Consider the following 228534-nt stretch of genomic DNA (forward strand, 5'->3'; position numbering starts at 1 on the left):
GTCACCAACCAGTGGGTCAACTCCTACAAGCGCATCTGGGGCGGTACGGAGCGCACGGCGGGCGCGGGCGGCGAGGCGCCCTCGTACATCTGCTGGGGCCACAACAACCGCTCCGCGCTCATCCGCGTCCCGATGTACAAGCCCGGCAAGACCGGCTCCGCCCGCGTCGAGGTCCGCTCCCTCGACTCCGGCGCCAACCCCTACCTCTCCTACGCGGTCCTCCTCGCCGCCGGCCTCAAGGGGATCGAGGAGGGCTACGAACTCCCCCCGGGCGCCGACGACGACGTCTGGGCCCTCTCCGACGCCGAACGCCGCGCGATGGGCATCGAGCCCCTTCCCCAGAACCTGGGCGAGGCCATCGCCCTGATGGAGCGCAGCGAACTCGTGGCGGAGACCCTGGGCGAGCACGTCTACGACTTCTTCCTCCGCAACAAGAAGCAGGAGTGGGAGGAGTACCGCAGCGAGGTCACGGCCTTCGAGCTGAAGAAGAACCTGCCGGTGCTGTAGGCGCAGGCCAGGGCGGGAAAAGGAGTATTCCGGCGGGACGCGGCGCGGGGGCGCGGCCTCCCGCCGGACGTGTTTGCTTCATCCCGGGCCGCCGCGGGGCCGTCCGGCCGCGGGGCCGTGCGCCCCGGCGTCGCTCCTCGGTGCCCAGTCCCTCCGGGCCCGGTCGGCGCGCGCCGCGCGTCCGGGCATTCCGGGCGTTGAAGGCGCTCTCGCTTCCTCCTCGGCGCTCACCTGCCGGTCGTCGTCGGAGGGGGCCCGGGTGGTGGTGCCGTACCCGCGTCCGGGCGCCGATACGGAGCCGGGCGCGGTGGCACACCGGGCCGGAGGGGGTGGCTCTCAGCCGAAGACTCCGGCCATCGTCCCCATCGTCTCCATGATCAGTTCGCGGGGGTCGTCCGCCTCGTCGCCCGCGACCCAGCGCTGCATGGCGAGGCGGATGGAGGCGAGGAAGGCGGCGCCGAGGCAGCCGGCTTCGAGGGGGGTGAGGCCGCCGCGGTCGGTGAGGGCCTGGCGCAAGTCCGTTTCGAGGACGGCGTGGTTGGCGAGCTGGCGGGCGAGCAGGGTGGGGTGGCGCAGCGCGAGGCGGGTGCGGATCGCGGTCTCGCGGTCGGGGGCCTTGTCGGTGGGGAAACGGTCGATGACGGCGTTCGCGAGGGCCTGCCAGGGGCCCTCGTGCGGAGGGCGGGCGCGGAAGGCGAGGACGAGGGCCTTGATGTGCTGCTCCTCGCCCCAGAGGACCGCGTCCTCCTTCGCCGTGAAGTAGTTGGAGAAGGTCCGGCGCGAGATGCCCGCGGCGTCGGCGATCGCCTCCACGGTGAGGTGCTCGAAACCGTGCTCGACCGCCAGATCCAGCGCCGCCTTGTGCACGGCTTCCCTGGTGGCGGCCTTCTTGCGCTCGCGCAAACCCACTGTGCTCTCCATGGTCCGTCCATCGTAGGCGACCCACTTTAAGTGCCCAGTGTGCAAAATTGCCCAGTGCGCATGTATGGTGAATCCGTCAGCGCGGAGACGAGCGGGGGCTCGGGCGAGCGCGCCGCGGGACCGCCCCGGCGCCCGGCCACCCCCGTACCGCGCCCGCGCACCACCCGTCCCGTACGTCCGTACGTCCACACGCCCGGTACGGCCGTGCGTCCGTTGCCCGTACGCCTGTACGCCTGTACGCCTGTACGTCCGTACGTCCCACTCCCGCATTCCGGAGGTAGCGCGTGAGCGCCCAAGCGGTGGCGGCGACGGAGTCCAGCGACTCCGCCCCCATGGATCACAAGCACGTCCTGCGGGCCCTCAGCGGCCTGCTCCTCGTGCTGTTCGTCGCGATGATCAGCTCCACCGTCGTCTCGGTGGCGCTGCCGCAGATCATCGGCTCACTCGGCGGCACCCAGTCGCAGTACACCTGGGTCGTCACCGCGACCCTGCTCGCCTCGACGGCGTCGACGCCGATCTGGGGCAAGCTCGCCGACCTCTTCAACAAGAAGCTGCTGCTCCAGATCGCCATCGGCATCTTCGTCGTCGCCTCGCTCGGCGCCGGATTCGCGCAGAACACCCCGACGCTCATCGGCTTCCGCGCCGTGCAGGGCCTCGGGATGGGCGCGCTCCAGGTGCTCGTGCAGGTGATCCTCGCGGCGATGATCAGCCCCAAGGAGCGCGGCAGGTACAACGGCTACCTCGGCGCCGTCATGGCCGTCGCCACGGTCGGCGGCCCACTGCTCGGCGGTGCGATCACCGACGTGGACTGGCTCGGCTGGCGCTGGTGCTTCTTCATCGCGCTGCCCTTCACCGCCGTCGCCTCGGTGATCCTCGCCCGCACCCTCCACCTGGAGGACATCCGCCGGCCCGACACGAAGGTCGACTACTGGGGCGCCTCGCTCATCGCGGCCGGGGTCAGCCTCCTGCTCCTGTGGGTCACCTTCGTCGACAACGACTTCGCCTGGATCTCCTGGCAGACGGGCGCGATGCTCGCGGGCACGGTGGTCCTGCTCGGCGCGGCCGTCGCGGTCGAGTCGAGGGTCTCCCAGCCGGTCATCCCGCTCCACGTCATCAAGCGCCGCGACCCCGCGCTCGCCATCGTCGCGAGCCTCGCGGTCGGCATGGCGATGTTCGGGGGCGCGGTCTTCCTCGGCCAGTACTTCCAGATCGGGCGCGGCAAGTCCCCGACCCAGGCGGGGCTGCTGACGATCCCGCTCATGGCCGGGGTGCTCCTCGCCTCGACGGTCGCGGGGCGGCTCGTCTCGAAGACGGGCAAGGTCAAGCCGTTCATCCTGGCCGGCACGGTGATCCTCGCGGGCGGTTTCTTCGGCCTCTCCACGATCGACGCGCACACCTCGCTCCTCGTCGTCGGCGCGTGGATGTTCCTCGTCGGCACCGGTGTCGGCATGTCGATGCAGAACCTCGTCCTGGTCCTCCAGAACACCGTGCCGCTCCACGAACTCGGCGCGGCGAGCGGCGCCATCACCTTCTTCCGCTCCCTGGGCGGCACGATCGGCGTCTCGGTCCTCGGCGCCGTGCTCGCGAACAGCGTGAGCGGCAGGATCGCGGACGGCCTGAGGGGACTCGGCATCGACGGCGCGGCGGGTGCCTCGGGCGGCGGCAGCGGCACGCTGGACGTCAAGGGGATGCCCGCCCCGGTCCAGGAGGTCGTCCGCGGCGCCTACGGCGACGCGACGGGCCACATCTTCCTGATCGCCGCCTTCATCGCCCTCGTCGGCATCCTCGCCGCCGCCTTCCTCACCCCCGCGACCCTCCGCGACAGCGTCGACCTGGCCGAGCCCCCGGCGGCGGACAGCGGTACGGAGCCGCAGGGCGGTACCGAACCGCGCGGCGGTACCGAGCCGCACGGCGGTACGGAGCCGCACGGCGGTACGGGCGGCCCGACGCCGCCCCCCGCCGCCGCGGCACCCGCGCCCGGCCGGGGCCCCGACGAAGGCCGCTCCCCGGCCCCCGTCCCGTAGCCGAGGCACCGGCGGAGGACCGCGGCCGACGCACCGGCGGGACTCCGTAACCGGCGCACCGGCGGCGATCCAGGGGCCACCCGGCACACGCACCGGGTGGCCCCGCCGCTTTCCCCACGCCCCGGCTACGCTCACCACCGTGGGCCCTGACCGGCAGGGTGATGGCAGGAGGGCGTGGCGATGACCGTCCCGAGCGGACGCAGGAGCAGTACCTTCACGCGGCTGCTGCGGTACGGGTTCGTCGATCCCTCGCACGCCGAGAAGCTGCTCGGCGAGGACGCCCTCGCGGCCGTGCGCACCGACCCCGTCCTGCTCGACGCGCTCGGGGCCGCCGCCGACCCGGACCTCGCCCTGCTCGGGCTCGTCCGGCTCGCGGAGGCGCAGCCCGACGCCGAGGCGCGGCGCACGCTGCTCACCACGCTCGTCTCCGCGAAGCCGCTGCGCGACCGGCTCCTCGGGGTGCTCGGCGCCTCCGAGGCGCTCGCCGACCACCTGGCGCGCCACCCGGAGGACTGGAAGACCCTGGTCACGTACGAGTCGAGCGACCTGCACCCCGATGTCGCCGAGTTCGAGCGCGGCCTCGCCGACGTCACCGACCCCGTCTCGCTCCGCGTCGCCTACCGCCGCTGCCTCCTGTCGATCGCCGCCCGCGACGTCACGGGCACCACCGACGTCAGCGAGACCGCCGCCGAACTCGCCGACCTCGCCACCGCGACGCTCCGCACCGCCCTGCGCCTCGCCCAGGAGGCCGCGCCCGAGGACGCCGCCGCCTGCCGCCTCGCCGTCCTCGCGATGGGCAAGTGCGGCGGCCACGAGCTGAACTACGTCTCCGACGTCGACGTCATCTACGTCGGCGAACCCGCCCACGACGGCGTCGACGAGGGCGAGGCGATCCGCGCCGCGACCCGCCTCGCGGCCCACCTCATGCGCATCTGCTCCGAGAGCACCGTCGAGGGCACCATCTGGCCCGTCGACGCCAACCTCCGCCCCGAGGGCCGCAACGGCCCCCTCGTGCGCACCCTCTCCAGCCACCTCGCCTACTACCACCGCTGGGCCAAGACCTGGGAGTTCCAGGCGCTGTTGAAGGCCCGGCCCGTCGCGGGCGACCTCGCGCTCGGCCGGGAGTACGTGGAGGCCCTCGCCCCCCTCGTCTGGCAGGCGTCCGAGCGCGAGAACTTCGTCACCGACACGCAGCGGATGCGCCGCCGTGTCATCGACGCCATCCCCGCGGCCGAGGCCGAACGCGAACTCAAGCTCGGCCCCGGCGGTCTGCGCGACGTCGAGTTCGCCGTCCAGCTCCTCCAGCTCGTCCACGGCCGCACCGACACGAGCCTGCGCAACCCGACGACGCTCGCCGCGCTCGCCGAACTCGCCGACGGCGGCTACATCGGCCGCACCGACGCCTTCCAGCTCGACGAGGCGTACCGCTTCCTGCGCTCCCTCGAACACCGCATCCAGCTCTTCAAGCTGCGCCGCACCCACCTCGTCCCCGAGGACGAGGCCGACCTGCGCCGCCTCGGCCGCTCCCTCGGCCTGCGCACCGAGCCCATCGCCTCGCTCCTCAAGGAGTGGAAGCGCCACTCCGGCGCCGCCCGCCGCATCCACGAGAAGCTCTTCTACCGCCCACTCCTCGACGCCGTCGCCCACCTCGCCCCCGGCGAGGCCGGGCTGAGCCCCGCCGCCGCGCGCGACCGCCTCGTCGCCCTCGGCTACGCGGACCCGGCCTCGGCGCTGCGCCACCTCGAAGCCCTCACCCACGGCGTCTCGCGCCGCGCCGCGATCCAGCGCACCCTGCTCCCCGTCCTCCTCGCCTGGTTCGCCGACTCCGCCGACCCCGACGCCGGGCTCCTCAACTTCCGCAAGGTCTCCGACGCCCTCGGCAAGACACCCTGGTACCTGCGGCTGCTGCGCGACGAGGGCGCCGCCGCCGAGAACCTCGCCCGCGTCCTGTCCGCGGGCCGCCTCGCCCCCGACCTCCTGCTGCGCGCCCCCGAGGCCGTCGCGCTCCTCGGCGACCCGGCCGGACTCGACCCGCGTCCGCGCGCCCAGCTCGAACAGGAGATCCTCGCCGCCGTGGGACGGGCCGAGAGCCCCGAGGCGGGAGTCGTCGCCGCGCGCGGTGTGCGCCGCCGGGAGCTGTTCCGCACCGCCGCCGCCGACCTCATCGGCTCCTACGGCACCGAGGACACCCCCGCCGAGGAGGACCACGGGACGCTCGTCGACCGTGTCGGCTCCGCCGTCTCCGACCTCACCGCCGCGACCCTCGCGGGCACCCTGCGCGCCGTCGTCCGCGCCGGCTGGGGCGAGGAACTGCCCACGCGGTTCACCGTGATCGGCATGGGCCGCTTCGGCGGCCACGAACTCGCCTACGGCTCCGACGCCGATGTCCTCTTCGTCCACGCGCCGCGCGAGGGCGTCGACGAGGCCGAGGCGTCCCGCGCGGCGAACGCCGTCGTCGCCGAGATGCGCCGCCTCCTCCAGCTCCCCAGCGCCGACCCGCCCCTCCTCATCGACACCGACCTGCGCCCCGAGGGCCGCAACGGCCCCCTCGTGCGCACCCCCGGCTCGTACGCCGCCTACTACCGGCGCTGGTCGCAGACCTGGGAGGCGCAGGCCCTCCTGCGCGCCGAACCCGTCGCGGGCGACGCCGGACTCGGGCGAGCCTTCACCGAACTGATCGACCCGCTCCGCTATCCCGCCGAGGGCGTCGGCGAGGAGGCGGTACGCGAGATCCGCCGCCTCAAGGCCCGCATGGAGGCCGAACGCGTCCCGCGCGGCCAGGACCCCACCCTCCACACCAAGCTTGGGCGCGGCGGCCTCTCCGACGTCGAGTGGACCGTCCAGCTCCTCCAGCTCCGCCACGCCCACCACGAGCCCGGACTGCGCACGACCCGTACCCGCGCAGCCCTCGCCGCCGCATTCGAGGCGGGCCTCCTCGACCAGGAACAGGCCCGCATCCTCGACGAGGCGTGGGTCCTCGCCGCACGCGTGCGCAACGCGGTCATGCTCGTACGGGGCCGGGCCGGCGACACCTTCCCGACCGACACCCGCGAACTCGGCGCCGTGAGCCGCTACCTGGGCTACGAGGCCGGGCACGCGGGGGACATGCTGGAGGACTACCGGCGCACCACCCGGCGGGCACGCGGCGTCGTGGAGGAGCTGTTCTACGGGGCGGCGCTGTGAACGCCGCGCCTCTCAGCGCGAGGCCCGTGCCGCCTGGGCCGCCCCCGCCGCGCGCAGCCGTGAGCCCTTGCCCGGTGAGGTGATCAGCCGGGGCAGCGCGTAGGGCAGCTTCCCGTACCAGAGGGAGGCCACCACGTACCCGAAGGCGAGGCAGAGGAGGCCGCCGACCGCGTCGAGCCAGAAGTGGTTCGCCGTCGCCACGATGACCGTCAGCGTCGCCATCGGGTAGAGCGCCCCGAGGATCTTCGCCCACGGCGTCTTCGCGAGGGCGATGATCGTCAGGCCCGCCCACGTGGACCAGCCGATGTGCATCGAGGGCATCGCGGCGTACTGGTTCGACACGTGCTTGAGGTTGCCCGAGGCCATCGAGCCCCACGTCTCGTGCACGAGGACGGTGTCGATGAAGTGGGTGTTCGTCATGAGGCGGGGCGGCGCCAGCGGGTACAGGTAGTAGCCGAGCAGGGCCGCGCCCGTCGTCGCGAAGAGCACGAGGCGCGCCGCCGCGTACCGCCCCGGGTGCCACTTGAAGAGCCAGACGAGCACGCCCAGCGTCACGACGAAGTGCAGGGTCGCGTAGTAGTAGTTCATCCCGACGATGAGCCAGGTGATCTTGTCGATGGCGTGGTTGACCGACTGCTCGAAGGCCAGGCCGAGATCGTGCTCGACGCGCCAGATCCAGTCCGCGTGGCGCAGCGCCGCGGCGCGCTGCTCGGGGACCGCGTTGCGGATCAGTGAGTAGACCCAGTAACTGAGGCCGATGAGGAGGATCTCGAACCAGAGCCGGGGCCGCTTCGGGGTGCGCAGGCGCCGCACCGTGCGGCGCACGGCGGTGGGGCGATCGGGCCGCTCCGTCGCGGGTGAGGAGGCGGCCGGTTCACGGCCTTCCATCGGTGTCACAGTCATCTCACCCATGAGCAGAGAGTCTGCCAGAATCCGGCACGAATGCTGATCATCCCTCCGGTCGGCCTCGCTCCCCTCTTCTCCGCCTGAAGGATGAGGGCCGGGCGCGGGGACTCCGGGGAAACCCTGACCGGGCCTCCCGCCCCCTCCTTCCCCGCGCGGGGCTCCTCTCACCCCCCGCTCGCCCACCACCCGCACGTGCCCCCGGGCAGCACCGCGCGCCCGCCCGCCGCCTCCACCGGGCCCGAGGCGAGCAGCGGGAAGCCTCGCCGCGTTGGGCGCGCTCGGCAGCCCGGCCGCGTCCCCGCCGCCCGGCCCCGTCCCGCACGACAGCCCCGCCCCGGAAGTACGCGGGGTCCTGGCGTGCCCCCTCCGGCGGGTCGAGCACCTCCGGCAGTCCCAGCTCCTCGCCCTGGTACCCGTACACCGAGTCCGGCAGCGCGAGCGTGAGCAGCGCCGCCGGTCTGTCACGGACCTGTCACCAGAACGCCAACGACGCCTGAAAGTCCGCGCCTTGGGCATCAGAGAGCTGTGAAGGACGGGCCGACGCGAGTGCGCGGCCCCTACGGGAGAGAGGGGAGCGCCGTCATGCCCCAGAAGACCGCCGTGTCCGAGGAGAGGGCGGGGACGACGCCGCGCCGCGGGACCGGCCTGCCCTGGTGGGGGAAGCTCCTCGCGGCTCTCGTGGCACTCGTCGTGCTGTTCGTCCTGCTCATCCGGTTCGCCGTGATCCCCGGCCTCGGCGAGCTGTTCGGCGAGGAGACCCACGACCGCACCGGGCCCGCGCTGCTCAAGTCCATCAAGGACATGAGCCGTTACGAGGCCGCCACGGGCAACTTCCAGGTCGTCGTGGACCTGGAGAAGGACACGAAGTACCTCCCCGACGCCCTCAAGGGCAAGCGCACGCTCTACGTCGGCGCGGGCGCCGTCTCCGCCTACGTGGAACTCGGCGGCCTCAAGGACGACGACGTCCGCGTCAACGACGACCGCACCGAGGCGACCCTGCGCCTGCCGCACGCCGTGCTCGGCAAGCCCGCGCTCGACCCCGACCGCTCCTACGCGGTCTCCAAGCAGCGCGGACTCTTCGACCGGCTCGGCGACTTCTTCTCCGACAACCCGAACGACGAACGCGCCGTCCAGAAGCTCGCCGCGCAGCACATCGGCGACGCCGCCAAGGACAGCGAACTGACCGGGCGCGCCGAGAAGAACACGACCGCGATGCTGGAGGGACTGCTGCACTCGCTCGGCTTCGACACGGTGCACATCACGTACGCGGCGAAGAAATGACCTCCCGCGCCTCCGCCTCCGCCTCCGCCTCCGCTCGCGCCCGCGGCAGCCCCGCGGGCGCGAGCGCGAAGAGCCCGGCGACCAGCTCGGCGAAGGGCCCGTCCACGGGCTCCCGCGCCAGGATCCCCCGCAGCAGCGCCGCTAGTTCGGGATCGCGCTGCGCGCTCACCGCGAGCAGCGCGACGAAGTCGTGCACGAGCTGGCGCTCCAGCTCGGCGCGCGCCAGGCGCCGCCCGTCGAGCCACAGGAGCGCCGTCGACTCGGCGAGCGAGACCCACGACCGTACGACGAGGTCGAGGCGTGCCGAGGGCTCGGCGACGCCGAGGTGGGCGAGGATCTGGTCCCGCGCGGCCTGCCGCACCGCGTCGATGAGCGCGTTCGCCGCCTCCCCCGAGGGCACGGAGGGGCCGCCGCGCATGAGCGCCGAGAACCCGGGGCCGTGCGCGTCCACGAAGTCGAAGTAGCGCTCCATGACCCGCGACAGCCGCGCCCCGAGCGGCCCTTCCCGCGGCTCCACGAAGCGGTGCGCGAGATCGTCGGCCGCGCGCCGCAGCGCGGCCTCGTAGAGGCTGAGCTTGCCGGGGAAGTAGTGGTAGACGAGGGGCCGCGAGATCCCGGCGGCGGCCGCGATCTCGTCTATCGACACGTCGGCGGGAGGGCGGCGGCTGAACAACTCCAGTGCCACGGAGATCAACTGTTCCCGGCGCTCCTCGACACCCATCCTGCGGCGCACCCCGGTCGTCATACGAACAGCCTACCGAGAGAGGCGGGTTAGGGCAGCGGGGGGACCGGAGGGAGGCGCCCGGAACCGGCCCGCCCCCGTATCCCCGCCGCCTCAGCGCCTGTTCAGCCCAGGCCGTCGAGCGTGCCGCCGGTCACGAGGGTGGCGCTCAGGGCCGCCGTCGAGCCCTTCCGGGCGGGAAGGGCGAAGAGCCGGGTCGGGGAGGAGCCGCGGATGCCGTCGCGCGCCGTGATCGAGGCGACCCCCTCGGAGCCCGCCGCGAGGACGTACCACTGGCCCGAAGGAGCCTTCCACATGGCGCCCGCGAGGACGTCCGGCTGCCGCGCGCCGCACGAGGGCGAGTCGCCGGCCTGCGCGGCGACGGAGCCGAGCGCGTGGCCGGGGGCGCGGTACTCGGCGAGCGTCAGCGTGCCGCCGCCCCGCCACGTCTCCATCCGCGTGCACGCCCACCGCGCCGTCCCCGCCCCCTCGGGCAGCGGCTGCCGCGCGTACGACCAGGAGTTGACCGCCCGCACGCCGCGCCCCTGGCCCGCCACGAGCGAGCACGCCGAGGGTGCCCACGCGGTCCTGCTCGCCAGGTCGTCGACCTCCCCCGGAGCGGCCGGGGCGCCGGTCGTGAGGTGCGCGGGCAACAGGTCGCCGAGGTCGGTGTACAGCCGCGCGTGGCCGTCGCGCCCGGTGACCTGCACCGTGTTCCACGTCGTGCAGCCGCCGCCGGGGGCGGGCTTGCGGCCCGGCTGCTGGAAAGGCCACACCGTCCCGTCCCGCTCCGTCGCGCGCGGCGTCGAGGCGCGCTGCGGGGCGCGCAGATCCCGCTGCGCCACGGACTTCACCCACGGCGCGGTCAGATACCGCACGTTGCCGTCGGTACGCGCCACCGCGACCACCGCGGCGCCCGCCTCGTCGACGCCGTCGGCCCGTACGAGATCGAGCGCCGGATCGCCGAAGCCGTCGCCCGCCGCCTCCGCGTACCGCACGAGGCGCAGCCCGTCGTAGAAGAGCACGATGTCCGCCCCCGCCGTGTGCCCGGCCCACAGCAGCCGGGGCGGCCCCGCCGGGCCCCCGAGCGGCGTGCCCGGTGTCGCCGAGACGTGCGTCCGGGGACCGGGGCGGGCCCAGGCGCGCAAGGCCCGGCCGAGCAGGGCCCGGTCGGAGACGAGCTCGCCGCGCGCCGGCCACACCGAGAAGTCGCGGCGTGCCGCCGTCTCCCAGGCGTCGGGGGCCACCGTCGTCAGGCGCGCCGGGTCGAGCGACTCGCGCTCCGCCACGCTCGGCAGGGAGGCGGGCTCCTGGCTCCGCGTGAGCGCCCAGCCCGTGAACGCCGCCCCGCACACGAGGAGCACCGCCGCGCCCGCGCCGAGCGCCCGCACGCCCTGGCGACGCCGGACGAGGTCGGTGGGCCGGGCCTGGAGCGAGCAGGGGTCGAACTCGGGCGAGGCGAGCAGCGCCGCCGCCCGCGCCCCCGCGGGGACCTCGGCCCCCGCCGCCTCGCCGAGCGCGGCTCCCGCGTCCGCCGCGCCCGCCTCCGTGAGCAGCGCCCGCGCCGCCTCCGCGTCGAGGCCCTCCAGGTGCAGCAGCGCGTACGCGGCACGGCCCGCCCCGCTCAGCCGCGACAGCGCCTGGTCCAGGGCGAGTTCCTCGGTGCCGCCCGCACGCGGGAAGAGCTTGAGCCCCCACACCCGCGGCAGCCCGAACGGCACCCGCGCCTTGCCCGGCCTCCCGGAGCCGCCCTCGCCGCAGGCCCGCAACGCCTCGCGGAGTACCCGCACCCGCACGCAGGCGTACCCCGCGTCGCGTGCCGAGACGCCGCCCCCGGACCGGTCCCGGCCGCCGTCCGGCCCCGCCGCGCGCGGGCCCGGCACCCGCGCGCCCGCGAGTTCCCCGCGCCGCGGCAGGGCCCGCTGGGTGAGCGCGTGCGCCGCGAGGACGCGGCGGGCGCGGCCGAGCGAGGAGGGCAGCACGAGGTGCGCGAGCCGCACGAGTCGTGGGTAGTGCTCGACGAGCGCCGCCTCCGCCTGTGCGAAGCCGACCGGCGCGGGGCCGGGGGAGGAGGGGGCGGTGCCGGAACGCGACCGGCGGGAGCGTCGGGGGGCGAGCTTCGCGGAATCCACGTCCAGCGCAACGAGAAACGCCCCCCGAGGTCACCGCACGAGCGGGCCGCCCCACGTCCTCCGCACACGAGCGGCCGCGCCGACGGCGTCCGCGCGGCAGTCGCCCACGAGGTCAGATGCCGGTGTCCCCCCGCAGCGCCTCCCGGCCCGGCTGCTTCCCGTCGAGGAAGGCGAGGACCGCGAGGACCCGGCGGTTGTCGTCGTCGGAGACTTCCAGCCCCAGGCGGCCGAAGATGTTCGACGTGTGCTTGGCGATCGCCCGCTCGGTCACCACGAGCCGCTCGGCGATCGCCGCGTTCGAGCGGCCCTGCGCCATCAGTTCGAGCACCTCGCGCTCGCGCGCCGTGAGCCGGGCGAGCGGCCGCTCGGCGGCGGGACGGCGCAGCAACTGCGAGATGACCTGCGGGTCCATCGCCGTACCGCCCGCGGCGACCTGCCGCACCGCCGCCACGAACTGCTCGGCGTCGAACACCCGGTCCTTGAGCAGATACCCGACCCCGCCGTTGCCGTCCGCGAGCAACTCCCGCGCGTACAACTGCTCGACGTGCTGCGAGAGCACCAGCACCGGGAGCCCCGGCCGCTCGCGCCGGGCGGCGAGGGCGCATTGCAGGCCCTCGTCGGTGTACGAGGGCGGCAGCCGGACGTCCACGATCGCGACGTCCGGGCGCTCCGCGGCGAGCGCCCGGGTCAGCTCGGGCCCGCTCTCCACCGCGGCGACGATCTCGCACTCGTACGCTTCGAGCAGGCGCACCAGACCGTCCCGCAGCAGAAACAGGTCCTCGGCTAGGACAACACGCACGGCAGCTCCACGGTGGCCAGAGTGGGGCCGCCGGGGGGAGAAGTGACGGCCAGGACACCGTCGAAGGTACCGAGCCGCCGCTCGATCCCGGCGAGCCCCGTCCCCTTCGCGGCGCTCGCCCCGCCCTCGCCGTTGTCCCCGACGCTGATCCGCAGCCGCCCCTCGCGGTACCCGAGGTCGACCCAGACGCGGTCCGCGCCCGAGTGCTTGACCGCGTTGGCGAGCAACTCGCTCGTCGCGAAGTACGCCGCCGCCTCGACCGGCGCCTCGGCGCGCCCCCGCACCTCCGCCACGACCTCCGTCTCGACGGGCAGCCGCAGCGCCAGCGCCCGCACCGCGTCCACGAGCCCGCGCTCGGCGAGCACCGGGGGGTGGATGCCGCGTACGAGGTCCCGCAGCTCGCCGAGCGCCTCCGCCGAGGACTGCCGCGCCTTGCCGAGCAGTTCCTTCGCCTTCGCCGGGTCGCGCTCCACGAGCGACTCGATGAGCCCGAGATCCATGCCCACCGCGACGAGCCGCGCCTGCGCCCCGTCGTGCAGGTCCCGCTCGATGCGGCGCAGTTCGGCCGCCGAGGTGTCGACGGCGTCCTCGCGGGTGGCCGTGAGCCGGTTGATCCGCGCGGCCATCTCCTGCTCGCGGCTCGGCGCGAGCACCGCACGCGTCAGCCGGAAGTACGCCCGGACGAACGCCGGGGCCGACCAGCGGGCGGTGAGCGCGATCACCACGCCGAGCGCGAAAGCGAGGAGGGCCGTCGCCTGGCTGTCCACCGGGATGAAGAGGTACCACTCCGGGCTGTGTTCGAAGACCCGCCACCCGCCGGCCGCGAGCACCACGCCCCACACCGGGTAGAGCAGCGCGGCCGGTGCGAGGACGGCGAGGACGAGACCCGCCGTGCAGTCCACGAACAGCCAGCCGATGTCCCGCCACGTGGCCGGGTCCCGCAGTAGCGCGAGACACAGGCTCGCCTCGCCCGCGAGGCCCGGCTTGAGCGGCGGCAGCGGGCGGTAGGCGACGCCGATCCGGACCCCGCCCCACTCCAGGGCGCGCGTACGGCGACCCAGCGCGTACTCGCGGATCACGGCGAGGAGCGGCGGCGTCGTGATCAGCCCCACGCCGAGGGGGATGAGACAGAGCGAGACCAGCACGAGGCAGAACAGCAGGCAGGACACGCCGAGCGAGACGGCCGCGAGCACCGCCCCCCGCACCCCGGCGCGGAAGACCCGCGCCACCCCGTGCCCCTCGTCGCGGCGCCCCTCGCCCTCCGCCGCCGCCAGGAACCGCTCGGCCGTGCGCTCCCCGGCCCGCAGGCGGGCGTACACGCGCCGCCCGCCCTCGTCCTCGTTCGCCGTCAGCCCGCCCATGATCAACCACTTCCTCCACCACGGACCCGACGGCCCGGCCGGGCCCCGGCGGCCCGACACCCCGATTCTGCGGGGCGCCTTCGCCGTCCGGCAGCCGTCCTGCCCCCGTCCCGGGGGTGTACCTGAGTACACCCCCGGGACTCGCCCACGAGCCCCCGCCTCCGCCCGCGCGAGAAGCCCCGGGCCGAGGCGCCTGCGCGGGGACCGTCAGGCGCCTCGGCCCGATCTCCCCGCAGGAGGGGCCTCCGCCCGCAGCGCGGCCCCTCGGCGGCCCGTGCCCGTCCGGCCGGGTTCACCCCTCGCGCTCGCCCAGCGCCGCCAGGGCCGCCGCCTCCTTCTCCGCGTCCAGCCCCACCGCCGCCTTCGGGTTCGTCCACGGCGGCAGCGTCCCCCCTGCCTCGCCCGACAGCCACGCCCACGTGTCCGTGACCGTCTCCGCCACCGGCCGGCACCGAAGCCCCGCCTCAAGCGTCGCGGTCACGTCCGCCGTGTGCATCGCCCCGTGCATCTCGCCCGGCGGGCACCACACCGGCAGTTCCGTCCACGGCGCGATCCCCGCCGCCTCCACCTGCTCCGGGGTCGCCCAGCGCAGCACCGCGTCCGAGCCGGTCACCGTGCGGCAGGTCTCCAGGAATTCACCCATCGTCGTGTGCCCCGAGGGACTGACCAGGTCGAAGGCGCCGGAGCGGCCCGCCGTGCCCGCGTCGAGCAGCCATGCCGCCAGGTCCCGCGCGTCGATGTACGCGAGCGGCAGCTCGCGCGGCCCCGGCGCGAGCACCTCGCCGCCGCGCCGCATCCGCAGCAGCCACCACGGGAGCCGTCCGATGTTCTCGTGCGGGCCCAGGATGAGACCCGCCCGCGCGAAGAGCGCCCGGTCCTCGCCGAAGGCGCGCGCGACGGCCAGCTCCGCGCTCCGCTTGTCGCGCGGGTAGTCGCGCTCCTCGGCGTCCGGGTCGCCCTCCACGAGCGGCGCCTCGGTGCCGGTACCCGCCGGACGGGGCCACGTGTACACCGAGCACGTCGACACGTACACGTACCGCCCGGCCCGCTCCTTCAGGGCCTCGGCGGCGTCCCGTACCGCCCGCGGTCCGCGCGGCCACGTGTCCACGACGAGATCCCACTCGCCGCCTTCGAGCGCCGCGAGCCCGCCGGGCGCCGTCCGGTCGCCGACGAGCGCGCGGACACCCTCCGGCGCGGGCTTCGTGCCCCGGTTGAGCACGGTCACGTCCCAGCCGCGCGCGAGTCCCGCCTCGGCCGTCGCGCGCCCCACGAACTCGGTCCCGCCCAGGACGAGCAGCCGTGTCGCCGACGCGTTCGCTGATGTGTTCGCTGTCATGCGAGGAGCGTGCCCGTTCCGGACGGGGCCGGGGACCGTTTTTCGCTCTCGGAGGAGCTTGTGCGCTGTCGGCCGAACTCCCGCGTGTCCGGGAACCTTTCCCGCACGCGCGGTGCCACGGGCGACGGCGTCGCGCGCTCAGCGCAGCGGCGGCGTGTACTTGTACCCGACCCGCCGCACCGTCTGGATGCTGTGCCGGTACGCGCTGCCGAGCTTGCGGCGCAGCCGTGCGATGTGCACGTCCACGGTGCGCCCGTCGCCGACGTGCCCGTAGCCCCACACCGTCGTGACCAACTGGTCGCGCGTGTGCACCCGGTGGGGGTGCGCGACGAGGTGCGCGAGGAGTTCGAACTCCAGGTACGTGAGGTCGAGCGGGCGGCCGTCGACCTCGGCGGTCCTGCGGTGCGCGTCGACCCGGACGGCCTCGGCACGGGGCTCGGGCGCGGCGGGCTCCGGTTCCGGCGTGGCGGGCTCCGGTTCGGGCACGGCGCTCACGGCGGGCGCGGCGGCCTCCGCGAAGGGCGGCTGCTGGCCGGCCGGTACGAGCACGAGGTACCCGACCATCGGCGGGTTGCCCGGCAGTGCGGGCAACGTGTGCGGCGGCACGGGGAGCCACGTCGCCCCGGCGGGCAGCGCGACCTCGGGGGCGGGGGCGGGCTCACCCGCCTCGACGGCCCGCAGCCGGTGACGCGGGGGGCCCACCGGGCTCACGGGCCGGGCGAGCGGGGCGGTGGAGAGGGAAGGATGGTTCGCCATGGGAGGTGTCAGCTCTTTTCGCACGAAGCGGCACCGAGGCGGTGCCGGGGATGCCACGGAAGGGACATACGTCGTCGCGCGGACCGAAGACCTGAGCCCGGCCGGAAGGGCGGGGAGGGTGTTAGAGGGCCCGTGCGTTCCGCGGGGGCTGACACACCCGGTCGAAATCGTGGTGCTGACGGGACGGCCAGAACGGTTCGAGGTCGACGTGACCCGTCACGAGGTTCCGAAAGCTGTCCATGTGTCCATTGAAGCAGATGACATGAGGCCCGGGGAGAGGGTTTCGGCCGAAGCCGAAGCGAAAAGCCGACGCACGACAGCCGCCGCGCGCAAGGGCGTTCACCCCGTCAGCCAGCGGTCCGCCGACGTGTCCGAGGGGCTCCGGGGGCGCCGCCGTACCCCTGTGGCACTCCCGTGTTCGAACGCCTCAAATCCCCTTCCACCAGCGGCTTTTGTCAGTCCTCGGCAGTAGAATGGAGGCAGTGTTCGAACGTGGACGGGGGAGCGGGACCGACCTCACGCCTGGCCGGTCCCGCCCTCGTCCGACGGCTCAGGAGGATGCCCGTGGCCCGAGCAGCGACCCTCGACCCGACCGCCCCCGCGACCGCTTCCACGACCCCGCTCTTCGACCTCCCCTACATGCCCGTCGAGAAGAGGGCCCTGCCCGCGGGCCGCCCCCGCGAGTGGTACATCGCGCACAACCGCCGCCTCAAGGCCATGCGGCTCGCGATCGTGCTCCTCGACGCGGGCGTCTGGCGTCCCGAGCAGGCACACGACCGCACCATCCGGCTCGCCGCCGAGCGCGTCGGCATCCACCCGCCGTCCCCCGTCACCTGCCACATGGTGCGCGCGCTCATGCGCTACAGCCGCTGACGGGACGACGGCAGGGGCCCGTACGGGCCGGGGTCACTCCCGCTCCGCCCGTACGAGCCCCGGCACCCGGTACCCCGCCTCCGGCACGTACAGCCGCAGCACCGCCCGGAAGGGCCCCGCCGGGACCGGGACCCAGTTCGCCGCCGCCGTGCGCGGCGGGCGCGCCGAGAGGCGCAGGACCACGGTGCCGTCCGGCTCGCGGACGAGGCCGGGCGTGCGGTCGCTCACCGCGCGCGGCTCGGGCCCCGGGCGGCGCGGCACCCCGTACGCGCTCAGCGCCCAGCCGTGCGCGGGCGGCGGGGGCGGCAGGCGCAGCGTGTACGCGTTCGCCCCGTCGAGCCGCTCCCCGGCCGCGTCCCGGTACGTCTGCGTCGTCGTCGCCTCGTACCCGTGCGGCCCCCACAGCCCGACCCGCGCGGCGACCGCGCGCCGCAGATACGCCTCGGAGCGGTCCGCGACGCGCCAGGGCGGGGCGTCGAGCGTGCCCGGGCCGAGGTGGTCGAGGTTGAAGTCGAAGAGGTGCGCCGCGCCCTTCCAGCCCTCACGGGAGCCGCCCTCCGCCTCCGAAGCGACGGCCCCGGCGGAACCGCCGCCCTCCGCCGACCTCCCGGAAGGGGCGCCGTCCCCCTCGCGCCCGTCCTGGCCCCACCGCCACGCCGCCGCCTCGATCTGCGCGCGCCCCGCCGCCTCCCCCTCCTCCAGCGCCCACCGCAACTCCGCCGCCGGCTCCGCGTACGGCGTCGCGCCCTCCTCCAGGAGACCGAGCGACTGGAACCGCTCCTGGTAGGCGCGATCGGCCCCCGAGGGCGGGAAATCGCCCGCCCACACCCGCAACCGCTCCCAGAAGCGCAGCGCCGGCTCGGCGAGCGGGTCACCGCCGGGGAGCCCGCCGCGCCCCAGGCCCGGCGCGGTGAGCGGGTGCAGCGCGAGCCCGGCCCGCAGCTCCCGCACCGCCGCGACGTCCTCCGCGTCCCCGAGCACGCAGGCGTACCGCACCACGAGCGTCGCGACCGCCGTCGGGGCCTCGATCACCTCCCGCACACTCCCCGGCACCTGCCCGTCCCAGCCGGGCGGCGCGAGCAGCCAGCTCCCGCCGTCCGCCCCGCCGGCCCGCAGCCCCACGTACGCGAAGTCGTTGGTCCACGCGTCCACGAACTGGTACACGGCGTAGCGCGGACCGCTCGGCGGGACCTGGAGGACGAGCGGCCCCTCGGAGAGGTCGAGAGGGGCGAGCGAGCACAGCGTGCCCTCGTCGCCGGGCCAGCCCGTGGCGGGCTCGGCGTGCGCGAAATGGTTGAAGGCCGTCGCCGGCAGCGAGCCGAGCCCGTCCTGCGTGAGCATCCCGACCGTCTCCAGGCCGCGCACGAGCGGCGTGCCGTAGACGTACGCCTCGGCGGCGAGCGAAGCCGCCCGGGTCTCGTGCCCCATCCCGCCTCCTCCTGCCTGCCTCGTCTCAAGGTCACACGCCCCCCGCCCTCCCGCATCCCGAGTCGCACCCCAGTGCGACCCGTCCCCTCACCGGGTGGCGCACGTCCCCCACACGGACCGACGCGAATTCGGACAGGCGCGCTCGCGCGGGCCGCAGGAGTGAACGGGCGCAGCGCCCGCGCCGCCGGCTCGTTGGCCGGTCAGATCGCCGCGCGTGACCGGGCGATCGCCATACGTGACGCACGCCCGTGCGCGTAGGTACCGGACAGCCCGCGCGCACGCGGCGAACAGCCCGCACGCGTACGCACCGAGCGGTCCGTGCGCCCGCGCGCCGAGCAGCCCGTACGAGAGGACGCCGCCCATGCCCCAGTCGCACCCCGCCCCTCCCCGCCCCGCCCCCTCGCGCCCCGGGTGCGCGCGGTGAGCCGCCTCTCGCTCGTCCTGAGCGCCGCCTACCTCGCCGCGGTGGTCTGGCTCGGGCACTGCGCCACGGCGAGCGCCCGGAACGGCGCCTGGTGGACGGCCCTCGCCTTCGTCGCCGGATCGGCGCTCCTGGTCACCGCGCTCCTGCGCGAGCACGAGTGCGCCGAGGAGCACGTCCCGCGACCCGCCCCCGTTCCGCCCCCACGACCCGTCGCCGACTGGCAGGTCTTCGAGGCGCTGTGCTGTCTGCGCGCCTGGGAGACGCGGGGCCGCGCGCACGACCCCGCGCACTGCTCGTGCCGCGACTCGCTGTCCTCGTGAGGAGCGGCGAACGACCGTGGGGAGCCGGTGACCGCGCGGGGAGGGGGTGATTCGGAACCCCCGTGGCGCTTGAGGCAGGATGCGCATATGCCCGAACCCGCAGAGCCGCCCGAGCAGGAACCGGCGGACGAGACCTCCGCCGATCCCGAGAGACGCGACCTGCCCGGCGACGCCGCCGGGATGTGGCTCGTCCGGGCCTCCGGCGAGCTGGACCTCGACACCGTGGGAGCGCTGCGCCGGGAACTGGAGGAGGCCGCCGCGCGCTACCCGGTCGTGATACTCGACCTGAGCCGCGTCGGCTTCGGCGACTCCAGCTTCCTCAACCTCCTCATCCGCGCCCGCACCACCACCCGGCTGCGCCTGGTCGCGCCCACGGACGCGCTGCGCCAGCTCTTCGCGCTGACGGGCACGGACACGGTCCTCGACGTGTACGAGACGATCGGCGAGGCGATCGACGCCGACTGAGGTCCTGTCAGCGCTTCCCCTCGGCGGGCGGCTTGCGCTGCGCGGGGATGAAGCCGGGATGCTCGTACGCGCTGTGGGCGGACGTCAGCGACAGCCGCGCCCGCACCGTCTTGCCTCCCCCGGCCCGCTCCGCGACCTCGACCCGCGCGAGCTTCGTCACGAGGCCCCACCCGTATCCGCCCTCCCGCACGAGCGGCTGCGGCCTGCGCTCGTAGGGCCGCGCGTCCGACCCGTCCGAGACGCTGATCTCCACCTCGCCGTCCCCGACACTCACCCGGAACCGGGTGACACCCCCGGCGTGCCGCACGGCATTGCTCACCAGCTCCGAGGCCACGAGCACCGCGTCGGCGAGCACGAGCACATCCACCGGCGGCCGCACCGCCAGCAGAGCGTCGTACACCTGCTCCCGGGCCTCCCCGGGCCGCAGCCCGCCCCCGCCCCGGCCCGTGCGCCGCTCGTGCGTGTTCTCGCCCTCGATGCCATGCCCTCCGGCGTGCCCGTCCTCGTCCGACACCACCACTCACCTGCCCGCATTCGCTCGCATCCGTTCTCACCCGCCCCTGTGCTCCGGGTGCCCCGAGTCGGGCGCGGCGCACATGCTTTGTGCGGGGCTCCCGGCGTTTCCCGCGCGACGCGGGCCCTCGGGAGGCGGGCGGGGGCGGCGGCGCGGAGGATGTCCGCGCGTGGGGCCGAGAGGGCGGAGGCGGGTGACGACGGGGGAGAGGGCGAGGTTCCGATGGTGCCCGGGAACCGTACGGGGCCGATGCGCGCGCTCAGCGGGTCCCGGGACGCGTCGCGGCCGCGACGCCTGTGGCGACGGCGAGCGGGTCGGTCAGGGGGCGGCCGAGCAGCCGGACGAGGTCGGGGGTGGTGTCGCCGAGGAATCCGTGGCGGACACCGGACGCGATCGAGGCGAGCATCGGCGGCTGGAAGGGCAGCAGGGTGTCATCGGCGAGGAGCCGGTCCCGGTACTCGCCGAGCCCGATCGCACGGTGCGCGACTCCGAGGTTGTCGGCGACGCCGGTCGCGGTGACCGGTTCGCCGACCAGGTCGTAGGTCTTGCCCGCGTGCGCGGCCGGATCGCCGGCCACGACCGCCGCGGCAGCGGCCAGGTCCGCCCGCGCGACCGCGGAGAGCGCGCCGTCGCCGAACGCTGATTCCAGGCCCTCAGGGGTCCAGGTCAGCAGCGCGCCGAAGAGTTCGGCGTAAAGGCCGTTGCGCAGGATCGTCCAGTCGAGCCCGCTGGCCTTGACCAGGCGCTCGGTGGCCCGGTGGGCGAGCGCGAAGCCGAGGTGGTCACCGTCGCCGGTGAGGCTGGTGTACACCACGTGGGTCACCCTGTCGCGCACCGCGGCGTCGAGAACGGCCCGGTGACGCGCGATGACCTGGTCGTCCTCGGCGTACCCCGCCGAGACGAGGACCAGCGTCGAGACCTGCGTGAGGTCGAGGCTCGCGGGCTCGTCGAAGTCGAGGCCCCGCTGCCCCTCGGCAGGCGATCGACTGCCGCCCACGGCGGGTATGTCGCGCTCCGCCAGTTCCTGGAGTGTGAGGGAGGCGAACTGTCCGTTCGCGCCGGTGACCATGATCATTTCGGTTCTGTCTCCTGCCGTGGTTCTCTTCAGTAACTACGGTGGAGATCCCCGACCGGCCGTCGTCGGCTCACAAGGAGGCAGTTTCATGTCACTGACGCACACCGGTGTGACCACGGGAGCCGCCGAGCTTGAGCCGTGCGGACAGCGGGACCACCCCGACTGCGGCATCAGAGACGTCCTCGACCGGGTCGGGGACAAGTGGTCGGTCCTCGTCATCGTCGAACTCGCCAACGGCCCGCGACGCTTCCGGGAGCTCCAGCGCGCCGTCGAGGGCATCTCCCAGCGCATGCTGACCCTGACGGTGCGCAGGCTGGAGCGGGACGGACTGGTCCTTCGGACCGTCTATCCGACGGTGCCGGCCCAGGTCGACTACCGGCTCACGGAGACCGGCGCCAGCCTCACCCACCTCGTCAAGGCGCTCGCCGACTGGTCACTCGCACACCGCGCGGACATCGCCCAGGCACGCGCGTCCTACGACAGCGAGCACCCTGACAACGAGATCCGATGACCGGCGGAACGGCACCGAGTCCCTGACGCGAGACATCCAGGACGCGGACGGCGCACGCCTGATCACCCACGAGCCGGACGGCGGCACCCCCTGGGTGAGCCTTCCGACAGGCGAGGGAGTCGCCGTCGCCGCGCGCAGCACGGAGGCGGAGCTACGCCGAGAAGAGCGGCAGGCACGTCCGAAGGGAAACGAGCACTTCGGTCGTGGACCGCGCTCAGCTGCCGGGGTCGAAGCGGTGGCGGGCGGCCTCGATGTGGCTGAAGTAGCGGTGCGTCCAGTCGCACATCGCGTCGACGGTGGCGCGGAGGCCCTGGCCCGGCTCCGTGAGGGTGTACTCGACACGTGGCGGGACCGTGGGGTGCACGTTTCTCTCGACCAAGCCGTTGCGCTCCAGCATGCGCAGGTTCTGGGTGAGCATCTTGTGGCTGATGCCCTCGATCTCGTTCCGCAGCTCGCTGAAGCGCAGCGTCCCGTCCCCGAGTGTCTCGATGATCAGGAACGCCCACTTGTTGGCGACGTCGGAGAAGATCTCTCGCGCCAAGGAGTCCGCGCGCCTGAGGTCCGCTTCATCGGACGGGCTCTTGATCTGTTTGGTCACCAACGGGTTCCCCAGTCACTGAAAAGTGCGTTCTTCCATGTCAGCGAACACTCTCCTACGGTTCCTGAGTAACCACAAGAGACCGCGGGTGCCTGGGGCCGGGCTGACATGACCCCGCAGGCGCCCAGTACAAGGAGACAGACAGCATGGCCGTCAACCTGGTGAACCCGAGCGGATTGCCCGTGATCGACGTCTACCGGCAGGTGTCGATCGCCACGGGGTCGAAGCTGGTCTTCATCGCCGGTCAGGTCGCCTGGGATGCCGAGGGGACCACGGTCGGCGAAGGCGACCTCGCCGCCCAGGTCGAGCAGTGCTACCTCAACATCGGCACCGCTCTGGCCGAGGCCGGCGGCTCCTTCGACGACGTGGCGAAACTGACCTTCTACGTCGTCGACTGGACCCCCGACAAAATGCCCCAGCTCCTGGAGGGCATCTCCCGGGGAACCGCGAAGCTGGGCACCACCGCGGCCCCACCGGCCTCGCTGCTGGGTGTCGCGGCCCTGGACATCCCCGACCACCTGGTCGAGATCGAAACCACCGCGATTCTCGACTGAACAGCCGCCTTCGCCCACGGAGCACGGAAGTGCCCCCCACTGTGTTCAGTGGGCGACCAGCCGCCACGGGGCGTCGTCGTGCCCGGGTCGCACGACGAGGTCGACGACCGCGCGCTGGACCTCATGGCGGGTGAGCGGGCTCGGCCGTTCCGGGGCGGGCTGCCGGGCGCGCGCGTCGGCACGGACGGTAGCGAGGAAGCGGCGCGCACGGTGCGGGGGCGCCCGGCACATGACCGAGGTCCCGGACGCGGTCGGCGAACAAGCCCGGGACCTGCTGGTCACCGTCCAGACGGAAGCAAGTGAGGCCGCCACCCCCGAGAGGGGGTGGCGGCCTCACTTTCGCTGACGGGTGTGGGTCATGGCGCGTTTGCTGACGGGTGTGGGGCATGGCGCGCCGTGGTGCAGGACGGGAGCGGAGAGCGAGCAGTACCAGCGAGCGCTGACGGGCGGCTTTTCAGCGGGTCAGCCCGTGCGTCCGAGGTGTCCGCCCACCCGCGTGCTCTTTGTCTGGTGGACAGGCGGTGCGTAAAGGGTGCCCCAGCGGGCTGGGAGCGACTCGGTGGGCTTGCCCCGTGCTGCGGTTCAGTGGCGTTGGCCGATCGCCTTGGTCGCACTATCGGTGCGGGTCTCCGGGTTGTGTCGGCTGATCGGCTGTGCGCTGGGCGCGGTCTTGGCGCCGGGTTGCGTGGAGGGAGCCGAGCAGGTGGAGGGAGTGGGCGCTGGGGCTGCCCGGTTCGGCGTGGTAGATGACGAGCTGCTGGCCGGGTGCCTCGCGTACGTCGAACGCCTGGTAGGTGAGCGTGAGCGGGCCGACGTCCGGGTGGTGGATGTGTTTGGCCTCCTGCGTCTTGCCTCGCACGGTGTGGGAGTGCCACAGGCGCGCGAAGTCCGCGCTGTGCTCGGTGAGGGTGCCGACGAGTTCGCGCAGCCGGGGGTTGTCCGGTTCGAAGCCGGTCGCCTCGCGGAGGTTGGCGACGGTGGCTTGTGCCGTCCGGTTCCAGTCCGTGTAGAAGGTGGGGCCGGCCGGGTCGAGGAAGGTCATGCGGGCGAGGTTGTCCGCCGGGGTGAACGCCGAGTAGAGGGCTTGGGCCAGCGTGTTGGCCGCGAGGAGGTCGAGGGTCCTGTTCATGACGAACGCCGGGGTGTCGGAGTAGCCGTCCATCAGCTGTCGCAGGGCGGGGCTGACGCGCTCGGTCCGGCGAGGCGACAGCCGGTCGGCGGGGGCGGCTCCGGCCAGCCGGTACAGGTGCGCCCTGGCGTCCTCGTCGAGGTGCAGCGCATGACTGAGAGCGTCGATCACCTGGGGTGAGGGGTTGCGTTCGCGGCCCTGTTCCAGGCGGGTGTAGTAGTCGGCGTTCACTCCGGCCAGGACGGCGACCTCCTCGCGGCGCAGCCCGGCGACTCTGCGGGTCCCGTGGCTCGGCATCCCGACGTGGTGCGGGCGCAGGGCGGCGCGGCGTGCGCGCAGGAAGTCCCCCAGGCGGTTTTCGTCCATGCCTTCAGGCTAGGAGACGCGCCGCCGGGCTGCCTGGGTGTGGCGCACCCAGGCAGCAAGCGTCCTGGTCGGACATGGCTGACCAGCGCAGACTCGGTGGAGCGGGAAGGACCGCACCGTTCGAGGAGAGGAGACCGCCATGGCCGAGATCGAGGACGGCCACGTGGACGTGGTCGGTATGTGGGTGACCGAGGACGGGCACATCCGGCAGGAGCTGCTGCCGGACGGCCGTTACGACGAGGCGCGCGGCGAGCGGGCCAGTGCGTACACCGGCCGTTACACAGTCACCGGGAGTCACCTGGACTACGTCGACGACACCGGGTTCACCGCCACCGGGGACATCCGCGACGGAGTGCTCTACCACGAACACCTCGTGCTGTACCGGGAGTCGAGCCCGTCGTAGGGGCGGCGAGCGGGGCGGGACAACGGGGTCCGGGCGGCAGCTCCTCCGGCCGGGGAGAGCGCCCCCCCGTGGGAGCGGACCGGCCCGACTGCCGAGGCAGGCAGCAGTCGCTGACAGACGTATCAAACGCAAGGGAAGGACCGTATGCATGACCGGACGACGTCTTGAGGGCAAGGTGGCCCTGATCACGGGCGCGACCGGGGGGATCGGCGCGGCGACCGCCGAACTCTTCGCCCGGGAGGGCGCCCGGCTGGTGATCACCGATGTGGCCCGGGAACCCCTCCAGAACCTGGCGCGGCGCATCGAGGCGGGTGGCGCGGAGGTGGCGACCGCCCTCCTCGATGTCTCCTCCGCCCGGGAATGGGAGGAGGTGACGGCCCTCGTGCGCGATCGTTTCGGCGTGCTGGACGTGCTGGTGAACCTCGCCGGAATCGTGGACTGGCCGGGTATCGAGGACACGCGGGAGGAGGTGTGGGACCGCGTGATCGACGTGAATCAGAAAGGCACCTGGCTCGGCATGAAGGCGGCGATGCCGCTGCTGCGAGCGAGCGGCAACGCGTCGGTGATCAACACCTCGTCCGTGCTCGGCCTGGTGGGCAGCGGCGCGGCCGCGGCCTACCAGGCGTCGAAGGGGGCTGTGCGCCTGCTGAGCAAGACGGCCGCGGTCGAGTACGCGCGGCAGGGCGTACGGGTCAACTCGATACATCCCGGAGTGGTCGCCACACCGATGATCCAGGACCTCCTGGACGAGCAGGGCGACCAGCAACCGGACATCCAGCGCACCCCCATGCGCCGAGCCGGCCGCGCAGACGAGATCGCCCCCGCGATCCTCTTCCTCGCCTGCGACGACTCCTCCTTCGTCACCGGCTCGGAACTCGTCGTCGACGGCGGCCTCACCGCGCACTGAACAACCCGACCGCCGAGCGTCCACGACGCCACCGGTGCGCATGCGCGGCAAGCGCGCTCATCTCCCGTGCCGTCCGCCTCGTGCGTGCGTGACCGTTCAGCAGCCCGGACAGCCGGCGCGGGAAACCGCGCGCGACCCGATCCTTACGAGAGGAACTCATCATGACGCCCACCGCCGCTTCCGCCGAAGCGTCCGAGTTCGCCGGGAAGACCGCCCTGGTCACCGGGGCCGCGCGCGGCGTCGGCAAGGAGACCGTGGCACTGCTCCACGCCCGCGGCGCCCACGTCGTCGCCGTCGACCTGCGTCCCGACGTCACGACCCTGCGGGACGAATTCCCCGGCGTACTCGCGATGCGCGGTGACATCACACGGGAGGAGACCGCCGCCGACGCGGTCCGCTCGGCGCTGGACACCTTCGGAGGACTGGACATCCTGGTCAACAACGCCGGACGCACCCTGCACAAACCCGTCACCGAGACCACCGCCGAGGACTGGGACACCGTGATGGCCGTCAACGCCCGCGGATCCTTCCTCTGCGCCCGAGAAGCCTTCCGGGCCATGCGGAGCCGCGGCGGCGGAAGCATCGTCAGCACCGGGTCCTACGCCGGCACGGTCGCCCTGCCCGGAGGCGCCGCCTACAGCGCGTCCAAAGGCGCCCTGGCCCAGCTGACCAAGGTGCTCGCCGTCGAAGGCGGCCCCTGGGGCATCCGCGCCAACCTCGTCGCCGCGGGCGTCATCGAGACCGACTTCCTCGACACGATCCGCCCCGACAGCCGCGCCTACCTCGCCTCGTTCGGCGACGCCCAGCCCCTGGGCCGCGTCGCACAGCCCGAAGAGATCGCCGAGGTTCTCTGCTTCCTCGCCTCACCACGCTCCAGCTTCATCACCGGAGCCGTGGTACCCGCAGACGGCGGCTTCACCGCCGTCTGACGCGACGGGGCCGATCAGCCGTTGCCCGGACACACCACCCTGCCTGCCGGACGACGGGTTGCCGGAAGGTCTCGGCGTGCTCCTTTTACGGGTCGGTCAGAGCGCCGTCCTTGCCGCAGCAGAGCACGGTGTTCGCGCTGTTTCCAGTTCTCCACGCCCTGAAGCCCGCCCTGTATCTCGTGCCGCAGGCAACGCCGAAGAGGCGCTCGCCCGTGCCCGTGCCGCCTACGAGGGAATGGCTGCCGCGCTCGATGAGGCCCAAGAGCCGAGGCTGATGCGCCCGTGGGGTGGAAGCGGCCCCGAACTCCGAAGTCGAAGGTGGCCAAGAAGGAGGAACCGCGCGGGCAGCGGCGGCGGCTCCAGGGAGCCGTCAAGCACCGCCTCGCCGCCGTGACCGTGTTCTCTGTGCCTTCTCGGGGCTGACGAGGCAGCCCGGCGCCATCGGCGAGAGGTGTCGGCGTACGGAGTTCTCTCCCGGACTATCTAGTCGCTGGGGTGACGAGGAACTGAGTGAGGCCGCCATCCAGGAAGGGATGGCGGCCTCACTGTTGCTGACGAAGCGTCAGGCGGAACCGGGCGCGGTGCGCACGTGGTGCACGACAGGGGGACGAGCGAGAGGGAACAACGAGCACTGACGGTCAGCTTTTCAGCAGGTCAGCCCGTGCGTCCGAGGTGTCCGCCCACGCCCCGCGTGCTCTTTAGATGTCGAAGTACAGCTCGAACTCGTGGGGGTGCGGGCGGAGCTGGATCGGGGCGATCTCGGCGGTGCGCTTGTAGTCGATCCAGGTCTCGATGAGGTCGGAGGTGAAGACGCCACCGGCCTGGAGGTACTCGTTGTCCGCTTCGAGGGCGTCGAGGACGGCCGGGAGGGAGGTCGGGACCTGGGGGACGCCCGCGTGCTCCTCGGGGGCGAGCTCGTAGAGGTCCTTGTCGATCGGCTCGGCCGGCTCGATCTTGTTCTTGATGCCGTCGAGGCCCGCGAGGAGGAGCGCCGAGAAGGCGAGGTACGGGTTCGAGGACGGGTCCGGCGCGCGGAACTCGACGCGCTTCGCCTTCGGGTTCGAGCCCGTGATCGGGATGCGCATCGCGGCGGAGCGGTTGCGCTGCGAGTAGACCAGGTTGACCGGGGCCTCGAAGCCGGGGACCAGGCGGTGGTACGAGTTCACCGTCGGGTTCGTGAAGGCGAGCAGCGAGGGCGCGTGCTTGAGGATGCCGCCGATGTAGTAGCGGGCGATGTCCGAGAGGCCCGCGTAGCCCTGCTCGTCGTAGAAGAGCGGCTGGCCGCCGGTCCACAGCGACTGGTGCACGTGCATGCCCGAGCCGTTGTCGCCGAAGATCGGCTTCGGCATGAAGGTCGCGGTCTTGTTGTTGCGCCAGGCGACGTTCTTCACGATGTACTTGAAGAGCATCAGGTCGTCGGCCGCGGCGAGCAGCGTGTTGAACTTGTAGTTGATCTCGGCCTGTCCGGCCGTGCCCACCTCGTGGTGCTGGCGCTCGACCTCGAGGCCGGCGCGGTCCAGCTCCAGGGAGATCTCGGCGCGCAGGTCGGCGAAGTGGTCGACCGGCGGGGCCGGGAAGTAACCGCCCTTGTAGCGGACCTTGTAGCCGCGGTTGTTCACCTCGGAGCCGGTGTTCCAGGCGCCGGCCTCGGAGTCGATCTCGTAGACCGAGCGGTTCGCCGAGGTCTCGAAGCGGACGCTGTCGAAGACGTAGAACTCGGCCTCGGGACCGAAGAACGCGGTGTCGGCGATGCCGGTCGAGGCGAGGTACGCCTCGGCCTTCTTCGCCACGTTGCGCGGGTCACGGCTGTACTGCTCGCCCGTGATCGGGTCGTGGATGAAGAAGTTGATGTTGAGCGTCTTGTCGCGGCGGAAGGGGTCCACGCGCGCGGTCGACAGGTCGGCGCGCAGCGCCATGTCCGACTCGTGGATCGCCTGGAAGCCGCGGATCGACGAGCCGTCGAAGGCGAGCTCATCGGCCGGGTCGAACGCCTTCGCCGGCACCGTGAAGTGCTGCATCACGCCCGGCAGGTCGCAGAAGCGGACGTCGACGAATTCCACGCCCTCGTCGGCGATGAACTTCTTGGCGTCATCGGCGTTCTGGAACATCCAACTCCTCCTCCTCCCACCCGGGGAGGGGCGGGGGTTTCAGCTCGTGCCCGCAGTCAGTGCGGTGACCCACGGTGGAGCCGACCATAGAAAGACGGGATTTCTCAAGCGTGACCCATTTGTTTCACCGAAGTTAACCACCTCGGGGCTCCTGAGCGGCCGGGCCACGGCGCGCGTCTACCCGCGTCCGCCGCCCCCACGCGCCCGTACGCGCCGGGCGGGGGCTGCCAGGGGGCGCGGGGGCCGGGCGCAGTACCGTGGAGCGGTGGACAACAGGGATGCAATGGGATCGTGGCTCTCGGGCCCGCGTGCCGCCGCCGAGGAGATGGGTGTCGACTTCGGGTACCGGGGCGAGCGCCTCGGGCTCCCGCAGGAAGGTCCCGGCTCCCTCGCCCCTCTCGGCCGCCGCTTCGGCGCCCTCTTCGTGGACTGGGCCCTGTGCATGCTCATCGCATACGGTCTCCTCGCGCGCGGTGACCAGCAGGCGGCGGGGAACTGGGCCCTGGCGATCTTCTTCGTCCTGAGCGTGCTCACCCTCGGCACGGTGGGCGGCACCCCCGGCAAGGCCCTCTTCCGCCTCCGCGTCATCGCCGAGGACGGCGGCAGGCTCGGCATCGTCCGCGTCCTGATCCGCAGCGTGCTCCTCTGCCTCGCCATCCCGGCCCTCATCTGGGACCGCGACTCCCGCGGCCTCCACGACCGCCTGGCCCGCGCGGTGCAGATCCGGGTCTGAGGCCGCCTCTCCGCGAGCCGTACGTCTTGGCGCACTCCCTCACTCCCGGCACCTGCGGACGGGCGTCCGGATGCCCTGTGGCACGGGCCCCATGGGGAGCGGCATGTTCGGCATGGTGTCGCCGTTCGCCCGCCGCCCCCTCGACGAGGACGGCGCTCCTCCCCGGCAAGCGCACGATCCCGGCCCCTCGCACGCCGAAGGGGCGGGCCCCTTGGCGGGCCCGCCCCTTCGGCGGTTGTGGTGACGGGTGGGAGGAATCAGCGGCGCGGGCCCCGGGGCATCCGCATCCCCTTCGGCATGGGCCCCTTCGGGAGCGGCATGTTCTTCATCATGTCGCCCATCGCGCGCAACCGGTCCGTGGTCTCGGTGACCTGGGGCCCGGTGAGGACGCGCGGGTACTTCAGAAGGGTCGTACGGACCTTCTTCAGCGGGACCTGGCCCTCGCCGTTGCCCACGATCATGTCGTGCACCGGCACGTCGGAGACGACGCGCGCCATCTTGCGCTTCTCCGCCGCGAGCAGGCTCTTGACCCGGTTCGGGTTGCCCTCGGCGATCAGCACGATGCCGGGCTTGCCGACCGCGCGGTGCACGACGTCCTGGCTGCGGTTCATCGCGACCGCCGTCGTCGTCGTCCACCCGCGCTTCATCTGGTCGAGCACCGCCGCCGCCGCGCCCGGCTGCCCCTCCATCTGCGAGAACGCCGCACGCTCGGCGCGCCGCCCGAAGATGATCGCCATCGCGAGAACGCCGACGAGGAAGCCGAAAATACCCAGGTAGACCGGGTGGCCGATCAGGAAGCCGATCGCGAGGAGCACGCCGAAGACGACGATCCCCACGGCACCGATCACCAGGCCGATTTTCGGATCGACCCGTCGGGTCATCTTGTAAGTGAGAGCGATCTGTTTCAGTCGCCCCTGATTCGCAGAGCTCTCTGCGGTGTCCTTCCTCGCCATGCTGTGGAGTTTACGTGGCGCGCCCCGCGCTAGGACGTGCGGGCGGGCAGCGCGCTCAGGACGGCCTCCGCCTCGGCCCGTTCCCTGGCTCGCGCGCGGTCGGCGATCACGGCCGTGCGCGCGTTGCGCGCGGAGCGGCTGAGCAGGGCGGAGTCCACGGCGCGGACGGCCGAGGAGAGCGGGGCGAGGAGGGTGGTACGGGCCTTCGGCAGGTGGTGGACGCTCGGCACGGTGGGGCTCCCCGGGGCTGACGACGGTGACGCGCTGCTCGTACGGGCGAGAACGTCACGCGAACCCCCGCGGCGCCTCGCTCCCAGCGTCACAGCACGGTGTTACCAGCCGGTGACCGACGGGTCAAACGGTCATGAAGCGGCGGAAGACCGTCTTCCGTGAACGCCGTGCGAACGACGTGCGCACGCCGCGCGGGCCTTCGCGATCACAGGCGAAAGACGGCGGCCCCGGAACCGCCCCCCGCCTGGGGGAACGGTTCCGGGGCCGGGGGCACTGCGCGGTCCGCCCCCCCCGCTCCCGTCCGGGAACGGGGCGCGCCCTGCGCGCGCGGGACGCGCGCCGCTGTGCCGGACCTCACACGGTCGGCAGCGGGCCCCTGGGCCTCACACGGTCGGCAGCGGACCCCTGGGCCTCACACGGTCGGCAGCGGCCCCGCCATCGCGCCGCGCCGCTCCATCGCCTGCTGGAAGAGGCGGCCGGCGCGGTACGAGGAGCGGACGAGCGGGCCCGACATGACCCCGGAGTAGCCGATCTGCTCGGCCTCCTCCTTCAGCTCCACGAACTCGTGCGGCTTGACCCAGCGCTCGACGGGGTGGTGCCGGGGCGAGGGGCGCAGGTACTGCGTGATCGTGATCAGCTCGCACCCTGCCTCGTAGAGATCGCGCAGCGCCTCGCTGACCTCCTCGCGGGTCTCGCCCATGCCGAGGATGAGGTTCGACTTCGTGATGAGACCGGCCTCGCGGGCCTCGGTGATGACCTTGAGGGAGCGCTCGTAGCGGAAACCCGGACGGATGCGCTTGAAGATGCGCGGGACCGTCTCGACGTTGTGCGCGAGGACCTCGGGGCGCGAGGCGAAGACCTCGGCGAGCTGGTCCGGGTCCGCGTTGAAGTCGGGGATGAGCAGCTCGACCTTCGTGCCGCCCAGGGCCCGCTCGGCGGTCAGCGCGTGGATCTGCCGGACGGTCTCGGCGTAGAGCCAGGCCCCGCCGTCCTCCAGATCGTCACGGGCGACGCCGGTGACGGTGGCGTAGTTGAGGTCCATCGTGCGGACCGACTCGCCGACGCGGCGCGGCTCGTCGCGGTCGAGCGCCTGCGGCTTGCCCGTGTCGATCTGGCAGAAGTCGCAGCGCCGGGTGCACTGGTCGCCGCCGATGAGGAAGGTGGCCTCGCGGTCCTCCCAGCACTCGTAGATGTTGGGGCAGCCGGCCTCCTGGCACACCGTGTGCAGACCCTCGCTCTTCACGAGTTTCTGCAGCTCGTTGTACTCGGGGCCCATTTTGGCGCGGGTCTTGATCCACTCGGGCTTGCGCTCGATGGGGGTCTGGCTGTTCCGGACCTCCAGGCGGAGCATCTTGCGCCCGTCGGGTGCGACTGCGGACATGCCCGGCGCCCCTTTCTGCTGCGATCGCGCGTCGTGGCTTTCGATTCTTCGGCGAGGCCCAGCCTACGCCCGTGAGGGCAGGGGCCCGCTCCGTGCCCAACCCAGCGAACCGCAGGCGCATTCCCCCGTACGGCCCAACGGAGGCCACTGGTCGGGGAACTGGCCCCGGTACGGGGGCGGGAAGAGCTTCCCCACGGGGGCGGGGTCGGCCCTCCCGTACGGGCGGCGGCGTCGCACCCGTACGGCCCCGGGCCCCGTCAGACCGCTGTCGACAGCGGCGGCGCGCCCGCGCCCGTGAGGACCTCGGCGAGATGGCGCTCCAGGACCGGCAGCACCTCCCGGACCGTGACCTCGCGGCCCAGCTCGCCCGAGAGCGAGGCGACGCCCGCGTCGCGGATGCCGCAGGGCACGATGCGGTCGAAGCCCGTCGTGTCGGAGTTCACATTGAGCGCGAAGCCGTGCATCGTGACGCCCTTCGCGATCCGCACGCCGATCGCGGCGAGCTTGCGGTCCTCGTGGCGCTGTCCCGCGTTGGAGGGCGCGTACTCGGGGCCCGCGAGCCGCGGATCGAAGAGCGGGTCCGTCCGCTCCAGTTCGAGGGTCAGCCCGCCGGGCCGCTTCTCGACCGGGTCGCCGAGCATCCACACGCCGCTGCGCCCCTCGACGCGCGTCGCTTCGAGGCCGAACTCGGCGCACGTGCGCAGCAGGGCCTCCTCCAGGTTCCGTACGTGCGCGATGACGTCGACCGGGCTCGGGAGCCGCACGATCGGGTAGCCCACGAGCTGGCCGGGGCCGTGCCAGGTGATCTTGCCGCCGCGGTCCACGTCGATCACGGGGGTGCCGTCGAGCGGGCGCTCGCTCTCCTCGGTACGGCGGCCCGCCGTGTACGTCGGCGGGTGCTCCAGGAGCAGACAGGTGTCGGGGATCTCGTCGGCGACGCGCGCCGCGTGCACCCGGCGCTGCTCCTCCCAGGCGTCGAGGTAGGGCGTGTACGCCGTCTCGGCGGACTCCAGGCCCATACGGACGAATCGCAGCTCACTCACGGCGTGCCTTCCCACATGCGTCCTTCGGTCCTCCGGCACCCACGCGTGCCTTCGCCACTGTACGGCGGCGCGCGCGGACGGCGACGGCAGGCCCCGGGGCGGACCGGTGGGGCGGGCACGGGCCGATGGCTGGGGCGGGCGCGGGCCGACCGGCGGGGTGGGCAGGGGGCGACAGGCGCGGCGGCCACGGGTGGAACGGGGGTGGGCACGGGCCGACGGGCGGGTGGGGGAGAGGTTTCACGTAGCCGGAAAGCAGCCGGTTCAGGGGAAATCCTGACGCGCCACGAACGAGTGAACGCGTACGGCCTCCAGGGCCCGCTTTCCGTCAGTTCTCCGGGCAATCCTCACACGATCGGATGAACGAGGGACGAAGGACGTGATGAGAAGTTCGCCGCCCGTTACATTCGCGCCGTTCCACGAGGGCAGCTTTCGGGCCCGGAAGGCAGGAGACCGCACAGCTGATGACGGACCGAACCCCTCAGCGCACCCCCAACCGACAGCTCGCCGCGCTCATCGCGGAGGCGGGGTTCTCCAACGCGGGGCTCGCCCGGCGAGTGGACCAGCTCGGACTGGAACACGGGCTCGACCTGAGATACGACAAAACCTCCGTGACCCGCTGGCTGCGCGGCCAGCAACCGCGCGGCACGACCCCCGCGCTCATCGCCGAGGTCTTCACGCGACGCCTCGGCCGCAGGCTCAGCGCCCAGGACCTCGGCCTGGACGCCTGCGCCCCCGTCTACGCGGGCCTCGAATTCGCCGGGACGCCCGAGGAGGCCGTCGACATCGTCGGCGGCCTGTGGCGCAAGGACTCCGGGAGCCACGCCGAACTCCGCAAGATCGCCTTCACCCCCGCGGGCCTCGTCGTCCCGAGCCGCGACTGGCTCATCGGCCGCCCCGACGAGCGGGTGGGGCGGCTCGCGGACGAACGCGCGGGGCGGGCGGGACGCCCGGAACCCAAGGAGGGCGCGGAGAACACGGAGATCCCCCGGCAGGAACCCATGCCCGTGGGCGCGCTCGGCGTGCCCCCGCAGCCGACGGCGGGTGCCAACCGGGTCCCGCAGCAGGCCAGGCCGGGGGCCCTGCGCGGTCCGGCCCCCGCGCCGGGCGCCTCGTGGCAGCGCTCGGGGAGCGAGCGGGGCCCCGGGCAGAAGGTCACGAGCGGCGACATCGCCGCGCTGCGCTCCGTCGCCGACCTCTTCCGCTCCCTCGACAACGCCTACGGCGGCGGCCACGCCCGGCAGGCCCTGGTCCGCTACCTGGAGCACGAGGCCGAGCCGATGCTGCGCGGCGTCTACGGCGAGCAGACCGGCCGCCGCCTCTTCGCCGTCGTGGCGGACCTCACGAGGCTCGCCGGCTGGACCTCGTACGACATCGCCGCGCACGGACTCGCGCAGCGGTACTTCGTGCAGGCCCTGCGCCTCTCGCAGGCCGCCGACGACCGTGTCTACGGGGCGTACGTCCTCATCACGATGAGCCGCCAGGCCGTCTACCTCGGCCACGGCAGGGAGGCGGTGCAGCTCGCGCGGGTCGCCCAGCAGGGCGTCGGCTCGGCGGTGCCGCCCACCGTGCAGGCACTCCTGCACGCGGCGGAGGCGCGGGGCCACGGGGTGCTGGGCGAGACGCGGTCCTGCACGGCCTCCCTCGTACGGGCCGAGCGGGCGCTCGAAGCGGCCCGCCCCGGCGACGAGGTCCCCGGCTGGGCCCGCTTCTTCGACGAGGCCCAGCTCGCCGACGAGTTCGGGCACTGCTACCGCGACCTCCAGCAGTACCGGGCCTCGGCACAGCACGCCGAACGCTCCCTGCAACTGCGCGCGAGCGGCTACGCCCGCAGCCGCCTCTTCTGCCGCGTCGTCCTCGCCACGGCCCGCCTCGGCCTCGGCGACCTCGATGCGGCCTGCGCCCACGGAGCGGAGGCCGCGCAGGCGGCGGGCGAGATGCGCTCCGTTCGCGCGGTCGAGTACGTACGCGACTTCGAACGCCGCCTGGAGCCGTACCGCGACGCGGGCCCGGTCCGGGGGTACCGGGACCGGGTGGCGGCGTATCAGTGAAGCGGAGTGGCTGAAAGCGGTCTGTGGACAACTCGGTGGTCCTGCGGAAAGCGCTCACCGGATCGGGTGGTGGGCGCGGTGGGCCCCTTCAGGCCGCCACCACCTCCGGCAGGCCGCGGGTCCGTGCGCTGGGTGTGACGCCGAAGTCGCGCAGGACGGCGTGGGCGGCGCGGCGGCCGGAGCTGAGGGCGCCCTGGACCGAGCCGGTGTCGCGGTGGTCGCCGCACACGTAGAGGCCGTCCAGGACGCGGACCGCGCGGCGCGGGTCGTGCGGCGGGGCCATCGCGGGGACCGCCTCCGCGTCGTGGTGCACCGCGAGCAGGTCCCAGTCCCCGGTCGGCACGCCGTACAGCGCCGCGAGGTGCGCCCGTACCGGGGCGTCGAGACCGGCGGGCGGGCGGCCCGGGATCGTCGAGGAGACGAGCGCGCGCCCGGCGGGAGCACGGCCCGGGTCCACGGCGCTCAGCACCGCCGTGTGCGAGACCGGGCCCGAGCGGTCGCCGTCGAGGACGAGCGAGGACCCCGTGGCGGGCGCGACGGGCGCGCTGTGGTGGAAGACCGTCACCTCGTGGAAGCGTGGCACGCGAAGGCCCGGCAGCAGCTCCGCCGCGTCCCTGGCGCCCGTCGCCACGAGCAGCGCGCGGCAGTGGAGTTCGCCGTGCTCCTTCGTTGTCACGGCGGACGTCGACACGGCCGTCACGTGCACGCCGGTACGGATCGTGCCCGGCGGCAGCGTCGCGGCGAGCCGTTCTGCGAGCGCCCCCGAGCCGCCCTCGGGCACGCACAGCCGCCCCCGCGCGAAATCGCGCAGCGCGAAGTCCGCGACGCGGGAGGACGTGGACAGCTCGGGGTCGAGGAGCAGCGCGGTGAGCAGCGGCCGGAGGAACGTCTGCGCGGTACGGCGCGGCAGGCCCTGCGCCACGAGCGCCTCGGCCGCCGTGCGCTCCTCGCGTGCGCTCAGCCGGGCGTCGTCGGCGTGCGCGAGCCGGGAGAGGACGGCGGAGAGCCGCGCCTGGTCGAGGGCGCGGGCCCCCGCTCCGTACGGACGGGGGGCGCTCGCGAGGGCGCGTGCCGCCGTCAGTGCGCCCCTGGCGCGCCTGCCGTCGCCGACACGGTGCAGCCGCCCTCCGCTGCGTACGAGCGCGCCCGGTGCGAAGGGCCGCAGCGGGAGCCCTTCGAGGCCCGGGGTGCGGCGCAGTTCGGGGTGCGCGGTGCTCAGCAACCGGCCCACGCGGTCGAGCCGGAAGCCGTCCACCTCCTCGGTCGCCATGCGCCCGCCGACGCGCGGCCCGGCCTCCAGGACGGAGACCGTCACTCCCGTACTGACCAGGTGGTGCGCCGCCGAGAGGCCCGCCACTCCGGCTCCGACGATGATCACATCCGCTTGCTGTGCCGTATCGAACACGGCCCCTCCCTCGGGGTCGGGCGTCTGCCGCTGGGGCGTGTGCCCCGAACAGCCCGCGCTATGAGCCCAGTTCCTCGACGAGCCTAGGAGCGGGGCCGGAAGCGGGGGAGCGCTCGCACGGGGGCGCGGGGTGGCACGGGGTGGCTCGGTACCGGGCACGCCGGGTCACCGGCCGCCGCGACGCGGCCTCGTACCACCGCTCGCCGGTCCGGGCCCCGGACCACGTGCCGCCATTCCCCGCTCCCGCCCCGCCGCTCGCCGGTCTTGGGCCCCGGCCTCGTACCGCCGCTCGCCGGTCCCAAGCCTCCGGTCCCGCCCCGCCCCGCAGTGCCGTGCTCCGCCCCCGCCGCAGCCGTCCTCAGCCCCGTGCCGCCGCCGCGATCGCCTCGTCCGCGAGGGGGAAGGCGAAGCGGAAGCCGGAGTCGAGGAGGCGGCGGGGGACGACGCGCTGACTGCCGAGGACGTCGCCCGCGAACTCGCCCAGGGCGAGGCGGAGGGCCGGGGCCGGGACGGGGAAGGGTGTGGGGCGGTGCAGGACGCGCCCCATCGCCGCGGTGATCTCGCGGTTGGTCACGGGCTCGGGCGCCGTCAGGTTGACGGGGCCTTCCAGCGCGGGCGTGTCGATGAGGTGGCGCAGCGCCGCGACGTGGTCGTGGAGCGCGATGAAGCTCCAGTACTGCCGCCCGTTCCCCATGCGCCCCCCGAGCCCCGCCCTGAACAGCGGGAAGAGCCGCCCCCACGCCCCGCCCCGGCGCGAGACGACGAGCCCCGTGCGCGCGAACACCGTCCGCACCCCTGCCTCGGCCGCGGCGCCCGCCGCCGCCTCCCACTCCACGCACACGTCCGGCAGGAAGCCCTCGCCGGGGCCCGCGCTCTCGTCCACGGCACGCTCGCCCGTATCGCCGTAGTAGCCGATCGCGCTGCCGCACACGAAGACCTCGGGCCGCTGGTCGAGCGAGGCGACCGCCTCCGCGAGCGTCGCCGTGCCGCGCACGCGGCTGTCACGGATGGTCCGCTTGTACGCCTCGGTCCAGCGGTGGTCGCCGACACCCGCGCCCGCGAGGTTCACGACCGTGTCGCAGCCCGCGAGGGCCGCGGTGTCCACGTCACCGCGCTCCGGGTCCCAGCGCGCCTCGTCCCCGGCCCGTGCCTCGCGCCGTACGAGCCGCACCACCGCGTGCCCGTCGGCGCGCAGCGAGCGGGCGAGCGCGCCGCCGATGAGCCCGGAGGCCCCCGCGATCGCCACGCGCCGCCGCGCGGGCCCCTCCCGTGCCGCCGCCTCGTCCGCGTCGAAACCCCCGCCTGCCACGGGGCCCCCACCCGTCGCCGCGCCCGTGCCGTCGTCGTGCTCGTGCTCGTCCATGCCGTCATCGTGCCCCGCCGGTCCGGGAAAATGGCGTGAGGGGTGAGCGGCCCGGGTGAAGGATGACCCCATGCCGACCGAACAGCCCATAGCCACGCCCGCGCAGCCGCCCGCCCCGCGCCCCGCCCCCGGGGCTCCCCTCATCCGCCCCGCCCGCGCCGAGGACGAGCCCGCGCTCGCCGCCCTCGACGCCGCCACCTGGTCCACGCTCCACGCCGTCACCCCGCGCCCCGTACCCCCGTTCCCGCCCTTCTTCCGTCCGGAGCGCGGCCCCGAGGCCCACCTCGTCGCCGAAGTCCCCGAGACGCCGGGCCGCCCGGTCGGCTATCTCCGCCTCGTCCCGTCCCTCCCCCTGCCCGCGAACGCCCACGTCCGCGCGATCCAGGGCCTCGCCGTCGACCCGGCGGTACGGGGCCGGGGCGTCGCCCGCGCCCTGCTCCGCGCCGCCGTCGCCCGCTGCCGCGCCGAGGGCGCCCGCCGCCTCACGCTGCGCGTGCTCGGCCACAACACACCCGCACGGCGCCTCTACGAGAGCGAGGGCTTCGCCGTCGAGGGCATCCTGCCGGAGGAGATGTTCCTCGACGGGGCGTACGTGGACGATGTCCTCATGGGCCTCGTGGTACACCCCGAGGAGTGACGCCGGGGCCACCCGGCGTGCGGTGCGAGCGGCACCGTACGAGGGTGGGACCCGCGCCGTACGAAGGCGGGGCGAGCGGTCCGGATCGACAGCGGGCCCGGAGGGAGTACACCCGATGCAGGGGCCGGAGCCCGAGAACACGAGCCGCGGCGAGAACCGGCCCTGGCGGGTCGCCGTCGCCGCGCGCGCGGTGCTGCGCCGCCAGGACCGCGGCGGCGGCCCGCTGCGCGTGGCGCGCCCCTCCCGGTGGCTGCGGTGGCTCCCCGTCTACCTGCTCTTCGCGCTCGCCGTGGTCCAGGGGATCGTCGGGAACAGGATCGAGCTCGGCTTCCTCATCGGCGCGATCCCGCCGCTCGCCGCGCTCACCTACAAGGCGTTCGGCACCGCCGTCTTCGGCGGCATCGTGCTCGTCCTGCTCTGGGTGCCCGCGATCCGGCTCGGCCGCGCGGGCGACTCCGACCTCATCACGGTCGCCTTCGTCGCCGTGCTCAGCGTCGTCATCGCCTGGGCGCGGCGCCGCAGGGACGAACAGCTCGTCACCGTCCGCACGGTCGCCCAGGCCGCCCAGTTCGCGGTCCTGCCCCCACTGCCGCCCCGCGTCGGCCAGGTCCGCTGCGCGGGGCTGTACCGCGCCGCGCAGCACGGCACGCTCGTCGGCGGGGACCTCTTCGACGTCCGCGAGGGCCCGTACGGGGTGCGCGCGCTCGTCGGCGACGTGCAGGGGCACGGACTCCAGGCGGTCGGTACGGTCGCCGCGCTGCTCGGCGCCTTCCGCGAGGCCGTGCTCGACCAGGAACGCCTCACCGGCGTGGCCGGGCAACTCGACCGCAGACTCAGCGTCGACGCCGAGGACATGATCGCCGCCGGCCGGATCGAGGGCGACACCGACGCCGTCTCGGAACTCTTCGCGACCGCCGTGCTCCTCGAGTTCCCGCCCGGCTCCACGGAGGTACGGATCGTCTCCTGCGGACACCCGCCGCCGCTCCTCATCCACGCCGGTGGCGCCCGCGAACTCCCCGTCATCGCCGGCCCGCCGCTCGGCCTCGGGGTCCCCTCCGACGGCTACCGCACGCTGACGGTGCCCCTGCGGACGGGGGAGTGGCTCTTCGCGTACACCGACGGGGTGACCGAGACCCGCGACCGCGGGGGCACCTTCTACCCGCTCACCGAGCGGGCCGCCCGGCTGCGCACAAACGACCCGATCGCCTTCACCGACACCCTCTGGGACGACCTGCGCGGCTACGCGCGCGGCGACATCACGGACGACGTCGCCATGCTCGTCTTCGCCCCCGACCCGCCGGACCTGCCCGACCCGCCGGACGTGACCGACCCGGTGACGGGGCCGGGCGGCGGGACGGGATGAGCGGACCGGAGAGCCTCGCCCGTACGGAACCGGCGGACCTCGCCCGTGCGGAACCGGCGGGCCCGGCCCGCGCGGCCCGAAGTGCGCCTCGCCCGCTCAGCCCCCCGGCCCCCTCAACCCCCGTACCGCTCCCACAGCCGCGGGTACCGGGCCTCCAGCTCGTCCTCGTCGTCGAGCGGGAACGGCGTGCCCTCGGGGACCTCGGCCTCGGGCGGCAGGCCGAGCGCGGGCAGCGGGGCCCCGGTGAGCTGCTCGTAGGCGTCCTCGGCCGCCTCGCCCAGCTCGCCCGCGTCCCCGTCGATCTCCTCGTCGAAGTCCGGGAGCAGTTCCGCGAGCGAGTCGGCGTCGGCGAGCGCGCCCTCGAAGACGGAGCGGCCCTGCGCGATGAGCCAGCAGCGGAAGTAGTCGAAGCTCTCCTCGTCGGCCCCCTCGGGCGCGGCGAGCAGCACTCCGGCCGCGCCCCACAGCTCCCACGTCCATGCCCGGCGGAAGCGCACCGTGAAATGACGGGCGAAGTCCGCGACCGACTCGGGGTCGAGCTGGAGGAGCCGGTCGACGACCATGTCGGCCTGCTCCTCCGGATCGCCGTCCGCCGCCTCGCGGGCGGAGTCGATGATCTCCCAGAACTGCGTCTCGTCCATCACGAGCACAGCATCCGCCCTTACCGCGCCCGGCGCACGCCGGGCCGGGCGGGAACGTGCGTTCTGCCCCGCCCGCGCGGGTGGCGAGGGCGCGGGGCGGGTAGGGCGCACGCGCCGCGCCGGAGGCGGGACAGCGTCCGGATCAGGCCAGCTCCGCCAGGCCGCTCAGCGGGTTCAGCGCGAGCGCCCCGAAGACGGCGCCCTGCGGGTCGCTCAGCACGGTGAAGCGGCCCGAGGCGATCGTGCGGGGCGGGACGAGCACGGTGCCGCCCGCCTTGGCGCAGCGCGCGGCCGTCGCGTCGCAGTCCTCCGTCGCCACGTACACCGTCCAGTGCGGCGGCACGTGCGCCGGGAAGGAGTCGTTCATGCGCAGCAGCCCCCCGAAGGGCTCGTCGTCGACGGTCCACATGCGGTAGCCGTTCTCGTCCGGACTCGTCGTCGCCCAGCCGAGCACGGTGGCGTAGAAGTCGGTCGGTACGGCGGGATCGCGGCTCGCCAGCTCGAACCAGCAGAAGCCCCCGACCGCGTTGACGACCCCGAAGCCCGGGTGCGCGCGCCGCTGCCACAGCCCGAAGACCGCGCCCGCCGGGTCCGCGCACACCGCGTACCTGCCCTGGTCGAGCATGTCCGAGGGACCCGCCGTGACCGTGCCGCCCGCGCCCTCGACGCGCGCGGTGACCGCGTCCACGCCCTCGGCCTGGAAGTACGGCAGCCACGCGGCCGGGCGGTCCGGGCGCGCGGTCGGCACGAAGCCGCCCACGCTCCGGCCGTCGTCGAGCGCGAAGAGCCCGTAGCCCTGGGCGTCCCCGCCCGGCAGCTCGCTGCCCTCCCAGCCGAGGACGGACCGGTAGAAGCGGCGCGCGGCGGCCGTGTCGGGGGTCGTCAGATCCGCCCAGCAGGGCGCCGACGGCACGTTGGCGATCTTCATGGACCGTGCTCCCGCTCCGGTCGGTGGCACGGGCGTGGCGCGGTGCGCGGGCGCCCGGGGACGAGTCCATTCACGCACGGCTCGCGGAAGCGGGCAAAAGGGCGGATACGGGCAGGGGGTGGGACGCGACCCGCGGGTCGCGTCCCACCCCCTGCCAAAGGGCTCAGAGGCCGTAGCGCTCGCGTGCCTCCTTGACGGCGGCCGGCTTGACCAGGCCGCCGCGGGCGAGCTGGGCGAGCGTCGCGACGACGACCGACTCGGCGTCCACGCCGAAGTAGCGGCGGGCCGCCTCACGCGTGTCGGAGATGCCGAAGCCGTCCGCGCCGAGCGAGGTCCAGTCCTGCTCCACCCACTGGGCGATCTGGTCGGGGACCTGGCGCATGTAGTCGCTCACCGCGACGACCGGGCCCGGGGCCCCGGAGAGGGCGCGGGTCACGTACGGGACGCGCTCCTCGCCGCGCAGCAGCGCCTCGTCCGCCTCCATGGCGTCCCGGCGCAGCTCGCTCCACGAGGTCGCCGACCACACGTCGGCGGCGACGCCCCACTCCTCGGCGAGCATCCGCTGCGCCTTGAGCACCCAGTGGATCGCGGTGCCCGAGGCGAGGAGCTGGGCCCGGGGGGCCTTCTCGCCGAGGCTCAGCCCGGCGGTCTCGGCCGTGTTGAAGCGGTAGAGGCCCTTGAGGATGCCCTCCTCGACGCCCTCGGGCTTCGCCGGCTGCGGCATCGGCTCGTTGTAGACGGTGAGGTAGTAGAAGACGTTCGGGTCCTCGTCGGGCCGCGCCTCGCCGTACATTCGGCGCAGACCGTCCTTGACGATCGCCGCGATCTCGTAGGCGAAAGCGGGGTCGTACGTGAGCGCCGCCGGGTTCGTCGCCGCGATGGCCGGGGAGTGGCCGTCCGCGTGCTGGAGGCCCTCGCCGGTCAGGGTCGTACGACCGGCCGTGGCGCCGACGAGGAAGCCGCGGCCGAGCTGGTCGCCGAGCTGCCACATCTGGTCGCCCGTGCGCTGCCAGCCGAACATCGAGTAGAAGATGTAGAAGGGGATCATCTGCTCGCCGTGCGTCGCGTACGACGTGGCGGCGGCGATGAAGTCCGCCATCGAACCGGCCTCGGTGATGCCCTCGTTGAGGATCTGGCCGTTCTCCGCCTCGCGGTAGTACATGAGCTGGTCGCGGTCGACCGGCTCGTACGTCTGGCCCTTGGGGGAGTAGATCCCGAGGGACGGGAAAAGCGATTCCATGCCGAAGGTGCGGGCCTCGTCGGGCACGATCGGGACCCAGCGTTTGCCGGTCTCCTTGTCGCGGATGAGGTCCTTCACGAGGCGGACGAAGGCCATCGTGGTCGCGACGGGCTGGGTGCCGGAGCCCTTGTCGAAGGCGGCGAACGCCTTGTCGGCGGGCGCGGGCAGCGGCGCGAGCGGCTGGGTGCGGCGGGCCGGGGCGAGACCGCCGAGGGCCGCGCGGCGCTCGTGCAGGTAACGGACCTCGGGCGAGTCGGCGCCGGGGTGGCCGTAGGGCACCTGGCCGTCGACGAAGGCGGAGTCGGGGATCGGCAGGCCGAGCAGGTCGCGCATGTCCTTGAACTCGTCCACCGTGAGCTTCTTCATCTGGTGGTTGGCGTTCTTGGACTCGAAGCCCTTGCCGAGCGTGTAGCCCTTGACGGTCTGCGCGAGGATCACGGTCGGCTGTCCCTTGTGGGAGAGCGCGGCGCGGTAGGCGGCGTAGACCTTGCGGGGCTCGTGGCCGCCGCGGGAGGTCTTGAAACACTCCAGGATCTTGTCGTCGCTGAGCAGCTTGCCCAGCTCGACGAGGGCCGGCTCGGCGCCGAAGAAGTGCTCGCGGATGTAGGCGACCTCGCGCGTCTGGTACGTCTGGAACTGCGCGTCCGGTACCTCGCGCAGGCGGCGTACGAGCGCGCCCGTCGTGTCGAGCTGGAACAGCTCGTCCCAGGCGGAGCCCCACAGCGTCTTGACGACGTTCCAGCCGGCGCCGCGGAACTCGGCCTCCAGCTCCTGCACGATCTTGAAGTTCGCGCGGACCGGTCCGTCGAGGCGCTGGAGGTTGCAGTTGATGACGAAGGTCAGGTTGTCGAGACCCTCGCGGGCCGCGAGCGTGAGAGCGGTCGTCGACTCGGGCTCGTCCATCTCGCCGTCGCCGAGGAAGGCCCACACGTGCGACTGCGAGAGGTCCTTGATGCCGCGGCTCGTCAGGTAGCGGTTGAAGCGCGCCTGGTAGATCGCGGAGAGCGGGCCGAGGCCCATCGACACCGTGGGGAACTCCCACAGCCACGGCAGGCGGCGCGGGTGCGGGTAGGACGGGAGGCCCTTGCCGCCGGCCTCCTGCCGGAAGTGGTCGAGGTGCTCCTCGGTGAGGCGGCCGTCGAGGAAGGCGCGGGCGTAGATGCCCGGCGAGGCATGGCCCTGGACGTAGATCTGGTCGCCGGAGCCGTCGCGCTCCTTGCCCTGGAAGAAGTGGTTGAAGCCGGTCTCGTAGAGCCACGCGGCCGAGGCGAAGGTGGCGATGTGGCCGCCGACGCCGTGTTTCGAGCCGCGCGTCACCATGGCCGCCGCGTTCCAGCGGTTCCACGCGGTGACGCGGGCCTCCATCTCCGGGTCGCCGTCGATCTCGGGCTCGGCGGCCGTGGGGATGGTGTTGAGATAGTCGGTCTCAAGGAGCTTGGGCAGCGCGAGACCGTTGCCCTCGGCGCGTTCCAGCGTGCGGCGCATCAGGTACGCGGCGCGGTGCGGCCCGGCCGCCTCGGTCACGGCGTCCAGGGACGCCTGCCATTCGGCGGTCTCCTCGGGGTCGCGGTCCGGGAGCTGGTCGAGCTCGCTGGGCTGGATGCGGGTGGGGTCGGTCATGTCGCCGCCTTCCGTGTCGAAGGGGGGTGTTAGCCCTGTGGAGGCAGGACAGGGCGCCGGACTCGGTGGAGTCCGTCCTCGACTGTAAGCCGCTGATCGATGATCGATCAAAGGCTGGGAGGGAAAAAATTGCCCGGAACGGGAAATTGGCATCCAGTGCCCGTCGAATCGGCACGGAGTGTCGCTTGACCTGGGGCGATTTGCCGGACTCGGCGCTCGGGTGGCGGGGAGAGCGCTCAGGCGGGAGGGGGCCGGCAGCCTGTGGACAACTCGGGGGTCGTGCGGAAAGTGCTCACCGGATCGGGTGAGGGGCGTGAGGGGTTTCGCGGAGTTGTCCACAGATTTCGGTGGAGAGTCGGGGGCGGGGGGTGATTTGCGGAAGACTGGTAACAGGGGAGCCCCCCGGGTGGGAGGGGGCTGTCACGGCTGGGCGGGGCTTGTCACGGCTGGGCGGAAGCCCCAACGCCCCCGCCCCCAGCCCCCACCCTCACGCCCTCGGCGCGCACCCCAGTACATGCGCCTTCACCAGCGGGCCGATCTGCGGGTCCCGCGCCCGGAAGGCCCGGACCAGTTGCTCGTGCTCCTCCGCGTACGACTGCTGCCGCGTGCCCAGCCAGCGGATCGACAGGGCCGTGAAGACCTCGATGCCCAGCCCCTCCCACGTGTGCAGCAGCACCGCGTTCCCCGCCGCGCCGACGAGGGCGCGGTGGAAGGCGACCGTGTGCCGGACCTGGCCCGTGCCGTCCGAGGCGCTGTCGGCCTCGTACAGAGCCGTCACGTGCGGCTCCAGCGCCGAGCAGTCGGTGGCGAGCCGCTCGGCGGCCAGTTCCGCCGCGATCTGTTCGAGCCCGGCCCGTACCGGATAGGACTCCTCCAGGTCGGCCGCCGTGATGTTGCGGACCCGGACGCCCTTGTTGGGCGCCGACTCGATGAGCCGCAGGCTCTCCAGCTCGCGCAGTGCCTCCCGTACCGGCGTCTGGGAGACCTCCAGCTCGACGGCGATGCGCCGCTCCACGATCCGTTCGCCCGGCTTCCAGCGCCCGCTGACGATCCCTTCCACGATGTGCTCGCGGATCTGGTCACGCAGCGAATGGACGACGGGCGCGGTCATGGAAGCTCCTACGACTCCTTCGACAGGGTGTCGTACGAACCATACGGCGGCGCCCCCGCCCGGACATGGTCCGAACGGGGGCGCCGTGGGTGAGGAACCTTACAGAAAGCGGCGGTACGCCACCCTCCGTGCTCCCCGGGCCGGTGCGGTATGCACCGGTCCGTGCGGGAAGGTCACAGACCCAGCTCGACCTCGAACTCCCCGGCCTCCAGGATCGCCTTGACGGTCCCGAGGTAGCGGGCGGCGTCGGCGCCGTCCACCAGGCGGTGGTCGTAGGAGAGCGACAGGTACGTCATGTCGCGCACGCCGATGACGGTGCCCTCGGCGGTCTCGATGACGGCCGGGCGCTTGACGGTCGCGCCGATGCCGAGGATCGCCACCTGGTTCGGCGGGACGATCACGGTGTCGAAGAGCGCGCCGCGCGAACCCGTGTTGCTGATCGTGAAGGTCGCACCCGACATGTCGTCGGGGGTCAGGCCGCCACCGCGCGCCTTGCCGGCGAGCTCGGCGGTCTTCTTCGCGATCCCGGCGAGGTTCAGGTCGCCCGCGCCCTTGATGACCGGCGTCATCAGACCCTTCTCGGCGTCCACGGCGATGCCGATGTTCTCCGAGTCGAAGTACGTGACGGTGCCCTCGTCCTCGTTGAGACGGGCGTTGACGACCGGGTGGGCCTTGAGCGCCTGCGCCGCCGCCTTCACGTAGAAGGGCATCGGCGAGAGCTTGACGCCCTCACGCGCGGCGAAGGCGTCCTTGGCCTGCGCGCGCAGCTTCATGAGCCGCGTGACGTCGACCTCGACGACCGTGGTGAGCTGCGCCTGCGAGTGCAGGGCCTTCATCATGTTGTCGCCGATGACCTTGCGCATGCGGGTCAGCTTGACGGTCTGGCCGCGCAGCGGCGAGGCCTCCAGCTTCGGCGCCTGCTTGCCCGCCGGGGCGGCGGGAGCGGCGGCGGCCGGAGCCGGCTGCGCCTGGGCCTTGGCGGCCTCGGCGGCGGCGAGCACGTCCTGCTTGCGGATGCGGCCACCGACACCGGAGCCCTTGACCGTGGAGAGGTCCACGCCCTGCTCGTGCGCGAGCTTGCGCACGAGCGGGGTCACGTAGGCGCCCTCGTCGCTCGCCGAAGCGGCGGACGCGGGAGCCTGCGCGGCGGGGGCGGGCTGCGCGGGGGCGGGCGCAGGGGCGGCGGGCTGCGCGGCCGGGGCGGGCGCCGGGGCGGCCTGCTGCGGCGCGGGCTGCGGGGCCGGGGCCTCCTGCTTCGGGGCCTCCTGCTTCGGGGCCTCCTGCTTGGGCGCTTCCTGCTTCGGCGCTTCCTGCGCCGGGGCGGGCTGGGCCGGGGCGGGTTCCGCGGCCGGGGCGGCACCGGGCTGACCGATGACGGCGAGCTTCGCGCCGACCTCGGCGGTCTCGTCCTCGGCGACGGTGATCTCCAGGAGAACACCCGCGGCCGGGGAGGGGATCTCGGTGTCGACCTTGTCGGTCGAGACCTCGAGAAGCGGCTCGTCGGCCTCGACCGAGTCGCCGACCTCCTTGAGCCAGCGGGTGACGGTGCCCTCGGTGACGCTCTCGCCGAGCGCCGGGAGGACCACGTCGGTGCCCTCGGCCGAGCCGGAACCGGCGGCGGCCTCGGCGGTCGGGGCGGGGGCGGGCTCGGCGGCCTCGGTGGAGGGCGCGGCCTGCGCGGGCTGCTGCGGCTCGGCGGCCGGGGCGGCCTCCTGCGCGGGGGCCTCGGCCGGGGCACCGGAGCCGTCGTCGATGAGCGCCAGCTCGGCACCCACCTCGACGGTCTCGTCCTCGGCGACCTTGATCGAGGAGAGGACGCCGGCGGCGGGCGAGGGGATCTCGGTGTCGACCTTGTCGGTCGAGACCTCCAGCAGCGGCTCGTCGGCCTCGACGCGCTCGCCCTCGGCCTTCAGCCAACGGGTGACAGTGCCCTCGGTGACGCTCTCGCCGAGCGCCGGAAGGGTGACGGAAACCGGCATGGTTCCAGTTGCTCCTTACGAAAGTGGAAAAAGTCCGTGATCCCGAGGGATGTCAGTCGTGCGAGTGCAGGGGCTTGCCCGCGAGCGCCAGGTGGGCCTCGCCGAGCGCCTCGCTCTGCGTGGGGTGGGCGTGGATGAGCTGCGCGACCTCGGCGGGCAGCGCCTCCCAGTTGTAGATCAGCTGGGCTTCGCCGACCTGCTCGCCCATGCGGTCGCCGACCATGTGCACACCGACGACGGGGCCGTCCTTGACCTGGACGAGCTTGACCTCGCCCGCGGTCTTCAGGATCTTGCTCCTGCCGTTGCCCGCCAGGTTGTACTTGAGCGCGACGACCTTGTCCGCGCCGTAGATCTCCTTGGCCTTGGCCTCGGTGACACCCACCGAGGCGACCTCGGGGTGGCAGTACGTGACGCGCGGCACGCCGTCGTAGTCGATCGGCACGCTCGCGAGGCCCGCGAGGCGCTCCGCGACGAGGATGCCCTCGGCGAAGCCGACGTGCGCGAGCTGGAGGGTCGGGACGAGGTCGCCCACGGCCGAGATCGTCGGCACGTTGGTGCGCATGTACTCGTCGACGAGGACGTAGCCGCGGTCCATCGCGACACCCTGCTCCTCGTAGCCGAGCCCCTGCGAGACCGGTCCGCGGCCGATCGCGACGAGCAGGACCTCCGCCTCGAAGGTCTTGCCGTCGGCCAGCGTCACCTTGACGCCGTCCTGCGTGTACTCGGCGCTCTGGAAGAACGTGCCCAGGTTGAACTTGATGCCGCGCTTGCGGAACGCGCGCTCCAGGAGCTTCGAGCTGTTCTCGTCCTCGACCGGGACGAGGTGCTTGAGGCCCTCGACGATCGTGACGTCGGTGCCGAAGGACTTCCACGCCGAGGCGAACTCGACGCCGATGACGCCGCCGCCCAGGATGATCGCGGACTTCGGGACGCGGTCGAGCTTGAGCGCGTGGTCCGAGGAGATGATCCGGTTGCCGTCGATCTCCAGGCCCGGCAGCGACTTCGGCACGGAGCCGGTCGCGAGCAGCACGTGGCGGCCCTGGACGCGCTGGCCGTCGACATCGACCGAGGTCGGGGACGACAGCCGTCCCTCGCCCTCGATGTAGGTCACCTTGCGCGAGGCGATCAGGCCCTGGAGGCCCTTGTACAGGCCCGAGATGACCTCGTCCTTGTACTTGTGGACGGCCTCGATGTCGATGCCCTCGAAGGTGGCCTTCACGCCGAACTGCTCGCTCTCGCGAGCCTGGTCGGCGATCTCACCGGCGTGCAGCAGCGCCTTGGTGGGAATGCAGCCGTTGTGCAGGCAGGTACCGCCGACCTTGCCCTTCTCGATCAGGGCGACGTCCAGACCCAGCTGCGCCCCGCGCAGCGCCGCGGCGTAACCGCCGCTACCACCGCCGAGGATCACTAGGTCGAAAACGGTGCTGGCGTCGTTCGCCACGTCACGTCCTCCATGCATGTGCGCCGTGGTCCGGTCGCGTGTGACCGGTCGGCGGCGGTCGTCGGCCGCTCGTTACTTCGGCCCTCGGGTGGGGCCCTGTCCTGCCAATCACCCATCTTCGCACCTACCAGGGGGCGAACGGACGCGCCCCCTGGGTGTGAGACGTGCGACACGCGGGACGGCGGGCGACCCGCCGGGCGCGGAGGGCGGGCCAGGCGGCCCCTTTCGTCGCCCTCGTCAACGGAATGGCACGCTTTGTCATTCCGTGGTGTTCTTTGCCCCCGCTTGAGGACCCGGCGGGGGCGGTGGGGGTACGGGAACGGCCGGTTCCCTGGCGGGGGAACCGGCCGTCTCACCGTCCTGCGGCGGCGGGGCCTCGGCCCGGCCGGGAGCGGGGCCTCAGCCCAGCTCGCCCTCGCCCGCCACCTCGATGAGCCGCACGAGGGTGCGCACCGCGCTGCCCGTGCCGCCCTTCGGGGTGTAGCCGTAGGGGGCGCCCTCGTTGAAGGCCGGGCCCGCGATGTCGAGGTGCGCCCAGCGGATGCCCTCTCCCACGAACTCCTGGAGGAAGAGCCCGGCGGTCAGCCCGCCGCCCATCCGGCCGCCCACGTTGGCGAGGTCGGCGACGCCGGAGTCCAGCCCCTTGAGCAGCGACTTCGGCAGCGGCATCTCCCAGGACGGCTCGCCCGCCGACTCCGACAGCTCGTGCAGCGTCGCGCGGAACTCGTCGTCGTTCGCCATGACGCCGAACATCTCGTTGCCCAGCGCGACCATCATCGCGCCGGTCAGCGTCGCGACGTCCACGATCACGTCGGGCCCGTCCTCGCTCGCCCGCGCGATCGCGTCGGCCATCACCAGGCGGCCCTCGGCGTCGGTGTTGAGCACCTCGACGGTCTTGCCGCCGTACATGCGCAGCACGTCGCCCGGGCGGGTCGCCGAACCCGACGGCATGTTCTCGGCCAGCGCGAGCCAGCCGGTGACGTGCGCGGGGACCTTGAGCTTCGCGGCGGTGAGGACGGAGGCGAGCACCGCGGCGGCGCCGCCCATGTCGCACTTCATCGTCTCGTTGTGCCCGGCGGGCTTGAGCGAGATGCCGCCCGAGTCGTACGTGATGCCCTTGCCGACGAACGCGAGCGACGCCTTGGCGCGCGCGCCCTTGTACTCGATCTTGACCAGCCGCGGCGGGCGCTGCGAGCCCTGGCCGACGCCCATGATGCCGCCGAAGCCGCCCTTGGTGAGCGCCTTCTCGTCGAGCACGGTCACCTTGACGCCGTAGTCCTTGGCGAGGCCCTGGACGAGCGCGGCGAAGGACTCCGGGTAGAGGTCGTTCGCGGGGGTGTTGACGAGGTCGCGGGCGCGGTTCAGCTCCTCGGCGAGGACCTGTGCGCGCTCGGCGGCCGCCTTGTGCCCCTTGTCGCGCGGCTTCGCCCCGACGAGGACCACCTCGGCGAGCGGCGCCTTGACGCCCTCGTCGTCCTTGTACGTGGTGAAGGCGTACGCGCCGAGCAGCGCGCCCTCGCCGATCGCGGCGACGTCGTCCGCGTCGCCCGCGGGCAGCGCGTAGACGGCCTTGGCCTTGCCGGCCAGGGAGCGGGCGACGACCCCGGCGGCGCGGCGCAGGGTCTCCGTGCCGAAACCGCCCTCGTCCTCCTCGGCGCCGAGGCCCACGGCGATCACGAGCGGCGTCTTGAAGCCGCTCGGCGCCGCGAGGCGGGTCAGCTCACCCGGCGCACCGGTGGCGCCCAGCGTCTCCAGGAGGTCGGCGAGCTTCCCGTCGTAGCCCTTGTCGACGGCCTCGGCGCCGGGGGCGAGCCGCGGGCCCTCGTCGTCCTTGACCACACCGACGACGATCGCGTCGGCCCGCAGGCCGGCAACGGCGGCGGTGCTGAGTGTCAGAGCAGTCACGGTGGTGAAATCTCTCTCTCGTGTCTCGGGGCCTCGGGTGCGCGAAGGCGCCTGCGTGCTCGTGCAGGAGTGACGGCCCGGCGCACGGGGTCCGATGGGACCGGCGCCGGGGCAGAGCCTACGCTCCGTGACGGCTCTCGCCCATGGCGGCGGGGCCTGCCGCGGACGGGCGACGCGGTGCCGTACGGGACGCGGGGCCCCACGCTTCGTCAAGTCCCGCGCCCGGCCGCCCACTCGGCGCCGCCCACTCGGCGCCCCCCACTCGGCGCCCCCCACTCGGCGCCCCCCGCTCAGCGCCCCAGCGCGAGGACCACCAGTGCCGCCGTCGCGGCCGTCTCCTCGATGCCGCCGAAGACGTCCCCCGTCACCCCGCCGAAACGCCGCACACAGTGCCGAAGGAGCAGTGCCGCTCCCGCCGCGCCCGCGAGCACCGCCGCGCCGAGCCGCACCACCGCCGCTGGGCCCTCGCCGAGCCCGGCCGCCGCGCACGCGAGCAGGCACAGCGCCCCCACCCCGTACGCCTCCCGCGGCGGCACCGTGCCCGCCACCGCCGCGCCGAGCCCCTCGGGGCGCGCCGCCGGGATTCCGCGCCGCGCCGCGAGCGTCATCGCGAGCCGCCCCGTCACCCCCGCGACCGCCGCGCCCAGCGCGCCCTGGGCCCAGCCGAGCCCGTACAGCCGGTCCAGGACCGCGCACTGGGCGAGGAGCACGAGCAGCAGGGTCACGACCCCGAAGGGCCCGATGTCCGAGCGCTTCATGATCGCGAGCGCGTCGGCGGCCGGTTTCCCGCTCCCGAGCCCGTCGGCCGTGTCCGCGAGCCCGTCCAGGTGCAGCCCCCGCGTCAGCACCGCCGGTACGGCCACGCTCGCGACCGCCGCGAGCGGCGCGCCCGCGCCGAGCGCGCTCAGCGCCCCGCCGAGCGCCGCCGCGCAGAGCCCCACCACGAGCCCGGCGAGCGGCGCCCACAGCATCCCCGCGCGCGCGGCGCCGCGATCCCAGCGCCGCACCCGCACCGGCAGCACGGTGAGGGTCCCGAAAGCGAAACGTATGCCGTCCATGGGGGGATTTTCGCAGGTCCGGGGAGCGCGGACGGGCACCCTCGGGCCCCCTCGCCGTGCTCCGCCCGCCCCGCCGCCGACCGCCCCCGCCGTCCACCGGCGGGCGCGCGCGGGGTTCACTCGTCCGTGTCGGTGCTCTCCGACTCCTCCGCACGCACGGGGAGTTCGGCCGTCAGCGAGGCGGCGGCGCGCACCAGCGGCAGCGAGAGCAGCGCCCCCAGCCCCTCACCGAGCCGCACCCCCTGGTCCAGCAGCGGTTCGAGCGCCATCCGGTCGAGCGCCTTGGCCTGCGCGGGCTCCCCGCTCGTGTGCCCGGCGAGCCACCAGTCGGGCGCGCGGAACGCGGCCCGCTGCGCGACGAGCGCGCACGCGGCCGAGACGACACCGTCGAGGATCACCGGGGTACGGCGCACCGCGCACTGGAGCAGGAAGCCCGTCGTCGCCGCGAGGTCCGCGCCGCCCACGGCCGCGAGGAGCGCGAGCTGGTCCCCGAGCACGGGGCGGGCCCGGCGCAGCGCGTCCCTGATCGCCGCGCACTTGCGCATCCACGTGAGGTCGTCGATCCGCTCGCCGCCGCGCCCCGTGACGATCGAGGCGTCGACTCCGCACAGCGCCGCCACGAGGGTGCCCGCGGCCGTCGTGCCGCCCACGCTCACGTCCCCGAGCACCACGAGGTCCGTGCCCGCGTCCGCCTCCTCGTCGGCGACGGCCATCCCGGCCCGTACCGCCGCCTCGGCCTCCTCGATCGTGAGCGCGTCCTCGCGGTCGATCCGCCCCGAGGCGCGCCGCACCCGGTGCCGCGTCACCTCGGCGGGCAACTCGGCGGGGTCGCAGTCGAGCGAGACGTCCACGACGCGTACGGGCACGTCCTGTGCCCGCGCGAGCACGGCGACGGGCGCCGTGCCGTCGAGCACGGACCGCACGAGCGCCGAGGCGCCCCCGGCGGGCCGCCGCGAGACGCCCGCAGCGGCGATCCCGTGATCCCCGGCGAACACCACGACACGGGGCCGTCGCACGGGCGCGACGGGCACGGCGGACTGCGCGGCGGACAACCACTCGCCGAGCACGTCGAGCCGCCCGAGCGCCCCCTGGGGCACCGTCAGCCGCGCGCGCCGCTCCTCGGCGGCCCGGCGCACCTTGCCCTCGGGCCGCTCGATGAGATCGGAGAAGTCGTCGAGATCAATGGGGCTCATTCGCCAGACAGTACCGAAACCGGAGCGGCCGCCCCCCAGCCCCTCCGGCGTTCGCGGCGCGGGGTCCGGGGCCGGGCCCCGCGAGGTCACCCCGGCAGAGGGAGCACCCTCCCGGCCACGACGAGCACCACTTCCTCGCACTCACCGGAAACCCCCGCGTTCACCCGCCCCAACTCGTCCCGGTACCTGCGTCCCGAAGCGGTCGCGGGCACCACTCCCGACCCCACCTCGTTGGAGACGAGCACCACCCGCCGCCGTGTGCGGCGCACGGCTTCGACCAGCTCCGCCACCCGCTTGCGCAGGGTGTCGCGCCCCCCGCCCGCCCACGCCGTGTCGTCCCAGGCGTCGACCGCGTCCATCGCGTCGGTGAGCCACAGCGAGAGGCAGTCGACGAGCAGCGGCGGCCCCTCCTCGGCGAGGAGCGGCACGAGGTCGCAGGTCTCGGCGGTCCGCCAGCTCGCCGGTCGCCGCTCGCGGTGCGCGCCGACCCGCTCGGCCCACTCGGGGTCGCCCGCGCGCGTGCCGCCCGTCGCCACGTACAGCACGTCCGGGTACGTCTCCAGGCGGCGCTCCGCCTCGACGGACTTGCCCGAGCGGGCGCCGCCGAGGACGAGGGTGCGGCGCGGGACGCGCGGGGCGCGGTAGGGGCGCTCGTCGCCCGAGAGCTCCCGTACGCCGGTGCCGGGCACCGGACGGGTCCGCACGGTCGTGCCGTCGGGCACCGCGCGCGCCCCGGCGGCGGCGAGGCGCCGGGTGAGCTCGGCGCCCTGGGGGACGTCGTGGTCGAGGTGGACGGCGAGGAGCACCGTGTCCTCGCCGATCGCGCCCACGCCCCGCAGCCGCGCGACGGCGTCGGGGCGGCCCGTCACGTCCATCACGACCGTGTCGTACGGGTCCACGCTGCCGCGCGTTCCCGCGACCCCCGCGGCGGGCGGCAGGTAGAGCAGCCGCTCGCCCTCGGGGCCCGTCACGGCGTACCCGGTCCCCGGGGCGTCCAGGGCGAGGGCGCGCACCCGGTGGCCGCTTATCAGCGCCAGCTCGCGGCCGTCGGGGACGCGGGCGGGCTGCGGCAGGCCGGGCGGCACCTCGACGGGCGGGCCCTCGTGCGGATGGCTGAGGAGCACCTGCCGCACCCCGCTCAGCGCGTGGCCCGCGCGGGCGGCGGCGAAGGCGGCGCCCGGGGTCAGGTCGAAGAGCAGCGTCCCGTCGACGAGCAGCGCGGTCGCCGCCCGCGCGCCCGCGTCCAGGGCGCGGGCGCAGCGGGCGCAGGGGCAGTCGGTCCTGGGCAGTCCGGCGGGGGCGCCGGTGCCGAGCAGAGTCACATCCACGGTGCTGATTTTCGCCTGCCCTTCCCCGTGGCGCCCGTCCGGCTACGCTTCGGGGAGGACCCGGATCATGGAGGCTTTCGATGGCGGCATGGACGTGGCGGTTCGAGGACGACGAGGGGGCGGAGACCCAGCCCGCCGTACAGCCCGAGGAGTTCACGACGCAGGGGGACGCCGAGTCGTGGCTCGGGGAGCAGTGGCGCGCCCTGCTCGCCGGCGGTACCGACCGGGTCCACCTGCTGGAGGAGGGCAAGATCGTCTACGGCCCCCTGAGCCTGAGCGAGGCCGCCGCGACGGACGTCTCCGAGCCCGCCCTGACGGCGGACGAGGAGACGGCCGTCCCCGGCGACCCCCGGCCGGCCGAGCCGGGCCAGGGCCTGGGCATCGGCGGCCTCGGCTGAGCACCTGGCCGGGCAGCTGAAGGGGGCGGCGGTACGGGGCGGGGGAGCGCGCCCCCTGCCGCCGCCCCGTACCGGGTACGGGAGCGCCCCGCCCCGTACCAGCCGCCCCCTCCGGTCCCGGGCCCTCTCGCCGCCGCCCGGGACCTCTCCGCTACATCTCGCCCAGCGTGACCCGCGCCGTCTTCTCGTCCCCGTTCCGCGTGTACGTCAACTCCACGCGGTCGCCGGGATGTTCGGTGGCCAGGAGGGCGGTCAGCGAGTCGATCGTGGGAAGGCTCTCGTCGCCGAGCCGGGTGAGGATGTCGCCCGCCCGCAGGCCCGCCTTGTCGGCCGGGCCGTTGTCGCGGACGCTGACGATCGCCACGCCCGCCGGTTCGAGGTCGCGGCCGAGGACGGTGCGGCCCGTGATGCCGAGCGCCGCGCGCCCCGAGTTCGTGACCTTGCCGTCCTTCACGATCTGGCCCGCGATCGAGCGGACCGTCGCCGCCGGGATCGCGAAGCCGATGCCCGCCGCCGCGCTCTCGCCCCCGAGACTGGGGTCCCTCGCCGCGAGCGTCGGGATGCCCACGACCTTCCCGTCGAGGTCCACGAGCGCGCCGCCGCTGTTGCCCGGGTTGATCGCCGCCGAGGTCTGCACCATGTTCGCGATCGTCGCGCCCGTGCCGCCGCCCGAGCGCCCCTCCGTCACCGTGCGGCCGGTCGCCGAGACGATGCCCTGCGTCACGGAGGAGGAGAGGCCGAGCGGGGAGCCCATCGCGAGGACGATCTGTCCCACGGAGGTCTTCCCGGAGTCGCCGAAGGAGGCCGCCTTGAGGCCCTTGGGCGGATTGCTCAGCTTGATCACGGCGAGGTCCTGCTGCGGGTAGCTGCTCACGAGGTCCGCGCTCAGCTCCTGCTCGCCCGTCGCCGTCGTGACCTTGAAGGACTTCTCGTCGCCGACGACGTGCGCGTTCGTGACGACGTGCCCCTGGCCGTCGTAGACGATGCCCGAGCCGAGCGCGTCCCCCGCGGTGATCTGCACGACCGAGGGCAAAACGTCCTTGATGACCTTCTGGTAGTCGCTCTGGAGCTGGCTCGACGCGCGCGGCAACCCGGCCCGCTGGGCGCCCGCGGTCTTCTCGCGGGGGGTCTCGGCCTGGGCCGAGCAGCCGGTGAGCAGGGCGGCGGCGCAGAGCGCGGCAAGCAGGACACGGGGCCGGGCGGAGAGGGAGTTCATGGCCCGGATTATGCGGACGCGGGCGGTTCCGTACGGGCGGCGCGCGGCCGCTCAGCCCCGTACCCCGCACAGATGCAGCAGCGCCGCGACGCGGCGGTAGGGATCGGTGCGGCCCGCGCGGTCCTCGACGGCGAGGATGCGGTCGAACTCCTCGGCGCGGGGCGGGGCGGCGTGCGCCGGACAGCTGTCGGTGAAGACGCGGACGCCGTACCAGGCGGCGAGCGGCGCGCCGATCCCGCCGAGGGTCTGGCTGAGGCGGCCGAGCCGGTCGGCCCGTACCGTGCGGCCCCCGCTGTCGTGCGTGAGGGGCGAGTCGAAGGCGGCGAGCGCCGTGTCCCAGTCGCCGTCGAGGCCGGGGCGCAGCGCGAGCGCGTCCGCGTTCCGCACGAGCAGCGAGAGCAGCCCGCCGGGGGCGAGGACCCGCGCGAGCCCCGCGAGGACCGCGTCGGGCTCCTCGACGTGCATGAGGACCCCGTGGCACAGGACGACGTCGAAGCTGCCCGGGGTGAAGTGTGCTCCGGTCCTGGTGCTCTCGGCCTCCAGGAGCCGTACCCGTTCCCGCACCTGCGGCGCCTCGGAGGCGAGGACGGCGCGGACCGCCGTCAGCAGCTCGGGGTCGGACTCCATGCCCGTGACCTCGTGCCCGGCGCGCGCGAGCCGCAGCGCCTGCGTGCCCTGCCCCGTGCCGACGTCGAGGACGCGCAGCCGGCGCCCGGCGGGGAAGGCGGCGGCGAGGCGCTCGTCGAGCTGGCGCGCGACGAGGACCTGGCGCACCGCGCCCGCCACCCCGCCGAGCGCGCGCAGCCACAGCTCGGTGGGGGAAGCCTCGCGCGAGGCGCCGCGCTGCCCGGGGACGCCGCCCACCTGGTGCGGGAGGGGCGGCGGAGTGTCACCACCCGCCGCCCGCGCCTCGCCGTCCGTACGCCCTTGCGCCGGGTGTCGCGTGTGCCCCTGCCCGGCGAGGCCCCTGCGCCCCTGCCCCGGGTAACCGTCGAAACCGTCGAAGTGCGCGGAGTATCCGGAAGGGGCAGTACTCAGGGCCTCTCCCCGCGCTTCACCTGGGGCTTGGGCAGCCGCAGCCGCCGCATCTGGAGGGTGCGCATGAGCGCGTAGGCGACCGCGCCCTTGTGGCGGTCGTCGGGGAAGCGCGTGTTCAGCTCCTTGCGCAGGCCGAAGGCCAGGCGCAGCGAGTCACCCGCGATCAGGACGATCAGCAGCAGCCAGCACAGCAGCGCGACGCTCTGGAGCGCGCCGACGCGCACCATGCTGAGGACGAGGATCACGACGGCGGCGGGCAGGAACCACTCGGCGACGACGCGGCGCGAGTCCACGTAGTCGCGGGCGAACTTGCGCACCCGGCCCTTGTCGCGGACGGGCAGGTACCGCTCGTCGCCGCTGTCCATCGCCTCCCGCTGCTTCTGGAGCGCGACCCGCCGTGCCTCGCGCTGCCGCTTGGCGGCCTCCTTGCGCGACATCGGCGTCGTGGTCACGCCGCGGCGCGGGCCCTGGGCCTCGCTCCGCTTCGGCGTGGGGCGGCCCTTGGGCGCCTGAGGGTCTCTGGGCAGCTTGGAGTCGGTCACCGGCGCGGAGGCGGGTGCCTTCTCATCCTTCGTACGGCTACGGAACACAAAACCCAAGGGTAAGGGGTAGCGGCGCATGGGCGGGGGCCGTACGGGGAACGATCCCGCAACGCCGCGCGTCCGCATAAGCGGGCACAGCGGGGATTTACCGGGGAATTCCGGCCGCCGGGAGCGGGCCGCGGGTGCGGGGAGGAACCGGGCGGTTGCCGGACGCAAGCGGGGCGGCTACTCCTCACGCCTGAGGAACACGGGGCGCCAGTCGTTCTTGGGGAGGAGCGGAAAGGCGCCCGGACAGTGCGGTAATAGACCCAGGGCCCGTACTGTGGGTCTTGTTGGAAGTGCAGGAGAGCCGAAGGCCGTCAGAAGGGGGCGCGCGAAGCCCATGAGCGGTGTGATGAAGCGTATGGGGATGATCTTCCGCGCGAAGGCTAACAAGGCCCTCGACAAGGCGGAGGACCCCGGCGAGACCCTCGACTATTCGTACACGAAGCAGCTGGAGCTGCTCCAGAAGGTGCGCCGGGGCGTCGCGGACGTCGCGACCTCGCGCAAGCGCCTCGAACTCCAGCTCAACGGGCTCCGCAAGGACTCCGCCAAACTGGAGGAGCAGGGCCGCAAGGCCCTCTCGCTGGGCCGCGAGGACCTCGCCCGCGAGGCGCTCTCGCGCCGGGCCGCGCTCCAGCAGCAGGTCAGCGACCTGGAGGCCCAGCACGAGACGCTCCAGGGCGAGGAGGAGAAGCTCACCCTCGCGGCGCAGCGTCTCCAGGCCAAGGTGGACGCCTTCCGCACCAAGAAGGAGACCATCAAGGCCACCTACACCGCGGCGCAGGCGCAGACCCGCATCGGGGAGGCGTTCTCCGGCATCTCCGAGGAGATGGGCGACGTCGGCCTCGCGATCCAGCGCGCCGAGGACAAGACCGCGCAGCTCCAGGCCCGCGCGGGCGCACTCGACGAACTGCTCGCCTCCGGTGCGCTCGACGACCCCTCGGGGCTCGCCAAGGACGACCTCCAGTCCGAGCTGGACCGCCTCTCCGGCGGCAGCGACGTCGAGCTGGAGCTCCAGCGGATGAAGGCCGAGCTGGCCGGGGGAAGCTCCTCGGGCCAGCAGGCGATCGAGTCCGGCTCCGCGGAGCAGGGGCAGCAGACTCAGCAGGCCCCGCGGCAGGACCCGCGCTTCGACAAGCAGTGAGCCCTTCGTCCGGGTCCCCGCCGGGGGCCCGGGCAGCGGCGCGTCCGGCGGTACGTACGGGCCCGTCGCGTCCCCGCAGTGCCGGGGGACCGCCAGGCGGCGTCCCCCACGAGCCGCCCGAGGAGAGGTCATGATCGTCCGGATCATGGGGGAGGGCCAGTTCGCACTGGCCGAGAGCCACCTCGCCGAGCTGAACACGCTCGACGAGGAGCTGCTCGCCGAGATGGAGAACGGCGACGGCCCCGGTTTCCGCAAGACCCTGCACGCCCTGCTCGACCAGGTGCGCTCGCTCGGCAGCCCGCTGCCCGACGACGCCCTGGAGCCCTCCGAGCTGATCCTCCCGTCCCCCGACGCGAGCCTCGACGAGGTACGGGACCTGCTCAGCGGCGACGAGGGCCTCATCCCGGGCTGAGCCCGGCCAGGACCCTCCTCGGGGCGCCTCCCGCCGACGCGGGCGGAGGCGCCCCGAGGCGTACGTGTACCGGGCGGCCGTGGCGCGGGCGCCGGGGGCGGGCCACTCCCGGCACCGTACGGGCCGGTCGGTACGCGCCCGTACGCCACCCCGCACACCCGCGCCGCCCGACCACCAGCCCGGGGGAGCCAGCAAAGGACCGCCATGGCCGACCACCTTCCCCCGTCCCTGCATGGCGTCCGCCGCTGGGCGCAGGCGCACCGGACAGGGCCCGACGCGCTGCTCGCCGCCGTCGTGCTCTGCGGGATGATCGTCGGCAGCTTCGGCAACCCGCACCGGCCGCAGGGGCCGCGCTGGTCCGAGCAGCCGCCCGAGACGCTCAGCCTCGTCCTCATGACCCTCGCGGCGCTCTCTCTCGTGCTGCGCCGCAGGTGCCCGGCCGGGGTCCTCGTCGCCGCCGCGCTGTGCACGGCCGTCGAACTGGCCACCGGTGACCCGCGCGCGCCCGTCGTCGTGGCCTGCGGGATCGCGCTCTACACGTTCGCCGTGCACACCGACCGGCCCACCGCCTGGCGCATCGGGCTGCTCACGAGCGCCGTGCTCGTCGGCGTCGCGATGCTCACCGGGCCCCTGCCCTGGTACGCGCAGGAGAACTTCGGGCTGCTCGCCTGGACGGGGATGGCCGTCGCCGTCGGCGACGCGGTGCGCAGCCGCCGCGCCTTCATCACCGCGATGCGCGAGCGCGCCGACCGGGCCGAGCGCACCCGCGAGGAGGAGGCCAGGCGCCGGGTCGCCGAGGAACGCCTGCGCATCGCCCGCGACCTCCACGACGTCGTCGCCCACCACATCGCCCTCGTCAACGTGCAGGCCGGGGTCGCCGCGCACGTCATGGACCGCCGCCCCGACCAGGCGAAGGAGGCCCTCGCCCACGTGCGCCGCGCCTCGCGCTCCGCGCTCGACGAACTGCGCGCCACGGTCGGCCTGCTGCGCCAGTCCGGCGACCCCACCGCCCCCACCGAACCGACCGCCGGGCTCGAACGCCTCGACGACCTCCTCGGCACCTTCCGCGACGCCGGGCTGACCGTCCGCCTCGTCACCCCCGAGCCCCTCGCCGGCGGCCCGCTGCCCGCCGCCGTCGACCTCGCCGCCTACCGCGTCGTGCAGGAGGCGCTGACCAATGTGCAGAAGCACGCGGGAGCCGGGGCGCAGGCCGAGATCAGCGTCGTACGGGTCGGGAGCCAGGTGGAGGTGACGGTGCTCGACGACGGGCGCGGCGCCGAGGCCGAGGGGCCCGCCGAGGACGGCGGGCACGGGCTGCTCGGGATGCGCGAGCGCGCCGCGGCGCTCGGCGGCCACCTCACGGCCTCCCCCCGCTTCGGCGGCGGCTTCCGCGTCCACGCGATACTGCCCCTCGAACCACCCGACCCCACCGCGCCCGTCGCCGTCCCCGGGCCGAGCGCACCGGGACCGGCCGCGAGCCGGGACCAGGAGCGCCGATGACGATCCGTGTGCTGCTCGCCGACGACCAGGCCCTGCTGCGCAGCGCCTTCCGCGTCCTCGTCGACTCCGAGGACGACATGGAGGTGATCGGCGAGGCGTCCGACGGCGCGGAGGCCGTGCGGCTCGCGGCGAGCCGCCTGCCCGACGTCGTGCTCATGGACATCCGTATGCCCGGCACCGACGGACTCGCCGCGACCCGGCTGATCAGCGCGGACCCCGCGCTCGCCGCGGTGCACGTCGTGATGCTCACGACCTTCGAGGTCGACGAGTACGTCGTGCAGTCGCTGCGCGCCGGGGCCGCCGGCTTCCTCGGCAAGGGCGCCGAGCCCGCCGAACTCCTCGGCGCGATCCGCACCGCCGCCGCGGGCGACGCGCTCCTCTCCCCGGCCGCGACGAGGAGCCTCATCACGCGCTTCCTCGCCCAGGCCCCGGGCAGCGGGCCCGCCGGGGTGGACAGCGCCCGCCTCGCCGCGCTCACCGGACGCGAGCGCGAGGTCCTCGTGCAGGTCGCCGCCGGGCTCAGCAACGACGAGATCGCCGCCCGCCTCGAAGTCAGCCCGCTCACCGTCAAGACGCACGTGAACCGCGCCATGGCGAAGGTCGGCGCCCGCGACCGCGCCCAACTCGTCGTCATCGCCTACGAGACGGGACTCGTCCGCCCGCGCACGGAGTGACGCGGGCCGGGGAGGGAACGGGCCTCTCCGTCCCTCTAAGGGGACCGACCTCCTCCGGCCGTCTCCACCCGCCCGCTCAGCCCGGGGGTTGACCCGGCGTGGGCCCCCGCCTACTCCGACCGCAGTAGGGCGCCCGCGCGAAAATGGTCCTGGGAGCGCTCGAACCGGCTTTCGGCGTGCCGCATCGTAGGGGGGTACGGTCGCCCGTCTTCCCCAGCGCACCGGGCTTCGCCCGGCACCCGGCGGTCCAGGACCGTGCGCCCCGTCCTTGCCGCGAAGCCACAGAGAGAGAACACATGTCCTGGCTGTCGAGATTCAGCCTCGCTCAACGCGCCCTCATCGGGCTGATGTCGATCGTCGCGATCGTCTTCGGAGCGATCGCGATACCTCAGCTCAAGCAGCAACTGCTGCCCAATATCGAACTCCCGATGGTGTCGGTCATCGCGCCCTACCAGGGCGCCTCGCCCGACGTGGTCGAGAAGCAGGTCGTCGAGCCGCTGGAGAAGTCGCTCGACGCCGTGGACGGCCTCTCGACGACGACCTCGACCGCCAGCGAGGGCAACGCCGTCGTCATGGCGCAGTTCGACTTCGGCAGCGGCACCAAGCAGCTCGTCGCCGATGTCCAGCAGGCCGTCAACCGCGCCCGCTCCCAGCTGCCCGACGACGTCGACCCGCAGGTCGTGGCCGGTTCCACCGACGACATCCCCACCGTCGTCCTCGCCGCCACCTCGCCCAAGGACCAGCAGGCCCTCTCCGACCAGCTCGACCGCACCGTGGTGCCCGAGCTGAAGGAGATCGACGGCGTCTCGCAGGTCACCATCGACGGCGTCCGCGACCTCCAGGTCACGATCACGCCCGACAACGCGAAGCTCGCCCGAGCGGGCCTGAGCGCCGCGGCGCTCGGTGACGCGCTCAAGTCCGGCGGCGCCACGATGCCGGCCGGTTCCTTCGACGAGGGCGGCGAGAACCGCACCGTCCAGGTCGGCACGCCCTTCACCTCGCTGCAGCAGATCGAGGACCTGCGCGTCGTCGGCCAGGGCGGCCAGGGCGGCGGCGCCCGGGGCGAGGCGCCCAAGCCCGTCCGTCTCGGCGACGTGGCCCGCGTCGCGCAGCAGGAGGCGACCGCCACCTCGATCACCCGCACCGACGGCAGGCCGAGCCTCGCCGTCGCGGTGACGATGGACAAGGACGGCAGCGCCGTCGGCATATCCAAGGCCGTCAAGGACAAGCTCGGCGACCTGCGCGACTCGCTCGGCAAGGACGCCGACCTCAAGATCGTCGTCGACCAGGGCCCGCCGGTCTCCAAGGCGATCAGCGGCCTCACCACCGAGGGGGCGCTCGGCCTCGGCTTCGCCGTCGTCGTGATCCTGGTCTTCCTGGCCTCGATCCGCTCGACGCTCGTCACCGCGGTCTCCATCCCGCTCTCCGTGCTCCTCACGCTCATCGTGCTGTGGACGCGGGACCTCTCGCTCAACATGCTCACCCTCGGCGCGCTGACCATCGCGATCGGCCGCGTCGTGGACGACTCGATCGTCGTCCTGGAGAACATCAAGCGGCACCTCGGCTACGGCGAGGAGCGCAAGGAGGCCATCCTCACGGCGGTCAAGGAGGTCGCCGGAGCGGTCACCGCCTCGACGCTCACCACCGTCGCCGTCTTCCTGCCGATCGGTCTCGTCGGCGGCATCGTCGGCGAACTCTTCAGCTCCTTCTCCCTCACCGTCACGACGGCCCTGCTCGCCTCGCTCCTCGTCTCCCTCACCGTGGTCCCGGTCCTCTCGTACTGGTTCCTGCGCGGCCCGAAGGACCTCACGAGCCCCGAGGCCGCCGAGGCCGCGCGCCGCGCCGCCGAGGAGAAGGAGGCGCGGGGCCGCCTCCAGCGCGCCTACCTGCCGGTCATCGGCTTCGCGACCCGGCGCAGGGTCACCTCGCTGCTCATCGCGGTCTTCGTCCTCGTCATCACGCTGGGCATGGCCACGCAGCTCAAGACGAACTTCTTCGACGACAGCGGCCAGGACTCGCTGAGCGCCACGCAGGAACTGCCGCCGGGCACGAGCCTCGCGCGCACCGACGCGGCGGCGAAGAAGGTCGAGAAGCTCCTCACCGGCATCGACGGGGTCAGCGACGTCCAGGTGACCGTGGGCTCCTCCGGCTTCATGGCGGCCTTCGGCGGCTCGACCGACTCCAACCACGCCTCGTACCAGATCAAGCTCAAGAGCGAGGACGACGCCGACAAGGTCCAGGACGCGCTCGAAAGCGGCTTCAAGAAGCTCGACGGGGCCGGGGAGCTGAAGGTCTCCGCGGGGGGCGGCTTCGGCGACCAGGACCTCTCGGTCGTCGTCAAGGCCCCCGACCGCGACACGCTCGCGAAGGCGGCCCAGCAGGTCACCGACGCCGTCAAGAAGATCGACGACGTCAAGTCCGTCGAGAACGACCTCGCCACCTCGGTGCCGCGCATCTCCGTGACCGCGAAGCCCGCGGCGGCCGACGCCGGTCTCAGCCAGGCGGCACTCGGCGCTCTCGTCGCCGAGCAGGTCAACGGCACCAGGACCACCACGGCGACGCTCGACGACACCGAGCGCGACGTCGTGATCCGCTCCGCGCACCCGGCGACGACGCTCGCCGAGCTGAAGGCCCTCCCGGTCAGCGGCGCCGAGCTCGGTGACCTCGCCACGGTCCGGCTCGTCGACGGCCCGGTCTCGATGACCCGCATCGACGGCGCCCGCGCCGCCACCGTCACGGCCAAGCCGGTCGGCGACGACACCGGCTCGATCAGCGCGGAGCTGACCAAGAAGCTCGACGCGCTGAAGCTCCCGCAGGGTGCCACCACCGAGATCGGCGGGGTGACGGCCGACCAGAACGACTCGCTCGGCAAGCTCGCGCTCGCGATGCTCGCCGCCGTGGCGATCGTCTTCCTGCTCCTCGTCGGCACCTTCCGCTCGCTCGTCCAGCCGCTGATCCTGCTCGTCTCGATCCCGTTCGCGGCGACCGGAGCGCTCGGCCTGCTCCTCATCACGGGCACCCCGCTGGGCGTCCCCGCGATGATCGGGATGCTCATGCTCATCGGCATCGTGGTGACCAACGCGATCGTCCTGATCGACCTCATCAACCAGTACCGCGACCGCGGTTACGGGGTCATCGAGGCGGTCACCGAGGGCGGGCGGCACCGCCTGCGCCCGATCCTCATGACGGCGCTCGCGACGATCTTCGCCCTCATCCCGATGGCGACCGGCATCACCGGCGAGGGCGGCTTCATCTCGCAGCCCCTCGCGGTGGTCGTCATCGGCGGCCTCCTCACCTCGACCCTCCTGACCCTCCTCCTCGTCCCGACCCTCTACGCGATGGTCGAGCTGCGGAAGGAGCGCAGGGCGGCGAAGAAGGCGGCGAAGCGCGGCGGCGACACCGACGTCCCCGCTGCGCGGGAACCGGTGAACGTCTGAGGCAGCGGTACGGAAACGGGCTGAGCCCCCTGTCACCAGCACGGTGACAGGGGGCTCAGCCCGTAAGGCGCGGGGGCGGACCGGTGGACCGGTTACGGCAGCGCCAGCATCCGCTCCAGCGCCTCCTTCGCGTACTTCTCGGTCTCCGCGTCGACCGCGATCCGGTTGACGACCTTCCCCTCCGCCAGCGACTCCAGCGTCCACACGAGGTGCGGCAGGTCGATCCGGTTCATCGTCGAGCAGAAGCACACGGTCCGGTCGAGGAAGACGATCTCCTTGTCCGGGTGGGCCTTCGCGAGCCGCCGCACGAGGTTGAGCTCGGTCCCGATGGCCCACTTCGACCCGGCGGGGGCGGCGTCGAGCGCCTTGATGATGTACTCGGTCGAGCCGACCTCGTCGGCGGCGGTGACGACCTCGTGCCGGCACTCGGGGTGGACGAGGACCCGCACCCCCGGAATCCGCTCCCGCACCTCGTGCACCGAGTCGAGCGAGAAGCGCCCGTGCACCGAGCAGTGCCCCCGCCACAGGATCATCCTCGCGGCGCGCAGCTCCTCGGTGGTGAGCCCGCCGTTGGGCTTGTGCGGGTTGTAGACGACGCAGTCGTCGAGCGACATCCCCATGTCCCGCACGGCGGTGTTGCGCCCGAGGTGCTGATCGGGGAGGAAGAGCACCTTCTCGCCCTGCGCGAAGGCCCACTCCAGGGCCCGCTTCGCGTTCGAGGACGTGCAGATCGTGCCGCCGTGGCGCCCGGTGAACGCCTTGATGTCGGCGGAGGAGTTCATGTACGAGACGGGGACGACCTGGTCGGCGACGCCCGCCTCGGTGAGGACGTCCCAGCACTCGGCGACCTGCTCGGCGCTCGCCATGTCCGCCATGGAGCAGCCGGCGGCGAGGTCGGGGAGGATCACCCGCTGGCGCGCGGAGGTGAGGATGTCGGCCGACTCGGCCATGAAGTGCACGCCGCAGAAGACGATGTACTCGGCCTCGGGGCGCGCGGCGGCGTCGCGGGCGAGCTTGAAGGAGTCGCCGGTGACGTCGGCGAACTGGATGACCTCGTCCCGCTGGTAGTGGTGGCCGAGGACGAAGACCTTCTCGCCCAGCTTCTCCTTGGCCGCGCGGGCACGGGCCACGAGGTCCGGGTCGGAGGGTTCGGGGAGATCTCCCGGGCACTCCACTCCGCGCTCGCTGCGCGGGTCGGCCTCACGGCCGAGCAGCAGCAGGGCGAGCGGGGTCGGCTGCACATCGAGATCGACGGGGGGCTGGGCCGTGGTCACGTCACGCACCCTTTCTTCTCTGGACAGGCGGCGATGCGGCCGCTCCGGGGACACCGCCCTCAGGACGCCGCCCCCTTTTCGTCGTATTGACGTTATCTATGATATCCGCTTACCGTCAGGTTGACGACACTGTGCGGCCCGATGTGATGTGCGCCCCTCCGCGGCCCCTGACCCGTCCCGGTGGCGTATGCGACGATGAGGGAACGCGGTCAGTGGCCGCGCGGGAATAACTCCCCGACCGTGCCGGTTGGAACGTCGGCAAGCAGTCTCCGTACAACCCGGGAGAGAAGCAGATGTCCGTATCGGACGAGACCACCACCGTGAGCGAGGGCATCCTCCTGTCCGACGCCGCCGCGTCCAAGGTCAAGGCCCTGCTGGACCAGGAAGGCCGTGACGACCTCGCGCTGCGCGTGGCCGTCCAGCCCGGCGGCTGCTCCGGCCTGCGCTACCAGCTCTTCTTCGACGAGCGCTCGCTCGACGGCGACGTTGTCAAGGAGTTCGGCGGCGTCAAGGTCGTCACCGACCGCATGAGCGCCCCGTACCTGGGCGGCGCCTCGATCGACTTCGTGGACACGATCGAGAAGCAGGGCTTCACGATCGACAACCCGAACGCCACCGGTTCCTGCGCCTGCGGCGACTCCTTCCACTGAGCCGCCCGCGTTCCGCGTGAACACGAGCAGGACGAAGGCGGCGATCCCCTCCTGGGGGTCGCCGCCTTCGTCGTGTCCGGGCGAGGCCGGTGGCCGCCGCCAGGCGCGGCCCCTTCGAAGACCGGGTCACCCCGATGGCGGGGGAGGGGCGTCGCGGCTTGATGCCGTGCCGGGGAGCCGGTGACGTGCGCGTACGGCTCCTCGCTCCGCGGGAGCGCGCGCCCTGCGGGCACGGCGCGAAGGACCGTCCGCGCGCGGCCCCCGCACTCGGGGCGGTGGGGGAGCGGCGGGGGCGCGAGGGCCGCGTGCGAGGCGGCTCGGCGCCGCTCAGTGGGCTCAGGCGTGCGCGCTCAGGCCGCCGGAACCGGCTCTCCCGCCGTCGTCACGACCGTCCGGTCCCCGAGCGGGCGGTCGAGGGTCACCGAGCGGGTCAGCTCCTTCGCGATCATCACGCACACCTTCCCCGGTTTCTTCTCCTCCGTCAGGTGCACGCGCACCTGCCCGCCCTTCTCCTCCGCGTGCGCCCGGTAGCGGGCACACGCGCCCCCGGTGAAGCGGAGGCTCAGCTCGCGCCCGGCCGCCGCGTACGAGACGGGCGGCACCGCGCCGCTCGCGGTGCCGGGCCCCGCCGAGCCCGCCCCGCCCGGGTGCCGGGGCGCGCCCGAGCCGAGGTGCTCCTCCTCGATCGCGGGTTGCGCGAGCGTCGCGGGCTGCGTGGGGACGGAGAAGAGCCAGGCCGGTACGAGGACGGGGCGCCCCTCCCGCGTCCGGGCCGCGAGCCCGAAGCGCGCCCCCGTGACGGGCACGACCTTCCCGTCCTTCCCCACGCCCTCGTTGAGCGCGGCGAGCGCCTCGGCGGCGGAGCGCACCGCGTACCGCTCCTCCTCGGCGGTACGGGGCACGTCGAGCCGTCCCGCACCGCCCACGACCTCGCCGCCCGCCGCGACCTGGAGCCGCGTCGCCCAGCCGTCCGTGGGCAGTCCGCCTACCTCCGGATCGGCACGCACCACCCGGCTCGCGCCGCGTACGCCGTCGCCCCGGACCTCCGCGCCCGAGAGCCCCAGAGCCGCGAGCACCGGTCGCGCGGCCTTCCGCGCCTCGGCCTCGCCGGGCACGGAACACCCCTTCTCCCGGGCGCACTTGTCGTCCTCGGCCACGTAGCTCCACACACCGGGCGCCTGGCGGGCGACGGTCAGTCCCTCGCCCCGCCACTCGCCCCCCTCGGCGCGCACGCCCCCCGGGACCCCGAGCGCCCGGGCCAGCCGCTCCGCCGCGTCCCGCGAGACGCTCCCGCGGACCCCGTAGACCCCCGCCTTCTCCGGCCCCTTCGGCAACGCGTCCTCCGCCCGGTACCGCACCCCGCGAGGGTCCGGCTCCCCGGGCGCTATCCCGGGCGGCGACTCACTCGCGGCCACGTTCCCCGCGGGCGCCGCGTCCCCGCCCCCGCCGCACCCCGCGACGAGCAGTCCCAGCCCGGCGACCCCCGCGAAGACCCGCATTTTCATGCTCATGCCAACTCCACTCCTTCGCTGACGAGACGAAGTTCTGACGCCACACCACCCCGTCCGGTTCCACGCCGCGCACCCCCCGCGCCCGGCCCGCGTCCGGCACGCGGGCCCTCCCGCGCTTGAGGGGCGGGCCCCGGGGGCAGAGCCCCTGAGGCCCACCCGGCGCGGGGCCCGCCCCCGCCGGATACCGTGAACCCGTCCATCCCGCCCCCACCAGGAGTGCCCGTGCGGATCGCAGTCACCGGCTCCATCGCCACCGACCACCTCATGACCTTCCCCGGCCGTTTCGCCGACCAGCTCGTCGCCGACCAGCTGCACACGGTCTCCCTCTCCTTCCTCGTCGACAACCTCGACGTCCGGCGCGGCGGGGTCGGCGCCAACATCGCCTTCGGCATGGGCCAGCTCGGCACCTCGCCGATCCTCGTGGGCGCGGCGGGCCCCGACTTCGACGAGTACCGCGCCTGGCTCGACCGCCACGGCGTGGACACCGCCTCGGTGCGGATCTCCGAGGTCCTGCACACCGCCCGCTTCGTCTGCACGACGGACGCCGACCACAACCAGATCGGCTCCTTCTACACGGGCGCGATGAGCGAGGCCCGCCTCATCGAGCTCCAAGCCGTCGCCGAGCGCGTCGGCGGTCTCGATCTCGTCACGATCGGCGCCGACGACCCCGAGGCGATGCTCCGTCACACCGAGGAGTGCCGCAGCCGGGGCATTCCCTTCGCCGCCGACTTCTCGCAGCAGATCGCGCGCATGGAGGGCGAGGAGATCCGCACGCTCCTCGACGGCGCCACGTACCTCTTCTCGAACGAGTACGAGAAGGGCCTCATCGAGTCGAAGACCGGCTGGACGGACGCCGAGATCCTCGGGCGCGTCGGCCACCGCGTCACGACGCTCGGCGCCGACGGCGTACGGATCGAGCGGGTGGGCGAGGAGACCATCGAGGTCGGCGTTCCCGAGGAGCGGCGCAAGGCGGACCCGACGGGCGTCGGCGACGCGTTCCGGGCCGGGTTCCTCTCGGGGCTCGCCTGGGGCGTGAGTCTGGAGCGCGCGGCGCAGGTCGGCTGCATGCTCGCGACGCTCGTCATCGAGACGGTGGGGACGCAGGAGTACCAGCTGGAGCGGACGCACTTCATGGACCGCTTCACCAAGCAGTACGGCAACGAGGCCGGGGACGAAGTGCGGGCGCACCTCCCGGGCTGAGCCCGGGCGCGGGGTCCGCGGGGCTCCGCCCGCGCTCCTGGCTCGCCGGACGGGCGTGTCCCCCGGACTGCTCAGCTCGTCCTGCGCACCGTGTACGCCGTGCCCTCGCGGCCCACGTACTCCTGGTCCCGCATCTCGCACCACGCCGGGATGTCCAGGGCCGCCGCCTCGTCGTCCGAGAGGACGGTGACGGTGGCGCCCAGCGGGACGCGCGGGAACACCTTCGCGAGTTCGATGACCGGGACCGGACAGCGCTTCCCCAGGGCGTCGACGAGGAGCGGCCCGGGGGAGGGCGCGGCGGGCGGCTCCTCTTCCCTCGGGGCGGTGGGCGGCTCCTCCTCGCTCGGGGCGCCGAGCTGCTCCCGTACCCCCGCGACCGCCCCCGGCAGGATGTCCAGGAAGCGGTCCACGTCCTCCGCGCGCACGTCCAGGGGGAGCGAGACGCGTACGTTGCCCTCGCTCAGGACCCCCATCGCGCGCAGGACGTGGCTCGGCGTCAGTGCCGAACTCGTGCAGGACGAACCGGACGATACGGAGAAACCGGCCCGGTCCAGGGCGCCGAGCAGGCTCTCGCCGTCCACGTACAGGCAGGAGAAGGTGAGCAGGTGCGGCAGCCGCCGCTCCGGATCGCCCACCACCTCCGTACGCGGCACGAGCCGCGGCACCCGCTCCCGCAGCCGCTCCGTCAGCGCGCGCAGTTCCCCGGCGCGCGCCTCCGCGTCGGCGCGCGCCGCGCGCAGCGAGGCCGCCGCCGCGACGATCGCGGGCAGGTTCTCGAAGCCGGGAGACCGACCGTTCTCCCTCTCGTCGGCGGGCCCGGCCGGGGCGAAGCGCGTGCCCTTGCGCACCACGAGCAGTCCGACCCCCGCCGGACCGCCCCACTTGTGCGCGCTCGCGGCGAGCAGCGACCAGTCGCCCTCCACGGGTCCCCACAGCAAGGACTGCGCCGCGTCCACCAGCAGCGGCACCCCGGCGGCGCGGCACGCCTCGGCCACCTCGGCGACCGGCTGCACCGTCCCCACCTCGTGGTTCGCCGACTGGAGCGCGGCGAGCGCGGTATCGGCACGGAGCGCCGCCGCGTACGTGCCCGGATCGACCGCGCCCGCACGGGACACCCCGACCTCCGTCACCTCACCGCCCGTACGCGTGTGCGCCTCGGCCGCGTGCAGGACGGAGGAGTGCTCGACCGCCGAGACCACGAGGTGCCCGCCCACGCGCCGCCGCCCCGCGAGCGCCCCGGCGAGGCCGGCGTGGACCGCGCGGGTGCCCGAGGGCGTGAAGACGAGTTCGTCCGGGCGGCAGCCGACCGCCTCGGCCGCCGCCTCGCGGGCCGCGTCCAGGAGCAGCCGCGCCCGGCGGCCCTCGCGGTAGAGGCGGGCCGGATCGGCCCAGCCCTCGTCGAGGGCCGCGAGCAGCGCCTGCCGGGCGACCGGATGGAGCGGGGCGGCCGAGGCCACGTCGAAGTACGGCACGGGCCCAAAGTAACCCCGGCCCACCGGTGCCTCCGCCCCTGCCCCACCCGGCGGCGGGCCCCTCCGCCGCCCCGTGCCCACCGTGCACCGGCGGCTCCCGCACGCGAGAGACACCTTGCCCTCCCGCGCGAGCGGCGCCCTCCGTCTCCCGCCGAGCACCCGGCCGCCCCCCGAGAGGCACGACCACCAGACCGCCCGCCCCCCTGCCCTCCGCGCCCCCGCCCCGTCGCGACACGCCCGGGCCCCCGCTCCTCCCTCGCGGCGCGCTCGTCCGTGCCCCGGCCCGACACGCCGGGCCCCGCCCGGGAGAAGGGGCGTCAGATGGCCTGCGCGAGGGGCGATTCCACCCCTTCGGGGAGTGGTGCGGCGCGTTGGGGACCCTCCCCGCGCGACCCCAAATTGAGTCCAGTAGGGTTTGGTCCGCATAAACATCCAAACCCTGCCCGCCGCGGGGGCACGGCGACCGACCAGCGTGAAGGCCGCGTACGCCTCGGCGCGGGCGAGACTCTCGGGAAGGCGCTACGTGAGTCCCAACGGCTCCGACCGCTCGTCGCGGCGCCCGATGCGGCGGAAGCTGCCGCAGGTGCTGACTGCGGGCCTGATCCTGGTAACCGCTACCGGTTGCTCATACAAGGACTTCCCCCGCCTTGGTATGCCCACCCCCACCACGGAGGAGGCGCCGCGCATCCTCTCGCTGTGGCAGGGCTCCTGGGCGGCGGCCCTCGCCGTGGGTGTCCTCGTCTGGGGGCTGATCCTGTGGAGCGCGTTCTTCCACAGGCGCAGCCGCCACAAGATCGAGGTACCCCGGCAGACCCGGTACAACATGCCTCTTGAGACGTTGTACACGGTGGTACCTCTGCTGATCGTCTCGGTCCTCTTCTACTTCGTCGCGCGCGACGAGTCGAAGCTGATGGACCTCTCGGACAAGCCGACCCACACGGTGAACGTGGTCGGCTACCAGTGGAGCTGGGGCTTCAACTACATCGAGAACGTCGACGGGGACGAGTCCACCGGCGACGCCGCGAAGTCCAAGGAACTCAAGGCGATCCCGGACCGTTTCGCCGCGGACTTCCCCAAGGGCGCCGAAGGCGTCCACGTCGCCGGCACCCCGGCCGACAGGAACCCCCAGACCGGGAACCCGGGTCCGACCCTGTGGCTCCCCAAGGGCGAGAAGGTCCGCTTCGTCCTGACCTCGCGTGACGTCATCCACTCCTTCTGGGTGGTCCCCTTCCTCATGAAGCAGGACGTCATCCCGGGTCACACCAACGCCTTCGAGGTGACCCCCAACAAGGAGGGCACCTTCCTGGGCAAGTGCGCCGAACTCTGCGGCGTCGACCACTCCCGGATGCTCTTCAACGTCAAGGTCGTCTCCCCCGAGCGCTACGAGGCCCACCTCAAGCAGCTCGCGAAGGACGGCCAGACCGGTTACATCCCGGCCGGTATCGAGCAGTCGGGCCACGAGAAGAACCGGGAGACGAAGAACCTGTGAGTATCGACAACGACCCTCAGAGGGTCGCGACCGCGGAAGGGACGCTCGTCTCCGAGCCCCCGGTCCGCCGCCGTGAACCCGGAAACGTCGTGGTGAAGTGGCTGACCACCACCGACCACAAGACGATCGGCTCGCTCTACCTGATCACCTCGTTCGTCTTCTTCTGCATCGGCGGTGTGCTCGCGCTCATCATGCGCGCCGAGCTCGCCAGGCCCGGTAACCAGCTGATCTCGAACGAGCAGTTCAACCAGGCGTTCACGATGCACGGCACGATCATGCTGCTGATGTTCGCGACGCCGCTGTTCTCCGGTTTCGCCAACTGGATCATGCCGCTCCAGATCGGTGCCCCCGATGTGGCCTTCCCGCGGCTGAACATGTTCGCGTACTGGCTGTACCTCTTCGGCTCGGTCATCGCGGTGGGCGGCTTCGTCACCCCGCAAGGCGCGGCCGACTTCGGCTGGTTCGCCTACTCGCCGCTCTCGGACGCCGTCCGCTCCCCGGGCGTCGGCGCCGACATGTGGATTCTCGGCCTGGCCTTCTCCGGCTTCGGCACGATCCTCGGCTCGGTCAACTTCATCACCACGATCATCTGCATGCGCGCGCCCGGCATGACGATGTTCCGCATGCCGATCTTCACCTGGAACGTGCTGCTCACCGGTGTGCTGGTGCTGCTCGCCTTCCCGGTGCTCGCCGCGGCGCTCTTCGCGCTGGAGGCCGACCGGAAATTCGGGGCGCATGTCTTCGACGCGACAAACGGCGGGGCACTGCTCTGGCAACACCTCTTCTGGTTCTTCGGCCATCCAGAGGTGTACATCATCGCGTTGCCGTTCTTCGGCATCATTTCCGAGGTCATTCCGGTCTTCTCGCGCAAGCCGATCTTCGGCTACGTGGGCCTCATCGGCGCGACCATCGCCATCGCCGGTCTCTCGGTGACGGTGTGGGCGCACCACATGTACGTGACCGGCGGGGTGCTCCTCCCGTTCTTCTCCTTCATGACGTTCCTGATCGCCGTGCCGACCGGCGTGAAGTTCTTCAACTGGATCGGAACGATGTGGAAGGGCTCCCTGTCCTTCGAGACCCCGATGCTCTGGTCGATCGGCTTCCTGATCACCTTCACCTTCGGCGGTCTCACCGGCGTGATCCTCGCGGCCCCGCCGCTGGACTTCCACGTCTCGGACTCGTACTTCGTCGTCGCGCACTTCCACTACGTGGTCTTCGGCACCGTCGTCTTCGCGATGTTCGCCGGATTCCACTTCTGGTGGCCGAAGTTCACCGGCAAGATGCTCGACGAGCGGCTCGGGAAGATCACCTTCTGGACCCTCTTCGTCGGCTTCCACGGCACCTTCCCCGTGGGGCTTCGGCCGCTCCCTGGAGTGGGCGACCTCCTGCCCGCCGCCGCGGCACAACTTCACCTCGCTGCCCCGTATCCGCAGTGAATCCCCGGCCTTCGACCTCCACCACCCGGAGATCGCGGCCCTCGACCAGCTGGAGAACGGCGACCAGCGCGACACCGCGCTCGTCGGCGGCAAGGAGGTCGGACGGTGAAGGTCCAGGGCAAGATGTTCATCTGGCTGAGCGTCTTCGTCCTCGCCATGGCGGTCGTCTATGGCGTGTGGTCGAAGGAGCCGGCCGGTACCACGGCGCTCTTCCTCGCCTTCGGGCTCTGCATCATGATCGGTTACTACCTGGCGTTCACCGCCCGGCGGATCGATGCGGGCGCGCAGGACAACAAGGAGGCCGACGTCGCGGACGACGCCGGCGAGGTGGGCTTCTTCAGCCCGCACAGCTGGCAGCCGCTCGCCCTCGGCGTCGGCGGCGCGCTGGCCTTCCTCTCCGTGGCCATCGGCTGGTGGCTGCTCTACTTCTCGACCCCGATCGTGCTGATCGGCCTCTTCGGCTGGGTCTTCGAGTACTACCGCGGAGAGAACCAGAACCAGTAGCACATGCCGTGCCAGGAGGGGCCAGGACACACCGTGCGGTGGGTCCTGGCCCCTCTTTTCGCGCCCCGCCGGGCCACCCGAACAGCTCAGCCGACCGCGCTGAACGGGCGTCGGCTTCGTACGTTGAGGCCATGAGCCACACACCGCGAACCCGTACGGTACTGAGCTGCACTGTGCTGGTGGCCGCTCTTGGAGCCGGCCTCTCGGCCTGCGGCGGCGACGCCCGTGGAAACTCGTTGACCGCCCGGCCGTACGACGCTGCGGGGCAGGTCACCTTCAACGCGGCGGGCGCCGAACGCGTCGACCCGGACAAGCCGCTGGAGGTGACCAGCAAGGGCAAGGACAGCCGGATCACCGACGTCACGGCCACCGACGGCCTCGGCCGCCAGGTCGCGGGGGCCCTCTCCGCCGACGGAACCCGCTGGCACTCGACAGGCCCCCTCGCCGCCGCCGCCGACTACACGGTGCGCGTTGCCACCGAGAACAGCGACGGCGCGCCCGGAGTGAAGACCCTCCGCTTCCACACCGCGGACGCGGGCAAGAACCGCCTCAAGGTGACCTTCGGCCCCAAGGCCGGCACCTACGGGGTCGGCCAGCCGATCACCGCCGAGCTGAGCGCCCCGGTCAAGGACAAGGCGGCCCGCGCCGTCGTCGAACGCTCCCTCAAGGTCCGGTCCTCGCAGGACGTCGAGGGCGCCTGGTACTGGGTCGACTCCAAGGAACTCCACTACCGGCCGCGTACCTACTGGCCCGCGCACTCCAAGGTGGACGTGAGCGCCAACCTCAACGGCGTCAAGGTCACAGACACCCTGCGCGGCGCGGACGCGAAGCCGCTCTCCCTCACCTTCGGCGACCGCGTCGAGGCGCTCGTCGACTCCGCCAGCCACCACATGACGGTCCGCAAGAACGGCAAGGAGATAAAAACCTTGCCGGTGACCACCGGCAAGCCGGGCTTCTCGACCCGCAACGGGACCAAGGTGATCCTGGGCAAGGAGTCCTTCGTCCGGATGCGCAGCGGCAGCGTCGGCATCGCCGCGGGCAGCTCGGAGTCCTACGACCTCCCCGTCTACTGGGCCACGCGGGTGACCTGGAGCGGTGAATACGTGCACGCCGCGCCGTGGTCGGTCGGCTCGCAGGGCTCCGCGAACACGAGCCACGGGTGCGTGGGCATGAGCACGGAGAACGCGCACTGGTTCTTCGACACCGTGCGGGAGGGGGACATCGTGCGCGTCGTCAACAGCGACGGGGACGAGATGGCCCCCTTCGGGAACGGCTTCGGGGACTGGAACCTGAGCTGGACCAAGTGGGGGGAGGGCAGCGCGGTGACCGGGAGCGGGCACAACACGGCTCCCGGCGGGGTGGAGCAGGCGCGGCTCAGGCCGCAGCTGTAACCACCCGGGGGAGTGAACGCCCGAGGCCCTCCCCGCGCCGTCCAGGCGCGGGGAGGGCCTTCGCGTGGGGTTCCTACGGGGGCCTGGTCCGGCGGCGGGGCCCCGTCCCGCGCTCCCGCCGCCTCACACCCCGGGGAGGCTCAGGTGTGCGCCAGGCGGGACTTCTCCCGCAGCAGCCCCGCCAGGGCCCCCGCGAACTCCACCGGGTCCACCGGGAGGGTGACGGCGGCGTCGGCGCGGCTCCAGGTGGCGAGCCAGGCGTCCTGGGGGCGGCCCATCAGGAGGAGCACAGGGGGGCAGCGGAAGATCTCGTCCTTGATCTGGCGGCAGACGCCCATGCCGCCTGCCGGGGCCGTCTCGCCGTCCAGGACGCAGACGTCGATGCCGCCGCGCTCCAGCTCCTTCAGCACGGCGGGGAGCGTCGCGCACTCCACGAACTGCACCTCGGGAGCGTCGGGGGCGGGCCTGTGACCGGTGGCGAGCCTGACCTGGGTGCGGGTTTCGGCGTTGTCGCTGTAGATCAGCACGGTGGCGATCGGCTGCATTTCTCCTCCTGGCCTCGGGTGTGACCGGGTCCCCGGTGGGCCGGATGCTACTCCGTCCGACTGCCCGTCAACACCGCTGCGAACAGCTCAACCCTGGGCCGTTCGGCCCCGGCCGAGGGGGCGGACACACCGAACGGCACCCCCGGGAGTGAGGGCGGGATAAGCGACCGACATAATGTCGGTCGTGGCGACAGCAACGACAGTAGAAACCGGGCCCGCGCACCCGTCGGTCAACAGGCCGAACCTCACCAGCGTCGGAACCATCATCTGGCTGAGTTCCGAGCTGATGTTCTTCGCGGCCCTCTTCGCGATGTACTTCACCCTGCGATCGGTGACCGGACCGGATCACTGGAAGGAAATGGCGGATGCCCTGAACGTTCCGTTCTCGGGTACCAACACCGCCATCCTGGTGGCCTCCTCACTCACCTGCCAGCTCGGCGTCTTCGCCGCCGAGCGGGGCGATGTGAAGAAGCTCCGCACGTGGTTCTCGATCACCTTCGTGATGGGCGCGATCTTCATCGGAGGTCAGATCTTCGAATACACGGAACTGGTCAGGGAAGAGGGGCTTTCGCTCTCCTCCGACCCCTACGGTTCCGTCTTCTACCTCACGACCGGATTCCACGGACTGCACGTGACGGGCGGCCTCATCGCCTTCCTCCTCGTCCTGGGCCGGACGTACGCGGCCAAGAGGTTCACACATCACCAGGCCACTGCGGCCATCGTCGTGTCCTACTACTGGCACTTCGTCGATGTTGTCTGGATCGGCCTCTTCGCCACGATCTACCTGATCAAGTAACCCGGGCGAGAAGCCCACATCCAGTAGCACCGACGCAGAAGATCCTGACACCGGGGTAATCCGTGAAAAAGCTCTCCGTACGACGACGCCATCCGCTGGCGGCGGTCGTCGTCCTACTCCTCGCGCTGGCGGCCACCGGGGGGCTGTACGCCGCGTTCGCGCCTGCGGACAAGGCACAGGCTGAGGAAACAGCCCAGTCCCTGAAGATCGACGAGGGCAAGAAGCTCTACGACGTCGGCTGCGCCAGTTGCCACGGAACCGGTGGACAGGGCAGCAGCGACGGGCCCAGCCTTGTCGGCGTGGGCGCCGCGGCCGTCGACTTCCAGGTCGGTACCGGCCGTATGCCGCTCCAGCAGCAGGGCGCCCAGGCGCCCCGCAAGAAGGCCATCTACTCCGAGCAGGAGATCGACCGGCTCGCGACCTACGTGGCCTCGCTCGGCGCGGGCCCCGAGGTGCCGACCAAGAACCAGTACGACCCCGCCGGGTCGGACAGCGCCAAGGGCGGCGAGCTCTTCCGCACGAACTGCGCGCAGTGCCACAACTTCACCGGTGAGGGCGGTGCGCTGACGCACGGCAAGTACGCCCCCTCCCTTGAGGGCGTGGACCCGAAGCACCTCTACGAGGCCATGCAGACCGGCCCGCAGAACATGCCCTCCTTCCCCGACACCACGATGCCGGAGAAGCAGAAGAAGCAGATCATCGCCTACCTGCGCGACGTCAACGGGGAGAAGGCCACCAACCCCGGTGGTCTGGCCCTCGGGGGTCTCGGTCCGGTGAGTGAGGGTCTCTTCGCCTGGGTCTTCGGGCTCGGTGCGCTGATCGCCGTCGCCACGTGGGTCGCCGTCCGGACCGCAAAGGCCAAGAAGTCATGAGCAGCCAAGACCATCCCGAAGAGAACCTGCCCGCAGGGCAGGGCGCCGAGCAGCACTCGGCCGAGCTGGCGAAGAACCCCTTCGCCGACCCGGGGCTGCCGCCCCACGAGCACCGCATCCAGGACCTGGACGAGCGGGCCGCCAAGCGTAGCGAGCGCGTGGTCGCCTTCCTCTTCACCCTGTCGATGCTCGCGACGGCCGGCTTCATCGCCTCGTACGTGATCTTCAAGCCCGGCAAGATCGTCTACATCTGGCCCTTCGGGCACGTCAGCGCGCTGAACTTCTCGCTCGGCCTGACCCTGGGCCTCGCGCTGTTCTCGATCGGCGCGGGTGCCGTCCACTGGGCGCGCACCCTGATGTCCGACGTCGAGCTGGTCGACGAGCGGCACGACATCGAGGCCGACGCCGACACCAAGGCGAAGGTCCTCGCGGACTTCAAGCAGGGCGCCAAGGACTCCGTCCTCGGCCGCCGCAAGCTGATCCGCAACTCGATGTTCGGTGCCCTGGCCCTCGTGCCGCTCTCCGGCGTCGTGCTGCTGCGCGACCTCGGTCCGCTGCCCGAGAAGAAGCTCCGCTCCACGAAGTGGAAGAAGGGCTCGGTCATCGTCAACATGAACACCAACGAGCCGCTGCGTCCCGAGGACGTCATCACCGGCTCGCTGACGTTCGCCAAGCCCGAGGGCCTGGAGGAGACGGACCACGACTTCCAGAACCAGATCGCCAAGGCCGCCCTGATGATCATCCGGATCGCCCCGGAGGACATCAAGGACAAGCGCGAGCTGGACTGGTCGCACCAGGGCATCGTCGCGTACTCCAAGATCTGCACCCACGTCGGTTGCCCGATCAGCCTGTACGAGCAGCAGACGCACCACGTCCTCTGCCCGTGCCACCAGTCCACCTTCGACCTCTCCGACGGCGCCCGAGTGATCTTCGGCCCGGCCGGTCACCCGCTGCCGCAGCTGCGGATCGGCGTGAACGACGAGGGTTACCTCGAAGCGCTCGGCGACTTCGACCAGCCCGTCGGCCCTGCCTTCTGGGAGCGCGGATGAGCACCGAGACCACGCACGCACCCGGCGCGGACGCGCCGGACCGCGGTCAGGCACCGGCCGGGGAACGGCTCGCCGACTGGGCGGACGGACGGCTCGGCATCTACAGCCTGGCCAAGACCAACATGCGGAAGATCTTTCCGGACCACCCGAGCTTCATGCTCGGCGAGATCTGCATGTACAGCTTCATCATCATCATCCTCACGGGTGTGTACCTGACGCTGTTCTTCCACCCGAGCATGAACGAGGTGGAGTACCACGGCGTCTACGGCCCCATGCAGGGCCAGCTCATGTCGGAGGCGTTCTCCTCCACGCTGAAGATCAGCTTCGAGGTCCGCGGCGGTCTGCTCATCCGGCAGATCCACCACTGGGCCGCGCTCATCTTCCTCGCCGGCATGTTCGTGCACATGATGCGCGTCTTCTTCACGGGCGCCTTCCGCAAGCCGCGTGAGATCAACTGGCTGTTCGGCTTCCTGCTCTTCGCCCTGGGCATGTTCACCGGGTTCACCGGCTACTCGCTCCCGGACGACCTGCTCTCCGGCACCGGTGTCCGCTTCACGCAGGGCGCGATCCTGTCCGTGCCGATCGTGGGCACGTACATCTCGATGTTCCTGTTCGGCGGCGAGTTCCCCGGCGGCGACTTCGTCGCCCGGTTCTACTCGATCCACATCCTGCTGCTGCCCGGCATCATGCTGGGGCTCATGGTGGGCCACCTGATCCTGGTCTTCTACCACAAGCACACGCAGTACGCGGGCCCCGGACGGACCGAGAAGAACGTCGTCGGCATGCCGCTGCTCCCGGTGTACATGGCGAAGGCCGGAGGCTTCTTCTTCCTCGTCTTCGGCGTCATCGCGGCCATCGCGGGCATCGCGACGATCAACCCGATCTGGGCCATCGGCCCGTACCGGCCCGACCAGGTGTCCACCGGCGCGCAACCCGACTGGTACATGGGCTTCGCCGAAGGACTCATCCGTGTCATGCCCGGCTGGGAGATCAACCTGTGGGGCCACACGCTGGTCCTCGGGGTGTTCATCCCGCTGGTGGTCTTCGGTCTCGTCCTCGGCGCGATGGCGGTCTACCCGTTCATCGAGTCCTGGGTCACCGGGGACAAGCGCGAGCACCACATCCTCGACCGTCCGCGCAACGCCCCGGTCCGTACGGGCCTCGGCGTCGCCTGGGTGACGATGTACATGATCACGCTCATCGGCGGCGGCAACGACCTGTGGGCCACCCACTTCCACCTGTCGCTCAACGCGATCAGCTGGTTCGTGCGGATCGGCTTCTTCGCCGGCCCGGTCATCGCCTTCATCATCACCAAGCGGATCTGCCTCGGTCTCCAGCGTCGCGACAGGGAGAAGGTGCTGCACGGGCGCGAGTCCGGCATCATCAAGCGCCTGCCGCACGGTGAGTTCATCGAGGTGCACGAGCCGCTCAGCGCCGAGCAGCGCTACACGCTCACCGCGCACGAGCAGGTCGCGCCCTTCGAGATCGGTGAGACCACCGACGAGAACGGTGTCCGGCGCAAGGTCTCCGGCGCGGAGAAGCTCCGCTCCAAGCTCTCCAAGGGCTACTACGGCGACGGGACGCAGATCCCGAAGCCGACGGAGGAGGAGTACAGGGAGATCACGAGCGGCCACGGCCACCACTGATCCCCGCACTGTCACGCGACACGCCACCTGAGGGCCCCGCCCCGTCCCACCTTCCGGTGGGCGGACGGGGCCCTTCGCGCTGCCCGCGCGCCGATAGGGTGGGGGACGAAGAACAGGCGGCCGGCGCCCCGCGTCCCCCGCCCCCGTACCCACACACCAGGAGCGGCCATGAGCGCTGTGCACCCCGTCGGAGGCGACACCGCGGCGGCCCGCTCCTGGCCCGCCGTACTCGACGGCCTCCTCTCGGGCCGTGACCAGTCCGCGGCCGACACCGCCTGGGCGATGGACCGCATCATGCGGGGCGAGGCCACCGACGCGCAGATCGCGGGCTTCGCCGTGGCCCTGCGCGCCAAGGGCGAGACCGTCGAGGAGATCAGCGGCATCGTCGAGGCGATGTACGCGCACGCGCGCACCATCGAGGTGCCCGGCGAGACCGTCGACATCGTCGGTACGGGCGGGGACGGCGCCAAGACCGTGAACATCTCCACGATGTCGGCCGTCGTCGTCGCGGGGACCGGGGCGAAGGTCGTCAAGCACGGCAACCGCGCCGCCTCCTCCGCCTCCGGGGCTTCCGACGTCCTCGAGAAGCTCGGCGTGAACCTGGAGCTGAGCCCGGAGCGGGTGGCACGGGTCGCCGAGGAGGCCGGGATCACCTTCTGCTTCGCCGTGAAGTTCCACCCGGCGCTGCGGTACGTCGCGGCGGCGCGCGGTGAGCTGGGCATCCGCACGACGTTCAACTTCCTCGGCCCGCTCACCAACCCGGCCCGCGTCCGGGCCCAGGCCACCGGGGTCGCCGACGCCCGGATGGCGCCGATCATGGCCGGGGTGCTCGCCGCGCGCGGTTCCTCCGCGCTCGTCTTCCGGGGTGATGACGGCCTCGACGAACTCACGACGGCGGCGACCTCGCGTGTGTGGACCGTCCAGGACGGCGCGGTGCGCGAGGAGAGCTTCGACCCGCGCGACGTGGGCCTCGGCCTCTCCCCGGTCTCGGCCCTGCGCGGCGGCGACGCCTCGCACAACGCCGAGATCGCCCGCCGCCTCTTCGCGGGCGAGGGCGGACCGGTCAGGGACGCGGTGCTCCTCAACTCGGCGGCGGCCCTCGCGGCGCTGCGCCCGACCGGGGAGCCGCTGGTGGACCGGATCAGGGAGGGCATGGCGCGGGCCGCCGAGTCGCTGGACTCGGGGGCGGCGGCGGCGGCCCTGGAGCGGTGGGTCGCGGCGAGCAACGCCTGACCCGGGCGCGGCCCGCGGAGCCGGACGGCGTCGGCCGGGCCGGGGGAGCGCGACGGGCGTCCTGAGCCCGTCGCGCTCCCGAGGGCGAAGCCGAAGCCGTCGGAGGCGAGACCGACGCCGTCGGCAGAGCCCGTCCCGCATTCTGGAACCCCCTGGGCGCGGCCGGGGGCCCTGTGGCAGGATGCTGGCAGGTCATGAGTGACAGCGACTACGGCCCCGGCCTGCTGTCCGGCAACCCTCCGTCCGTGGCGGGGTGCCCCGGGTGAAGACCTGGCCGCAGGCAGCGAGGTCTGCGGCAAGCGCGGACCCCTCCGCGCCCGTCAGGGGCGTTGGCACACCCCCCTCACGCGGCGTCAGGCACCAGGGGTCCTGGTCGTCGAGGGAGCGGTTCTCCGTGAGCAAGCGAATGTCGTAGGGCGCACACCCTTCACCACACAGGGTGCGGCGCCCTTCGCCGTCCTCCGTCGCCGGGCACGTGGTACCGCCCGGAACCCCCAGCCTTCGCAGCTCGCCTTCCGCTGCCTCCGTCTCACGTACGGGAGTTCGCCATGTCCGTTTCCGCCGCCTCCGCCGCCGTCTCCGCCACCACCACCCCCGCCGCCCCGCTGCCCGTCCTCGGCCGCGAGGTGCGCGTACCGCTCGTCACCGGGGGCGAGGTCGAGTACGCCGCGCTCGACTACGCCGCCAGCGCCCCGGCCCTGGAGCGGGTCTGGAACGACGTCGCCGCCTACGCCCCGTACTACGGCAGCGTGCACCGCGGCGCCGGCTACCTTTCGCAGCTGTCCACCGAACTGTTCGAGACCGCCCGCGCCGACGTCGCCGCCTTCCTCGGCTGTCGCGCGGACGACGAACTGGTCTTCACGCGCTCCACGACCGACTCGCTCAACCTCCTCGCCGCCGCGCTGCCCGCGGGCTGCGAGGTCTACGTCTTCGAGACCGAGCACCACGCCTCGCTGCTGCCCTGGCGCACCGCCGACGTGACCCACCTCGACGCCCCGCGCAGCCCCGCCGAGGCCGTCGCGACGCTGGAGAGCGCGCTGCAGGCCCGTACCGGTACCGGAGCGGCGCTCGTCTGCGTCACGGGCGCGTCGAACGTGACGGGGGAGCTGTGGCCCGTCGCCGAGCTGGCCCGGGTCGCGCACGCGCACGGCGCGCGGATCGTCCTGGACGCCGCCCAGCTCGCCCCGCACCACCCCGTCTCGGTCGCTGAACTGGACGTGGACTGGGTCGCCTTCTCGGGCCACAAGCTCTACGCCCCCTTCGGCGCCGGGGTCCTCGCCGGTCGCGCGGACTGGCTGGAGGACGCCGAGCCGTACCTCGCGGGCGGTGGCGCGAGCCGCGCCGTGAGCAGGCGCGCGGACGGCGGGGTGGACGTCGAGTGGCACACGGGGGCCGCGCGCCACGAGGCGGGCTCGCCGAACGTCATCGGCGCCTACGCGATCGCCTCCGCGTGCAAGGCCCTCACCGAGGCCGGTTTCGACGCGCTCGTCGCGCGCGAGCAGCAGCTCGTGGCACGGGTGCGGGACGGGCTCGCCGCGATCGAGGGCGTCCGCGTGCTCGGGCTCTTCGGCCCCGAGGCCGAGCGGGTCGGCGTGCTCTCCTTCGTGGTGAGCGGCTGGAACAGCTCGCACCTCGCGGCGGCGCTCTCGGCCGAGTACGGGATCGGGGTCCGCGACGGGCTCTTCTGCGCCCACCCGCTCGTCCGCACGCTGCTCGGCGCGGACGCCGGCGCGCCCGGGGAGTGCGGGGCGCCCGAGGGCGGCTCGCTCAACGCCGTGCGGGTGAGCTTCGGCGCCGGGACGCCCGACGAGCACGTGGAGCGCTTCCTGGGCGCGGTGCGCGAGCTCGTCGAGCAGGGGGCGCGCTGGACGTACCGCACCGAGGACGGACGCTGCGTGCCGGCGGTCTGAGCGGGACGCACGGGAGGGGCGCCGGTCGTGGGACCGGCGCCCCTCCCTCATGCGTGACCACCGGGGGAACGCGCCCCGCGGGGGGATCGCTCAGGAATCGAGACCGATCGCGAAGGCCGCCTCCAAGTCGTGCTGCGAGTACGTGCGGAAGGCCACGTGCGTATCGGTCGCGGCGACGCCGGGGATCTTGCTGATCCGGTTCGGGATGATCTCGGCCAGGTCCTCGTGGCGGCCGACGCGGACCATCGCGATGAGGTCGTAGGAGCCGGTGACCGAGAAGACCTCGCTCACGCTGTCCAGCGCGGCGATGGACTCGGCGATCTCCGGGATTCGGTCGACGCTGGTCTTGATGAGCACGATCGCGGTGATCACGGCTGTTGGTCCCCTTCGCTGTCCTGGTGGGCCCACTTTAGTCCGGGCCTCCGTCCCCGCCGCGCGGTCCCGCCCCCAGGCCGTAGGGTTACGGGCGACACAAGCACGATCCGGCCGTAGAAGCACGCGCAGCCAGCACGATCACGCGCACGACGACGAGAAGGAAGCGACGCAGACGATGACCGTTCCCCTGCCGACGGAGACCACGCGCTGGCGCTGCACGCTGTGCGGCAATCTCACCAGGTTCGACGTGAGCCGTTCATCGAAGGTCGTCGAGTACGTCCACCTCGACCTCGCCGGGAAACCGAACATCGAGGAGCGCGAAGTCGTGAGTGAGACGATCGACTCGGTCCGCTGCCGCTGGTGCAACGCGGTGGACCAGATCGAACTGGTGGACAGGCCGGGGCCGGCCGCCTGAGAGCCGGCCCGCACGAGCGAGTGGGGTGAGGACATGGTGGAGGAAGCGCACGCCGAGCCCGCCGGTGCGCCCCACGGCGCGGAGCGGGACGGTCACGAGGACGGCGCCCGCGAGGACGAGGGCCACGCGGCGGCCGAGGGCGGGCACGCGCACGGGGCACGCGGCCACGACGGCGATCCGGGCGCCGACGGCGAGGCGCTGGACAGGCCGCTGCCCGAAGGCGTCAGGCACCGGGTCGTACGGTACGTCGCGACGGGCTTCGGCGGCCTCACCCTCGCCGAACTCCCCGCGCAATTGCGCCAGTACGCGCGGTTCACGCCGAGCCGGCGGCTCAAGTACGCGGGCAACGCGATGGCCGCGGCGGTCGAGAACGACGCCGCCTTCCGCGCCCGCGTCGCCGAGCGCCTGTGCGCCGCGCAGCCCGAGTTGTGCGCGGCGCTCAACGAGGGCACCCCGCCGCCCGCCGCCGATCCGCTGGACGTCGCCGCCGTCGCGTACCTGCTGCGGCCCCCGGGGTGGCTCAAACTCGTCGCCGCCGCCGGTGAGGAGGCCGAGCGGGCCGGGGCCGAGCGGATGGACGAGGCGGCCAGGGAGGAACTGGACCGGCTGCGCGCGGAGCGCGACGAGGCGCGCGAGCGCGGGCGGGCGGACAGCGAACGCCTGCGCGGCGAGATCGAGGTGCTGCGGCGCGAGGGCGACGCGGTGCGGCGCAAGCTGCGGGCCGCGCAGAGCGACATCAAGCGCGGCGAGGCCGCGCTGCGCAAGGAGCAGGAGCGGTCCGAGGCCCAGCGCGCCGAACTCCAGGCACGGCTGAGCGCGGCCGAGGGCGAGACCCGGCGGGTGCGGGCGCGGCTCGGCGAGGTCGAGGCGGCCCTGGAGGCGAGCCGGAAGGCGACCCGCGAGGGCCGCAGCGTCGAGGACATGCGGCTGCGCCTGCTGCTCGACACGGTGCTCGACGCGGCGCAGGGGCTGCGCCGCGAACTCGCGCTCCCGCCCGTCTCCGTACGGCCCGCGGAGACCGTGGACGCGCGCGAGCCCGCGCAGTTCAGCCCGAAGGACATCGCGGCCCGCGCGCTCGCCGAGGACGACCCGGCGATCCTGGACCAGTTGCTCGCGCTGCCGCAGGCGCACCTCGTCGTGGACGGGTACAACGTCACGAAGACCGGTTATCCGATGATGCCGTTGGAGAAGCAGCGGCTGCGGCTGCTCGGCGGGCTCTCGCAGCTCGCGGCGCAGAGCGGGGCCGAGGTGACGTGTGTCTTCGACGGGGCCGAACTCGCGGCCCCCGTGCTGCTCGCGCCGCCACGCGGGGTCCGCGTGCTCTTCAGCAAGGCGGGGGTGACGGCGGACGAGCTGATCCGGCAGCTCGTCCGGGCGGAGCCGCCGGGGCGGCCCGTGGTCGTGGTCTCCACGGACAAGGAAGTCGCCGACGGCATCGCGAAGGCGGGGGCGCGCCCGGTGCCGAGCGTGATGCTTCTGAGGCGGTTGTCGCGGGGGTGACGTCGCGGGGCCCCGGGGTCGGGGTCCCTGTCCCGGGGCTGCGCCCCTGCCCTTTTCCGGGCTCCCCTCCTCAAGCGCCGCAAGGTCTGGGACGCCTGCGGGCCAGGCTCGGCGACGGCTGTGAACACTTGTGCCCGGTATGGCTGTTGCGGCGTGGTTCGTATGATCTGTGACCGACGCGTTATCTGGTGTGCTTCGTGGCGCTTGGGGCGCGACGCTCGGTCAGTTCCTCGTCACCGCAGGTGGCTTGCGGGTAAAGAAACCTCGGAGTCGGAGGTTTTTACCGGTGAGGATTTGAACTGATCACAAGAAGGTCACTACTGTCGGCCCGAACTCTCGCTCGGTTGATCACCCATCCGGGGTGGCGGTGAGAGGGCACCGCCCACCGGTGGATCGGTAGGCGGCTGGAGGAAGAAGGAGCTCGCCTTCGTGGCGTCCCACCGTCGACCGAAGCAGCCGAGCCGCGCCCGCGTGACCGTGCTCACCGCGACCGCCGCTGCTGCCGTGGCCCTCACTTCGCAGGCCGCGCACGCAGATCCCAAGCCCAGCAAGTCCGAGGTGAAGTCGAAGGTCGACAAGCTCTACGAAGAGGCGGAGCAGGCGACCGAGAAGCTCAACGGGGCCACCGAGAAGCAGCAGAAGCTGGAGAAGGAGGTCGACGCCATCCAGGACAAGGTGGCGCGCGGCCAGGACGAGCTGAACGAGCAGCGGCAGTCCCTCGGCGCCGTCGCCGCCGCCCAGTACCGTTCCGGCGGCATCGACCCCTCCGTGCAGCTCTTCCTCTCGGCCGACCCGGACTCCTTCCTCCAGCAGGCCGGTGCCCTCGACCAGTTGAGCGCGCAGCAGACGCAGCAGCTCAAGCAGATCCAGGCCAAGCAGCGCAAGCTCGCCCAGGAGCGCAAGGAGGCCGCCGACAAGCTCGCCGCCCTCGCCGACACGCGCAAGGAACTGGGCAAGAAGAAGAGCGAGGTCAAGGCCAAGCTCGCCGAGGCGCAGCGCCTCCTCAACTCGATGACCGCCGCCGAGAAGGCCGCGCTGCAGGCGGAGCAGGACCGCGCCAACCGCGCCAGCGAGCGCACCGCGCTCACCTCGGCCCCCGGCACCACCGCCAACCCCGGCAAGGGCACGGGCATGGCGGGCGCCGCGTTCTCCGCCGCCCAGACGCAGCTCGGCAAGCCCTACGTCTACGGTGCCACGGGCCCCAGCTCCTACGACTGCTCGGGCCTCACCTCCTGGGCCTACAAGCAGGCCGGTGTCTCGCTGCCCCGCACCTCGCAGGCGCAGGCGAACGCCGGGACGCGCATCTACTCGCAGAGCCAGCTCCAGGTCGGCGACCTCGTGCTCTTCTACGGCGACCTGCACCACATCGGTCTCTACGCGGGCAACGGCCAGGTGCTGCACGCCCCGCGCACCGGCACCGTCGTGCGCTACGAGTCGATCGGCAACATGCCCTTCCAGTTCGGCGTGCGCGTCTGACCCCCTGACGGCCATCACGGCGTTCACGGAGCCCCGGGAAGATCCGCTTCCCGGGGCTCCGTCATGTCCCGGACCGGCCGCGCCACACCCGCCCGATCGAGGGAATCCGGCGCCCTGGTGCTGACTCGGGGGACCCGCTGTGACCTGCGTGGGGGCGGCGGAAGGCGGACGAACTCGCCCAAAGCGCAGGTCCGTCGGTCGTTGGTGCGCGCCCAGGGGGGCGGCTACTGTCGGCGCGCGTTCCGGCATCGCGGCCGTGTTCCGGCCCGGCGCGTTGTCCGGGACCCGCTCCGACGCACCGGGCCCCCGGTCCGTGCCCCAGCGAAAGGACAGCGAACGCCGTGGCGTCTCACCGTCGTTCCCTCTCCACCGGGCGCACCGCGCGCGGCGCCGTCCTCACCGCCGCGGCCGCCGCCGCACTCGCCGCCGTACCGGCCGCGGCCCCCGCCGAGGCCGCCCCGCACCCCGACCGGCAGGAGGTCCGGGCGGGACTCGACCGGCTCTACACCCAGGCGGAGCGCGCCACCGAGGCGTACAACAGGTCCGAGGAGCGCGCCGACAAGCTGCGCGTCACCGTGCGCCGCGCGACCGACGCCGTGGCCCGTGCCCAGGAACGCGTCAACACGATGCGCGGCGCCGTGGGTTCGCTCGCCGCCGCGCAGTACCGCTCCGGAGGCATCGACCCCGCGCTCGCGCTCCTGCTCACCTCCGACCCCGACCGCTATCTCAGCCACGCGGCTCTCCTCGACCAGGTCGGCGCCCAGCGCGCCGCCGAACTCGGCCGTCTCCTCGGCGCCCAGCGCGCACTCGTCCAGGACCGCACCGAGGCGCGGGAGGCGCTGCGCCGCCTGGAGCGCACCCGGAAGGAGGTCGCGCGGCACAAGCGCACGGTGGAGGCGAAGCTCGCCGCCGCCCGCCGCCTCCTCAACGCGCTGCCGGCCGGGGAGCGCGCGGAACTGCGGGACGCCGCCGGCGGCATGGGCGCCTTCGCGGGCGCGGCGCACGCGCGGGCCGCGCGCGGCGCGGGCTTCGACGTGCCGCCCGGGACGGCGGCGGTCTCCGGGCGTGCCGCGGCCGCGGTCGCGGCGGCCCGCTCCGCGCTCGGCCGCCCCTACGTGTGGGGCGCCTCGGGTCCCGGCGCCTTCGACTGCTCCGGGCTCATGCAGTGGGCCTGGGGACGGGCCGGGGTCGGCCTGCCCCGCACCTCGCAGGCCCAGGCGGGCGCGGGACAGCGGGTACCGCTCTCGCAGGCGCGCCCGGGGGACCTCGTCACGTACCGCTCGGACGCGAGCCACGTCGGCATGTACGTCGGCGGCGGCCAGGTCATCCACGCCCCCCACCCGGGCGCGGCCGTGCGCTACGAGTCCGTCCACATGCTCCCGATCAACTCGGTGACCCGGCCCTGAGTCCCCCCGGGCGTCCCGGGGACGCGGGGCGGGGGTCCCGGGGGAGGGGCGCGGCGTCCCCGTATGCTCGCCGCGTGGCCCGAAGCCGACCCTCCCGCCCCCGCTCCGGACGCGCCGCGGCGCTCGTCCTCCTGCTGCTGCTCGGCGGCTGCGCGGATGTCGGGGGCGAGGGCGGCGGCACGGGGGCGCGGGTGCGGGCCGTGCTCGACGCGCGCGGCGGGGCCGTACGCGCCCAGGACCGCGCCGCCTGGCTCGCGACCACCGCACCCGGCGCGGCCCGCGAGCGCGCGGGGACCGTCTTCGCCAACCTCGACGCGCTCCGGCCCAGCGCCTGGAGCTACCGCGTCACCTCCGTCAGGCCCGAGGGCGACCGTGCGGCGGTCCGCGCGACGCTCTCGTACCGCGTCCAGGGCTACGACAGCGCCCCCGTCACCGTGGCGCGCGCCCTCACCCTGCGCCGCCTCTCCGGCCGCTGGTACGTGAGCGCCGACAAGCCCGCGCCGGGCGCCTCGCAGCAACTGTGGGAGCAGGGCAGGATGACCGTCGTGCGCGGCGCCGACTCGCTCGTGCTCGGCGTCGGGCAGTCGCGCGGGAAGCTCGCGGATGTCGCGGCGCTCGCCGACGACGCGGTGCCCGCCGTGCGCCGCGTGTGGCCCGAGCGGTGGGCGGGGCGGCTCATCGTGCTGCTGCCCGCCTCGCTCGACCGCATGGCCGCGCTCCTCGGCCAGAAGCCCGCCGACTACCGGGGCATCGCCGCCGTCACCACCGGCGAACTCGGCTCGGCGGCCCATGTCCCCGCCGACCGCGTCACCGTCAACCCGGAGGCGTACGAGGAACTCGGCCCCTTCGGCAAGCGCTTCGTGCTCATCCACGAGGCGACGCACGTCGCGACCCGCTCGGCCACGACCGCCGGGACCCCGCTGTGGCTCTCGGAGGGCTTCGCGGACTGGACCGGCTACCACGGCAGCGGGCGCACGCCCCGCCAGGTGGCCCCCGAACTCGCCGAGGCGGTGCGCGAGGGCGAGGCGCCCACCGCGCTGCCCACCGACGCCGACTTCGCCTTCGCGGGGGACCCGGACGAACTGGCCCGCGCCTACGAGGGCGGCTGGCTCGCCTGCCGGATGATCGCCGAGCGATGGGGCGAGCCGAAACTGCGCGACTTCTACCGGGTGGTGGGGGAGCACGAGGGCCGCGAGGGCGCGGTCGCCGCCGCGGCGCGCCGGGTGCTCGGGGTGAGCGAGGGGGAACTCGTCGGAAGATGGCGCGGATACGTGCGGGAGCAACTCGCCTAGGCGTCCGCCGGGACCGGCCGTCGCAGGAGCGGCAGGCGCCCGCCGGGCTCCCGCGCCTCCCGCCTAGGCGTCCGTCGTCGCCCAGCCGGGCACCGGCTCCCGCTTCCCGCTCCCGCCGCGCGGCACGGCCCGTACCGTCTCCCGCCACAGTGCCCGGCAGGCGAGCACCGTCGCCGTCACGAGCAGCCCGTTCCTGAGGACGAGGAGGCCGGTGCCGAACGGCGTCGAGCTCACCACGTCGCCGAAGTACACGGGGAACTCCAGCCACGTGACGAACGAGGCGACCACCGTGAGGACGACGGGGACCGTCATCCGCCCGCCCCGGTACAGCAGGCACACCGCGCCGAGGCCGAGGAGCCACACCATGTACTGCGGGCTGATGACCCGGCTCGTCGTCGTGAACAGCAGCAGCGCGGTGAACGCCGCGTCCGCGAACGTCGCCTCGCCCCACACCCGCGCCCGCAGCCGCCACAGCACGAGCCAGCCGAGCGCGAGCACGCTGAGCACCTGCGCGAGCGCGGACACGAGCGGCACACCCGTGCCGAGGAACTCCATCGAGCCGTAGTGGAACTCGACGCGCCCCTCCCAGCCGAAGCGCCGCGCGAAGTGGAACACGAGCGCGCCCAGCGACTCGACCTCCGTGCCCCGGTCGCGCTGCGCCGTCAGGAAGGAGAGTCCGCCCGGCATGAGGAGCCCGAAGCCCGCGAGCAGCACGAGCCCCGTCACGGCCGCGCTCGTCCACGAGCGGCGCGTCTCGCGCCCGCGCGGCGTCCCGACGAGCAGCAGCACCGGCCAGCCCTTGACGACCGCTCCGAGCGCCGCGAGCGCCCCGAAGCCGCGCGCCCGGCGCGTGCCCAGCAGCAGCGCGGCGACCGCGAGCGCCGTGACCATCACGTCGTACCGGGCGTAGACCGTCGGCCCGAGCAGCGGCACGCCCACGACCCACACCCACACCCCGGCCCCGCTCCGCCCCGGCCGCGCCGCCCCGTGCAGCAGCAGCGCCGTCACGAGCGCGTCGCACACGAGCGCGAGGACGAAGAACGCCGTCGCGTACGGAAGGAAGGGCAGCAGTTTCGGCGCGAGGATCGCGAGCGCGGCGCCCGGCGGGTACTGCCACGTCACGTCGTGCTCGGGGAAGACGCCGCCCGCCAGGACGTGCGCCCAGTTCCGGTACGTGACCGAGACGTCCCCCGTCACGTCGAGACCCGGGGGCACGATCACCTTGAGCACGGAGAGCAGGAGCAGCACCCGTGTCGCCGCCCACACCACGCACGCGCCCGCCGTCCGCGTCCACGTCGCCCGCCCAGTCCGTCCGCTCACGTACCGTCCCGCTCTCGTCTCGTCACCTCGGCCCCGCCTCCGGGGGCCCGGGGTCCGGGTCATGATGCCTGCCGTACCCGCCCCGGGCCATCGCCCCGGGCCCTGTGTCCCCGTTCGCCCGCCGAGCGGCGGCAGCCGGAGGTGTGCGACCGCCGTGGCCGCGACCGGTACTGTCGGCGGCGATGGACAGGACCTTGATCGTCACCAACGACTTCCCGCCACGCCCCGGCGGCATTCAGTCGTTCCTGCACAACATGGCGCTCCGCCTCGACCCCGAGCGCTTCGTCGTCTACGCCTCGACGTGGAGACGGAGCCGCGAGGGCCGCGAGGCCACGGCCGCCTTCGACGCCGAGCAGCCCTTCCGCGTGCACCGCGACCAGACCACGATGCTGCTCCCCACCCCGCGCACCACCGCGCGCGCCAAGCTGCTCCTGCGGCGGTACGGAGCGACCTCGGTGTGGTTCGGGGCCGCGGCGCCGCTCGGGCTCATGGCGCCCGCGCTGCGCGCCGCCGGGGCCACGCGGCTCGTCGGCACGACGCACGGGCACGAGGCGGGCTGGGCGCAGCTCCCCGGGGCCCGTGAGCTGCTGCGACGGATCGGCGAGGGCACCGACACGCTCACCTACCTCGGCGCATACACCCGTTCCCGCATCGCCCGCGCGCTCAGCCCGGATGCGGCGGCCCGCATGGTCCAACTGCCGCCGGGCGTCGACGAGAAGGTCTTCCACCCCGGCTCGGGAGGGCCCGCGCTGCGCGCCGCGATGGGGCTCGCGGACCGGCCCGTCGTCGTGTGTGTCTCGCGCCTCGTGCCGCGCAAGGGGCAGGACACCCTCATCCGGGCCTGGCCCGCCGTGCTCCGCGCGCAGCCGGACGCCGTGCTCCTGATCGTCGGCGACGGGCCGTATGGGGACGACCTGCGGCGCCTCGCGCGCGAGACGGGGGTCGCCGGCGCGGTGCGGTTCACGGGCGGCGTCCCCTGGTCCGAACTGCCCGCCCACTTCGGGGCGGGCGACGTCTTCGCGATGCCGTGCCGCACACGGCGCGGCGGGCTCGACGTGGAAGGGCTCGGAATCGTGTACCTGGAGGCGTCGGCGACCGGGCTGCCCGTCGTGGCGGGGGACTCCGGGGGCGCGCCGGACGCCGTCAAGGAGGGCGAGACGGGGTTCGTCGTCCGGGGCGAGAGCGTCCCGGAGACGGCGGAGCGGATCGTCGCGCTGCTCGGGGACGCGGGACTGCGGGAGCGCATGGGGGCCGCGGGGCGCGCGTGGGTGGAGGAGAAGTGGCGGTGGGACCTGCTGGCGGAGCGGCTGAAGGAGCTGCTGTAGCGAGGGCGGGGCGGGGTCGCCCGGCCGCCTCGCCACCGGTGGACGGCCCCGCGCCACCGGCCCCACGGGCGGCTCGCCACCGGCGGACGCGCCACCGGCCCCACGACCGCCTCGCCACCGGTGGACGGCCCCTCACTTCCGGTACAGCGCCTCGATCTCTTCCGCGAAGTCCTTCGTGACGACCGAGCGCTTGAGCTTGAGCGACGGGGTCAGATGGCCGGACTCCTCGGTGAACTGCGTGTCCAGGACGCGGAACTTGCGCACCGACTCCGCCTTCGAGACCGCGAGGTTGCCCTCGTCCACGGCCTCCTGGAGCGCGGCGAGGAGGGCGGGGTCCTCCCGGAGCGCCGCGACCGTCGCCTCCGGCCTGCCGTGGTCCTTCGCCCAGTGGGCGAGGAACTCCTCGTCGAGCGTGAGGAGCGCGCCGACGAAGGGGCGGCCGTCCCCGACGACCATGCACTCGGCGACGAGCGCGTTGCCCCTGATGCGGTCCTCGATGACGGCGGGCGCGACGTTCTTGCCGCCCGCCGTCACGATGATCTCCTTCTTGCGGCCCGTGATCGCGAGGTAGCCGTCGGCGTCGAGCGTCCCGAGGTCCCCGGTGTGGAACCAGCCGTCCGTGAGCGCCTCCGCGGTCGCCGCCTCGTTGTTCCAGTACCGCGTGAACAGGTGCTCGCCGTGGAGCAGGACCTCGCCGTCGTCGGCGATCCGCACCACCGAGCCGGGCAGCGGCTGCCCCACCGTGCCGATCTTCTGCCGGTCCCAGGGGTTGAAGGCCGTCGCGGCGCAGGACTCGGTGAGCCCGTACCCCTCCAGGACCGTGAAGCCGATGCCGCGGAAGAAGTGCCCGAGCCGCTCGCCGAGCGGCGCGCCGCCCGAGATCGCGTACTCGCCGCGCCCGCCGAGCACGGCGCGCAGCTTGGCGTACACGAGCTTGTCGAAGAGCTTGTGGCGCAGGCGCAGCCCGAGCGAAGGCCCCTGCGGGGCGTCCTGCGCGCGGCTGTACGCGATGGCCGTGTCGGCCGCGCGGTCGAAGACGCGGCCCTTGCCGCCTGCCCGCGCCTGGGCGCGGGCCCCGTTGTAGACCTTCTCGAAGACGCGCGGGACACCGAGCACCATCGTCGGCCGGAAGGCGCTCAACTCCTCGGTGAGGTGCTTGACGTCGGGCGCGTGGCCGAGCTTGATCGGCGCCATGAGCGCCGCGACCTCCACGAGCCGCCCGAAGACGTGCGCGACGGGCAGGAAGAGCAGGACGGAGCACTCGCCGGTGCGGAAGAGCGGCTTGAGGCGCTCCACGACGTTGCCGCACTCGGCGAAGAAGTTGCGGTGGGTGAGGACACAGCCCTTGGGGCGGCCCGTCGTGCCCGAGGTGTAGACGATCGTCGCCGGGTCGTCCGCGGAGACCGCCGCGGCCCGCTCGTCGAGCGCGCTGTCCGGTACGCCCGCGCCCGCCGTCCCCAGCGCCCCGATCGCGTCCTCGTCGAGCCGCCACACCTGCTTCAGCGCGGGCAGCCCCTCCCGTACCGCCTCGACCGACCGCGCGTGCTCCCCGCTCTCCACGAGGCACGCGACCGCGCCCGAGTCGCCGAGAATCCACCGCACCTGCTCCTCGGAGCTGGTCTCGTAGACGGGCACGGTGACCGCTCCGGCCATCCAGATCGCGAAGTCGGCGAGGGTCCACTCGTAGCGGGTGCGGGACATGAGCCCCACGCGGTCGCCCGGTCCCACGCCGGAGGCGAGGAGGCCCTTCGCCACCGCGGTGACCTCGGCGAGGAACGCCGTCGCCGTCACCTCGCGCCACACCCCGTCGACCTTCCGGCCGAGCACCGCCACGTCCGGGTGCCGCGCGGCGTTGCGGCGGACGATGTCGGCCAGGTTGCCGCCCGCGGGGACCTCGTACAGGGCCGGAAGGCTGAACTCGCGCAAAGCTGCTCCTCGTAGGGCACCGGTGGCCACCACGTGGAGTGCGCGTGCGCCGCGACGGTGCGGGTGCCCCCGGCGGGGGGCAGGACGGACTGCCCGGACGTTACCCACCGGTAAGCGGTTCCGATAGGGGGACCGGGGAGATGTTCACTCCGTCACACTCCCTGGGTGGGGCTTGCGGGCAGGGTAGTCCCCCGTGCCGTGCCGCGGGGAGTAACCGCAGGTGAGGGCCGTGCGTCGGGCGCGTACTAGGCTGAACGCATGACGCGGGTTCATGTGGTGAGTGACGTGCACGGGAACGCGCGGGATCTCGCGCACGCCGGGGACGGGGCCGACGCGCTCGTCTGCCTCGGGGATCTCGTCATGTTCCTCGACTACGCCGACCACTCGCACGGCATCTTCCCCGACCTCTTCGGCACCGAGGCCGCGGACAGGATCGTCGCGCTGCGCACCGCGCGCCGCTTCCCCGAGGCGCACGCCCTCAGCCGCTCCCTGTGGGAGGCGCTCGGCGAGGAGCCGGGCCCCGCCATCGAGCGCGCCACCCGCGACCAGTACGCGCGCCTGTTCGCCGCGATGCCCACCCCGACGTACGCGACCTTCGGCAACGTCGACCTCCCGCACCTGTGGCCCGAGTACGCGCACCCCGGCGTCACCGTCCTCGACGGGCAGCGCGCCGAGATCGGCGGCCGCGTCTTCGGCTTCGTCGGCGGCGGCCTGCGCACCCCGATGCGCACCCCCTACGAGCGCGAGGAGGAGGAGTACGCGGCCCTCGTCGAGCAACTCGGCGACGTGGACGTGCTGTGCACCCACATCCCGCCCGACGTGCCCGAACTCTGCTACGACACCGTCGCGCGCCGCTTCGAGCGCGGCAGCGGCGCCCTGCTCGCCGCGATCCGCCGCACCCGCCCGCGCTACCACCTCTTCGGCCACGTCCACCAGCCGCTCGTGCGCCGGGCCCGCATCGGCGCCACCGAGTGCGTGAACGTCGGCCACTTCGCGTCAACGGGCCGTCCCTGGGCCCTCACCTGGTGAGTACGGGCCCCGACGGGGCGCGTTCCGGGGAGCGGTAGCCTTGCCCGCGCGGGCCCCGCACCGCGTCCCCGCCACCCGGCAGCACGGAGGAGTCACGGCGATGGCCGAACACACCAGCTCAAGCATCACCATCGAGGCCGCTCCGGCCACGGTCATGGGTGTGATCGCCGACTTCGCCCGCTACCCCGAGTGGACCGGCGAGGTCAAGGAGGCCGACGTCCTCGCGAGCGACGCCGAGGGCCGCGCCGAGCAGGTCCGCCTCGTCATGGACGCGGGCGCCATCAAGGACGACCAGACCCTCGCCTACACGTGGGTGAGCCCCGACGAGGTCACCTGGACCCTCGTCAAGTCCCAGATGCTGCGCTCCCTCGACGGCTCCTACCGGCTGCGCGCCCGGGGCGAGGCGACCGAGGTGACCTACCAGCTCACCGTGGACGTCAAGATCCCCATGCTCGGCATGATCAAGCGCAAGGCCGAGAAGGTCATCATCGACCGCGCCCTCGCCGGGCTGAAGAAGCGCGTCGAGTCCGGCACCGCGCCCGGCACCGAGGGCTGATCCCCTCCGTGCGCACCGTCCTCGTCACCGGACCCGGCGGGGCCGGACGCACCACGCTCGCCGCCGCCACCGCGCTCGCCGCGGCCCGCGCCGGAACCCCCACGCTCCTCCTCACCCCGGGGCCGGGGCCCCTCGGCCTCCCCGCGGGTCCCGAGCCCACCGCACCGGCCCCGGGCCTGCACGTCGTGGCCGCCGACCCCGCCGCCACCTTCCGCGACGGGGTGCGAGGGCTCCAGGACCGCGCGGGCGCCCTCCTCGGGCTGCTCGGAGCGACCCCCCTGGAGGACGGCGAACTCGCGCCCCCGCCCGGACTCGCCCCGTACGCCCTCCTCACCGCCCTGCACCGCCACGCGACCGCGGCGTACGGCCTCCTCGTCGTGGACCTCCCGGCCGGTACCGACGGGCTCGGGCTCCTCGCCGCGCCCGCCCTGCTGCGCCGCTACCTCGACCGGCTCCTGCCCCGGCAGCGCCAGGCGGCGCGCGCCCTGCGGCCCGTGCTCGGCAAGCTCGCGGGCGTCCCGCTGCCCGGCGGGGAGTGGTACGAGGCCGCCGCGCGCGCCGAGGCCGCGCTCGCCGCGAGCGAAGCGCTCCTCACCGGGCCCGGCACGAGCCTCCTGCCCGTCGTCGAACCCGGCCGCGCCGGTACGGAGGCGCTGCGCCTCACCCGTGTCGCCGCGAGCCTGCACGGCGTCGCGCTCGACCGGCCGCTCGCCAACCGCGTCCTGCCCGAAGGGGCCTTCGGCGCGGCGGCCCAGCGCGCGGCCCTCCGGACGTACGAGGACGTGCGCGAGATCCCGCACCTCGGCGCCGAACCGGCGGACCTCGCCGGTCTCGAAGCCCTCGGCGTCCCGCCGCCCGGCGAGCCCGCGGAGGCCCCCGAGTGGACCCTGCACGACCTGCGCGCGCGGACGGGCCTCGTCGAGTGGCACGTCCCCCTGCCCGGAGCCGAACGCGGGGAACTCGACCTCTACCGCTTCGAGGACGAACTCGCCGTCACGGCGGGCCCCTTCCGCCGCACCCGGCCCCTCCCCTCGGCCCTGCGCCGCTGCGACGTCACGGGGGCGGCCCTGCGCGAGGACGTGCTGCGGGTCCGGTTCCGGCCGACGCCGGGGCTGTGGCCGGAGGGCTGAGGAGGAGCACGGGCGGGGCCCCCGCCCGCGACCGGGGCGGCGGGCGGCCCGGCGGCGTTCTCGCCGGTGCGTCCCCGGGCCCGGCGGACCGCGCAGCGGGTCCGGTACCTTCGGAGGTACACCCGTGCCCCAGGAGTCCGCCATGAGCGAAGCCCAATCCTCCCAGCCGCCCGAGGACGCCGCGGGCGACGCCTGGTCCGAGGCCTGCGCCGAGGACCTCGCCGCCGAGCGCGAGCGCCGTGCCCGCGAGGGGCGGGCCGAGACCGGTTCCGCCGCCGAGGAACTGCTGCGTCTCGCCGACACCCTCGCCGAGAAGCTGACCGGCTTCACCTCCCGCGCCGCGGGCCCCCTCCAGGGCGAGGCCGTGCGCCAGGTCGTCGGCCAGGCCCGCTCCTTCGTCGAGCCCGTCCTGGCCCGCAACCCCGAGGTGCTCGACCACCTCGCGGCGGCCGGCTCCGAACTCCTCGCCGCCTACCGCTCCGCGGTCACCGGGCAGGAGGCCCGCTGGACCCGCGAGAAGCCGTCCGAGGCGCCCGCCGGCGAGTCGCCGCGCAAGCGCCCGCCCGAGGAGGGCGACGGCGGCCGCGGGGAGCGCATCGACCTCGACTGACGGGCCCTCGCGTAAGGTTGGGCCCCAGCGGGGCTCGACCGAAAACTGAGGGACACATGGGACTCACCATCGGCGTCGACATCGGCGGTACCAAGATCGCGGCTGGAGTGGTGGACGAGGAGGGCACGATCCTCTCGACGTTCACCGTGCCCACACCGCCCACCGCCGAGGCCATCGTCGACGCGATCTCCAGCGCGGTCGCCGGGGCCAGCAAGGGACACGACATCGAGGCCGTGGGCATCGGCGCGGCCGGATACGTGGACGACAAACGGGCCACCGTCCTCTTCGCACCCAACATCCACTGGCGGCACGAGCCGCTGAAGGACAAGATCGAGAAGCGCGTCGGCCTCCCCGTCGTCGTCGAGAACGACGCGAACGCCGCCGCCTGGGGCGAGTACCGCTTCGGCGCCGGCCAGGGGCACGAGGACGTCATCTGCATCACCCTCGGCACCGGGCTCGGCGGCGGCATCATCGTCGGCAACAAGCTCCGGCGCGGACGCTTCGGCGTCGCCGCCGAGTTCGGCCACATCCGGGTCGTCCCCGACGGCCTCCTGTGCGGCTGCGGCAGCCAGGGCTGCTGGGAGCAGTACGCCTCCGGCCGCGCCCTCGTCCGCTACGCCAAGCAGCGCGCCCACGCGACCCCGGAGAACGCCGAGATCCTGCTCGGCTTCGGCGACGGCACGCCGGACGGCATCGAGGGCAAGCACATCAGCCAGGCCGCCCGCCAGGGCGACCCGGTCGCCATCGACTCCTTCCGCGAACTGGCCCGCTGGGCGGGGGCCGGGCTCGCCGACCTCGCCTCGCTCTTCGACCCCTCGGCCTTCATCGTCGGCGGCGGCGTCTCGGACGAGGGCGACCTCGTCCTCGACCCGATCCGCCGCTCCTTCCGGCGCTGGCTCATCGGCGGCGCCTGGCGCCCGCACGCCCAGGTGCTCGCCGCCCAGCTCGGCAACAAGGCAGGGCTCGTCGGCGCCGCCGACCTCGCCCGCCAGGGCTGACCCGCCGCCGCACGCACCGGCACCGTGCCGCCCCGCCCGCAGCGGGGCGGCACGGGTGCCCCGGGGTGCGCGATCTTGGCGCGGCCGGGGGTGGTTAGCCTGACCGCCATGAGCACCGCCGCGCCCCAGGGCCTGCCCGCGTCCCGTACCGAGGAGGACGGCTCGGCCGTCGTACGGGTCCTCAGCTACAACATCCGCTCGATGCGCGACGACACCGCCGCGCTCGGGCGGGTCATCCGCGCCTGCGAGCCCGATCTCGTCCTGATCCAGGAGGCCCCGCGCTTCTTCCGCTGGCGCAAGGCCCTCTCCCGCCTCGCCCGTTCCGCCGGGCTCGTGACCCTCGCGGGCGGCGCGACCGCCGCCGGGCCCGCCCTGCTCTGCTCGTTGCGGGCGACCGTCGAGCGGACCGAGGACGTGCTGCTGCCGCTCACCCCCGGGCTGCACCGGCGCGGCTTCTCGACGGCCGTCGTGCGGTTCGGTGCCGCGCGCCTCGGCGTCGTGAGCTGCCACCTGAGCCTCGCGAAGGACGAACGGCTCGCGCAGGCACGGCTGTTGACGGAGACGGTGGCCGGGCTGGGGGTCTCGCACGTCGTCGCGGGGGGCGACCTCAACGAGGGGCCGCGCGGGGCGGCGTTCCGGCACGTGGCGGCGACGCTGCGGGACGCGTTCGTCGCGCGGCCCTGGGGCGGGGAGTTCACCTCCACCGCCGAGGACCCGTACCAGCGGATCGACGCGGTGTTCGTGACGGAGGGGGTGGAGGTGCTCGGGTGCGGGGTGCCGGTGCCGGTGCTGGAGGGCGCGGAGGTGCGGCGGGCGTCTGACCACTTGCCGGTGCTGGCCGCGGTGCGGGTGCCGGCGGAGGGGTAGGCGCCCCTCGGCGGGGCGGGGCGCGCGGGGCTCCGCCCCGGACCCCGCTCCTCAAACGCCGGAGGGGCTGGGTTTGTGGGTGGTTGCGGGTGACCCGGTGGTCAGACCACCGCGCCTCTGCCCGGGTCGTCCTCGTCCTCGTCATCGCCCGCTCCCATGCGGATCACCAGGGTGACGAAGCCGCCCACGAAGCCGCCGATGCAGAGCGTCGCGAGCCACCAGGTCATGTCCCAGTCGAAGAGGACGGCCAGGAGGGTCAGGACCGGGCCGCCGATCACCGCGAGCCAGGCGAACTTCGCGGTCACGTCGGACTCGGGAAGCTGCGGGTCCGGCGGGACGAAGTGGCCCTCGTCCTCCTCCGCCGGGGTGTGGTCGCGCGGGCCCGGGGGCGGGCCGCCGCGGACGCCGGGCGCGAAGGCGACCGAGCCGCCGAGCGGTGTCCTCCCCGGGGGCTCCTCGTCCTCGCCCGGCTCCTCGGCGGGGGCGTCGCGCCGCTCGTTGCGCGATCTCGCCTCCAGGCCCGCCAGGTCGTCGACCGACTTGAAGGGCTTCGCGCCCGGCGGGTCGGCCGGCTCCTCGCCGTACCCCGCGACGATCGCCGCCCACGCCGCCTCCTCGTCGAGCGGGGGCACACCGCTCTCCTCCGGCTCCCTGCTCTCCTCGCGCTCCGCGCCGTTCTCAGCCACCGCTGGCCGTCCCTTCCTGGCCGACAAGGCCGACATGGGAGTACTCGGGGGCGATCCGGGCCACGAAGGACTCGCTCTCCGCGAAGATCCGGTCCGCGTCGTGGTCCAACGTCGCGACATGGTGGCTGTGTTCCAGGACCACCTCGGTGGTGTCCGCCGAGGAGACCCGCGCGAGCACGCGCGCCGAGTCGGCGGGCGGTACGACGTGGTCCGTGGCGCTGTGCAGGAGGAGCAGCGGCTGCGAGACGCGCGGCAGATCGCCGTCCACGATCCGGAAGAAGCGCCGCAGCGAGTGGGCGGCGTGCAGCGGGACCCGCGTGTACCCGGTCTCCTCGACGCCCTCCTTCGCGATGTCGCTGACGATCCCCCTCGTCGAGGGCAGGAGATGCCGCGCCACCGGCAGCGCGTGCGCGGCGAGACCGTGCACCTTGAGCGCCGGGTTCACCAGCACGAGGCCCGCGACCGCGTCGCCGTGCCGCTCGGCGAGCCGCAGCGCGAGCGCCCCGCCCATCGAGAGCCCCGCCACGAGCACCGTCGTGCACCGCTCGCGCAACTCCGCGAAGGCACGGTCCACCTCCGCGTACCAGTCCTCCCAGCCGGTGACCTGGAGGTCCTGCCAGCGGGTGCCGTGGCCGGGCAGCAGCGGCAGCGACACGCTCAGCCCGCGCGCCGCCAGGTACTCGGCCCACGACCGCAGCGACTGCGGACTCCCCGTGAAACCGTGGCACAACAGGACTCCGGTGGCACCGCCCTCGTGGCGGTAGGGCTCGGCTCCGGCGATGACCGGCACGACGGGCTCCTTCGGTGAGCGATCGGCGACGAACGGGAGAACGGACGGACGGAGCGGCGGGCGCGGGGGCCCGGACACCCGGCCCCGGACATGACCCGCACGCCCGGGGGAACAGGCACAGTACGGTGTCGCGGCGTATTTCACCGTACGCGACCGGACCGACACCGACCAGGGTCCCGGGCGGCCGGGAACGGCCGTGCGAGCACCCGGGCCGGTATGGTCGGCCACGACGGAGGACGGAAGGCGGACCGGTGATCTACAACGCGATGAAGCACTCCCTCGGTGCCTCGCTCAAGGTGGCGTTCCGGCCGTGGGTCGAGGGCATGGAGAACATCCCCGAGGAAGGCCCCGCGATCCTCGCGAGCAACCACCTCTCCTTCTCCGACTCCTTCTTCCTCCCCGCCGTCCTGGAACGCCGGGTGACCTTCATCGCGAAGGCCGAGTACTTCACCACCCCCGGGGTCAAGGGCAGGCTGACGGCCGCCTTCTTCAAGGGCGTCGGACAGCTCCCCGTGGACCGCTCGGGCGGACGCGGCGCGGGCGAGGCCGCGATCAAGAGCGGCCTCGACGTCCTCGCGCGCGGCGAACTCTTCGGCATCTACCCCGAGGGCACCCGTTCCCCCGACGGCCGCCTCTACCGCGGCAAGCCCGGCGGTCTCGCCCGCGTCGCCCTCGGCAGCGGCGCCCCCGTCATCCCCGTCGCCATGATCGACACCGAGAAGATCCAGCCCCCCGGCAAGGCCGTCCCCAAGCTCATGCGGCCCGGCATCCGCATCGGCAAGCCCCTCGACTTCAGCCGGTACGAGGGCATGGAGGGAGACCGCTTCATCCTCCGCGCCCTCACCGACGAGGTCATGTACGAGATCATGAAGCTCTCGGGCCAGGAGTACGTGGACATCTACGCCACCGCCGCCAAACGCCGGCTCGCGGAAGCGGCCAAGGCGGAGGCCGCGAAGAACGGCAAGCCGAAAGCGGCCTGAGCCCTTTCGCCGCGGACCGGCGGAACGCCTCGGCAGCCTGAACCCCTTTCGCCGCGGACCGGCGGAACCCCTCGGCGGGCGGCACCGTCTCCGCCTGCGGGCCCCTCTCGTAGGGTGCTCCCGGGGACCGGGAGCCGGGCCCGGTACGCACAGACGGGGGACAGGACGACATGGCCACGAGCGAGCCCGCGCGGCCGAAGGCGGCGAACCGTCTCGTCGAGCGCCCCCTGTGGCAGGCCCTCACCGCCTACCGCCTCCTCACCGCCCCGTACGCCTTCGCCCTCTTCCTCGTTGAGCGCGAGCACTTCGCCCGCCCCGCTGTCGCCTGGGCCTTCTACGCCGTCCTCCTTCCCTGGACGTTCCTCACCCTGCCGCGCGTGCGCGCGCGGGGCCGCTGCACGCGCCCCTTCCTCGTCGCCGACCTCCTCCTCGCCCTCACCGGCATCCTGCTCACGCCCCTCGCCGACGGCGCCGCGCGCGTCGCGAGCGGAGTGCCCACGCTGCCCTCCATATGGACGGCGGGCGCGGTCCTCGCCTGGGCGCTCAAGGGCGGCTGGCGCCCGGCGGCCGCCGCCTCGGTGCTCGTCGGCGTCGCGAACGTCGTGCAGCGCGGCGCGCCGAGCCCGAGCACCCTCCACAACGTGCTCCTCGTCTGCATCGCGGCGATCGCCATCGGGTACGTCGTCGAGGTCGCCCGCGCCTCCGAGCGCACCCTGGCCCGTGCCCTGGAGATCGAGTCGGCGACCCGCGAGCGCGAACGCCTCGCCCGCGACATCCACGACGGCGTGCTCCAGGTCCTCGCCATGGTGCAGCGGCGCGGCACCGCGCTCGGCGGCGAGGCGGCGGAGCTGGGCAGGCTCGCGGGCGAGCAGGAGACCGCCCTGCGCGCCCTCGTCCGGGGCGGGCCGCCGCCCGCCGCGCCACACCCCGGGAACCCGGGCGCCCCGCTCGACCTCATGGCGCTCCTCGCCCCGCTCGCGGACGCCCGTACGAGCCTCTCGGGCCCCGGCACCCCCGTGCCGCTCGCCGCGCACGCCGCCCGCGAGCTGACCGCGGCCGTCTCCGCCGCGCTCGACAACGTCGCCCGGCACGCGGGCGAGGAGGCGCGGGCCTGGCTGCTCGTCGAGGACGAGACGGACGCGGTGCTCGTGACCGTGCGGGACGACGGGCCCGGCATCCCCGAGGGCCGCCTCGCCGAAGCCGCCGGGCAGGGCCGCCTCGGCGTCGCGCAGTCGATCAGGGGCCGCCTCGCCGACCTCGGCGGCACCGCCACGCTCTTCTCGGTCCCGGGCCAGGGCACCGAGGTCGAACTGCGCCTGCCGCGCCCGCCCGAGAAGACGAACGACAGGAAGGACAGCGCCCGATGAACGCGCCCGCACAGCCCGTCCGCGTCATGGTCGTCGACGACCACCCGATGTGGCGGGACGCCGTCGCCCGCGACCTGGAGGCGGCCGGTTTCGCCCTCGTCGCCACCGCCGGGGACGGCCCGCAGGCCGTACGCCGCGCGACCGCTACCCGCCCCGACGTCCTCGTCCTGGACCTCAATCTGCCGGGCCTGCCCGGCGTCGAGGTGTGCAAGCGCCTCGTGCGGGAGCGGCCCGAGCTGCACGTCCTGGTGCTCTCGGCCTCCGGCGAGCACGCCGACGTCCTGGAGGCCGTGAAGTCCGGGGCCACCGGCTACCTCGTGAAGTCGGCGAGCACGGAGGAACTGATCGAGGCGGTGCGCCGGACGGCCGTCGGCGACGCCGTCTTCACCCCCGGCCTCGCCGGGCTCGTCCTCGGCGAGTACCGCAGGCTCGCGGCCGAACCGGAGCAGAAGGCACCCGGCGGGGGGCCGGAGACACCGCGGCTCACCGAGCGCGAGACGGAGGTGCTGCGGCTGGTGGCGAAGGGACTGAGCTACAAGCAGATCGCGGAGCGTCTCGTCATCTCGCACCGGACCGTGCAGAACCACGTGCAGAACACCTTGGGGAAATTGCAGCTGCACAACCGCGTGGAACTCGTCCGGTACGCGATCGAGCAGGGGCTCGACGACGCGGAGTGAGGCGGAAGGAACCGGGGAGACGCCGCTGACGCGGTGGGGCGGCGCGCCGCGAGCTGGACCGGGGCGGGCGGAGCGGCGTGGGCCGGGGCGCCGCCCCGGACCCCGCCCCTCACCCTTCCCCGCCCTTCAGCCGCGAGCCGCCCCGGTCGGGCTGGAGCGCCGACGGGCCGCAGAGCCGAGGACCCCCTCCACCAGCTCCCGCACCACTTCCACCCCTCGCAGGCTCAGGACCGACTCCGGGTGGAACTGGACGGACGCGAAGCCCGGACCGCGCAGCGCGTGGACCTCGCCGTTCGCCGGGTCGCGGCTCACCTCGATGCCGTGGGCCGCGAGTTCGGTGGCCGCCTCGTCGTCGCAGTGGGCGACGAAGCTGTTGTAGAAGCCGACCGTCTCGCGGCGGCCGAAGAGGCCGATCTCGGTCTGCGCGCCTTGGCAGGGGACCTCCTTGCGGACGATCCGCAGCCCGAGGCGCTCCGCGATCAGCTCGTGGCCCAGGCACACCCCGAGCACACCGTGCCGGTGCCCGGCGAGCAGCGCCTCCGCGAGCGCGCCGAGCCGCCGCATCCGCGGGTCCTCCCGGTCGGCCGGGTCGCCGGGGCCGGGGCCGAGCACGACCGGGCCCTCGTGGGCGAGCGCCGCCTCGCGCAGGCCCGGCTCGTCGTGCCGCCGCACGCGCACCTCGCAGCCCGTCGCGCGCAGCAGGTGCGCGAGCATCGCCGTGAACGTGTCCTCCGCGTCCACGACGAGCACCCGCGCCCCCGGCTCCCCGGCCGGTGCCTCCCGCAGCCGCAGCCAGAACGGCGCGAGCCCCGCCCGCCGCCCGTCGAGCGCGGCCCGCACCCGCGGATCGTCCGCGAGCCGCGGCGGCGCCGTGCCCGTGGCCCGCGCGGCGCCCTCGTCCCGTACGCCCAGCGCCGTCAGCACCCCCGCCGCCTTCGCGTGCGTCTCGGCGACCTCGCCGTACGGGTCCGAGCCGCGCACGAGGGTCGCGCCGACGCCGACGCGCAGCCGTCCCGCCCGGTCGATGTCGGCGGTGCGGATCAGGATGGGCGAGTCGAGCGTCTGCGCGCCCGAGGCGTCGCGGCCGAGGAGCGCGAGCGCGCCCGCGTAGTAGCCGCGTCCGTCCGGCTCGTGGCGCGCGATGACCCGGCAGGCGTTCTGCACGGGGGACCCGGTCACGGTCGCGGCGAACATCGTCTCGCACAGCACCTCGCGCGCGTCCAGCGTCGAGCGCCCCCGCAACTCGTACTCGGTGTGCGCGAGATGGGCCATCTCCTTCAGGCGCGGCCCGACGACGACCCCGCCGAGGTCGCCGACGGTCGCCATCATCTTCAGCTCCTCGTCCACCACCATCGACAGCTCCTCCGTCTCCTTCGCGTCCGCGAGGAAGCGCAGCAGGTCCTCGGCGTCCGGGCCCGCGGCCGGATAGCGGTACGTGCCGCTGATCGGGTTCATCACGACGGTCCCGCCCGTCATCCGCACGTGCGCCTCCGGGCTCGCGCCCACGAGCGTGCGCTCCCCGGTGTGCACGACGAAGGTCCAGTAGGCGCCCCGCTCGCCCACGAGCAGCCGCCGGAACAGGGCGAGCGCGTCCCGCCGCCCGAAGCCGGGGATCTCGGCCCGGTACGTACGGCGCACGACGAAGTTCGCGCCCTCGCCCGAGCCGATCTCGTCCCGCAGCACCCGGCCCACCGTCGCGGCGTAGGCGTCGTCGTCCTGGTCGAAGCCGTGGCCGACGATCCCGGGGCGGTGGGCGGGCAGCAGCGCCGTCACCTCGTCGAGCGGCAGCCGGTGCGTCTCCTCGGCGACGAGCACCGCGAGCGGCGTCCCGTCCTCGCGCACCTCGAAGCCCCGCTCCCTGATCTGCCCGAACGGCACGAGGGCGAGGACGGGGTGCGCGGCGTCCTCGTCAGGGATGTCCGCGAGCCGTTCCACCTCGCGCACCTGTCCGAGCAGTACCTCGACGGTGTCGGGCTCCAGGCCCGGAGTACGGCGCCGCAGCAGCGCGAAGGGCGGGGCGCCGGGGGCGGTGAGACGGGCGAGGACCTGGGCGGTGCTGGTCATCGGATTCCTTCCGGGGAGGACGGGAGCCGCTGAGGGCCCACCCCCGGAAACACCGAAGGCCGCCCTCGGGCGGCCTTCTCGCGACGTACGCGACAGAGGTGGACCGCTAGGGAGCGGACCACCACCAGGTGGAAAGAGTCGCGAACATGAGGGCGAGGGTACCCGAACAACCGGCGCGCGTCCGGACGACGGAACCGCCGTCTCACACCTCGGCCACCCCCTCGGCCGCGCATAAGGACCCCGTATGGTGGGCCGTGTGACCGTGAACGCTGATATTGACGCCCTCGCCACCAAGGCGAGCTGGCGAGACCTGCCCGCGGCGCAGCAGCCTACGTACCCCGATGCCGAGGCCCTGCGCGAAGTCGTCGCGGACCTTGAGTCGTATCCCCCGCTCGTCTTCGCCGGCGAGTGCGACGAGCTGCGCACCCGGATGGGAGCCGTCGCCCGCGGCGAGGCGTTCCTCCTCCAGGGCGGCGACTGCGCCGAGTCCTTCGACGCCGTGACCGCCGAGCACATCCGCGCCAAGCTCAAGACGATCCTCCAGATGGGCGCCGTCCTCACCTACGCGGCCTCCGTGCCCGTCGTGAAGGTCGGCCGGATCGCGGGCCAGTACTCCAAGCCCCGTTCGAAGGACACCGAGACCCGCGACGGCGTGACGCTCCCCAGCTACCGGGGCGACTCCGTCAACGGCTTCGACTTCACCGAGGCCGCGCGCGTCCCCGACCCGGACCGCCTGCGCCGCATGTACCACCACTCGGCGTCGACGCTGAACCTCGTGCGCGCCTTCACCACGGGCGGGTACGCGGACCTGCGCCAGGTGCACGCCTGGAACCAGGACTTCGTGCGCACCTCGGCCTCGGGCCAGCGCTACGAGCAGCTCGCCCGCGAGATCGACAACGCGCTGAACTTCATGCGGGCCTGCGGGACCGACCCCGAGGAGTTCCGCACCGTCGAGTTCTACTCCTCGCACGAGGCGCTGCTCATGGACTACGAGTCGGCGCTCACGCGCGTCGACTCGCGCACCGGGCGGCTCTACGACGTCTCGGCGCACATGGTGTGGATCGGTGAGCGCACCCGTCAGCTCGACGGCGCCCACATCGAGTTCGCCTCGAAGATCCGCAACCCCATCGGCGTCAAGCTCGGCCCCTCCACGACCCCGGAGGAGGCGCTCCAGTACATCGAGCGCCTCGACCCCGAGCGCGAGCCCGGCCGCCTCACCTTCGTCGTGCGCATGGGCGCGGACAAGATCCGCGACAAGCTCCCCACGCTCGTCGAGAAGGTCACCGCCTCGGGCGCCACGGTCGCCTGGGTCACCGACCCGATGCACGGCAACACCTTCGAGGCGGCCTCGGGCCACAAGACCCGCCGCTTCGACGACGTGCTCGACGAGGTCAAGGGATTCTTCGAGGTCCACAAGGAGCTGGGCACCCACCCCGGCGGCATCCACGTGGAACTGACCGGGGACGACGTCACCGAGTGCGTGGGCGGCGGCGACGAGATCTTCGTCGACGACCTCCACCAGCGCTACGAGACCGCCTGCGACCCGCGCCTGAACCGCAGCCAGTCGCTCGACCTCGCCTTCCTCGTCGCGGAGATGTACCGCTCGCAGTGAGGTACGCCGGATCGTAGGGCCGCCGAAGGGGCACGGATCGTCTGTGATCCGTGCCCCATCGGCGTATCCGGGGTTCCTCGCCGCGCTCCGGCAGGGTTAGGTTAGGTTTGCCTCAGCAGGACGGGTGGGTGGTCCCCCCGGCACGAGGAGGCGACCGGCCCGTACGGACCGGACGACCGGCGGTTTCGGCAGGAGGTGACCCGCGTGTACGTGTGCTCGTGCTTCGGCATCACGGAGGCGGACGTGCGCGCGCACGCGGAGGGCGGGGCCGTCACGCCCCGCAAGATCGCCTCCGCCTGCAAGGCCGGGACCGACTGCGGCGGTTGCGTCCGCCGCATCCAGGCCCTCCTCGGCCGGGGCACCTGCCCGCGCAGGGAGGCCGCCGACCGCGACGAGCCGGTGTTCCCGCCCGCACCGGCCCCGCTCCCCGTAGCGGTCGCGCTGCCGTCCCCGGCACCGGTCGCACGCCTCGACGACGCCGCCTGAGCCGTAGGGCCCGTACCGGCCGCGCCGCGTCAGTCCGTCTTGAAGCCGCTCGTGCCCGGCCCCGAGGGGTCCGGCTGCTCCTGCGAGATGACCGTCGACAGGTACAGCGCCTCGCCCAGCTTCTCGATGAGGTCGAGCTGGGTGTCCAGGTAGTCGATGTGGTGCTCCTCGTCCGCGAGGATCGCCTCGAAGACGTTCGCCGAGGTGATGTCGCCCTTGGCGCGCATCAGCTCGATCCCGCGCCGCAGCCGGTCGATCGCCTCGACCTCGATCTGCCGGTCGGCGCGGAACATCTCCGTCACCGTCTGCCCCACCGAGACGTGGAAGAGCCGCTGGTAGTTCGGCAGGCCGTCGAGGAGCAGGATGCGGTCCGTGAGGATCTCCGCGTGCCGCATCTCGTCGAAGGACTCGGCGCGCGTGTACTTCGCGAGCTTCGTCCACCCCTTGTGATCCTGCAGCTTGGCGTGGAGGAAGTACTGGTTGATCGCCGTCAGCTCAGCCGTGAGCTGCTCGTTGAGGAATTCGATGACCTCGGGGTCGCCCTGCATCGTCCGGGCTCCTTCCAGGAGTACGACTAGGCGGCGGGTACGTCGGGTGTCCGGCCTGCTACGGAACGCGCGCATCGTCGCATCACCGGTTCCGCGGAGTCCAGTAAGTGCACGCTTAGTCAGGTATGTCCCCGGCGTCTCCCGGGCCACGGCCGCCCGGTCGGCGGCAACCCGCCCGGTCTGTCAGGATGGATCGCATGGGCCAGGCGGAGAGCGAGAGAGACGGCCCGCCTTCCCCGGGCGGGACTTCCCCGGCGCGTCCTTCCCCGGAGGCGGGCAGGCTGCCGCCGGGACAGCGCCTTCAGCGCGGCTGGCCGGTCACCCACTACGGCCCGGTGCCGAAGTTCCGGCCCGAGCGCTGGGAGTTCCGCGTCTTCGGCGCGACGGCGGACGGGGAGAAGCGCGGCTGGAACCACGAGGAGTTCACCGCGCTCGGCTGGGCCACCGTCGAGGCCGACCTGCACTGCGTGACCCGGTTCAGCGTCCTCGGCGCCGAATGGGGCGGCATCCCGGCCCGTACGCTGCTCGACCTCGTACCGCCCGCTCCGCAGGCCACGCACGTCATGGTGTGGGCCGAGTACGGCTACAGCGCCAATCTGCGGCTCGCCGACTTCGCAGCCCCGCACACCGTCTTCGCCACCCACAAGGACGGCGAGCCCCTGACGGCCGAGCACGGTTACCCGGTGCGCCTCGTCGTCCCCCAGCTGTACGCCTGGAAGGGCCCGAAGTGGGTGCGCGGCGTGGAGTACATGACCGCCGACCGGCGCGGCTTCTGGGAGGAGCGGGGCTACCACAACATCGCGGACCCGTGGCGGGAGCAGCGGTACTCCTACCAGGAGGAGGCGGGGGACGGGCCGGGGCTGTGAACGCCCGGCCGTGCCGCTGCCTCAGCCGTGCCCTTCCGTCAGCCGTGCGTTCCGTCAGCCGCGCAGTTCCTTCAGGCGCGCCACGTCCGCCGCGTGCCCCTCGGGGCCGCCCGGCGTCTCGATGACCAGCGGCACGCCCGCCGTCGCCGGGTGGGCGCACAGCTCCGCGAAGGCCGCTGTGCCGATCGTGCCCGCGCCGATGTTCTCGTGCCGGTCCAGGTGCGAGCCGCAGCCCGCCTTCGAGTCGTTGGCGTGGACGAGCTTGAGCCTGCCCTCGCCGACCTCGTCCACGAGCAGGTCGAGCGTCTGCTTCGCACCGCCCGGGGCGCCGAGATCGTGCCCCGCCGCGTGCACGTGGCACGTGTCGAGGCACACGCCGAGCTTCGGGTGCGCGTCGAGCGCGGCCACGTACGGGCCCAGGTCCCCCGCCCGCGCGCACAGCGAGGCGCCCTGCCCGGCCGTCGGCTCCAGGAGCAGGTCCGGGTCCCCGGGGTCATCCAGCTCGTCGAGCAGCGGCAGCATCCGCTCGCGCACCTGCGCGAGCGCCACCGCACGCGTGCGGCCCCCGGTCGCCGAGCCCGTGTGCACGACGACGCCGAGCGCGCCGATGGCGCGGGCTCTGCGCAGTGAGTGCCGCAAGGAGACCACCGACTTCTCGACGGTGGCCTCGGTGTGGGAGCCGAAGTTGATGAGGTACGGCGCGTGCACGTACGCGCGCAGGCCCTCGTCGGCGCAGCGCGTACGGAACTCCTCGTCCTGCGCCGGGTCCCCGGGCCCCGTCGCCCAGCCGCGCGGATTGGCGACGAAGACCTGCACGGCCTCGGCACCGAGCGTGCGCGCGTAGGAGAGGCCGGTCTTCGCGAGGCCCCCGGCGACGGGGACGTGCGCGCCGACGGGATTGCGGGGGGTGGAGTTCACCGGTCCAGGGTGACACGGACCAGGGGCGTGGCTTTCGCCCGGGTCACGGCAGTGTGGGTACGCCGGAGTCGGCGGGCTCGCCGATCTCGGTCTCCGCGAAGCCCGGGTCGGGCGCGGGCGTCGGCGACCCCTCGGAGCTCGCTCCGGCCTCGGGGTCTTCCAGGTGCGGCGTCCCGCTCACCCCTCGCGCCGTCTCGATCTCCAGGTCGGCCGGCATCTCGACCACGCAGTCCTTCGCGTCGGGATGCCGCACGGCGCAGGGGTCGGCGGTGGCCGGTCGCACGGCGGTGCGCGCCGACTTCCCCTCGCTCGCCGGGCCGCCGTCCGGGGACGAGCAGGCGGTCGCGGCGACGCCCGCGCCCAGGACGAGGACAGCACTGACGGCGACGGTACGCAGACGCATGGTTCCCCCCACACGGAACGGCCTCTCCGGTGGAGGCCGAGAGGAGAAGTCTGCCCTGTGAGACAGGGGCACGGAGACCGATTTCGGTGAAGGAATCGTTCAGGTGTGCGTGCACGATTCCGGAGCGTCACCGCCGCCTGAGGGGCACCGCACCCGGAGTGCCACCGCCGCCTGAGCGGCACCGCGCCCGGACCCTCACCGCCCCCGGACCGTCACCGCACCCGGATCGTCACCGTGCTCCCGCGCGGTGCCGTGTCGCCCCCGCTCACCGACTGGTCCCACACGGTGTGCCCGAGGAACCAGCGGGAGACCTTCACCTCGAACCCGGCGTCCTCCAGGAGCCCCTTCGCCTCCTTCTCCTGCTTGCCCTCCACGTCCGGCACCTCCACGAGGTCGGGGCCCTTGGAGAGCGTCAGCGTCACCGTGTCGCCCGCCGCGAGCCGCTCGCCCGCGCCGGGGGACTGCTTCGCGACGGCGCCCTCGTCGGCGTCGGAGGAGAAGACCCGCGCGGAGGCGACCTTCACGTCGAGCCCCGCGTCGGACAGCTCCTCGCGCGCCTCCGCCTCGTCCTTGCCGCTCACATCCGGGACGTCCACGGGCGCGCCCCTGCTCACGGTGATCCGCACCGTCGCCCCGGCCTTCACGTTCTCGCCCGCCTGCGGCTCCGTGCCGATCACGGCGCCCTGGCTGACGTCCTGGTCGAAGCGCTTCGTGACGAGCCCCGGGTCGAGCCCGCGCCCGCGCAGGGCCGCGCGCGCCTCGGCGAGGGTCTTGCCGGTGAGCCGGGGGACGTCGACCGTGCGCGGGCCGAGCGAGACGGTGAGGGTGACCTCGCCGTGATCGCGGATGCGGGCGCCGGGGGCCGGGTCCGTGCCGAGCACGTTGCCGCGCGGCTCGGTAGCGCTGTAGCGGCCCTTGACGTCCTTGACCCGCAGCCCCGCCTTGTCGAGACGCCCCTTCGCCTCCTTCTCGCTCTTCGCGAGCACCCGCGGGACCTCGGTGAACTGCCCCGCGTTGACGTACCAGACCCCCGCGCCCCCGCACAGCACGACGGCGGCGACGACGAGCGCCGACCACAGCCGGCGCCGGGGCCGCCCCCCGCGCGCGGGCGGGGGCAGGACGCTCGTGTGCTGCACGTCCTCGGCCGCCGCTCCCGGGCGCGGCAGTGTCAGCGCGCGCGGCAGCACGCTCGTGCGGTCCTCGGCGTTGTCGTGCCCGCCCGCGCGCGCCGCCGGGGGCTCGGCGTCGAGCGCCTCCCGGCCGAGGTGCGCCGTCGCGTCCCGTACCGCCGCGAGGAGGGCCACCGCGTCGCGCGGACGCGCGGCCGGCTCGCGCGCGGTGGCGGCGGCCACGAGCGCGTCGAAGGCCGGGTCGAGGCCGGGGAAGAAACCGGAGGGGGCCGGGACGTCGGTGTTCAGGTGCTGGTAGAGGACCTGTGCGGGCGTGTCGCCGAGGTACGGCTTGCCGCCGGTCAGCATCTCGAAGAGCACGATGCCGCACGCGTACACGTCGGCGCGCTCGTCGACCGCGTCGTCGCTGATCTGCTCGGGCGCCAGGTACGAGACGGTGCCGAGGACGGCGCCCGTCGACTGCGAGGAGGTGCCCACCCCGCGCACGAGGCCGAAGTCCGCGACCTTGACCCGCCCGTCGTCTCCTATCAGGACGTTCTCCGGCTTCATGTCGCGGTGCACGAGGCCCGCGCGGTGCGCGGCGCCGAGCCCGGCGAGGACCGGCTCCAGGATGTCGAGCGCCGCACGCGGACTCAGCGCCCCGCGCTCGCGCAGCACGTCGCGGAGCGTGCAGCCGGACACGTACTCCATCGCCAGGTACACGGAGGCGCCGTCCGCGTTCTGGTCGAAGACGCTCACCACGTTCGGGTGGTCGAGCCGCGCCACCGACTTCGCCTCGCGGATGAACCGCTCGACGAACCCCGCGTCCGTCGCGAGCCGGGGGTGCATGACCTTGAGCGCGACCACCCGGTCCAGGCGCAGATCGACCGCGCGATGCACGGTCGACATACCCCCGGCCGCGATGAGCGCGTCCACCCGGTACCGCCCGTCGAGGACCTTCCCGACGAGCGAGGTGTTCTGATCGGCCGGCCTCGTGTCCACGCGGCGAGTCTACGGGGCCGCGCGGGGCCGTCCGGGGCGGCGGTGTCACACGGTGTCAGTGGCGGGTGGCACTGTGGTGGCGGTCACCGGGCGCGCTCGCCCGCCATCCCCCACGTGACCGGACGGAAGGATCTGGACATGAGCTGGGACGTGCTGGTGCTGCGGCTGCCCGAGGGCTGCGCCTCGGTGGAGGACCTGCCCGGCGGCGCCGCTGAGCTGCCGCTCGGCGCGCGCGCCGACGTGCTCGCCGCGCTCGCCGGGGCCGTGCCCGAGGCGGACCTCTCCGACCCGGCCTGGGGCGAGCTGGAGGGGCCCGGCTGGTCGATGGAGCTGAACATCGGGGACACGGACCCGGTCGACGCGGTCATGCTGCACGTACGCGGCGGCGGGGACGACGTGCTCCCCGTCGTGCTGCGCATCGCGGAGGCGCTCGGGGCGCGCGCCTGCGACCCGGCGGGCTGGGTGCTCACGGGGGCGGGGGACACCTCGGGGTGGCACGCCTTCCAGGAGTTCCGGGATCACCTGACGGGGGTGCGGAGCGGGAGATGAGGCGGGGCGGGGGCGGCGGTGGGGGAGGGGCGGTGTCGCGTGGCCGGGCCGCCCCGGGACCCGTACCCCGTAGGACGCGAGGCGCCGGGGGACAGGGTGACGACGCCGGGCGCCCCCGGAGCGGCTCAGCACGCAGGGCGCCCCGCGCTCTTCGCAGGACCCCGGGCGTTCCGAAGTCCCCTCAGAACGCCGGGCGTTCCGGGTCCAGCTCGGCGCGGCCCTCCATGGGCGACGACGCCTCGGCGAAGTGGCGGCGCGGGATGCGGCCCGCGCGACGGGCCAGGCGCCCCGCCTCCGTCGCGTGCCGCATGGCGTGCGCCATCAGCTCCGGCTCGCGCGCGCGGGTCACCGCCGAGGCGAGCATCACCGCCGCGCAGCCCAGCTCCATCGCGAGCGCCACGTCCGACGCCGTTCCGGCACCCGCGTCCAGGATCACGGGGACCCGAGCCCGCTCGGTGATGAGCTGGAAGTTGTGCGGATTGCGGATGCCGAGCCCGGAACCGATCGGCGAGCCGAGCGGCATGACGGCCGCGCAGCCCACGTCCTCCAGCTTCCGCGCGAGCACCGGGTCGTCGTTCGTGTAGGGGAGCACGGTGAACCCGTCGTCGACGAGGATCTCGGCCGCGTCGAGCAGCTCCACCGGATCGGGGAGGAGCGTGCGCTCGTCGGCGACGACCTCCAGCTTCACGAGGTCCGTGCCCAGCGCCTCGCGCGCCAGCCGCGCCGTCAGCACGGCCTCACCGGCCGTGTGGCAGCCCGCCGTGTTCGGCAGCACGCGAATGCCGAGCCGGTCGAGGACGGAGAGCACCGAACCCTGCGTACCCGGGTCCAGGCGGCGCATCGCGACCGTCGTCAGCTCCGTGCCCGAGGCGGTCAGCGCGCGCTCCAGGACGTCGAGGCTCGGCGCGCCGCCCGTGCCCATGATCAGGCGCGAGGAGTACGTGGTGCCGCCGAGGACGAAAGGATCGTCGGCCATGCTCCCTCAGCCTCCCTGCACAGCGGTCAGGATCTCGACGCGGTCGCCCGCGGCGAGCACGGTCGCGGGCCAGTCGCCGCGCGGCACGACCGTCTCGTTGACGGCCGCGGCGACGCCCGTAGGGGCCCGGCTCAGCCCGGCGACGAGCGCGTCGAGCGTCGTGCCCGGGGGAACGGCGCGCTCGGCGCCGTTGACTCTCACGGTCAGGTCGAGGTTCACAGGACGGGCTCCGGGCTTCTCGTGAATCGCAGGGGGGTGAAGGGGCGCGCGGCCTCCGGCAGCGCGTCGTGGGTCAGGGCGTGCGCCATGACGGCGCCCGTCTCGGGGGCGAGGAGGACTCCGTTGCGGCCGTGGCCCGTCGCGAGGTGCAGTCCGGGGAGCGCCGTGGGGCCGAGCAGGGGCGCGTTGTCCGGTGAGGCGGGGCGCAGCCCGGCGAGGGTCTCGGTGAGCGGGAGTTCGGTGATGCCGGGGAGCAGTTCGTGCGCGTCGCGCAGCAGCGCGTACACGCCGCCCGCCGTGACCGTCGTGTCCCTGCCCCGCTCCTCGCTCGTCGCTCCGACCACGAGTTCGCCGTCCTCGCGCGGCACGAGGTAGAGGCTCCCGCCCCGTACGACCGCGCGCACCGTGCGCCGCAGGAAGCCCGCGTACGCGCCCTCCATCCGCAGCCGCAGGACCTGCCCTTTCACGGGCCGTACGGGCACGGCGACCTCGGGCGGCAGGCCCGCCAGGTCCGTGCTGAAGCACCCGGCCGCGAGCACCGTGCGGGCCGCTTCGAGGCGCGCACCGTCCGCGAGCACCACGCCGCGCGCCCGGTCCGCCTCCACCACGAGCCGCGCCGCCCTCGCCCGCTGGAACTCCACCCCGGCCCGCTCGCAGACGACGAGGAGCGCCCCCACGACCCGGCGCGGATCGACCTGATGGTCGCCCTCGACACGCAGCCCGCCCCGTATCCCGGGCGCGAGCATCGGCTCCAGGCGGCGGCACTCACGGCCCGTCAGCCACTGCGAGTCGAGCCCGCGACGCGTGTGCAGGGCGTGCAGTTCGCGCAGTTCGGCACGGTCGTCGGCGTCCAGCGCGACGGCGAGCGTCCCGCACGGGCGGTACCCGAGGTCCCGCCCGCTCGCCTCGCCCAGTTCGGCGGCGAACTCCGGCCACCGCCGCGCGGAGGCGAGCCCGAGCGCGAGCAACGCCTCCTCGCCGTAGTGCGGTTCGGTGACGGCGGCGAGCATCCCCGCGGCCACCCGCGCCGCCCCGCCCCCCGGCTCCGGATCGACCACGGTCACCCGCGCCCCGCCGAGCGCGGCCCGCCACGCCGTCACGAGCCCGACGATCCCGCCCCCGACCACGAGGACATCCCCACCACTGGCCACAAAGCCCCCTCCCTTCGCCGGAATGACCCGGATCAGGTTCATACGGTCGGAGGCCGCAGCCCCCCTCTCAGCCCGGTCCGCCCGGACTCCCGCGGTGTGCGCGGCACAGCTTAGGCGGTGCGCGCGCGGCCGTCGGCGCGGGTCCCGCTCCGCCTGCACGGTGGGTCCCGCTCCGCCCTTGCCGCGTGCCGTCCCGCAGGGCCCCGGAGGGGGCGTGCGGGACGGCACGCCGTGGCCGGGCCGCCTCCGTCGCCAGGCGCACGTCTCCGGTCCCCCTGGCCCGGGGCCTTGGTCCCGGGCCGGCTCCGTCCTTGGTCCCGAACGGCCCGCGAAGGGGCTGGTGTGGGCGGGATCTCGTGGGGACACGGGCTCGGGGGCCGGGCTGGGCGGCCTAGAGTTGCGGGCGTGAGCGGAGACCGGGAGCAGCAGGGGCGGGTCGTTGTCGTCGGCGCAGGGATGGCGGGGGTGCGGACCGTCGTGGCGCTGCGCGAGGAGGGGTACGAAGGGGACCTCGTCCTGCTCGGTGAGGAGCCGCACGCCCCCTACGACCGTCCGCCGCTCTCCAAGTCCGTGCTCCTCGGCAGCGCCGAGACGTCCGCCTTCGACGTCGACTTCGCGGCGCTCGGTACCGAGCTGCGGCTCGGGGTGCGCGCCACGGGGCTGCGCGCCGCCGCGCACGAGATCGACACGAGCGAGGGCCCGCTCGGCTACGACCACCTCGTCCTCGCGACGGGCGCCGCCCCCGTCCGGCTCCCCGGCACGGCCCGGCACCCCCACGTCCACCTCCTCCACACCCTCGACGACGTGCGCGCCCTGCGCGAGGTCCTCGCGCGCCGCGCCGAGGTCGCCGTCGTCGGCGCGGGCTGGATCGGCGCCGAGTTCACGACGGCCGCGCGCGAGGCGGGCTGCGCCGTGACCGTCCTGGAGGCCACCGGGCACCCGCTCAGCGGAGCGCTGCCCGCCGAGGTCGCCGCGCCGATGGCGGCGTGGTACGCCGAGGCGGGCGCCCGGCTGCGCACCCGCTCCCGCGTCGCCACCGTCGAGGACACAGCCGTCGTCCTGGAGGGCGGCGAGCGCGTGCCCGCCGACGCCGTCCTCGTCGGCATCGGCGCCCGCCCCGTCACCGGCTGGCTCGACGGCTCCGGCATCGACCTCGCCCCGGACGGCTCCGTGCGCACCGACGCCTGGCTGCGCACCTCGCTGCCCGACGTCCACGCGGTCGGCGACTGCGCCTCCTTCCCCTCGCGGCGCTACGGGCGGCGCCTCCTCGTGCACCACTGGGACAACGCCCTCCAGGGGCCCCACACCCTCGCCGGCGTCCTCACGGGCGCGCGCGCCGAGCCGTACGACCCGGTGCCCTACTTCTGGTCCGAGCAGTTCGGCCGCTTCGTGCAGTACGCGGGCGACCACGCCGGCGCCGACCGCCTCGTGTGGCGCGGCGACCCGGACGGGGCCGCCTGGACCGTGTGCTGGCTGGAGGAGGACGGGCGGCTCGCCGCCGTGCTCGCCGTCGGCCGCCCCCGGGACCTCGCCCAGGGGCGGAAGCTCATCGCTTCGGGCGCGACGCTCGACCCCGTCCTCCTCGCGGACGCGGCGCGGCCCCTCAAGACAGCCGTGCGCTGAGCCCGTCCCCGCACCCCGCCCCCGCGCTCCGTCCCCGGGCCCGTCGCCCGCGGGGACCCTCCCGCTACCGCCCGGCCGCCCGGGATGGCAGGCTTGTCCTGTGACCCAGATTGATGCCAAGACCGAAGCGCTCGTTCCCGAGTGGCTCAGCCTCCCCGACATCGCCGAGCGGTTCGGCGTCGAGGTGACCCGGGTGCGCCAGCTGGTGAAGGAGGGCCAGCTCGTCGCCGTCCGCCGCGGCGAGAACAACGCCCTCTACGTGCCCGCCGCCTTCCTCGACGGCAACCGCACCGTGCGGGGCCTGTCCGGGCTGCTGACGCTGCTGCGCGACGACGGCTTCGACGACGTGGAGATCATCCAGTGGATGTTCACCCCCGACCCGACGCTGCCCGGCACCCCCGCCCAGGCCATGAGCGAGAACCGTGGCACGGAGGTGAAGCGCCGCGCCCAGGCCCTGGCCTTCTGAGCCGGGCCGCGGGACCACGGTGACCCCCGCCCCTGTACGAGTGGCATGATCGTCAGGTCATACGAACAGGGGTGGGGCATGTCGAACCGAACACCGCGCGACCCGCGCACCGCGCTCGCCGACGCTCGTCTCTACCTCTGCACGGACGCCCGCGAGCGCCAGAACGACCTCCCCGACTTCCTCGACGCCGTCCTCTCCGGCGGCGTCGACATCGTCCAGCTGCGGGACAAGAGCCTGGAAGCCGCCGAGGAGCTCGAACTCCTCCAGGTCTTCGCCGACGCCTGCCGCCGCCACGGAAGACTCCTCGCCGTGAACGACCGCGCCGACGTCGCCCACGCCGCCCGCGCCGACGTGCTCCACCTCGGCCAGGGCGACCTCCCCGTCCCCGCCGCGCGCGCCCTCGTCGGCCCCGAGGTGCTGGTCGGCCGCTCGACCCACAGCGAGGCGGAGGCCGCCGCGGCGGCCGTGCAGGACGGCGTCGACTACTTCTGCACGGGGCCCTGCTGGCCCACCCCCACCAAGCCCGGCCGTCCCGCGCCCGGCCTGCCTCTCGTGCGGTACGCCGCCGCGCTCGGCACCACACGCCCGTGGTTCGCGATCGGCGGCATCGACGCGGCCCGCCTGGACGAGGTGCTCGACGCGGGCGCGCGCCGCGTCGTCGTCGTACGGGCGCTGACCGAGGCCGACGACCCGGAGCACGCGGCCCGCGAGCTCGCCCGCCGGGTGCGCGCTGCCGCCTGAGGCCCCCACTGTCCACGGTGTGGACAAGAAGTCCGCGTAACGGGCATAACTCCCGGCTTCGCCTCGCTGACCGGCGGCTTCTGGCTACCCTGCCCGTATGGCCTCCGGTACCGCATCCACCTGGACCTCCGACCACCCGACCGTGGCGGAGGTGCTCGCGAGCGGCAAACCCTCCTACTCCTTCGAGTTCTGGGCGCCGAAGACCCCGAAGGGCGAGCGCAACCTGTGGAACGCGCTGCGCCGCGTCGAGGCCGTCGCGCCGAGCTTCGTCTCGGTGACCTACGGCGCCGGCGGCAGCACCCGCGACGGCACCGTGCGCGCCACGCAGGCGATCGCCGAGAACACCACGCTCGTCCCCGTCGCCCACCTCACCGCCGTCGAGCACTCGGTCGCCGAGCTGCGCCACATGATCGGGCAGTACGCGGACGGCGGCGTCCGCAACATCCTCGCCGTGCGCGGCGACCCGCCCGGGGACCCGCTCGGGGACTGGGTGGCGCGCGAGGACGGACTGACGTACGCCGCCGAACTCGTCCGTCTCATCAAGGAGTCGGGAAATTTCTGCGTGGGTGTCGCGGCCTTCCCCGAGATGCATCCGCGCTCCGAGAACTGGGACTCCGACGTCCGGTACTTCGTCGACAAGTGCCGTGCCGGGGCGGATTACGCGATCACGCAGATGTTCTTCGATCCGGCCTCCTACCTGCGCCTGCGCGACCGGCTCTCCGCCGTCGGCTGCGAGACCCCGGTGATCCCCGAGGTCATGCCGGTGACGAGCGTGCGCCAGCTCGAACGGCTCTCCCGGCTCAGCACCGCCGTCTTCCCCGAGACGGTGAAAGAACGGATGCTCGCGGCGAAGGACGACCCGGCGGCGGTACGCTCCTTGGGAATCGAGTTCGCCACAGAGTTCTGCGCGCGACTGCTGGCCGAGGGTGTCCCGGGGCTGCACTTCATCACGCTCAACAACTCCACGGCGACACTGGAGATCCACGAGAATCTGGGCCTGCCCCACCACAGGCCCTGATCCGACGGACCCCGGCCCCCATGCCGGGGCGAGAGGGGCGTACATGGGCTGGGCGGTCCTCTATTTCGCTTTCGCCGTAGTGGCGTTGTGGCTCCTCGGGGAGGTGCTGCTCCAGTACAAGGCGCGGCTGCGCTGGCGTCTGCTCGCCTTCGCCGGGTTCCTCGGCGTGGTGCTCGGCGTGTTCATGGCCTCGGTCTTCGTGATCATCCTCGGCGCGCTCGCCTTCGCGGCCGGGCAGACGCTCGTCACGCTCTCCTTCCGGCGCGGCTTCGTGGCGGGCTGGGCCCTCAAGGGCAAGGCGGGCGAGAAGCTCGGCGCGCTCGGCGACCGGGTGCGCGGCGAGCGCGAGCGGGGCCCCTCGCTGGAGGTCTCGGATCTGCGCGACGAGAGCGACGCGCCCGCGCCGAAGAAGCCGGAAGGCCCGCAGGGCGAAGGGGCACCGGGGGCACAGGGAGCCGGGGCGGCCGGGGAGGCCGCCACCACGGCCGTCTTCGACGCGGTCAACGTCGCGGAGGGCCGCGGGGTCCTGAGCGAGCCGGCCGGGGCGGCGCAGGCCCCCTGGCAGACCCCGGCCGCCGACCACACCGCGGGCTACCAGTCCGGCTACGACCCGTACACCGCGCACGGCTACGCCCCCGAGGCGGCGCCCGCCGCGTGGGACCAGCACGGGGCGCAGCAGCCCGGCCACGATCCCGGCGCGGGCCCCGTCACGTACGGCACGGGGCAGGCCGGCATGTACGAGGCGGGCACGTACGACCCGGGCGCGGGCACCGGGGCGTACGACACCGCCTCCTTCGCGAACGCCTCCCCCTTCGGCGGCGCGCTCCCGCAGCAGCCACAGGACCCCAGCGGCACCTGGGCGGGGCTCGTCCAGGGCGACGCCACGGGCACGTGGGGCACCACGACGGACGGCTGGGGGCAGCAGTACGGCCAGCAGCAGTACGCCGCTCCCCAAGAGCAGTACCAGCAGCCCGCCGCCGACCCCTACGCTGTTCCGTACGCGGACCCCTACGCCGACCCGTACGCGACGTCCGGCTACGGCTACCCCGTGCAGGAGCAGGGCCCGCAGGAGACGCCGCCGGGCGGGGTGTGGGTGCCGCGCCAGCGCGGCGAGGGCGAGGAGCAGGGCGGGGCGTGGCCGACGGGCTCGTACGAGGGGAGCGAGGGGTACGGGTACCGGGGGTGAGGGTGAAAGGGGACAAGGGGCTCACGTGGACCCCGTGAACCCCTCCCCCTCCACGATCAGTCCCGCCACGAGCGCTCCGGACATCCCCGCGTGCGGCAGCCCGCCGCCCGGGTGGGACCAGCCGCCCACCGCGTGCAGACCGGGCAGCGCCGTCGCGTTGGCCGGGTAGAGCCACCGGCCCCCGCCGGCGGCGAGCGCCGGGGCGGGGACCGCGCCGCCCGGCGCGCCCGTCGCCTCCTCCGCGGCCGCCGGGGTCAGCGTCTCGTGCCACAGCAGGCGCTCACGCAGCCCCGGTACGACGGTGGCGCCGACCCGTTCGATCAGCTCCGCCACATACGCCTGGGGCACCGCGGCGCCCGCCGGGACCGTCACCGTCAGCGTCACCGCCTCGTGTCCCGCGTCCGGGACCCGCTCCGGGTCGCCGGGCCGCAGCACCGTCACGGTCGGCCGCTCCGGCAGCCTCCCCGCCGCGAGGGCCGCGCGCTCCGCCGCCGCGTCGGGGCTGTGCAGCACCGTGCGCACGACGGTCCCCGCCGGGCGCTCCCCGCGCAGCGCCAGCAGCACGAGGAGCCGCGCCGCCCCCTCCGTACGCGCGGGCACGCCGTTCGCCGGCCACGGCGCCGTACCGCCGAGCAGCCGCCCGAGAACCGCCGGGGCGACCCCCGCCACGACGTGTTCCGCCTCCACGAGCGAGCCGTCCGCGAGTTCGGCCCCCGCCGCGCGACCGTCCTTCTCGACGATCCGCGTCACCTCCGAGCCGAACACGAACTCCACGCGCCGCTCGACGCACCGCGCGTGCACCGCGTCCGCGAGGGCCCGCAGCCCGCCCCGCACCGCCCACACACCGAAGGTGTGCTCGGCGAACGGCAGCACGGCCGCGCTCGCCGGGACCCGCTCCGCGTCGAGCCCGGCCGCGAGCGCGTAGCTCTCCAGGAGCGCCCGCAGGCGCGGCTCGCGCAGCTCCAGCTCACCCACCTCGGCGAGCGTCGTCGCGTGCCGCTCGCGGCGCAGCAGCCTGCGCACGGGCAGCGCCGGGTACGGCTCCCGCTCCGCGAGCACCTGCCAGTTGGGCCACTGCGTCTCCTCCAGGAGCGGGCGGCGGGTACGGTCCCACGCCTCGCGCGCCCGGCCGAGGAAGTCCGTCCACCTCGCGCCCGTACCCGCGCCGAGCGCCGCGTCCAGCGCCTGCGCGACGCCGCCGCGCGAGGCGTTCGGCAGCGCGACGTCCGTGCCGTCGGCGAAGACGTGGCGTGCCGCCGGGTCCACCTGCTCCAGGGCGAGACGGTCCTCCAGCTCCGCGCGGCCCGTCTTCACGAACAGGTCGCGGTACACGGCGGGGAGCGTCAGGAGCCCGGGGCCCGTGTCGAAGCGGAAACCGTCCCGCGCGTACGCGCCGAGCGCGCCCCCGTACGTCGCGCCGCGCTCGTGCACCACCACCCGGTGCCCCGCGATCGCGAGCCGCGCCGCCGCCGCCATGGCGCCGAGCCCCGCGCCGATCACCACAATCCGTGCCATGCCAGCGACTTTATCCGCCCCTCGCCCGCGCTCCACGCCCTGTCCCGAGCCACTCGGCCGACGCCCCTGGTGACCCCGCCCCACCCCTGAGTACCGCTACTCAGCACCCCGGTTGAGTACCCCGGCGGATGGGCCCCGACCTGCGCGGACGGCACAGTGGTGCACGGATCGGGGGCCCTTGGCACCGGTACCGCCGACACGGGGCGGCGGAACCGGTCGGGGGCCCTCGGCCGTGCCCCCGCTGAGGGACACCTGTACCTCGTCGTTCCGCCGTTTCAGGCCGGGCGGCCCGCCACCCGTCCTTGCAGCAGCAGCGACAGGGCACCGTGCACCTCGTCGAGCGAGCGCTCCGGCTGGAACGCCTGCCAGTCGAGTGCGGCGACGAGGACCATGCCGACGAGTGCCGCCGCCGTGAGCGGGATGTCGATCTCCTCGCTCAGCTCCCCGGCCGCGACCCCCTCGGTCAGCACCCGTTCCACGACGGCCACGACCTCCTGCCGTACGACGCCGAGCGTGGTCTGCCAGGCCCGGTTCGTCCGCCACAGCTCCGCCACGTAGAGCTGGGTGAACGCCGGGTAGCGGTCGATGAAGACGAGGCCCGCGCGGATCATCGCGTCCAGCGCGGCGACCGGGCCGCCGTCCGCCGCCGTCGTCCGCTCGGCCGCCTCGCGCAGCGCCGCCGTGAGCAGCCCGACGCCGTGCCGCAGCAGCGCCTCGAAGAGGCCCGCCTTGCTGTGGAAGTTGTAGTAGACGGTGCCCTTGGCGACCCCGGCCCGCTCCGCGATCTCGTCGACGGTCGTGGCGGAGAAGCCCTGTTCCGCGATGAGCGTGACGGCGGCCTCGTAGAGCTTCTGCCGCGTCGCCTGCCGCCGGTCGCCGCCGGTGCTGCTGCTGTCCATGGCCCCGATTCTCACAGCCACCGTCCCCGGCCGCTCACAGGCTCAGCTCCGGGTGCAGCCGTTCCACCGTCCACACCTGCGCCCGTCGCGCCCGCCACGCCGTCAGCGCGAGCGCCCCGAGGGTGAAGGCGCCGAGCACCGCGCAGCCCTCCCACACCGGGCCGAGCCCGCCGCCCGTCACGAGCCGCCGCAGCGCCTCGACGACGTAGCTCATCGGCAGGAAGGGATGGAGCGCGTGGAAGAAGGCGGGACTCGTCTCGACCGGGTACGTGCCACCCGCCGAGGTGAGCTGGAGCATGAGCAGCGCCAGCACGAGGATGCGCCCGGCGGCGCCGAACTGCGCATTGAGCCACTGCACGAGCGCGGCGAAGCACGCCGTGACGAGGAAGAGGAACGCGACCGTGGCCGCGGGCCGCGCCAGGTCCAGACCGATGCCCCAGTGCAGGACGGCCAGGAGCGCCCCGGCCTGCGCGAAGCCGAGCGCCACGACCGGCAGCCAGGAGGCGAGCGTGGCCCGCAGCCCGCCGGTGCCCGTCGCGAGGGCCCGCCGGTTGAGCGGGGCGATGAGCATGTAGGCGACCATCGCGCCGACCCACAGCGCGAGCGGGATGAAGTACGGGGCGAAGCCCGTCCCGTAGTTGGGCGCCTTGTGCAGGTCGTGCGAGGCGAGCCGGACGGGGTCGGCCATCGCGCCGGAGTGCGCGGCGCGGTCGTCGTCGCCGTAGTCGGGGATCTTGCCCGCACCCGTGTGCAGCCCGTGCGCGAGTGTGCCCGAGCCGTCCGAGAGCCGGTGCAGCCCCGTGGAGAGGTCGCCCGCACCGCTGTGCAGCGTGCCGAGCCCGTCGTCGAGTGTCCTCGCGCCCGTGTGCGCCGAGCCGATGCCGGTCCGGAGCCGGTCCGCGCCGTCCGCGACACGCTTCGCGCCCTTGTCGAGCGCGTTGATCTTCGCCACGGCCGCGTCGAGGTCGTCGGCGAGATGGGGGGCCTCTTTCTGGAGGGCCCTCGCCTGGGTCGCGAGGGTCGCGAGGTCGTGGTCGAGCCCCGCCGCGCCACCCCGTTCGCCGATCAGGGTGTCGAGGTCGCCGGAGAGCGCGGCGACCTGGGCCGCCGCCTCCTTCGCCTGGGCGAGCGCGGGGCAGGCGGGGCCGGTGCCGGGGGAGGGCGTGCCGCCGGGGGAGGGGGCGGCACCGGACGGTGCCCCGGAGGGCGTGGCGGCGGGGCTTCCCGCGCGCCGCGCGCCGCACTGCTCCCCGTACACCTTGTCCAGCGTCGCCGAGGCGGCGCGGGCCTCGCGTGCCGCCTTCGGAGCGGCCTTCACCAGCGTGTCCAGATGGGCCCGGACCGTACCCGCCCCGTCCGCGACGAGCCCGGCCGCGTCCCCCAGGGACTTCTGGTTCTCGCGCAGGAAGGGGCCGAGTTTCCCTGCGGCGCCGTTCACCTTCCCGGCCAGTTCCCCCGTCCCGTCCGCGACCTTCCCCGCGCCGCTCGCGAGATCGGCCGCGCCCGAGCCGAGCGTGTCGAGACCGCGGACGAGCTTGTCCCCGCCGTGCCGCGCGTCGGCGAGCCCGGACACGAGCCTGCCCGCGCCCTGCCCCGCCTCGTCGCTTCCGTTCTTGAGCTTGTCCGCGCCGCCCGCCGCCTTCCGGGTCTGGTCGTGCAGGTCGGAGAAGGAGACGAAGATCTGGTCGAGGTAGGAGCGGGTCGCGCGCGTCGAGGCGGCGGACCTGACCTCGGAGAAGACGGTGCGCGAGATCTGCCCGACGATGTAGTTGTTGGCGTCGTTGGTACGGACGTCGAGCGTGCCGGTGCCGGTCGTGTCCCCCGCGTTCGACGCGATGCGGGAGCTGAGGTCGGCGGGAAGCGTGAGCGAGAGGTAGTACGTGCCGTCCTCGACGCCCTCGCGGGCGTGGCGGGCGTCGGTCTCCTGCCAGTCGAAGGTGTCGCTGTCGCGCAGCCCGCGCACGATCTGCCGCCCCGCGTCCACCTTGTGGCCCTTGGCCTTCGCCCCCGTGTCCTCGTTGACCAGGGCGACGGGGATCTTGTCGAGGCGCCCGTACGGGTCCCAGAACGACCACAGGTAGAGGGCTCCGTAGAGCAGCGGGAGCAGCAGGAGTGCCACGAGCGCGGCGCGCGGCAGCCGCCCGCGCCCGAACCGCCGCAGCTCAAGCGCCGCGAGTCGCGGTGACCGCACGGTCGTCCACCTCGTTTCCGGTCGTGTCGGTACGTATGACCTGGGCGTCCTCGGGCGGTTCGCCGCACACCGCGAGCACCGTCACGCCGGTGGCGGCGAGCGCCCGCAACAGGTCCCAGACCTCGGCGCGTTCGTCGTCGGAGAGTTTGAGATCGACATCGTCCACGGCGAGCAGCCGGGGCCGTCCGAAGAGCGCGAGCGCGACGGCGAGCCGCAGCGCCTCGACCCGTTCGAGGTCGCGCACGGCCGTGCGGGGCCCCTTCGGCAGCACCCCGGGATCGAACCCGGCGGCGGCGAGTGCCGCCTCCGCCTTCGCCCGGCGCTCGGCCCGGCGCCGGGGAAGCAGCGCGAAGCCCCGGTCGAGAAGGGCACGTTCGCGCAGGTGCTCGGCGACCGTGAGCGCGGGATCGAGGTCGCTGACACCCGGTACGTGGGCGAGCGCCGCGATTCGCCGCACCGCCCCCAGCCGCCGCGGCAGCGGCAGCCCAGCGACCCGGGCGGAGCCCTCGTGCGTGCGCATCCGGCCGCAGAGGGCGAGCAGGAGACACGTGCGCCCGCTGCCCGAGGCTCCTGTGACGGCGAGCAGCGCCCCGGGCTCCGCGCGGAACGTGATCCCGCGGAAGACCCAGCCGCGGGGCCCCTTGAGCCCGAGCGCGCGGACATCGAGTGCGGCACCGCCGCGCTCCGTCTCCATGCGGCCCTTCCCTTCGCTCGGTCTTTGATCTGACCAGTCAGTGCAAAAACGCGCCTCCAGTATGCACCTCGGCGCGGGGCGTCCCCCGATCGGGGTGAATGTCCAGCTCAGGAGCGATTGTCAGTGCGGGAAGCGAGGATGGGGGCACACGCGGTCACGGTGACAGGGAGCGGAGCGCGCTCCAGGACGGAGGAGGTACGCCATGGCCCACACGCCCAGCGGTGACGCCGCAACCCCTCGACCGGAGAGCGGCGCCCGCGCGGAGGGGAGGGCGGCCCGAGGCGCGCGGAGCGCGCCGGCGCGTCGTGAGCCGCCCGAGCAGTTGCGGCTCCCGGTGCCCGTCCAGGTGCCCGCGGTCGCCGCGGCCTCCCGCACGCCCCGCCGTGTCGCCCGCCAGCTCGCCTTCCCGCTCGCCCCGGGGCAGGCCGTCCGCCCGGGCCCGCGCGGCCCGGCCGCGAAGGCCCCGCGCCCCGGCGAGCGGGACGGGTCGGCGGCGACGCGGGCGGCGGGGGAGGGGACGAAGGGACCGGGGAGGACGTCACGGGAGGCGGGGAGCGGGGCGGCGCGGCAGGGCACGGCGGTGCGCGAGGACGCGTCTGCGGAGCCTACGAGGACTGGCGTCGGCGAGAAGCGCGAGGAGCGTGGTGGGACGGCGGGGCGTGGTGAGGCCGCCCGCCGTGGTGAGGCCGCCCGCCGTGGTGAGGTGGCGGGGCGTGGTGAGCCTGGGGTACGTGATGAGTCGGGGGCCCGTGGTGAGGCAGGGGGTCACGGCGAAGGGGCGGGCGGGGGCGATTCCGGGACCCGTCGTGAGCGGGGGACCCCTCGTGAGCCGGTGAGCCGTGGTGAGGTCCCGAGCCGTGGAGAAGGCGCGGTGCGGGAAGAAGCCGGAGGCCGTCCCGCCTCCGGCGGCGCGACGCCGCCCCTCCCCGACGAGCCTCCCGCCGTGAGCCAGTCTTCCGCCGCAGGCCGGCCTCCCGCCGTGCACCAGCCCCCCGTCGTCATCCCCCGGCAGCCCGCGCCGCCCGGTGACGACGGGCGGCCCGCGACTCCCGGCGAGGACGTGCACCCGGTGCTGCGGAAGGCCGGGGCGCCGCCCGCCGCGCGGGATCTGCTCGACCGCGCGCGGGAGGAGCTGGCCCTGGCGCACGTCGAGACCGGCGCGGAGCGGTACGCCGCCGCGCATCGGGCCGCCCTGCGGGCCGCTTCGGCTGTGCTCGCGGTCCACGGGCCGCCGCCGGGCACGCGGCCCCGGGGCCGACGGGGCATCCGCAGCGCTTGGGAGACACTCGCCGAGGCGGTCCCGGACCTCGCCCCGTGGACTCTCCTCTTCACCGCGAGCGCCGCGCACCGCGCCCGTGCAGAGGCGGGCCTCCACGACCCGGCGAGCACGAGCCAGGCCGACGAGCTCCTCCGCGCGGCGGAGGACTTCACGCTCAGGGCCACCGCCCTCCTGGACCTCCCCGAACCGCACAAGACGCCCTGACCCGCTCGCCTCCGGAACCCCGCCCGACCCCGGAACACGGACCCCCTCCACCCCTGCCGCTCCGCGTCCGCCGGGAGGCCCACCCCCGTGAGGCCCACCCCGCGGGAAGGGCTCACCAGGGAATAAGGTGGCCCCACCACTCCGCCCACCCCTCCGCAGGAGCACCGTGTCCGACCCGATGCGCCCCCGCGCCGCCCTTCGTACCGCCGTCGTCTGGGACGTCCTGAAGGACGCCATCGACGGTGCGGGGCAGACCCTGGACGTGCTCGACACCGGTGGGGGCACCGGGAACTTCGCCGTCCCCGTCGCCCGGCTCGGCCACCGGGTCACCGTCGTGGACCCCAGCCCCAACGCCCTCTTCGCGCTGGAACGCCGTGCCGCCGAGGCCGGGGTCGCCGATCTCGTGCACGGCGTGCAGGGCGACGTCCACGGGCTCTTCGACGTCGTCGGGCGCGAGAGCTTCGACGCCGTGCTGTGCCACGGCGTCCTCGAATACCTCGACCAGCCCGCCGCCGGGCTCGGCAACGTCGTCGCCGCGCTGCGCCCCGGCGGCACGCTGAGCCTCCTCGCCGCCGGGCTCGGCGGCGCCGTCCTCGCGCGCGCACTCGCCGGGCACTTCTCGGAGGCCCGCGAGGCCCTCGACGACCCCGACGGGCGCTGGGGCGCCGCCGACCCCGTACCGCACCGCTTCACCGCCGGGCAGCTCACCGCGCTCGTCGCGGACGCCGGGGTCGAGGCCGGCGCCGTGCACGGCGTACGGGTCTTCTCGGACCTCGTGCCGGGCGTCCTCGTCGACACCGAACCCGGCGCGCTCGACGCCCTCCTGCGCCTCGAAGCCGCCGCCGCGGCCCGCCCCGAGTTCCATGCGGTGGCCACCCAGTTGCACGTGCTCGGCCGCAAGAGCGCGGCCCGCGACTGAGCCGCCGGGGGATCGGCTCTCCTCGACCCGCCGTCCTCGGCACACGCGCCGTATGATCGGAGAGGGCCGCCCGGCATGGCGTCGGGGTTCGCGGGAATGCTGGTGTCAACCGGTGTACCGGCGGACCCCCGGTGTCCGGCCGGTCGCGTCCGGTGAATTGGCGCAGAGGGGCGGGTTTCACGGGGGCGATTCCCTGCCTATCCTGAAGGGGACCCCCGGTCGCTCCGGCGACTGCACGATGAGGAGGACTCCCGTGCCGCTCTCAGAGCACGAGCAGCGAATGCTCGAGCAGATGGAGCGAGCGCTGTACGCCGAAGATCCCAAATTCGCGACAGCGCTTGAGGGAAGCAAGCTGCGCACGTACACCCGACGCCGGGTGTACCTGTCGGTCGTGGGCTTCCTGGTCGGCATCGCGCTCCTCGTCGGTGGAGTCGGCCAGGGCGGTGTGAGCAGCGTCGTCTTCGGTGTCATCGGCTTCCTCGTGATGCTCGTCTGCGCGGTGCTCGCGATCACCGGCTGGCGCAAAGCTCCGAAGCCCGGCGAGCAGCAGGCTCCCGCGCCCGGCGGCGAGGCGATGGCCCCCCGGGGCCGCACCGCCCGCCCGAAGCGCGGAATGATGGACCGCATCGAGCAGCGCTGGCAACGGCGCCGCGACGAATCCGGCCAGTAGCTCCTCACCGCGTCGGTTCCGCGACCGGAGCGCCCAGGCCGGTGCCGAGCCCCCGACGTGCCGGTCACTCGTGCCGCGCGCCCCGCGCGCCACGGACCTCCCGGCACCGACGCCCGCTTTCTCGGGCTCGGCCGACACCGCTCGGCACCGCATGCTCCGGACGGGGCGGACCTCCATTGGGGGCCCGCCCCGTCCGCGTACGCGGGTCCCGAAGGGGCGGGGGTTTTGAAGGGGAGGCAGGGCAGGGGCGTACTCCCGTTTCGACGAAGGGCCCGGACCTCACGTGAGGTCCGGGCCCTCCGCGTACCCGCGTGCGCGCGGGTGATGCCTCAGCCCGCCTCGCGGGTTCTCCGCACCCGTGCCCACCCCGTGAGCCGCCGCCGCGCCGCGGCGCTCCGGGCCGTGAGGGCGCGGCCCAGGCGGCCCGCCGACGAGCGGGGCGTGAAGAGGGCCCGGAGCCGGTCGGCACGGCCCGAGCCGGCGCGCAGCCCCGCGAGCACCGTGCGGACGTCGGCGGCGACCGGCGGAGGGGTCGCCGCCGGGGCGTAGCGCACGTGTTCCAGGGCGTCGACGAGGCGGCCCAGGGCGGCGGCGGACTCCTCGTCGAGGTGACCCGCGCGCACCAGCCGCGCCGCCGCCGCGCGCGGACTGAGCGCCTCGTCCGGCGGGATGCCGAGGTCCCAGGCGGTGTCGAGCACCTCGTCCCACGCCGCCCGCACCCGCGCCCCGAGCGCGGTCGCGTCGCGTCCGGGGCCCCCGCCGAGCCGCCGCGCGCGCAGCCTGCGCCGCCACAGCACCGGCAGGAGCGGCACCGCGAGGATCACGAGCACGAGGAGACCCGCGCCGAGCAGGGGGCCGGTGGGCGGACCGTCGTCACCACGCGCCCCGACCGCCTGCGGGCTCGGCCCGCCGCATTCGCCCAGCCGCCGGTCGGCCGCCGGGCACGTGGCGTCCGTCGAGGCCGACGTGGACGGCGCGGCCGACTCGCTCGTCTCGGGCTGCTCGGGCGCCGTGCTCGCCGCATCGCCCTCGGGCGTCTCGGGCTGCGTGTACTCCGGGGTCGTGCCCCGGCTCGGGGTCGGCTCGAAGCGCGTCCAGCCCACGCCCTGGAAGTACAGCTCGGGCCACGCGTGCGCGTCCCGCAGGCCCACCGACATCGTGTCCTCGCCCCCGCTCTGCGTGCCGGGCGTGAAGCCGACCGCGACGCGTGCCGGGATGCCGAGGGTGCGGGCCATCGCCGCCATCGAGAAGGAGAAGTGGACGCAGAAGCCCTCCTTCTGCTTCAGGAACCGGGCGATCGCCTGCGGGCCGCTGCCCGCGCCGACCCGGGTGTCGTACGTGAAGCCGCCGTCGTAGGCGAACCAGTCCTGGAGCCGCACCGCGCGCTCGTAGTCGTTGGCGGCGCCCTTCGTCACCTTGCGCGCGGTCTCCTCGACGACGGCGGGCAGGTTGCCCGGAACGGCGGTGTACGCGCGGCGGATGTCCTCGGGCGCCGGCCGGGCGCGGGCGAGCTGACGGGCCGTGGGACGCACGTCCAGGCTCTCGACGCGGTACGAGGCGTTCCGCGTCGTCTGGCCGCGCTCGCCGACGAGGGTGCGCCCCTCCGGCTCGTACCGCCAGCGCCCGTCGACGTCGACGGAACTGGCCGGGTAGGGAAGTGGCAGCCAGTCCTGCGCGTAGTCGCCCGCGACCCGCACGGAGGTCGTGACGGTGCCCGTGGCGACGTCGGGGGAGAGCCCGGTGGGCTGGGGGAGCTGGTCGGGGATCTCGGTGATGCGGCGCTCGGACGGTGACCAGGAGGTGCCGTCGAACTTGTCGAGCGAGACGATCCGCAGGTAGAGGTCGGAGATGTTCGCCGCGTCGGTGCGGTAGCGCAGCACCTCGCGGTCGTCGGGCTGGTTGAGGGCGTCCTGGAGCGAGACGAGCGGATTCACCGCCGAGATCGTGCCGCCCCCGCCGCCCCGGCCGCCGCCCGCGCCGTCGAGGAGTCCGCCGTCGAGCGCGGGCAGCGCGAGCGGCACGACGAGCGCGACACCGAGCGCGAGGACACCGATCCTGCGGCCGTTGCGCACCGGGGACAGCTTGGGCGGCTTCCCGCGCCCGTCCGCGGCGCGCACCCCGAAGACCCGGCCCCAGCGGGCGACCCGGTCGCGGCTCTCGGCGAGGAGCAGGAGCAGATAACCGCCCGCCGCGAGGAGGAAGAGGAGCCAGTCCGCGCCCTCCTCGGCGATCCCGGTCGCGACCGAGTAGAGCGCGAGGAGCGGCAGCCCGGCGGCCGAGGCCGCGCGGAACGTCACCGCGAGCGTGTCGACGAGCAGGCCCACCACGAGGACCCCGCCGATCAGCAGGAACGTGATGCCGTCGGTGAGCGGAGCGGGGATCGTGTAGCCGCGCACGTCGTGCTGCCCCGCCTCGAAGAGCTGCCCGAAGTGCCGCATCGCCTCCGGCCCCGGGAGGAAACCCGCCAGGGCCTGGGGGCGCGCGAAGACGAGGGTCAGCAGGAGCAGCCCCACGAGGGCCTGGACCGCGACCACGAGCGGGCGCGGCAACTGCGCCTGCCGCGCGAGCGCCCCCGCGCCCGCCATGAGCGCGAGCAGCAGGAGGCACAGCGCGAACCACGTCCCGCTCTCCACGAGCGGCAGCAGCGCCGCGGCGGAGAGGGCCGTCGCCAGCGCCGCCGCGAAGGTGACCCGACCCCGCCCGCTCATGACTCCCGCTTCCTGTCGTCCGGCCGCCCGGCACCGTCCCTCGGCGCGACGCGCTCGATCCGTTCGTACGGCGAGGGCGCGCGAGGCCCGGGGGGAGCGGAAGGCGGCAGGTACGCGCTCGGGACGCCACCCTGTCCGTACGCGTCCGGGGCGCCCCCGCCCCCGTACGCGCCGCCCCCTCCGTACGCGCCCGCGCTCCCCGGTCCGCCGTCCGGCGCGTGCCCCGCGTGGAGCGCTCCGGCCTGCCGCCACAGCTCGTCGAGCGCGGCGCCGCGCGGGACGCGCAGCACCGTCCAGCCGGCTTCGCGCAGGGTCCGCGCGCACTGCTCGGGCCCGGGTTCCGTTGCCTCGGGGTCCTCGGGCAGGCCCCACTCGGAGCCGTCGAGGAGGAAGGCGATCGCGCTCGCGCCCCGGCCGCGCGCCCGCGCGAGCAGCGCGGTCTGCTCGGCGTCGAGCGCGCCGAGGAAGGCGATGAGCAGCCCCTCCGTACCGGCGTGCAGGACGTCGTGGGCCGCCGCGAGGCCCGTGCCCGCCGAGTGGCCGAGGACGGCGAGGATGTCGAGGAGGGCGCCCGCGGCCTCGGCGGCCTCGTGGCGCGCGGTCGCGAAGCCGTCGCTGCCCGGGACCGCGTCGAGCGCGCCCTCGTCGGTGACCAGGCGTACGTCCATCTCGCGTTCCAGGAGATGCGTGAGGACCGAGGCGGTCCCCGAGACGGCCCACTCGAAGGCGCTGTCCGGGCCGCCGCCCGCGTAGGCCGTGCGCCGCGTGTCGAGCAGCACCGTGCAGCGCGACCTGCGCGGCTGCTCCTCGCGCCGCACCATCAGCTCCCCGTACCGGGCCGTCGAGCGCCAGTGCACCCGGCGCAGGTCGTCGCCGTGCCGGTAGCCGCGCGGGATGACGTCGTCCTCGCCGGTGAACGAGAGCGCCCGCTGCCGCCCGCCGCCCGCGCCGGGTGCCTGCCCGCCGAGCCCCGCCGGGGGCAGCGGGACGACGGCCGGGAGCACGGTGAGGACGTCGCGCGCGCTGAAGGAACGGCTCAGCTCGCACATCCCGAAGGGGTCGCTGAGCCGCAGTTGCAGGGGGCCGAGCGGGAAGCGGCCCCGCATGTCGGAGCGCACCCGGTAGGAGACCTCGCGGCGCCCGGCCGCCTCGACGCGGTCGAGGACGAAGCGCGGGCGCGGCCCGAGCTGGTAGGGCACCCGGTCCTGGAGCATGAGCAGTCCCGTCGTGAGCCGCGAGACGTTCTCGACGCGCAGGTGCACGCGGGCCTCCTCGCCCGCCTGCACGCGCAGCGGGCTGAGCCCGCGGCTGCCCGTGACGCGGTGGCGGGTGCGGAAGAGGACGGCGGCGGCGAGGAGCGGGAGCACCGCGAGCAGCACGCCGACCCGGAGCAGCTCGCCCTGCCCGAGGACGTACGCGCAGATCCCGGCGGCGACCCCGGCGGCGAGGAAGGACCGGCCGCGCGTGGTCAGCCCCGCGAACGCGGTCCGCAGCGGACCGCGCGCCGGGCCCTCCTCGTGGTCCTCGGCGGCCGGCGCGAGCGCCAGGTACCCGCCCGGAGGGGCGGTGTGCCCGCCCGGGGGCACGGGGCTCCCGGGCCGCCGCGGGGGTACGAGGCCGCCGGGCCCGCGTACGGGCTCCGCCTCGGAACCCCCTACCGCCGTGCCCCGCCCGGCCCCCCGGCCCTTCACCGGCCGCCGCTCGCGGGGCGGCCCCCGCGGGCGCCGCTGTCCGGGATCGGGGTCCGCTGGAGCAGTTCGACGACGATCGCCTCGGCGCTGCGCCGCCCGAGCTGGGCCTGCGTCGTCGGGAGCAGGCGGTGCGCGAGCACCGGCACCGCGAGCGCCTGCACGTCGTCGGGGAGCACGAAGTCGCGCCCGGCGAGCGCGGCCGAGGCGCGGGCGGCCCGGACGAGGTGGAGCGTGGCCCGCGGGGAGGCGCCGAGCCGCAGCTCGGGGTGGACCCGGGTCGCCTGCGTGAGCGCCACGGCGTACCGCTCGATGTCCTCCGCGATGTGCACGCCGCGCACCGCCTCGACGAGCTTGGCGATCTCGTCGACGTGCGCGACAGGGGCGAGCGCGTCGAGCGGCGAGGCCGCGCCGTGCGAGCCGAGCATCCTCAACTCGGCCTCGGCGGAGGGGTAGCCCATCGAGACGCGCGCCATGAAGCGGTCCCGCTGCGCCTCCGGGAGGGGGTAGGTGCCCTCCATCTCGACCGGGTTCTGCGTCGCGACGACCATGAAGGGGCGCGGCAGCGGGAAGGTCTCGCCGTCGAGCGTGACCTGCCCCTCCTCCATCGCCTCCAGGAGCGCCGACTGCGTCTTCGGCGAGGCCCGGTTGATCTCGTCGCCGATCACGATCTGCGCGAAGACGGCGCCGGGCTTGAAGTCGAAGGTGCCGGAGACCTGGTCGTAGACGGAGACACCGGTGATGTCCGAGGGCAGCAGGTCCGGCGTGAACTGGATACGGCGCACGGAGGCGTCCACGGAACGCCCCAGCGCCCGCGCGAGCATCGTCTTGCCGACCCCCGGCACGTCCTCGACGAGCAGGTGCCCCTCCGCGAGCAGCACGGTCAGAGCGAGCCGGACGACATCCGGTTTGCCCTCGATGACCGTCTCGACGGCGCTCCGCACCCGGCCCGCCGTCTCGCTCAGGTCCCTCAGGTCGCCCCGCGTCGCGTCGGCGCGCTCGTCAAAGGTCGTCACCCGGCCCTCCTCGGCCCACGGCCCCGAGCGGGGCCACCCCGTCCCACCGGGCTGCGCCCGGCTCGCGGCGAGCCGGTACCCGACATGTCCTGGACTCCGCGCGGACCACTCCGCGCGGGCCTTCCCCCGCATTCTTGTTGCCGTTATCGGTTCGTGTCACTCGCCCGCAGGCAACGGCCCACCGCTTGTCACCGCTTGTGGCTTTTGTCCGCCGTCTTGTGCGCGAGGAGCGCCCCGCCCTTGGTCGCCACGACGGATTCGGCCGGCACGCCGCCGCGGCGGCCACCGGAACCGGAGTGCGGGCCCGGACGCCGCGCGCGGCCGCGGGGACGAGCCCCGCTCAGGCGGCCGGGGCCGGGTCGACCTCGTGCAGCAGGCCCGTGTGCACGTCGAAGACGAAGCCGCGCACGTCGTTCGTCTCGACGAGGAACGGCGAGGTGCGCACCCGCTGCATCGACTGCCGCACGTCCTGCTCCGCGTTCGTGAACGCCTCGACCGCCCACGAGGGGCGCTGGCCGACCTCGCGCTCCAGGTCCTGGCGGAAGTCCTCCGTCAGGGTTTCGAGGCCGCAGTTGGTGTGGTGGATGAGGACGACGCTGCGGGTGCCCAGGGCGCGCTGGCTGATGGTCAGGGAGCGGATCACGTCGTCGGTCACCACGCCGCCCGCGTTGCGGATCGTGTGGCAGTCGCCGAGCTCCAGGCCGAGCGCCGCGTGCAGGTCCAGGCGCGCGTCCATGCACGCGACGACGGCGACCTTCTGCACGGGCCGCGCGTCCATACCGGGGTCGGTGAACGTCTTCGCGTACGCCTCGTTCGCGGCGACGAGCCGGTCGGTGACCGAGGTGCTGGGGGTGAAGGGGGCGGAAGTCATGCCTCAGACGGTACCGAACCGCGGCGGCGGGCCTCACCGCGCGCGTACCCGGCCACACGTGATCATGGCGCGCGACCCCCGGTTTCACGGGCTCCGCGACGCGCAGGGTCGTTGATTGACCGGGCGACACGGTGGACTAAAGTGACGCGAAGCGGGACCCCGGACACCCCGCTGGAGACTGTCGCGGTCCCGTGTTCGCCGCGGCCCCGCGTCCCGGGGCCGCTTCTCCACGGTCCGCGGCGGATACGTACGACCCGGCCCCCTCCCGTTCCGGCCGGCCGGTGCCGCGAGGCGCCGGCGGGTCACTCCCCTTCCGAGCGGGCGGGGACCAGGCCGCGCGTCCCCGCCGCGCCGTGGGAACGCCGGGGGCGCGACGGGACCGGGGCGGGAATTCAGGGCGCGGTACCAGGGCGCGAGGCGCCTTTCGACGAGGGTGACGGGCAGGACATTGCACACGGACCAGACGCCCGAGGGCACAGCACCCGACGGCACAGCACCCGAGGGCACAGCGCAGCACCCGCCCGCACCGGCCGCGGGGACGGCCGAGGGGCGGCATGTGCCCGTCATGCTGCGCCGCTGCCTCGACCTCCTCGGTCCCGCCCTCGCCGAACCGGGCGCGGTCGTCGTCGACTGCACCCTCGGTCTCGGCGGCCACAGCGAGGCCCTCCTCAGCACCTTCCCCGCCGCCCGTCTCGTCGCGCTCGACCGCGACAAGGAGGCACTGCGCCTCGCGGGCGAGCGCCTGGCCCCCTTCGGCGAGCGCGTGACGCTGGCCCACGCCGTCTACGACGAGCTGCCCGACGTGCTCGACCGGCTCGGCCTCCCGCGCGTCCAGGGCGTCCTCTTCGACCTCGGCGTCTCCTCGATGCAGCTCGACGAGGCCGACCGCGGATTCGCCTACGCGCAGGACGCCCCGCTCGACATGCGCATGGACCAGACGGCGGGCATCAGCGCCGCGGAGGTGCTCAACACCTACCCGCCCGGGGAGCTCGTCCGCATCCTCCGCACCTACGGGGAGGAGAAGCAGGCCCGCCGCATCGTCGCCGCCGTCGTGCGCGAGCGCGAGAAGGAGCCCTTCGCCCGCAGCGCGCGCCTCGTCGAGCTGATCCGCGAGGCGCTGCCGCAGGCCGCCAAGCGCACCGGCGGGAACCCGGCGAAGCGCACCTTCCAGGCCCTGCGCATCGAGGTCAACGGCGAACTGCCGGTCCTGGAACGCGCGATCCCCGCGGCCGTGAACAGCCTCGCCGTCGGCGGCCGGATCGCCGTCCTCGCCTACCACTCCCTGGAGGACCGGCTCGTCAAGCAGGTCCTGTCCACCGGGGCCACGAGCACCGCGCCGCCCGGCCTCCCCGTCGTCCCCGAGCGCTACCAGCCCCGCCTCAAGCTCCTCACGCGCGGCGCCGAACTGCCCGCCGAGGAGGAGGTCGCCGCCAACCGCCGTGCCGCGCCCGCCCGCCTGCGCGGGGCCGAGCGCATCCGCGAGGGGGCCGTGTGAGCGGACGCAGGCCGCCCCGTACCCGTCCCGGAACCGGCCGCCCCCGCGGCGGAACCGGCAGTCGTGCCCACGCGTGTCACCCCCCGGAGGAGTCGTGAACGGTGTCCTGCGCGGCCGGGCCGCCGCGCTCGCCCGGCTGCTGCCCGAGCGCGGCACGAACCGGGCGGCGCGCACGCCCTTCGTGCTGCTCGTCGTCGTCCTGCTCGCCGGGGGGCTCATCACCCTCCTGGTGCTCAACTCCTCGCTCAACGAGGGCTCCTTCCAGGTGAGCCGGCTCAAGAAGCAGTCCACCGACCTCACCGACGAGCAACAGGAACTCCAGCGGGACGTGGACGCCTACTCCGCGCCCGACGCGCTCGCCCGCCGCGCCGCCGAACTCGGCATGGTGCCCGGCGGCGACCCGGCGTTCCTCGCGCCGGACGGGACGGTACGGGGCCGGGCCTCGGCGGCGCCCCGCGTCTCGCTCGTACGGCCGAGCCCGGCGGCACAGCCCGCACCCGAGCCGAGCCCCCCACCGACGCCCTCCCCGAGCACGAGCCCGAGCCCCGCCTCCAGCGCCTCCCCGAGCCCGAGCACGAGCCCCGGCACGAGCCCCGGCTCCAGCACTTCCCCGAGCCCCACCCCCACCCCGTACGCGAGCCCGGACCCCACCCCCGGAAGGTGACGCCGTGACCGACAGGGAACCGCCCCGCCGCAGGGTGCCCGGCCCCGCCAGGCCCGCCGAGCGCCCGCGCGCCGGGGCGCGGCCGGGACCCCGCCCGGGGCCCGGCGCCCGGCCGCGCCGCAGCCCCTCCGGGCCGGGGCCCAGGCTCCAGGGTCCGCGCACGATCCGGCTCGGCTCGCCGCGCCCGAGGCTCCGGCTCGTCGGGTTCACGATCACGCTGATCATGGCGGTCTTCGTGGTGCGGCTGCTCCAGATCCAGGCCGTCGACGCGGACTCCTTCACGACGGCCGCGCAGAAGAACCGCGTCGTCGTCCGCGAGATCGCCCCCGAGCGCGGCGCCGTGACCGACCGCAACGGGGTCGAACTCGCCACGAGCGTCGACGCCTACGACATCACCGCCGACCCCTCCATGTTCGGCCGCGAGCAGACCCACGTGAAGGACGCCCCCGAGCAGGCCGCGGCCCTTCTCGCGCCGATCCTCGGCAAGGACGAGGACAAGGTGGCCGCCCAGTTGCGCGGCACGGGCCGCTACGCGCTCCTCGCGACCCGGCAGACCCCGCAGGTCTGGACGCAGATCAAGGACCTCAAGAACGCCTTCCAGGAGAGGGCCACGAAGGACAGGCCCAGCATCCTCGCCGGGATCTTCCAGGAGCCGACGAGCAAACGCGTCTACCCCAACGGGGACCTCGCCGCCGGGATACTGGGCTGGGTCAACTCCGAGGGCAAGGGCGCGGGCGGCCTGGAGGCGCAGTACGAGACCTCGCTCGCGGGCACCCCGGGCGAGGTGCGCTACGCGCAGGCCGGGGGCCGCCAGGTCCCCACGGCGGGCGGCAGCGAGCACCCGGCCGTGGCCGGCACGGACGTCCAGCTCACCCTCAACCGCGACATCCAGTGGGCCGCGCAGCAGGCGATCACCGAACAGGTGAAGAAGTCCGAGGCCGACCGGGGCTACGTCGTCGTGCAGGACACCCGCACCGGCGAGATCCTCGCGCTCGCCAACGCGCCCGGCTTCGACCCCAACGACCTGAGCCACGCCGACATGGACGCGCTCGGCAACCCCGCCCTCCAGGACGCCTACGAACCCGGCTCCACCAGCAAGATCATGTCCATGGCCGCCGTCCTGGAGGAGAACAAGGCGACCCCGGGCACCCACGTCACCGTGCCGGGCGAACTGCGCCGCGGCGACCGCGTCTTCCACGACGACGTCGCCCACGGCACCTGGTACCTCACCCTCAACGGGGTGCTCGCCAAGTCCTCCAACATCGGCACCATCCTCGCCACCGGACAGCTCGGCAGGACGCAGGAGCAGGCGAACCGCGTCCTCTACTCCTACCTGCACAAATTCGGCATCGGCAGCCCCACCGGGCTGGGCTTCCCCGGCGAGACCTCCGGCATCCTCGCGCCGCCGGACAAGTGGAACACCTCGCAGCAGTACACGATTCCCTTCGGCCAGGGCCTGTCGATCAACGCGGTGCAGGCCGCCTCCGTCTACTCCACGATCGCCAACGGCGGCGTCCGCACCGCGCCCACCCTCGTCAGGGCGACCAGGGGCCCGGACGGCCGCTGGGCCCCCACGGACCCGGCGAAGAAGAACCGCGTCGTGAGCGACAAGACGGCCAAGACGCTCGCGGCCATGCTGGAGTCCGTCGTCGACGACAAGGAGGGGACCGGCACCTCCGCGCGCATCCCCGGCTACCGCGTCGCGGGCAAGACCGGGACGGCCAACCGGGTGGACCCGAAGACCGGGCTCTACCGCGGCTACACCGCCTCCTTCGCAGGCTTCGCGCCCGCCGACAAGCCCCGCGTGACCGTCTACTGCGCCATCCAGAACCCGACGAAGGGCGGCTACTTCGGCGGCCAGATCTGCGGCCCCATCTACAAGAGCGTCATGGAGTTCGCGCTGAAGACCCTCCAGGTCCCGCCCACCGGCGCCGCCCCCGCACGGCTCCCGACCACCTTCGAGCCCTGACCGGCCGAGCGCCGTACCCCGCGCACTCCCCGGAGACCCACCAGGAACCGCCCGTGACAACGATCACCCCCGATCCGGGGAACCCTCGCCGGCCCCCGGGAACCGACGGCGCGCCAGCCCGCGCCCACAGCCCCTCATTTCGCGGCGAGCCCATCCCGCCCGGTACGCTCACCGCCGTGCCACGCCCCGATCAGCCCCACACCCCCCGGGAGAACGGTCCCGTGACGTACCCCGGCCCCCCGCGCCCCGCCAAGACCGCGGCCACCCCGCTCGACGACCTCGCCGAAGAACTGGGGGTCGAGCCGCGCGGCGGCCACGGCCCCGCCCCCGCCGATGTCACCGGCATCACCCACGACTCCCGCGCCGTGCGGCCCGGCGACATCTACGCCGCCCTGCCGGGCGCCCGCTTCCACGGCGCAGACTTCGCCGCGCAGGCCGCCTCCCTCGGCGCCGTCGCCGCGCTCACCGACCCGGCGGGAGCCGAGCGCGTCCTCGCCGCCGGACTCCCCGTCCTCGTGGTCGGCGACCCGCGCGGCCGCATGGGGGCCCTCGCGGCGCGCATCTACGGCAACCCGGGCGACGACCTCCTCCAGATCGGCATCACCGGGACCTCGGGGAAGACCACCACCGCGTACCTCATGGAGGGCGGCCTGCGCGCCGCCGGGCACGCCACCGGGCTCATCGGCACCGTCGAGACCCGCATCGGCGACGAGCGCCTCAGGTCCGAGCGCACCACGCCCGAGGCCACCGACCTCCAGGCCCTCTTCGCCGTCATGCGCGAACGCGGCGTCGACGCCGTCGCCATGGAGGTCTCCAGCCACGCCCTCGTGCTCGGCCGGGTCGACGGCGTCGTCCACGACGTCGCCGTCTTCAACAACCTGAGCCCGGAGCACATGGAGTTCCACTCCGGCATGGAGGACTACTTCCAGGCCAAGGCCCAGCTCTTCACCCGGGCGCGCAGCCGCAGAGGCGTCGTCAACTACGACGACGAGTACGGCCGCAGGCTCATCACCGAGGCCGAGGTGCCGATCGTCACCTTCTCCGCCGAGGGCCACCCCGACGCCGACTGGCGCGCCGAGGACGTCGAGATCGGCCCCACCGACTCGACGTTCACCGTCGTCGGCCCCGACGGCTCCCGCTACCCGGCCCGCGCCCCGCTGCCCGGCGCCTTCAACGTCGCCAACACCCTCGCCGCCGTCGCGGCCCTCGCCGAGGCCGGGACGGACCCCCGCGTCGCCGCCGAGGGCATCGGGGCCGTCCCCGGGGTCCCCGGGCGCCTGGAGCGCGTCGACGAGGGACAGCCCTACCTCGCCGTCGTCGACTACGCGCACAAGACCGACGCCGTCGAATCGGTGCTCCGCTCGCTGCGCCGCGTCACCGAGGGCCGCGTGCACGTCGTGCTCGGCTGCGGCGGCGACCGCGACACCACCAAGCGCGGCCCGATGGGCGCCGCCGCCGCGCGCCTCGCCGACACCGCCGTACTCACCTCCGACAACCCGCGCTCCGAGGACCCGCTCGCGATCCTCGCCACGATGCTCGCCGGTGCCGCCGAGGTGCCCGTGCACGAGCGCGGGGACGTCCTCGTGGACGCCGACCGGGCGGCGGCCATCGCCGCCGTCGTCGCCCGCGCCGAGCCCGGGGACACCGTGCTCATCGCGGGCAAGGGTCACGAACAGGGCCAGGACGTCAACGGGGTCGTCCGTCCCTTCGACGACCGCGAGGTCCTCAAGGAAGCCATCCGCAAAGCCGCGGCCGCCCCGGCCGCGCAGCAGAAAAGCGTGGGATGAACCTGTGATCGCCCTCTCTCTCGCCGAGATCGCTGACATCGTCGGCGGGCGGACCCGCGACATACCGGACCCGGAGCTTCGCGTCACCGGTCCCGTCGTCACCGACTCCCGGGCCGTCGAGGACGGCGGCCTCTTCGTCGCCTTCGCCGGCGAACGCGTCGACGGGCACGACTACGCCGCGGGAGCCGTCGAGGCGGGCGCCGTCGCCGTCCTCGCGACCCGGCCCGTCGGTGTGCCCGCGATCGTCGTGGACGACGTCACGACGGCCCTCGGCGCCCTCGCCCGCTCCGTCGTGGAGCGCCTCGGCACCGCCGTGATCGCCATGACCGGCTCGGCGGGCAAGACGTCCACCAAGGACCTCATCGCCCAGCTCCTGAGCCGCCGCGGCCCCACCGTGTGGCCACCGGGCAACCTCAACAACGAGATCGGGCTCCCGCTGACCGCGCTGCGCGTCACCGAGGAGACCCGCCACCTCGTCCTGGAGATGGGCGCCCGCGGCGTCGGCCACATCCGCTACCTCACGAGCCTCACCCCGCCCTCCATCGGCATCGTCCTCAACGTCGGCTCCGCCCACATCGGCGAGTTCGGCGGCAAGGAGAAGATCGCCGAGGCCAAGGGCGAGATGGTCGAGGCCCTGCCCGCGTCCGGACTCGCCGTGCTCAACGCGGACGATCCGCTCGTACGCGGCATGGCACCCCGTACCCGGGCACGGGTCCTCCTCTTCGGCGAAGCGGACGATGCGGAAGTCCGGGCCGAGAACGTCACGCTTACGGACACCGGACGCCCCCGCTTCCTGCTGCGCACACCCACCGGGTGCGGCGAAGTGACCTTGCGCCTGTACGGTGAGCACCACGTGTCGAACGCGCTCGCCGCCGCAGCCGTCGCCCATGAGCTGGGCATGCCCGCCGAAGAGATCGCCCTTGGTCTCAGCGAGGCACGCTCCCTCTCCCGCTGGCGGATGGAGGTCACCGAGCGCCCGGACGGCGTGACGATCGTCAACGACGCCTACAACGCGAGCCCCGATTCCGTACGAGCCGCACTGCGCGCGCTCGTCGCGATGGGCTCGGCAGCCCGGGACAAGGGCGGCCGGACCTGGGCGGTGCTCGGGATGATGGCGGAACTCGGGGACGAATCGCTCGCCGCCCACGACGCCGTCGGACGGCTGGCCGTCCGGCTCAACGTGAGCAAGCTCGTCGCGGTCGGGGGCCAGGAGGCGGCCTGGCTGCGAATGGGCGCATACAACGAGGGTTCGTGGGGTGAGGAGTCGGTGCACGTGTCCGACACACAGGCGGCGATCGACCTGCTACGCGGGGAACTGCGACCGGGGGACGTCGTCCTGGTGAAGGCGTCCCGGGCGGCGGGCCTGGAGAAAGTCGCCCAGGCCCTCCTGGAAGGCGCCGGTGAGGGCGAGGCCGCCGCGCGATGAAGCAAATCCTCTTCGCGGGAGCGATCGGTCTCTTCCTGACCCTCATCGGCACCCCGTTGCTCATCAAGCTGCTCGCCCGCAAGGGCTACGGCCAGTTCATCCGTGACGACGGGCCGCGCGAGCACCACAGCAAGCGCGGCACGCCGACCATGGGTGGCATCGCCTTCATCCTCGCCACGCTCATCGCGTACTTCCTCACCAAGCTCATCACCGGCAGCCCGACCAGCTTCTCCGGGCTCCTGGTGCTGTTCCTGATGACGGGCATGGGCCTCGTCGGCTTCCTCGACGACTACATCAAGATCGTCAAACAGCGCTCGCTCGGCCTGCGCGCCAAGGCGAAGATGGCCGGACAGCTCATCGTCGGCATCGCCTTCGCCGTGCTCGCCCTGCAATTCGCCGACCAGCGCGGCAACACCCCGGCGTCCACGAAGCTCTCCTTCGTCACCGACTTCGGCTGGACCATCGGCCCGGTGCTCTTCGTGGTCTGGGCGCTCTTCATGATCCTGGCCATGTCCAACGGCGTGAACCTGACGGACGGTCTGGACGGCCTCGCCACCGGCGCCTCCGTCATGGTCTTCGGCGCCTACACCTTCATCGGTGTCTGGCAGTTCCAGGAGTCCTGCGCCAACGCGGCCACGCTCACCAACCCGGCCGCCTGCTTCGAGGTACGCGACCCGCTCGACCTCGCCGTCGTCGCCTCCGCCCTCATGGGCGCCTGCTTCGGCTTCCTGTGGTGGAACACCTCGCCCGCCAAGATCTTCATGGGCGACACCGGCTCGCTCGCCCTCGGCGGCGCCCTCGCGGGTCTCGCGATCTGCTCGCGCACCGAACTGCTCATCGCCCTCCTGGGCGGCCTGTTCGTGCTCATCACGCTCTCCGTCGTCATCCAGGTCGGCTCCTTCAAACTGACCCGCAGGCGCGTCTTCCGCATGGCACCGCTCCAGCACCACTTCGAACTCAAGGGCTGGTCGGAAGTCCTCGTCGTGGTCCGCTTCTGGATCATCCAGGGCATGTGCGTCATCGTCGGCCTGGGCCTCTTCTACGCGGGATGGGCGGCCGACAAGTGACCGCACCGGACTTCGCGGGCACCCGCGTCACCGTCGCCGGGCTCGGCGTCTCGGGGATGCCGGCCGCGCGCGTCCTCCACGCGCGCGGCGCGCTCGTCACCGCCGTCACCGACGCCGACGACGAGCGCGCCCGCGCCCAGGCCGAGGAACTGCGCGCCCTCGGCGTCACCGTCCGCCTCGGCGACGGGGCCACCCTCCCCGAGGGCACCGAACTCGTCGTCACCGCGCCCGGCTGGCAGCCGGACAAGCCGCTCTTCGCCGCCGCCGAGGCGGCCGGGGTCCCGGTCTGGGGCGACGTCGAACTCGCCTGGCGCCTGCGCGGCCCGGGCGCCGCGCCCTGGCTCGCCGTCACCGGCACCAACGGCAAGACGACGACGGTACGGATGCTCGCCGCGATCCTGGAGGCGGCGGGCCACCGCACCGCGGCCGTCGGCAACATCGGCGTCTCGCTCCTCGACGCGGTCCTCGCCGAGGAACCGTACGACGTCCTCGCGGTCGAGCTGTCGAGCTACCAGCTGCACTGGGCGCCCTCGGTACGGCCGCACTCCGCGGCCGTGCTCAACCTCGCGCCCGACCACCTCGACTGGCACGGCTCCATGGCCGCGTACGCCGCCGACAAGGGCCGCGTCTACGAGGGCAACACGGTCGCCTGCGTCTACAACAGCGCCGACCCGGCCACCGAGGAACTCGTGCGCGCCGCCGACGTGGAGGAGGGCTGCCGGGCCGTCGGCTTCACGCTCGGCACCCCCCGCCCCTCCGAACTCGGCGTCGTCGAGGGACTCCTCGTCGACCGCGCCTTCGTGCCCGACCGGGGCCAGCAGGCCCAGGAACTCGCCGAGGTCGCCGACGTGGACCCGCCGGCCCCGCACAACATCGCCAACGCCCTCGCCGCCGCCGCGCTCGCCCGCGCCTTCGGCGTCCCGGCCACGGCGGTGCGGGACGGCCTGCGCGCCTTCCGGCCCGACCCGCACCGCATCGAGCACGTCGCGACGATCGGGGGCGTCGCCTACGTCGACGACTCGAAGGCGACCAACACGCACGCCGCCGAAGCCTCGCTCGCCGCGTACGAACCGATCGTCTGGATCGCCGGAGGACTCGCGAAAGGCGCGTCCTTCGACGAACTGGTGCGAGGTGCCGCGAAACGCCTGCGGGCCGTCGTCCTCATGGGCCGCGACCGCGCGCTGATCCGCGAAGCCCTCGCGCGACACGCCCCGAACGTACCCGTGGTCGACCTCGACCGGGCCGACACTGGGGCGATGTCCGAAGCGGTGCGCGAGGCGGCCGGACTCGCCGAGAGCGGCGACACGGTCCTGCTCGCCCCGGCGTGCGCCTCGATGGACATGTTCACCAACTACAACGTGCGCGGCGATCTCTTCGCCGAGGCGGTCCGCGCACGCGCCACCGCTGCCGAAGGCGACTGAACCGGACCGGCCCGCCGCCGGGCCGGTCCGCGCCAGGACGACTGGAGGGGACAGCGACGATGGCCGCTGAGCGTACGGCCGAGGGCGGGCGGTACAGCTCCGCCCGCGTGCACCGCAGCCGCAGCCCGAGGGCGCCCCGTACGGGCCTCCCGCTGCGCGGCAGGACCTTCGCCGGGCGCCCGCGCGGCACGGGGAGCGGAGCGGGGGGCGGCGCGTCGCGTACGCCCCGCGCCCCGAGGGGCCCGCGCGGCAATCCGCTGCGCGGGCTCCCCGCCCGGCTCATGCGGGCCTGGGACCGGCCGCTGACCGCCTACTACGTGATCCTCGGCGCGAGCCTGCTGATCATCGTGCTGGGCCTCGTCATGGTCTACTCGGCCTCCGTCATCACGGCCCTCAACTACGGGCTCGGCGGCTCCTTCTTCTTCCGCAAGCAACTCGGCGCCGCCCTCCTCGGCGGCCTGCTCCTCGTCGCCGCGGCACGGATGCCGGTCAAGCTGCACCGCGCGCTCTCGTACCCGCTGCTCGTCGTGGCCATCATCACGATGGCCGCCGTGCCGCTCATCGGCGTCTCCGTGAACGGCAACAGGAACTGGATCAACCTCGGTTTCTTCCAGGTCCAGCCCTCCGAGTTCGGCAAGCTCGCGCTCGTCCTGTGGGGCGCCGACCTGCTCGCGCGCAAGAGCGAGAAGCGGCTGCTGAACCAGTGGAAGCACATGCTGGTGCCGCTCGTGCCCGTGACCTTCCTGCTGCTCGGGCTCATCATGCTCGGCTCGGACATGGGCACCGCGATGATCCTCACCGCGATCCTCTTCGGGCTCCTGTGGCTCGCGGGCGCGCCCACGCGGATGTTCGCCGGCGTGCTCGGCTTCGTCGGGCTGCTCGGTGTGATCCTCGTCAAGACGAGCGACAACCGCCTCGCCCGCTTCGCCTGCCTCGGCTCCACCGACGCCCACGCCTTCAACGACAAGTGCCAGCAAGGCGTGCACGGCCTCTACGCCCTCGCCTCCGGCGGCTTCTTCGGTTCGGGGCTCGGCGCGAGTGTGGAGAAATGGGGTGAACTCCCCGAAGCCCACACGGACTTCATCTTCGCCGTGCTCGGCGAGGAACTGGGCCTGGCGGGGACGCTGTCGGTGATCGCCCTCTTCACGGCTCTAGGCTATGCGGGTATCCGCGTGGCCGGACGCACGGAGGACCCCTTCGTGAGGTACGCCGCGGGAGCGGTCATCACCTGGATCACGGCACAGGCCGTGATCAACCTCGGTGCGGTGCTCGGTCTGCTGCCGATCGCCGGAGTGCCGCTGCCGCTGTTCTCCTACGGGGGCTCCTCGCTGCTGCCGACCATGTTCGCCATCGGGCTCCTCATCGCCTTCGCGCGCGACGAGCCCGCTGCGCGAGCGGCCCTCGCCCTGCGGGGGCCCGGCTTCGGCCGCAAGCGGTTCGCGGTGAGATGGAACACGATGAGACGGCGCGCCCCCGGGGCGCGTCCGTCCGGAGAGCGGTGAATTTCGGTGCATGTCGTACTCGCCGGCGGGGGGACCGCCGGCCACATCGAGCCGGCGCTCGCCCTCGCGGACGCCCTGCGCAGGCAGGACCCCACCGTGGGGATCACGGCTCTCGGCACGGAACGCGGCCTGGAGACCCGGCTCGTACCCGAGCGCGGCTATGAACTCGCCCTCATCCCCGCGGTCCCGCTGCCGCGCAAGCCGACCCCCGAGCTGATCACCGTGCCGGGACGGCTGCGCGGCACCATCAAGGCCGCCGAGCAGGTCATCGAGCGCACCAAGGCGGACTGCGTCATCGGCTTCGGCGGCTACGTGGCGCTGCCCGGCTACCTCGCGGCGAAGCGCACCGGCACCCCGATCGTCGTGCACGAGGCCAACGCGCGCCCCGGGCTGGCCAACAAGATCGGCTCGCGCTACGCCTCCGGCGTCGCCGTCTCGACCCCGGACAGCAAGCTGCGCGACGCCCGCTACATCGGCATCCCGCTGCGCCGCACCATCGCGACCCTGGACCGCGCCCGCGTGCGCCCCGAGGCCCGCGCCGCCTTCGGGCTGGACCAGAACCTGCCGACGCTCCTCGTCTCCGGCGGCTCCCAGGGCGCCCGCCACCTCAACGAGGTCGTGCAGCGGGTCGTGCCCCTGCTCCAGCGCTCCGGCATCCAGGTCCTGCACGCGGTCGGTCCCAAGAACGAGCTGCCACGCGCCGACAACATGCCCGGAATGCCGCCGTACATCCCGGTACCGTACGTGGACCGGATGGACCTCGCGTACGCCGCGGCCGACATGATGCTGTGCCGCGCGGGGGCGATGACCGTCGCCGAACTCTCCGCCGTGGGCCTGCCCGCCGCCTATGTCCCGCTGCCCATCGGCAACGGCGAACAGCGGCTCAACGCCCAGCCGGTGGTGAAGGCGGGGGGCGGACTCCTCGTGGACGACGCGGACCTGACGCCGGAGTGGGTGCAGTCCCAGATCATTCCGGTGCTCGCCGATCCGCACCGGCTCTACGAGATGTCGCGCGCCGCCGCCGAGTTCGGCCGCCGGGACGCCGACGAGCTGCTCGTCGGCATGGTGTACGAGGCGATCGCCGCACGCAGGAACCGCTGAGGGGCCCTGGAAGCCCCCGCATCACGAGGAGGCTGAGGGAGCGTGGCCGGAGCGAGGACCGCCCAGGGCGGCGAAGGACGTACCGGGGCCGAAGCGCCCCCTGACGCCGAGCGGTCCCCGGCCCCGCCCCCGCCCCCGCGCGGCCTGCCGGGACTCCGGTTCTGGCTCGTCGCCGGGGGCCTCGTGCTGCTCCTCGGCGGGGCGCTCTACCTGCTCTACGGCTCGCCGTGGCTCAGGCTGACACAGGTCGGCGTCACGGGGACCGAGGTGCTCACCCGGCGCGAAGTGGAACGGGCGGCGGCGGCCCCCGAGGGAAGCCCGCTCATTTCCGTGGACACCGACGCGCTCGAAGCGAATGCGCGCGCCCGGCTTCCCCGGATCGAATCCGTGGAAATCAACCGTTCCTGGCCGCACGGACTGCGCATCGCGATCACGGAGCGTAAACCGGTACTTGTGCGAGAAAAGGGCGGAAAATTCGACGAAGTGGACGCGCACGGCGTGCTTTTCGCCACGGTGGGCACTCCTCCGCGCGGTATTCCGCGCCTCGATCTCGACGCGTCCGGATCGCCCTCGTTGCACCGTTTCGGCACCGCGCGACTGCTGCGCGAGGCGGCCACCGTCGCGGCTCGCGTACCGTCGCCCGTGGTCAAGGACCTGGAAACGATCCGGATTCGCTCCTACGACGACGTGACCCTGCTGCTGCGGGACGGGCGCACGGTGGCGTGGGGGAGTGGTGAAAAAGGCGCGGCGAAGGCCCGCACGCTGACGGCCCTCATGAAAGCGGCGCCCAAGGCGAGGCACTTCGACGTCTCCGTCCCCGTCGCCCCGTCAGTTCGCTGATGTTGACGGTGAGTTGGCGAGGGATTGACCCTGAATTGGCCCGAAAAATCGCGGTACTGACCCCTGGTTGGGCATCGCCACGGCTGATCACATAGGGTGAAAAGAAAAACGGGAGGTTCGGCGTGTTCGTTGAACGCGTGCCACGTGTCGACTTAGTGTCCTGTTCGGAACAGTCAGCGAAGTCCCAGCAACAGACACACTGGTAACCCTCTCTCACTGGGGTAGGACACAGGGGAACTCTTACGGGAGTAACCCTGAACTTCAGGGTGAGGGTTCGGGTCGGCGCTTCGGACCGTCCCTTATTCGGCATCAGTCGACGCACGCCGGGCGGCGAAGCATCGACACGTAAATCGAGGCGAGAGGCAGCCTTCGACGTGGCAGCACCGCAGAACTACCTCGCAGTCATCAAAGTCATCGGTGTCGGCGGCGGTGGTGTCAATGCCATCAACCGGATGATCGAGGTCGGGCTCAAGGGCGTCGAGTTCATCGCGATCAACACCGACGCGCAGGCCCTGCTCATGAGCGACGCCGACGTCAAGCTCGACGTCGGCCGCGAATTGACCCGGGGACTGGGAGCCGGCGCCAATCCGGCGGTCGGCCGCAAGGCGGCCGAGGACCACCGCGAGGAGATCGAGGAGGTCCTCAAGGGGGCCGACATGGTCTTCGTCACGGCGGGCGAAGGTGGCGGCACCGGCACCGGCGGCGCACCCGTCGTCGCCAACATCGCACGCTCCCTGGGCGCCCTCACGATCGGCGTGGTCACCCGGCCCTTCACCTTCGAAGGGCGGCGCCGGGCCAACCAGGCGGAGGACGGCATCGCCGAACTCCGCGAAGAGGTCGACACCCTCATCGTCATCCCCAACGACCGACTGCTGTCCATCTCGGACCGGCAGGTCAGTGTCCTGGACGCGTTCAAGTCCGCGGACCAGGTCCTGCTCTCCGGTGTCCAGGGCATCACCGACCTGATCACGACCCCCGGGCTCATCAACCTCGACTTCGCGGACGTCAAGTCCGTGATGAGCGAGGCGGGTTCCGCCCTCATGGGGATCGGCTCCGCACGCGGCGACGACCGTGCCGTCGCGGCGGCCGAACTGGCCATCTCCTCACCGCTGCTCGAAGCCTCCATCGACGGGGCGCGCGGGGTCCTGCTGTCCATCTCGGGCGGCTCCGACCTCGGTCTCTTCGAGATCAACGAGGCGGCCCAGCTGGTGAGCGAAGCCGCGCACCCGGAGGCCAACATCATCTTCGGCGCCGTCATCGACGACGCCCTCGGTGACGAGGTCAAGGTCACCGTCATCGCGGCCGGCTTCGACGGGGGCCAGCCCCCCGCCAAGCGGGACAACGTGATCGGTGCCAGCGCCGGCAAGCGCGAGGAGCAGCCGCAGGCCCGTACGAGCGAGCCGGTCCGTCCGGCCTTCGGCGGCCTCGGCTCCGTCACCCCGCGCGAGGAACCGGCCCCCCGCCCGGAGCCCGAACCGGCCCCGGTCAACGAGGCGCCCGCCCCGCACGTCCCGCAGCCCTCGGTCCCCCCGGCCCGTCCCTTCCCGGACAGCCAGGCCGAGGAGCTGGACGTGCCGGACTTCCTGAAGTGATAGCCACGCGCGAGGAGGCGGGCGGCGCGCACTTCGCCTTCACCGACAGGTGGGGCGGGGTGAGCGCCGCTCCGTACGAGGAGCTCAACCTCGGTGGCGCGGTCGGCGACGCGCCCGAGGCGGTGCACGCCAACCGGGCGCTCGCGGCCAAGGACCTCGGCCTCGATCCCGCGCACGTGGTCTGGATGAACCAGGTCCACGGGCGCGAGGTCGCGGTCGTGGACGCGCCGTGGGGGGACAAGCCCGTACCCGCCGTCGACGCGGTCGTCACCGCGCGGCGCGGGCTCGCGCTCGCGGTGCTCACCGCGGACTGCGTGCCCGTCCTGCTCGCCGATCCCGTCGCCGGGGTCGTGGGCGCCGCGCACGCGGGACGGCCCGGACTCGTCGCCGGGGTCGTCCCCGCGGCGGTCGAGGCGATGCGGGATCTCGGGGCCGAGCCCGCACGGATCGTGGCTCGCACCGGGCCGGCGATCTGCGGGGCGTGTTACGAGGTGCCCGAGGCGATGCGCGCCGAAGTCGCCGCGCTCGCGCCCCGGGCGTACGCCGAAACAAGCTGGGGCACTCCGGCGCTCGACATCGCGGCGGGAGTGCTCGCCCAGCTCGACGCGCTCGGCGTGCGCGAGGTGCGCCGCTCGCCCTCCTGCACGCGGGAGTCGGCGGATCACTTCTCGTACCGCGGGGACCGGGTCACCGGGCGTCTCGCGGGCTACGCGTGGCTGGACTGATGGGGCATGACGGACCTTAGGGAACGCAGGGAACAACTCGCCGCGAACCTCGCGAAAGTGGAGGAGAGGATCGCCACGGCGTGCGCCGCGGCGGGCCGTTCGCGCGGCGACGTGACATTGATCGCGGTCACCAAGACCTATCCGGCGAGCGATGTGCGTCTTCTCTCCTCGCTGGGCGTCGAACAGGTCGGCGAGAACCGCGACCAGGAGGCGGCCCCGAAGGCCGCCGCGTGCGCGGACCTCCCGCTCACGTGGCACTTCATCGGGCAGTTGCAGACCAACAAGGCGAAGTCGGTTGCCCGGTACGCCTCGTACGTGCACTCCGTGGACCGGGCGCGGCTCGCCGGGGCCCTCGGGGCGGCGGCGGTGCGCGAGGGGCGCGAGATCGGCGCGCTCGTGCAGGTCGCGCTGGAGGCCGAGGGCGATCCGGCGGCGCACGCCGGTCGCGGCGGGGCCCACCCGGACGAGGTCCCGGAACTCATGGACCGCATCGCCGCCACGGACGGGCTCCGCCCCGCGGGACTCATGACCGTGGCACCGCTGGCGGGGAGTTACGCGGGCGACGCGCGCGCGGCCTTCGCGCGGCTCGCGGAGTTGGCGAGCCTCGTGCGCGCCGCGCATCCGGCTGCCACCATGGTCTCCGCCGGGATGAGCGGTGACCTGGAGGAGGCGATCGCGGCCGGGGCGACACATGTACGGATCGGCAGCGCGATACTCGGCGCGCGTTCCCCCCTCGGGTAACGTCGCCAAGCAAGTCGGACCACAGCACAAAATATGGTCATTGTCCGTCAAAGAGGCGGAAAGACCACGTGGATCGCGGGCAGGTGGTCCTTGTCGATCCACCACAGAGCGGAGGACTCAGAGCATGGCCGGCGCGATGCGCAAGATGGCGGTCTACCTCGGCCTCGTGGAGGACGATGGGTACGACGGACCGGGGTTCGACCCCGATGACGAGTTCGAGCCCGAGCCGGAGCCCGAGCGCGACCGCAGGCGGCACAACCCGCCGCACCAGGAGCCGGAACCGGACGAACCGGTGCGTTCCGCCCAGCCTCCGGCCCCGCGCGAACCCGTGTCGCTGCCCGTGGAATCGGGTCGCCCGGCACGAATCGCGCCCGTGTCATCCATCACACCAGAACGCCCCAGCCTGGAGAAGAACGCGCCGGTGATCATGCCCAAGGTTGTCTCGGAGCGGGAGCCGTACCGCATCACGACGTTGCACCCCCGGACCTACAACGAAGCCCGTACCATCGGGGAACACTTCCGCGAGGGCACGCCGGTGATCATGAATCTGACCGAGATGGACGACACGGACGCGAAGCGACTTGTCGACTTCGCGGCCGGTCTGGTGTTCGGCCTGCACGGGAGCATCGAGCGAGTGACTCAGAAGGTTTTCCTGTTGTCGCCTGCTAACGTCGATGTAACGGCGGAGGACAAGGCTCGCATCGCAGAGGGCGGGTTCTTCAACCAGAGCTGAGACCGAATGACGCACAACGGAACGGTTCGTGCCGGCGGGCTCGCAGGACAGGGGAGTGGGAAGCGTTCATGAGCGTCGTGCTGGATGTGCTCTACATCGCGCTGATGTGTTTCCTGCTGGTCCTGATCTTCCGGCTCGTCATGGACTACGTGTTCCAGTTCGCCCGCTCCTGGCAGCCGGGCAAGCCCATGGTGGTCGTTTTGGAGGCCGCCTACACTGTCACCGATCCACCACTCAAGCTTCTGCGGCGGGTCATCCCGCCGTTGCGCCTCGGGGGCGTGGCGCTCGACCTGTCCTTCTTCGTACTGATGATCATCGTCTACATCCTGATCAGATCGATCTCCGTCGTGAGCCGGCTGTGAGCGCGATGTCAACTACGTTCTTGCCGAATGCCGACGACTACGTTGAGGTGAAGAGATGCCATTGACCCCCGAGGACGTGCGGAACAAGCAGTTCACGACCGTCCGCCTCCGAGAAGGCTATGACGAGGACGAGGTCGATGCCTTCCTCGACGAGGTGGAGGCCGAACTCACCAGGCTCGCGCGGGAGAACGAGGACCTGCGGGCGAAACTCGCCGCAGCCACGCGTGCCGCCGCGCAGAACCAGCAGCAGAACATGCGCAAGGGTCCCGAGCAGCCGGAACGGCCGCAGGGTCCCGGGCCCGCCGCCATATCGGGTCCGCCGCAGGGGCAGCAGCATCCTGGACAGCCGCAGCACCCGGGGCAGCCCCAGCACCCCGGTCAGCCGCAGCACCCCGGCCAGCCCCAGCACCCGGGTCAGCAGCAGCATCCGCAGCAGCAGCACATGGGCGGTCCGCCCCAGCTGCCCTCCGGTGCTCCGCAGCTGCCCTCGGGTCCCGGCGGTCACGGTCCGCAGGGTCCCGGCCCGATGGGCCAGGGTCCGATGGGCGGCCCGCAGGGTCCCGGTCCCATGGGGCAGATGGCTCCGCAGGGCCCCGGCCCGATGGGGCAGCAGGGTCCCGGTCCGATGGGCCAGCAGGGGCCCGGCCCGATGGGTCAGGGGCCGATGGGCGGTCCGCAGGGGCAGATGGGCCAGCCGCAGCAGCAGATGGTGGGCCCGCTCGGCCACGGCGGTCCCCAGCTGCCGCAGCCCGGTCAGGGTCCCGGTGGCGACAGCGCCGCGCGTGTCCTCTCGCTCGCCCAGCAGACCGCCGACCAGGCGATCGCCGAGGCGCGTTCCGAGGCCAACAAGATCGTCGGTGAGGCGCGCAGCCGGGCCGAGGGTCTGGAGCGCGACGCCCGTGCCAAGGCGGACGCCCTGGAGCGGGACGCGCAGGAGAAGCACCGTGTCGCGATGGGCTCCCTGGAGTCCGCGCGCGCCACGCTGGAGCGCAAGGTCGAGGACCTGCGCGGCTTCGAACGCGAATACCGCACGCGGCTGAAGTCCTACCTGGAGTCGCAGCTGCGCCAGCTGGAGACGCAGTCGGACGACTCGCTCGCCCCGCCGCGTGTCTCCTCGACGCCGTCGCTGCCGCCCTCCCCCTCGCCCTCCATGGCCCCGGCCGGTGCGTCCTCCTTCGGGGGCGGGCACAACGGTCCCGGCCCGATGGGTGGTCCCACGCCGCCTTCGGCCGGTCCCTCGTACGGGGGCGGGCAGCAGCAGATGTCCCCGGCGATGACGCAGCCGATGGCACCGGTGCGGCCGCAGGCGCCGCAGCCGATGCAGCAGGCGCCGTCCCCGATGCGGGGGTTCCTGATCGACGAGGACGACAACTGAGCCGGTCGCGGCGGTAGATGTCGGCATTCACCGGCCCCCCAGGTCTTCGACCTGGGGGGCCGGTTGTGTATGAGGGCCCTGGAGCGGGGGCCGTTGCGGGGCTCCGCCCCGGACCCCGCTCCTCCATCGCCGGAGGGGCTGTACCGGAGGGGCTGTAACAGCCTCAGCCGACCTTGCGCAGCGCGAACGTCAGCCCGAGACCCGCGTCCTCGAACGGCTTGCCGTACTCGTCGGTCGGCTCGCCCTCCGCGTACTCCGTGGCCAGGACCTCGTCCGCGATCAGCGTCGCGTGCTCGCGCAGGGCCTCGGCCAGGGCCGGGTCCCGCGTGGCCCAGCGCAGGGCGATGCGGTCGGCCACGTCGAGGCCGCTGTTCTTGCGGGCCTCCTGGACGAGGCGGATCGCGTCACGGGCCAGGCCCGCGCGGCGCAGCTCCTCGGTGATCTCCAGGTCGAGGGCGACCGTCGCGCCCGCCTCGGACGCGACCGCCCAGCCCTCGCGCGGGGTCTCCGTCAGGAAGACCTCCTCGGGCGAGAGGACGACCTCGGCGCCGTCCACGAGGACCGTCGCCGTGCCGCTCTCGCGCAGGGAAGCCGAGAGCGCCGCCGCGTCCGCGTCGGCGACCGCCTTCGCGACCGCCTGCACACCCTTGCCGAACCGCTTGCCGAGCGCCCGGAAGTTCGCCTTCGCGCTCGTGTCCACGAGCGAGGCGCCGACCTCGCCGAGCGAGGCGAGCCCCGCGACGTTCAGCTCCTCCGCGATCTGCGCCCGCAGCTCCTCGCCGAGCGTCTCGAAGCCCGTCGCCGCGATGAGCGCGCGGCTCAGCGGCTGCCGGGTCTTGACGCCCGACTCGGCGCGCGTGGCCCGCCCCAGCTCCACGAGCCGCCGCACGAGCGCCATCTGCCGGGACAGCTCCTCGTCCACGGCCGCGAGGTCCGCCTCGGGCCAGGACGCCATGTGCACCGACTCGGGCGCCGAGGCGTCCACGGAGACGACGAGGTCCTGCCAGACCCGCTCGGTGACGAACGGGACGAGCGGCGCCATGAGCCGCGTCACCGTCTCGACGACCTCGTGCAGGGTGCGCAGCGCCGCCTTGTCGCCCTGCCAGAAGCGGCGGCGCGAACGGCGCACGTACCAGTTGGAGAGGTCGTCGACGAAGGAGGAGAGGAGCTGTCCGGTGCGGTGGGTGTCGTACGACTCCAGTGCCTCGGTGACCCCGGCGGTGAGCTTGTGCAGCTCGGACAGGAGCCAGCGGTCGATGACGGGGCGCTCGGCGGGGGCCGGATCGGCGGCCGAGGGCGCCCAGCCCGACGTACGGGCGTACAGGGCCTGGAAGGCCACCGTGTTCCAGTACGTGAGGAGCGTCTTGCGGACGACCTCCTGGATCGTGCCGTGCCCGACGCGGCGCGCCGCCCACGGCGAACCGCCCGCCGCCATGAACCAGCGGACCGCGTCGGCGCCGTGCTGGTCCATGAGCGGGATCGGCTGGAGGATGTTGCCCAGGTGCTTGGACATCTTGCGGCCGTCCTCGGCGAGGATGTGGCCGAGGCAGACGACGTTCTCGTACGAGGACTTGTCGAAGACGAGCGTGCCGATCGCCATCAGCGTGTAGAACCAGCCGCGGGTCTGGTCGATCGCCTCGGAGATGAACTGCGCGGGGTAGCGCGCCTCGAACAGCTCCTTGTTGCGGTACGGGTAGCCCCACTGCGCGAACGGCATCGAACCCGAGTCGTACCAGGCGTCGATGACCTCATCGACGCGCTGGGCCACGGTGCCGCAGTCGGGGCAGGCGAAGGTGACCGCGTCGATGTACGGGCGGTGCGGGTCCAGGCCCGACTGGTCGGTGCCGGTCAGCTCGCTCAGCTCGGCGAGCGAGCCGACGCACGTGAGGTGGCCGTCCGGGCAGCGCCAGACGGGCAGCGGGGTGCCCCAGTAGCGCTTGCGCGAGAGCGCCCAGTCCACGTTGTTCTTCAGCCAGTCGCCGAAGCGGCCGTGCTTGACGCTCTCCGGGTGCCAGTTGGTCTTCTCGTTCTCCTCCAGGAGCCGGTCGCGCACGGCGGTCGTGCGGATGTACCAGGAGGGCTGCGCGTAGTAGAGCAGCGCGGTGTGGCAGCGCCAGCAGTGCGGGTAGCTGTGCTCGTACGGCACGTGCTTGAAGAGCAGGCCGCGCGCCCGCAGGTCGGCGACGAGGTCCTCGTCGGCCTTCTTGAAGAACTGGCCGCCGACGAGCGGTACGTCCTCGGCGAAGGTGCCGTTGGAGCGGACCGGGTTGACGACCGGGAGGCCGTAGGCGCGGCACACGCGCAGGTCGTCCGCGCCGAAGGCGGGGGACTGGTGGACGAGCCCGGTGCCGTCCTCGGTCGTCACGTACGCGTCGTTGACGACGTAGTGCGCGGCCTCGGGGAACGCGATCAGCTCGAAGGGGCGCTGGTAGGTCCAGCGCTCCATCTCCGCGCCCGTGTACCGCTCGCCGGTCGCCTCCCAGCCCTCGCCGAGGGCCTTCTCCAGGAGCGGTTCGGCGACGAGGAGGCGTTCGGTCCCGTCCGTCGCGACGACGTAGGAGACCTCGGGGTGCGCGGCGACGGCGGTGTTCGAGACGAGCGTCCACGGCGTCGTCGTCCACACGAGCAGCGCGGTGTTCCCGGCGAGCGGGCCGGAGGTGAGCGGGAGGCGCACGTAGACCGAGGGGTCGACGACGGTCTCGTAGCCCTGCGCCAGCTCGTGGTCCGAGAGGCCCGTCTCGTCCTTCGGGCACCAGGGGGCGACGCGGTAGTCCTCGACCAGGAGACCCTTGTCGAAGATCTGCTTCAGCGACCACCACACGGACTCGACGTACTCGGGGTCCATCGTGCGGTAGGCCTGGTCGACGTCGAGCCAGTAGCCCATGCGGGTCGTCAGCTCGGTGAAGGCGTCGGTGTGGCGGGTCACGGACTCGCGGCACTTGGCGTTGAACTCGGCGATGCCGTACGCCTCGATGTCCTTCTTGCCCGTGAAGCCGAGCTCCTTCTCGACCGCCAGCTCGACCGGCAGGCCGTGGCAGTCCCAGCCGGCCTTGCGGCCCACGTGGTAGCCGCGCATCGTGCGGTAGCGCGGGAAGACGTCCTTGAAGACGCGCGCCTCGATGTGGTGGGCGCCCGGCATGCCGTTGGCGGTCGGCGGGCCCTCGTAGAAGACCCACTCGGGGCGGCCCTCGGACTGGGCGAGCGTCTTGGCGAAGGTGTCCCGCTCGCGCCACAGGGCGAGCACCTCGTGCTCAAGGGCGGGGAGGTCCACCTGGGCGGGGACGGGTCGGTACTGCGGCGGGGTCGTCATGGGGCTCGCTGCTCCTCCGGCGGATCTGCTCTTCCGTCGGAGGGACGAGAGCCGACGCGCTCCCGCGGTACCACCCTCCTTGGCCACCGGACGACTGCCCTGCGGCCCCCTCATTGGGTCCGCGAAGCCGGTTCTACGGCCACGGGGCACTCACCCCTGGCTTTCCTCCGGCGGCTCCGGGGGTGATCTTCGCGACGCGCGTGCCCCCGGGCTTCCACCGTCCCCGGGTCGCTCCTGGCCGCTTCTCGGCGCTACTCGTCCCCATCCACACCTGTGTTTCGCTGCCGCAAGTGTACGGGTACGGGGTGGGCGGGCCGCCACGGCTTCGGACGGGGGCCACGCGGCCCGCCGCCCCGCGGGGAGGGGGCCGCCGCGGGAGGGCGCGCGGGGGCGCGCGACGCGCGGGGGCGGCGTGGTCCGTTGCCGTGCGGGGGATGTCGATTTATCGTCCCACCACCGTGTGTGCGGGGCTGTTCCGCGTCCACGGGGGCAGGAACAGGAATATCGCAGGCCGGTCCGGTGCTGCGTCTGCGGCAAGCGGTACGACGAAGGTGATGGAGGAGATCGTGCCCACTACGCGCGGCGGAGCGACGGATCCCGCTGAACTGGCGGTACGGCCTGGTGAGGACCCCTGGACGGCCGAGGAGGCCGCCGAGGCGCGGCAGGGCCTGGAGCAGGAGATCGCCGAGCTGCGGGCCGAGCTGGAGACGGCCGAGGCGGACCTCGCGAGCCTGATGCGGGACTCCGCGGACGGGGCGGGGGACGACGAGGCGGACACCGGGACGAAGAACGTGACCCGGGAACACGAGCTGGCGCTGGCCGCGAGCTCGCGGGAGCGGCTCGAACAGACGGAGCGGGCGCTGCTGCGGATGGACGCGGGGACGTACGGGGTGTGCGAGAACTGCGGGAAGCCGATCGGGAAGGCGCGGATGCAGGCGTTTCCGCACGCGATTCTGTGCGTGGACTGCAAGCAGAAGTCGGAGCGGCGCTGACGCCTCGGGGGGCCGGGCGGGGGGCCGGGGCTTCGCCCCGGGCCCCGTTTCGGGGCTCCGCCCCGGGCCCCGTTTCGGGGCTCCGCCCCGGGCCCCGGTTTGGGGCTCCGCCCCAAGCCCCGCTCCTCAAGCGCCGGAGGGGTTGGTTTGGGTGGGGCTTCGTGCCGGGCCCCGCTCCTCACGTGCCGGAGGGGGTGGTTGGGTGGGGCTGCCCCGGGGGCTGGGGGCGGGTGGGGTTTTGGGGTTGTGACGTACGCTCGGAGCCGTTCGGTTCATCGGGTGTGAGGACGGCACGTGGCTGAGGTGGAGCGCACCATCGAGAGAGTTCACGCGGGCAAGGGGTCGCGGCGTGTGCTCGCGCTGTTCGCGGTGGCCGTGCTCGTGTACGCCGTCGACCTCGTGAGCAAGCTGCTCGTGGTCGCGAAGCTGGAGGGGCACGGGGACGGGTCCGTGCAGGTCGTGGGGGACTGGCTGCGGTTCACCGCGATCCGGAACTCCGGGGCCGCCTTCTCGATGGGCGAGGCGTACACGATCGTCTTCACGGTCATCGCCGCCGGTGTCATCGTCGTGATCGCCCGGCTCGCCCGCAAGCTGTACAGCCTGCCCTGGGCCATCGCGCTCGGGCTGCTCCTCGGCGGAGCTCTCGGCAACCTGACGGACCGCGTCTTCCGCTCCCCGGGCGTCTTCCGGGGCGCCGTCGTCGACTTCATCGCGCCCAAGGGCTACGCGGTCTTCAACCTCGCGGACTCCGCGATCGTGTGCGGCGGCGTCCTCATCGTCCTGCTCTCCTTCCGCGGCCTCGACCCGGACGGCACCAGGCACCGGGACGAGAAGGCCGAGAAGACCGAAGAGGCCGGGGAGGCGTCCGAGGAGAAGGCCGAGAGCAGGGGCGAGTAGCTCCCGTACCGGCCCGGCTCACCCGTCCGGCATACTCGACGGGTGAGCGCTATTCCCGAGGTCCGTACCCTTCCCGTCCCCGACGGCCTGGAGGGCGAGCGTGTCGACGCCGCCCTCTCGCGCATGTTCGGCTTCTCCCGCACCAAGGCCGCTGAGCTGGCGGCGGGCGGAAAGGTGCAGGTCGACGGCTCGGTGGTGGGCAAGTCCGAGCGGGTGCGCGGCGGCGCCTGGCTGGAGGTCGAGATGCCGCCGGCCGCCGCGCCCGTCCGGGTCGTCGCCGAGCCGGTCGAGGGCATGGAGATCGTCCACGACGACGAGGACGTCGTGGTGATCATGAAGCCCGTCGGTGTCGCCGCGCACCCCAGCCCCGGCTGGACGGGACCGACCGTGATCGGCGGCCTCGCCGCCGCCGGGTACCGCATCTCCACCTCGGGCGCCGCCGAGCGCCAGGGCATCGTGCACCGCCTCGACGTGGGCACCTCCGGGCTCATGGTGGTCGCCAAGTCCGAGCACGCGTACACCTCGCTCAAGAACCAGTTCCGGGTCCGCACGGTCGACAAGCGCTACCACACGCTCGTCCAGGGCCACCCCGACCCGACCTCGGGCACCATCGACGCGCCCATCGGCCGTCACCCGCAGCACGACTACAAGTGGGCCGTGACGGCCGAGGGGAAGGCGTCGGTCACCCACTACGACCTCGTCGAGGCGTTCCGCGCCGCGTCCCTCCTCGACGTCAAGCTGGAGACGGGCCGCACCCACCAGATCCGCGTGCACATGTCCGCGCACCGCCACCCCTGCGTCGGCGACCTCACCTACGGGGCCGACCCCACGCTCGCCAAGCGGCTCGGCCTCACCCGGCAGTGGCTCCACGCCGTCCGCCTCGGCTTCACCCACCCCGGCACCGGCGACTGGGTCGAGTACGCGAGCGAGTACCCCGAGGACCTCCAGCGCGCCCTGGACCGGGTCCGCGCCGAGAGCCGCTGAGCGGGAGGAGGCGCTGTGAGCGAGGGGACGCTCGCCGGGGGCACGCTGCCCGACGGCACCGCCTACGTCGTGCGGCGGGCGGAGAGCGAGGAGGACCGCGCGGCCTGCTTCCTCGTGCGCAAGGAGGTCTTCGTCCAGGAGCAGGGCGTGCCCGAGGACCTGGAGTACGACGCGCTCGACGCCGGGGCCGCGCACGTCCTCGCGGTCGCCGAGGACGGCACCCCGCTCGGCGCCGGGCGGCTGCTGCACGGCGAGGCGGCGTGGGAGCCGACCGGGCACACGGCGGGGGCGGGCTCGCTCGGACGGCTCGCCGTGCGCGGCGCGGCCCGGGGCGGCGGGGCCGGGGCCGCGCTCGTCACCGCGATCGAGCGGCTCGCCGCCGGGCACGGGCTCACGAGCGTGGACCTGCACGCGCAGACGCACGCGCTCGGTTTCTACGAGCGGCTCGGATACGTGGCGTACGGGGGGACTTACCTCGAAGCCGGGATCGAACACCGGGCGATGCGGAAGGCTGTCTGAGGCCGGGGGCCACCGGCCACGGGGCCGTGGGGGCCGCCACCCACTTGTTCGGTAAAGAAACACCCATGGGAGGCTGGGGGGTACCCCTCGGGGGTGATCCCGGTGAGGATCGGCTCTGGTGGAGGGGTGGCCCGTACCTCTGAGCCCCCTGGGAGGCCCCCGCCGTGGACCAACTGGCGCTGCTGATCCTGCTGCTGCTCGGAGCCGTGCTCACGGTGCCGCTCGGGGACAGACTCGGGCTGCCCGCCCCCGTGCTGATGACGCTCCTCGGGGTCGTTCTCGCGCTCCTGCCCTTCGTGCCGAACGTCAACATCCCGCCCGAGTTCATCCTGCCCCTCGTCCTGCCGCCCCTGCTCTACGCGGCGGTGCAACGGACGTCCTGGCGCCAGTTCGCGGCGAACAGACGGCCCATCTTCCTGCTCGCCGTCGCGCTCGTCTTCGTCACGACGGCCGCCGTCGCCGCCGTGGCCAGCGCGATCGTCCCGGGCCTGCCGCTCGCCGCCGCCGTCGCGCTCGGCGCGCTCGTCGCCCCGCCCGACCCGGTCGCCGCGACCGCCGTGGCCGGCTCGCTGGGGCTGCCCCGCCGCCTCGTCTCCATCCTGGAGGGCGAGGGTCTCTTCAACGACGTCACCGCGATCGTGCTCTACCACGTCGCGATCGGCGCGGCGGTCGGCGGCAGCTTCTCGCTCCCCTCGGCCGTGGGCCTCTTCTTCCTCTCGGCGGCCGTCGCCGTCGCGGTCGGCCTCGCGCTCGGCTGGCTCACCAGCAGGCTCCTCGACTTCCTCGGCGACGCGACCCTCCAGACCGGCCTCACCCTCCTCGTCCCGTTCGTCAGCTACGTCCTCGCCGAGGAGCTGCACGGCTCGGGCGTGCTCGCCGTGCTCACCACGGCGCTCTTCCTCTCCGAGTACGCGCTCGACGCCGACGACGTCCTCGGGCGGATCACCGGGCAGACCTTCTGGCAGGTCGTCGACACGCTCGTCACCGGGATCGCCTTCGGGCTCATCGGCCTCGAACTGCACACGGTCTTCGGCACGGCAGGCGACCGGGTCTGGGAGATGATCGGCTGGGGCCTGCTCGTGGCGGTCGTCGTCATCGGCGTACGGTTCCTGTGGCTGCTGCCCGCCGGCTGGCTGGCGCAGCGGCTGCACCAGAAGCGCGATGTCGCGGAGGACATCCCGACGAGCTGGCGCGAGACCGTCGTCATGTGGTGGGCGGGGATGCGGGGGGTCGCCTCGGTCGCCCTGGCCCTCGCCATCCCGCTCACGACCGACGTGGGCGACGCCTTCCCGGGGCGCGACGAGCTGATCTTCATCGCCTTCTGCGTCATCATGGTCACCCTCGTCTTCCAGGGGCTCACGCTGCCGTGGCTCGTGCGCAGGCTCGGGGTACGGGCCGATACGGACGCCGAGCGGCAGATCGAGCACGACCTCGCCATCCGCGCGGCGAAGGCGGCCCGGCGCAGGCTCCACGAGATCGAGGGCGTCCAGGATCTTCCCGACGACGTCATCGAGCGCCTCCAGCGCGGTGCCTTCGACATCGGGGCGCGGATCAGCCCGGAGATCATGGACGACGAGCGGCGCGAGCACCTCGCGCAGCGCGTGGAGCGCGTGAAGGCGTTCAGGAAGGTGCAGAAGGAGATGATGTCGGCGGCGCGGCACGCGGTGCTTTCCGCGCGGAGCGAGCCGGGGGCGGACCCGGAGATCGTGGACCGGGTGTTGCGGCAGCTCGACGTGCGGTCCCTGCACTGACGGGAGCCGCCCCCTCCAGGCCGTGGAGCCGTCCTCGCGGGGCTCCACCCCTGGGCCCCCGGGTCTCGGGCACAGCGGTGTCGTGCGGGGTCGTTCGTCCCGTGGACGAGGGCGCGGGACCCGGTCGCCCACGGCGGCGCGGACCTGGGCCACCGGAAGGAGAGGGCGCGCCCGCTGTGGGCGCCGGACGCCGACCCCGGCTACCGCTTGCGCGGCGCTCCCGGGCGCGCGTCGTGGCGGCGGGGGGCGGGAGCGTGGACCCGGTCGTGCGGGTCGCGTGCGCGGTGGCCCTCGACGTGCGCGTCCGCCGTGTCCGCGTGGCGGGCGGGCGCCCTCGTGCCCTCCTCGTCCCTGTGCGCGTCGTCGTCCGCCGGGAGGTCGTGGCCGTCCTCGCGCAGCGGGTAGTCCGCCGCGTTGTTGCTGTGGACCTCCGAGGGGCGCGGCTGGGTGTCCTTGCGCAGGCCGGGCGAGGGGGAGGTGGCCGGGGGCTCGGCCGCGGGGACGGTGGCGACGCTCGGCAGGGCGTACGGGTGGTGCGCGCTGAGCCAGGCGATGAGCCGCTCGCGGACCACGACCCGCACCGTCCAGATGTCGTCCGCGTCCTTCGCCGTGACCACGGCCCGTACCTCGATCGTCGTCGGCGTCGTGTCCGTGACGGCGAGGCTCCAGTCGCGGCCGTCCCAGGCCGGGCAGTCGGCGAGGACGCGCCGCAACTCCTCGCGCATGAGCGGGAGGGGGGCCGAGTGGTCGAGGTGGAAGAAGACGGTGCCGGACATCTGCGCGCCGCCGCGCGACCAGTTCTCGAAGGGCCGCGAGGTGAAGTACGACACCGGCATCGTGATGCGCCGCTCGTCCCACGTGCGCACCGCGAGGAACGTCAGGGTGACCTCCTCGACGACGCCCCACTCGCCGTCCACGACCACCGTGTCCCCGATCCGGACCATGTCGCCGAAGGCGATCTGGAAGCCGGAGAAGAGGTTGCCGAGGGTCGACTGCGCGGCGACACCCGCGACGATCCCGATGATCCCCGCCGAGGCGAGCACCGACTTCCCCGCCGTCCGCAGATCGGGGAAGGCCATGAGCATCGAGGCGACCGCGATGACGATGACGAGGGCCGTGACGATCCGCATGATGAGCGTCATCTGCGTACGGACCCTGCGCACCCGCGCCGCGTCGTGCGTCGTCGCCGCGTACCGCGCGTACGAGGACTCCAGGACCGTGGAGACGACCCGGACCAGGAGCCACGCCGTCGCCCCGATGAGGACGAGGGTCAGGAGCAGCCCGATCGCGCCGTCGAAGCGCTCCACCACGTTCCAGGTGATCTCCCGGTAGCTGCCGCGCAGCAGCGCCGCGAGCAGCAGCACCTGCCAGGGCACCCGGCACTCGCGCAGCTTCTCCCACAGCGGGGTGTCGTTGTGCCGTACCGCCGCCCGCGCGAGCAGCCGGTCCGAACCCCAGCCGAGCAGCAGCGTGAGCAGGACGGAACCGCCGATGACGAGGACGGGACGCAGGATCTCTTCCATGGGGGTCAAAGGTCTCCGGGTCTCGGTCGGCCCCCGGGGCCTGGCGCGTCCGGGCCGGGGGCGCTGGCAGGATGACGGTCATGGACATCCTGCTTTTTCACTCCGCCTACGGACTGCGACCGGCTGTGCACGAGGCCGCCGACCGGCTGCGGGCGGCCGGACACCAGGTGCGCGTGCCCGACCTGTACGAGGGGCAAACGGTGGAGACGGAGGAGGAGGCCGCCGCCCTGCGCGAGTCGATCGGCAACGACCGGCTCCTGACCAGGGCCGTCAAGGCAGCCGCGCCCTACAGTGACAAAGGACTCGTCTACGCCGGTTTCTCCCTCGGCGGCGCCCTCGCGCAGAACCTGGCGCTCGGCGACGAGAACGCCCGCGGTCTGCTCCTCCTCCACGGCACGTCGGACCTGCGTGAGGACGCGGCTGTGGACGACCTGCCCGTGCAGCTGCACGTCGCCGATCCCGACCCGGCCGAGACCCACGAGTGGCTGAGCCTGTGGTATCCGCAGATGCGCCGCGCGGGCGCCGACGTGGAGATCTACCGCTACCCGGGAGCGGGCCACCTCTACACCGACCCGGGGCTTCCCGACTACGACGCCGAGGCGGCCGCGAGCACGTGGCGCACGGCGCTCGCGTTCCTGGACAGCCTGTAGGAGCGAGCCGCACGGAGGGGAGTGGCGCCGTCCGCACGCCGGGGGCGGCGGCCCCCCTCCCGCGCGCACGGGAGCGGCGGCCGTCCCCGTACCGCGGGAACGGCCGCCGCTCCCGGTGGCCGGGGCCTCGGCCCCTCAGCGGGGCCGGGTGATCAGCCCTTCAGCGCCGTGTCGATCGCCGTCCTGTAGTCCGCGGCGGTCATCGGGGCGTTCTGGCCGTCGCTGCCGACGACCTTCTTGCCGTCCATGACCATCGAGGGCGTGCCGGTGACGCCGTACTTGTCGGACTGCTTGTTGAAGTTCTTGCTCATCTCGATCGCCCAGCGGTCGTACGTGCCGTCCTTGACCTGCTTCTCGAAGGTGGCGTTGTCCTTGAGCGCGGGGACGGTCGCGGCGATCTTGAGGAGGTAGGAGTCCGAGTTGAACTTGTCGTCGGTCTCGTCCGGGTGCCACTTCTTCGCGTACATGGCGTTCTTGTAGTCGAGGAAGGCGTCCGGGCTGACGTTGAGCGCGGCGCCGAGGGCGCTCATGGCGTTCTTGGAGCCGGAGCCCCGGCTGCCGAGGTCGATCTTGCTGCCGGAGCCCGAGTCCCCGTCGAGGAACGTCGCGCCGACGTACTCGACCTTGAACTTGCCCGCTTCGAGGTCCGCGTGGAGGTCCGGGCCCACGGTCTGCTCGAACTGCGAGCAGATCGGGCAGCGCGGGTCCTCGAAGAGGGTCAGGGTCTTCTTCGCCGAGTCCTTGCCGAGGAGCACGGTCGTGCCGTTCGGGCCGCTCGTGTTCTTCGGCTTGACGAGGGTGTCCGAGGTCGCGGCCTCCCACTGCGAGGGCTTGTTGCCCTGGGCGACGGCGACGGCTATCCCGGCGCCTATCGCGAGGACGGCGACGACGCCGCCGGCGACGAGGAACTGCCGCTTGCGGGCGTCCTTCTTCGCCTGGCGCTCGCGTTCGGCGCGCAGCCGCTCGCGGGCGGTGGCCTTGGCCTGCTGGCTGTTGCGCTGGCTCATGGGGGTGACTCCGTAATCCGTAAGACGTGTGAGGACGTGCGAGACGAGGCCGTGCCCGCGGGCACGGCAGGGGACTTCAGGCGGCGAGAGCGACCGCGGGAGGTCCCCGGCGTCCTACGGAGTGGGCCAGGAGCAGCAGGTGGGGGCGGGCGGCGCGGGCGAGGCCGAGGGCCGGGCGCGTGCGGGCCGCGCGGGAGCGGGCGGTGGCGCAGGCCACGGCGAGCAGCAGCGGCCGGAAGGCGAACCAGGTGAGCGAGCCGAGCGCCCGCGCGAGGGCCTTCTCGCCGCCGCGCAGCCACGCCGCCGCCAGCATCCCGACGGCCAGGTGCGTGCCGAGCAGCAGCCAGGCGGCACCCGGACGCGGGTCGGTGAGCAGGGTCGCCGCGCCGGTGGGCTCGCCCCCGGCGAAGTGGCTCAGAGGGACACCGACCGGGCCGCCGCCGCACAGCACGTCGATGCCGACGCTGCGCAGCGGTCCGGCGACCGGGCCGCCGCCCTCGCCGTAGCAGAGGTGCTGGCCCGTCGTGAAGACGGTGTCGGCGGCGAGCTCCAGCGGGACGAGGAGCGCGGCGATGGCCCCGTAGCGCCGCTCACGGCCCGCGAGCGCGTACGCGAGCGCGAAGACGACCCCGGCGACCACGAGGAGCGGCGTGAGGGGCAGTGGCGAGCGGGTCAGGATCACGTGGGAGGCAGCCGAGAGCGTCACCACGAGCGCGGTGAAGAACGTCGCGCGCAGTGCTCTGAGCTGGGTCCCTGATATGTCCATCGCTGTCGAGTCTGCCACGGGCCCGGTTAAGCGAGCCCTAAAAGGATGCTGTGGAAAGGCCCGGGGTGACGGGCGCCACCGCGAAGCCGTGTGGCGCAAGGGAATCATCCGTCCGTCCCCGGGACAACACCCCGGGGACGGACGGTCGCTCACAGCCCGGGGATGCGGCCGTTGCGGAAGAGGTCCACGAAGATCTGGTGGTCACGACGGGCGACCGCTCCGTACCCGTGCGCGAAATCGACGAGGAGCGGCGCGAAGCCCTCCTCGTCGGCGGCGATCGCGGCGTCGATGGCCCGCTCGGTCGAGAAGGGCACCAGCTCCGAGTGCTCGCTCTCGTCGTCCGCCGCCGCGTGCATCGCGGCCGTGGCGCGCCCGAGGTCGGCGACGACGGCCGCGATCTCCTCGTACTCGTCGATGTCGCTCCAGTCGAGGTCGACCGCGTACGGGGAGACCTCGGCGACGAGCTGCCCGGCGCCGTCCAGCTCGGTCCAGCCGAGCCACGGGTCGGCATGCGCCTGGAGGGCGCGCTGCGAGATGACGGTGCGGTGCCCCTCGTGCCGGAAGTACGCGCGCGCCGCCGCGTCGTCCACGTGCCGCGAGACGGCGGGGGTCTGGGCCTGCTTGAGATAGATCACGACGTCGTTCTCCAGCGCGTCGCTGTTCCCCTCCAGGAGGATGTTGTACGAGGGCAGCCCGGCCGAGCCGATGCCGATGCCGCGCCTGCCGACGACATCCTTGACGCGGTAGGAGTCGGGCCGCGCGAGGCTCGCCTCGGGCAGCGTCTCCAGGTACCCGTCGAAGGCGGCCAGGACCTTGTACCGGGTCGCCGCGTCCAGCTCGATCGTGCCGGGACCGGCGGAGAAGCGGCGCTCGGCCTCGCGGATCTCGGTCATCGACTCCAGGAGCCCGAAGCGGGTCAGCGAGCGGGCCTCGCGCAGCGCGCCGAGCAGCGGGCCGTCGGCGGTGTCGAGCGTGAAGGGCGGCACCTCGTCGCTCTTGGCGCCGGTCGCGAGCTGGCGGATCCGCTCTCGGTAGGCGTCGGCGTAGACCGTGACCAGCTCGGTGATCTGCGCGTCGCTGAGCGCCTTCGCGTAGCCGATGAGGGCGACCGAGGCGGCGAAGCGCTTGAGGTCCCAGGTGAAGGGGCCGACGTACGCCTCGTCGAAGTCGTTGACGTTGAAGACGAGGCGCCCGCGGGCGTTCATGTACGTGCCGAAGTTCTCGGCGTGGAGGTCGCCGTGCACCCACACGCGGCTCGTGCGCTCGTCGAGGTACGGGCCGGTGTGCTGCTCGCGCGCGAGGTCGGCGTAGAAGAGGCAGGCCGTGCCGCGGTAGAAGGCGAAGGCGGAGGCCGCCATCTTGCGGAACTTGACCCGGAAGGCGGCGGGGTCCGCCGTCAGCAGCTCTCCGAAGGCCGTGTCGAACACGCCGAGGATGTGCTCTCCCCGCTCCGGTGCGGAGAGGGCGGTGGGCTGCGGGACGGACATCGCGGTTGCCTCCTTGGGCGGTGAACCAGGGGACGGAATCAACTCCCCGAGCGGGAACGAGCGGCAGCCGGGTGAGGGTTCCGGCGGAGGGGAAATAAAGCCCGTCCGGCGTGCGGGGACGCGTCCCTCGGGCGATCCGGGGCCACCCCGGCCCCGTGCGGAACCGTAGACTTCCCGGGTCCCTGTGTCCGCCCCCGCCCCCGGAGGAACCGTGCCTGCCAAACCGCCGTTCACTCACCTGCACGTGCACACGCAGTACTCGCTCCTGGACGGCGCGGCGCGGCTCAAGGACATGTTCCAGGCGTGCAACGAGATGGGCATGACGCACATCGCGATGTCCGACCACGGCAACCTGCACGGCGCCTACGACTTCTTCCACCAGGCGAAGAAGGCGGGTGTCACGCCGATCATCGGCATCGAGGCGTACGTGGCGCCCGAGTCCCGCCGCAACAAGCGCAAGATCCAGTGGGGCCAGCCGCACCAGAAGCGCGACGACGTCTCCGGCTCCGGTGGCTACACGCACAAGACGATCTGGGCGGCGAACAGCACCGGGCTGCACAACCTCTTCAAGCTCTCCTCCGACGCCTACGCGGAGGGCTGGCTCCAGAAGTGGCCCCGCATGGACAAGGAGACGATCTCGCAGTGGTCCGAGGGCCTCATCGCCTCGACCGGCTGCCCATCCGGCGAGGTGCAGACGCGGCTGCGGCTCGGGCAGCCCGAGGAGGCGCTCAAGGCGGCGGCCGACTACCAGGACATCTTCGGCAAGGACCGGTACTTCCTGGAGTTGATGGACCACGGCATCGACATCGAGCACCGGGTGCGTGACGGGCTCCTGGAGATCGGCAAGAAGCTCGGCATCCCGCCGCTCGTCACCAACGACTCGCACTACACCTACGCGCACGAGGCCACCGCCCACGACGCGCTGCTGTGCATCCAGACCGGCAAGAACCTCTCGGACCCGGACCGCTTCCGCTTCGACGGCACCGGCTACTACCTCAAGACGACCGACGAGATGTACGCCATCGACTCCTCGGACGCCTGGCAGGAGGGCTGCCGCAACACGCTCCTGGTCGCCGAGCAGATCGACACGACCGGCATGTTCGAGAAGCGCGACCTCATGCCGAAGTTCGAGATCCCGGACGGCTTCACGGAGATCACCTGGTTCCAGGAGGAGGTCCGCCGCGGGATGGAGCGCCGCTTCCCGGCGGGCGTCCCCGAGGACCGGCGCAAGCAGGCCGAGTACGAGATGGACGTCATCATTCAGATGGGGTTCCCCGGCTACTTCCTCGTCGTCGCCGACTTCATCATGTGGGCGAAGAACAACGGCATCGCGGTCGGCCCCGGGCGAGGCTCCGCGGCCGGCTCGATCGTCGCGTACGCGCTGGGCATCACCGACCTCGACCCGATCGAGCACGGGCTGATCTTCGAGCGCTTCCTCAACCCCGAGCGCATCTCGATGCCCGACGTCGACATCGACTTCGACGAACGCAGGCGCGTCGAGGTCATCCGCTACGTGACCGAGAAGTACGGCGCCGACAAGGTCGCCATGATCGGCACGTACGGCAAGATCAAGGCCAAGAACGCGATCAAGGACTCCGCGCGCGTCCTCGGCTACCCGTACGCGATGGGCGACCGCATCACCAAGGCGATGCCCGCCGACGTCCTCGGCAAGGGCATCGACCTCGACGGCATCACCAACCCCACGCACCCGCGCTACTCCGAGGCGGGCGAAGTGCGGGCCATGTACGAGAACGAGCCCGACGTCAAGAAGGTCATCGACACCGCCAAGGGCGTCGAGGGCCTCGTGCGGCAGATGGGCGTGCACGCCGCAGGCGTCATCATGTCCAGCGAGCCGATCATCGACCACGCCCCGGTCTGGGTCCGGCACACGGACAACGTGACGATCACGCAGTGGGACTACCCCCAGTGCGAGTCGCTCGGCCTGCTGAAGATGGACTTCCTGGGCCTGCGCAACCTGACGATCATGGACGACGCCGTCAAGATGGTGAAGTCCAACAAGGGCAAGGAACTCGACCTCCTCGCCATCCCGCTCGACGACCCGAAGACGTACGACCTGCTGTGCCGCGGCGACACGCTCGGCGTCTTCCAGTTCGACGGCGGCCCGATGCGCTCCCTGCTGCGCCTCATGAAGCCGGACAACTTCGAGGACATCTCCGCCGTCTCGGCCCTGTACCGGCCGGGCCCGATGGGCATGAACTCGCACACGAACTACGCGCTGCGCAAGAACGGCCAGCAGGAGATCACCCCGATCCACCCCGAGCTGGAGGAGCCCCTCAAGGAGGTCCTGGGGCTCACCTACGGCCTCATCGTGTACCAGGAGCAGGTGCAGAAGGCCGCCCAGATCGTCGCCGGGTACTCGCTCGGCGAGGCCGACATCCTGCGCCGTGTGATGGGCAAGAAGAAGGCCGACGAACTGGAGAAGAACTTCGTCCTCTTCCAGGCCGGTGCCCGCAAGAACGGCTACAGCGACGAGGCGATCCAGGCCCTGTGGGACGTCCTGGTCCCCTTCGCGGGCTACGCGTTCAACAAGGCGCACTCCTCCGCGTACGGCCTCGTCACCTACTGGACCGCGTACCTCAAGGCGAACTACCCCGCCGAGTACATGGCCGCCGTGCTCACCTCCGTGCGCGACGACAAGGACAAGTCGGCCGTCTACCTCAACGAGTGCCGGCGCATGGGCATCCGGGTGCTGCCGCCGGACGTCAACGAGTCGCTCGCGAACTTCGCGGCCCAGGGCGACGACGTGATCCTCTTCGGTCTCACGGCGGTCAGGAACGTCGGCCAGAACGTGGTGGACTCGATCATCCGCAGTCGCAAGGCGAAGGGGAAGTACGCCTCGTTCCCCGACTACCTCGACAAGGTCGAAGCCGTCGTCTGCAACAAGCGCACGACGGAATCGCTCATCAAGGCGGGCGCCTTCGACCAGCTCGGGCACACCCGCAAGGGCCTCACCGCGCAGTACGAGCCGATGATCGACAACGTCGTCGCGGTCAAGCGCAAGGAGGCCGAGGGGCAGTTCGACCTCTTCGGCGGCATGGGCGACGACGACGGCAAGGACGAGCCGGGCTTCGGGCTCGACGTGACCTTCGGCGACGACGAGTGGGAGAAGAGCTATCTCCTCGCGCAGGAGCGCGAGATGCTCGGCCTCTACGTCTCCGACCACCCGCTCTTCGGCCTGGAGCACGTCCTCTCGGACAAGGCGGACGCGGGGATCGGGCAGCTCACGGGCGGCGATTTCGGCGACGGCGCCGTCGTCACCGTCGGTGGCATCATCTCGGGCCTCCAGCGCAAGATGACCAAGCAGGGCAACGCGTGGGCGATCGCCACGGTGGAGGACCTCGCGGGCTCCATCGAGTGCATGTTCTTCCCCGCCACCTACCAGCTCGTCTCGACCCAGCTCGTCGAGGACACCGTCGTCTTCGTCAAGGGCCGCCTCGACAAGCGCGAGGACATCCCGCGCCTCGTCGCGATGGAGATGCAGGTCCCCGACCTCTCGAACGCGGGCACCAACGCGCCCGTGGTCATCACCATCCCGGCGACCCGCGTCACGCCGCCGATGATCAGCCGCCTGAGCGAGGTGCTCGGCAGCCACCGGGGCAACTCGGAGGTGCGCATCAAGCTCCAGGGGCCGCGCAAGACGACCGTGCTGCGCCTGGACCGCCACCGGGTGCAGCCCGATCCCTCGCTCTTCGGCGACCTGAAGGTGCTGCTCGGGCCGTCCTGCCTGGCGGGGTAGGGGCGCGCGGGCCGGGCGGGAGCCGTACGGGTCCCGCGGTCCTCGCGCGGGCGCCACGGCTCCCGCGCGTGCCGAAGGGGCGCCACCGTCGCGCGACGGTGGCGCCCCTTCTCGTACGTCCCGGGGGTGCGGGACACCGGGAGACGTACGGGCCGCGACCCGGCCCCGGGGTCAGTTGTGGCCGAAGCGCCGCTCGCGCCCCTTGCGGGCCATGTCCCCCGGCGTCGCCTGGGACGCCTGGTGCGCCTCGGTGGACGTCTCCTTGGCCCGCGCGCCCGCGGCCTCGGCGGAGGAGCGGTTCTGGGCGCTCTGCTTGCGGTTCTTGTTCTTGGCCATGGGAATCTTCCTCCTGGGAAGTCTGGGGGCCAGGTACGCGCTCACTCTCACACGGCCCGACAAAGAACGCATTTCGGATAATTACCCTGCGTGAGGGGTGCGGGGGAGTGGCGTGCGCGCGCCGTGACACGGCCGGTAACGGACCGTGGCGACGATGCGTGCGGGGAAACGGCACGCCGATGATCGAGTTCGGACCGTTAACCCTCGTACGGTCGGGCAGACTCGAAGCGAAGCCGGAGCGAAACCGCCTTCTGTCACCCGAGACGGAAGCGGGCCCCGGGTCGCGAGGGAAGAGGGTGGAACGCGTGGACCGCTGCGTTGTCCTGGTGGACGCCGGATATCTCCTCGGTGCCGCCGCCAGTCTGCTGGCCGGTGATCCCTCGCGTTCCCGGATCACCGTCGATCACGCCGCGCTCATCCAGCGGCTGCGCGAGCGGGCCGAGGAGGAGACGGGCCAACCCCTGCTCCGCATCTACTGGTTCGACGGCGCCCCCGACCGCGTGCCGCAGCCCGAGCACCGCAGGCTCCGCGTCCGCCCGCGCGTCACCGTGCGGCTCGGCGCCCTGACGCGCAGTGACGGGCGCTGGGCCCAGAAGGGCGTCGACGCGGCGATGCACGCCGAACTCACGGAGCTGGCCCGCAATCGCGCCTGCTCCGACGTCGTCCTCGTGACGGGCGACGGCGACCTCCTGCCCGGCCTCGTCTCGGCAAAGGAGCACGGGGTCGCCGTGCACCTGTGGGCCGTTCAGGCGGCGGACGGCGACTACAACCAGTCCGAGGACCTCGTCGCCGAGGCCGACGAGCGCAGGGTCCTGGACCGGCAGTGGATCACGGGCGCGATCCGCGCCAAGGAGGCCCCCGGGCCCTGCGCGCTGCCGACGGGCTCGCGCAGCCCCGAGATCACCGCGATCTTCTCGGCGCCGCTCCCCGACGGCGACGGCGCGCCCCCGGTGCCGCGCGCGTCCGGCCCCGGCGGTGCGGGGGCCGGAGCGGAGGCGGGCGTCGGGGGCGGTGCGGGCGTCGGCCCCGCGGCCGGACCGGGTGCGGGTGCCGAGGCGGGCGGTGCCGGGGGCGGTGCGGGCTCCGGTTCCGAGGAGCACGGGCAGGCGGGGGAGCGGGCCGGGGGGAGGGTCGTCCCCACGCCGAAGGACCTCGCGGCTCTCAAGACCCCCGCCCCGGCCCCCCAGCCCGCGCCGAACGCGACCCTGAGGTGGTCCTCCGACAAGGGCTGGGTCGAGCGGCCGGGCGGCGAGCCGCCCGAGGCCGCCGCGCTCCCGACGCTCGCCCAGCTCACCACCGCCGAACAGAGGTGGGCGGACCGCGAGGAGGACATCACGACGGTCGGCGGCGACCCCTTCGAGGTCGGCCAGGTCTTCGCCCGCCGCTGGCTCGCCCGTCTCCCGCCGCACCCCCCGGCCCGCGAGCGCCTGGCCCCCCTCTACCCCCGCATCCCGCACCGCATCGACGGCGAACTCCTGCGCTACGCGGCCCGCTTCGGCCTCCTCGCGCACAAGGACGACCAGATCGACGAGAACGACCGCTACGCGATCAGGGCGGGCTTCTGGCGCGAGACGGGCGTGGAGGCAGGAGCGACGACCGGGCGCTGACCCCCCTCGGGGAAGGCGGTGCCCGCCGGAAGGGCGGTGAGTCCCCCGGGAAAGACGGTGACCTCCCCCGGGGAGGCGGGGGAGGTCACCGTGGCGCGCGCGGGATGCGCGGGCGCGGGGAGCCGGGCGGTGGGGGAGCGGTTCCGGTCTTCGCGAGCAGGGAGGCCCGCGGGTGCCCGTCCCCCGCCCCGCCTCAGTTCGGCAGCAGGGTCCCGAGCGGGCCGAGGTCCAGGTTGAGGTCCTCGCGGCGCAGACCGTGGCGTTCGCACAACTCCGTCATGCGCTCGTCGAGGAGCATCAACGCCGTGCCGACCGTTTCCTCCTGCTCGTTCGTGAGGTCGCCCGAGTCGAAGCGCCGCACCGCCTGCCGTTCCATCAGCTGCCGCAGCAGCTCGACGACCGTCAGGACGAGCGCGGCGAGGTCGCGGCCCACCGCCGCCGGGTCGAGATCGAGGGTCGCCGGAGGCTTCGCGGGACCGGGGAGCATGTGCGTCACAGGGGGCCTCCGTCGTTCCAGGGGGCGGGTACGGACTCGCTCACCGAGGCGAGGAGCGCGTGCAGGGAGATGCGTACGAGCGGGACCTCCGCGATGGCGAGCACCAGGTCCCCGCTCACCACGACCCCCGCCCCGAGCACCCGGTCGAGCAGGTCCACGAGCGGCACCCCCAGCGGCGCCCCGCTGTCCGGCCCGGTCCACGCCACCGGCGCCCCCGCCGCGCTCACGCCGGCTCCCCGGTGAAGGAGTACGGGACCCAGGGCCCCGCGAGCTCCAGCGTGCACCCCTCGGGGAGGGCCGCCCGCTCCCGCGCGATCCGCTCCTCGAAGGCGGTGGCCTTCGCGAGTGGCACGAGGTAGGCGCCGTTCAGCACCTGCGAGCGCTTCTCGCCCGTCACCTCCTTGCCGTGCAACGGCCGCCGCACCCCCTCGGCCGCCACCTCGCGCGCCGCGCCGTCGACCTGGTCCGCGATCCGCAGCGCCGTCTCGTGCCCGGACTGCTGCGCGCGCTGCCTGGCCCGTACCCGGTCCAGGTAGTCGCGCCCCCCACCGGGCCGCCCGGACGGCGGCGGGGCGGGGGACACGGAGGGTGCTGCCTCGCGGTGCACCTTGACGGCCCACTCGGCGTGCTCCGCCACGCGCCGCAGCACGGCGTCGAAGCGGTCCGCGTGCGCGAGCAGTCCCCTGCGCGCCCCGTGCTCGTCGTGGTAGAGCGTCGCGAGCGGCAGGGGCACGGCACGCCACTCGGCGGCGGCCGCCGAGACGACCGCGTGGTGGGTACGGGCGAGCCGCTCCAGCTCGGCCGGATCGGCGCACCGCGCCCGGAGCGCCGCGTCGTCGTACCCGGCGGCGGGCACCTCCTGCACGACGGCCCACAGGTCGCCTGCCGCCATGAGCCGTACCTCGCCGCCGTCGCTGTGGCCGGTCAGCCCCGCGGGGAGCGCGGGCCCGCGCCCGCGCCGTACCGCGAAGACGCAGACGGCCGTCGCCGCGTCCGTCATGCCTTCTCCTTCTCACGCCGGGTGGCCTTCTCGCGCCCCGTGGCGTTCTCGCGCGCGGGGTCGCCCTCGCTCCCCGCGGCGTCCTCGCTCCCGTGCCCGGGCACGCCCAGGCGCTCCAGTTCGGCGAGGCGTGCGCGCAGTTCCCTGTTCTCCTCGCGGAGTTCCTCGCGGGCGGCGCGCGAGGACAGGGCGGGATCGGTCTCCCACCAGTCGATGCCCGCCTTGCGCGCGGTGTCCACCGAGGAGACGAAGAGCCGCAGCCGGATGGTGAGCAGTTCGATGTCGAGCAGGTCGATCTTGATGTCTCCCGCGATGACGACCCCCTTGTCGAGCACCCGTTCCAGGATGTCGGCGAGGTTCGCGGGCTGCGCGGCGTGCGAGGGCGGGTCGAGGGGTGTGGTGGTCAGGTCGACGGTCATCGGGCCGCACCCCGGGCCCTGCGACGGCGGCGCGGACGCTCCTCGGGCTCTTCCTCCTCCTCGGGCTCCTCCTCGTCCTCCTCCGGAGCCTCCTCGTCCTCGTCCTCCTCACCCTCTTCGGGTTCCTCCTCGTCCTCGTACGGCTCTTCCTCGTCCCCTTCGTCCTCCTCGGGCTCCTCCTCGTCCTCCTCCGGAGCCTCCTCGTCCTCGTAACCCTCCTCGTCCTCGCCCTCCTCGCCGTTCTCCTCGTCCGCGCCGTTCTCCTCGTTCTCGTCGTCCTCCAGGCCCTCCTCGTGGCTGCGGACGACCTCGCCGTCGCGGATCTCGCCGCGCCAGCCCTCGATCTCGTCGTCCTCGTGGAGGGTGACGTGGCGGGCGAAGTGCTTGAGGTCGAGGCGGAGCCTGCGGCCCTGCGCGCGCCAGAGGTTGGCGGTCTTCTCGAAGAAGCCGGACGCCTCGTACTCGACGACGACCACGACGCGGGTGAGGTCCGGGGTCAGCTCGTGGAAGCTGACGCAGCCGGTCGTCGAGGCCTGGGCGCCCTCGGAGGTCCACACGATCCGTTCGTCGGGGACCTGTTCCTGCGTCGTGGCCTTCCAGCTGCGGGCCGAGGGGCCGATCTTCATCTGCCACTGCGTCGTGACGTCGTCCTCCTGGTTGACGCCCTTGACGCCCTTCGTGAAGCCGGGGAAGTCGGCGAGCTGCGTCCAGTGGTCGTAGACGGTGCGCACGGGCTTGCCGATGTCGACCGTCTCGATGATGTTCGTCGTCTTCACGTTCTCGCCCCCGCCTCCGCCACCCCCTCCGCCGCCTCCGCCGTCGTCCCCGCCCCCGCCGCCCCCGAAGAGGCTCTTCGCCTTGTCGGTCACGCCGCCCGTGAGGTCCTTGGCCTTCTGCCCGGCGATCGCCCGCAGGGGGTTCTGGCCGCTGAGGATGCGCCCGCCGATCCCGGCGATGCCACCGCCGCCGCCACCCTCGCCGAGCTTCTCGACGAGCCCGCTGAGGGAATGCCCCGCCTTCTCGGCCAGCTTGCCGCCCTGGGCGCCGAGGTAACCGTTGAACTCTTCCTTGAGACGGTCGAGGCCCGAATGCTCCGCAGCCATTGCCCTACCTCCCTCGTCCGCCACGCGAAGCCGAACGCTTCGCGGTGCTCTTCGTCGTGCGCTTCGCCGCCTTCTTGGCGGGCTTCGCGGGCTCCTTGCGCGTGGGCTGGCCCCTGAGCGCCGCAGCCTTCCTGGCGCCGGGGTTGTTGGCGGGGGGCCGCTTGGCCGGGGCCTTCTTGGCCGGGGCCTTCTTCGCCGCCTTCTTGGCGGGGCGCCGGTGGCGGGACGAACGGCGAGGCGCGGGCTCTTCCTCCTCCGGCTCCTCCTCGCCTTCCTCCTCGTCCTCCTCGTCCCGGGGTTCCTCCTCGCCCTCCTCCGGCTCCTCTTCCTCCTCTTCCCCGGCCCGCGGGGACTCCAGGAGGGCGGCGGTGCGGGCCGCGAGGGTATCGGCGAGGGCGCTGAGGCGGCGGTCGGCGGCCGCGCGCCCGGCGGTGAGCAGTTCCTCGCGCACCTGGTCGCTCAGCTCGGCGAACTGGGGGGTCTCGCGCAGCTTGCGCACGGCCGAGGTGAGGAGGTCCTGCGGGGTCAGATTGAGGCGCTTGCCGGCGAGGCAGGAGGCGACCACGAGGGCGAGCCGTGCCTTGCGGGTGCGCCCGAGCAGGTAGCCGCCGACGAGGGCGCTACCGAGAACAAGCTTGTCCGAGTCATCCATCGGGCATTCCCAACGTTCTGGGGGACGGGTGTGTGGGGGACATGACGGGGGAGCGGCTCTCCAGCAGGCCGAGCAGGTGGTCCTCCTCGGCCTCGAACGCGGCCTCGTCGATCTCGCCCGCCTCGAAGGCGGAGTTGAGCGCGGCGAGGCGGGCGCGGACGGCGGCGGGCGAGTACAGGCGGCGCTCCGCCTCGTCCGCGATCTGCCCCGCGACCCAGGCGACGCCGCGCACGGGCGCGAGCGGCAGCAGCAGGACGCCGCCGACGAGGCCCATATCAGGCACCCACCGGGACGGGCGGCGCGGCGACGAAGCTGTAGCAGGGCAGCGGGCCGGTGAGGACGAGCGCGAGGTACGGCGCCGAGCGGCCCGCGAGCCGCCCCGCCTCGGCGCGGAAGGCGTCGAGGCGGTCGGCGTCCACCAGCCAGGAGCCGTTGAGGACGGTGCCCTCGTCCACGGCGCCCTGGCAGGACTCCACGGCGAGCGGTTCCAGCGCCGCGCGCACCGCGCCCGCCGCCTCCCGCGCCCGCCGGGTGAGCCCCTCGGCGACCGCGCGGCCGAGCCGCACCTCGGCCTCGTACCCGGGCCGGGCCCGCGCCTCGTCGCGCAGCCCGCGCAGCCGCGCGTCGGCGCGCAGGAGCGCGGGCAGGCCCTCCTCCGAGACGGTGCCCTTGATGTTGACCTCGACCCGCCCGGTCACGTGCTCCAGCGCGGCGCGGTACCGCTCGGCGCCGCGCCGCAGGTCCTCGCGCACCGCCTCCTCGTCGTCCACCACGACGCCGAAGCGCATCGGGACGACGGGACCGCGCGCGGCGAGCGCGTCGAGGACCCGCTGGTGGGCGAGCAGGTCGCGGCGCTTGGCGCGCAGCGGCGCGGGCGCCGGGCCCACGAGCGCGGCGAGGCCCGCCGCGCGCACCGCGCGCGGCTCCCGCGCCGGGCTCCCGACCCCGGAGAGGCCGGCCGGCTCCGTGTCCTCGGGGACGACGGCGTAGACGTAGAGGCCGGGGGCGCTCACGCGGCCTCACTCCTGCGGCGGCGCGCGGCAGCGGCCGGGCGGTGGCGGGAGCGGGACTCGCGCGCTTCCTCACGGTCCTCCCCGTCCTCGTCCCCGCCGTCGACGCCGAGCGTGTCCTTGACCTTGTCGCCGACCGAACGGGCGGCGCGCTTCGCGCCGGCACCGGCGAGTCCCGCCGTGCCCCCGGAGAACAGCTCGGGGACCGTGCGGCTGGACGGGTCGTTCGACAGGTCGACCCTGTTGCACGCCTCGGCGAAGCGCAGGTACGTGTCGACCGACGCGACGACGACGCGGGCGTCGATCTTCAGGATCTCGATGCCGACGAGGGACACGCGGACGAAGATGTCGATGACCATGCCGCGGTCGAGGATGAGTTCGAGGACGTCGTAGAGGGTCCCCGCGCGCGGTGCGCACAGGACGGCGGCGGGTTCTGTGTACTCGGTCTGGATTGTCATGGCAGGACGTGCTCCTAGCTCGGTGTGGCCCCCGTCCGGTGCGGCCCGGTTCGGTTCAGCCGTCGGCCCAGCCCCGGCGGAACCGCCGGAGCCTGCGGTACTCGACGAGCTGGCCCTCCTCGTCGAGCGACATCTCGTACGTGGCGAGCAGGCTCGTCGTGTCCGGGATGCGGTGCACCTCGACCACGTCGACCTCGACCCGCCACCCCGCCTCGCCTCGCCGCACCGCCGAGACGCCCTCGGCCTCGTGGCCGATGAGCGCCGCCAGTTCGTCCGCGGCCTCGGTGGCGATCTCGCGCAGCCGGGAGACCGCGGCGGGGACCTCCCCGGAGGTCTCGCCGGAGCCGTGGTGCGGCGCCCGGGACCGGTCCGCCGCCTTCGAGCCCGCGGCGCCCGTCGCCCGCGGGGACGCGCTCTTCTTGGCGCGCGGGCTCGTGGCCGTGCTCTTCGCCGTGCCCTTCGGAGGGCTCGTGGCCTTGCTCTTCGCCGCGCTCTTCGCCGTGCTCTTAAACGTGTTCGTGGAGGTGCTCTTCGGCCGGGACGTGCCCGAGGCCGTCTTCGGCCGGGAGCCGCCTGTGCTCTTCGTGCCACCACTGTGGGTAGCTCTGCGTGTACCGCGCGTTTCCGCCATGGGGAAACCGTCCGGCATCGCCGTGCGGGCGCGCGCGGTGAGGGGAGCCATCCGGGTCCCGCGTACGGCCGGTGCGGTGGTCCGGGCCGACACGCCGGGGCCGGGACCGGAGCGGGCCCCGGGCGCCGCGCCCCGGCCCCGACCCAGTAGCCTCGGGTGTCGTGGACACGGGTACGGCACTGGCGCGCGACGGCGAGGTCGTGTGCGCGGTGCGTGAGCTGGTCAAGACGTATCCGGCCGTGCGGGGGCGCCGCGGACGGCCCCCCACCCCCGCCGTGCGCGCCACCGACGGGGTGGACCTCGATGTCCGCCGCGGCGAGATCTTCGGCCTCCTCGGCCCCAACGGGGCGGGCAAGTCCACGCTGGTGCGGCAACTCACCGGGCTCATGCGCCCCGACGCGGGCTCCGTCCACCTCCTCGGCCACGACCTCGTGCGCCATCCCGAGCGCGCCGCGCGCCTGCTCGCCTACCTCGGGCAGGAGTCGACGGCGCTCGACGAGCTGACCGTGTCCCTGGCCGTCGAGACGACGGGCCGGTTGCGCGGCATGGACGCCGCCGCGGTGCGAACGGCCCGCGAGGCGATCCTCGACGAACTCGGCCTCACCGCACTCGCAGCCCGGCCGCTCAAGAAGCTCTCCGGCGGCCAGCGCCGCCTCGCCTGCTTCGCCGCCGCCCTCGTCGGAGACCGCTCCGTCCTCGTCCTCGACGAGCCCACGACCGGCATGGACCCCGTCGCGCGCCGTGCCGTGTGGGCCGCCGTCGACCGGCGCCGCGAGGAACAGGGCGTCACCGTCCTGCTCGTCACCCACAACGTCATCGAGGCGGAGACCGTGCTCGACCGGGTCGCCGTGCTCGAAGCGGGGCGCGTCATCGCCTGCGACACACCCTCCGGGCTCAAGTCCCGCGTCGCCCACGAGGTCAGGCTCGACCTCGTGTGGCGCGAGCGGGCGCCCCTCGACGTGCCCGAGGTCGCGGCGCTGCGGGCCTCGGCGACCGAGTCCGGGCGGCGCTGGACGCTGCGGCTCGCTCCCGACGAGGCCCGCGCGGCCGTCTCCGCCGTGACCGGCGGCGCCGCCTTCCTCGCCCTCGACGACTTCACCCTCACGACCCCCAGCCTCGAAGACGTCTACCTCTCCCTCGGGGGAAGCACGAAGGGGCTGGTCAAGGCGTGAGCCCCCGCAACGGCAGGCCGACGGGCACCAGCCCGGCGCAAGCGAACAGGAGCACGCGGACCGTGACAGCCGTACCGGTGGATCTGGTGGACCCTGCCGACGACGCGGACGGCCGCCGGTGAGCGCCGCCCCGATCGAGGTGTCCGGCACCGTGCGCGCCCGGCCCCGCCGGGGCGACGGGCCCGCCACCGAGCCCGCGCCGCTCGCGCCGCGGGCCCGCCTGCTGCCCGCGCTCGGCGCCGTCTACCGCGCCCAGCTCTCGCGGGCCCGTGTGGCCCGCATCCCGCTGCTCTTCGTCGCGACGTTCCAGTCGGTCGGCATCATGATCCTCATGCGCGGGGTCGTCGACGGCGGCGCGGAAGCCCGCGCGGTCGTCGCCGGGTCCGCCGTCCTCGTCGTCGCCTTCGTCGCGCTCAACCTGCTCGCCCAGTACTTCGGCCAGCTCCGCGCCACCGGCGGGCTCGACCACTACGCGACCCTCCCCGTGCCGCCCGCCGCCGTCGTCCTCGGCGCCGCCGGGGCGTACGCGTCCTTCACCGCGCCGGGCACCCTCGTCACCGCGCTCGTCGGCTGCGGGCTCTTCGGGCTGCCCGTCTCGCACGTGTGGATACTCCTCGCGGTCGTGCCCCTCGCCGGGGCCGCGCTCGCCGGACTCGGCGCCGCCTTCGGGCTGCTCGCGCCGCGCCCCGAACTCGCCACGCTGCTCGGCCAGCTCGGCATGTCCGCCGCGCTGCTCCTCGGCGTCCTGCCCGCCGACCACCTGCCCGAGCCGATCCAGTGGTGCCGCGACCTGCTGCCCTCGACGTACGGGGTCGAAGCCTTCGCGAGGACCTTCACGGCGCACCCCGACTGGCTCGTCGTCCTCGGTGACCTCGGCGTCTGCGCGGGGGTCGGGGTCGTCTCGCTCGCGGTGGCGACCTGGGCGTACCGGCGCGCGGCGGTCGCGGGACCCCGCTGAACCCGCCGCCGGACCACCCGCGCGCCGCACCGTCCGTCCACCGCGTGCCCCGCACGGCACCCCTCGAACGGCCGTCCCGGGGCGCGTTTGGCACGATGGGCCGGTGAGCGCTCCCCAGACACCGCCCCCGCCCCCGTACGACCCCGCGCAGCAGCCTTCCGAGAGCGGGGGAGCGCAGGTGAGGCGCGGCGTCCTGCTCGCCCTCGCGCTGGTCGTGCTCGGGCTCGCCTTCGGCGCGCTGTGGCTGTGGCTCGCGCCGCGCGTGCCGCTCGTCGCGGACGGCAAGGCGGTGTACCTCAAGGACAGCGAGGGCGAGCAGCCCATCGGCGCGGACGGCACGTTCGCCCTGATCGGCCTCGGGCTCGGCGTCCTCACCGGACTGACCGTCTTCCTGTGGCGCCGCGCCGGGGGCGCGACGCTCGTCCTCGGCATGGCGGCCGGCGCGCTGCTCGGCTCGGTCGTCGCCTGGCGGCTCGGCGTGTGGCTCGGGCCGACGCAGGACGTCGTGGCCCATGCCAAGGAGGTCGGCAAGAACGTCACCTTCGACGCCCCCCTGAAGCTCGCCGCCAAGGGCACCCTCCTGGCCTGGCCCCTCGCCGCCTGCGCCGTCCACCTCCTCCTGACCGCCGCTTTCGGCCCCCGCGACCCCTCGCCGTACGGCCCGGACGGCGTCCCCGCCTGGACGGCCCCGAGCGACGCACCGAAGCGCCGGCCCGACCCGGCCCCGGCGGGCGGCGCGACCGGAAGCGGGGACACGGCGCCCGAGGGCACGGGCGGTCCTGGCCGCGACGGACGCGACGGCCCGGGTGCCCCGGCCCCGTACGCGCCGCCGCCCGCGGGCTGAGCCGGGCGCGCCCGCCGCGTCGGTCCCGCCGCGTCAGCCCCGCCCGATCGGGGCCAGCACCGCCTTCGTCAAGGTCGCCAGGTCCCCCGGGGACAGTTCGACCTCCAGGCCGCGGCGGCCCGCCGACACGCAGATCGTGGCGTGGGACGCGGCGGAGTCGTCGATGACCGTGGGCAGGGCCTTGCGCTGGCCCAGTGGGGAGATGCCGCCGCGGACGTAGCCCGTCGTGCGCTCGGCCGCCGCCGGGTCGGCCATCACCGCGCGCTTGCCGCCCGTCGCCACCGCGAGTGCCTTGAGGTCGAGGGTGCCCGCGACCGGGACCACCGCGACCGTCAGGGCGCCGTCCACCTCGGCCACGAGCGTCTTGAAGACCCTGTCCGGCGCCACGCCGAGTGCCTCGGCCGCCTCCTCGCCGTACGAGGGGTGCGCGGGGTCGTGCGCGTAGGCGTGCAGCGTGTACGCGGTGCCCGCCCGCGCGAGCGCGACCGTCGCCGGGGTGCCGCCCGCCTGGTTCTTCTTCGTCTTCTTCGCCATCGGCCTCTCTCGCTCCGGGTGGGCGGCCTCAGTTCAGGCTGGTCGGCGTCCGCGTCAGCTCCATCGCGGGGAGCGAGGGCAGGTGCCGGATGAGCGCCGTCTCGGCGCGCAGCAGCCGCACCTCCTCGCGCAGCCGCGAACTCGTGTCCGGGGCCTGGAGCAGCCGCTGCCGCGTCGGCACGTCGAGCATCGTCGCCGCCGCCACGAGGTACGAGACGACGGACGGCTCGTCCGGCAGCTCGGTACCCGCGGCGAGCGTCCGCTCCCGCGCCCCCGCGAGCCGCTTCTGGTACGCGCGAAACGCCCGCAGCACCGCCTCGGCGAGCGCCTCCGGGTCGTCCCCGGGCTCCTCGGTCAGCTCCTCCGCCTCCACCGTCAGGTACGGGCCCGAGTCGTCCACCGCGCCGAGCCTGACCCGCGTCGTCCCGGTCGTCAGGACCTCGTACCCGCCGTCGGGCCGCTCGCGCACACTCGCCGCGTCCGCGACGCACCCGATCTCGTGGAAGGCCCGCCGCGGATCGGGCCCGAACCCGGCCCCCGCCCGCGTATCGGGCTTCGCGTCCTCGCCGGGCAGCCCCGGCAGGCTCGGCGCGACCTCCAGGCCGTCCTTGATCGCCACGACCACGAAACGGCGCGGCTCCTCCTCGGGGAGCTTTTCCAGGTCGCGGACGAGAGCGCGATAACGCTCCTCGAAGATGTTGAGGGGAAGCACGAGCCCGGGGAAGAGCACCGAGTTCAGCGGGAAGAGAGGCAATCGGACGGTCGTCACGGCTGGCAAGCCTAATGCGCCGGGACGCCCCCGCGCCGCGCCCTCGCGCACTCCGCGCCGCGCCGTCCCCGTACCGCCACGCCCCGACCCCCGCCCAGGGGCTCCCTGAGCCCCGTACCACCGCCTCCCGCACTCCGGTTCGGCGCCGAGCCCCCCGTCAGGCGTCCGTCCCGCGCGGGTGGGCCGCCGCGGCGGCCTCGACGCGCACACCGTCCCGCACGTCCATGAACCGCGCGAGCGGGTCGTCGGAAAGTCGCGCCCAGGGGAGCGAGGTCACGAGCGGCCCCACCCGCCGCACCTCCTGGAGCGCGGCGTCCCAGGCCCGCAGCCGCACCAGCACGTACACGAGCAGATTGCGCACCTCGGCGGGCCACGGATCGCCCTCGGCGAACCGCGCCGAGAGCGCCCGCGCCCGCTCGGCCGCCGCGACGACGCGCTCCCCGGGGACGGCGTCGCCCGCCCCCTCCGCGCGCAGCCACAGGTACGCGGCGCGCAGCGGCAGCGCCTGGCTCAGCGAGCCGGGGAGGGCGTCCTCGGCGGCGCGCTCGGCGAAGTCGAAGCACTCGCCGTGCGAGCCGTGCCAGGCCGCCGAGAGATAGAGCAGCGCCGAGACGTGGGAGCCGTCGTGGTGCGGGCTGCGCCGCGCCGCCCGCTCCCACAGGTCCGTGAAGACCGCGTGCCCGGCGCCCGTGCCCCGCGCCACGTCGAGCGCGAGCCGCCACGGCACCGGGTCCTCGGGCTGGGCCCCGGCCGCCGCGGCGACGAGCGGCGCGGTCTCCCGCAGCAGTTCGGCGCGCACGGGCGACTCCCAGGCGGCGTGGACGGCGACCTGCGCGCGCAGGAGGAGCAGGCCGGGGTCGTGCGGGGCCGTCGCCGTCCAGTGCGCGTACCACTCGGGGCGGCGCGCGGCGAAGGCGGCGAGCCGACGCACCGCGCGGTCCCGCACCTCCCACCGCGCGCGCTCCCGCGTCGTCGCGAGCAGCTTCGCCGCCGCCTCGTGGTCGCCCGCCCCCGCCGCCACGAGCGCGGGCGCGAGCCAGGGCTCCGGCGCGTCGAGCAGCAACTCCTCGTCGGCGGGCAGCCCGTCCGGGAGCGGGGCGGTGTGCCGGGCCGTCCGGGCGGCGCGGCGCAGGGCGAGCAGGGAACGCATGGTACGGGCCATTGAAAACCGCAGATGGGAGCGCGTCCAGAGGGCGGGGGGTGCCGTTTCGGCCTCGGGAGGCACGTTGTACGGGCGGGGGTAAAGTCCCGGCAAATCCTGGCGTCCGCCGGGCCGCCGCGCTCAGCCCTTCCGCAGCGCCCGCGTCGCCCCCGCGGCGACCGTCGTCGCGAGCGTCCAGCCGAGCGCCACGAGCCCCGCCGCCGCCCACTGCGCGGCCCCCTGCATCCGCCAGAAACCCTGCTGCCCCAGGTCCACGACCGGGACGAGCAGGTCGAGCGCGAAGAGCGCCGGATTCCACTGCGGGTGCTCGCCCGCGCGCAGCGGCGAGGGCGGCTCCCAGGAGAAGAACAGGCTGCTCGCCGCCCACAGCACCCCCATCCACAGCGCCGCCCGCCCGGGCCGGTACCCGTACGCCACGGTGACGTCCTGCACGTAGCCCCACAGCCGTACGGCGGGCGGCAGCGTCGCGCGCCGCGCCCGCTCCTTGGCGAGCAGCACCAGGCGCGCCTCCGGGTCCTCGCCGCTCGCGCGCAGCACGGCGGCGAGCCGCTCGTATCCCTCGGGCCGGTACTCCGGCTCGGCGGCGGCGACCCACGCGAGCCGCGCCGAGAGCGGGAAGGCCCCGACAGGCACGAGGCTCTCGTAGCTGAAGCCGCCCATCGCGAGCAGCCCCGCGCGCGGCCAGCTCGCCGCCCGGTCCACGAGCGTCCCGACCCGCGCCCCCGAGAGCACCACCCGCCCCCGCTCCACGCGCCGGGCGAGATACCGCAGCTCGGGCACCTGGACGCGGCGCAGCGACACCTCCTGGTCGTTGTCGAGCACGAACTCCGCCTGCTCCAGGTCCACCGCGTCCCCGAACCTCCCGTCGTCGAGCCGCACCCCGCCCCGGCACTCGAAGCCCCGCACCCGCGCCCCGCGCGCCGGGGTGCTCCCGCCCGTCACCGGCGGGTCGAGCACGGCGGCCGGGGTCAGGTAGAGGGTGCGCTCGACGGTGAGCTGCGGCGCGTTGAGCGCGCGCCGCCCGTACGGGTGACTGAGCCGCGCCCCGCGCAGACTCAGCGAGACCCCGATCTGCGCCCCGCGCAGGCTCACCTCGCCCTCCGCCTCCAGCAGTTCCGCCTGGAGATCCTGGCCCACGCTCAGCCCGTCGCCGAGCAGGCAGCTCCCGCGCCGGTCCGCGCGCAGCACCGCCTGGTTGAGGAGCAGGTCGGTGCCGATGTGCGCGTCCGTGAGCCGGGCACCGTGCGCGACCTGGCAGCGCGGGAGGTGGAGATCGCCCTCGGTGTGCAGCCGCGCCGCCTCCAGGCGCGGCAGCGCGCAGTCCACGAGCCGCAGCGTCGTGAACCGCGCCTCCGGCAGCAGCACCTCCTGCTCGAAGCGGCAGCCCACGAGCTCGACGTAGGGGGCGACCGTGCCGCCCGCGAGGTCCAGCAGGCCCGTCACGCGCGCCCCGGCGAGCTTGAGCGAGGAGACCCGCCCCCGCAGCGGAGGCGGACAGCTCAGCAGCAGGACGCACACGACGCGCGCCCGTATCTCCCTGTCGTGGCCCCACGGCTCGGTGCCGTGCGGGTCGTCCCTGACCGGGTCCCCGGTGCGCAGGTCGAACATGCTGCCGTTGCGGAACGCCTGCCACAGCCCGGCTTCCACCGGGCTCAACCACTCCGGTGGCTCGCCGCTCAGTTCCTCGTACACGGCCGGCCTCCCCTCAAGGAGTCGTCGGTGCGCACAGCCGTGCGCACACACCGTCAGGGATCACATGCCCGCTGAGTGACGTCGTGAACGCGGACCGTGAGACGAATCGCGTGGTGGTGAGGGGTTCTTTTGTTCGGACGGCCTGCCGCGGGGTGACGCACGGTGGCAGCCCCCGTCTCCTCACGCACACACGGCCACGTCCCGCGCCGCGACCGTGCCCCTCCCGTATCACCGAGTGATACGCGCCCGCGTCCCCCGCGCGACGTCTGCGAGACTTGACGTGTGATCTCTCGAATCGACCTGCGTGGTGCCGCCCTCCCCGAGGGCGCCGCGCTGCGCGACCTGCTGCCCCGAGCCGAGTTCGACGTCGAGGCCGCCCTGGAGAAGGTGCGGCCCGTCTGCGAGGACGTGCGCCATCGCGGGTCGGCGGCGGTCATCGAGTGGGGGGAGCGCTTCGGCGACGGGACACCGGCGCACCTGCGGGTGCCGCCGGCCGAGATCGAGAAGGCCCGCGCCGCGCTCGACCCCGGCGTCGAGGCCGCGCTCGCCGAGTCGATCCGCCGCGCCCGCCTCGTCCACCGCGAGCAGCGCCGCACCGACGTCACCACCCAGGTCGTCCCCGGCGGCACCGTCACCGAGAAGTGGGTGCCCGTCGAGCGCGTCGGCCTCTACGTGCCCGGCGGACGCTCGGTCTACCCCTCCTCCGTCGTCATGAACGTCGTGCCCGCCCAGGAAGCCGGGGTCGAGGGCATCGCCGTCGCCTCGCCCGCCCAGCCCGAGTTCGGCGGACTCCCGCACCCGACGATCCTCGCCGCCTGCGCCCTCCTCGGCGTCGACGAGGTGTACGCGGCGGGCGGCGCCCAGGCGATCGCGATGTTCGCCTACGGCACGTACGGCCCCGAGGACCCCGAGGGCTGCCGTCCCGTCAACCTCGTCACTGGACCCGGCAACATCTACGTCGCCGCCGCGAAGCGCCTGCTCAAGGGCCGGGTCGGCATCGACGCCGAGGCGGGCCCGACCGAGATCGCGATCCTCGCCGACGCGAGCGCCGACCCCGTGCACGTCGCCGCCGACCTCATCAGCCAGGCCGAGCACGACCCCATGGCCGCCTCCGTCCTCGTCACCGACTCGCCCGAGCTCGCCGAGGCCACCGAACGGGAGCTGGCCCGCCAGGTCGCCGCGACGAAGCACCGCGCCGAGCGCGTCGAACCCGCCCTCGTCGGGCGCCAGTCCGCGCTCGTCCTCGTCAACGACCTCGCCGACGGGCTCACCGTCGTCGACGCCTACGCCGCCGAGCACCTGGAGATCCAGACCGCCGACGCCGCCGCCGTCGCCGCGCGGGTCCGCAACGCGGGCGCGGTCTTCGTCGGCCCCTGGTCGCCCGTCTCGCTCGGCGACTACTGCGCCGGGTCGAACCACGTGCTGCCCACGGGCGGCTGCGCCTGCCACTCCTCGGGCCTGTCCGTGCAGTCCTTCCTGCGCGGCATCCACATCGTCGACTACGGCCGCGACGCGCTCGCCGAGGTCGCCCACCACGTCGTGACCCTCGCGGAGGCCGAGGACCTGCCCGCGCACGGCGCCGCCGTGACCGCCCGCTTCGAGGGGCAGGTGCCGCGCCCATGACGACCCACCGCCTCGACGCCCTCCCGCTCCGCCCCGAACTGCGCGGCAAGAGCCCCTACGGCGCCCCCCAGCTCGACGTGCCCGTACGCCTCAACACCAACGAGAACCCGTACCCGCTCCCCGAACCGCTCGTCGCGCGCATCGCCGAGCGCGTCCGCGAGGCCGCCCGCGACCTCAACCGCTACCCCGACCGCGACGCCGTCGAGCTGCGCACCGCGCTCGCCGCGTACCTCTCCCGCGAGGGGTACGAGGTCACCGCCGCGCAGGTGTGGGCGGCGAACGGCTCCAACGAGGTCATCCAGCAGCTCCTCCAGGTCTTCGGCGGCCCCGGAAGGCTCGCGATCGGCTTCGAGCCCTCGTACTCGATGCACGGCCTCATCGCCCGGGGCACCAGCACCGAGTGGGTCTCCGGGCCCCGGCGCGCGGACTTCACGATCGACACCGAGGCCGCTGTCGCCGCGCTCGCGACGCACCGGCCCGATGTCGTCTTCATCACCTCGCCCAACAACCCGACCGGCACCGCCGTCGACCGCGAGACCGTCATCGCCCTCCACGACGCCGCGCAGGCCCTCAAGCCGACGGTCGTCGTCGCCGACGAGGCGTACGTCGAGTTCAGCCACACCGGCTCCCTGCTCCCGTTGCTCGAAGGCCGCCCGCTGCTCGTGATCTCGCGCACGATGTCGAAGGCGTTCGGTGCCGCCGGGCTGCGCCTCGGCTACCTCGCGGCCGACCCCGCCGTCGTCGACGCGGTCCAGCTCGTACGCCTCCCGTACCACCTCTCCGCCGTCACCCAGGCCACCGCGCTCGCCGCCCTGGAGCACACCGATACGCTGCTCGGGTACGTCGAGCAGCTCAAGGCGGAGCGCGACCGGATCGTCACCGAGCTGACCGGGCTCGGCTTCGAGGTGACCCCCTCCGACGCGAACTTCGTGCAGTTCGGGGTCTTCGACGGGCCCGGAGGGGCGCAGGCCGCCTGGCGGTACCTCCTCGACCGGGGCGTCCTGGTCAGGGACAACGGCGTACCGGGGCGGCTGCGGGTCTCGACCGGGACCCCCGCCGAGAACGACGCGTTCCTCGACGCGGTACGCGGACTGAAGAAGGAGCACAGCGCATGAGCCGCACGGGCCGGGTGGAGCGCACCACCAAGGAGACCTCCGTGCTGGTCGAGATCGACCTCGACGGAACCGGGAAGACCGACATCTCGACGGGTGTCGGCTTCTACGACCACATGCTCGACCAGCTCGGCAGGCACGGCCTGTTCGACCTCGTCGTGCGGACCGAGGGCGATCTGCACATCGACACGCACCACACCATCGAGGACACCGCGCTCGCCCTCGGCGCCGCCTTCAGGCAGGCGCTCGGCGACAAGGTCGGCGTCTACCGCTTCGGCAACTGCACGGTGCCGCTCGACGAATCCCTCGCCCAGGTCACCGTGGACCTCTCCGGCCGCCCCTACCTCGTGCACACCGAGCCCGAGGGCATGGCCCCGATGATCGGCGCCTACGACACGACGATGACCCGGCACATCCTGGAGTCCTTCGTCGCGCAGGCCCAGGTCGCCCTGCACGTCCACGTGCCCTACGGGCGCAACGCGCACCACATCGTCGAGTGCCAGTTCAAGGCACTCGCCCGCGCCCTGCGCTACGCCAGCGAACCCGACCCGCGCGCCGCGGGCATCCTCCCCTCCACGAAGGGCGCCCTGTGAACGGCACCTCCACGCTTCTGATCATCATCGGCCTGTTCCTCGCCGGGGGCGTCTGGTCGTTCGTCAAGCAGGGGATGCCGAAGAGCCTGCTCGCGATGCTGTCCGTCGGCGCCGGCGTCTTCCTGATCGCGGGCGTCCTCAACCTGACGGTGTGAGCGCCACGATGAGCAAGAGCAGCAAGAAGGTCGTCGTCCTCGACTACGGCTTCGGCAACGTCCGCTCCGCCGAGCGCGCCGTCGCCCGCGCCGGTGCCGAGGTCGAGATCAGCAGCGACTACGACGCCGCCATGGCCGCCGACGGGCTCCTCGTGCCCGGCGTCGGCGCCTTCGCCGCCTGCATGGCCGGGCTCCGCGCCGCGCGCGGCGACTGGATTGTCGACCGCCGCCTGACCGGGGGCCGCCCCGTCCTCGGCATCTGCGTCGGCATGCAGATCCTCTTCGGGCGCGGCATCGAGCACGGCGTCGAGACCGAGGGACTCGACGAGTGGCCCGGCACCGTCGGCCCGCTGCGGGCCGACGTCGTCCCGCACATGGGCTGGAACACCGTCGAAGCGCCCGCCGACAGCGCCATGTTCGCCGGGCTGAGCCCCGAGGAGCGCTACTACTTCGTGCACTCCTACGCGGTCCACGACTGGACGCTCCAAGTCACCAACGCCCACATGCGCGCCCCCCTCGTGACCTGGACCACGCACGGCGAACGCTTCGTCTCCGCCGTCGAGAACGGCCCCCTGTGGGCCACCCAGTTCCACCCCGAGAAGTCCGGCGACGCCGGAGCCCAGCTCCTCACCAACTGGATCGAGACCCTCTGACCATGGCCCAGCAGCTCGCACTCCTCCCCGCCGTCGATGTCCGCGACGGCCAGGCCGTGCGCCTCGTGCACGGCGAGTCCGGCACGGAGACCTCCTACGGCTCCCCGCTGGAGGCCGCCCTCGCCTGGCAGTCCGCGGGCGCCGAGTGGCTGCACCTCGTCGACCTCGACGCCGCCTTCGGCACCGGCGACAACCGCGCGCTCGTCGCCGAGGTGACAGCCGCCATGGACATCCGGGTCGAACTCTCCGGCGGCATCCGCGACGACGACACGCTCGCCGCCGCGCTCGCCACCGGCTGCACCCGCGTCAACCTCGGCACCGCGGCCCTGGAGACCCCCGAGTGGGTCGCCAAGGTCATCGCCGAGCACGGCGACCGCGTCGCGGTCGGGCTCGACGTACGCGGCACGACGCTCCGCGGCCGCGGCTGGACCCGCGACGGCGGCGACCTCTACGAGACCCTCGCGCGCCTCGACGCCGAGGGCTGCGCCCGCTACGTCGTCACCGACATCGCCAAGGACGGCACCCTCAAGGGCCCCAACCTCGACCTCCTGCGCGGCGTCTGCGCCGCGACGGACCGTCCCGTCGTCGCCTCCGGCGGCGTCGCGACCCTCGACGACCTGCGCGCGCTCAGCACGCTCGTCCCCGAGGGCGTCGAGGGCGCGATCGTCGGCAAGGCGCTCTACGCCAAGGCGTTCACGCTGGAGGAGGCGCTCGACGTGGTGAGGCAGCCGTGAGCGGCCCCGGCGAGATCCGGCGGATCTCCTCCGGCGGCCCCTACGAGGAGGCCATCGGCTACTCGCGCGCCGTCGCCCTGCCCAACGGCCTCGTCCTGGTCTCCGGCTGCACGGGGATACAGGCCGGGCGCCTCGTCGCGGGCGGCCCCTACGAGCAGGCCCGCGCCGCCCTCGCGACGGCGCTCGACGCGCTCGCCCGCCTCGGCCTCACCGCCGCCGACGTCGTGCGCACCCGCATGTACGTCGTGCACAACGGCGACACCGCCGAGGTGGGCCGCGCGCACGCCGACGTCTTCGGCGAGGTCCGCCCCGCCGCGACCCTCGTCCTCGTCGCCGGGCTCATCGACCCGGAGATGTCGGTCGAGATCGAGGTCGAGGCGTACCGGGCCCCCGGGGTGGACGCATGAGCCTCGCGGTACGCGTGATCCCCTGCCTCGACGTCGACGCGGGGCGGGTCGTCAAGGGCGTCAACTTCGAGAACCTGCGCGACGCGGGCGACCCCGTCGAACTCGCCAAGCTCTACGACGCGCAGGGCGCCGACGAGCTGACGTTCCTCGACATCACCGCCTCCTCCGGCTCGCGCGAGACGACGTACGACGTGGTGCGCCGCACCGCCGAGCAGGTCTTCATCCCCCTCACGGTCGGCGGCGGCGTCCGCACCGCAGAGGACGTGGACCGGCTGCTGCGCGCGGGCGCCGACAAGGTCGGTGTCAACACGGCGGCGATCAGCCGCCCCGAGCTGATCCGCGAGATCGCCGAGCGCTTCGGCCGCCAGGTCCTCGTCCTCTCCGTCGACGCGCGCCGCCGCACGGACGGCACCCCCGGCTACGAGGTGACGACCCACGGCGGACGCACCGGCACCGGGCTCGACGCGCTGGCGTGGGCCGAGCGCGCCGCGGAGCTGGGCGCGGGGGAGATCCTGCTCAACTCCATGGACGCGGACGGCACGAAGGACGGCTACGACCTGGAGATGATCACCGAGGTCCGCCGCCGCGTCGACGTCCCCGTCATCGCGAGCGGCGGCGCGGGCAAGCTCGCCGACTTCGTCCCCGCCGTGAAAGCGGGCGCCGACGCCGTCCTCGCGGCCTCGGTCTTCCACTTCGGCGACCTCGCCATCGGCCAGGTCAAGGACGAACTGCGCGAGGCCGGGCTGCCGGTGCGCTGAGCGCGCCGGGCCGTCCCGGCGGCCCGGCGCCCCCGCCGCAATGCGACCTCAGAACCCCAGCTTGTCCGTCTCGGTCAGCGCCGTCACGGCCGCCTTCTCGCCCTCCAGCTGGACGTCCGCGTGGCCCTGGCGGCCCATGGCGAAGAGCGTCAGCTCGCCCGGCTCACCGGTCACCGTGACGACGGGGGTGCCCCGGTTGGCGACCGCCGTGCGGCCGTCGGGCAGCCGCAGCACCATGCCGACGGGCGCCTTGCGACCGCTCATCCGCGCCGTCTTCTCCAGGCGCGTCCACAGCGTCCCTGCGAAGACCGGGTCGAGCGTGCGCGGCGTCCAGTCGGGCTGGGCCCGGCGGACGTCCTCGGCGTGGACGAAGAACTCGACGGCGTTCGCCAGCTCGTCGACCTGCTTGAGCTTGAACGGCGAGTACTTCTGCGGGCCCGTGCGGATGAGCTGGACCAGCTCCTCGTACGGCTTCGCGGCGAACTCCGCCTGCACCCGCTCCAGGCGCGGGGCGAGCGCCTTGACGAACATGCCCCCCGCCGCGTCCGGGCGCCGCTCGCGCACCACCACATGGGCGGCCAGGTCCCGCGTCAGCCACCCCTCGCACAGGGTCGGCGCGGTGGGACCCGACGCCTCCAACAGATCGGCCAGAAGCAGCCGTTCACGCTTCGCATGACTGGACATGGAAGTCAGCCTAGCCCCGCGACCGGCAGGTGAAACGTCCCGCACCCCGGGCGCGCCGCGCTGCGCGACAATGGCCGTATGAACAGTACGGCCGACAGCCCCCTCGACCCGGACCTCGCCCGGCGCCTCAAGCGGACGGCGGACGGGCTCGTGCCCGCGATCGCCCAGCAGTACGACACCGGCGAGGTGCTCATGCTCGGGTGGATGGACGACGAGGCGCTGCACCGCACCCTCACCACCGGGCGCTGCACCTACTGGTCGCGCTCGCGGCAGGAGTACTGGGTCAAGGGCGACACCTCCGGGCACGTCCAGCACGTCAAGTCCGTGGCCCTGGACTGCGACGGCGACACCGTGCTCGTCATGGTCGACCAGGTGGGCGCCGCCTGCCACACGGGCGACCGCACGTGCTTCGACGCGGACGTGCTGCTCGCACCGGAGTCCTGAACCGGCGGCCCGGCGGCGGGCACCCGCGCCCCGTGGTGCGGCGGCCCGGCGGCGGGGACACGCGCTCCCTCGCGCGGCGGCCCGGCGGCGGAACGCGGATCTCGGCCGTCTTCGGTGGCGGGACGTGAATCCGGCGGCCCCCGCGGGCCAGTAGGGTCCTGCCCCATGGACCTCGCAGCCTTCCGCGCTCTCGCCACCGACCGGCGGGTCATCCCCGTCAGCCGCACCCTCCTCGCCGACGGCGACACCCCGGTCGGCCTCTACCGCAAGCTCGCCGCCGAGCGCCCCGGCACCTTCCTGCTCGAATCGGCCGAGAGCGCGGGCCAGTCCTGGTCCCGGTACTCCTTCATCGGCGTCCGCAGCGCCGCCGTGCTCAGCGAGAAGGACGGGCAGGCGCACTGGACGGGCACCCCGCCCGTCGGCGTCCCCACCGACGGCGACCCGCTCGCGGCCCTGCGCGCCACCGTCGAGGCCCTGCACACCCCGCGCGACCTCGCCCCCGGACTCCCGCCCTTCACCGGCGGCATGGTCGGCTACCTCGGCTACGACGTCGTGCGCCGCCTGGAGAAGCTCCCCGAGGACACGCCCGACGAGCTGGGCCTGCCCGAGCTGACGATGCTCCTCACCTCGGACCTCGCCGTGCTCGACCACTGGAACGGCACCGTCCGGCTCATCGCCAACGCCATCAACCACAACGACCTCGCGACGGGCGTCGACGAGGCGTACGCGGACGCCGTCGCCCGCATCGACGCGATGGAGGCCGACCTGCGCCGCCCCCTCGCCTCCGAGCCCGCCGCGCTCCCGGAGTCCGCGCTCCCGGAGTACACCGCGCGCTGGGGCGGCCCCGACTTCCGTACCGCCGTCGACACGATCAAGGAGCGCATCCGGGCCGGGGAGGCCTTCCAGGTCGTGCCCTCGCAGCGCTTCGAGACACCGTGCGCGGCGAGCGCCCTCGACGTCTACCGGGTCCTGCGCGCCACCAACCCCTCGCCCTACATGTACCTCCTGCGCCTCGACGGCTTCGACATCGTCGGCTCCAGCCCCGAGGCACTCGTGAAGGTCGAGGACGGCCGCGCCCTGGTCCACCCCATCGCGGGCACGCGCCCGCGCGGCGCCACCCCCCAGGAGGACCGCGAACTCGGTGAGGAACTCCTCAAGGACCCCAAGGAGCGCGCCGAGCACCTCATGCTCGTCGACCTCGGCCGCAACGACCTCGGCCGCGTCTGCGCGCCCGGCAGCGTCGAGGTCGTCGACTTCATGTCCGTCGAGCGGTACTCGCACGTCATGCACATCGTCTCGACCGTCACCGGGCGGGTCGCGGAGGGCCGCACGGCCTTCGACGTCCTCACCTCCTGCTTTCCCGCCGGGACCCTCTCGGGCGCGCCGAAGCCGCGCGCCCTGGAGATCATCGACGAACTGGAGCCCTCGCGACGCGGCGTGTACGGCGGCGCCATCGGCTACCTCGACTTCGCGGGCGACTCGGACACCGCGATCGCGATCCGCACCGCCGTGCTCCGCGAGGGCACCGCCTACGTGCAGGCCGGAGCCGGGGTCGTCGCCGACTCGGACCCGCTCGCCGAGGACCAGGAGTGCCGCAACAAGGCCGCCGCCGTGCTCCGCGCCGTCCACAGCGCCGACCGCCTGCGGACCGCGCGCGGCGGTGAGGGATAGTGGACGGGTGACTGCTGTCCCGCATCCCCGTACCGACGCGCCGCCCGCGAGCCCGGCGGTCCCCGAGGCCGCGCCCGCCCAGCGCGGCGCGCGCCGGAGCCTCGCCGCCGCGCTCGTGCTCGGCGCCGCGGGTGCCGCGCTCGCCCTCCTGTGCTCGCGCCAGACCTGGGCGCACGGCACCGCGACCGTCGTGGGCGGCACCCTCCCGCTCTCGGTGAAGGGCGGCGACGTCACCGGCGCCCCGGCGGCCCTCGCCATCGTCGGCCTCGCCTCCCTCTTCGCCGTCTTCGCCGTCCGCCGCGCGGGCCGCGTCTTCGTCGCGGCCCTGCTCGCACTCAGCGGCGTCGGCACCGTCGTCGCGGGCGTCCTCGGCGCGCGCGATCACAGCGCGCTCGACGACAAGGCCGCCGAAGCCTCCGGGCACGCGGCGGCGACCGTCCACGCCTTCAGCGCCACCGTCTGGCCCTGGGTCTCCACGGGCGCCGGCGCCCTCCTCCTCCTCGCGGGCGTCCTCGCGCTGCTGCACGGCCGCCGCTGGCCCGCGATGTCCGGACGGTACGAGCGCGGGGCCGAGGCGCCCCGCCCGCGTGCCCCGCGCCGCGCGGTCGACCCGGACCGCCCCGAGGACCTGTGGAAGGCCATCGACCGGGGCGAGGACCCGACGGGCGACCGCTGAGCCGCGCGGTGCGCGGGGCCCACCCCCGTGAGCACCGCCGGGTCCCGTGCGCGACAATGGACGCGTAGATCCACCGCATCGAGGAGCAAGTCATGTCGCAACAGGGCCACGGACACACACCGGCGGCGTGGACCGGCGTTCTGATCGCCTTCGTGGGGTTCATCGTCTGCAGCGTCTTCACCGTGATGGCCGTGCCGGTCGGCTTCTGGGTCGGCATCGGCATCCTGCTGCTCGCGGCGATCGTGGGCGGCGTGATGAGCGCGGCCGGTCTGGGCGCGCCCAAGGGGAACGGCCCGCTCGGCCACGGCCACCACTGAACCCGGGTGAGCGGGGCTCTGCCCCGCTGCCCGCGCGCCGGAGGGCTGGGCCGTCCGCCACGCCGCGGAGGGCGCGCCCGCGCCGCCCGCGTGCGGCATCGGCCGCCCGGTCCCACAATGGGCCGGTGACCACCTCCGCCCCCCTCGCGCGTCCCGCCCGTCGTCTCGCCGCCCCCGTTCTCGCCCTCGTCGGCGTGGCGGGGGCGTTCGCGTACGTCGGGGCCGTCGACCCGAACGAGCCGGGGCACTACCCCGCCTGCCCGCTGCTGCGGTTCACCGGGATCTACTGCCCCGGGTGCGGCGGGCTGCGCAGCGCGCACGCCGTCGCGCACGGGGACCTCGTGGCGGCTTTCCAGGACAACGCGCTCGCCGTCGCCGGATACGGGATCGCCGCCGTGCTCTGGCTCGTGTGGGCCGTACGCGCCGCGCGCGGCCAGGACCTCGCGGTGCTCCAGCCCCCGGCCCGGCTGCGCTGGGCGCTCGGGGCCGTCCTGCTCGTCTTCACCCTCGTACGCAACCTGCCGTTCGGCGGCTTCCTGCACCCCTGAACCCACGCACGCCCCGCTCCGCGGAATCCGCTGGTGAGCCTCGCCACCGTCAACCGGATGCGGGGCTTACGCCCTGCGGCGGCTACCATCGCAAGAGGTCCCCCGCCCCCCGTTCCACCGGGCACGGCCGGGCCTGAACCACGTTTCCCCTCCCCGCGCGGGGAGGTTCGAGAGGAGTCCGCCGGAGTGAGTGTGCTCGACGAGATCATCGACGGAGTGCGTGCCGACCTCGCGGAACGGCAGGCGCGCGTCAGCCTCGACGAGCTGAAGGAGCGTGCGGCCCGCGCCCCGGAGGCCCGCGACGGACTCGCCGCGCTCGGCGGCGAGGGCGTGCAGGTCATCTGCGAGGTCAAGCGCTCCAGCCCCTCCAAGGGCGCGCTCGCCGCGATCGCCGACCCCGCCGCGCTCGCGGCGGACTACGAGGCGGGCGGCGCCGCCGTCATCTCCGTGCTCACCGAGCAGCGCCGCTTCGGCGGCTCGCTCGCCGACCTCGAAGCGGTCCGCGCCAAGGTGGACATCCCCGTCCTGCGCAAGGACTTCATCGTCACCTCGTACCAGCTGTGGGAGGCCCGCGCCTACGGGGCCGACCTCGCGCTCCTCATCGTCGCGGCCCTGGAGCAGCCCGCGCTCGAATCGCTCATCGAGCGGGCCGTCTCGATCGGCCTCACGCCGCTCGTCGAGGCGCACGACGAGGCGGAGGTCGAGCGCGCGGTCGAGGCGGGCGCCCGCCTCATCGGCATCAACGCGCGCAACCTGAAGAACCTCAAGGTCGACCGCAACACCTTCGAGCGCGTCGCCCCCGAGGTCCCGGCGGGCGTCCTCAAGGTGGCCGAGTCGGGCGTACGCGGCCCGCACGACCTCATCGCCTACGCCAACGCGGGCGCCGACGCCGTCCTCGTCGGCGAGTCCCTCGTCACCGGGCGCGACCCGAAGACCGCCGTCGCCGACCTCGTCGCCGCAGGCGCCCACCCGGCGCTGCGCCATGGACGGGACTGACACCCCCCATGACCACCGCTTCCCCCGCCCCCGCGACCCGGCAGGCCCCGTGCCCGTCCGGGGCCGCGGTGTGCGCGGCGGAGAGCGGTCCCGCGGCTCCCCCGAGGCCCGGCCTCGCACCGGAACGGGCGGCGTGCGCGCAGGCCCGCGACCCGTACGCGTGCCTCGCCCGGGGCTGCCGCCCGCGTGGCTGCCGCGCCCCGGCGCGCCGCGTCCACGGCCGCCGCGTGCGGTACGTGATCGGCGACGAGCCGGGCCAGGTCAACGGCATGCGATGGCGCCGCGCCGGCCGCTGAGGGCCTGACGCGGCGTGCCGCCCGTACCGTACGTGTCCGGGCGTGCGCGCGCCGTACCCTCGTGGCCACCGTGCCGTCCCCGACCACCTCTCCCGGGCCGCCCGCGCGCGCCCGGTACCGGAGCGTCCACCCATGTCACACGAGGCATCCCAGGGGCACGACTTCTTCGTGCCCGATCCCGAGGGCCTGAGCCCGAACACCGAGGGCTACTTCGGCCGTTTCGGCGGCGCCTTCATCCCCGAGGCGCTCGTCGCCGCCGTCGACGAGGTCGCCGTCGCCTACGACAAGGCCAAGAGCGACCCCGCCTTCGCCGCCGAACTCAACGACCTCCTCCTCAACTACACCGGGCGTCCCAGCGCTCTCACCGAGGTGCCGCGCTTCGCCGGACACGCGGGCGGCGCCCGCGTGTTCCTCAAGCGCGAGGACCTCAACCACACCGGCTCGCACAAGATCAACAACGTGCTCGGGCAGGCGCTGCTCACCCGCCGCATGGGCAAGACCCGCGTCATCGCCGAGACCGGCGCGGGCCAGCACGGGGTCGCGACCGCGACCGCCTGCGCCCTCTTCGGCCTCGACTGCACGATCTACATGGGCGAGATCGACACCGAGCGGCAGGCCCTCAACGTGGCCCGGATGCGGATGCTCGGCGCCGAGGTCGTCGCCGTGAAGTCCGGCAGCCGCACCCTCAAGGACGCCATCAACGAGGCGTTCCGCGACTGGGTCGCCAACGTCGACCACACGCACTACCTCTTCGGCACCGTCGCGGGCCCGCACCCCTTCCCCGCGATGGTCCGCGACTTCCACCGCGTCATCGGCGTCGAGGCCCGCCGCCAGCTCCTGGAGCGCACCGGCAGGCTCCCCGACGCCGCCGTCGCCTGCGTCGGCGGCGGCTCCAACGCGATGGGCCTCTTCCACGCCTTCCTGCCCGACGAGGGTGTCCGGCTCGTCGGCTGCGAGGCCGCCGGGCACGGCGTCGCCTCCGGCGAGCACGCGGCGACCCTCACGGCGGGCGAGCCGGGCATACTGCACGGCTCGCGCAGCTACGTCCTCCAGGACGAGGAGGGCCAGATCACCGAGCCCTACTCGATCTCCGCCGGGCTCGACTACCCCGGCATCGGCCCCGAGCACGCGCACCTGCGCGAGACGGGACGCGCCGAGTACCGCCCGGTCACCGACCGCGAGGCGATGGAGGCGCTGCGGCTCCTGTCGCGCACCGAGGGCATCATCCCGGCCATCGAGTCGGCCCACGCCCTCGCGGGCGCCCTCGACATCGGGCGCGAACTCGGCCCCGACGGGCTCGTCCTCGTCAACCTGTCCGGACGCGGCGACAAGGACATGGACACCGCCGCCAAGTACTTCGGCCTCTACGACGACGCCTCGGTCGTCGTGGACGGCATCGTCCGCGCCGACGCGGAGGGGGAGCCCCAGTGAGCAACACAGCGAGTGACGCAGTGAGCGACACAGCGAGTGACGCGATGAGTGGCACGGCGAGCGACGCGGCGGCCCGGCAGCACGCCGGGCAGTCCGCGCTGCTGAGCGAGACCCTCGCGGCCGCCCGCGCCGAGAACCGCGCGGCGCTCGTCGCGTACCTCCCGGCGGGCTTCCCGAGCATCGAGGGCGGCGCGAAGGCCGTGCGGGCCGCGCTCGAAGGCGGCGCCGACATCGTCGAGGTGGGGCTGCCGCACTCCGACCCGGTCATGGACGGCCCCGTGATCCAGACCGCCGACGACATCGCGCTGCGCGGCGGCCTCAAGATCCGGCACGTCATGGACACGGTCCGGCAGGCGTTCGAGGCGACGGGCAAGCCCGTCCTCGTCATGACCTACTGGAACCCGATCGACCGCTACGGTGTCGAGCGCTTCACCCGTGAGCTCGCCGAGGCCGGGGGAGCGGGCTGCATCCTGCCCGACCTGCCCGTGCAGGAGTCCGCGGAGTGGCGCGCGCAGGCCGGGAAGCGCGGCCTCGCGACGGTCTTCGTCGTCGCGCCCAGCAGCACCGACAAGCGGCTCGGCGAGATCACCTCGGCGGGCAGCGGCTTCGTCTACGCGGCCTCCCTCATGGGCGTCACGGGCACACGCGACTCGGTCGGCGCGCAGGCCAAGGACCTCGTGACCCGCGCCCGCGCCACGACTGACCTGCCGATCTGCGTCGGCATCGGCGTCTCGACCCCGGCCCACGCCGCCGAGGTCGCCTCCTTCGCGGACGGCGTCATCGTCGGCTCCGCCTTCGTCAAGCGCCTCCTGGACGCGCCAGACGAGGAGGCCGGACTCGCGGCGGTACGCGAACTGGCGGGCGAACTGGCGAAGGGCGTCCGGCGACGGGACTGAGCCGAGACGCCGGTCCGGTGGACGCGACGCACGGCCGCGGGCCGGGCACGACGGGGAACCCCCGGCGGGCCCGGCCCGCAGGGGTTTCCGGGGACTCACGGCTCCGGCTCCCCGGGGTTCGGCCTCTCCGTCCGGTTCAGACCTCCTGAGGCCCCGGCCTTCCGGGGTGTTCCGGCCTGTGCCTCCCGAGCCGTCCGCGCGGGGTGGGCGATGAGCCGATGGTCCGACCGGTTCCCGGCAACCCAGTGCACTCCGTTTCACTCGTCCGCGTGAAGAAGTGAGGGGGCAGGCACGCGTGCCCCTCCGGTTCGTTGGCGGGAGTGTGAGCGAGAAGAATCGTCAGGGAAAGCTGTCCGCGCGGGACCGCATCGCGGCCGACCGCCGTCGCGAGGAGGCCCGCGAGAAGCGGCGCAAGAGCCTCGTGATGGGAGCCGCCGTGCTCGGGGTGCTCGCCGTGGTGGGGGGCGTCGGCGCCGCCGTCACGCTGGGCAAGAAGGGCAGCACGGACTCCGCGGGACCCGTCGTGGCCCCCAAGGGCGCGACGGGCGAGGACGGGCTCGCCATCCCGCTCGGCGAGAAGTCGGCCCCCTCCGTCCTCACCATCTGGGAGGACTTCCGCTGCCCGGCCTGCGCCCAGTTCGAGAACGGCTTCCGGTCCACGATCCACGAGCTGACCGCCTCGGGGAAGCTCCGCGTCGAGTACCACCTCACCACCCTCATCGACGGCAACATGGGCGGCAGCGGCTCGGCGACCGCCGCCAACGCGGCGCTCTGCGCCCAGGACGAGGGCCGCTTCCCGGCGTACCACGATGTCCTCTACGCCAACCAGCCCGCCGAGACGACCGACCCCTACGCCGAGCCGGACAAGCTCCTCGCCCTCGCCGAGAAGGTCAAGGGCCTCGACACCCCCGCCTTCCGCGAGTGCGTCAAGGGGAACACCCACCGCGCCTGGGTCACCAAGTCCCACGAGAAGTTCCAGCAGGGCGACTTCCGCGGCACCCCCACGGTGATCCTCGACGGCAAAGACGTCTTCAAGGACCCGAAGCCGGCCTTCACTCCGGACCGCCTGAAGGAACTCGTGGAGGAGAAGGCCGGGAAGAGCTGAACCGCGGCCCGGCGGCCGGGCAACCGCGCCCTTCCGGCACACGCGGACCCGGCCGGAGGCCGCCGGGGCCGCCCGGCGAGGGACGGTGTTACGGAGACGTTGCCAACACCGCGCCCCGCCCCCCGCTCGCCACGCGATAGCGTTGAGTCGTCATGGACCTTGCCTACATTCCCAGCCCGTCGCGCGGAGTGCTGTACCTCGGCTCCATCCCGCTGCGCGGATACGCGTTCTGCATCATCATCGGCGTCTTCGTCGCCGTGCTCATCGGCAACCGGCGCTGGATCGCGCGCGGCGGCCGGGCGGGCACGGTGGCGGACATCGCCGTCTGGGCCGTGCCCTTCGGGCTCGTCGGCGGACGGCTGTACCACGTCATCACCGACTACGAGCTGTACTTCACCGAGGGCAGGGACTGGGTCAACGCCTTCAAGATCTGGGAGGGCGGCCTCGGCATCTGGGGCGCGATCGCCTTCGGCGCCCTCGGCGCCTGGATCGGCTGCCGCAGGCGCGGCATCCCGCTCCCGGCCTGGGCCGACACGGTCGCCCCCGGCATCGCCTTCGCGCAGGCGATCGGTCGCTGGGGCAACTGGTTCAACCAGGAGCTGTACGGCAAGCCGACCGACCTGCCCTGGGCGGTGAAGATCACCAGCGACAGCGGTGGCCGCATCCCCGGCACGTACCACCCGACGTTCCTCTACGAGTTCCTGTGGTGCGTCGGCGTGGGCTTCCTCGTGATCTGGGCCGACCGCCGCTTCCGGCTCGGCCACGGGCGCGCCTTCGCGCTCTACGTCGCCGCGTACTGCGCGGGCCGCGGCTGGATCGAGTACATGCGGGTCGACACCGCGCACCACATCTTCGGGGTCCGGCTCAACGTGTGGACGGCGATCGTCGTCTTCATCGGCGCCGTCGCCTACTTCGTGCTCTCCGCCCGGCTCCGTCCGGGCCGCGAGGTCATCCACGACAACGGCGGCGACGGGGAGACCCCGGAACCGCGCGACGCCGAGGACACGCGGACGCCCGAGGACGCGGACGCGAAGGACGCCGAGGCCGGGGCCGCCGAGGCGGACACGACCGAGGACAAGGCGGGGGACAAGACCGGGGACAGGACCGGGGCACCGGGCGACCCCGTCGTCGAGGACGCCGAGTCCTCCGGCTCCACCGCCTCCCTGAAGAAGAGCTGAGCCTGCGGCCCACGGGCCTCACGACTCACGGGCCCACGATTCACGGGCCCACGCCCACGGCACCCGGCAGGGTGGGACGGATCACCTCCGTCCCGCCCTGCTCCGTGTCCGCCCCCGCTCCGTGTCCGGGCCGCCGCCCCGCCCCTCACCCCACCCCGAGCCGCTCGGCGAGCGCCTTCGTGCGGCGGGCGACCGCGACGAGCGCGGCGTCCACGAAGCGGCCGTCCGGGAGCGCGAACGCGCCGCCGTCCCGTGCCGCCGCGCTCAGCACCTCGTCCGCCGCGGCGACCTCCGCCGCGCCGGGGCGCCACGCGTGCTCGATGACCGCGAGCTGACGGGGATGGATCGCGGCGCGCCCGAAGAAGCCGACGTCCCTGCCGTGGCGGCACGAGGCCGCGAGACCCTCCTCGTCCCGCACGTCCGGGTACACCGACTGCGGCGGTGGCGCGAGCCCCGCCGCGCCCGCCGCCAGGACGACACGCCCCCGCGCGTGGTCGAGCCCCGCGTCCCCGCGCACCCCGAGCGCCGCCCGCAGGTCCGCCTCACCGAGCGCCACGCCCCGCACCGCCGGGTGCGCCGTCGCGACCTCGAAGGCCCGCTCGACGCCGAGCGGGCACTCCAGGACCGGGTACAGCTCGGGGACCGGCGCTCCGCCGCAGGCCACCGCCGCGCGCCGCACGTCCTCCGCGCCCCGCGACTTGGGCAGCCGCAGGCCCGACAGGTGCGGCAGCCCGACGAGCGCCGCCACGTCGTGCGCGCCCCAGGGACCGTCCAGATGGTTGACGCGTACGTGCACGGGGACCGGGACCGGGGACGAGAGGAGTTCGACGACGGCGGACCGCGCGTACTCCTTGCCGTCGGGCGCCACCGCGTCCTCCAGGTCCACGAGCACCACGTCGGCACCCGCCGAGAGTGCCTTCTGGACCCGCGCGGGACGGTCGCCCGGCACGTACAGCCAGGTCAGCGGAGTGCCGGACAGATCGTTCTCCCTCTCCTCGCCCGTCATACCGCCCCCGCCGCCCGCAGCCGCGCGATGTCCCCGGCGCCGAAGCCCGCCTCACCGAGCACCGCGTCCGTGTCCGCGCCGTGCGGCCTGCCCGTCCAGCGGATGTGCCCCGGCGTCTCCGAGAGCCGGAAGAGCACGTTCTGCATCCGCAGGCGTCCCAGCTCGGGATCGTCGAACGCGGGCAGCGAGCCGAGCGCCGCGTACTGCGGATCGGCCATGATGTCGGCGATGTCCTGCACGGGCGCGATCGCCGCATCCGCCTCCTCGAAGGCGTCCACGACCTCCTTGCGCTCGCGCGCCGCGATCCAGGAGCCCACCGCCTCGTCGAGCACGTCCGCGTGCGCCGCGCGCCCCGCGCCGCTCGCGAACCACGCCTCGTCGATCAGCTCGGGGCGCCCCACGAGCCGCATGACCCGCTCGGCGACCGACTGCGCCGAGGTCGAGACCGCGACCCAGCGGCCGTCCGCCGTGCGGTACGTGTTGCGCGGCGCGTTGTTCGCGGAGCGGTTGCCGGTGCGCGGCTGGACGTAGCCGAGCTGGTCGTACCAGAGGGGCTGCGGGCCGAGCACGGTGAGGATCGGCTCGATGATCGCCAGGTCGACGACCTGCCCGCGCCCCGTCCGCTCCCGCCCCGCGAGCGCCGTCATGACCGCGTACGCCGTCGCGAGGGCCGCGATCGAGTCGGCGAGCCCGAACGGCGGCAGCACGGGGGGACCGTCCGGCTCCCCGGTGATCGCGGCGAATCCGCTCATCGCCTCCGCGAGCGTCCCGAAGCCGGGGCGCTTCGCGTACGGGCCGAACTGCCCGAAACCCGTCACACGGGCGAGGACGAGCCGCGGGTTCACCTCGCTCAGCTCCGCCCAGCCCAGCCCCCAGCGCTCCAGCGTCCCCGGGCGGAAGTTCTCGATCACGACATCCGCGTCCGCGACGAGCCGCAGCAGCACCTCACGGCCCTCGGGCCGCGACAGGTTCGCCGTCGCGTTCCGCTTCCCGCGCCCGAGCAGCTTCCACCACAGCCCCACGCCGTCCTTGCCCGGCCCGTGCCCCCGTGAGGGATCGGGACGCGTGGGGTGCTCGATCTTGACGACGTCGGCGCCGAAGTCGGCGAGCATCGTCGCGGCGAGCGGCCCGGCGAAGAGCGTCGCGAGATCGAGCACGCGAATGCCGTGCAGGGGGCCCGGCTCCTCGGGGGCCTCGGGCGTGTCGGGCTCGTACGGGCTCAGGGCCGGGCCTGAGGCGCCGGACCCCCACCTGCTCCCATCCGGCTCCCGCTCGTTCCCGTCGGGCTCCCGCCCACCCTCGCAGGGTTCCCGCGTCACGCCACCACCCCCGCGCTCGCGTCGATCTCGGACCGGTGCGGCATCGAGGGCGCCGCGCCCGCGCGCTGCACCGAGAGCGCCGCCGCCGTGCCCGCCCACGCGAGCGCGTCGGGCATCGCCCGCCCCTCGCCGAGCGCGACCGCGAGGGCGCCGACGAAGGTGTCTCCCGCCGCCGTCGTGTCCACCGGGTCCACCTCGGGCGCCGGGACGACGAGTTGTTCCGCGCCTCGCGCGGCGTACAGGCAGCCGCGCGCGCCGAGCGTCACGACTACCTCGGGCACGCGGTCGAGCAGGACGCGCGCGGCCTCGGCCGGGTCGCGGATGCCGGTCAGGGCGGCGGCCTCGTGCTCGTTGGGGACGAGGAGGTCGGTCGCGGCGAGCAGCCCGGGGGGCAGGGTCTGCGCGGGCGCGGGCGTGAGGACCGTGCGCACGCCGTGGCGGCGCGCGGCCTCGGCGCCGGCGAGGACCGCGCCGAGCGGGATCTCCAGTTGCAGGAGCAGCGTGTCGGCCGCGGCGATGAGGTGCTCGTCGCCGGGCGCGAGCCCCGTGAGGCTCCCGTTGGCTCCGGGGACGACGACGATCGCATTGCCCCCTTCGTCGTCCACGACGATGTGCGCGGTGCCGCTCGGGCCGGGGACGAGGCGGAGCAGTTCGGTGTCCACCCCGGCGTCGGCGAGTTCCTGCCGCAGCCGGGTGCCGAAGGCGTCCTCGCCGACGGCGCCGATCATCGCGACGCTCCCGCCCGCGCGCGCGGCGGCGATGGCCTGGTTGGCGCCCTTGCCGCCGGGATGGGTGCGGAAACTGTGCCCGGTGACGGTCTCGCCGCGTTCGGGGGCGCGGGCGACGTGGGCGACGAGGTCCATGTTCGTGCTGCCGAGGACCACGATGTGGCTCATGGAGTGGGGCTCCTGGTGGCGGTCGGGGGCGGCGCCTCGCCGTCCGGGGCGGACTCGTCCCGGACGAGGACGCGCTCCCGGGCGGTGGGGCGGCGGGCGGGCTGGTCGTGGGCGGACCCGGGGGCGAGGGCGAGTTCCGTGGTGAGCCGGGCGAGCGTGCCGTAGTCCGCGCCGGTCTCGCCGGGATCGTTCCAGCTCCCCTTGACCGCTGTCCTCAATCGGTTCCCCAGCGGAGCCGTCCACACCCCGGGGACCCCGTGGAGCACTCCTGCGACGGACCCGGCCGTCGCTCCGTTCGAATCCGTGTCCCAGCCGCCGGAGACGGCACGGGTCACCGCGGCGGTGAAGAAGTCCTCCTCCGCGCCCGCCTCGACCGCGAGCGCCGCGTGCGTGAGCGCGGCGGCCAGGAGCGCCGCGTTGGGGACGACGTGCACCCAGTGCGTGCCCCGGTGCGCGGCGTGCAGCGCGTCGACGACGGTGGCGAAGTCCTCGTGCGTACGGGCGAGGGCGACCGCCTCGCGGACGGCGCGCGCGAGGCGGGACCCCCGCGGCACGACGCGCAGGCCCGTCGCGAGGCAGTGGTGCACGTCCCCGCCGTGCGCGGTCGCCTCCGCGAGCACGGCCGCCGCGAACATCGCCCCGTACACCCCGTTGCGCGTGTGGCTCAGCACCGCGTCCCGCCACGCCTGCTCCGCCGCGCCCGCCGGGTCGCCCGGGTGCGTCCAGCCGTGCACGTCGGCCCTGATCAGGGCCCCGATCCACTCGCGGAAGGGGTTGCGGTGCCGGGCGGTCTCCGGCGGTTCGATGCCGCGCAGGAGGTTCGCGTACGCGACCCGCTCGGCCGTGAAGACCTTTCCGGCGGGCAACTGCTCCAGCCACAGCGCCGCGAGATCGGCCGTCGTGAAGCCCCGCCCGTGCCGCAGCAGCAGCTCGACGGTCAGCACGGGGTGGTCGAGGTCGTCGTCCTCGGGCGTCCCCGCGAGGTTCTCGGCGAGGCAACTGCCCGCGCTGCGCCGGTTCCACGGGTACGCGGCGAGCACGTCCGCCGGGACGCCGCGCGCCGTGAACCACGTGCGCAGCGGCCAGTTCCCCGCCGCCCGCGCGAGCGCCCTGATGCCGTCGAGGGGAAGCTTCTCGACCGGCTTGCCCAGCACGCACCCGGCCGCGCGCCCGCGCCAGGCGGCTTCGAGCCGCCGCTCCAGGGCCACCGGATCGCCGTCGTACGCGCGCACGCCGGGCCACTCGGGGCACGCCGCGACGATCTCGCCGAACTCCGTCGGCTCAGCGCCGTCCGCCGCCTCGGGAACCTCCGCGATCCGGGCCAGCAACTCCTCGGCGAGCGCGCGCAGCGCAGGCGGTACGGGGGCCGGGGACGCCCCCGCCCGCACGGGTGCCGCCAGGCCGCCCGCCGCGAACCAGCGCGCCGCGATCCCCGCGACCTCGCGCCCCTCCTCGCCCGCCTGCCGCACCTCGTGCCCGATCAGGTCCTCCGGCTGCACCCACGTGAGGCGCAGCCCCGCGCCCGTACCGCTCACGCGCGATCCCCCGCTTCCAGGGCCGCGAACGCCGCCTCGTGCGCGCGCCGCCGCGCCACGTCCCTGCCGTGGACCTCCCGCGCCACCTCGGTGAGGGCGGCCGCCGCGCCGCGCACGTCGAGGCGGCTCGCGCGGCTCACCTCCTCCGCCCACTCCGCCGGGATCACCGCCGCGCCGCCGAGCGCTCCCGCGAGTGCCCCGGCCATCGTCGCGATCGAGTCGCAGTCCCTGCCGTAGTTCACCGCGCCGAGGATGGTGTCCCTGCCCCGCCCCGCGCACACGAGCAACATGCCGAGCGCGATGGGCAGTTCCTCGATCGCGTGCAGCCGCGAGGGCCGCCGGGCGCCGAGCGAGGGTGCCCGGTACTCCTCGCCGACCGTGTCGTACGGCGCGATCGCCGCGCGCAACGCGGCCTGCGCCGCCTCGGGTTCGCCGTAGCGGACGGCGACCTCGCAGACCGCCTCGATCGCCGCGCGCGTGCCGTCCTTCGCGAGCCGCAGACACGCCTCCACGACGTCCCCGGGAGAGGCCCCCGGCCGGCACGCCGCGGCGACGGCCGCCGCGAAGACCGCGGCCGCCTCCCGCCCGTACGAGGACTGGTGCGCGCCCGCGATCTCGGCGGCCTCCGCGTAAGCCCCCTCCGGGTCACCGGCGTTGACGAGCCCGACCGGGGCCATGTACATCGCCGCGCCGCAGTTCACGACGTTCCCGACGCCCGCCTCGCGCGGGTCGGCGTGCGCGTAGTGCAGCCGCGTCACGAGCCACTTCTCGGCGAGGAAGACGCGGTGCAGCGGCAGCGCCTCGGCCTCCAGCTCGGGAATCCACCGCGGGTTCTCGGTGAGTTCGGGCACGAGATGGGCGGCGATCGCGTGCGCGTCCAGGTGGTCGCGGACGGTGCCGTAGACGCGGATCAGCGCGTGCGTCATGAGGGTGTCGTCGGTGACGTGCCCGTCGCCCTTGTGGTACGGGGCCAAGGGGCGCGCCGTGCGCCACTCCTCACCCGCCCACGGACCGACGATGCCCGTCACCCTGCCGCCGTGCCGCGCCACGATCTGCTCCGGGCTGTATCCCTCCACGGGCCCGCCGAGCGCGTCGCCCACGGCGGCGCCGAGCAGCGCGCCGAGCACGCGGTCGGCGAGTCCCGGGCCCGTCGCCGGGACGTCTCGGGCAGGGGGGAGCGGTGAGACTGCGGTCATGAGGCGGTGTCCTTTCCCGCGTCCGTGGGTGGTGCGGTGGTCTTCTCGTGGAGAGGGAGGCGCGCGGGCTCGCGGAGGGTGCCCCGCGCGGGTTCCCGTGGCGGGTCCCGCAGGGGGACGAGGGCGTCGAGGCGTGCGGCGAGCGCGAGGAGGTCGGTGCCCGCGAGCCGGGGCACCGCGCAGCCGCTGAGCCACCGGCAGGCCGCGCGCCACGGCGCGGGCACCACGGCGCCGAGCGCCCCGGTGAGCGCGCCGGTCAGCGCGGGCGCCGAGTCGGCGACGCGGGCGAGGCACGCGGCGGCGGGCAGCGCGGCCTCGGCACGGCCGCGCGCGGCGAGCGCCAGCGCCAGCGCGACGGGCACGGTCTCGGCGGCGGCGACGCCGTAGCTGTAGACGTGGTCCACGATCTCGTGTTCCAGGACCGGGACGAGCGCGAAGGCGGCGGTGCCCGGGTCGGGGCCGGGCCCGTCCCCGCCGTGGCTCCCGCCCGTGCCCTCGCCGTCACCGACGGCCCGGCGCGCGTGCGCGACCGCCTCGCGCGTGGCCCTCCCGATCGCCGTGTCCTCGGGCAGTTCGGCGAGCGCGGCGCCGACCGCGCCCTCCGCGTCCGCGCCGCCGAGTCCCGCCGCGACCGCCGCGGCGACGGCCCGCGCGCCGAGCACCCCGTCCCCGTCCTGCGTGTAGCGCGCGTCGTACTCGGCGAGCGCGGCGGCCGCGCGCGGCTCCCCGGGGCGCAGCGTCGCGAGGACGGCGGCGCGCACGCACGCCGCGTCGTCGAAGTAGTGCGGGTTGTCGTGCCCGCAGGCCGGGGGCGCGAGCCCGGCGGCGAGGTTCGCGAGCGAGGTCCGCACCGAGATCCGGGCGCGGAAGGCGGGCGGCGGCTCGGCGGGCGCGCCGCCCGCCCGTTCGGCGGGCGGGGCGGTGAGCTGGGCCGCGAGCGCCGCCCAGTGCCGGTCGAGCGCCTCGCGTACCCCGCTCTCGCCGGGCGTCACGGCGTCGAGCAGCGCGTATGCCGTCAGCGCCGCCCATTCCGCGTCGTCCGAGGGCCCGAGCCGCAGCGGTCCGGGGGCTTGGTTGAGCGCGACGGGCACCGGGAGCGTGGTCACGCCGCCCTGCTCGGCGAAGAGGTCGAGTTCGCGTGCGAGCCGCCGCGTCCAGGCGGGCATCCCGTGCGCCCGGTGCCGCCCCGCGGGCCACCCCGCCGCGTCCCCGGCGGCGATCCCGAGCAGCACGCGGGCGGCGGGCGAGCCGGGATCGACGACGGGGTGCGGGCGGGCGGGCGCGAGGGGAACGGTCGCGGACTCTGCGGGGGCGCTCATGGGGTGGCTCCGGAGGAGGGAGGGAACGGGAGGGGAGGTCCTCCGGCCGGGGGCGCGGCGGCGGGGCCCGGGACGGGACGGCCGGGCACGGCCGCCGTCGGCGGGGCCGTGGCGGCCTCGCCCGCGGCGTGCGCGGGGGAGGCGCTGTCGTCCGCCGTCCGCCGGGCCGTGACGAGCTGGTCGGCCAGGTCGAGGACGTGACGGCCCGCCATCGCGGGGAGGCAGGAGCCGCGCGCGGGACCGATGCGGCGCGCCCACTCCGGGGGGATCGCCCCGACCCCGCCCGCCGCGCCCGCGAGCGCCCCGGCGATCGCGGCGGTCGTGTCCGCGTCGCGCCCCATGTTCACCGCGGCGAGCACTGCCGTGCGGAACGCGCCGCCCGCGAGCGCGTATGCGCCGAGCGCGAGTCCCACCGCCTCCGGCGCGAGGTCCGTCCACGGGTAGGCGCGCACCACGACGGCGGCCCGCAGCGCCCGTTCCCCCTCGCGCGCCGCCACGAGCGCACGGCTCAGGGACCGGTACGTCCACGAATCGGCCGGTACGGAGGCGAGCGCCGCCTCCGTCACCTCGCCGGGACCCGCCCCCGTCATCGCCACGGCGACCGCGGCGGCGACGGCCTGCCCGCCGTGGATGCCCTCGCCCTCGTGGCTGACCGCGCCGTCCACGGCGACGAGCCGCGCCGCCTCGGCCGGGTCGCCCGCCGCGTACACCCCGAAGGGCGCGGCGCGCATCGCGAGGCCGTCGCTCCACGGGTGCCGGTGCTGCGCGCTCGCCGGGGCACCGAGCCCGCGCCGCAGGTTCTCGACCGTGCCGCGCTCGCTGAACCCGGCCCCGCGGAAGGCGCCCGCGTCGATGTCGGTGAGCCACTCGCGCCAGGCCGCCTCCGCGTGCGCCACGGTGAGCCCGGCCCCGTGCCTCACGAGCAGCAGGCCCGAGAACAGGGCGTACTCGGTGTCGTCCGTCCCGGCGGGCCGCTCCGCCACGTACCCCGTGATCCGCCCCCAGCGCCGTCTGATCTCGCTCGGCTTGAGGTTCTCGGCGGGCGCGCCGAGCGCGTCCCCGACCGCGAGCCCGAGGAGCGCGCCCCGCGCCCGTGCCTCCACCCCGGCCGGTGCCGTGCTCACCGTGGTGGCCATCGGGTACCTCCTCGGGCGGCCTGCGGCGGGACCCTCGTTCCGCCCTCTGCCCGCTGATCCTGCGCCATGCGGCGCGCTGTTCGGACGACGTTCGAGGCGAAGGGGGAGGGGCGCGGGAGCGGAATCACTCGTTCGGCGGTCGCGGGAGCAGGGGGCGGCAGGAGGCGGGCGCGCGGCGCGGCACGGTGCGCCCCTCACGCGCCGGGATCACCCGTACGAGGGCTCCGTGCGGGCGCCGGGTGAGGTGCCATGCGGGCGCCGGGTGAGGCGCCGGGCGAGCAGTCGCGCGAGAGGGAGGGCGAGCTGCCGCGCGAGGCGCCCAGGAGCGGCTGCCCGAGGCGCCCCGCGCGGACCACGGCGGGTCCCCCTGAGGCGCCGCGCGAGCGGCCCCGCGAGCCCCCGCCCGCCCCCGGTAAGTACGGCCTTCCTTGCTGGCAGCGGCCGTTTTCCGCGCGTATTTTCGAGCGTCCCGCTCCACTCGTCCGACCCGCGAAGGACCCCCGGCCATGACGCCGCTCGACCTCACCACCCCGCCGACGCCCGACCCCGCCGACGCCCCCGGTGTCACCGCGCCCGCCGCCGTCCCGCACACGCCCCCGCACCCCCACCACCGCGACGTCAACGGGGGCTGGCTGCGGCCCGCCGTGTTCGGGGCCATGGACGGGCTCGTCTCGAACCTCGCGCTCATGAGCGGTGTCGCCGGCGGGGCCGTCGCACCGCACACCGTCGTGCTGACCGGGCTCGCCGGGCTCGCGGCGGGGGCGTTCTCGATGGCGGCGGGGGAGTACACCTCGGTCGCCTCGCAGCGCGAACTCGTCCTCGCCGAGCTGGAGGTCGAGCGGCGCGAGCTGCGGCGCAACCCGGAGGAGGAGCTGGCGGAACTGGCCGCCGTCTACGAGGCGCGCGGCGTCGATCCGCGTCTCGCCGCCGAGGTGGCCCGCCAGCTCTCGGCCGACCCCGAGCAGGCGCTGGAGGTGCACGCGCGCGAGGAACTGGGCGTCGACCCCGACGACCTGCCCTCGCCGCTCGTGGCCGCGGGGTCCTCCTTCGTCTCCTTCGCGCTCGGCGCGCTGCTCCCCGTCCTCCCCTATCTCCTGGGCGCGACGGCGCTGTGGCCCGCCGTGGCGCTCGCGCTCCTCGGGCTCTTCGGCTGCGGCGCGGTCGTGGCCCGCGTGACGGCGCGCAGCTGGTGGTACGGGGGGCTGCGCCAGCTCGTCCTGGGCGGCGCGGCGGCGGGTGTGACCTACCTCCTGGGCAACCTCTTCGGGGCCGCTCTAGGATGAGATGACTGAGCGCCTATACAGAACTTCGCATAAGCAGTCGTTACCAGGCGGTTTCAGTCGCGCGACGACAGGGCATGAGCCGTACGCGCCACGGGCAGCGTCGCCCGTTCCCCGGCCTGCCGGGCACGACCCCCCGCACCTCGCAGGCCCCCCGCCCGGCTCCGCCGGGCTTTTCCAGCCCCGATCGTCCCCGCTCGACCAGCACCCTGATCGGGTGCCGCCGCCAGACCGCCGCAGGCGGCCGGACCACGCCCATGGACCGGTCGCTGTACGTGTCTCGGCAGACCCCGGCAGCACCGGAACCGGACCGCCGCCACCCCGCACGAGCCGCGGGTTCCGCCGGGTGATTGTCCGCATGGTGGAACGCAGTATCCGGTTTCCGGGATTGCTTCCATCATGTAACCTGCTCGAAATTTCGCAGAGGGCCAACGTCGTCCCTCGGCACATGTCATATGCCACCGACGACGACGGGAGAGCCGATGCGTACTCCGCGCCCGCAGTCCCCGCAGGCAGCGGCCAAGGGCTCCGCGGTCACCTCGACCTCCTGGGCCCACATGGACGCCCGCCCTGCCGCCCAGGGCCTGTACGACCCCCGCGACGAGCACGACGCCTGCGGCGTCGGCTTCGTGGCGACCCTCACCGGCGAGGCGAGCCACACGCTCGTCGAGCAGGGACTCACGGTGCTCAAGAACCTGGAGCACCGCGGCGCGACCGGCTCCGAACCCGACTCGGGCGACGGCGCGGGCCTCCTCACCCAGATCCCCGACGCCTTCCTGCGCGAGGTGGCCGGCTTCGAGCTGCCCGCCCCGGGCGCGTACGCCGTCGGCATCGCCTTCCTCCCCGACAACGAGCCCGACGAGGTCGCCGACGCGGTCGCGATCCTCGCCCGCGAGGAAGGACTCACCGTCCTCGGCTGGCGCGAGGTCCCCGTCGCCCCCCAGCTCCTCGGCGCCGCCGCCCGCGCCACCATGCCCGTCTTCCGGCAGCTCTTCGTCGCCGACGCGGGCACCGACCCCGCCACCGGCGAAGCCGCCACCGGCATCGCGCTCGACCGCCGCGCCTTCCTGCTCCGCAAGCGCGCCGAACGCGAACTCGGCGTCTACTTCCCCTCGCTCTCCGCACGCACCATCGTGTACAAGGGGATGCTCACCACGGGGCAGCTGGAACCTTTCTTCCCCGACCTCTCCGACCGCCGCTTCGCGAGCGCCGTCGCCCTCGTCCACTCGCGCTTCTCGACGAACACCTTCCCGAGCTGGCCGCTCGCCCACCCGTACCGCTTCATCGCGCACAACGGCGAGATCAACACCGTCAAGGGCAACCGCAACTGGATGCGCGCCCGCGAGTCGCAGCTCGCCTCCACGCTCTTCCCCGGCGAGTCCCTGGAGCGGATCTTCCCGATCTGCACCCCCGACGCCTCCGACTCCGCGTCCTTCGACGAGGTCCTCGAACTCCTCCACCTCGGCGGCCGCTCGCTCCCGCACAGCGTGCTCATGATGATCCCCGAGGCGTGGGAGAACCACGCCTCGATGGACCCGGCACGCCGGGCCTTCTACGAGTACCACTCGGCGCTCATGGAGCCCTGGGACGGCCCCGCCGCCGTCGCCTTCACCGACGGCGTCCAGATCGGCGCCGTCCTCGACCGCAACGGCCTGCGCCCCGGGCGCTACTGGGTCACCGACGACGGTCTCGTCGTGCTCGGCTCCGAGGTCGGCGTCCTCGACATCGACCCCGCCAAGGTCGTCCGCAAGGGCCGCCTCCAGCCGGGCCGCATGTTCCTCGTCGACACCGCCGAGCACCGCATCATCGAGGACGACGAGGTAAAGGCGGCCCTCGCCGCCGAGCACCCCTACGAGGAGTGGGTCGAGGCCGGCGAGATCGAGCTGCCCGACCTGCCCGAGCGCGAGCACGTCGTGCACACGCACGCCTCCGTCACCCGCCGCCAGCAGACCTTCGGCTACACCGAGGAAGAGCTGCGCGTCCTCATCGCCCCCATGGCCCAGGCCGGCGCCGAGCCGATCGGCTCCATGGGCACGGACTCGCCGATCGCCGCGCTCTCCGCCCGGCCCCGGCTCCTCTTCGACTACTTCACGCAGCTCTTCGCCCAGGTCACCAACCCTCCGCTCGACGCGATCCGCGAGGAACTGGTCACCTCGCTGCGCTCCGTGCTCGGCCCCCAGGGCAACCTCCTGGAGCCCACCGCGGCCTCCTGCCGCGGCGTGACCCTGCCCTTCCCCGTCATCGACAACGACGAGCTGGCCAAGCTCATCCACATCAACGCCGACGGCGACCTGCCCGGCATGAAGGCGGTCACGCTCTCCGGCCTCTACCGCGTCTCCGGCGGCGGCGAGGCGCTCGCCGCCCGCATCGAGGAGATCCGCGCCGAGACCGACGCGGCGATCGAGGCGGGAGCGCGCCTCATCGTGCTCTCCGACCGGCACTCCGACGCCGAGCACGCCCCCATCCCCTCGCTGCTGCTCACCGCCGCCGTGCACCACCACCTCATCAAGACCAAGCAGCGCTCCCAGGTCGGCCTGCTCGTCGAGGCCGGGGACGTCCGCGAGGTCCACCACGTCGCGCTCCTCATCGGCTACGGAGCCGCCGCCGTCAACCCGTACCTCGCCATGGAGTCCGTCGAGGACCTCGTGCGCGCCGGGACCTTCCTCCCCGACACCGAGGTCGAACAGGGCATCCGCAACCTCATCAAGGCGCTCGGCAAGGGCGTGTTGAAGGTCATGTCGAAGATGGGCATCTCGACCGTCGCCTCCTACCGCGGCGCGCAGGTCTTCGAAGCCGTCGGCCTCGCCGCCGACTTCGTCGACACCTACTTCTCCGGCACCGCGTCCAAGATCGGCGGCATCGGCATCGACGTCGTCGCCGAGGAGGTCGCCGCCCGCCACGCCAAGGCGTACCCGCCCACCGGCATCGCCTCCGCGCACCGCGCCCTGGAGATCGGCGGCGAGTACCAGTGGCGCCGCGAGGGCGAACCGCACCTCTTCGACCCCGAGACGGTCTTCCGCCTCCAGCACGCCACCCGCAGCCGCCGCTACGACATCTTCCAGAAGTACACGGAGCGCGTGAACGAGCAGTCCGAGCGGCTCATGACGCTGCGCGGCCTCTTCCACTTCGCCACCGGGCGCCCCCCGGTCCCGCTCGACGAGGTCGAGCCCGTCTCCGAGATCGTCAAGCGCTTCTCCACCGGCGCCATGTCGTACGGCTCCATCTCCAAGGAAGCGCACGAGAACCTCGCCGTCGCGATGAACCAGCTCGGCGGCAAGTCGAACACGGGGGAGGGTGGCGAGGACGCCGACCGGCTCCACGACCCCGCGCGCCGCTCCGCGATCAAGCAGGTCGCCTCGGGGCGCTTCGGCGTCACGAGCGAGTACCTCGTCAACGCCGACGACATCCAGATCAAGATGGCCCAGGGTGCCAAGCCCGGCGAGGGCGGCCAGCTCCCGGGCCACAAGGTCTACCCGTGGGTCGCCACCACCCGGCACTCCACGCCCGGCGTCGGCCTCATCTCGCCGCCCCCGCACCACGACATCTACTCCATCGAGGACCTCGCCCAGCTCATCCACGACCTGAAGAACGCCAACCCCAAGGCGCGCATCCACGTCAAGCTGGTCTCCGAGGTCGGCGTCGGCACCGTCGCCGCCGGTGTCTCCAAGGCCCACGCGGACGTCGTCCTCGTCTCCGGCCACGACGGCGGTACGGGAGCGTCCCCGCTCACCTCGCTCAAGCACGCGGGCGGCCCCTGGGAGCTGGGCCTCGCCGAGACCCAGCAGACCCTGCTCCTCAACGGGCTCCGCGACCGCATCGTGGTGCAGACCGACGGCCAGCTCAAGACGGGCCGCGACGTCGTCATCGCCGCGCTCCTCGGCGCCGAGGAGTACGGCTTCGCGACCGCCCCGCTCGTCGTCTCCGGCTGCGTCATGATGCGCGTCTGCCACCTCGACACCTGCCCCGTCGGCATCGCCACGCAGAACCCCGTCCTGCGCGAGCGCTTCGCCGGCAAGCCCGAGTTCGTCGTGAACTTCTTCGAGTTCATCGCCGAAGAGGTCCGCGAACTCCTCGCCGAGCTGGGCTTCCGCAGCCTGGACGAGGCCATCGGCCACGCCGAGTACCTCGACACGAGCCGCGCGGTGGACCACTGGAAGGCGCAGGGCCTCGACCTCGCCCCGCTCTTCCACGTCCCCGAACTGCCCGAGGGCACGGCCCGCCGCCAGGTCACCGCGCAGGACCACGGCCTCGCCAAGGCGCTCGACAACGAGCTGATCAAGCTCGCCGCCGACGCCCTCGCCGCCGACTCGCCCGAAGCGGCCCCGCCGGTCCGCGGGCGGCTCGCGATCCGCAACATCAACCGCACCGTCGGCACCATGCTCGGCCACGAGGTCACCCGCCGCTTCGGCGGCGCCGGCCTGCCGGACGACACGATCGACATCACCTTCACCGGCTCCGCCGGCCAGTCCTTCGGCGCCTTCCTCCCGCGCGGCGTCACGCTGCGCCTGGAGGGCGACGCCAACGACTACGTCGGCAAGGGCCTCTCCGGCGGCCGCGTCGTCGTCCGCCCCGACCGGGGCGCCGACCACCTCGCCGAGTACTCCACGATCGCGGGCAACACGATCGCCTACGGCGCGACCGGCGGGGAGCTCTTCCTGCGCGGCCGCACCGGCGAGCGCTTCTGCGTCCGCAACTCCGGCGCCACCGTCGTCTCCGAAGGCGTCGGCGACCACGGCTGCGAGTACATGACCGGGGGCCGCGCCCTCGTCCTCGGCGCGACCGGACGCAACTTCGCGGCCGGCATGTCCGGCGGCATCGCGTACGTCATCGACCTCGACCGGGACAACGTCAACGCCGAGTCCCTCGCCTCCGTCGCCGACACGCTCGACGACACCGACACCGCGTGGCTGCACGAGACCGTGCGCCGCCACCAGGAGGAGACCGGCTCCACCGTCGCCGCCAAGCTCCTCGCCGACTGGGACAGCGCCGTCCACCGCTTCAGCAAGATCATTCCCCGTACGTACCAGGCCGTGCTCGCCGCCAAGGACGCCGCCGAGCGGGCCGGGCTCTCGGAGAACGAGACCCAGGACAAGATGATGGAGGCGGCGATCCATGGCTGACCCCAAGGGCTTTCTCACCCACGGGCGCGAGGTCGCCCGCACCCGTCCCGTCGCCGAGCGCGTCCAGGACTGGAACGAGGTCTACGTCCCCGGCTCCCTGCTGCCGATCATCTCGACGCAGGCCAGCCGCTGCATGGACTGCGGCATCCCGTTCTGCCACCAGGGCTGCCCGCTCGGCAATCTCATCCCCGAGTGGAACGACTACGCCTACCGCGAGGACTGGTCCGCCGCGGCCGAGCGCCTCCACGCGACGAACAACTTCCCCGAGTTCACCGGGCGGCTCTGCCCCGCCCCGTGCGAGTCGGCGTGCGTCCTCGGCATCAACCAGCAGCCGGTGACGATCAAGAACGTCGAGGTCTCGATCATCGACAAGGCGTGGGACACCGGCGACGTCGCCCCGAGCGTCCCCGAGCGCCTCTCCGGCAAGACCGTCGCCGTCATCGGCTCGGGCCCCGCCGGTCTCGCCGCGGCCCAGCAGCTCACCCGCGCCGGGCACACCGTCGCCGTCTACGAGCGCGCCGACCGCATCGGCGGGCTCCTGCGCTACGGCATCCCCGAGTTCAAGATGGAGAAGCGGCACATCAACCGCCGCATCGAGCAGATGCGCGCGGAGGGCACCAAGTTCCGCACCGGTGTCGAGGTCGGCCGCGACCTCGACGCGGCGAAGCTGCGCCGCCGCTACGACGCCGTCGTCATCGCCGCGGGCGCCACCGTCTCGCGCGACCTGCCCGTCCCCGGACGCGACCTCAAGGGCATCCACTTCGCGATGGAGTACCTGCCCCTGTCCAACAAGGTGCAGGAAGGCGACTACGTCACCTCGCCGATCTCGGCGCGGGGCAAGCACGTCGTCGTCATCGGCGGCGGCGACACCGGCGCCGACTGCGTCGGCACCGCGCACCGCCAGGGCGCGGCCTCGGTCACGCAGCTGGAGATCATGCCGCGACCGGGCGCCGAGCGGAACCCGGACGCGCAGCCCTGGCCGACCTTCCCGATGCTCTACAAGGTCACCTCCGCGCACGAGGAGGGCGGCGAGCGGATCTACTCCGCCGGCACCACCCACTTCGAGGGCGACGAGGACGGCAACGTGCGCTTCCTGCACCTCGCCGAGGTCGAGTTCGTCGACGGCAAGCTCACCCAGAAGCCGGGCACCGAGCGGAAGATCCCCGCCGAACTGGTCACCCTCGCCATGGGCTTCACCGGCACCGACCAGTCCAACGGCCTCGTCGAGCAGTTCGGCCTCGACCTCGACGCGCGCGGCAACATCGCCCGCGACGAGCACTTCGAGACCAACGTCCCCGGCGTCTTCGTCGCGGGCGACGCCGGACGCGGCCAGTCCCTCATCGTCTGGGCCATCGCCGAGGGCCGCTCCGCGGCGCGCGGCGTGGACCGCTTCCTGACCGGGGCCAGCTCGCTGCCCGCCCCGATCCGCCCCACGGACCGCTCCCTCGCGGTCTGAGAGGCCGCCCCGGCAAGGGGCCCTCACCGTCCCGTACAAAGGCGTACGGAACCGAGCGCGGCGCCCGCCCCGTCCCCGACCGGACGGCGGGCGCCGCTGCGCGTCCCGGGCCCCCGCCCCCGGGCCCCGCACCGGCGCGTACCACGCCCGTGGCGCACGCCTGACCTGCGCCGCGACACGCCCGAGTGGCCTGGCTCACCCACGAGGCGGGCTGTGCGTGTTAGGCTTGTGATGTTGCAGTTTTGGTACCCATAGAACTTTCTTATGTGCGCCTGACGGAATGCTTCGTCGGGCGCATCGTTTGTTTGGTCCCGGTTCTCCGGGTGGGGCTCATGGTGCGACACGGTGCGTGCACAGGGTACGTACCGCTCTCATCTCTCGACCTCTCAGGAGATTGATATGGCCACCGGTACCGTGAAGTGGTTCAACAGCGAAAAGGGCTTCGGCTTCATCGAGCAGGATGGCGGCGGCCCCGACGTCTTCGCCCACTACTCGAACATCGCGTCCTCGGGCTTCCGTGAGCTCATCGAGGGCCAGAAGGTCGAGTTCGACGTCACGCAGGGCCAGAAGGGCCTGCAGGCGGAGAACATCACGCCCAAGGGCTGATTTTTGCGCGCGGCCCCCTCGGGGGCCGAGAACGCCGCGTGAGCGGGGTCCGCACCAGCAGGTGCGGGCCCCGTTTCCGTGCCGACGCCTTCCGCGCACGGGCGTCACCCACCCGCCCGCCGCCCCCAGAGGAAGGCACCCGTATGACCACCCCCCAGGACCCCGCAGGCCGCCCCGCCCGCGATTCGCGCCGACCCGCCCGCCGCCGGGGCGCGAACGCCACCGCCCGCACCGAGGCCCCCCGCGCCCCCCGCGGCGAAGCGCCCCGCACCGGCCGCGGAGAGACCCGTACCGCCCGCGGCGACAGCGCCCGCGCCCCCCAGCCCCGCCGCCGCGGCCCCGCCTCCGGCGCAGGCACCCGGGGCAGCGGCTCGCGAGGCGGCGCCAAGCCGGCCGGCGGTCCCCGCGACTTCGCCGCGCCCGAGCCCCGTACCCCCGCGCTCCCGCCCGTCGCGGCCTTCGAGGACCTCGACATGCCCGAGGCGCTCCTGAAGACCCTCGCCGCGCAGGGCGTCACGACGCCGTTCCCGATCCAGGCCGCGACCCTCCCGAACTCCCTCGCGGGCCGCGACATCCTCGGCCGGGGCCGCACCGGCTCCGGCAAGACCCTCGCCTTCGGCCTCGCGCTCCTCGCCCGCACGGCCGGCCGCCGCTCCCAGCCGCGTGCCCCGCTCGGCCTCGTCCTCGTGCCCACGCGCGAACTCGCCCAGCAGGTCACCGACGCCCTCACCCCCTACGCCACCTCGGTGAACCTGCGCCTGACGACCGTCGTCGGCGGGCTCTCGCTCACCAAGCAGGCGAACGCGCTGCGGCGCGGCGCGGAACTCCTCGTCGCGACCCCCGGCCGCCTCAAGGACCTCATCGACCGCGGCGACTGCACCCTCCAGGACGTGCGTACCACCGTCCTCGACGAGGCCGACCAGATGGCCGACATGGGCTTCCTGCCCCAGGTCACGCGCCTGCTCAACCAGGTCGAGCCCGAGGGCCAGACGATGCTGTTCTCGGCGACGCTCGACGCCAACGTCGACCGCCTCGTCCGCGAGTTCCTCGACGACCCGGTCGTCCACTCCGTGGACCCCTCGGCGGGCGCCGTCACGACGATGGAGCACCACCTCCTGTACGTCGCCGACGCGACCGTCAAGCGCGCCGTCACGCACCACATCGCCGCCCGCCAGGGCCGCCTCATCATGTTCGTCGACACCAAGCACGGCGCCGACCGCCTCGCCAAGCGCCTCCTCGCCGACGGCGTCCCCGCCGCGGCCCTGCACGGCGGACGCAGCCAGCCCCAGCGCACCCGCACCCTCGACCAGTTCAAGAACGGGCAGGTCACCGCGCTCGTCGCGACCAACGTCGCCGCGCGCGGCATCCACATCGACGCGCTCGACCTCGTCGTCAACGTCGATCCGCCCGTCGACCACAAGGACTACCTGCACCGCGGCGGGCGCACCGCCCGCGCCGGCGAGTCCGGGAGCGTCGTCACGCTCGTCCTGCCCGAGCAGAAGCGCGACACGCAGCGCCTCTTCACGGCCGCCGGCATCCGCCCGCAGACCGCGAACGTCACCGCGAGCGACCCCGAACTCGCCCGCGTCACCGGCGCCCGCGAACCCTCGGGCGTGCCCGTGACCCTCGCCCCGCCCGTCAGCGCCACCCCGCCCGCCCCGCGCGGCGGCACCGGCGGCGGCACCCGCACCGGCTCCGGCAGGCGCCGCGGCGGCAGCGGCGGTGGCGGCGGCGCGAGCCGACGCGGCCGGGGGCGCGGACCGCGCTCGCAGGCAAGCTGAACAAGCCCTCGCAGGGGCGCTCCGGGATCCTCCCGGGGCGCCCCTGCGGCGTTTCGGCAACCCCCTTGGCGTTCCCTGCGGCGCTCCGGGACACCTGAGTCGCGCCGTCGCCGGTCCGGGATCACTCGGAGGGTGTCTGCGGAGTCTCGGGCCACTTTCGGCGTTCCCGAGCCCACCCGGAGGAGCCCCTTCGGCGCCGTGGCCGTCACGCTTCCCCGCCCGTCTCGTTGGGCAGGCTCCCCACCGGCACCCGTCACCGGAGCACCCCCCAGCGAAAGGGCCCCCGTTGCCGTACCGCACCCTCGGCGCCGTCGTCGCCGCCGTCGCGCTCACCTTCGCCGGCACCGCCGCCCACGCCGCGCCGCGCCCCGTCGTCGGCGGCTCCGCGGTGGCCCCCGGCGAGTACCCCTGGACGGTCCATCTCTCGATGGGCTGCGGCGGCTCCCTCTACGCCGACGACCTCGTCCTCACCGCCGCGCACTGCCTCGACGGCACCGTCCGCCCCGACCAGGTCACCGCGACCCTCGGCACCACCGACCTCGACAGCCCCGACGCGCTCAAGGTGCGCGGCACCAAAGCCGTCCTCGCCCCGGGCTACGACGGATCGGGCAAGGACTGGGCCCTCCTCGAACTCGCCGAGCCCGTCGACCTCCCCACCCTCCCGCTCACCCCGTCGAAGCGCTACGACAAGGGCACCTTCACCGTCGCCGGCTGGGGCGCCACTCACGAGGACGGCACCGAGGTGCGCCGGCTCCGCGGCGTCCACGTCCCCTTCGTCGACGACCGCACCTGCGCCCGCACCTACGGCAAGGAGCTCGTCCCGGCCGAGGAACTCTGCGCGGGCAGGCCCCAGGGCGGCGCCGACGCCTGCCAGGGAGACTCCGGCGGTCCCCTCTTCCGCCCCGGCCCCTCGCGCGAACCCGTCCAGATCGGCATCGTCAGCTGGGGCCAGGGCTGCGGCCGCGCCCACACCCCCGGCGTCTACACCGAACTGAGCCACTTCCGCGAGGACATCGCGAAGGCGGCACAGACGCTGTGACGCCGGGGGAGCGGCCCCGGGAGCGCCGGGGACCACCGCGGCACGGGCACCGGGACCATGGCGATGCGGGCCCCCGGACACCCGGGACCACGACGGCACGGGCCCCGGACCGGCCGAGCGGAGCGGGCTCAGCCCTCCACCGGCCGCAACCGCACCGCCCCGGCCTCCCCGCCGTCCACGCCCTCGGGCCCCGCCAGCTCCAGGACCCGTAGCTCGTTCTCGCCCTCCGCCCGCACGACGGGCCCCGGCACGAAGAGCTCCCGCTGCGGTCCCTCGGACCAGTAGCGGCCCAGGCACACGCCGTTGAGCCACACGAAGCCCCGCCCCCACCCCGGCAGCGACAGCCAGGCGTCACCCGCGGCGGCGGTCGTGAACGTGCCGCGGTGCAGGCCCCGCGCCCCCGCCACCGGCGGCGCCGTGAAGGGCAGCGCGGGCAGCGCGCCCTCCAGGTCCCGCAGGCGCAGCGGGGTCGCGCGAAAGCCGTGGAGGTACTGGGTCGCGTGCAGGACACCGCCCGGCAGACCCTTCGACTCGCCCAGCCGCGGCCCGTAGTTGACACGCCCCAGGGACTCCACCCACAGCTCGACCTCCGCCCCGCCTCCCATTGGCGTGCCCGGCGCGACCCGGACCCCGTCCACGTACATCTCGCACAGGTCCCGTACCTCCGGCAGCCGCAGGGGAAGCGGCGCGCGCGGCCCCGGGACACGCAGCCGGTAGCGGACCAGACCCCGGTCCACGCCCAGATCCTCGAACGACGGAGCCCACGCCGACTCGCGCTCCCCGCCGCCCACCGCGTCCACGACCGCACCGAGCGGCGCCCACGCGGCGGGCCGCACGGACGCCTCCGCGCCGAGCGCCGGGGGAGCGGCGGGCAACTCCGGGAGCGGACCGTCCGCGTACGGTGCCAGGACCTCCCGCATGAGGTGGAACTTCCGCGTCGGACGGCCCGCCTCGTCGATCGGCGCGTCGTAGTCGTACGACGTCGTCGTCGCCGTGTACGCCTCGTCCTGCCACTCGCCGAGCCGGTTCGCGCCCTCCCAGCCGCCGTTCGAGCCGCCGTGCGCCATGTAGATGTTCACCGAGGCGCCCGCGTCGAGGATCGCCCGCAGCTCCGCCGCCGCGTCCACCGCGTCCCTGCGCTCCACCGCCTCGTCCCCCCAGTGCGTGAACCACCCGCACCAGAACTCCATGACCATCAAAGGGCCCTCGGGCCGCACCCGCCGCAGCGCCGCGAGCGCCTCCGCGCTCCCCGAGCCGAAGTTCACCGTCGCGAGCACCCCGGGCACCGTGCCGCCCGACAGCATCCAGTCCTCGGGACCGTCGGACGTGCACAACGGCACCGTCACCCCCACCTCACGCAGCAGCCCCTCCAGCCACCGCAGGTACAGGGCATCCGAGCCGTAACTCCCGTACTCGTTCTCCACCTGCACCAGGACCACGGGCCCGCCCCGGTCCGCCTGCCGCTCCACGACCTGCGGCAGCAGGCGCCGGAACCACTCCGCGACCGGCTCGGTGAAGCTCGCGTCCCGCGTCCGCAGCGGGCCCCTCAGCCACGCGGGCAGCCCGCCGTTCTCCCACTCGGCGCAGATGTACGGCCCCGGGCGGACGATCGCGTACAGGCCCGCCTCCGCCGCCGCGTCCAGGAAACGACCGAGCGCCGCCACGTCCTCGTACCGCCCCCGCTCCGGCTCGTGCAGGTTCCACGGCACGTATGTCTCCACGCAGTTGAGGCCCAGTGCCCGCAGCATCCCCAGCCGGTGCGCCCATTGCCCCTCGTGCACCCGGAAGTAGTGCAACGCCCCGGAGAGCAGCCGCACGGGCCGCCCGTCCACGAGGAAATCCCGCTCGCCCGTGCCGAACATCGCCCACCCCTGTCCGCCCCGGCACCCCGGCCACCGTAGGCTCCGTGTCCATGACCACCAGCAACGCCGAGGACGCCCGCGCCGAACTGCTCCGGCTCCGGGACAGCATCGACAACATCGACGCCGCTGTCATCTACATGCTCGCGGAACGCTTCAAGGCCACGCAGCAGGTCGGCCACCTCAAGGCCGCCCACCAGCTGCCCCCCGCCGACCCCGCCCGCGAGGCCCAGCAGATCGCCCGCCTCCGCCGCCTCGCCGAAAGCGCCAAACTCGACCCGGCCTTCGCCGAGAAGCTCCTCAACTTCATTGTGGCGGAGGTCATCCGGCACCACGAGCGCATCGCGGAGGAAGCGGGCGGCAAGAGCTGAGGCGCACGGGGCGGGCGGCGCACCCGCACCCCGCCCCGTCGGGGCCGCTGCCCGGGGGGCGTGGTGGCGTCCCACCGGGGGCTGGGTGGGCGCGCGATCCGCGCTGTGCGGGCGCGTGCACGCGGACCGGCCCCGTACGGGCCGTGCGCGGGGCGCGCACGCGCGGTCCCCTCCCGTGGGAGCCGTGCGGGCGCGCGCCACGCCGCCCCGTACCCGCTACACCCCCGGCACCGACTCCACGTACCGGTACGCCCCGTCCTCCCGCCGGTACACGAGCGTCACCGCCTCGTCCTCCCGCGCCCCCTCCCACTTCGGCACCGCCGCGAACCGCAGCTCCGCACCCGGCTCCCCCTCCACCTCGTGCCGCTTCCCGTCCAGCGGACCCCCGTACAGCTCCACCACCGTCACACCGCTCACTCCTCCCACACAGCCGGACGCGCACAGTAGACCTCCCCACCCCCGCGCGCCACCATGCCGCGCCCTGCCTCCCGCAACCCCACCCGTCTCCGGCAGCATGTCCCCATGTCCGTACTGACGCGCGACGAAGCGCACACCCGCTCCGCACTCCTCGACGTCCAGCGCTACGAGGTCCACCTCGACCTCACCCAGGGCCACGAGACCTTCGGCTCCACCACCGCCATCCACTTCACCGCCCGCACCGAAGGCGACACCTTCGTCGAGCTGAAGCCGGACACGCTGCACCGCATCGCCCTCGACGGCGCCCCCCTCGACCCCGCCCGCCTCGACGGCAATCGCTACCCCCTGCCCGCCCTCGCCGCGGGCGAACACACCCTCACCACCGAAGCGACCATGCGCTACTCCCGCACCGGCGAGGGCATGCACCGCTTCACCGACCCCAGCGACGGCGAGACCTACCTCTACACCCAGCTCTTCATGGAGGACGTCCAGCGCGTCCTGACCGCCTTCGACCAGCCCGACCTCAAGGCCGTCTTCGACCTCACCCTCACCGCCCCCGAAGGCTGGACCGTCCTCACCAACACCGTCACGACCCACGACGGCCACGGCACCTGGACCGCCGCGACCACCCCTCTCATCTCCACCTACCTCCTCGCCATCGCCGCCGGACCCTGGCACTCCATCCGCACCGAGCACCGCGGCCTCCCCTTCGGCATCCACTGCCGCCGCTCCCTCGCCCCCTACCTCGACGCCGACGCCGAGGAGATCCTCGACGTCACCCGCGCGCTCTTCGACCGCTACCACGAGAAATTCACCGAGCCCTACCCCTTCGACTCCTACGACCAGGCATTCGTCCCGGAGTTCAACGCCGGCGCCATGGAGAACCCCGGACTCGTCACCTTCCGAGACGAGTTCGTCTACCGCTCCGCCGTCACGGAGACCGAACGCCAGACCCGCGCCATGGTCATCGCCCACGAGATGGCCCACATGTGGTTCGGCGACCTCGTCACGCTGCGCTGGTGGGACGACATCTGGCTCAACGAGTCCTTCGCCGAGTACATGGGCTACCAGACCCTCACCGAGGCCAGCACCCGCTTCGCCGACGCCTGGACCGAGTTCGTCGCCTCCCGCAAGACCTGGGGCTACGAGGCCGACCAGCGGCCCTCCACCCACCCCGTCGCCCCCGACGACGTCCCCGACACCGCCGCCGCCCTCCTCAACTTCGACGGCATCTCCTACGCCAAGGGCGCCTCCGCCCTCCGTCAACTCGTCGCCTGGCTCGGCGAGGAGGACTTCCTCGCGGGCATCAACACCCACTTCGCCCGCCACAAGTTCGCCAACGCCTCCCTCGCCGACTTCCTCGACTCGCTCGCCTCCGCGACCGAACGCGACGTCCACGCCTGGGCCGAGTCCTGGCTGCGCACCACGGGCGTCGACACCCTCACCCCCGCCCTCGACGAGACCGGCACCCGCCTCACCGTCCGCCACGAGGGCACCCGCCCCCACCGCGTCCGCCTCGGCCTGTGGGACCTCGACCCCGAGGGCGCCCCGCGCCGCCGCCCCGACACGTGGCTCGACCTCACCCCCGGCACCCCCACGACCGTCACCGTCGAAGCCCCCCGCCCCGCACTCGTCCTCCTCAACGACCACGACCACACCTACGTCAAGACCGCCTTCGACGACGTCTCGCACGCCACCCTCACCGCCCACCTCTCCGGCATCACGGACCCCCTGAGCCGCGCCGTCGTCTGGACCGCGCTCCGCAACGCCGTCCGCGACAGCCGCCTCGCCCCCGCCGACTACCTCGCCGTCGTCCGCGCCCACCTCCCGCACGAGGACGACCCCGCCGTCGTCCGCGGCGTCCTCCAGTTCGCCCACACCCAGGTCGCCGACCTGTACACCGACACCGCCCGGCGCCCCGAGGTCCTCGCCCTCCTCGGCGACACGTGCCGCGACCTCCTGCGCCGCACCGAGGACGGCCACAACCCCTCGCTGCGCCTCACCGCCGTACGCAACCTCCTCCACCTCGCCACGCGCCCCGAGACCCTCCAGGAGTGGTACGACGACGGCACCGTCCCCGGCGGCCCCGCCCTCGACCCCGAACTGCGCTGGGCACTCCTCACCCGCCTCGCCGTCCTCGGCGCCACCGACGAGGCCGCCATCGCCGCCGCACTCGACCGCGACCCGAGCGCCACCGGTCACGAGGGCGCCGCCCGCTGCCGCGCCGCCCTGCCGACCCCCGAGGCCAAGGAAGCCGCCTTCCACTCCCTCTTCGAGGACGACACCCTCTCCAACTACCTCTTCACCGCCACCGCGCAGGGCTTCTGGCAGCCCGAACAGGCCGAGCTGCTGGCCCCCTACGTGGACCGCTACTACCCGGCCGCGCTCGCCCTCGCCGCCCGCCGCAGCCCCGCCCTCGCCCAGGCGGCTGGCCGGACCGCCTTCCCGAGGAGCGCCGTCACCCCCGCACACCTCGCCCTCGGCGAGGAAACCCTCCGCACGGCCACCGACGCGACCCCGGCCCTGCGCCGCACCCTCGCCGACCAGCTCGACGACCTCCGCCGCGCCCTGCGGGTGCGGGAGAACGCGAAGGGCTGACGGCAGGGGGCTGACGGCAGGGGGCTGACGGCAGGGGGTACGTACGCCCCTCGGCGGGCGGGTTCGGGGGAGCCGGCCGCTGCGGGCCGGGGGCGTGGGCGGGCGGGGTTGTGGCCGACCGTGGTGGGCCTGTTGTTGTCGGCCGGGTGCTGGGGGTCGGCTGTTGTGGGCCGGCCGTTGGCCGGGGTGGGGGCGCTGTCTCTTATAC

At 73.7% G+C, this 228534-nt stretch carries 203 protein-coding genes, 3 pseudogenes and 2 riboswitches (1 of these 208 only partly in view); of the genes and pseudogenes, 115 read left to right on the top strand and 91 right to left on the bottom strand.

Annotated features, from left to right (window positions below; translation table 11 throughout):
- A protein-coding gene (locus IF99_RS0101560; RefSeq protein WP_009064627.1) for a glutamine synthetase family protein crosses the window boundary here: on the top strand, positions 1-507 show its final stretch. Its footprint begins 855 nt before the window's first position; the window shows 507 of its 1362 coding nt (coding positions 856-1362); the start codon falls outside the window, past its left edge; it ends in the stop codon at positions 505-507.
- Positions 508-843: 336 nt separating this feature from the next.
- Here the strand turns inward: IF99_RS0101560 and IF99_RS0101565 are convergent, their stop codons facing one another.
- Complete coding sequence (locus IF99_RS0101565; protein WP_030994441.1) at positions 844-1428, bottom strand: TetR/AcrR family transcriptional regulator; 585 nt, start codon at positions 1426-1428, stop codon at positions 844-846.
- A gap of 332 nt (positions 1429-1760) precedes the next feature.
- On the opposite strand from IF99_RS0101565, the gene IF99_RS0101570 reads away from it, so the two are divergent.
- Complete coding sequence (locus IF99_RS0101570; RefSeq protein WP_051703327.1) at positions 1761-3452, top strand: MDR family MFS transporter; 1692 nt, start codon at positions 1761-1763, stop codon at positions 3450-3452.
- A 180-nt stretch (positions 3453-3632) separates the two neighbouring features.
- The gene (locus tag IF99_RS0101575; protein WP_030994444.1) at positions 3633-6635 is read left to right on the top strand and encodes a bifunctional [glutamine synthetase] adenylyltransferase/[glutamine synthetase]-adenylyl-L-tyrosine phosphorylase; all 3003 of its coding nucleotides are present in this window, start codon (positions 3633-3635) and stop codon (positions 6633-6635) included.
- Between the two features lie 12 nt (positions 6636-6647).
- Here IF99_RS0101575 and IF99_RS0101580 read toward each other — a convergent pair whose 3' ends face one another.
- Complete coding sequence (locus tag IF99_RS0101580) at positions 6648-7547, bottom strand: phosphatase PAP2 family protein (RefSeq protein ID WP_030994445.1); 900 nt, start codon at positions 7545-7547, stop codon at positions 6648-6650.
- 245 nt (positions 7548-7792) lie between these two features.
- Positions 7793-8007 (bottom strand): annotated as a pseudogene (locus IF99_RS35675) (alpha-glucosidase); the annotation flags it as partial.
- Positions 8008-8123: 116 nt separating this feature from the next.
- On the opposite strand from IF99_RS35675, the gene IF99_RS0101585 reads away from it, so the two are divergent.
- Positions 8124-8822 carry a DUF4230 domain-containing protein gene (locus IF99_RS0101585; RefSeq protein WP_030994446.1) on the top strand — a complete coding sequence of 233 codons (699 nt, stop codon included), beginning with the start codon at positions 8124-8126 and terminating at the stop codon, positions 8820-8822.
- Here the strand turns inward: IF99_RS0101585 and IF99_RS0101590 are convergent.
- The 6 genes from IF99_RS0101590 to IF99_RS0101615 all read right to left on the bottom strand — a co-directional run bounded on the left by IF99_RS0101590 (position 8800) and on the right by IF99_RS0101615 (position 15927).
- On the bottom strand, positions 8800-9567 hold the full coding sequence (locus tag IF99_RS0101590; RefSeq protein ID WP_078654946.1) for a TetR/AcrR family transcriptional regulator: 768 nt from the start codon (positions 9565-9567) through the stop codon (positions 8800-8802). The genes IF99_RS0101585 and IF99_RS0101590 overlap by 23 nt on opposite strands.
- A gap of 101 nt (positions 9568-9668) precedes the next feature.
- Positions 9669-11675 (bottom strand): hypothetical protein, encoded by a 2007-nt coding sequence (locus IF99_RS0101595; RefSeq protein ID WP_030994448.1) that lies wholly within the window; start codon positions 11673-11675, stop codon positions 9669-9671.
- A gap of 112 nt (positions 11676-11787) precedes the next feature.
- Complete coding sequence (locus IF99_RS0101600; RefSeq protein WP_030994449.1) at positions 11788-12474, bottom strand: response regulator; 687 nt, start codon at positions 12472-12474, stop codon at positions 11788-11790.
- On the bottom strand, positions 12459-13835 hold the full coding sequence (locus IF99_RS0101605; protein WP_030994450.1) for a sensor histidine kinase: 1377 nt from the start codon (positions 13833-13835) through the stop codon (positions 12459-12461). Before IF99_RS0101605 ends, IF99_RS0101600 begins: the two co-directional genes overlap by 16 nt.
- Before the next feature lie 292 nt (positions 13836-14127).
- A complete protein-coding gene (locus tag IF99_RS0101610; protein WP_030994451.1) occupies positions 14128-15171 on the bottom strand; it encodes an NAD-dependent epimerase/dehydratase family protein in 1044 nt (347 codons plus the stop codon).
- Between the two features lie 138 nt (positions 15172-15309).
- Positions 15310-15927, bottom strand: coding sequence for a winged helix-turn-helix domain-containing protein (locus IF99_RS0101615; protein ID WP_030994453.1), 618 nt, complete (start codon positions 15925-15927; stop codon positions 15310-15312).
- Positions 15928-16485: 558 nt separating this feature from the next.
- Here IF99_RS0101615 and IF99_RS0101620 point away from each other — a divergent pair.
- A complete protein-coding gene (locus IF99_RS0101620; RefSeq protein ID WP_030994454.1) occupies positions 16486-16800 on the top strand; it encodes a hypothetical protein in 315 nt (104 codons plus the stop codon).
- 33 nt (positions 16801-16833) lie between these two features.
- Here the strand turns inward: IF99_RS0101620 and IF99_RS0101625 are convergent, their stop codons facing one another.
- A complete protein-coding gene (locus tag IF99_RS0101625) occupies positions 16834-18228 on the bottom strand; it encodes a DUF1254 domain-containing protein (RefSeq protein ID WP_030994455.1) in 1395 nt (464 codons plus the stop codon).
- Between the two features lie 420 nt (positions 18229-18648).
- Here IF99_RS0101625 and IF99_RS0101630 point away from each other — a divergent pair, with 420 nt between their 5' ends.
- Positions 18649-18972: a hypothetical protein gene (locus IF99_RS0101630; protein WP_234340549.1), complete on the top strand. Its 324-nt coding sequence runs from the start codon at positions 18649-18651 to the stop codon at positions 18970-18972.
- A gap of 87 nt (positions 18973-19059) precedes the next feature.
- Positions 19060-19437, top strand: coding sequence for an STAS domain-containing protein (locus IF99_RS0101635; protein WP_030994457.1), 378 nt, complete (start codon positions 19060-19062; stop codon positions 19435-19437).
- Positions 19438-19444: 7 nt separating this feature from the next.
- On the opposite strand, the gene IF99_RS0101640 is transcribed toward IF99_RS0101635, so the two are convergent.
- Positions 19445-19951, bottom strand: coding sequence for an ATP-binding protein (locus tag IF99_RS0101640; protein WP_234340550.1), 507 nt, complete (start codon positions 19949-19951; stop codon positions 19445-19447).
- A gap of 259 nt (positions 19952-20210) precedes the next feature.
- Positions 20211-21026, bottom strand: a complete 816-nt coding sequence (locus IF99_RS0101645; protein ID WP_030994459.1) for an NAD(P)H-binding protein — start codon at positions 21024-21026, stop codon at positions 20211-20213.
- Positions 21027-21114: 88 nt separating this feature from the next.
- On the opposite strand from IF99_RS0101645, the gene IF99_RS0101650 reads away from it, so the two are divergent.
- Positions 21115-21537 (top strand): winged helix-turn-helix transcriptional regulator, encoded by a 423-nt coding sequence (locus IF99_RS0101650; RefSeq protein WP_030994460.1) that lies wholly within the window; start codon positions 21115-21117, stop codon positions 21535-21537.
- Between the two features lie 214 nt (positions 21538-21751).
- Here IF99_RS0101650 and IF99_RS0101655 read toward each other — a convergent pair whose 3' ends face one another.
- Positions 21752-22138 carry a winged helix-turn-helix transcriptional regulator gene (locus IF99_RS0101655; protein ID WP_030994461.1) on the bottom strand — a complete coding sequence of 129 codons (387 nt, stop codon included), beginning with the start codon at positions 22136-22138 and terminating at the stop codon, positions 21752-21754.
- Between the two features lie 143 nt (positions 22139-22281).
- Here IF99_RS0101655 and IF99_RS0101660 point away from each other — a divergent pair, with 143 nt between their 5' ends.
- Positions 22282-22689 carry a RidA family protein gene (locus IF99_RS0101660; RefSeq protein ID WP_030994462.1) on the top strand — a complete coding sequence of 136 codons (408 nt, stop codon included), beginning with the start codon at positions 22282-22284 and terminating at the stop codon, positions 22687-22689.
- Between the two features lie 45 nt (positions 22690-22734).
- Here the strand turns inward: IF99_RS0101660 and IF99_RS0101665 are convergent, their stop codons facing one another.
- Both IF99_RS0101665 and IF99_RS0101675 read right to left on the bottom strand, forming a co-directional pair.
- Positions 22735-22971 (bottom strand): hypothetical protein, encoded by a 237-nt coding sequence (locus tag IF99_RS0101665; protein WP_158716574.1) that lies wholly within the window; start codon positions 22969-22971, stop codon positions 22735-22737.
- Between the two features lie 331 nt (positions 22972-23302).
- Positions 23303-24184, bottom strand: a complete 882-nt coding sequence (locus tag IF99_RS0101675) for a helix-turn-helix transcriptional regulator (protein ID WP_030994464.1) — start codon at positions 24182-24184, stop codon at positions 23303-23305.
- A gap of 139 nt (positions 24185-24323) precedes the next feature.
- On the opposite strand from IF99_RS0101675, the gene IF99_RS0101680 reads away from it, so the two are divergent.
- From IF99_RS0101680 to IF99_RS0101690, 3 genes are all read left to right on the top strand, one after another.
- Positions 24324-24587, top strand: coding sequence for an Atu4866 domain-containing protein (locus IF99_RS0101680; RefSeq protein ID WP_030994465.1), 264 nt, complete (start codon positions 24324-24326; stop codon positions 24585-24587).
- Between the two features lie 148 nt (positions 24588-24735).
- Positions 24736-25494, top strand: coding sequence for an SDR family NAD(P)-dependent oxidoreductase (locus IF99_RS0101685; RefSeq protein ID WP_030994466.1), 759 nt, complete (start codon positions 24736-24738; stop codon positions 25492-25494).
- Positions 25495-25655: 161 nt separating this feature from the next.
- Complete coding sequence (locus IF99_RS0101690; RefSeq protein ID WP_030994467.1) at positions 25656-26423, top strand: SDR family NAD(P)-dependent oxidoreductase; 768 nt, start codon at positions 25656-25658, stop codon at positions 26421-26423.
- A 698-nt stretch (positions 26424-27121) separates the two neighbouring features.
- On the opposite strand, the gene glnA is transcribed toward IF99_RS0101690, so the two are convergent.
- Positions 27122-28531, bottom strand: coding sequence for a type I glutamate--ammonia ligase (gene glnA / locus IF99_RS0101695; RefSeq protein WP_030994468.1), 1410 nt, complete (start codon positions 28529-28531; stop codon positions 27122-27124).
- A gap of 265 nt (positions 28532-28796) precedes the next feature.
- Here glnA and IF99_RS0101700 point away from each other — a divergent pair, with 265 nt between their 5' ends.
- Entirely contained in the window at positions 28797-29264 is a 468-nt protein-coding gene (locus IF99_RS0101700) for an RDD family protein (protein ID WP_030994469.1), read from the top strand.
- Between the two features lie 257 nt (positions 29265-29521).
- Here the strand turns inward: IF99_RS0101700 and IF99_RS0101705 are convergent, their stop codons facing one another.
- The 4 genes from IF99_RS0101705 to lipB all read right to left on the bottom strand — a co-directional run bounded on the left by IF99_RS0101705 (position 29522) and on the right by lipB (position 32872).
- Positions 29522-30217, bottom strand: coding sequence for a DUF4191 domain-containing protein (locus IF99_RS0101705; protein WP_030994470.1), 696 nt, complete (start codon positions 30215-30217; stop codon positions 29522-29524).
- A gap of 29 nt (positions 30218-30246) precedes the next feature.
- Complete coding sequence (locus tag IF99_RS0101710; protein ID WP_030994471.1) at positions 30247-30447, bottom strand: hypothetical protein; 201 nt, start codon at positions 30445-30447, stop codon at positions 30247-30249.
- Between the two features lie 413 nt (positions 30448-30860).
- Positions 30861-31829 carry a lipoyl synthase gene (gene lipA / locus IF99_RS0101715; RefSeq protein WP_030994472.1) on the bottom strand — a complete coding sequence of 323 codons (969 nt, stop codon included), beginning with the start codon at positions 31827-31829 and terminating at the stop codon, positions 30861-30863.
- A 257-nt stretch (positions 31830-32086) separates the two neighbouring features.
- A complete protein-coding gene (gene lipB / locus IF99_RS0101720) occupies positions 32087-32872 on the bottom strand; it encodes a lipoyl(octanoyl) transferase LipB (protein WP_030994473.1) in 786 nt (261 codons plus the stop codon).
- A gap of 461 nt (positions 32873-33333) precedes the next feature.
- Between lipB and IF99_RS0101725 the strand changes: the two genes are divergently transcribed.
- Positions 33334-34920, top strand: a complete 1587-nt coding sequence (locus IF99_RS0101725; RefSeq protein ID WP_030994474.1) for a hypothetical protein — start codon at positions 33334-33336, stop codon at positions 34918-34920.
- Positions 34921-35008: 88 nt separating this feature from the next.
- Here IF99_RS0101725 and IF99_RS0101730 read toward each other — a convergent pair whose 3' ends face one another.
- Together IF99_RS0101730 and IF99_RS0101735 are read right to left on the bottom strand one after the other, a co-directional pair.
- Complete coding sequence (locus IF99_RS0101730) at positions 35009-36325, bottom strand: NAD(P)/FAD-dependent oxidoreductase (protein ID WP_030994475.1); 1317 nt, start codon at positions 36323-36325, stop codon at positions 35009-35011.
- A 358-nt stretch (positions 36326-36683) separates the two neighbouring features.
- The gene (locus IF99_RS0101735; RefSeq protein ID WP_078654948.1) at positions 36684-37688 is read right to left on the bottom strand and encodes a TIGR01777 family oxidoreductase; all 1005 of its coding nucleotides are present in this window, start codon (positions 37686-37688) and stop codon (positions 36684-36686) included.
- Positions 37689-37758: 70 nt separating this feature from the next.
- Between IF99_RS0101735 and IF99_RS0101740 the strand changes: the two genes are divergently transcribed.
- Both IF99_RS0101740 and IF99_RS0101745 read left to right on the top strand, forming a co-directional pair.
- Positions 37759-38325 (top strand): GNAT family N-acetyltransferase, encoded by a 567-nt coding sequence (locus IF99_RS0101740; RefSeq protein ID WP_030994477.1) that lies wholly within the window; start codon positions 37759-37761, stop codon positions 38323-38325.
- 115 nt (positions 38326-38440) lie between these two features.
- The gene (locus IF99_RS0101745) at positions 38441-39688 is read left to right on the top strand and encodes a PP2C family protein-serine/threonine phosphatase (RefSeq protein ID WP_030994478.1); all 1248 of its coding nucleotides are present in this window, start codon (positions 38441-38443) and stop codon (positions 39686-39688) included.
- A gap of 113 nt (positions 39689-39801) precedes the next feature.
- On the opposite strand, the gene IF99_RS0101750 is transcribed toward IF99_RS0101745, so the two are convergent.
- The 10 genes from IF99_RS0101750 to IF99_RS0101795 form a co-directional block, all read right to left on the bottom strand.
- Positions 39802-40329, bottom strand: coding sequence for a DUF4240 domain-containing protein (locus IF99_RS0101750; RefSeq protein WP_030994479.1), 528 nt, complete (start codon positions 40327-40329; stop codon positions 39802-39804).
- A 142-nt stretch (positions 40330-40471) separates the two neighbouring features.
- On the bottom strand, positions 40472-41257 hold the full coding sequence (locus IF99_RS0101755; protein ID WP_030994480.1) for a VOC family protein: 786 nt from the start codon (positions 41255-41257) through the stop codon (positions 40472-40474).
- Positions 41258-41420: 163 nt separating this feature from the next.
- Entirely contained in the window at positions 41421-44117 is a 2697-nt protein-coding gene (gene aceE, locus IF99_RS0101760; RefSeq protein WP_030994481.1) for a pyruvate dehydrogenase (acetyl-transferring), homodimeric type, read from the bottom strand.
- A 487-nt stretch (positions 44118-44604) separates the two neighbouring features.
- Positions 44605-45228, bottom strand: coding sequence for a GntR family transcriptional regulator (locus IF99_RS0101765; protein WP_030994482.1), 624 nt, complete (start codon positions 45226-45228; stop codon positions 44605-44607).
- 173 nt (positions 45229-45401) lie between these two features.
- On the bottom strand, positions 45402-47207 hold the full coding sequence (gene sucB / locus IF99_RS0101770) for a 2-oxoglutarate dehydrogenase, E2 component, dihydrolipoamide succinyltransferase (RefSeq protein WP_030994483.1): 1806 nt from the start codon (positions 47205-47207) through the stop codon (positions 45402-45404).
- A gap of 52 nt (positions 47208-47259) precedes the next feature.
- Complete coding sequence (gene lpdA, locus IF99_RS0101775; RefSeq protein WP_030994484.1) at positions 47260-48648, bottom strand: dihydrolipoyl dehydrogenase; 1389 nt, start codon at positions 48646-48648, stop codon at positions 47260-47262.
- A gap of 399 nt (positions 48649-49047) precedes the next feature.
- Positions 49048-50553, bottom strand: a complete 1506-nt coding sequence (locus tag IF99_RS0101780; RefSeq protein ID WP_030994485.1) for a leucyl aminopeptidase — start codon at positions 50551-50553, stop codon at positions 49048-49050.
- Positions 50554-50843: 290 nt separating this feature from the next.
- Positions 50844-51611: an adenosylcobinamide-GDP ribazoletransferase gene (locus IF99_RS0101785; RefSeq protein ID WP_030994486.1), complete on the bottom strand. Its 768-nt coding sequence runs from the start codon at positions 51609-51611 to the stop codon at positions 50844-50846.
- A gap of 116 nt (positions 51612-51727) precedes the next feature.
- Positions 51728-52804, bottom strand: a complete 1077-nt coding sequence (gene cobT / locus IF99_RS0101790; protein WP_030994487.1) for a nicotinate-nucleotide--dimethylbenzimidazole phosphoribosyltransferase — start codon at positions 52802-52804, stop codon at positions 51728-51730.
- 86 nt (positions 52805-52890) lie between these two features.
- Positions 52891-54132 carry a bifunctional adenosylcobinamide kinase/adenosylcobinamide-phosphate guanylyltransferase gene (locus tag IF99_RS0101795; RefSeq protein WP_030994488.1) on the bottom strand — a complete coding sequence of 414 codons (1242 nt, stop codon included), beginning with the start codon at positions 54130-54132 and terminating at the stop codon, positions 52891-52893.
- An 80-nt stretch (positions 54133-54212) separates the two neighbouring features.
- Here IF99_RS0101795 and IF99_RS0101800 point away from each other — a divergent pair, with 80 nt between their 5' ends.
- Positions 54213-54530: a hypothetical protein gene (locus IF99_RS0101800; protein WP_030994489.1), complete on the top strand. Its 318-nt coding sequence runs from the start codon at positions 54213-54215 to the stop codon at positions 54528-54530.
- Between the two features lie 151 nt (positions 54531-54681).
- Here IF99_RS0101800 and IF99_RS0101805 read toward each other — a convergent pair whose 3' ends face one another.
- The 3 genes from IF99_RS0101805 to IF99_RS0101815 all read right to left on the bottom strand — a co-directional run bounded on the left by IF99_RS0101805 (position 54682) and on the right by IF99_RS0101815 (position 57404).
- The gene (locus tag IF99_RS0101805) at positions 54682-55746 is read right to left on the bottom strand and encodes a S1C family serine protease (RefSeq protein WP_030994490.1); all 1065 of its coding nucleotides are present in this window, start codon (positions 55744-55746) and stop codon (positions 54682-54684) included.
- 51 nt (positions 55747-55797) lie between these two features.
- Complete coding sequence (locus IF99_RS0101810; protein ID WP_037826312.1) at positions 55798-56610, bottom strand: methyltransferase domain-containing protein; 813 nt, start codon at positions 56608-56610, stop codon at positions 55798-55800.
- Between the two features lie 170 nt (positions 56611-56780).
- On the bottom strand, positions 56781-57404 hold the full coding sequence (locus tag IF99_RS0101815; protein WP_199806436.1) for a DUF3043 domain-containing protein: 624 nt from the start codon (positions 57402-57404) through the stop codon (positions 56781-56783).
- Positions 57405-57708: 304 nt separating this feature from the next.
- On the opposite strand from IF99_RS0101815, the gene IF99_RS0101820 reads away from it, so the two are divergent.
- The 5 genes from IF99_RS0101820 (at position 57709) to IF99_RS0101840 (ending at position 64535) form a co-directional block, all read left to right on the top strand.
- Positions 57709-58512 carry a PspA/IM30 family protein gene (locus IF99_RS0101820; RefSeq protein WP_030994493.1) on the top strand — a complete coding sequence of 268 codons (804 nt, stop codon included), beginning with the start codon at positions 57709-57711 and terminating at the stop codon, positions 58510-58512.
- Positions 58513-58642: 130 nt separating this feature from the next.
- Positions 58643-58924 carry a PspA-associated protein PspAA gene (pspAA, locus tag IF99_RS0101825; RefSeq protein ID WP_030994494.1) on the top strand — a complete coding sequence of 94 codons (282 nt, stop codon included), beginning with the start codon at positions 58643-58645 and terminating at the stop codon, positions 58922-58924.
- A gap of 204 nt (positions 58925-59128) precedes the next feature.
- Positions 59129-60424 (top strand): sensor histidine kinase, encoded by a 1296-nt coding sequence (locus IF99_RS0101830; RefSeq protein WP_030994495.1) that lies wholly within the window; start codon positions 59129-59131, stop codon positions 60422-60424.
- Complete coding sequence (locus IF99_RS0101835) at positions 60421-61098, top strand: response regulator (RefSeq protein WP_030994496.1); 678 nt, start codon at positions 60421-60423, stop codon at positions 61096-61098. The genes IF99_RS0101830 and IF99_RS0101835 overlap by 4 nt, the downstream gene beginning before the upstream one ends.
- Positions 61099-61394: 296 nt before the next feature.
- Positions 61395-64535, top strand: coding sequence for an efflux RND transporter permease subunit (locus IF99_RS0101840; RefSeq protein ID WP_030994497.1), 3141 nt, complete (start codon positions 61395-61397; stop codon positions 64533-64535).
- Between the two features lie 92 nt (positions 64536-64627).
- Here the strand turns inward: IF99_RS0101840 and nadA are convergent, their stop codons facing one another.
- Entirely contained in the window at positions 64628-65809 is a 1182-nt protein-coding gene (nadA, locus tag IF99_RS0101845) for a quinolinate synthase NadA (RefSeq protein ID WP_051703329.1), read from the bottom strand.
- Between the two features lie 293 nt (positions 65810-66102).
- Here nadA and IF99_RS0101850 point away from each other — a divergent pair, with 293 nt between their 5' ends.
- Positions 66103-66459 carry a HesB/IscA family protein gene (locus IF99_RS0101850; protein WP_008748399.1) on the top strand — a complete coding sequence of 119 codons (357 nt, stop codon included), beginning with the start codon at positions 66103-66105 and terminating at the stop codon, positions 66457-66459.
- A gap of 350 nt (positions 66460-66809) precedes the next feature.
- Here the strand turns inward: IF99_RS0101850 and IF99_RS0101855 are convergent, their stop codons facing one another.
- Positions 66810-67970, bottom strand: a complete 1161-nt coding sequence (locus IF99_RS0101855) for a hypothetical protein (RefSeq protein WP_030994499.1) — start codon at positions 67968-67970, stop codon at positions 66810-66812.
- A gap of 222 nt (positions 67971-68192) precedes the next feature.
- Here IF99_RS0101855 and IF99_RS0101860 point away from each other — a divergent pair, with 222 nt between their 5' ends.
- Positions 68193-69170, top strand: coding sequence for a carbohydrate kinase family protein (locus tag IF99_RS0101860; protein ID WP_030994500.1), 978 nt, complete (start codon positions 68193-68195; stop codon positions 69168-69170).
- A 71-nt stretch (positions 69171-69241) separates the two neighbouring features.
- Here IF99_RS0101860 and IF99_RS0101865 read toward each other — a convergent pair whose 3' ends face one another.
- Complete coding sequence (locus IF99_RS0101865; protein ID WP_030994501.1) at positions 69242-70642, bottom strand: cysteine desulfurase/sulfurtransferase TusA family protein; 1401 nt, start codon at positions 70640-70642, stop codon at positions 69242-69244.
- Between the two features lie 523 nt (positions 70643-71165).
- Between IF99_RS0101865 and coxB the strand changes: the two genes are divergently transcribed.
- The 4 genes and pseudogenes from coxB to IF99_RS0101885 all read left to right on the top strand — a co-directional run bounded on the left by coxB (position 71166) and on the right by IF99_RS0101885 (position 75462).
- Positions 71166-72131 carry a cytochrome c oxidase subunit II gene (coxB, locus tag IF99_RS0101870; protein WP_078654950.1) on the top strand — a complete coding sequence of 322 codons (966 nt, stop codon included), beginning with the start codon at positions 71166-71168 and terminating at the stop codon, positions 72129-72131.
- A pseudogene (locus IF99_RS30480) lies at positions 72128-73676 on the top strand (cytochrome c oxidase subunit I). Before coxB ends, IF99_RS30480 begins: the two are co-directional and overlap by 4 nt.
- Positions 73673-74071, top strand: a complete 399-nt coding sequence (locus tag IF99_RS0101880) for a cytochrome c oxidase subunit 4 (RefSeq protein WP_030994503.1) — start codon at positions 73673-73675, stop codon at positions 74069-74071. The pseudogene IF99_RS30480 and the gene IF99_RS0101880 overlap by 4 nt, the downstream one beginning before the upstream one ends.
- 131 nt (positions 74072-74202) lie before the next feature.
- Positions 74203-75462, top strand: coding sequence for a L,D-transpeptidase (locus IF99_RS0101885; RefSeq protein WP_030994504.1), 1260 nt, complete (start codon positions 74203-74205; stop codon positions 75460-75462).
- A 140-nt stretch (positions 75463-75602) separates the two neighbouring features.
- On the opposite strand, the gene IF99_RS0101890 is transcribed toward IF99_RS0101885, so the two are convergent.
- Positions 75603-76007 carry a hypothetical protein gene (locus IF99_RS0101890; protein WP_030994505.1) on the bottom strand — a complete coding sequence of 135 codons (405 nt, stop codon included), beginning with the start codon at positions 76005-76007 and terminating at the stop codon, positions 75603-75605.
- 175 nt (positions 76008-76182) lie between these two features.
- Here IF99_RS0101890 and IF99_RS0101895 point away from each other — a divergent pair, with 175 nt between their 5' ends.
- The 6 genes from IF99_RS0101895 (at position 76183) to IF99_RS0101920 (ending at position 83513) form a co-directional block, all read left to right on the top strand.
- Entirely contained in the window at positions 76183-76803 is a 621-nt protein-coding gene (locus IF99_RS0101895) for a cytochrome c oxidase subunit 3 (protein ID WP_030994506.1), read from the top strand.
- A gap of 62 nt (positions 76804-76865) precedes the next feature.
- Complete coding sequence (locus IF99_RS0101900) at positions 76866-77675, top strand: c-type cytochrome (protein ID WP_030994507.1); 810 nt, start codon at positions 76866-76868, stop codon at positions 77673-77675.
- On the top strand, positions 77672-78724 hold the full coding sequence (locus IF99_RS0101905) for a ubiquinol-cytochrome c reductase iron-sulfur subunit (RefSeq protein WP_030994508.1): 1053 nt from the start codon (positions 77672-77674) through the stop codon (positions 78722-78724). The genes IF99_RS0101900 and IF99_RS0101905 overlap by 4 nt, the downstream gene beginning before the upstream one ends.
- The gene (locus tag IF99_RS0101910) at positions 78721-80370 is read left to right on the top strand and encodes a cytochrome b (RefSeq protein ID WP_030994509.1); all 1650 of its coding nucleotides are present in this window, start codon (positions 78721-78723) and stop codon (positions 80368-80370) included. Before IF99_RS0101905 ends, IF99_RS0101910 begins: the two co-directional genes overlap by 4 nt.
- Before the next feature lie 168 nt (positions 80371-80538).
- Positions 80539-81603, top strand: coding sequence for an anthranilate phosphoribosyltransferase (trpD, locus tag IF99_RS0101915; RefSeq protein ID WP_030994510.1), 1065 nt, complete (start codon positions 80539-80541; stop codon positions 81601-81603).
- A gap of 190 nt (positions 81604-81793) precedes the next feature.
- A riboswitch (SAM riboswitch) is annotated at positions 81794-81911 on the top strand.
- 240 nt (positions 81912-82151) lie between these two features.
- Positions 82152-83513 (top strand): aminotransferase class V-fold PLP-dependent enzyme, encoded by a 1362-nt coding sequence (locus tag IF99_RS0101920; protein WP_030994511.1) that lies wholly within the window; start codon positions 82152-82154, stop codon positions 83511-83513.
- 90 nt (positions 83514-83603) lie between these two features.
- Here IF99_RS0101920 and IF99_RS0101925 read toward each other — a convergent pair whose 3' ends face one another.
- Complete coding sequence (locus tag IF99_RS0101925) at positions 83604-83885, bottom strand: Lrp/AsnC family transcriptional regulator (RefSeq protein WP_007828132.1); 282 nt, start codon at positions 83883-83885, stop codon at positions 83604-83606.
- 178 nt (positions 83886-84063) lie between these two features.
- On the opposite strand from IF99_RS0101925, the gene IF99_RS0101930 reads away from it, so the two are divergent.
- From IF99_RS0101930 to IF99_RS0101950, 5 genes are all read left to right on the top strand, one after another.
- A complete protein-coding gene (locus IF99_RS0101930) occupies positions 84064-84303 on the top strand; it encodes a hypothetical protein (RefSeq protein ID WP_030994512.1) in 240 nt (79 codons plus the stop codon).
- Between the two features lie 33 nt (positions 84304-84336).
- A complete protein-coding gene (locus IF99_RS0101935; RefSeq protein WP_030994513.1) occupies positions 84337-85803 on the top strand; it encodes an NYN domain-containing protein in 1467 nt (488 codons plus the stop codon).
- Positions 85804-86232: 429 nt separating this feature from the next.
- Positions 86233-87279 carry a C40 family peptidase gene (locus tag IF99_RS0101940; protein WP_030994514.1) on the top strand — a complete coding sequence of 349 codons (1047 nt, stop codon included), beginning with the start codon at positions 86233-86235 and terminating at the stop codon, positions 87277-87279.
- A 341-nt stretch (positions 87280-87620) separates the two neighbouring features.
- On the top strand, positions 87621-88685 hold the full coding sequence (locus tag IF99_RS0101945) for an NlpC/P60 family protein (protein ID WP_030994515.1): 1065 nt from the start codon (positions 87621-87623) through the stop codon (positions 88683-88685).
- A 74-nt stretch (positions 88686-88759) separates the two neighbouring features.
- Entirely contained in the window at positions 88760-89977 is a 1218-nt protein-coding gene (locus IF99_RS0101950; protein ID WP_030994516.1) for a hypothetical protein, read from the top strand.
- A gap of 63 nt (positions 89978-90040) precedes the next feature.
- Here IF99_RS0101950 and IF99_RS0101955 read toward each other — a convergent pair whose 3' ends face one another.
- A complete protein-coding gene (locus tag IF99_RS0101955) occupies positions 90041-91297 on the bottom strand; it encodes a glycosyltransferase family 87 protein (RefSeq protein ID WP_199806437.1) in 1257 nt (418 codons plus the stop codon).
- 182 nt (positions 91298-91479) lie between these two features.
- On the opposite strand from IF99_RS0101955, the gene IF99_RS0101960 reads away from it, so the two are divergent.
- Positions 91480-92622 (top strand): glycosyltransferase family 4 protein, encoded by a 1143-nt coding sequence (locus tag IF99_RS0101960; protein WP_030994518.1) that lies wholly within the window; start codon positions 91480-91482, stop codon positions 92620-92622.
- A gap of 132 nt (positions 92623-92754) precedes the next feature.
- Here the strand turns inward: IF99_RS0101960 and IF99_RS0101965 are convergent, their stop codons facing one another.
- Positions 92755-94548 (bottom strand): AMP-dependent synthetase/ligase, encoded by a 1794-nt coding sequence (locus IF99_RS0101965; protein WP_030994519.1) that lies wholly within the window; start codon positions 94546-94548, stop codon positions 92755-92757.
- 258 nt (positions 94549-94806) lie between these two features.
- Here IF99_RS0101965 and IF99_RS0101970 point away from each other — a divergent pair, with 258 nt between their 5' ends.
- The 6 genes from IF99_RS0101970 to IF99_RS0101995 all read left to right on the top strand — a co-directional run bounded on the left by IF99_RS0101970 (position 94807) and on the right by IF99_RS0101995 (position 99738).
- Entirely contained in the window at positions 94807-95577 is a 771-nt protein-coding gene (locus tag IF99_RS0101970) for a metallophosphoesterase family protein (protein WP_030994520.1), read from the top strand.
- Positions 95578-95677: 100 nt separating this feature from the next.
- A complete protein-coding gene (locus IF99_RS0101975; RefSeq protein WP_030994521.1) occupies positions 95678-96133 on the top strand; it encodes an SRPBCC family protein in 456 nt (151 codons plus the stop codon).
- Positions 96134-96141: 8 nt separating this feature from the next.
- Positions 96142-97263, top strand: a complete 1122-nt coding sequence (locus IF99_RS0101980) for an ArsA-related P-loop ATPase (protein ID WP_030994522.1) — start codon at positions 96142-96144, stop codon at positions 97261-97263.
- Positions 97264-97405: 142 nt separating this feature from the next.
- A complete protein-coding gene (locus tag IF99_RS0101985) occupies positions 97406-97873 on the top strand; it encodes a DUF5304 family protein (RefSeq protein WP_030994523.1) in 468 nt (155 codons plus the stop codon).
- A 56-nt stretch (positions 97874-97929) separates the two neighbouring features.
- Positions 97930-98871 carry an ROK family glucokinase gene (locus IF99_RS0101990; protein WP_030994524.1) on the top strand — a complete coding sequence of 314 codons (942 nt, stop codon included), beginning with the start codon at positions 97930-97932 and terminating at the stop codon, positions 98869-98871.
- A gap of 108 nt (positions 98872-98979) precedes the next feature.
- A complete protein-coding gene (locus IF99_RS0101995; RefSeq protein ID WP_030994525.1) occupies positions 98980-99738 on the top strand; it encodes an endonuclease/exonuclease/phosphatase family protein in 759 nt (252 codons plus the stop codon).
- 101 nt (positions 99739-99839) lie between these two features.
- Here the strand turns inward: IF99_RS0101995 and IF99_RS0102000 are convergent, their stop codons facing one another.
- Positions 99840-100424: a hypothetical protein gene (locus IF99_RS0102000; protein WP_030994526.1), complete on the bottom strand. Its 585-nt coding sequence runs from the start codon at positions 100422-100424 to the stop codon at positions 99840-99842.
- A complete protein-coding gene (locus IF99_RS0102005; RefSeq protein WP_030994527.1) occupies positions 100417-101214 on the bottom strand; it encodes an alpha/beta hydrolase in 798 nt (265 codons plus the stop codon). The genes IF99_RS0102000 and IF99_RS0102005 overlap by 8 nt, the downstream gene beginning before the upstream one ends.
- A 251-nt stretch (positions 101215-101465) precedes the next feature.
- On the opposite strand from IF99_RS0102005, the gene IF99_RS0102010 reads away from it, so the two are divergent.
- The 3 genes from IF99_RS0102010 to IF99_RS0102020 all read left to right on the top strand — a co-directional run bounded on the left by IF99_RS0102010 (position 101466) and on the right by IF99_RS0102020 (position 104238).
- Positions 101466-102194: a lysophospholipid acyltransferase family protein gene (locus tag IF99_RS0102010; RefSeq protein WP_030994528.1), complete on the top strand. Its 729-nt coding sequence runs from the start codon at positions 101466-101468 to the stop codon at positions 102192-102194.
- 170 nt (positions 102195-102364) lie between these two features.
- Complete coding sequence (gene macS / locus IF99_RS0102015; RefSeq protein ID WP_030994529.1) at positions 102365-103561, top strand: MacS family sensor histidine kinase; 1197 nt, start codon at positions 102365-102367, stop codon at positions 103559-103561.
- Positions 103558-104238 carry a response regulator gene (locus tag IF99_RS0102020; RefSeq protein WP_030994530.1) on the top strand — a complete coding sequence of 227 codons (681 nt, stop codon included), beginning with the start codon at positions 103558-103560 and terminating at the stop codon, positions 104236-104238. Before macS ends, IF99_RS0102020 begins: the two co-directional genes overlap by 4 nt.
- A 126-nt stretch (positions 104239-104364) precedes the next feature.
- Here IF99_RS0102020 and IF99_RS0102025 read toward each other — a convergent pair whose 3' ends face one another.
- Positions 104365-106302, bottom strand: coding sequence for an anthranilate synthase family protein (locus tag IF99_RS0102025; protein ID WP_030994531.1), 1938 nt, complete (start codon positions 106300-106302; stop codon positions 104365-104367).
- Between the two features lie 244 nt (positions 106303-106546).
- On the opposite strand from IF99_RS0102025, the gene IF99_RS0102030 reads away from it, so the two are divergent.
- Positions 106547-107914 (top strand): class II 3-deoxy-7-phosphoheptulonate synthase, encoded by a 1368-nt coding sequence (locus tag IF99_RS0102030; protein ID WP_030994532.1) that lies wholly within the window; start codon positions 106547-106549, stop codon positions 107912-107914.
- A 204-nt stretch (positions 107915-108118) separates the two neighbouring features.
- Positions 108119-108400 carry a (2Fe-2S)-binding protein gene (locus IF99_RS0102035; protein WP_030994533.1) on the top strand — a complete coding sequence of 94 codons (282 nt, stop codon included), beginning with the start codon at positions 108119-108121 and terminating at the stop codon, positions 108398-108400.
- A 29-nt stretch (positions 108401-108429) separates the two neighbouring features.
- On the opposite strand, the gene bfr is transcribed toward IF99_RS0102035, so the two are convergent.
- Entirely contained in the window at positions 108430-108948 is a 519-nt protein-coding gene (gene bfr, locus IF99_RS0102040) for a bacterioferritin (RefSeq protein ID WP_030994534.1), read from the bottom strand.
- 197 nt (positions 108949-109145) lie between these two features.
- On the opposite strand from bfr, the gene IF99_RS0102045 reads away from it, so the two are divergent.
- The gene (locus IF99_RS0102045; protein WP_030994535.1) at positions 109146-109814 is read left to right on the top strand and encodes a molybdopterin-dependent oxidoreductase; all 669 of its coding nucleotides are present in this window, start codon (positions 109146-109148) and stop codon (positions 109812-109814) included.
- Positions 109815-109868: 54 nt separating this feature from the next.
- Here the strand turns inward: IF99_RS0102045 and IF99_RS0102050 are convergent, their stop codons facing one another.
- The 3 genes from IF99_RS0102050 to pknB all read right to left on the bottom strand — a co-directional run bounded on the left by IF99_RS0102050 (position 109869) and on the right by pknB (position 113246).
- Positions 109869-110732, bottom strand: a complete 864-nt coding sequence (locus tag IF99_RS0102050) for a deoxyribonuclease IV (protein WP_030994536.1) — start codon at positions 110730-110732, stop codon at positions 109869-109871.
- A gap of 43 nt (positions 110733-110775) precedes the next feature.
- The gene (locus tag IF99_RS0102055; protein WP_030994537.1) at positions 110776-111135 is read right to left on the bottom strand and encodes a hypothetical protein; all 360 of its coding nucleotides are present in this window, start codon (positions 111133-111135) and stop codon (positions 110776-110778) included.
- Positions 111136-111347: 212 nt separating this feature from the next.
- Positions 111348-113246 (bottom strand): Stk1 family PASTA domain-containing Ser/Thr kinase, encoded by a 1899-nt coding sequence (gene pknB, locus IF99_RS0102060; protein WP_030994538.1) that lies wholly within the window; start codon positions 113244-113246, stop codon positions 111348-111350.
- Positions 113247-113384: 138 nt separating this feature from the next.
- Between pknB and IF99_RS0102065 the strand changes: the two genes are divergently transcribed.
- Positions 113385-113795, top strand: coding sequence for a hypothetical protein (locus IF99_RS0102065; RefSeq protein WP_030994539.1), 411 nt, complete (start codon positions 113385-113387; stop codon positions 113793-113795).
- Between the two features lie 181 nt (positions 113796-113976).
- On the opposite strand, the gene IF99_RS0102070 is transcribed toward IF99_RS0102065, so the two are convergent.
- The 3 genes from IF99_RS0102070 to thiO are packed head-to-tail and all read right to left on the bottom strand — an operon-like array spanning position 113977 to position 116117.
- Positions 113977-114771 (bottom strand): thiazole synthase, encoded by a 795-nt coding sequence (locus IF99_RS0102070; RefSeq protein ID WP_030994540.1) that lies wholly within the window; start codon positions 114769-114771, stop codon positions 113977-113979.
- A gap of 6 nt (positions 114772-114777) precedes the next feature.
- On the bottom strand, positions 114778-114990 hold the full coding sequence (gene thiS / locus IF99_RS0102075) for a sulfur carrier protein ThiS (RefSeq protein ID WP_030994541.1): 213 nt from the start codon (positions 114988-114990) through the stop codon (positions 114778-114780).
- Positions 114987-116117, bottom strand: coding sequence for a glycine oxidase ThiO (gene thiO / locus IF99_RS0102080; protein WP_030994542.1), 1131 nt, complete (start codon positions 116115-116117; stop codon positions 114987-114989). The genes thiS and thiO overlap by 4 nt, the downstream gene beginning before the upstream one ends.
- A gap of 16 nt (positions 116118-116133) precedes the next feature.
- Positions 116134-116244, bottom strand: a riboswitch (TPP riboswitch).
- 302 nt (positions 116245-116546) lie between these two features.
- On the opposite strand from thiO, the gene IF99_RS0102085 reads away from it, so the two are divergent.
- The 5 genes from IF99_RS0102085 (at position 116547) to IF99_RS0102105 (ending at position 121175) form a co-directional block, all read left to right on the top strand.
- Positions 116547-117764 carry an NAD(P)/FAD-dependent oxidoreductase gene (locus tag IF99_RS0102085; RefSeq protein ID WP_030994543.1) on the top strand — a complete coding sequence of 406 codons (1218 nt, stop codon included), beginning with the start codon at positions 116547-116549 and terminating at the stop codon, positions 117762-117764.
- Positions 117765-117864: 100 nt separating this feature from the next.
- Entirely contained in the window at positions 117865-118230 is a 366-nt protein-coding gene (locus IF99_RS0102090) for an Rv2175c family DNA-binding protein (protein WP_030994544.1), read from the top strand.
- Between the two features lie 78 nt (positions 118231-118308).
- The gene (gene thiE, locus IF99_RS0102095; protein WP_030994545.1) at positions 118309-118971 is read left to right on the top strand and encodes a thiamine phosphate synthase; all 663 of its coding nucleotides are present in this window, start codon (positions 118309-118311) and stop codon (positions 118969-118971) included.
- A 97-nt stretch (positions 118972-119068) separates the two neighbouring features.
- Complete coding sequence (gene metF, locus IF99_RS0102100) at positions 119069-119989, top strand: methylenetetrahydrofolate reductase [NAD(P)H] (RefSeq protein ID WP_030994546.1); 921 nt, start codon at positions 119069-119071, stop codon at positions 119987-119989.
- 43 nt (positions 119990-120032) lie between these two features.
- Entirely contained in the window at positions 120033-121175 is a 1143-nt protein-coding gene (locus IF99_RS0102105) for a hypothetical protein (protein ID WP_030994547.1), read from the top strand.
- 21 nt (positions 121176-121196) lie between these two features.
- On the opposite strand, the gene IF99_RS0102110 is transcribed toward IF99_RS0102105, so the two are convergent.
- The 5 genes from IF99_RS0102110 to IF99_RS34620 all read right to left on the bottom strand — a co-directional run bounded on the left by IF99_RS0102110 (position 121197) and on the right by IF99_RS34620 (position 127243).
- Positions 121197-122690, bottom strand: a complete 1494-nt coding sequence (locus tag IF99_RS0102110; protein ID WP_030994549.1) for a phytoene desaturase family protein — start codon at positions 122688-122690, stop codon at positions 121197-121199.
- A gap of 275 nt (positions 122691-122965) precedes the next feature.
- Complete coding sequence (locus IF99_RS0102115; protein ID WP_030994550.1) at positions 122966-123589, bottom strand: TetR/AcrR family transcriptional regulator; 624 nt, start codon at positions 123587-123589, stop codon at positions 122966-122968.
- Between the two features lie 34 nt (positions 123590-123623).
- A complete protein-coding gene (locus tag IF99_RS0102120; RefSeq protein WP_030994551.1) occupies positions 123624-125780 on the bottom strand; it encodes a YhgE/Pip family protein in 2157 nt (718 codons plus the stop codon).
- Complete coding sequence (locus IF99_RS0102125) at positions 125752-126474, bottom strand: ATP-binding cassette domain-containing protein (protein WP_030994552.1); 723 nt, start codon at positions 126472-126474, stop codon at positions 125752-125754. The genes IF99_RS0102120 and IF99_RS0102125 overlap by 29 nt, the downstream gene beginning before the upstream one ends.
- 538 nt (positions 126475-127012) lie before the next feature.
- Complete coding sequence (locus IF99_RS34620) at positions 127013-127243, bottom strand: hypothetical protein (protein WP_234340552.1); 231 nt, start codon at positions 127241-127243, stop codon at positions 127013-127015.
- Positions 127244-127417: 174 nt separating this feature from the next.
- On the opposite strand from IF99_RS34620, the gene IF99_RS34625 reads away from it, so the two are divergent.
- From IF99_RS34625 to IF99_RS0102140, 3 genes are all read left to right on the top strand, one after another.
- Entirely contained in the window at positions 127418-127957 is a 540-nt protein-coding gene (locus IF99_RS34625; protein WP_324604353.1) for an SAV_6107 family HEPN domain-containing protein, read from the top strand.
- A 166-nt stretch (positions 127958-128123) separates the two neighbouring features.
- Positions 128124-128876, top strand: coding sequence for a methyltransferase (locus IF99_RS0102135; RefSeq protein ID WP_030994554.1), 753 nt, complete (start codon positions 128124-128126; stop codon positions 128874-128876).
- A gap of 253 nt (positions 128877-129129) precedes the next feature.
- Positions 129130-129546, top strand: a complete 417-nt coding sequence (locus tag IF99_RS0102140; RefSeq protein ID WP_030994555.1) for a DUF3040 domain-containing protein — start codon at positions 129130-129132, stop codon at positions 129544-129546.
- Between the two features lie 329 nt (positions 129547-129875).
- Here the strand turns inward: IF99_RS0102140 and IF99_RS0102145 are convergent, their stop codons facing one another.
- The 4 genes from IF99_RS0102145 to IF99_RS0102160 form a co-directional block, all read right to left on the bottom strand.
- Complete coding sequence (locus IF99_RS0102145) at positions 129876-132254, bottom strand: transglutaminaseTgpA domain-containing protein (RefSeq protein ID WP_030994556.1); 2379 nt, start codon at positions 132252-132254, stop codon at positions 129876-129878.
- Complete coding sequence (locus IF99_RS0102150) at positions 132251-133801, bottom strand: DUF58 domain-containing protein (protein WP_030994557.1); 1551 nt, start codon at positions 133799-133801, stop codon at positions 132251-132253. Before IF99_RS0102150 ends, IF99_RS0102145 begins: the two co-directional genes overlap by 4 nt.
- A 140-nt stretch (positions 133802-133941) precedes the next feature.
- Positions 133942-134958, bottom strand: a complete 1017-nt coding sequence (locus tag IF99_RS0102155; RefSeq protein WP_030994558.1) for an AAA family ATPase — start codon at positions 134956-134958, stop codon at positions 133942-133944.
- Positions 134959-135298: 340 nt separating this feature from the next.
- The gene (locus IF99_RS0102160) at positions 135299-135829 is read right to left on the bottom strand and encodes a beta-class carbonic anhydrase (protein ID WP_030994559.1); all 531 of its coding nucleotides are present in this window, start codon (positions 135827-135829) and stop codon (positions 135299-135301) included.
- Positions 135830-136385: 556 nt separating this feature from the next.
- On the opposite strand from IF99_RS0102160, the gene rsmH reads away from it, so the two are divergent.
- From rsmH to IF99_RS31950, 16 genes are all read left to right on the top strand, one after another.
- Positions 136386-137324, top strand: coding sequence for a 16S rRNA (cytosine(1402)-N(4))-methyltransferase RsmH (rsmH, locus tag IF99_RS0102165; RefSeq protein ID WP_037826317.1), 939 nt, complete (start codon positions 136386-136388; stop codon positions 137322-137324).
- 94 nt (positions 137325-137418) lie between these two features.
- Positions 137419-137988, top strand: coding sequence for a membrane protein (locus tag IF99_RS0102170; RefSeq protein WP_030994561.1), 570 nt, complete (start codon positions 137419-137421; stop codon positions 137986-137988).
- Between the two features lie 4 nt (positions 137989-137992).
- Entirely contained in the window at positions 137993-139957 is a 1965-nt protein-coding gene (locus tag IF99_RS0102175) for a peptidoglycan D,D-transpeptidase FtsI family protein (protein WP_030994562.1), read from the top strand.
- A 53-nt stretch (positions 139958-140010) separates the two neighbouring features.
- Positions 140011-141744, top strand: a complete 1734-nt coding sequence (locus IF99_RS0102180) for a UDP-N-acetylmuramoyl-L-alanyl-D-glutamate--2,6-diaminopimelate ligase (RefSeq protein ID WP_078654953.1) — start codon at positions 140011-140013, stop codon at positions 141742-141744.
- Between the two features lie 4 nt (positions 141745-141748).
- Positions 141749-143170, top strand: a complete 1422-nt coding sequence (locus IF99_RS0102185) for a UDP-N-acetylmuramoyl-tripeptide--D-alanyl-D-alanine ligase (RefSeq protein ID WP_030994564.1) — start codon at positions 141749-141751, stop codon at positions 143168-143170.
- The gene (gene mraY, locus IF99_RS0102190) at positions 143167-144237 is read left to right on the top strand and encodes a phospho-N-acetylmuramoyl-pentapeptide-transferase (protein WP_009064394.1); all 1071 of its coding nucleotides are present in this window, start codon (positions 143167-143169) and stop codon (positions 144235-144237) included. The genes IF99_RS0102185 and mraY overlap by 4 nt, the downstream gene beginning before the upstream one ends.
- Positions 144219-145658 carry a UDP-N-acetylmuramoyl-L-alanine--D-glutamate ligase gene (gene murD, locus IF99_RS0102195; RefSeq protein WP_199806438.1) on the top strand — a complete coding sequence of 480 codons (1440 nt, stop codon included), beginning with the start codon at positions 144219-144221 and terminating at the stop codon, positions 145656-145658. The genes mraY and murD overlap by 19 nt, the downstream gene beginning before the upstream one ends.
- A gap of 59 nt (positions 145659-145717) precedes the next feature.
- Positions 145718-147160, top strand: a complete 1443-nt coding sequence (gene ftsW / locus IF99_RS0102200; protein ID WP_030994566.1) for a putative lipid II flippase FtsW — start codon at positions 145718-145720, stop codon at positions 147158-147160.
- A 6-nt stretch (positions 147161-147166) separates the two neighbouring features.
- Positions 147167-148261, top strand: coding sequence for an undecaprenyldiphospho-muramoylpentapeptide beta-N-acetylglucosaminyltransferase (gene murG / locus IF99_RS0102205; RefSeq protein WP_030994567.1), 1095 nt, complete (start codon positions 147167-147169; stop codon positions 148259-148261).
- Between the two features lie 42 nt (positions 148262-148303).
- Complete coding sequence (locus IF99_RS0102210) at positions 148304-149101, top strand: cell division protein FtsQ/DivIB (RefSeq protein WP_030994568.1); 798 nt, start codon at positions 148304-148306, stop codon at positions 149099-149101.
- A gap of 374 nt (positions 149102-149475) precedes the next feature.
- Complete coding sequence (gene ftsZ / locus IF99_RS0102215; protein WP_030994569.1) at positions 149476-150693, top strand: cell division protein FtsZ; 1218 nt, start codon at positions 149476-149478, stop codon at positions 150691-150693.
- Positions 150690-151418 carry a peptidoglycan editing factor PgeF gene (gene pgeF / locus IF99_RS0102220; protein ID WP_030994570.1) on the top strand — a complete coding sequence of 243 codons (729 nt, stop codon included), beginning with the start codon at positions 150690-150692 and terminating at the stop codon, positions 151416-151418. Before ftsZ ends, pgeF begins: the two co-directional genes overlap by 4 nt.
- A 6-nt stretch (positions 151419-151424) precedes the next feature.
- The gene (locus IF99_RS0102225) at positions 151425-152159 is read left to right on the top strand and encodes a YggS family pyridoxal phosphate-dependent enzyme (protein WP_030994571.1); all 735 of its coding nucleotides are present in this window, start codon (positions 151425-151427) and stop codon (positions 152157-152159) included.
- A gap of 124 nt (positions 152160-152283) precedes the next feature.
- The gene (locus tag IF99_RS0102230; RefSeq protein ID WP_030994572.1) at positions 152284-152892 is read left to right on the top strand and encodes a cell division protein SepF; all 609 of its coding nucleotides are present in this window, start codon (positions 152284-152286) and stop codon (positions 152890-152892) included.
- A gap of 68 nt (positions 152893-152960) precedes the next feature.
- On the top strand, positions 152961-153254 hold the full coding sequence (locus IF99_RS0102235; RefSeq protein ID WP_030994573.1) for a YggT family protein: 294 nt from the start codon (positions 152961-152963) through the stop codon (positions 153252-153254).
- A gap of 55 nt (positions 153255-153309) precedes the next feature.
- Positions 153310-154629: a DivIVA domain-containing protein gene (locus IF99_RS31950; RefSeq protein ID WP_037826320.1), complete on the top strand. Its 1320-nt coding sequence runs from the start codon at positions 153310-153312 to the stop codon at positions 154627-154629.
- A gap of 163 nt (positions 154630-154792) precedes the next feature.
- Here the strand turns inward: IF99_RS31950 and ileS are convergent, their stop codons facing one another.
- Positions 154793-157939 carry an isoleucine--tRNA ligase gene (ileS, locus tag IF99_RS0102250; RefSeq protein ID WP_030994576.1) on the bottom strand — a complete coding sequence of 1049 codons (3147 nt, stop codon included), beginning with the start codon at positions 157937-157939 and terminating at the stop codon, positions 154793-154795.
- 566 nt (positions 157940-158505) lie between these two features.
- On the opposite strand from ileS, the gene IF99_RS0102255 reads away from it, so the two are divergent.
- The 5 genes from IF99_RS0102255 to IF99_RS0102275 all read left to right on the top strand — a co-directional run bounded on the left by IF99_RS0102255 (position 158506) and on the right by IF99_RS0102275 (position 163082).
- Positions 158506-158931: a TraR/DksA family transcriptional regulator gene (locus IF99_RS0102255; protein WP_234340553.1), complete on the top strand. Its 426-nt coding sequence runs from the start codon at positions 158506-158508 to the stop codon at positions 158929-158931.
- Positions 158932-159225: 294 nt separating this feature from the next.
- Entirely contained in the window at positions 159226-159828 is a 603-nt protein-coding gene (gene lspA / locus IF99_RS0102260; RefSeq protein ID WP_030994578.1) for a signal peptidase II, read from the top strand.
- A gap of 42 nt (positions 159829-159870) precedes the next feature.
- Positions 159871-160812: an RluA family pseudouridine synthase gene (locus IF99_RS0102265; protein WP_030994579.1), complete on the top strand. Its 942-nt coding sequence runs from the start codon at positions 159871-159873 to the stop codon at positions 160810-160812.
- A gap of 15 nt (positions 160813-160827) precedes the next feature.
- The gene (locus IF99_RS0102270; protein ID WP_051703325.1) at positions 160828-161331 is read left to right on the top strand and encodes a GNAT family N-acetyltransferase; all 504 of its coding nucleotides are present in this window, start codon (positions 160828-160830) and stop codon (positions 161329-161331) included.
- Positions 161332-161495: 164 nt separating this feature from the next.
- The gene (locus tag IF99_RS0102275; RefSeq protein WP_030994581.1) at positions 161496-163082 is read left to right on the top strand and encodes a Na+/H+ antiporter; all 1587 of its coding nucleotides are present in this window, start codon (positions 161496-161498) and stop codon (positions 163080-163082) included.
- Positions 163083-163282: 200 nt separating this feature from the next.
- Here IF99_RS0102275 and IF99_RS0102280 read toward each other — a convergent pair whose 3' ends face one another.
- Positions 163283-164605: a mechanosensitive ion channel family protein gene (locus tag IF99_RS0102280; RefSeq protein ID WP_030994582.1), complete on the bottom strand. Its 1323-nt coding sequence runs from the start codon at positions 164603-164605 to the stop codon at positions 163283-163285.
- A gap of 80 nt (positions 164606-164685) precedes the next feature.
- On the opposite strand from IF99_RS0102280, the gene IF99_RS0102285 reads away from it, so the two are divergent.
- A complete protein-coding gene (locus IF99_RS0102285) occupies positions 164686-165255 on the top strand; it encodes a dienelactone hydrolase family protein (protein WP_030994583.1) in 570 nt (189 codons plus the stop codon).
- A gap of 152 nt (positions 165256-165407) precedes the next feature.
- Here the strand turns inward: IF99_RS0102285 and IF99_RS0102290 are convergent, their stop codons facing one another.
- The 3 genes from IF99_RS0102290 to IF99_RS0102300 all read right to left on the bottom strand — a co-directional run bounded on the left by IF99_RS0102290 (position 165408) and on the right by IF99_RS0102300 (position 168515).
- Positions 165408-166262, bottom strand: a complete 855-nt coding sequence (locus IF99_RS0102290; RefSeq protein ID WP_030994584.1) for a thioredoxin domain-containing protein — start codon at positions 166260-166262, stop codon at positions 165408-165410.
- A 76-nt stretch (positions 166263-166338) separates the two neighbouring features.
- A complete protein-coding gene (locus tag IF99_RS0102295) occupies positions 166339-167028 on the bottom strand; it encodes a hypothetical protein (protein ID WP_030994585.1) in 690 nt (229 codons plus the stop codon).
- A 149-nt stretch (positions 167029-167177) separates the two neighbouring features.
- Positions 167178-168515: a DUF2252 domain-containing protein gene (locus tag IF99_RS0102300; RefSeq protein WP_030994586.1), complete on the bottom strand. Its 1338-nt coding sequence runs from the start codon at positions 168513-168515 to the stop codon at positions 167178-167180.
- A gap of 211 nt (positions 168516-168726) precedes the next feature.
- Between IF99_RS0102300 and dnaE the strand changes: the two genes are divergently transcribed.
- On the top strand, positions 168727-172272 hold the full coding sequence (dnaE, locus tag IF99_RS0102305) for a DNA polymerase III subunit alpha (RefSeq protein WP_030994587.1): 3546 nt from the start codon (positions 168727-168729) through the stop codon (positions 172270-172272).
- 171 nt (positions 172273-172443) lie between these two features.
- On the opposite strand, the gene IF99_RS34230 is transcribed toward dnaE, so the two are convergent.
- Entirely contained in the window at positions 172444-172608 is a 165-nt protein-coding gene (locus IF99_RS34230) for a hypothetical protein (protein WP_199806439.1), read from the bottom strand.
- Positions 172609-172904: 296 nt separating this feature from the next.
- On the opposite strand from IF99_RS34230, the gene IF99_RS0102315 reads away from it, so the two are divergent.
- A complete protein-coding gene (locus IF99_RS0102315) occupies positions 172905-174215 on the top strand; it encodes an NYN domain-containing protein (RefSeq protein WP_030994588.1) in 1311 nt (436 codons plus the stop codon).
- 193 nt (positions 174216-174408) lie between these two features.
- On the opposite strand, the gene IF99_RS0102320 is transcribed toward IF99_RS0102315, so the two are convergent.
- From IF99_RS0102320 to gvpO, 10 genes are read right to left on the bottom strand one after another with little or no spacing between them, the layout of a single operon-like run.
- Entirely contained in the window at positions 174409-174702 is a 294-nt protein-coding gene (locus IF99_RS0102320) for a gas vesicle protein K (protein WP_030994589.1), read from the bottom strand.
- A gap of 5 nt (positions 174703-174707) precedes the next feature.
- On the bottom strand, positions 174708-174917 hold the full coding sequence (locus IF99_RS0102325) for a gas vesicle protein (protein WP_030994590.1): 210 nt from the start codon (positions 174915-174917) through the stop codon (positions 174708-174710).
- Between the two features lie 17 nt (positions 174918-174934).
- Complete coding sequence (locus IF99_RS0102330) at positions 174935-175711, bottom strand: GvpL/GvpF family gas vesicle protein (protein WP_030994591.1); 777 nt, start codon at positions 175709-175711, stop codon at positions 174935-174937.
- On the bottom strand, positions 175708-176130 hold the full coding sequence (locus tag IF99_RS0102335; protein WP_030994592.1) for a gas vesicle protein: 423 nt from the start codon (positions 176128-176130) through the stop codon (positions 175708-175710). Before IF99_RS0102335 ends, IF99_RS0102330 begins: the two co-directional genes overlap by 4 nt.
- Positions 176127-177233, bottom strand: coding sequence for an SRPBCC family protein (locus IF99_RS0102340; protein WP_030994593.1), 1107 nt, complete (start codon positions 177231-177233; stop codon positions 176127-176129). Before IF99_RS0102340 ends, IF99_RS0102335 begins: the two co-directional genes overlap by 4 nt.
- 4 nt (positions 177234-177237) lie before the next feature.
- Positions 177238-177885, bottom strand: a complete 648-nt coding sequence (locus tag IF99_RS0102345; protein ID WP_030994594.1) for a hypothetical protein — start codon at positions 177883-177885, stop codon at positions 177238-177240.
- Positions 177878-178159 carry a gas vesicle protein GvpG gene (locus IF99_RS0102350; protein WP_030994595.1) on the bottom strand — a complete coding sequence of 94 codons (282 nt, stop codon included), beginning with the start codon at positions 178157-178159 and terminating at the stop codon, positions 177878-177880. Before IF99_RS0102350 ends, IF99_RS0102345 begins: the two co-directional genes overlap by 8 nt.
- 1 nt (position 178160) lies before the next feature.
- The gene (locus IF99_RS0102355; RefSeq protein WP_030994596.1) at positions 178161-178898 is read right to left on the bottom strand and encodes a GvpL/GvpF family gas vesicle protein; all 738 of its coding nucleotides are present in this window, start codon (positions 178896-178898) and stop codon (positions 178161-178163) included.
- Positions 178895-179353 (bottom strand): gas vesicle protein GvpJ, encoded by a 459-nt coding sequence (gvpJ, locus tag IF99_RS0102360; protein WP_030994597.1) that lies wholly within the window; start codon positions 179351-179353, stop codon positions 178895-178897. The genes IF99_RS0102355 and gvpJ overlap by 4 nt, the downstream gene beginning before the upstream one ends.
- Positions 179354-179408: 55 nt before the next feature.
- On the bottom strand, positions 179409-179984 hold the full coding sequence (gvpO, locus tag IF99_RS35680) for a gas vesicle protein GvpO (protein ID WP_107048921.1): 576 nt from the start codon (positions 179982-179984) through the stop codon (positions 179409-179411).
- 161 nt (positions 179985-180145) lie between these two features.
- Between gvpO and IF99_RS0102370 the strand changes: the two genes are divergently transcribed.
- From IF99_RS0102370 to IF99_RS30495, 3 genes are all read left to right on the top strand, one after another.
- Entirely contained in the window at positions 180146-181156 is a 1011-nt protein-coding gene (locus tag IF99_RS0102370; protein ID WP_030994599.1) for an ABC transporter ATP-binding protein, read from the top strand.
- A 118-nt stretch (positions 181157-181274) separates the two neighbouring features.
- On the top strand, positions 181275-182114 hold the full coding sequence (locus IF99_RS0102375; protein WP_030994600.1) for an ABC transporter permease: 840 nt from the start codon (positions 181275-181277) through the stop codon (positions 182112-182114).
- Between the two features lie 178 nt (positions 182115-182292).
- Positions 182293-182958: a hypothetical protein gene (locus IF99_RS30495; RefSeq protein ID WP_037826324.1), complete on the top strand. Its 666-nt coding sequence runs from the start codon at positions 182293-182295 to the stop codon at positions 182956-182958.
- A gap of 33 nt (positions 182959-182991) precedes the next feature.
- On the opposite strand, the gene ybaK is transcribed toward IF99_RS30495, so the two are convergent.
- From ybaK to IF99_RS0102400, 4 genes are all read right to left on the bottom strand, one after another.
- On the bottom strand, positions 182992-183492 hold the full coding sequence (ybaK, locus tag IF99_RS0102385) for a Cys-tRNA(Pro) deacylase (protein WP_030994602.1): 501 nt from the start codon (positions 183490-183492) through the stop codon (positions 182992-182994).
- A 28-nt stretch (positions 183493-183520) separates the two neighbouring features.
- Positions 183521-184261 carry an LON peptidase substrate-binding domain-containing protein gene (locus IF99_RS0102390; RefSeq protein WP_030994603.1) on the bottom strand — a complete coding sequence of 247 codons (741 nt, stop codon included), beginning with the start codon at positions 184259-184261 and terminating at the stop codon, positions 183521-183523.
- 157 nt (positions 184262-184418) lie between these two features.
- Positions 184419-185423, bottom strand: coding sequence for a hypothetical protein (locus IF99_RS0102395; protein ID WP_030994604.1), 1005 nt, complete (start codon positions 185421-185423; stop codon positions 184419-184421).
- Between the two features lie 120 nt (positions 185424-185543).
- Positions 185544-187115, bottom strand: a complete 1572-nt coding sequence (locus tag IF99_RS0102400; protein WP_030994605.1) for a hypothetical protein — start codon at positions 187113-187115, stop codon at positions 185544-185546.
- Between the two features lie 282 nt (positions 187116-187397).
- Here IF99_RS0102400 and hisD point away from each other — a divergent pair, with 282 nt between their 5' ends.
- The 8 genes from hisD to hisF are packed head-to-tail and all read left to right on the top strand — an operon-like array spanning position 187398 to position 193150.
- Positions 187398-188738, top strand: a complete 1341-nt coding sequence (gene hisD / locus IF99_RS0102405; RefSeq protein WP_030994606.1) for a histidinol dehydrogenase — start codon at positions 187398-187400, stop codon at positions 188736-188738.
- Entirely contained in the window at positions 188735-189853 is a 1119-nt protein-coding gene (locus IF99_RS0102410) for a histidinol-phosphate transaminase (RefSeq protein ID WP_030994607.1), read from the top strand. The genes hisD and IF99_RS0102410 overlap by 4 nt, the downstream gene beginning before the upstream one ends.
- Complete coding sequence (gene hisB, locus IF99_RS0102415) at positions 189850-190443, top strand: imidazoleglycerol-phosphate dehydratase HisB (protein ID WP_030994608.1); 594 nt, start codon at positions 189850-189852, stop codon at positions 190441-190443. Before IF99_RS0102410 ends, hisB begins: the two co-directional genes overlap by 4 nt.
- Complete coding sequence (locus IF99_RS34240) at positions 190440-190598, top strand: hypothetical protein (RefSeq protein WP_010277019.1); 159 nt, start codon at positions 190440-190442, stop codon at positions 190596-190598. The genes hisB and IF99_RS34240 overlap by 4 nt, the downstream gene beginning before the upstream one ends.
- A gap of 8 nt (positions 190599-190606) precedes the next feature.
- The gene (gene hisH, locus IF99_RS0102425) at positions 190607-191251 is read left to right on the top strand and encodes an imidazole glycerol phosphate synthase subunit HisH (protein ID WP_030994609.1); all 645 of its coding nucleotides are present in this window, start codon (positions 190607-190609) and stop codon (positions 191249-191251) included.
- Positions 191252-191253: 2 nt separating this feature from the next.
- On the top strand, positions 191254-191985 hold the full coding sequence (gene priA, locus IF99_RS0102430; protein WP_030994610.1) for a bifunctional 1-(5-phosphoribosyl)-5-((5-phosphoribosylamino)methylideneamino)imidazole-4-carboxamide isomerase/phosphoribosylanthranilate isomerase PriA: 732 nt from the start codon (positions 191254-191256) through the stop codon (positions 191983-191985).
- The gene (locus IF99_RS0102435) at positions 191982-192392 is read left to right on the top strand and encodes a Rid family hydrolase (protein WP_037826327.1); all 411 of its coding nucleotides are present in this window, start codon (positions 191982-191984) and stop codon (positions 192390-192392) included. The genes priA and IF99_RS0102435 overlap by 4 nt, the downstream gene beginning before the upstream one ends.
- Entirely contained in the window at positions 192389-193150 is a 762-nt protein-coding gene (gene hisF, locus IF99_RS0102440; RefSeq protein ID WP_030994612.1) for an imidazole glycerol phosphate synthase subunit HisF, read from the top strand. Before IF99_RS0102435 ends, hisF begins: the two co-directional genes overlap by 4 nt.
- Positions 193151-193198: 48 nt before the next feature.
- On the opposite strand, the gene IF99_RS0102445 is transcribed toward hisF, so the two are convergent.
- Complete coding sequence (locus IF99_RS0102445; protein ID WP_030994613.1) at positions 193199-193834, bottom strand: TIGR03085 family metal-binding protein; 636 nt, start codon at positions 193832-193834, stop codon at positions 193199-193201.
- 78 nt (positions 193835-193912) lie between these two features.
- On the opposite strand from IF99_RS0102445, the gene hisI reads away from it, so the two are divergent.
- From hisI to lgt, 11 genes and pseudogenes are all read left to right on the top strand, one after another.
- On the top strand, positions 193913-194278 hold the full coding sequence (hisI, locus tag IF99_RS0102450; protein WP_030994614.1) for a phosphoribosyl-AMP cyclohydrolase: 366 nt from the start codon (positions 193913-193915) through the stop codon (positions 194276-194278).
- Positions 194279-194443: 165 nt separating this feature from the next.
- Positions 194444-195949, top strand: a complete 1506-nt coding sequence (locus IF99_RS0102455; RefSeq protein WP_030994615.1) for an anthranilate synthase component I — start codon at positions 194444-194446, stop codon at positions 195947-195949.
- Between the two features lie 7 nt (positions 195950-195956).
- Positions 195957-196625: a TIGR02234 family membrane protein gene (locus IF99_RS0102460; RefSeq protein WP_030994616.1), complete on the top strand. Its 669-nt coding sequence runs from the start codon at positions 195957-195959 to the stop codon at positions 196623-196625.
- 92 nt (positions 196626-196717) lie between these two features.
- Positions 196718-196942 carry an HGxxPAAW family protein gene (locus IF99_RS0102465; RefSeq protein ID WP_030994617.1) on the top strand — a complete coding sequence of 75 codons (225 nt, stop codon included), beginning with the start codon at positions 196718-196720 and terminating at the stop codon, positions 196940-196942.
- 125 nt (positions 196943-197067) lie between these two features.
- Entirely contained in the window at positions 197068-197490 is a 423-nt protein-coding gene (locus tag IF99_RS0102470; protein WP_030994618.1) for a DUF2752 domain-containing protein, read from the top strand.
- Positions 197491-197676: 186 nt separating this feature from the next.
- Complete coding sequence (trpC, locus tag IF99_RS0102475; RefSeq protein WP_030994619.1) at positions 197677-198486, top strand: indole-3-glycerol phosphate synthase TrpC; 810 nt, start codon at positions 197677-197679, stop codon at positions 198484-198486.
- An 8-nt stretch (positions 198487-198494) separates the two neighbouring features.
- Positions 198495-198782, top strand: a complete 288-nt coding sequence (gene trpM, locus IF99_RS0102480) for a tryptophan biosynthesis modulator TrpM (protein WP_234340554.1) — start codon at positions 198495-198497, stop codon at positions 198780-198782.
- A 132-nt stretch (positions 198783-198914) separates the two neighbouring features.
- Positions 198915-200213, top strand: coding sequence for a tryptophan synthase subunit beta (gene trpB, locus IF99_RS0102485; RefSeq protein WP_030994621.1), 1299 nt, complete (start codon positions 198915-198917; stop codon positions 200211-200213).
- 44 nt (positions 200214-200257) lie between these two features.
- Positions 200258-201109 carry a tryptophan synthase subunit alpha gene (trpA, locus tag IF99_RS0102490; RefSeq protein ID WP_051703326.1) on the top strand — a complete coding sequence of 284 codons (852 nt, stop codon included), beginning with the start codon at positions 200258-200260 and terminating at the stop codon, positions 201107-201109.
- A 322-nt stretch (positions 201110-201431) separates the two neighbouring features.
- Complete coding sequence (locus tag IF99_RS0102495; protein WP_030994623.1) at positions 201432-202214, top strand: DsbA family protein; 783 nt, start codon at positions 201432-201434, stop codon at positions 202212-202214.
- A 152-nt stretch (positions 202215-202366) separates the two neighbouring features.
- Positions 202367-203165, top strand: a pseudogene (gene lgt / locus IF99_RS0102500) (prolipoprotein diacylglyceryl transferase); the annotation flags it as partial.
- A 372-nt stretch (positions 203166-203537) separates the two neighbouring features.
- Here the strand turns inward: lgt and IF99_RS0102505 are convergent.
- The 7 genes from IF99_RS0102505 to IF99_RS0102535 form a co-directional block, all read right to left on the bottom strand.
- Positions 203538-204398, bottom strand: coding sequence for an HpcH/HpaI aldolase/citrate lyase family protein (locus IF99_RS0102505; protein ID WP_107048919.1), 861 nt, complete (start codon positions 204396-204398; stop codon positions 203538-203540).
- Entirely contained in the window at positions 204395-205621 is a 1227-nt protein-coding gene (locus IF99_RS0102510) for a CaiB/BaiF CoA transferase family protein (RefSeq protein ID WP_030994626.1), read from the bottom strand. Before IF99_RS0102510 ends, IF99_RS0102505 begins: the two co-directional genes overlap by 4 nt.
- A 92-nt stretch (positions 205622-205713) precedes the next feature.
- Complete coding sequence (gene rbsK, locus IF99_RS0102515) at positions 205714-206613, bottom strand: ribokinase (protein WP_030994627.1); 900 nt, start codon at positions 206611-206613, stop codon at positions 205714-205716.
- Entirely contained in the window at positions 206610-208148 is a 1539-nt protein-coding gene (locus IF99_RS0102520; RefSeq protein ID WP_030994628.1) for an ADP-ribosylglycohydrolase family protein, read from the bottom strand. Before IF99_RS0102520 ends, rbsK begins: the two co-directional genes overlap by 4 nt.
- Positions 208145-209344 (bottom strand): ADP-ribosylglycohydrolase family protein, encoded by a 1200-nt coding sequence (locus IF99_RS0102525; RefSeq protein ID WP_030994629.1) that lies wholly within the window; start codon positions 209342-209344, stop codon positions 208145-208147. Before IF99_RS0102525 ends, IF99_RS0102520 begins: the two co-directional genes overlap by 4 nt.
- Complete coding sequence (locus tag IF99_RS0102530) at positions 209341-210663, bottom strand: ADP-ribosylglycohydrolase family protein (protein WP_078654956.1); 1323 nt, start codon at positions 210661-210663, stop codon at positions 209341-209343. Before IF99_RS0102530 ends, IF99_RS0102525 begins: the two co-directional genes overlap by 4 nt.
- The gene (locus IF99_RS0102535; protein WP_078654957.1) at positions 210660-211799 is read right to left on the bottom strand and encodes an ADP-ribosylglycohydrolase family protein; all 1140 of its coding nucleotides are present in this window, start codon (positions 211797-211799) and stop codon (positions 210660-210662) included. Before IF99_RS0102535 ends, IF99_RS0102530 begins: the two co-directional genes overlap by 4 nt.
- A 506-nt stretch (positions 211800-212305) precedes the next feature.
- Between IF99_RS0102535 and IF99_RS0102540 the strand changes: the two genes are divergently transcribed.
- The 6 genes from IF99_RS0102540 (at position 212306) to IF99_RS0102565 (ending at position 223081) form a co-directional block, all read left to right on the top strand.
- A complete protein-coding gene (locus IF99_RS0102540) occupies positions 212306-213082 on the top strand; it encodes a VIT1/CCC1 transporter family protein (protein WP_030994632.1) in 777 nt (258 codons plus the stop codon).
- A gap of 554 nt (positions 213083-213636) precedes the next feature.
- On the top strand, positions 213637-218199 hold the full coding sequence (gene gltB / locus IF99_RS0102545) for a glutamate synthase large subunit (RefSeq protein WP_030994633.1): 4563 nt from the start codon (positions 213637-213639) through the stop codon (positions 218197-218199).
- Positions 218192-219655: a glutamate synthase subunit beta gene (locus IF99_RS0102550; RefSeq protein ID WP_030994634.1), complete on the top strand. Its 1464-nt coding sequence runs from the start codon at positions 218192-218194 to the stop codon at positions 219653-219655. Before gltB ends, IF99_RS0102550 begins: the two co-directional genes overlap by 8 nt.
- 399 nt (positions 219656-220054) lie before the next feature.
- On the top strand, positions 220055-220261 hold the full coding sequence (locus tag IF99_RS0102555) for a cold-shock protein (protein WP_008748518.1): 207 nt from the start codon (positions 220055-220057) through the stop codon (positions 220259-220261).
- Positions 220262-220404: 143 nt separating this feature from the next.
- Positions 220405-222042 carry a DEAD/DEAH box helicase gene (locus IF99_RS0102560; RefSeq protein WP_030994635.1) on the top strand — a complete coding sequence of 546 codons (1638 nt, stop codon included), beginning with the start codon at positions 220405-220407 and terminating at the stop codon, positions 222040-222042.
- Between the two features lie 286 nt (positions 222043-222328).
- On the top strand, positions 222329-223081 hold the full coding sequence (locus tag IF99_RS0102565; RefSeq protein WP_030994636.1) for a S1 family peptidase: 753 nt from the start codon (positions 222329-222331) through the stop codon (positions 223079-223081).
- Positions 223082-223209: 128 nt separating this feature from the next.
- On the opposite strand, the gene IF99_RS0102570 is transcribed toward IF99_RS0102565, so the two are convergent.
- Positions 223210-224943 (bottom strand): glycoside hydrolase family 35 protein, encoded by a 1734-nt coding sequence (locus IF99_RS0102570; protein ID WP_030994637.1) that lies wholly within the window; start codon positions 224941-224943, stop codon positions 223210-223212.
- A 50-nt stretch (positions 224944-224993) separates the two neighbouring features.
- Between IF99_RS0102570 and IF99_RS0102575 the strand changes: the two genes are divergently transcribed.
- Positions 224994-225311: a chorismate mutase gene (locus IF99_RS0102575; protein WP_010261206.1), complete on the top strand. Its 318-nt coding sequence runs from the start codon at positions 224994-224996 to the stop codon at positions 225309-225311.
- 216 nt (positions 225312-225527) lie between these two features.
- Here IF99_RS0102575 and IF99_RS0102580 read toward each other — a convergent pair whose 3' ends face one another.
- Positions 225528-225719: a hypothetical protein gene (locus IF99_RS0102580; protein ID WP_078654958.1), complete on the bottom strand. Its 192-nt coding sequence runs from the start codon at positions 225717-225719 to the stop codon at positions 225528-225530.
- 114 nt (positions 225720-225833) lie between these two features.
- Here IF99_RS0102580 and pepN point away from each other — a divergent pair, with 114 nt between their 5' ends.
- Complete coding sequence (gene pepN, locus IF99_RS0102585; RefSeq protein ID WP_030994639.1) at positions 225834-228326, top strand: aminopeptidase N; 2493 nt, start codon at positions 225834-225836, stop codon at positions 228324-228326.
- Positions 228327-228534: the final 208 nt, after the last annotated feature.

It is taken from the genome of Streptomyces sp. NRRL F-5630 (genome assembly GCF_000719475.1).
Lineage (GTDB): Bacteria > Actinomycetota > Actinomycetes > Streptomycetales > Streptomycetaceae > Streptomyces.

Coding starts and splice junctions, on each gene's coding strand:
- IF99_RS0101565 (WP_030994441.1), bottom strand. CDS start 1,428: ATGGAGAGCACAGTGGGTTTGCGCGAGCGCAAGAAGGCCGCCACCAGG.
- IF99_RS0101570 (WP_051703327.1), top strand. CDS start 1,761: ATGGATCACAAGCACGTCCTGCGGGCCCTCAGCGGCCTGCTCCTCGTG.
- IF99_RS0101575 (WP_030994444.1), top strand. CDS start 3,633: ATGACCGTCCCGAGCGGACGCAGGAGCAGTACCTTCACGCGGCTGCTG.
- IF99_RS0101580 (WP_030994445.1), bottom strand. CDS start 7,547: ATGGGTGAGATGACTGTGACACCGATGGAAGGCCGTGAACCGGCCGCC.
- IF99_RS0101585 (WP_030994446.1), top strand. CDS start 8,124: ATGCCCCAGAAGACCGCCGTGTCCGAGGAGAGGGCGGGGACGACGCCG.
- IF99_RS0101590 (WP_078654946.1), bottom strand. CDS start 9,567: ATGACGACCGGGGTGCGCCGCAGGATGGGTGTCGAGGAGCGCCGGGAA.
- IF99_RS0101605 (WP_030994450.1), bottom strand. CDS start 13,835: ATGGGCGGGCTGACGGCGAACGAGGACGAGGGCGGGCGGCGCGTGTAC.
- IF99_RS0101610 (WP_030994451.1), bottom strand. CDS start 15,171: ATGACAGCGAACACATCAGCGAACGCGTCGGCGACACGGCTGCTCGTC.
- IF99_RS0101615 (WP_030994453.1), bottom strand. CDS start 15,927: ATGGCGAACCATCCTTCCCTCTCCACCGCCCCGCTCGCCCGGCCCGTG.
- IF99_RS0101620 (WP_030994454.1), top strand. CDS start 16,486: ATGCCCGTGGCCCGAGCAGCGACCCTCGACCCGACCGCCCCCGCGACC.
- IF99_RS0101625 (WP_030994455.1), bottom strand. CDS start 18,228: ATGGGGCACGAGACCCGGGCGGCTTCGCTCGCCGCCGAGGCGTACGTC.
- IF99_RS0101635 (WP_030994457.1), top strand. CDS start 19,060: ATGCCCGAACCCGCAGAGCCGCCCGAGCAGGAACCGGCGGACGAGACC.
- IF99_RS0101645 (WP_030994459.1), bottom strand. CDS start 21,026: ATGATCATGGTCACCGGCGCGAACGGACAGTTCGCCTCCCTCACACTC.
- IF99_RS0101650 (WP_030994460.1), top strand. CDS start 21,115: ATGTCACTGACGCACACCGGTGTGACCACGGGAGCCGCCGAGCTTGAG.
- IF99_RS0101660 (WP_030994462.1), top strand. CDS start 22,282: ATGGCCGTCAACCTGGTGAACCCGAGCGGATTGCCCGTGATCGACGTC.
- IF99_RS0101675 (WP_030994464.1), bottom strand. CDS start 24,184: ATGGACGAAAACCGCCTGGGGGACTTCCTGCGCGCACGCCGCGCCGCC.
- IF99_RS0101680 (WP_030994465.1), top strand. CDS start 24,324: ATGGCCGAGATCGAGGACGGCCACGTGGACGTGGTCGGTATGTGGGTG.
- IF99_RS0101685 (WP_030994466.1), top strand. CDS start 24,736: ATGACCGGACGACGTCTTGAGGGCAAGGTGGCCCTGATCACGGGCGCG.
- IF99_RS0101690 (WP_030994467.1), top strand. CDS start 25,656: ATGACGCCCACCGCCGCTTCCGCCGAAGCGTCCGAGTTCGCCGGGAAG.
- glnA (WP_030994468.1), bottom strand. CDS start 28,531: ATGTTCCAGAACGCCGATGACGCCAAGAAGTTCATCGCCGACGAGGGC.
- IF99_RS0101705 (WP_030994470.1), bottom strand. CDS start 30,217: ATGGCGAGGAAGGACACCGCAGAGAGCTCTGCGAATCAGGGGCGACTG.
- lipA (WP_030994472.1), bottom strand. CDS start 31,829: ATGTCCGCAGTCGCACCCGACGGGCGCAAGATGCTCCGCCTGGAGGTC.
- IF99_RS0101725 (WP_030994474.1), top strand. CDS start 33,334: ATGACGGACCGAACCCCTCAGCGCACCCCCAACCGACAGCTCGCCGCG.
- IF99_RS0101735 (WP_078654948.1), bottom strand. CDS start 37,688: ATGGACGAGCACGAGCACGACGACGGCACGGGCGCGGCGACGGGTGGG.
- IF99_RS0101740 (WP_030994477.1), top strand. CDS start 37,759: ATGCCGACCGAACAGCCCATAGCCACGCCCGCGCAGCCGCCCGCCCCG.
- IF99_RS0101745 (WP_030994478.1), top strand. CDS start 38,441: ATGCAGGGGCCGGAGCCCGAGAACACGAGCCGCGGCGAGAACCGGCCC.
- IF99_RS0101750 (WP_030994479.1), bottom strand. CDS start 40,329: ATGGACGAGACGCAGTTCTGGGAGATCATCGACTCCGCCCGCGAGGCG.
- IF99_RS0101755 (WP_030994480.1), bottom strand. CDS start 41,257: ATGAAGATCGCCAACGTGCCGTCGGCGCCCTGCTGGGCGGATCTGACG.
- aceE (WP_030994481.1), bottom strand. CDS start 44,117: ATGACCGACCCCACCCGCATCCAGCCCAGCGAGCTCGACCAGCTCCCG.
- IF99_RS0101765 (WP_030994482.1), bottom strand. CDS start 45,228: ATGACCGCGCCCGTCGTCCATTCGCTGCGTGACCAGATCCGCGAGCAC.
- sucB (WP_030994483.1), bottom strand. CDS start 47,207: ATGCCGGTTTCCGTCACCCTTCCGGCGCTCGGCGAGAGCGTCACCGAG.
- IF99_RS0101785 (WP_030994486.1), bottom strand. CDS start 51,611: ATGGACGGCATACGTTTCGCTTTCGGGACCCTCACCGTGCTGCCGGTG.
- cobT (WP_030994487.1), bottom strand. CDS start 52,804: ATGAGCCCCATTGATCTCGACGACTTCTCCGATCTCATCGAGCGGCCC.
- IF99_RS0101800 (WP_030994489.1), top strand. CDS start 54,213: ATGGCGGCATGGACGTGGCGGTTCGAGGACGACGAGGGGGCGGAGACC.
- IF99_RS0101805 (WP_030994490.1), bottom strand. CDS start 55,746: ATGAACTCCCTCTCCGCCCGGCCCCGTGTCCTGCTTGCCGCGCTCTGC.
- IF99_RS0101815 (WP_199806436.1), bottom strand. CDS start 57,404: ATGCGCCGCTACCCCTTACCCTTGGGTTTTGTGTTCCGTAGCCGTACG.
- IF99_RS0101820 (WP_030994493.1), top strand. CDS start 57,709: ATGAGCGGTGTGATGAAGCGTATGGGGATGATCTTCCGCGCGAAGGCT.
- pspAA (WP_030994494.1), top strand. CDS start 58,643: ATGATCGTCCGGATCATGGGGGAGGGCCAGTTCGCACTGGCCGAGAGC.
- IF99_RS0101830 (WP_030994495.1), top strand. CDS start 59,129: ATGGCCGACCACCTTCCCCCGTCCCTGCATGGCGTCCGCCGCTGGGCG.
- IF99_RS0101835 (WP_030994496.1), top strand. CDS start 60,421: ATGACGATCCGTGTGCTGCTCGCCGACGACCAGGCCCTGCTGCGCAGC.
- IF99_RS0101840 (WP_030994497.1), top strand. CDS start 61,395: ATGTCCTGGCTGTCGAGATTCAGCCTCGCTCAACGCGCCCTCATCGGG.
- IF99_RS0101850 (WP_008748399.1), top strand. CDS start 66,103: ATGTCCGTATCGGACGAGACCACCACCGTGAGCGAGGGCATCCTCCTG.
- IF99_RS0101855 (WP_030994499.1), bottom strand. CDS start 67,970: ATGAGCATGAAAATGCGGGTCTTCGCGGGGGTCGCCGGGCTGGGACTG.
- IF99_RS0101885 (WP_030994504.1), top strand. CDS start 74,203: ATGAGCCACACACCGCGAACCCGTACGGTACTGAGCTGCACTGTGCTG.
- IF99_RS0101890 (WP_030994505.1), bottom strand. CDS start 76,007: ATGCAGCCGATCGCCACCGTGCTGATCTACAGCGACAACGCCGAAACC.
- IF99_RS0101895 (WP_030994506.1), top strand. CDS start 76,183: ATGTCGGTCGTGGCGACAGCAACGACAGTAGAAACCGGGCCCGCGCAC.
- IF99_RS0101905 (WP_030994508.1), top strand. CDS start 77,672: ATGAGCAGCCAAGACCATCCCGAAGAGAACCTGCCCGCAGGGCAGGGC.
- IF99_RS0101910 (WP_030994509.1), top strand. CDS start 78,721: ATGAGCACCGAGACCACGCACGCACCCGGCGCGGACGCGCCGGACCGC.
- trpD (WP_030994510.1), top strand. CDS start 80,539: ATGAGCGCTGTGCACCCCGTCGGAGGCGACACCGCGGCGGCCCGCTCC.
- IF99_RS0101920 (WP_030994511.1), top strand. CDS start 82,152: ATGTCCGTTTCCGCCGCCTCCGCCGCCGTCTCCGCCACCACCACCCCC.
- IF99_RS0101930 (WP_030994512.1), top strand. CDS start 84,064: ATGACCGTTCCCCTGCCGACGGAGACCACGCGCTGGCGCTGCACGCTG.
- IF99_RS0101935 (WP_030994513.1), top strand. CDS start 84,337: ATGGTGGAGGAAGCGCACGCCGAGCCCGCCGGTGCGCCCCACGGCGCG.
- IF99_RS0101960 (WP_030994518.1), top strand. CDS start 91,480: ATGGACAGGACCTTGATCGTCACCAACGACTTCCCGCCACGCCCCGGC.
- IF99_RS0101970 (WP_030994520.1), top strand. CDS start 94,807: ATGACGCGGGTTCATGTGGTGAGTGACGTGCACGGGAACGCGCGGGAT.
- IF99_RS0101975 (WP_030994521.1), top strand. CDS start 95,678: ATGGCCGAACACACCAGCTCAAGCATCACCATCGAGGCCGCTCCGGCC.
- IF99_RS0101985 (WP_030994523.1), top strand. CDS start 97,406: ATGAGCGAAGCCCAATCCTCCCAGCCGCCCGAGGACGCCGCGGGCGAC.
- IF99_RS0101990 (WP_030994524.1), top strand. CDS start 97,930: ATGGGACTCACCATCGGCGTCGACATCGGCGGTACCAAGATCGCGGCT.
- IF99_RS0101995 (WP_030994525.1), top strand. CDS start 98,980: ATGAGCACCGCCGCGCCCCAGGGCCTGCCCGCGTCCCGTACCGAGGAG.
- macS (WP_030994529.1), top strand. CDS start 102,365: ATGGCCACGAGCGAGCCCGCGCGGCCGAAGGCGGCGAACCGTCTCGTC.
- IF99_RS0102020 (WP_030994530.1), top strand. CDS start 103,558: ATGAACGCGCCCGCACAGCCCGTCCGCGTCATGGTCGTCGACGACCAC.
- IF99_RS0102025 (WP_030994531.1), bottom strand. CDS start 106,302: ATGACCAGCACCGCCCAGGTCCTCGCCCGTCTCACCGCCCCCGGCGCC.
- IF99_RS0102030 (WP_030994532.1), top strand. CDS start 106,547: ATGGTGGGCCGTGTGACCGTGAACGCTGATATTGACGCCCTCGCCACC.
- bfr (WP_030994534.1), bottom strand. CDS start 108,948: ATGCAGGGCGACCCCGAGGTCATCGAATTCCTCAACGAGCAGCTCACG.
- IF99_RS0102045 (WP_030994535.1), top strand. CDS start 109,146: ATGGGCCAGGCGGAGAGCGAGAGAGACGGCCCGCCTTCCCCGGGCGGG.
- IF99_RS0102055 (WP_030994537.1), bottom strand. CDS start 111,135: ATGCGTCTGCGTACCGTCGCCGTCAGTGCTGTCCTCGTCCTGGGCGCG.
- IF99_RS0102065 (WP_030994539.1), top strand. CDS start 113,385: ATGAGCTGGGACGTGCTGGTGCTGCGGCTGCCCGAGGGCTGCGCCTCG.
- IF99_RS0102070 (WP_030994540.1), bottom strand. CDS start 114,771: ATGGCCGACGATCCTTTCGTCCTCGGCGGCACCACGTACTCCTCGCGC.
- thiE (WP_030994545.1), top strand. CDS start 118,309: ATGTCGAACCGAACACCGCGCGACCCGCGCACCGCGCTCGCCGACGCT.
- metF (WP_030994546.1), top strand. CDS start 119,069: ATGGCCTCCGGTACCGCATCCACCTGGACCTCCGACCACCCGACCGTG.
- IF99_RS0102105 (WP_030994547.1), top strand. CDS start 120,033: ATGGGCTGGGCGGTCCTCTATTTCGCTTTCGCCGTAGTGGCGTTGTGG.
- IF99_RS0102110 (WP_030994549.1), bottom strand. CDS start 122,690: ATGGCACGGATTGTGGTGATCGGCGCGGGGCTCGGCGCCATGGCGGCG.
- IF99_RS0102115 (WP_030994550.1), bottom strand. CDS start 123,589: ATGGACAGCAGCAGCACCGGCGGCGACCGGCGGCAGGCGACGCGGCAG.
- IF99_RS0102125 (WP_030994552.1), bottom strand. CDS start 126,474: ATGGAGACGGAGCGCGGCGGTGCCGCACTCGATGTCCGCGCGCTCGGG.
- IF99_RS0102145 (WP_030994556.1), bottom strand. CDS start 132,254: ATGAGCGGGCGGGGTCGGGTCACCTTCGCGGCGGCGCTGGCGACGGCC.
- IF99_RS0102160 (WP_030994559.1), bottom strand. CDS start 135,829: ATGACTTCCGCCCCCTTCACCCCCAGCACCTCGGTCACCGACCGGCTC.
- mraY (WP_009064394.1), top strand. CDS start 143,167: ATGAAGCAAATCCTCTTCGCGGGAGCGATCGGTCTCTTCCTGACCCTC.
- murD (WP_199806438.1), top strand. CDS start 144,219: ATGGGCGGCCGACAAGTGACCGCACCGGACTTCGCGGGCACCCGCGTC.
- ftsW (WP_030994566.1), top strand. CDS start 145,718: ATGGCCGCTGAGCGTACGGCCGAGGGCGGGCGGTACAGCTCCGCCCGC.
- IF99_RS0102225 (WP_030994571.1), top strand. CDS start 151,425: ATGACGGACCTTAGGGAACGCAGGGAACAACTCGCCGCGAACCTCGCG.
- IF99_RS0102230 (WP_030994572.1), top strand. CDS start 152,284: ATGGCCGGCGCGATGCGCAAGATGGCGGTCTACCTCGGCCTCGTGGAG.
- IF99_RS0102235 (WP_030994573.1), top strand. CDS start 152,961: ATGAGCGTCGTGCTGGATGTGCTCTACATCGCGCTGATGTGTTTCCTG.
- IF99_RS31950 (WP_037826320.1), top strand. CDS start 153,310: ATGCCATTGACCCCCGAGGACGTGCGGAACAAGCAGTTCACGACCGTC.
- ileS (WP_030994576.1), bottom strand. CDS start 157,939: ATGACGACCCCGCCGCAGTACCGACCCGTCCCCGCCCAGGTGGACCTC.
- IF99_RS0102280 (WP_030994582.1), bottom strand. CDS start 164,605: ATGGAAGAGATCCTGCGTCCCGTCCTCGTCATCGGCGGTTCCGTCCTG.
- IF99_RS0102285 (WP_030994583.1), top strand. CDS start 164,686: ATGGACATCCTGCTTTTTCACTCCGCCTACGGACTGCGACCGGCTGTG.
- IF99_RS0102290 (WP_030994584.1), bottom strand. CDS start 166,262: ATGAGCCAGCGCAACAGCCAGCAGGCCAAGGCCACCGCCCGCGAGCGG.
- IF99_RS0102295 (WP_030994585.1), bottom strand. CDS start 167,028: ATGGACATATCAGGGACCCAGCTCAGAGCACTGCGCGCGACGTTCTTC.
- IF99_RS0102300 (WP_030994586.1), bottom strand. CDS start 168,515: ATGTCCGTCCCGCAGCCCACCGCCCTCTCCGCACCGGAGCGGGGAGAG.
- IF99_RS34230 (WP_199806439.1), bottom strand. CDS start 172,608: ATGGCCAAGAACAAGAACCGCAAGCAGAGCGCCCAGAACCGCTCCTCC.
- IF99_RS0102320 (WP_030994589.1), bottom strand. CDS start 174,702: ATGCTCCCCGGTCCCGCGAAGCCTCCGGCGACCCTCGATCTCGACCCG.
- IF99_RS0102330 (WP_030994591.1), bottom strand. CDS start 175,711: ATGACGGACGCGGCGACGGCCGTCTGCGTCTTCGCGGTACGGCGCGGG.
- IF99_RS0102335 (WP_030994592.1), bottom strand. CDS start 176,130: ATGACCGTCGACCTGACCACCACACCCCTCGACCCGCCCTCGCACGCC.
- IF99_RS0102340 (WP_030994593.1), bottom strand. CDS start 177,233: ATGGCTGCGGAGCATTCGGGCCTCGACCGTCTCAAGGAAGAGTTCAAC.
- IF99_RS0102345 (WP_030994594.1), bottom strand. CDS start 177,885: ATGGATGACTCGGACAAGCTTGTTCTCGGTAGCGCCCTCGTCGGCGGC.
- IF99_RS0102350 (WP_030994595.1), bottom strand. CDS start 178,159: ATGGGCCTCGTCGGCGGCGTCCTGCTGCTGCCGCTCGCGCCCGTGCGC.
- gvpJ (WP_030994597.1), bottom strand. CDS start 179,353: ATGACAATCCAGACCGAGTACACAGAACCCGCCGCCGTCCTGTGCGCA.
- gvpO (WP_107048921.1), bottom strand. CDS start 179,984: ATGGCGGAAACGCGCGGTACACGCAGAGCTACCCACAGTGGTGGCACG.
- ybaK (WP_030994602.1), bottom strand. CDS start 183,492: ATGGCGAAGAAGACGAAGAAGAACCAGGCGGGCGGCACCCCGGCGACG.
- IF99_RS0102395 (WP_030994604.1), bottom strand. CDS start 185,423: ATGGCCCGTACCATGCGTTCCCTGCTCGCCCTGCGCCGCGCCGCCCGG.
- IF99_RS0102410 (WP_030994607.1), top strand. CDS start 188,735: ATGACGACCCACCGCCTCGACGCCCTCCCGCTCCGCCCCGAACTGCGC.
- hisB (WP_030994608.1), top strand. CDS start 189,850: ATGAGCCGCACGGGCCGGGTGGAGCGCACCACCAAGGAGACCTCCGTG.
- hisH (WP_030994609.1), top strand. CDS start 190,607: ATGAGCAAGAGCAGCAAGAAGGTCGTCGTCCTCGACTACGGCTTCGGC.
- priA (WP_030994610.1), top strand. CDS start 191,254: ATGGCCCAGCAGCTCGCACTCCTCCCCGCCGTCGATGTCCGCGACGGC.
- hisF (WP_030994612.1), top strand. CDS start 192,389: ATGAGCCTCGCGGTACGCGTGATCCCCTGCCTCGACGTCGACGCGGGG.
- IF99_RS0102445 (WP_030994613.1), bottom strand. CDS start 193,834: ATGTCCAGTCATGCGAAGCGTGAACGGCTGCTTCTGGCCGATCTGTTG.
- hisI (WP_030994614.1), top strand. CDS start 193,913: ATGAACAGTACGGCCGACAGCCCCCTCGACCCGGACCTCGCCCGGCGC.
- IF99_RS0102455 (WP_030994615.1), top strand. CDS start 194,444: ATGGACCTCGCAGCCTTCCGCGCTCTCGCCACCGACCGGCGGGTCATC.
- IF99_RS0102465 (WP_030994617.1), top strand. CDS start 196,718: ATGTCGCAACAGGGCCACGGACACACACCGGCGGCGTGGACCGGCGTT.
- trpM (WP_234340554.1), top strand. CDS start 198,495: ATGACCACCGCTTCCCCCGCCCCCGCGACCCGGCAGGCCCCGTGCCCG.
- trpB (WP_030994621.1), top strand. CDS start 198,915: ATGTCACACGAGGCATCCCAGGGGCACGACTTCTTCGTGCCCGATCCC.
- trpA (WP_051703326.1), top strand. CDS start 200,258: ATGAGTGGCACGGCGAGCGACGCGGCGGCCCGGCAGCACGCCGGGCAG.
- IF99_RS0102505 (WP_107048919.1), bottom strand. CDS start 204,398: ATGACGGGCGAGGAGAGGGAGAACGATCTGTCCGGCACTCCGCTGACC.
- rbsK (WP_030994627.1), bottom strand. CDS start 206,613: ATGAGCCACATCGTGGTCCTCGGCAGCACGAACATGGACCTCGTCGCC.
- IF99_RS0102525 (WP_030994629.1), bottom strand. CDS start 209,344: ATGACCGCAGTCTCACCGCTCCCCCCTGCCCGAGACGTCCCGGCGACG.
- IF99_RS0102530 (WP_078654956.1), bottom strand. CDS start 210,663: ATGAGCGCCCCCGCAGAGTCCGCGACCGTTCCCCTCGCGCCCGCCCGC.
- IF99_RS0102535 (WP_078654957.1), bottom strand. CDS start 211,799: ATGGCCACCACGGTGAGCACGGCACCGGCCGGGGTGGAGGCACGGGCG.
- IF99_RS0102540 (WP_030994632.1), top strand. CDS start 212,306: ATGACGCCGCTCGACCTCACCACCCCGCCGACGCCCGACCCCGCCGAC.
- gltB (WP_030994633.1), top strand. CDS start 213,637: ATGGACGCCCGCCCTGCCGCCCAGGGCCTGTACGACCCCCGCGACGAG.
- IF99_RS0102550 (WP_030994634.1), top strand. CDS start 218,192: ATGGCTGACCCCAAGGGCTTTCTCACCCACGGGCGCGAGGTCGCCCGC.
- IF99_RS0102555 (WP_008748518.1), top strand. CDS start 220,055: ATGGCCACCGGTACCGTGAAGTGGTTCAACAGCGAAAAGGGCTTCGGC.
- IF99_RS0102560 (WP_030994635.1), top strand. CDS start 220,405: ATGACCACCCCCCAGGACCCCGCAGGCCGCCCCGCCCGCGATTCGCGC.
- IF99_RS0102570 (WP_030994637.1), bottom strand. CDS start 224,943: ATGTTCGGCACGGGCGAGCGGGATTTCCTCGTGGACGGGCGGCCCGTG.
- IF99_RS0102575 (WP_010261206.1), top strand. CDS start 224,994: ATGACCACCAGCAACGCCGAGGACGCCCGCGCCGAACTGCTCCGGCTC.
- pepN (WP_030994639.1), top strand. CDS start 225,834: ATGTCCGTACTGACGCGCGACGAAGCGCACACCCGCTCCGCACTCCTC.